We start from the raw sequence: 227,853 nt of genomic DNA, 5'->3' as shown, positions 1-227,853 counted from the left end.
CAGGGTCGTATCCGCGTACCCGGACCAGGCCGGCGCCGGTGTCCACGCTGTACATCAGCCGTCCGTCGGGCGACCAGGCCAGCCCGTTGGAGCAGGTCAGGTCGGTGTCGAGGACGGCGGGCCGCCCGTCGCCGGCGAGCCGGACCAGGACGTCCCGGCCGCGGCGGCCGTCGAGCGCGGTGCTGCCGACCAGGAACCGCCCCGCCGGGTCGCAGCCGCCGTCGTTCAGCCGCCCGGGCGTGCCGTGCGGCAGCACGCGGGCCCCGGCCCGGCGGGTCCCGTCCGGGCGGAGGACGGTCACGCCGTACCGGCCGGCGACGAGCAGGCCGCCGTCGGCGGCGCAGGCCACCGCGCCGGCCGGTCCCGGGAGGCGGTGCCGCCGGACGACCTCCACCCGGTCGGGCCGCAGCCGCCCCTCGTGGACCTGGCCGGCCTCGATGTCGACCCAGAGCAGCCGTTCGCGAGGGCCGTCCCAGACCGGGCCCTCGGCGAGCCGGAAGCCGCCGGTCAGCACCGGGTGGGCGTCGTACGTCAGCACCGCGTCACCGCACGGCCCCGACCGCGGACCTCACGGCGGCGCCGGCGGCCGGCGCGTTCCCGGCCGGCCGCGCGTGCTCACGCATCGGCGCACACCGAGCGGTGCCGGCCGAGGCCGTCGATCTCCATCTCCATCACGTCGCCCGCGGACAGGTACGGGAAGCGGCCGGAGAGCGCGACGCCCTCGGGCGTACCGGTGTTGAGCAGGTCGCCGGGCTCCAGGACGAGGTACTGGGACAGGTGGCGGATGATCTCCGCGACGCCGAAGATCATGTCGGCGGTCGAGGAGTCCTGCCGGGGCTCGCCGTTGACCCACGAACGCAGCCGCAGCGCCTGCGGGTCGGGCACCTCGTCGGCGGTCAGCAGCCACGGGCCGAGCGGGTTGAACGTCTCGCAGCTCTTGCCCTTGGACCACTGGCCGCCGGGGGTCTCCAGCTGGAAGGCCCGCTCGGAGACGTCGTTGCCGACCGCGTACCCGGCGACGTACGCCAGCGGGTCGTCGTCCTCGGCGAGGTAGCGGGCGCGGCGGCGGCCGATCACCACGGTCAGCTCCACCTCCCAGTCGGTCTTCTTCGAGCCGCGCGGGATCAGTACGGTGTCCTGCGGACCGACCACGGTGTTGGGGCTCTTGTGGAAGAGGATCGGCTCGGTGGGCGGTTCGGCCCCCGACTCGCGGGCGTGGGCGGCGTAGTTCTGGCCGATGCACAGCACCGCGCCGGGCCGGGCCACGGGGGCGCCGGTGCGCTGCCCGGCGACGTCGGCCGCGGACAGCTCGGGCAGCCGGCCGGCGGCCAGCTCCTCCCGGGCCCGCGCGACGCCGTCGGTCGCGAAGAAGGCGGGGTCGAGGTCGGCGGTGAGGCCGGACAGGTCGTACGTCCGGCCGTCGGCGGTGCCGAGGACGGGGCGCTCGCCACCGGGCGGCCCCAGGCGCATCAGGCGCATAGGTGTTCTCTCTCTTCGTGTGTACGGGTGCGGGTGCGGGAGTTCGGGGTTCCGGGTTCGGGTCGCGCGGGTGCGCCTGCGGGCCGCGAGGGCGCCGCGGCTCGTCAAGAGCAGGCGGGCCGTGCCGAGTTGACAACGACCCTCGCCCACGACGCTGACCGCGCGGCTACTCGACCCTCTCCAGGGCGTCGCGGCCCACCTGGTGCAGCAACTCCCGCCCTCCCAGGTGGCGTTCGATCTCCGCCACGGTGCTGTCGCCCAGCGCCTGGCGGCCCTCGACCGTGGCGGCGGCCTGATGAGGCGTCAGGAGCACGTTGGGCAGGGCGCGCAACGGGTGCTCGGCGGGCAGCGGTTCGGCGTCGTAGACGTCGAGCGCGGCGTCGATCCGGCCGGTGCGCAGCTCGGCCAGCAGCGCGGCCTCGTCGACCAGCCACGACCTGGCGGTGTTGACCAGTCCGGCGCCGTCCGGGAGCAGGGCCAGCTCCCTCGGGCCCAGCAGGTGCCGGGTCTCGGCGAGCGCGGGCGCGTGCACCGCGGTGATCCGGCTGGTGGCCAGCACCTCGTCGAGTCCGGCGACCCGGACGCCGAGCGCGTCGGCGTCCTCGGGGCCGAGGTAGGGGTCGGCCACGGTCACCTCGGCGCCCAGTGCCCGGACCAGGGCGATGTAGGCGCGTCCGGTGCGGGAGGCACCGATCACGCCGATCGGGCAGCCGAGGATCTGGTGGCGCTCGGGCGCCGCCTCGGCCCGCTCCCAGGGCACTCCGCCGCGCAGCGCGTGGTCGAAGCGGTGGATGCGGTGCAGCAGCGCGAGGGTGAAGGCGAGGGCCACCTCGGCGACCGGGCGGGCCATCGCGGCACCCGCCTGGGTGACGCGGACCCCCCGGTCGAAGACGGCCTGGGTCGCGTACGGGCTGACCGCGCCGCCGGTGTGCGCCAGGAGCGCCAACCGCGGTGCGCCGGAGAGGAGTTCGGCATCGAGTCGGGCGGTTCCCCAGCCGGTGACGAGGATGTCGGCGTCGGCCAGCGCGGCGGCCAGCGCGGTCCGGTCGGCGGGCCGGTCGAGCAGCACCGGGTCGGCCAGGCGGGTCAGCCGCTGCCAGGCGTCCGCGGTGAACAGCTGCTCGCGCAGCGCGGGCGGCATCGCCACCACGGCGACGGGACGCGGCCCGCTGTCAGCGGAGCCAGTCATCACGGTGCTCCGCCACGAACGCGTCGTCGGTCAGCCACGGATAGGCCGCCGCGACCCGGGCGATCTCCTCGGCCTGCCGGGGCGAGAGCCGCTCGGCGGGGTCGAGGCACCAGGTGCCGGCCAGCAGGCCCTGGCGGCGCAGCACTTCGTGCACGCCGGGGATGCAGCCGCGGAACGCGTTGCGCACGTCGAAGACCGCCGCGTTGGCCTCGCTCAACTGCGGTGCCCTGCGCAGCAGGTCGGTCATCAGCTGCTGGTCGCCCGCGCGTGCCGCGCGTACCTGCGCCAGCATCCCGACCGCGCTGGAGGTCCACACGGCCCACTGGCCGAGCAGCCCGCCGGCGAACCAGCGCAGGTCGCCGCCGGAGGTGCGGTAGGGGGTGAGCAGGTCGGTGAGGATCGCGTCGTCGTTTCCGGTGTAGAGGGCGACGTCGCCGGCGCGGTCGCTGGCGGCGACGGCGGCGATCACCTCGGCGGTCCGGTACCGGTCGAAGGGCGCGGCCTTGATCGCCACCACCGACGGGATGTCGGCGAACGCCCGCCAGAAGTCGGCGGACAGGTAGCGTCCCCCGACGGCCTCCTGGAGATAGAAGCCGACGACGGGCAGCACCTCGCCGACCGCGCGGGCCCGGTCCAGCAGCCCGGTCTCGTCGGCGCCGGGCACCGCGGGGCTCAACAGCACCGCGTCGTAACCGAGTTCGGCGGCGAGTTCGGCCTCGGCGACGGCCTGCGCGGTGTAGCCGCAGGCGCCGGCGACCTTCACCACGGGCCGGCCGGCCTCCTTGTCGGCGGTCTCGGCGGCGAGTTCGAGCACCGGGCGGAGCAGCCCGACGGCGGCGTCCCTGATCTCGAACTGCGTGGTGTGCACGCCGACCGCGATCCCGCCGGCGCCCGACGCCAGGTAGTAGCGGGTCAGCGCGCGCTGGCGCCGCTCGTCCAGCCGGCGCTCGGCGTCGAGGGCGAGCGGGTGGGCCGGTATGACGGTCCCGGCGGCGAGCAGGTCGAGCGGGCTCGCCGCTTCGCCCGGGGCGCCGTCTGGGGAGAGGCCCGCCGGAACGGTGGCGGTCTCGTGGTTGCGGGAGGACACGGTGGGTCAGAACCTTCCGTCGCGGACGTGGAACTTGGTGGGCCGGCCCGACAGCGGCAGCCCGCGCCGAATCCACTCGGCCTGCCAGCCGACCAGCGTGCGCAGCGGGACCGGCGGATAGCCGAACAGCGCGTGGCAGCGGCTCGCGTCGGACAGCAGTGCCGTGCCGGATTCCTGACCCGTCGTCAAGGATGCCTGTTCCAGGGACGGTTCGGCGGACGTGACCGAACCCGCGGTGGCGCCGGTCCGGCCGAACTCCTCGCCGAACAGCTGGGCGAGCCGCCGCACCGAGGCGGTCTCCGGCCCGGTGAGGTTGACGGTGAACGCCTCCGCGTCGGCGTGCAGCAGCGCGCGCAGGGCCACTTCGTTGGCGTACCCCTGCCAGACCACGTTGGCGTGGCCGGTGGTGACGTCCACCGGTTCGCCGGCGTGCACGGCCGAGGCGATGTCGGCGAGCACCCCGTAGCGCAGGTCGATCGCGTAGTTGAGCCGCAGGAGCGCGACGCGGGTGCCGTGTTCGGCCGCGTGGTAGCCGAAGACCCGTTCGCGGCCGAGGCAGGACATGGCGTACTCGCCGACCGGGCCGACCGGGTCCGTCTCGGTGGAGCCGGCCGAGGCAGTGTCGACCAGCGGGTAGACGTTGCCGGTGGAGAACGCGGAGATCCGCGCGTCGCGGTACCGGCGCGCGATCCGGTCCGGCAGCGCCGCGTTGACCGCCCAGGCGTGGGCGGGGTTGCCCGCGGAGCCGAACTTGGCGCCGACCATGAAGACCGCGTTGCCGGCGTCGGGCAGCCCGGCCGGGTCACCGTCGAGCAGGTCGAAGGCGACCGGGTGGACCCCCTCGGCGGCGAGCGCGTCGGCCGCCGCCCGGTCCGACCAGCGGGAGACGGCGTGCACGGCGACGTCGGTGCGGCCGGCCGCGTCCAGCGCCCGGCGGGCGAGCCGGCACAGGCTGGGGCCCATCTTGCCGCCCGCGCCGAGCACGACCAGGTCGCCGTCGAGACGGGCGACGTCGGCCACCAGGGCGGGCGAAGGGGTGGCGAGCAGGTCTTCGAGCTGCTGCTCGCCGGCGGGGAAGTCGGCCAGGCCGGGGCGTACGGACGCGAGCGCCGCGGGCGTGGGCGTGGACGGGGAGCTGTGGGGCATGAGCGTGGTCATCCTTTGACGGCCGAACCGGTGACGCCCTCGGTGAAGTACCGCTGGCCCGCCAGGTAGGCGGCGAAGATGGGGACGAAGGCGATCACCGAACCGGCGAGCACCTGGCTGAGCGGCACCTGCTGCTGTTGCAGCGACGCGATGCCGACGGTGAGGGTGCGCATGCCGCTGCTCTGGCCCATGATCAGCGGCCACAGGAAGTCGTTCCAGTGCCACAGGAAGACGAAGGTGCCGAGGGTGGCGAGGATCGGCTTGAGCAGCGGCAGCACGATGCTGACGAAGATCCGCAGTTCGCTGCAGCCGTCCAGCCGGGCCGCCTCGAACATCTCGTCCGGGAGGTCCTTGATGAACTGCCGCATCAGGAACACCGCCTGGGCGTTGGCGAGGGTCGGGATGATCAGGCCCCAGTAGGTGTCCACGCCGCCGAGCTTCGCCATCATGATGAAGGTCGGGATCATGGTGACGTGGTACGGGACCATGACCATGGACAGGAAGGACCAGAACATCGCCTCCCTGCCGCGGAACCGCTTCTTCGCGAAGGCGTAGCCGGCCAGCGCGGCCAGCACCAGCACGCCGACCACCGACACCAGCGAGTAGATCAGGGTGTTGAGCAGCCAGCGCGGCACGTCCTGGGCGTCGAGCACGGCGCTGTAGGAGGACCCGCTGAGGTGCCAGGGCAGGAGGCTGCCCGGGAGCGAGACCGCGGCGCCGGGCTTCAGCGACAGCACGAGCATCGCGTAGAAGGGGAAGACCGTCACCACGGCCGCCACCGCGAGCAGCACACCGCGGACGATCTGCCCGCCCGGGCTGGGCCGCAGCGCCCTGGGGATGGTGTCGCGCTCGCGGGGCTCGCGGGTGCGACCGGAGCGGCGCGTCCGACTGCCGCGCGCGGCACGGTCGTCGGCGGCGGCCGGGTCGAATACTCCGGGGCCCGGGTGGGAGCCCGCGCCCGCCTCGGCGGCCTGGGCGGTCGTGTTCGCCATGGTCACTTCTCCTTTCCGAGCACCAGTCGCTGCACGAGCGCCACGACCACGGTCATCACGAACAGCACGCAGCCGATCGCGCTGGCGTAGCCGAGGTCGCTGTATTTGAAGCCGGCGTCGTAGAGCTGGTACACGAGGCTGTAGCTGGCGTTGGCCGGGCCGCCGCCGGTCATCACGTAGATGGCGTCGAAGATCTGGAAGCTGTTGGTGGTCTCGATGACCGCCAGGAAGAAGAAGGCCGGCTTCAGCTGCGGGGCCACGATGTAGCGGAACCGCTGGAAGGGCCCCGCGCCGTCCATCAGCGCGGCCTCCTCCAACTCCCTTGGGACGTCCTGGAGTCGGGCGAGCAGGATGAGCATGCCGTAGCCGCAGCGCGACCAGATGCCGACCAGGGCGATCGCCGGCAGCACCAGGGCCGAGTCGGTGAGCCAGGACTGGTCCGGCAGGCCGAGCCAGCCCATGATGTCCGACCAGGGGCCCTTGGTGGAGAAGATCCAGATGAAGACGGTGGACGCCAGGATCAGGCTGGTGACCACCGGCAGGAAGAAGATCGACCGGAAGAGCCGGGAGCCGCGGAAGGCCCGCCGGGTGAGCAGCGCCAGCCCCAGCGAGGCGAGGATGGTGAACGGCACCGCCATCACGCTGTAGACGACGGTGACCCGCAGCGAGGACCAGAACAGCGGGTCGTGCATCATCCGCTGGAAGTTCTGCAGTCCGGTGAAGTGGGTGCTGTCGCCGATGGTGTAGTCGGTGAAGCCGAGCACCAGCCCGGCGATGCCCGGTCCGAACCGGAAGACCAGGAAGAGCAGGAAGCAGGGCAGCACGAACAGCAGCCCGATCCGGGCCTCCCGGCGCGCGTGTGGTCCGCGTCGGTTCTTCTGCGGGCGGGTGGTACGTTCCGCGACTGCGGCCACGGGACCTCCTTCGGGAGCGACGGGTGCTGCCGGACCTCGCCGGCTGGTGGGACGGTCGATCAGAACGTGCGGGCGGTCAGAACGTGCGGGCGATCGGCACATGCGGGCCGTCAGAACGTGCGGGCGGTCAGCGCCGACCGGCGACGACCGCCCACGCGCGGTCAGCGCTTGCGGGCGATCAGCTGGTCCGCGGCCTGGGCCGCGTCGTCGAGCGCCTTCTTCGGGCTGGTCTTGCCGAGCAGCGCGGCCTGGATCTGCGGGGCGAGCAGGCCCATCACGTCACGCGCGGACTTGTTGAGCGGGCCGACGTCGGTGCTGCTCAGCACCTTCTCGGTCGCCTCCTGCAGCTTGTCGCCGGGGTAGAGCGCGGTCGCGTCGGTGCGCGGCGAGAAGTACCCGCCCGGCTTCTGCAGGCCCGCGGTGTTCTTCGGCTGCGACACGTACGAGATCCACTTGCCGGAGAGCTTCTGGTTGGCGCCCTTGAAGACCGCGAGGGTGCCGACGGTGCCGTACGCCACCGACTTGGTGCTGCTCAGCGCCGGGCCGACCTCGATGTTCTCCTTGCCCCAGAACGGCTCGACCTCGGCCGCGGTGTTCTGCCAGGTGCAGGCGACCTTGTTCTTGGCGAGGTCGGTCTGCTCGATCTGCGGGGTGGTGGTGACCAGGTCCTTGGGCGTCCAGCCGTTGTCCACGAAGGTCTTCAGCCAGGTGAGCGCCTTGACGCCGGCCGGGCTGTTGAAGGTGGCCTTCTTGCCGTCGGCGGAGAAGACGTCGCCGCCGGCCTGCCACAGCAGCGGGTAGAAGGTCATGTTGAGGGTGGCGGTGGTGTCGCCGCTGTAGCTGGTCGCGTAGAAGCCCTTGGCCTTCAGCTTGGGCGCGAGCGCGGCGAGCTGGTCCCAGGTGGTCGGGTAGGAGGTCTCGCCGATCGCGTCGAAGACCTTCTTGTCGCACAGCAGCGGGTAGCTGGACATCAGCACGGGGGCGGCGAGCGGCTGGCCGTCCACGGTGACCGCCTTCAGCGCGGCCGGGCGGTAGGCCGCCTTGTCCGCGGCCGGCATCCACTTGTCGGCCGGGATCAGGTTGCGCTGGTACGCGGAGAGCTGGTCGGGGATCAGGTACGCCACGTCGGGGCCCTTGCCGGCCGCGAGAGCGGTGGCCAGCGCGGTGTCCCGGTTGGCCCACGGGTAGGTGGAGACCTTCACGGTCACCCCGGGGTTCTCCTTCTCGAACCCCTTGACCAGGCCGTCCCAGTAGGCGGAGTTGGCCTTCGGGTCGTTGATCACCGGGTACACCCAGGTGTTGATGGTCTTCTTCGAGCTGGACCCGGAACCGGTGCTGGAACCGCAGCCGGCCACGGCGGTGGCGGCAAGGGCGGCGGCGACGGCGAGGGCGGCGGTGTTACGGCGTCTCACGGTGGTTCTCGCTTTCCGGAGCGTGGTGCGTGGCGGTGGTCGGTGGTACGGGCGCGGGTGGGGCCGCGTTGCCGTGCGGGCGAAGCGTGCGGGTGGTGCGGGGTGCTGCTGGTGGTGCGGGGTGCTGCTGGTGGTGCGGGGTGCGGGTGCTGCTGGTGGCGCCGGGTGCGGGCACGGCCGGGGTGCGGCGTGCGGTCGGTCAGCGGGGCGGCACCGTCTCGACCGTGCCCTGGTGCCGGGACCGCTCGGCCGCGAAGGCCGCGAGGTGGCTGCCGAGGGACTCGACCGGGCCGGAGCGGATGTGGGAGCGGTCGCCGGTGGCGAGCGCGGTGACGAACGACTCGACCAGCACCGAGTCGCCGCCGCCGTGGCCGTCGGCGGCGTTGGAGCCGCTCGCGCCGACCTCGTGCACCTGGGTGGTGTCGTCGCGGAAGTCGTGCACGGTGACCCGCTCGCCGTCGCCGCGCAGCCAGCCGTGGCTGCCGAAGATCCGGGTCTGGCGGTGGGTCTGCTCGGTGAACGCGGTCATGGTGAAGACCGCGGTGGCGCCGCCGGACAGCTGCATGGCGACCACCTGGTTGTCGACCACGTCGTTGTCCGCGCGGTACACGCACCGTCCGTACGGGCCGGTGCGCAGCGCCTCGGTGAGGACCGCCTCGTCCTGCGGGCCGGTGGCGTGCGCGGTCACGTGGTCGATCGGCCAGGCGGCGCCGGTGGTGCGCAGCGCCGGGTAGTACAGCTTGGGCGCGGAGTACGGGCAGCTCGGCTCGACCGGGCAGTCCAGGCAGTTGGCGGCGGCGCCCGCCGGGGCGTTCTCCGGGCGGAAGTGGGCGAGCGAGCCGAAGCTCGCCACGGTCTCGATCCGGCGGCCGGTGACGTAGGCGATCCAGTCCAGGTCGTGGCTGGACTTGGCGAGGATCATCGGTGAGGAGTGGTCCTCGCGGCGCCACGGGCCGCGGACGTAGCTGTGCGCGTAGTGCCACCAGCCGACCGGTTCCAGGTGGTCGAGTCCGGTGACGGTGCCGAGGACGCCGCTGTCCACCACGCTCTTCACCAGGTCGGTGTAGGGGGTGTAGCGCATCACGTGGCAGACGGCGAAGGGCACGCCGGCCGCCTCGACGCCTTCCACGATGGTGCGGCACTCGGCCTCCGTGGGGGCGAGCGGCTTCTCGGTCATCACGCCGTACCCGGCCCGGGCCAGGGCGAGCACCGGTTCGGCGTGCTCGCGGTCCTGGGTGGCCACGATCACGCCGTCGGCCAGCGGTCCGCCGTTCGCCTCGGTGGCGGCGAGCAGTTCCCGCCAGTCGCCGTACCCGGTCGCCGTCGGCACCAGCGCGCGTGCCTCGGGCCGGGGGTCGGCGACGGCGACGATCCGGGCGCGCTCGGGGTGGTCGCGAATCCATGCGGCGTAGGTCAGCCCGCGGTTGCCGGCGCCCACGAGGGCGATCCGCACCGGGCGCCCCTCGATCGGGGTGCCGGCGGTGCTGGTCTGGTCGGTGGCCATGGTCTCTCTCTCACGGTGGGCGCGAAGGGTCGGCGGGACGGATCAGCGGGAAGGTTCGGCGGGACGGATCAGCGGGACGGATCGGCGGGACGGATCGGCGGCAAGGGGCCGCGGAACACAAGTGGCTTGCGCGGTACCGGTGTTGGTCAACGGCGTTGCCCGGATGCCGCGTTGGGCGGCGGTCGGGCCGGGGCCGGCCGGGCTCGTGACGGGCCCGGCCGGCGCTCTCAGATCAGCAGGTTCCCGGCGGTGTGCCGCACCCGGTCGCCCTCGGCGGGCATCTTGGTGCGGGTCACGCCGTCCTCGGTGCAGCCGGTGTGCAGCAGGTGGCTGTCCCCGGTGAAGGCGGCCGGGTCGAGTTCGATACGGCCGCCGGAGAAGGCCGAGCCGCCCGCGCGGTAGTGGTTGACGCCGTCGGTGATCAGCAGGTGCGCGGTCTTCTGGTCCGCGGCGCGGGAGTCGACGCCGTCGAGCTGCCAGCTGACGGTGCGGTCCGCGCCGCTGCGGGCGAGGAAGGCCGCCGAGCTGTTGCCGCCGCCGAAGCGGGCGCCGCCGTCGATCCACAGCCGCTGGTCCTTCGCGGACTTCAGCACCAGGCCGGTGTCGGTGAAGGTGCCGCCGTGCACCGCGGTGTCGGCGTGCGCGACGGTGCTGGGGCCGGCGTCCGCGCCGGTTCCGGTGAACGTGCAGTGGTCGAGGACGAGGTCGCCGGTGCCGTTGAACTGCGCGCCGTCCAGGTCCTTCAGGGTGACCCGCAGCAGGTGCACGTCGGAGCTGACGGTGGCCGCGGTGACCTCGGACGCCTTGCCTTGGGTGAAGGCCGAGTCGGCGATCACGGTGGGGCGCTTCGACTTGGCGGAGGACTGGGAGATCACCAGCGGGCCGGAGGCGACGCAGCCGCGCAGCTGGGTGCCGTCGGAGTTCACCCAGATCATCCCCGAGTTCGGCTGGGCGTTGCCGATGACCAGCATGTCCTCCAGCGTCAGGTCGGTGATGTTGGTCCTGGCCACGAACCACGAGCAGGCGTGCTTGCGGACGGTGATCCGCTTGGCCGCGCCGCCCCAGGCCGCACCGGAGTTGGCGAAGGTCATCAGCCCGGAGTTGCCGGTGTAGGTGAGGTCGTGCTCGAACTGGCCGTGGGTGACGAAGGGGCCCTGGTCGTCGCCGTCGCCGTGACAGTTGGTGACGTAGCCGTAGGCGGAGGCCGTCCAGTCGTTGAGGTGCCGGGCGTTGGCGACGTGGCAGTCCTCGACGTGGCCGTACAGGCAGTAGATCTGCTGGGTGAGGTAGCCGGCGCCGCCGTAGGTGACCGAGGCCGGGTTCTTCAACTGGCACTCGGAGGTGCGGAAGTACGTACACCAGCGGCGGATGATCACCGGCCAGAAGGTGCCGGTGGCGTCGATGCCGGAGACGTCGCAGGAGACGGCGTACTCGTAGGCGAGCGGGTGTGAGCCGGTCTCGGTGTCGTCGTCGGCGACGTCCGGCACGCCCTCGAAGACCATGTTGCGCACGTGGACGCGCTCGACCGGCTCGACCCGGGTCCAGGTGAAGGTGCGCCCGGCGGCCAGCTCCCAGCCGATCTTGTAGTTGACGCGGATGTGCGTGCCGTCCACGATCTCGGTGACCTGGACGAGCTTCTGCACCTCCTTCTCGTACAGCCCGGTGCCGGCGGCCGCGTCGATCTCCACGCTCCACCACTGGCCGACGGTGAAGGACTTGCTCGACGGCACCTCGAAGATGTCGGCGAGGTCGGGCATCGCGGCGGACAGCTGGGACTTGACGGTGGTGCTGGTCACCTTGCCGAGGAAGTACAGCACCGCGCCGAACGGGTTGTTGTACGCGTTCTTCTCGATCCCGGTGGTGGTGACCTTGTTGCCACCGAAGTCGAGTTCGAGCCGGGAGCGGGTGAAGGTGTGGCGCTTGGTGAAGTTGAGGTCGGTGTGCGCCTCGATCCGGTACACGGCCGGGTCGCCGACCATGGCGTCCAGCGCGGCGTCGGCCGGGGTGGAGGCGTCGAAGACGCCGAACTGGCGGAAGTCCAGCAGGCCGTCGTGGACCATGCGCCAGCGGCCCTTGCCGGTCTGGCCGGCCGGGCGCAGCACGGTGCCGCCGTTGGGCGCGGTGGTCGCGGTCGCGTCCCAGCGGGCGACCAGGCCGCCGCCGTCGCCGGGTGCGCGATAGCCGGAGACCAGCGCGACCGTGCCGTTCGCGAGCGACCTGGTGTCGAGCGCGAGCAGCCGGGCGACGGAGTCGGCGGTGAGCGGCGCGGCCGGGTGGCCGGCCGGCTTCGCGGCACCGGAGCCGGAACCGGCCGCGGACGCGGTGCCGGTGCCGGCGGCGACCGCCGTGGTGGTGGCCGCGAGCAGCAGCCCGCCGATACCGCCGGCCCGCAGCAGCCTGCGGCGGGAGGTGTCGGTACGGCTCTGCTCGGGGCTCGACTCGGGGCTCTGGTCGGTGGTGGAACCCGGCACGGGGCCAGGGGGAACGTTCACGATGTGCCTCAGCCTTCGATGGGCCTGGGGTGAGGACGAAACCGTGACGCTTGCCGGATGTGCGGATGGCGGTGCGGACCGGTGCGGGAAAAGCGCAGACCAGGGGCAGGGTGCTTGCGCGGCACCGTCCGACGGGGCGAGACGCTAGCCCGCCGCCGGTGAATCGGTCAAGACCCCGCGGTGGCCGTTGTGCGGCCGCCGGACGTCGCCGGGGTGTTGCCGTGCCCCAGGCTCTGACTGATCCGATCGGCGAAGTCCCTTACCTGGAGGCCGAGTTCGCGGAACCGCCAGCCGGGCAGATCGAGCTTGAGGCCGGTGATGCTGATCGCGCCGACGCACCGGTCCCGGTGGTCGCGGACCACGCTGCCGATGCAGAAGATCCCGTCGGCGTCCTCCTCGTCGTCCAGCGCGTAGCCGGTGGCGCGGACGTCGGACAGGTGGGCGAAGAGCGTCGCCTCGTCGGTGATGGTGCGCGAGGTGCGGCGGGGCAGCCCGGTGCGGGCGACGAGTTCCCTGGCCTCCTGCTCGGGCAGCGCGGCCAGCAGCGCCTTGCCGATCCCGGTGCAGTGCGGCAGTTCGCGGGCGCCCATCCGCAGGTCGAGCCGCAGGCCGCCGCCGGCGTCGACCTGGTCGACGATCACCGCCTGGCCCTCCTGCGGCACCGCGACCCGCGAGGCCATGCCGGTGGCGGCGGTCAGCTCGCGCAGCAGCGGGCGGGCCACGTCCCGCAGCGAGATCTGCGCCTGCGCCCGGTCGCCGAGCCGGGCCAGCGACATCCCCAGCCGGTAGCGGCGGTTCATCCCCTCGCCCTCGTCGGCCACCAGGCCGTAGTGCCGCAGGGTCTGCAGCAGGCCGAAGGCGGCGCTCTTCGAGACACCGCTGCGCTGGGCGACCTCGGTCACGCTGAGTCCCGCTCCGGGTCCTCCGGCGGCGAGTACCTCCAGCAGCTCCGCGGCCCTCGCCACGGTCTTCACCAGGTATTTCGGCTCGGCCCCCGCCGCGCGGCCCCGCTCGTCATCCGCGCCGCGCTCAACACTGTTCTGCATAGCAAAACAGGTTACCACCGGACCCCCCTTGACCGAGGGTTAAACCGGATCTAAGATCAGCCCACTGTTCGGATATTCAGAACAGTGTTCTTGAAAATCGTTCCTTCAGTGCAGCGAACGAATCCTGCGACGACTTGCCGGGCGGATGGCGTCCTGCGGTCCCGGCCGGGCAGGGCCGGGACCGTCACCCACAGCATCGACGCGAGGAGCACCACATGACGCTCGCCGAGCGGGCCCGCCGGGTGATACCGGGCGGTGTCAACAGCGGCCAGCGCAGCATTCCCGGCCTCACCGACCTGGTGATCGCCCGCACCGCGGGGTCCCGGTTCTGGGACAGCGACGGCAGGGAATTCACCGACTACCACGCCGCGTTCGGGCCGCCGCTGCTCGGCCACAACGACCCGGACGTGGCCGCCGCGGTCGCGGACGCGTCCGGCCGGCTCGGTCTCACCGGGGTGGCGGTCACCGAGGCCGAGGTGGTCCTCGCGGAGCAACTGGCCGAACTGATCCCGTCGATCGAGCAGGTGCTGCTCACCAGCACCGGCAGCGAGGCGACCTTCCACGCGCTGCGGGTGGCCCGCGCGGCCACCGGGCGCCGCCTGGTGGTGAAGTTCCAGGGCTGCTACCACGGTTGGCACGACGCGGTCAGCCTCAACGTCATCTCGGCCCCGGACCGGGTCGGCCGGCACGACCCGACCTCCACCGGCATCCTGCCCGAAGTCCTCGACGCCACCCTGGTGCTGCGCTTCAACGACGTCGCCGCCGTCCGCCAGGCGTTCGCCGAGCACGGCACCGACATCGCCGCGGTGATCGTGGAGCCCATCCCGCACAACGTGGGCGCGCTGCTGCCCACCGAGGAGTTCCTGCGCACGCTGCGCGAGGAGTGCACCGCGGCCGGCAGCGTGCTGGTCTTCGACGAGGTGATCACCGGCTTCCGGCACGCCCTCGGCGGCTACCAGGCGATCTCCGGCATCACCCCGGACCTGACCACCCTCGGCAAGGCCATCGCCAACGGCGCCCCGATCGGCGCGCTCGGCGGCCGCGCCGACCTGATGGAGCAGTTCAGCAGCCGTCCCGGCGGCCCGGTGTTCTTCGCCGGCACCTACAACGGCCACCCGCTGCCGGTCGCCGCCGCCCTGGCCACCATCGGCAAGCTGCGCGAACAGCCGGTGCACGAGCACGTCTTCCGGCTCGGCGATCGGGTGCGCACCGAACTCACCGCGCTCTACCAGCGGATCGGCGTGCCCGCCGTGGTGACCGGCTACGGCTCGGTCTTCGTCAGCTACTTCATGCCCGGCCCGGCGCCGCTCAGCTACGACGACCTGCTCGCCAACGACACCGCGCTCTTCGTCGGCTACCGCCGCCACCTCATCGAGCACGGCGTCTTCGAGCTGCCGCTGAACCTCAAGCGCAGCCACCTGTCCTACGCGCACACCGACGCCGACGTGGACCGCCTGCTGGAGGCGACCGAGGCGGCCGTCACCCGCACCCTGGCCGAGGGCGGCCCCAGCGACCTCGCGCACGTCTCCACCATGGGCGGCGCCGGCACCGCGACGGGGGCCCGCTGATGCTGACCGTGAACACCACCCGGCCGGCCGGCCCGGCGGGCCGGATCAGCAAGGTCGAGACGCTGCAACTCGGCACCGCCTGGCGCGACTTCGGCTACGTCCGGATTCACACCGACCAGGGCCTGACCGGCGTCGGCGAGATCACCCACCCCTACCGGGTGGACGAGACCTGCCGGCTCACCGAGGCGATGGGCCACCGGCACCTGCTGGGCGCCGACCCGTTCGACGTCGAAGAGCTCTGGCTGCGCATGTACCAGGGCGACTTCCTGCGCGGCGGCGACATCGGCGGCGTCGTCGTCTCCGGCGTGGACCAGGCGCTGTACGACCTGATGGGCAAGGCGCTGGGCGTGCCCGCCTACCGGCTCACCGGCGGCGCCACCCGCGACCGGGTCCGGGTCTACGCCAACGGCTGGTACACCGGCGAGCGCGAGCCGGCCGAGTTCGCCGCCAAGGCGAAGGAGACCGTCGCCAAGGGCTTCACCGCGCTGAAGTTCGACCCGTTCGGCGCGGGCCTGCACGAGCTGGAACGCAGCGAGCTGCGCCGCTCGCTGGCGCTGGTCGCCGCGGTGCGCGAGGCGGTCGGCCCCGAGGTGGACCTCTTCGTCGAGGGGCACGCCCGGTTCGCGATGGCCACCGCACGGCGGCTGGTGCACGAGCTGGCGCCGTACGACATCGGCTGGTTCGAGGAGCCGCTGCCGTGGACGCACATCGAGCGCTACGCCGAGTTGCGGCAGATCGCGGCCTTCCCGATCTCCGGCGGCGAGCACTTCCACAACCGCTACGAGTACAAGCAGCTCTTCGCGACCAACGCCGTGGACATCGTGCAGCCCGACCTGTCGATGGCCGGCGGCTTCACCGAACTGCGGAAGATCGCCGCGCAGGCCGACGCGCACGGCATGCTGGTCGCCCCGCACAACTCCAACTCGCCGCTGTGCACCACCGCTTCGGTGCACGCCACGCTCGGGATCAGCAACCTCAAGATCCTGGAGACCTTCGACGGGCTGCTCGAACCGTATGTCTTCGAGGCGGTCCGCGGCGCGCTCCCGATCACCGACGGCCACATCGAGCTGCCGACCGCACCCGGGCTCGGCATCGAGCTGGTCGACGAGGTCTTCGCGGAGCACCCGCCCACCCACCGCTTCTGGAACATGTTCGCGGACGGCTGGGAGAAGAGGAACCGCACATGATCGTCGACGTGCACTCCCATCTCTTCCGGCACAGCCACGACTTCGACGACGCCTTCCGCGCCGAGTCCGCCCGTGCGCACGCCGGCGAGGTGGACCTCACCGTCCGGTACGAGGACTACGCGGCGAGCGCGCCGGAGAACACCCGCACCGTGGTGGTCGGCGGCAAGGCCCGCCGCAGCGGGCTGTGGGTGGAGGACGCGGCCGTCGCCGCCTACGTCGCGCACCACCCCGACCGGCTGATCGGCTACCTCTCGCTCGACCCGACCCAGCCCGGCTGGCAGGACGAACTGCGCTACGGACATGAGGAGTTGGGGCTGCGCGGCATCAAACTGATGCCGATGTACGCCGGGTTCGACCCCGCCGACGAGGCGTACGAACCGCTCTACGCCTACGCCGAGCGGCACGGCCTGCCGCTGCTGGTGCACACCGGCACCACCTTCGTCTCCCAGGCGCCGCTGGAGTACGCCATGCCGCGGCACCTGGACTGGGTGGCCATGCGCCACCCGGAGCTGCGGATGGTGCTGGCCCACCTCAGCCACCCTTTCGAGGGCGAGTGCATCGCGGTGATCCGCAAGCACCGGCACGTCTACGCCGACATCAGCGCGCTGCACTACCGGCCGTTCCAGCTGTGGCACAGCCTGCGCCTGGTGCAGGACTACGGCGTGTGGGACAAGCTGCTGTTCGGCAGCGACTACCCCTTCACCACGGTGAACGACTCGGTGGAAGGGCTGCGCCGGATCGCCCGCATCCCCGGCATCCCGGGTCTGGACCCGCTGGACCAGGACGCCGTGGAGGCGCTGATCCACCGCCCGTCGCTGGACCTGCTCGGGCTGGGGCAGTCGTGACCTCCGCCGGCGGCCCCGCCGCGGCGCGCTTCGACCTGACCGGTCGCACCGCGCTGGTCACCGGGGCCGCCCGCGGCCTGGGCCGGGCCTTCGCGGTGGCGCTGGCCGAGGCCGGCGCCGACCTGGTCCTCACCGACCTGCCCGGCGCCGAAGGGCTGGCCGAGACCGCCGCGCTGGTCCGCGCGGCGGGGCGCGGCGCGCTCGTCGTCGAGCAGGACCTGTCCGACACCGCGGCGCTGCACGACTTCGCCGACCGGGTGCGCGCGCAGGCCGGACCGATCCGCATCCTGGTCAACAACGCCGGCACCGCGGCCCTGGAGCGGTTCAACGAGATCACCCCGGACAGCTGGTACCGCGTGATGCGGGTCAACCTCGACGCGGTGTTCTTCCTGACCCAGCGCGTCGCCGAGCACATGGTCGCCGACGGCCTGCCCGGCCGGATCGTCAACATCACCTCCAAGAACGCGCTGGTCGCCGAGGCCGGGCTGGCGCACTACAACGCCTCCAAGGCAGCGGTGGACCTGCTCACCCAGACCCTCGCGGTCGAGCTGGCCCCGCACGGCATCACCGTCAACAGCCTCGCCCCCGGCATGGTGGACACCCCGATCGACGGCGAATTCCCGTTCGACCGCGAGGCGTTCGAGGCGGCGTACCGTCAGCGCATCCCGCTGGGCCGCTACGCGCGGCCCGAGGAGTGCACCGGCGCGCTGCTGCTGCTCGCCGGCGACGACGGCGCCTACCTGACCGGCACCCGGATCGTGGTGGACGGCGGGGTCCTGGCCGACCAGATGCCGCGCACCGCGTTCATGCCCCCGTACCGCACGTCGCTCGGCCCCCAGCGGAAGGACGGCACCACTCCATGACCACCACCCGCAGACACCTGCTCCGTTCCGGCGGTATCGGTGCGGCCGCCGTCGCGGCCGGCGCGCTGACCACCGTTCCGGCGCAGGCGGCCGCACCCGCCGGCAGCGCCAAGGGCACCGGCGACGACGGGAAGAGCGGCGCCAAGGGCGGCGGCACGACGGGGCGGCCCGCCACCACCGCCGCCACCGTCGCCGACCTGCTCGCCACCCCGTCGAAGTCGCTGCGGGACGGGACGGTGACGGTGGTCGCCGGCTACCGCGCCCCCGGCGACGGCGGCGGCATGACCGTACGGTGGGACGCCGGCAGCACCCTCGCGCCCAACGGCGGCACCGTGCTGCGCCCGAACGACCGTCCCGCGCACGGCCGTTGGCGCCGACTGCACGACGGGGTGCTGGACTTCCGCGGCTTCGGCCTGTTCGACGCCTCCGCCCCGGCCGACGACGCGCTCGACGCCATGGTCGACGACCCGTCAGTGCACCGGGTGGAGGCCCACACCGACCTGCTCTTCCAGCGCCGCCACACCTACCACCGCTCCCGGCTCGCGCTGGACTTCGGCGGCCACACCGTCCACACCGGCGGCATCGAGCGCAACACCCACGACAACCCCTTCGGCGCCGTGCTGTTCTTCCAGGGCACCGTCACCGGCGACACCGTCAGCCACGCGCTGTCCGCCGAGGTCATCGAACTCACCGACGCCTTCCCGGTGCCGGACTCCGGCGCCTTCAAGGTCGGCCAGTGGTGGGCGGTGCAGAGCGACGAGGTGGCCGGCGGCGGCAGCGACGAGCGCGAGCTGCAGAAGATGGTCGAGGTCACCGAGATCATCGACGGCACCCACATCCGCGTCGACTACCTCAACGGCTGGCCGCTGGCGGCCGGCCGCAAGCTGACCTGGCGCCGGGTCGAACCGGTGGTCGGCGTCCGGGTGGACCACCTCGTCTTCCTCGGCGCCGGCCAGGACACCGGCGCGGTCGACGACGAGTACACCGGATCGCACCCGGTGGCGTACGAGTACGCGGTGGACTGCGACGTCTCCGGCATCCAGGCCACCGGCACGTTCTGGCCGGTCATCATGCGGCGCTGGTGCACCCGATACCGCACGATCCAGTGCGGGCTGAAGAACCCGCCCACCGTGATGTACGGCGGCGCCGGCTACCTCACCCAGCAGATCTACTGCCTGTACGGCCACGTCGCGGACTGCACCACCAGCAACGTCCGCCACCTCAACGACCTGACCGCGTCGGCCTACTGCCAGGTCGTCAACTGCCACGGCGACGGCGACGACGAGGGCGGCAACCCCTTCACCACCCACGGGCAGTACGAGCACGACCTGCTCTTCGACGGCAACTCCGGCCTGATGGACATCGCCAACTCCGGTGCCCAGTGGGGCGATTCCGCCAAGCGGATCACCGTGCGCAACCACGTCTGCTCCTGGTTCACCGCCAACACCAAGATCACCGACCTGACGCTGGAGAACGTCAAGGTCATCGCCCGGCCGACCTTCGACCCGGCCGGCACCCTGGTGATCAACGCCGACGGCGCCCAACTGCGCGGCTGCACCGCCTCCTTCTTCGCCGTCGCCCAGCAGTCGGCGCGCTCCACCCGGCCGACCACCGTCACCGACTGCACCTTCGACCTGCCGAAGGCGTCCGTACTCGTGCAGACCCCGGTCACCGCGCCGGTGCACTTCGTCCGCACCACGTTCACCGGGCTCGACGGCAACGTGCTGCGCGGCAGCGGCCCGGTCCACTTCACCGACTGCCGGCTGGTCGGCAGCCCCAAGGCGGCGCCGCTCGCGGTCGGGGCGTCCGAGGTCACCGTGGACGGCGGCAGCCTCACCGACACCGGCATCGCGCTGAGCGCCGTGCGCGACCAGCGGATCAGCGTCGGCGGCGGCACCGCCCTGTCCGGGACCAACACCGCCAAGGCGCTGCTCTCCCGCGACGCCGGAACGGGTGCCACCGTCACCTGGGACTTGGCCGACCTGCGCAGCAGCGCGGCCGACGCGGACACCGCGCATGTGCGCGTCGCGGACGGCCACAACCGCTACACGGCGGTCGGCGCCCGGCTCACCGGGGGCCAACTCGCGCTGGCGGCGGACGCGTTCGCCGACACGTCGTCGCTCCTGCACACCGCGTGCACCGAGGACGGTGTCGACCGGAAGGGGCTGCCCGCGGACGGGAAGAGGATCAGCGCGACAACCGGCAACCTCATCCTCTGAGTTCGCGGCGTGCTCGGCGGGTGCTGGGTGCGCGGCGTGCGCCGCGCGAACGAGGCGGTGTGCGCGGCCGGTTGGGCCTCGCTGAGCCGGTCGTGCGTCGTGCGCCCACCGCCACGCTTCACCGTAAGGACCGCGAGTCCGAGAGGAACCGCAAGACCGTAGGAGCCGCAGGGCCGCGGGGCCCTGCGACCGTGACCGTGACCGTAGGAGAGGGAAGGCCGTCGCCATGCGCTATCGCACCGCCGCGCCGGCGGACGAGCCGGCGCTGCACGCCCTGTGGGCGGCGGCCTTCCCCGACGCGGCGACGGTCGTCGCGCTGTGGGGCCGCGACCCGGGCCGCCACAGCCGCACGTTCGTCGCCGAGGACGACGGCGGGCGGCTGGTCTCGGTGCTCCACTACCTGCCGCGGCCGATCCGCTCGGCCACCGGCCGCCCGCAGCGCGTCGGCTGCCTCGGCAGCGTCGCCACCCACCCCGACGCGCGCGGCCAAGGCCACGTCCGGCACCTGCTCGCGGCGGCGGTGGCCGCCATGACGGCCGACGGGTGCGCCTGGTCGCTGCTGTTCACCGCCACCCCGCGGGTCTACGAGGGCGCGGGGTGGCGGTCCTTCGCCGCCCCCGGCTGGTCGGGCCCGGTCACCGACCGCGCGCCGCACCCCGGCGCCGCCGCCGTACGCCCCTCGACCCGCGCCGACCTGCCGGCCCTGCGAGCGCTGCGGGACGGCTTCGACGCGGTCCGCCCGCTGACCACGGTGCGCGGCGCGGACGACTGGGAGCACCGGGTGCCCGTCTGGTACGCGGCCCCGGCGCAGATCCTGGTCGCGGAGGACAGCGGACATGGGGGAAGCGGCAGGAACCCGGAGCCCGGGGCGCCCCTCTTCCCCGGTGGACCCGGTGGACCCGGTGGACCCGGCGAACCCGGCGAACCCGGCCGACTCGACCGGGCCGGCCAACTCGGCCGGGCCGGCCGACTCCCCTCCCTCGCCGCTCCCTTCGCGCCGTCCGGCCGCCCGCTCGGCTTCGCCGTGCTCCGCCGCCCCGCCCCCGATCAGGTCGAGCTCGCGGAGATCGCCCTCGCCCCCGGCCGGGAGGAGGACGCGGCCGGCGCCCTGCTGTCGGCCGCCGCGGTCCGGGCGCGCGCGGCGGGCGCGACGTCCGCGACCGTACGGCTGCCCGCCGAGCCCGCCGTCGTCGGCGCGCTCCCCCACCTCCTCGCCGAGTCCGTTCCCGAGGCCACCCACTACGGGATGGCCCGCCCGGTGCTCGCCCCCGCGGCCGAGGTCCTCGCGACCGTCACCGCGCCAGGCGCCTTCCACTGGTACGGCGACTCCTTCTAGTGCCGTGACCGGGGCGGGGTGCCCCGCGCGCTCTCCCGCTGCCTTCAACGGGTGGCGCGCCCGGCGCCTCGCGCTCTCCCGCCGGGACCGGCGAACCGCCGAGCCGCCCGCCGCCCCGCTCTTCGCCCCGGGCCGGCTCACCGCACACCCTGCTCGTGCTCCCGGCCCGCGGCCCCTCCCCCCGCCCGGGCCTGCGCCCGGGCCTGCGCCCGCCCGCCGACCGTGGACACCCGCGCACTGACCGCCTCGCCCGCCCCCTGCCGCCTGCAAGACTCAGGTGTTTGCCTAAAGGTCTTAGGTATGCGCATGATGGGTATCGGAAAACGGGAGGAAGCTTATGGTGCGCGCAGGGTTGACGGCTGAGCGGCTGACCCGGGCGGGTGCGGAGCTGGCCGACGAGGTCGGCTTCGACCAGGTGACCGTCTCGGCACTCGCCCGGCGGTTCGACGTCAAGGTCGCGAGCCTGTACTCGCACGTGAAGAGTTCGCAGGACCTCAAGACCAGGATCGCGCTGCTCGCTCTCGCGGAACTCGCGGACCGGGTCGCCGCCGCGCTGGCGGGCCGCGCGGGCAAGGACGCACTGGCCGCGTTCGCCGACGCGTACCGCGACTACGCCCGGGAACACCCGGGCCGGTACGACGCCGCCCGGCTCCGGCTCGACCCGCAGACCGCGGCCTCCAGCGCGGGCGTCCGGCACGCCCAGATGACGCGGGCGCTCCTGCGCGGGTACGACCTGACCGAGCCGGACCAGACCCACGCGGTCCGGATGCTGGGCAGCGTCTTCCACGGCTACATCAGCCTGGAGATGAGCGGGGGCTTCAGCCACACCGCCGTCGATCCCCGGGAATCCTGGGACTGGATGGTGGACTCCCTCGACGCCCTGCTGCGCAACCGGACCTTCCCCGCCCACCCGCGACCGTCGTCCCCGTGAGCGTCACCCCCGTGCGCACGACCGCCACCGGGACCGGGACCACGACCACGACCGCAACCGCCACCGGGACCGCCACCGGAACCGTGATCGACAGGCAAGGACCATGAACACCGAGCACGACTGGACCACCACCCCCCTCACCGCCGGCATGCTGCGCGGCGCCGTCGAGGTGGAGCGCACGCCGCACGGCCTGCTCCCGCACCGGCTGCCCGCCTCCGCGCGCCGCCAGTTCCCCGACGACCAACTGGCCATGGCCGAGGCGCAGCCGTCCGGGGTGCGGCTGGTCTTCCGCACCCGGGCGACCACCGTCGAACTGGACGCGCTGCCCACCAAGCGGGCGTACGTCGGCGCGCCGCTCCCCCCGGACGGCGTGTACGACCTGCTGGTCGACGGGGTCCTCGCCGGCCAGGCCACCGTGCCCGGCGGGCGGCTCCGCATGATCGACATGGCCACCCAGGCCGCCGAGGTGCGCGAAGGGCCCGCCGGCACCGCCCACTTCGCGGACCTGCCGCCGTACGACAAGGACGTCGAGATCTGGCTGCCGCACACCGAAGGCACCGAGCTGGTCGCGCTGCGCACCGACGCGCCGGTCGAACCGGCGCCGGAGAGCGGGCGCAAGGTGTGGCTGCACCACGGCAGTTCGATCAGCCACGGCTCGAACGCCGCCCATCCGACGGGGATCTGGCCGGCGCTGGCCGCGTCCCGGGGCGAAGTCGACCTGGTCAACCTCGGGTTCAGCGGCAGCGCGCTGCTCGACCCCTTCACCGCGCGCGCGATGCGGGACATCCCCGCGGACCTGATCAGCGTCAAGCTCGGCATCAACATCGTGAACGCCGACCTGATGCGGCTGCGCGCGTTCGGCCCCGCCGTGCACGGGTTCCTCGACACCATCCGCGAGGGGCACCCGGACACGCCGCTGCTGGTGGTGTCGTCCATCCTGTGCCCCGTGCAGGAGGACACCCCCGGTCCGCTCGCGCCCGACTTCGGCGACGGGGTCTTCCGGTTCAAGGCGACCGGCGACCCGGCCGAACGCGCCGCCGGGCGCCTCACGCTCAACGTCATCCGCGACGAACTCGCCCGGATCGTCGAGCAGCGCGCCGCCGACGACCCCCATCTGCACTACCTCGACGGTCGCGAGCTCTACGGAGCGGCGGACTACGCGGAGTTGCCGCTGCCCGACGAGGTGCATCCCTCCCCCGAGGCCCACCAGCGGATCGGCGACAACTTCGCCCGGCTGGTGTTCGGCCCGGGCGGAGCGTTCCACGCCGGACCCGCGTGAGCGGAGATCCGGTCCGGCGGGCCGGAACGCACCCGCACCACTCGTGCGGGCGGTGCTGTCAGCGGGGGCTCCTCAGCTGTGCGGCACGACATGGCCGCGGTGCGGTCAGGGCGTGAGCAGGCGGTCCTGCTCCGTCGGCGGCGTGCCCGCGTGCCAGTCCAGCGCCTTGCCGAAGCGGACCAGTTCGCCATAGAGGGCGGGGTCGACGCGGTCGGCGAGGATCAGGTCGAGCACTGCTTCGGCGGCCTGCGCGGGCGACTGGGCCTGGCTGAAGTCGCCGAACCACGGGCGCGAGGTGGGGGTGTCGACCATGCCGGGGCAGACGGCGGCGACCAGGGTGCCGTCGGCCAGGTCGCGGTCGCGGCGGTCGGCGGCGACCGCGCGCACGGCGGCGACCTGGGCCACCTTCGAGGGCACGTTCAGCCACAGCGGCCAGCCGTCCTCCGTGGCCGTCCTGTGGTGGACGGCGCTGCGCCAGGACTCGACGGCGTACTCGACCTGGTCCAGGGACGCGCCGTCGAAGAGGCGGTGCAGCCGCGGAGTGAGGTGGCCGAGGGTGCCCAGGCTGCTGGCCACGACGAGCAGCCGGCCGCCGGGGCGCAGGACGGGGCCGAAGGCGCGCAGGACCGCGTGGGTGGCGGAGTTGGACACGTCGATGAACTCGTCGGCCCGCTCAGCCTGCGACTCGCCGGGCAGCAGGCGGGCGACCGCGTTGGAGACGACGATGTCGACCCCGCCGTGGCGGGCCCGCAGGTCCTCGGCGAGGCGGGAGACGGCGGCGGCGTCCGTGACGTCCAGGACCTCGCCCTCGACGCGTGCCCGGGTCGAGGGCGCCTGCGCGACCTCCTGTGCCGCGTCCGTCACCCGCTGCCGGTTGCGGCCGGTGAGCAGGACCAGGTCGTCCTGGTCCATGCGGGCCGCGAGCCCCTCGACGAGGGCCCGGCCGAGCCCTTGGTTGGCGCCCGTGACGAGGGCGATGCGCGAAGTGTTCACGCCTCCACGCTAGGAACCCCGCATCCATGAGTCCAACGACAGTTCTGCACTGGTGGTATGCGTAGACGTCATGGACTTCACCGAAGTGTCGCTCACCGCGCTGCGGGTCTTCCGCGCGGTGGCCGAGCAGGGCACCTTCACCGCGGCCGCCGCGTCGCTCGGGTACACCCAGTCCGCGGTCTCCCGGCAGATCGCCGCGATCGAGCGGGCCGCGGGCGCGGAACTGCTGGAGCGGCGCCGCGACGGCGTCCGGCTCACCGACGCCGGGCGCATCGTCATGCGCCGCGCCACGACCGTACTCGACGAGATCGAGGCCACCGCGCGTGAGCTGTCCGGCCTGCCGGCGCAGGGCGGGACGGTACGCCTGGGATGGATGCCCAGCGCCGGCGCCGTGCTGGTTGCCCGCGCCCTGGCCGAGCTGCGCCGCACCGACCCCGACCTGAACGTCGTCGGGCGCGAGGGCAGCACCCCCGCACTGGCCCGGGCCCTGCGCGCCGGCAGCATCGACCTGGCCCTGCTCGCCTCCGGGCCGCCGTTTCGCGCACCGGACACCGAGTCGCCCCCGCTCGCCCTTCAGACCCTGACCGAACGCCCCCTGTACCTCGCGGTGCCGGCCGCCCACCCGCTGGCCCGCGGCGAGTACGTCGACGTCGCCGACCTGCGCGGACAGCGCTGGATCGCCAGTCCCTCCTCGGGGGAGGAACGGCTGATGGGCGTCTGGCCGGGCCTGGACGAGCGGCCCGAGATCGCCCTCACCGCCCGCGACTGGCTCGCCAAGCTCCACCTCGTCGCCGCCGGCTGCGGGCTGACCACGGTGCCGGCCACCCTCGCGCCCGTCGCGCCGCCCGGGGTGCGTGTCCTGCCCGTCCGCGGCGGCCCCCAGGAACAGCGCCGGCTGCTGCTGGCCCGCCTCCCCCTCCCGCCGGAGCAGTCCGTCATCCGCGTCGCCGCCGCGCTGCGCGCCGAGGCACTCGCCACCACCGCGGCCGCGCCGCTTTCCTGACGGAGGGTCAGGTCAGAGGGCCCGGCCCCGGCCCGGTCGGGTCGCGTCCCGTCGAGTCGCGTCGCGTCGCGTCGCGACGGGTCAGCGTCCGTGCGGCGGCAGGCACCGCTCTCGTGGGCCTACGGCGACGCGTGCGGGCCGTGGCCCTCTCTCCCCGGCGTGCGGGGGTGGCTCGCGCGCCGGGTGGGTGCCGCCGCGCGCCGGAGCGCGGGGTGCGCGGGCAGCACGCGCGCGAGCGCACTCCCACGCCCCGCCTCACCACGGAGGTTTACACCACCGGGGGCGCGAAGGCGCCCCCCGCGCGCTATACCGCGGCTCGGGCCGGGGCTGCTTGGCTGATCCCTGCGCGGAATTCACCCGCATTGCCCACAGCGCCCGCCAACGTCCGACAGACCGTCAGCGTCCGCCAACGCCCTTGTCCACCAGTCCCGTTCGCCCCTTCTCACCTCTCCTCACGCTGCTTGTCCAGCTCATCTTCCGGGAGAAAACGTGCCCGAATCGGTACGCACCACCGGCGCCACCACCGACGACCCCGCCGCCGAACCAGCGAGCGGCGCACAGCTCACCAGTCTCAGCACCCAGGCGGCGCGCCAACTCGCGACCACCACCAAGTCCGAACCGCAGATGCAGGGCATCAGCTCGCGCTGGCTGATCAGGATGCTGCCCTGGTTGGACATCAAGGGCGGCACCTACCGGGTCAACCGGCGCCGCCAACTCCGCGTCGGCCGAGGCCGGGTGGAGTTCGAGCAGAACGGCGCCGACGACGTCCGGGTCATCCCCGAGACCCTCACCGAGCTGCCCCCGCTGCACGGCTACACCGACACCGGCGGCGTGCTCGCGGAGCTCGCCGCCCGCTTCCAGGTCAAGGAAGTACGCCCCGGCGAGGTGCTGTTCGAGGCCGGGCAGCCGGTGACGGACACCTATCTGGTCGTCCACGGCCGGCTCACCCGCTACACCGCCGGCATGTACGGCGAGGAGGGGATCGTCGGGGTCGTCACCGACGGCGACCAGCTGGGCGACGAGGCCATCGGCCGGACCGACCCGCGGTGGACGACCTCGGTGCGCGCCGACACCGCGGGCGTGCTGCTGGTCCTGCCCTGGCAGACCGCGCGCGAGCTGATCGCCCGCGAGCCGTCGCTGGCCGCGCACCTGGCGGCGTACGCCGAGCAGCAGCGGCTGCCCACGAACCGCCGCGGCGAGGCCGACATCCCGCTGCAGGCCGGCCACTCCGGTGAGCCGTCCATCGCCGGCGGCTTCGTCGACTACGAACTCGCGCCGCGCGAATACGAGTTGTCGCTCACCCAGACCGTCCTGAAGGTGCACAGCCGGGTCGCCGACCTCTACAACGACCCGATGGACCAGACCCAGCAGCAACTCCGGCTCACCATCGAGGAGATCCGCGAGCGCCAGGAGTGGGAGCTGGTCAACAACCGCGAGTTCGGCCTGCTGCACAACGCCGACTACGGCCAGCGGATCAGCACCCACTCGGGCCCGCCGACCCCCGACGACCTCGACGACCTGCTCGCCATGCGCCGCAAGACCCGGCTGTTCATCGCCCACCCGAAGGCGATCGCCGCGTTCTTCCGGCAGTGCAACAAGCGCGGTCTGGTCCCCGGCACCGCCAATGTCGACGGCCACGAGGTCCCCGCCTGGCGCGGCGTCCCGATCTTCCCGTGCGGCAAGATCCCGATCAGCCCGCAGCACTCCAGCAGCATCATCGCGCTGCGCACCGGCGAGGCCGACCAGGGCGTCGTCGGCCTGCACGCGACCGGCATCCCCGAGGAGTACCAACCCGGCCTGAACGTCCGCTTCATGGGCGTCAACAACGCCGCGATCATCAGCTACCTCGTCACCGCCTACTACTCGATGGCGATCCTGGTGCCCGACGCGGTCGGCATCCTGGAGAACGTCCAGCTCGGCCGGGTCGAGTGACCGCGCCGAGCGACCGAGCGGAGTCCGCGATGGCCACTCCCCCCGACGCCGCCCCCGCGCGCCCGCTGCTGCCCGGGCCGCCGAGCTTCCCGCGTCCCGCGTCCGCCCGCCCCACCGGGGCGATCCCCGGCCTCAGGTACCAGCCGGCCACGCCCGCCGACCCGGAGAAGGTCAAGGAGGTCGACCGCCGTCTCGAGGCGTGGGCGCGCGAACTCGACCTGTTCCCCACCGCCTGGAGCGGCGACTTCGCCGGATTCCAGTTCGGCCGGGCCGTCGTACTCCAGCACCCCGGCGCGGCGGATCTGGACCGCCTGACCGTCGCGGGGCAACTCCTGCTCGCCGAGAACCTCGTGGACGACTGCTACTGCGAGGAAGAGGAGGACCGCGGCGGGTCGCACCGCGGACTCGGCGGCCCGCTGGTCATGGCCCAGTCGGCGATCGACCCCTTCCACGGCACGCCGGAGGCCGAGGCGGACTGGCGGCAGGGCATGCAGGCCGACGGGCCGCTGCGCTCGTACCACTGGGCGATGAAGGACTACGCCGGCTTCGCCACGCCCAGCCAGACCACCCGCTTCGTCCACGACATCGCCCGCCTGCACCTGGGCTACCTCGCCGAAGCCGCCTGGGCGGAGACCCGGTTCGTGCCCAAGGTGTGGGAGTACCTGGTGATGCGCCAGTTCAACAACTTCCGCCCCTGTCTGTCGATCGTGGACGCGGTCGACGGCTACGAACTGCCCGAACCGGTCTACTCCCGCCCGGAGATCCAGCGGATCACCGCGCTCGCCTGCAACGCGACGACCATCGTCAACGACCTCTACTCGTTCACCAAGGAGTTGGAGACCGATCCGCACCATCTCAACCTGCCGCAGGTCGTGGCCGCCAACGAGCGGTGCGGGCTGAAGGCCGCCTATCTGCGCAGCGTCGAGATCCACAACCAGATCATGGCGTCCTTCGAGGAGGAGGCCGCCGCACTGTCGGCGACCTCACCCGTCGTCGGCCGCTACGCCCGCGGGCTGTCGGACTGGGTGGCCGGCAACCACGAGTGGCACGCCACCAACACCCACCGTTACCACCTGCCGAACTACTGGTAGGCGCAGTTCGCTTCACCCGCACCACCAACAGCACCCTGTACCAAAGGAGTCAGCGTTGACCACGACCCACCGCGGCACCACCACAGCACCGGTGCCGGCCCAGTCCTCGTACCAGACCCGCGTCGCGGACTACTGGAACGCCGAGGAGAACCCGGTCAACCTCGAACTCGGAAAGATCGACAACCTCTACCACCACCACTACGGCGTCGGTGACGCCGACTGGTCGGTGCTCGACGAGACCGACCCCGGCGTGCGCCGGGAGCGGATCACCGCGGAACTGCACCGGCTGGAGCACGCCCAGGCCGAACTGCTCGCCACCCACCTCGGGCCGCTCTCCCCCACCGACCGGGTCTTCGACGCCGGTTGCGGGCGCGGTGGCGGCAGCGTCGTGGCGCACCTGCGCTACGGCTGCTCCGCCGACGGCGTGACGCTCTCCACCAAGCAGGCCGAGTTCGCCAACGCGCAGGCCCGCGCCCGGGGCATCGACGGCAAGGTCCGCTACCACCACCGCAACATGCTCGACACCGGTTTCCAGACCGGCGGCTACGCGGCCTCCTGGAACAACGAGTCCACGATGTACGTCGAGTTGGAACTGCTCTTCGCCGAGCACGCCCGGCTGCTGCGCCGCGGCGGACGCTACGTCACCATCACCGGCTGCTACAACGACACCTACGGGCAGGCGTCCCGCGAGGTGTCCCTCATCAACGCCCACTACATCTGCGACATCCACCCGCGCTCGGCGTACTTCCGGGCGATGGCGGCCAACCGGCTCGTCCCGGTCCACGTGGAGGACCTCACCGCGACGGCCATCCCGTACTGGGAGCTGCGCAAGGAGGCCGACCACCTGGTCACCGGCGTTGAAGAACCGTTTCTGACGGCCTACAAGAACGGCAGCTTCCAGTATCTGCTGATCGTGGCCGACCGGGTCTGAGCGACCCGTCAGGCCGGTCAGCCCGGTCAGGCCGGTTAGGCCGGTCAGGGCCCGCGCACACGTCGAGCGGCGCGTGCCGGCCACGGGAGGGTGCCCCGTGGTCGGCGCGCGCCGCCGTCGTCGTTCCGCGTCCGCCGCTCACCCGTAAGTGACGGTGCGTCAGATCGCGCTGAGCGTGGTCCACTTCTGCGCGCCGGTGCCGTTGCAGTCCCACAGTTGGAGCTGGGTGCCGTCGGCCGTGGAGGAGCTCGGGTCGTCCAGGCAGCGGCCCGACGCCGGGTTGCGGTAGCCGCCGTCGTACGGCTGCCAGACCTGGTTGGCGCCTCCGTTGCAGTCCCAGATCTGCACCTTCGTGCCGTCGGCGGTGCCGCCGGCGTCGGCGTCGAGGCACTTGCCCACCGCCCGCAGGCTGCCATCCGTCCGCAACTGCCACCATTGCGCGTCGCTGCCGTTGCACGACCACAGTTGCACGGCGGTGCCGTTCGTACCGCTGTCGCCGTTGTCGTCCAGGCACTTGCCCGCGATGCCGGACTGCACCGGGCCACCGGCCGGCACCGGGGGCGTGATCCAGCCGGCGGCGTCGGCGGCCTGGACTCCGGCGTGGAAGGCGTCGGCCATCTTCTGGTAGCCGCCGTCGTTGGGGTGGAGCTGGTCGGACAGGTCGGCGGCGGTCAGGGCGCTCATGTCGACGAACCCGACGTGCTTGCCCGCCGCCTGCTCGGCCTGCACGATGCCGGGCACGGCCGCGTTGAACGCCGGCCGGTTGGGCTCCTCCACCGGATTGGTGGACACGATCAGCGAGCCGACCAGCACCGTCGCGTACGGCGCGTCCGCGGTGATCTGGTCGATCAGCGCGTGCAACCGGTCGGTGGCGGTGGCCACTTCGTAGTTCTGGTTGAGGTCGTTGGTGCCGATCTCCAGGGTGATGACGTTGGGCCGGTAGCGGTCGAGCACGCTGTCCGCGAGCCCGGCGATCTGGTCGATCCGCCAGCCGGAGTGGCCTTCGTTGTCCGGGTCGGCCATCGTGCCGTTGCGGCCCGAGCCGACGAAGTCCAACGCGTGCCCGTCGGCGGACAGTTCGCCGCCCAGGTCGGCCCGGTAGCTGTCGCCGGTACTGCTGCCGACGCCCCAGGTGATCGAGTCACCCAGCGGCATCACCCGCAGGCTCGACGCGTCGGCGGCGGACGCGTGCGCGGCCGGTGCGGTCCGGTGCTGGCCGCCGACCGCGGCGGCCGGCAGCGCGGTGCCCGCGCCGATACCCAACGCGGCGGCGAGCGCCAGCGCGAACAGTAAGGGAGGTCGTCTCATCGTGGTGCCACGCTCCTTCACGAGAAGTGGGGGGAACAGGGCGTGCGAAGGTCGAACGGCCCGGTCAGCCGGCCGCGTTGAGCAGATCGAGCACGCTCTGCTGGCAGCCGTAGTCGCTGCTGCCGGCGCCACCGGCCCAGTGCGGGCCGTACTGGTCGAGGGAGTTGCGGTCGTTGGCGTACGCGGAGTTCGCCCACGCGGTGAGGTCCGCCGCGTAAGGGTGGTCGGACAGCTGGGTGTTCAGCTTGCCGAGCCCGCGCACGTACGCGCCCTTGAAGCTCGGGCCGTCGCCGGTGCAGCTGTCACCCTCGCCGGGCTCGCGCAGCACTCCGCCGGACTGGAGCTTGACGGTCGACGCGTCGGCGAGGGTGCGTGCGGTGTCCAGCAGCCCCGAGTCACCGGTCGCCTTGTACAGCTCGGTCAACCCGCCCAGCACCACGCCCTGGTTGTACGTCCAGGTGGTCTGGCCGTTGTTGACGCACGAGTCGTTCAGGCCGTCGTTGATCATGTGGTCGCCGTTGATCATGCCGCTGTTCTGGAACCACGACCACTCGGTGTTCGCCCGGCCGAGGTAGGTGGTGTCACCCGAAATCCGGTTGTGCAGCGCGGCGTTCAGATACAGGTACAGCTCGTTGGTGATCGCGTTCTTGTACTCGCCGTCCGTGTTCCAGCGCACCCCGCCGCCACACGTGTCGTTCCAGTTGTCGGACATGTGGTCCGCGTCGGCCCGCGCGGTGTTCAGGTAGCGGCTGTCACCGGTCGCGTCGTACGCGTCGACCCAGGCCAGGCCCCACCAACCGGTGTCGTCCAGATAGCTGTTGGTGAAGTTGCCGTCCTGCGCGTTGATGTTCGCGTCGTACGTCTCGCTGATCGCGTACTTGTAGCTCGGCATGCCGCTGATCCGGGCGTCGTCGATGATCGCGGTGAGCGCGTTGGCGCTGGTCCACCAGCCGTTGCCGCCGAACAGCTTGCTGCCGCGGTCGTACGACATCATCAGCGCGGTCGCCGCGGCGGTGCCCCGGGACCACGCGTTCCAGGTGGTGCGCGCCCACGAGGTGCACGCGATGCCACTCGAACCGGACGCCTGGCCGCAGGCCCGCACCGCGCCGACACCCTCGTTGTTCCAGTCGTCGACGTTGTACATCAGGGTGCGCCAGCCGCCCGACCCGGACGGCACCGAGGTGTCGCCGAGCTTGCTGCCGTCGCTCCAGGTCCGGCCGCCGTCCATCGAACGGTCCAGCCACACCTCGTCGCCCGCACCGCCGTTGTCGATCGACGCCCACGCCATCGCGTCCGTGTCGTCGAAGTGCAACACGATCGAACGCGAGTTGACCGACGTGCTCACCGGCTGCCGGTCCGTCGTGCTCAGCGCCGGGTCGCGGGCGTCGCAGTACGCGTTGCAGATCGTGCTGGCGGCGCTCACCGAGGGCGCCGATGACGCCGCCTCCGCAGGTGGCGCCGCGCCTTGCGCCACGACGGTTGACATCGTTGTCAGGGCGGCCGCGAGGGCGGCGATGCGCAGTGGTCTCATTGCACGCATGGGGGGCTCCTGAGCGTTTGGCCTGGCGCACGGGGCACGCCACTTGGGGGGCGCTGGGGGGAGAGCGCTCTCGTCGGAAGCTAGCCAGCGGGTGAGGGCGCGTCAATAACCTGCGCGGATGGTCGGATCACTCGGAGGTGGGGTGCCGTTCGGCCGGGGGTGGGGCGGGGGTGGGCGGGGGCGCCAAGGGGGGGGGCGCCGGCCGGCCGGGAGCCGCTGGAGGGGGCCCGGGTGGACGTGCGCGGGTCCACCCGGGTCCCTCCGGCCCCGTGCGACCTCCTTCGGCACATCTGTCTCATCGGGCGCACTTTTCCCAGGTCGGGGCCGACCGCACGGGGGGTGGGGCGACCGGGGGCGAGCCGGTGCCCTCTTTGCGTGGCAGGGGCTCGGCGGGCGGGCGGCGCGCGGGCGGGCGCGAACCGCCGGGTGCCGAACTCCCGTTGTCCGTCGCACCGCACCACGATCCACCACGACCGCACACATACGGACGGGCGTGGCTTGCTCCGCAGACGTCGGATGTCTCTTCGCGGCGCGAGGTACGCCCGGGGCGAGGTCGGGAGCCGACCCCGCTTCCGGTTCCGGCTTCCGGCTTCCGGCTTCCGGCTTCCAGCCTCCGGCTTCGGCTTCGGACTTGGGGCCCGTGGGCTTCGGAAAACGGGGCAGCGGGGCAGCGGGGCAGCGGGGAAACGGTTCGGCTATGCGGTGAGGCGCCGGAGCGAGGCGTGTCCGGGTGGGCCCCAGGTGGGCTTGCCGCCGGGGCGGCCGTGCACGCCGGCGTTGCCGATGGAGAGGCAGGCGAGGGCGCGGCCCACCGCCCAACCGCGGGCGCGTCGCAAGGTCGCGGCGTCCGGGGCCGGCCGGTAGGCGGCGTGGAAGCGGTCGGCGGCGCCGTCCGGCAGCAGAATCCACGCCGCTGCGAGGTCGACGGCCGGGTCGCCCGCGAAGAGGTCCCCGAAGTCGATCACGCCGGAGAAAGTGCCGTCCGTGGTAAGGATGTTGGCCGGATGCAGGTCGCCGTGGAGCCAGAGCGGCGGACCGTCCCACTCGGGCGCGGCGGCTGCGTCGTCCCAGACCGCGCGGACCTTGTCCGGGTCGGAGATCAGTCCCTCCTCGACGGCAGCGGCGAGCCCTCGCACGAAGCCCTCCGTGCTGTCGGCCAGCGCTCCCCCGCGGCCCCGTCCGCTGGGCGCGCCCTCGGGCGCCGGACGGTGCAGGGCCGTCAGGAAGGCGGCCAGAGCGTCGGCCGCCTCCTCCCCGCGCGTGGCGGGAGCGCGGTCGGCGGGCTCGCCCGGCACCCAAGTGGTGACGATCCAGGGCCGCGGAAACCGCGCGGAGGGCTCACCGAGGCGCTGCGGAACGGGCACCCGCAGCGGAAGGCCCTCGGCGAGCGAAGGCAGCCAGGTGTACTCCTTGCGCAGCAACTCGTCCGCCGAGTCCGTCGCCCACGGCAGCCGTACGGCGAGGTCGTCACCGAGCCGCCACAGCTGGTTGTCCCAACCGCGCGCGCCGAGCCGCACCGGGTGATGGGCCAAGTCGGGGTGCTGGTCGCGGAGCAGCTCCCGGACCAGCTCCGCGGTGATCTCCGTGTCGGCGTGGGTCATGCGGGCCAACGATAGCCGGGTCCCGGTCCGCGACCGCCGGGCGCCGGCCCGGCCGCCCGACCACCCTGGTGCGTACGAACCCCGGGGGTAGCGGCGTTGAGGGTAGCGGTGGCGCGGGTGGCTTATTGGATTGCCGTCGCCGGGCCCGGTCGGATAGGAAGCGTGCATGCTACGGGGCGAAAAAGTCGGGCTCAGAGCCCGGCACGACGACGACATCCCGATCCTGCGGGCTGAGCTCTACGACGACGTGGTCAACTCCTCGCGGGCGGAAAGCGGGCCGTGGCGGCCGATCACGCCCGGCTCGAAGGACCCGCGGCTCGTGGTGGACGACACGGACCAGGGAAGCGTCCCGTTCTCCGTCGTGGAGTTGGGCGGCGGCACCTTGGTCGGCGCCGCGGCGCTGTGGGGCATCGACACCCACCACCGCTCCGCGCACATCGGCGTCGGGCTGCTGCCGTCATCGCGCGGCAAGGGCTACGGCGTCGATGTGGTCGCGACGCTGTGCCACTACGGCTTCATCGTGCGTGGCCTGCACCGGCTACAGATCGAGACGCTGTCGGACAACACAGCGATGCTGCGCTCCGCCGAGCGCAACGGCTTCGTCCGCGAAGGAGTGCTGCGCGCCTCGGCCTGGGTGATGGGCGAGTTCCTGGACGAGGTGCTGCTCGGTCTTCTCGTCCAGGACTGGAAGCCGGACTCGCCGGGCCGTACAGCCAGGGCCTGACCGACGCACCGGTCAACCACGGCCGGCCGCGGACGGCCGTCCACCAGCGCCTGGACTCCCCGACACCTCTCCTCCGCACCGCACTTGCGGCACACCGCGCAGTACGTGACCGGCTCGAAAGCCCTCTGCTCTCCGTTCCCGCCCCCTCACCGGGGCGGGGCCAGCGGGCGAACAGCGATGCCACGCGGGGGCGTTCCGCCCCGGATTCCGCGCTCACTGCGCCGTGCCCGCCAACAGCCAGCGGTGGACGGGGACTTCGAGGAGGAGGCGGGTGCCGGCAGGGCGGGTGGGGGCGGCGACGTCCCAGGCGTACTTCTGCTGGAACGCGGCGACGATGCCGGGTGGGAACGGGGTGGAGATCAGCCGGGCGGTGCCCTCGGCGACGACCGGGACGCGGCCGTCCTCCAGGGCGAGGGAGACGCGCGGCTCGTGCCGGATGTTCCTGACCTTGACGGAGAAGCCGTCCGTGCCGATCCACCACCGTTCGGCCTCGTAGACGAACCAGACGGGCGTGACGTGCGAGGAGCCGTCCGGCCGTACGGTGCAGAGCCAGACGTTGCGTTCCTGGTCCAGGCGCTCGCGGACGGCCGGGCCGGGGTCGGTCGGTGGGTGAGCGTGCATCGGCCCATTGGACCAGCCGGCCGGGGGGACGGCATCGGGCGCGGGCTCGGACCAATGTCCTAGGCGGATGGGAGGATGTCACGCATGGTCTCGGTGGTGCAGAACGTGGCGATCGACTGTGCGGATGCGTACGAGCTGGCGCGGTTCTGGAGCAAGGTGACCGGGCGGCCGCTGAATCCGGAGGACCGGCCGGGCGACCCGGAGACCCAGGTGCTGCTGGCGGAGGGCCCGGTGCTGCACTTCAACCAGGTGCCGGAGCCGAAGGCGGTCAAGAACCGGCTCCATCTGTGTCTGCGCCCCGAGACCTCACGCGATCAGGAGGTGGAACGGTTGCTGGGCCTCGGTGCCACCTTTGTCGCCGACCACCGCAACCCCGACGGCTCGGGATGGGCCGTCCTCGCCGATCCCGATGGCAACGAGTTCTGCGTCCTGCGCAGCGAGTCCGACCGAGCCGCGACGGGTTCCTGACGCTGCCCCGCCGTCCCGCCCGCCGGTTGCGTACGGCGGCAGCCGGTCGTGGGCTCCTCGTTCGGGACGCTGCCGGCGAGTTCCGCGGAGGGCTCAGCCGAGCTCGGTACGGATTCCCCGCGCTGCTGCCCATCGCCCGGAACGGCATCCATCGGGGTGGACGAGCCATGCAATGGAATGGGCAACGGAGTCCGGGGATCAGGCGAGGGGGCCCCCCCCGGTCGGCTCGTCCCCGCCGCGAGGCTTGACGCGCTCCGCGGCTCAACCGCCCGGCTGATGCTCCGTCGCAGTACGCCCGTACCCCGACGCCCCGTTGCGCTTCACCGCCATCGACGGCAACCGGCTCCCCTGGTTCGCGCCCAAACACAGAGGTCGCCGGCTCGCCAACCTGCCCCCACCCACGAAGTTCCGCACCCCGCAAGCACGGAGCCACGTCAGCGGCCCGACGAGGGCTCATGAAGGATCGAGGCTAGGACAAACCTAGGACGAGTCCAGGACTCGTGAAGCTAGCTTCGCCTCACACCGGATCGACTCCGGTGATCCGCGGGGCGGGTCACCGTGAAGGGAGCGCGATGAACAGAAGGTCACAGGTGGCAGCCGCGGTGGGTGTCATCGCTCTCGTGGGGGTCGCCGTGGGGACGACGCCGGCCGGTGCCGCCGATCACGGTGCGGCAGCGTCACACGCCCCGCCCACCATTACCGTGTCTCCGGAGATGGTCGCCGCAGCAAAAGCCGCCGCTGCCGCCGGGACGAACTACATCGGCAACGACAGCCTCCTCGGCCTCGGTGTCATGCACATCCAGGACGGTGTCTACACCCAGGGCTCCTACGACGCCGTCCTGCCGGCGGATTCGTACACGAATGGTGTGTTCGGATGGGCCAACGCGGCCGGCTGGTACCTGGGCCCGGGCTACTGCTCCGCGCAGCTCCGGTCGGACGACGGCGGGGTCACCTGGCACCCGCAGAATCCCAACCTCGGCCCGGGGCAGCACTTCATCGGCTCCACCACGGACTACGTCGTCGCGATGTACCGCTGCTGAGCTGAGCCGTGTGCGCTGAAATCTCCGCGGACGCAGAGCCGTTGCGCTCGCGGGAGCGCCTCCTGGTCGTGCTTGTCGGCGTCCGGACGGCGTTTCGGTCGGGGGGCTTCCCTCGGCGCCGGTGCCCAGGTGCGGGCCCTGCGGGGCCGGCTCCTAACGGGGGGCACTTGTCGCCGCGCCGCCGGGGAGCAAGCCCCCGACCGAGCTCTCCTTGCTGGTGCCCCCGGAAAGGGAATGCCCGGCGCGCACGTGAACGGCAGACTGGCCCGATGACCGCGACGGATGCCAAACCCGAACTCCACCTCTACCTCCAGTCCGCCCGGGACGCCCTGTTGTGGAAGATCGAGGGCCTGTCCGAGTACGACGCCCGCCGCCCGTTGACGCCGACGGGCACCAATCTCCTGGGCCTGGTCAAACACGTGACCGCCGCGGAGTCGGGCTACCTCGGTGACACCTTCGGGCGGCCGTCCGGCACGCTCGCGCCCTGGATGGACGAGACCGCCGAGCCCACGGACGACATGTGGGCCACCGCCGAGGAGTCACGCGCGCTCATCGTGGACAACTACCGCCGGGCGTGGGCGCACGCCGACGCGACGATCGAGGCGCTGCCGCTGGACACGGTCGGCACGGTCCCGTGGTGGCCGGCGGGCCGTGGCGAGATCACGCTGCACCATGCCGTGGTCCGCGTGATCTCCGACACCCACCGGCACGCCGGCCACGCCGACATCCTCCGCGAACTCCTGGACGGCAGCGTGGGAATGGCCGCGAACAACCTCGACGTGCCCCAGAACGAGCCTGCTTGGTGGGAACGCCACCGAAACCGCCTGGAACAGGCCGCGGTCCAGGCCGCCGCCCAGGCCGAAGCCGCACAGGCCCCCTCCCCCACGTCCCCCACCGGCCCTGTGGCGTAAGGCCGTTGGGGATCGGGGGCCCCGACACGGGCCACCCGCGGCTCAGTCCGCGTCCCCGAGGTCCGTCCCGCAGAGCAGGAGCAGGTCCAGGAGGCGATCCAGGTCCCGCTCTCCGGGTTCGCCGCCGAGCACCGGGCCCAGCGCGACGAGGGCGCCGCGCAGCCGCTCCCGTACGAGCGCGACGTCCAACCGGTGCTTCGCGGCGAGCCGTTGCGTCACCTTCCGCGCCCGCGGCGAGCGCAGCAACCGGTCCGCGAACTCCGCCGGCACCGGCGCCCCCGCACCCCCGCCCCCGCCGACACGCGCACCCGCACCCGCACCGCCGCCCCCGCTCTCGTCGATCAGGGCCACCTCCAGCCGGGCGCCGAGCGCCTCCGCCCGGCCCGGCACCCCCGCCCGGCAAGCCACTACGGTGACGGCTGCGTCAGCATCCGCCAGCCCGGCGCGTACGTGCCGTGCAGCACCAGGGACGCCGCGCCCACCGCCCCCACCGCCTCGCCGATCACGCTGCGCTCGACGGCGACGCGGCGGATCGCCCGGGCCACCGAGGTCGTGTTGACGGCGGCTTCGACCTCCTCGCACATGATCGCCTCGATCCCGCGCAGCGCCTCCCCGCCCAGCACCACCCGGTCCACGTCGAGGAGGGCGACCGCGCCCCGGGCGGCCTGGCCGATACGGGCGGCGGCGATCCGGATGACGTCGCAGGCCGCGGGATCACCGCGGCGGGCGGCCCGGCACAGCAGCTTCCAGTCCGCGTGCACGGACGCGTCGGCGAGGGCGAGCCCGAGCCGCTCGGCGACCGAACGGCCGTGCCGCTCCCGCAGATCGGCCAGCACCGCGGACGGACTCACGTACGGGCCGAGGCAGTTGGTGCCGCCGCAGTGGCAGACCCGGTGGCCGGGTTCGACGGCCATGTGCCCGAACTCCCCCGCGTTGCTCGAATCCCCGTGCAGCACGGTGTTGTTGAGCACGATGCCGGCGCCGATGCCGGTGCCGAGGTAGACGAAGAGGAAGCTGCCGGCCCGGGCCCGGCCGCCGATCCAGCGTTCGCCTATGGCCGCGGCGGTCGCGTCGTTGTCCATCGCCACCGGCATCCCGGTGGCGGCGCCGAACATCTTCAGCAGCGGCACCCGGCCCCACCCGGGGAAGTTCGGCGGGAGCACCACGTCCCCGGCGGTGCCGTCGATCGGGCCGGGCGTGGCGATGCCGGTGCCCAGCAGCCGGGCCGGGTCCACCCGGGTCCTGGCGGTGAGCCGCTGCGCGGCGGCGGCCACCCGGGCCACCACGTCGGCCGGCTCGCCCGGGTGGACGAGCTTGACCCGGCGGGAGGCCAGCACCTCACCGGCCAGGTCGACCACGACGATCACCGCGGCGTCCGGATCGAGTTGCACCCCGACCGCGAACGCCCCGTCGGCGCGCGGCGAGAGCAGGGTACGGCGTTTGCCGCCGCTGGAAGGGGCGTGCCCGGACTCCGTGATCAGGCCGGCCGCCAGCAGCCGGCGCACCACGTTGGAGACGGTCTGGCTGGTCAGCCCGGTCAGCGGCGCCAGTTCGACCCGGCTGACCTGCCCCGCGGTCCTGATCGCGTCCAGGATCACGGCCTGGTTGTAGCCCCCCACCCGGGGCAGGTTGGTTCCACCCTGCGTCACCGTGTCACGTCCTCTCCTCGCCGCGTCACGCCTCCCGCCCCGTGCCCAAGCCCCGCCCCGCCCCGTGCCCAAGGCGCGCCCCGGGCCCAAGGCGCGCCCCGGGCCCAAGGCGCGCCTCGTGCCCAAGGCGCGCCCCGCGCCCAAGGCCCGCCCCGGACCCGGGCCCTCGCTCCGCCGACGGCGCCGCATCCCCATTCCGCTTCGCCCGCCGCACTCCCCCGTCCTGCCGCGCACACACCGCCCGCAAGCCCGCGAACACGCCCGTCGCCACGCCGTTCCGCGCGCCCCGCGTCCGCTTCCGCACCCCCCGACGGCGGGAAGTTTACATGTCAGAAGCGTTGACTTACTCCATCCATTGGATTTAGCTTCGCCGACAACCAGGGCGCCGTCCGCCCTGTCTGTCATGGGGTTTCTCATCCGGGGCGCTCCGTGTCACACCCGCGACCCGCACCCGTCCCGCGCCCGCCAACACCGGTCGCGGGCCCCGTTCGGGCACTCCTCCGGAGGTTGAGCGTGCGCACGAGACTCACCGTTGCCACCGGCATCGCCGTTGTCACCGCAGTGCTGGCCGCGACCGCGTCAGGCTGCGGTTCCGGTTCCGGCAGTTCGGGCAAAACGATCAAGGTCGTTTACCAGAAGCAGCTGAACAGCAGCAACACGGTGCAGCCGAACTTCCTGGCCGGGCAGGTCAAGGCGTTCGAGAAGGCGAACCCCGGCACCACGGTCAAACTCGTGCCCGTCACCGCGAGCGAGAACGACTACTACACCAAGATCCAGCTGATGATGCGCTCCCCCGTGACCGCGCCCGACCTGGTCTACGAGGACACCGCCACCATCAACTCCGATGTGGCCAGCGGCTATCTGAAGCCGCTGGACAGCTACCTGGCGACGTGGAAGGACTGGAGCCAGTACGCGGCGGCGTCCAAGGCCGCGATGAAGTACGCCAAGGACGGCAAGACCTACGGCGTCCCGGACAACACCGACACCCGCGGCATCTGGTACAACAAGACGCTCCTCAAGCAGGCCGGGATAGCGCTGCCGTGGCAGCCCAAGACGTGGGCCGACGTGCTCGCCGCGGCCCGCACCATCAAGGCCAAGGTGCCCGGCGTCACCCCGATGAACCTCTACACCGGCACCGCCGGCGGCGAGCAGTCCTCCATGCAGGGCTTCGAGATGCTGCTGTACGGCACGCCGGCCGGCGGCAACTCCCTCTACGACGCGGCGCAGCAGAAGTGGGTGGTGGGCAGCTCCGGCTTCAAGGACTCGCTGAACTTCCTGCACACCGTCTACAGCGAGAACCTCGGCCCGAAGGTGCAGACGGCGCTCGGCGTCAACATCGGCGCCCAGGTCGGCACCGAGATGATCCCGCAGGGCAAGCTCGCCATCGACATCGACGGCTCCTGGATGCCCAACAACTGGATTCGCACCGGCCCGAAGCCGTGGCCGCAGTGGGAGACCACGATGGCCGAGACCGCGATGCCCACCCAGAACGGGCAGGGCAAGGGCAAGGTCAGCATGTCCGGCGGCTGGGCCTGGTCGATCCCGGCCAAGGCGAAGAACACCGATCTCGCCTGGAAGTTCCTCCAGTCGCTGGAGACCGAGTCGGCCTCGGCGCAGTGGAACAACGTCAACGCCACCATCCCGGTCCGCCAGGACGTCGCCGCCGACCCGAAGTACCTCAAGGCGCTGCCCACCAACGAGTTCCTCAGCTCGCTGGTCGCCGACACCTACTACCGGCCCGGCGTGCCCGCGTACACGCAGGTCTCCAGCGCCATCCAGAAGGCGATGGAGTCGGTGACGACCGGTCAAGCGTCCGTCGACAAGGCCGCAAGTACGTTCGACAACGATGTCAAGTCCGCGGTCGGCGCGAGCAACACCGTCCAGGGCGCCCAGTGACCTCCTCCACCGCCCCCGCCGCCGGCCGCAGGGGAGCCGGCGGCGGCAAGGCCGACCGCACGCCCCTGCCCGCCCCGGTCGCCGGGCTGCTGCGCGGCCTGCCGGTACTGCCGTCCGTCGTGCTGCTGGCGGTGTTCCTCGCCGGACCGATCGGGTACTGCGTCTACTACGCCTTCACCGACATGCAGCTCACCGGCGCGTCGGGCACCCACTTCACCGGACTGCACAACTTCTCCCGCGCCTTCGGCGACCCCGACTTCACCAACGCGGTCGAGCTGACCCTGATCTTCGTGGTCGGCTCGGCGGTGATCGGGCAGAACACCCTGGGGCTGGCCCTGGCCGTGCTGATGGAGAAGGCGTCCAAGCCGGTGCGGTCCTTCACCAGCGCCGTGGTGATCTCCGCCTGGGTGCTGCCGGAGGTGGTGGCCGGCTACCTGATGTACGCGTTCTTCTTCCAGCAGGGCTCGCTCAACGCGATCCTGCACTTCCTGCACCTGCCGCAGCAGAACTGGCTCTACACGCTGCCGATCCTGGCGGTGTGCCTCGCCAACGTGTGGCGCGGCACCGCGTTCTCGATGCTGGTCTTCTCCGCGGCGCTCGGTGATGTGCCGCGCGAGCTGGTGGAGGCCGCGGAGGTGGACGGCGCGAACCCGTGGCAGCGGCTGTGGCGGGTGACGCTGCCCGTGATCCGGCGTTCGATCCTGACCAACCTGATGCTGATCACGCTTCAGACGCTGTCGGTCTTCGGCCTGATCTACACGATGACCCGCGGCGGTCCCGGCAACAAGACCGAGACGCTGCCGATCTTCATGTACCAGCAGGCGTTCCAGAACAGCCTGATCGGCTACGGCACCGCGATCGCGCTGGTGCTGCTGGTGGTGGGGGCGCTGTTCTCGGCGGTGTACATCCGGATGCTGAAAGTCGAGGAGGGGTGACGAGCGAGGCCCCGCAGTGGCCGGCCGACGAAGGAGGTCGTCCGCGAAGGGGACGAGGAGGAAGCCCGACCGATGAAAAAGGAGAACTGATGGCCGTCACCGACAGTCCGCCGATCGCGGCGGCGCCGGCCGCGGACCGTACGCGTCCCGGGCGCTCCCGGCGGAACCGGGCGCGGGCCAGCCGGGGCACGATCAACGTCGTCCTGCTGCTGTTCTCCGTGCTGTACCTGGTGCCGCTGCTGTGGATGGTGCTGGCGTCCTTCAACGCGCACGCGTCGTTCAAGCTGTCGGTGCCGTCGCCGACCACCGCCAACTTCCGCCATGTGCTCACCTACGACACGACGTTCCGCCCGATGCTCAACGGCCTGCTGCTGTGCGGCGGCGGCACCCTGGTCTGCGTGGTGTGCTCGATCCTGGCCGCCTACCCGCTGTCCAGGTTCCGCTCGCGGCTGCGCCGGCCGTTCCTCTACACCATCCTGTTCAGCACCGGGTTGCCGATCACCGCGGTGATGATCCCGGTCTACAGCATGTTCGTGCAGGTCAACCTGATCGACTCGATGCCGGCCACCACGCTCTTCCTGGCCGCGTCCGCGCTGCCGTTCGGGATCTGGCTGATGAAGAACTTCATGGACGGCGTGCCGGTGGTGCTGGAGGAGGCGGCCAGGATCGACGGCGCCAACTCCATGCAGGTGCTGTGGCGGATCGTGCTGCCGCTGATGTGGCCGGGCGTGATCGTGGTGACGATCTTCACCTTCATCAGCATGTGGGGGAACTTCTTCGTCCCCTTCATCCTGCTGCTGACACCGGAGAAGCTGCCCGCCTCGGTGAGCGTCTTCAACTTCCTCAGCGCCCACGACTACACGCAGTACGGGCAGTTGTCCGCGTTCTCGATCCTGTACTCGATTCCCGTCGTGATGCTCTACCTGGTGCTCGCCCGCCGGCTGGGCGGCGGCTTCGCGCTGGGCGGCGCGCTCAAGGGCTGACCCGCGCCCGATTCGACCCGCCCGGCCGACCCCGGGCACGCACCCACCGAGAGGGAGGGCCCCCTTCCATGCACAGCGACCCCGCCAGCACCGAGGAGCGGCTGCACCGCGTGCTGAACCAGCGCCTGCGCCCTGCCGTCCATGCCCGTACGGTGCCGCTCACCGTCGAGGTCTGGCACGTGCCGGGCGAACCGGTGCCGGTCAGCGCCGGGTTGGCCGCCGAGTACGCTCCGGCGCGGGTCGGCGACCGGTGGGGGCCGGCCTGGTCGACGAGCTGGTTCAAGCTCAGCGGCAGGGTGCCGGAGGGGTGGGCCGGGCTGCCGGTGGAAGCGGTCGTCGACCTGGGTTTCGGCACCACCGAGCCCGGCTTCTCCACCGAGGGCCTGGCCTACCGGCCGGACGGCACCGCGGTGAAGGCGCTCAACCCGCGCAACACCCATCTGCCGGTCGCGTCCCCGGCCCGCGGCGGCGAGGATGTGCTGTTCTACGTCGAGGCCGCCGCCAACCCGGTGGTGATGCACACCGGCCCGGACCAGCTCACCTTCGGCGTGACGTCCGCGGGCGACCGGGCCGGCTGGCTGGCGGACGGCGGCGACGACAGTGACGGCGGCGGGGGTACGGACCGCGGGGGGCGCCCGCCGGCCGGCGAACCGCTCTACCAGCTACGGCGGTCGGACCTCGCGGTCTTCGACGCGGGCGTCTTCGAGCTGGTCCAGGACCTGGACGTGCTCGGCGAGTTGATGCACGAGCTGCCCGAACAGTCCACCCGGCGCTGGCAGATCCTGCGGGCGGTCGAGGACGCGCTGGACCTGGTCGACCTTCAGGACATCGGCGGCAGCGCGGCCGCCGCGCGCAAGGCGCTCATCCCCGCGCTGGCCGCACCGGCCGGCACCGGTGCGCACCGGATCTCGGCGGTCGGCCACGCGCACATCGACTCGGCCTGGCTGTGGCCGCTGCGCGAGACCGTGCGCAAGGTGGCCCGGACGGTCTCCAACGTCACCGAACTCATGGACGAGCACCCGGAGTTCCGGTTCGTGATGAGCCAGGCGCAGCAGCTGGCGTGGCTGAAGGAACACCGGCCGGAGGTGTACGCGCGGGCTCAGGAGAAGGCGAAGACCGGGCAGTTCCTGCCGACCGGCAGCCTGTGGGTGGAGCCGGACACCAACATCACCGGCGGCGAGTCGCTGGTACGGCAGTTCGTGCACGGCAAGCGGTTCTACCTGGACGAGTTCGGCCTGGAGACCGAGGACATGTGGCTGCCGGACACCTTCGGCTACAACGCGGCGCTGCCGCAGCTGATGAAGCTGGCCGGGGTGCGCTGGTTCCTCACCCAGAAGATCTCCTGGAACACCACGAACGCCTTCCCGCACCACACCTTCTTCTGGGAGGGCATCGACGGCACCCGGATCTTCAGCCACTTCCCGCCGGTCGACTCCTACAACAGCGGTCTGACCGGGGCGGAGCTGGCGCACACCGAGCGCAACTTCCGGGACAAGGCGCACACCCACCGCTCGCTGGTGCCGTTCGGCTACGGGGACGGTGGCGGCGGGCCCACCCGGGAGATGCTGGCCCGGGCCTCCCGGCTGGCCAGCCTGGAGGGTTCGCCGCGGGTGAGCGTGGAGGGGCCGGCCGAGTTCTTCCCGAAGGCGTTCGCGGAGTACCCGCAAGCGCCGGTGTGGGTGGGCGAGTTGTACCTGGAGTTCCACCGCGGCACCCTGACCAGCCAGCTCGCCACGAAACAGGGCAACCGGCGCAGCGAACACCTGCTGCTGGAGGCCGAGTTGTGGTCGGCGACAGCCGCGCTGCGCACCGGCGCGCCGTATCCGTACGAGGCGCTGGACCGGTTGTGGAAGACGGTGCTGCTGCACCAGTTCCACGACATCCTGCCGGGCACGTCGATCGCGTGGGTGCACCGGGAGGCGGAGCAGACGTACGTCGAAGTGGGGCGTGAGCTGCGGGAGTTGGTGGACACCGCGCAGCGCGCGCTGGCCGCGGCCGACGACGGCGGCGAGGGCGGCGAGGTGGTGTTCAACGCGGCGCCGCACGCCCGGGACGGGGTGCCCGCGATGGGCGCCGCGCTCCGCGCCGCCGGCCCGGCCACGGTGCGCCCGGTGCCGTCGGGCGACGGCTTCGTCCTCGACAACGGCCTGGTGCGGATCACGATCGACGGCCGCGGCCTGATCACCTCGGCGTACGACATCCCGGCCGAGCGGGAGGCGCTGCCGCCGGGTGCGACCGCGAACCTGCTCCAGCTCCACCAGGACTTCCCCAACCGCTGGGACGCCTGGGACCTCGACGCCTTCTACCGCCACAGCGTGCGCGACCTGACCGACGCCGACTCGGTGGCCGCGTTCGAGGGCGGACCGGACGGCGCCGGCGGCGGGGTGCGGGTGGTCCGCGGCTTCGGCGACTCACGGGTCGAGCAGGTGCTGGCCCTGCGCGAGGGCAGCCGGCAGGTGGACATCGAGACCGTGGTCGACTGGCACGAGCGGGAGAAGCTGCTCAAGGCGGCCTTCCCGCTGGACGTGCGGGCCGCGCACTCCACCGCGGAGATCCCGTTCGGCCACGTGGAGCGGCCCACGCACGTCAACACCAGTTGGGACGCGGCCAAGTTCGAGGTGTGCGCGCACCGCTTCCTGCACGTCGGCGAGCCCGACTGGGGCGCCGCGCTGGTCAACGACTCCACCTACGGCCACGACATCACCCGCGATGTGCGGGAGGACGGCGGCACCACCACCACGGTGCGGCTGTCGCTGCTGCGCTCGGCCCGCTTCCCCGACCCGGAGCAGGACCAGGGCCGGCACCGGCTGCGGTACGCGTTCGTGATCGGCGCCCGGGTCCCGGACGCGATCCGCGAGGGCTACCGGCTCAACCTGCCGGAGCGTACGGTGCCGGGCGCGGCCGCGGTGGCGCCGCTGGTGGCCGTGGACCACGAGGGGGTCGTCATCACCTCGGTCAAGCTCGCCGACGACCGGTCGGGGGATGTGCTGGTGCGGCTGTACGAGGCACACGGCAAGCGGGCCCGGGCCACGCTGACGCCGTCGTTCGCCCTCGCGTCGGTGGCCGTCACCGACCTGCTGGAGCGGCCGGTCACGGACGACGGGAGCTGCGCGGCGGCGGGTCCCGAAGTGCGGTTGACGCTGCGGCCGTTCCAGATCCTGACGCTGCGGCTGACCCCTGGGCGGCCCTGACCGGTGCTGACCGGCCCATGTGCGGGGCGCCGGCCGGGGTCCTCCCCGGCTCCGGGCGGCGCCCGTCCCCGGGTCGCGGGAACGGTGCCGCGCGGGCGGCCGGCCTCGGCTCTTCCGGCCTCAGCGATTCAGCGTTTCCGCCGTGACGTTGCGGCGTGACGTTACTCCGTGACGTTTCGGCGTCACCGCTTGGACGCCATGCGGACCCGTTTCTCCCCCGACTCACGCACGATGAAGCGGGTGAGCAGCACCACCGAGCGCGGCGCGGAGTGGTCGCCGGCGATCCGGGAGAAGAGCACGTTGGCCGCGGTGCCGCCGAGCGCCACCGGGTCCTGGCTGACCACGGTCAGCGGCGGGTCGAGGCGCTCGGCGAGCGGCAGGTCGTCGAAGCCGACCAGGGCCAGCGGCGTGGTGTGGCCGGCGTCGAGCACCCCGAGGGTGATCAGGTCGTTGCTGGTGAACAGCGCGGTCGGCGGGTCGGGCAGGTCGCGCAGGGAGGCGACGGCGGCGCCGGCCGACTTCCTCGTGCGCAACCCGTGCCGTACCAGGGTCTCGTCGATCGGCAGCCCGTGGGCGGCGAGCGCGTCGCGGTAGCCGGCGAACCGCTCGGCCTGCGTCCATATGTCGTACCGGTCGCCGAGGTAGGCGATGCGGGTGTGGCCGTGGCCGAGCAGGTGGGTGACCGCGCGCTGCGCGCCGGCCTGGTTGTCGACGGTGACGGTGTCCACCTCCAGGCCGTCCGCCGGGCGGTCCACGCACACCACCTGGGTGCCGGCCGCCATCGGCTGCTTGAGGAAGCCGTGGCTGCCGATGGTGGGCACCAGTATCAGGCCGTCCACCTGCCGGGCGGTGAAGGCCGCTATCACCTCGCGCTCGCGATGCGGCTCGTCGTTGGTGCTGCCGACCAGCACCACGTAGCCGCGGCGGTGCGCCTCGTCCTCCACCGAGCGGGCCATCAGCGCGTAGAAGGGGTTGGCGAGGTCGTCGACGACCAGGCCGATGGTGGAGGTGCCGAGGTTCTTCTGGCGCAGGTGGCGGGCGTTGTCGTTGCGCTGGTAGCCGAGCTTGCGGACGGCGCGCTCGACCCGGGCCGCGGTGGAGGGCGACACCCCGGACTCGCCGGAGACGACACGGGAGACGGTCATCGGACTGACTCCGGCGGCGCGGGCCACGTCCTTCATCGTCGGGCGCTTCACGGCTCTCCTCATCGGGCGCTCCCGGGCCGCCGGCCCTGGCCCGGGGCCGCCGGTGGTGATGGCGCGGGCGGTGTTTCCCGCCCGGCCCGCCATCATGACAGGGCGCGCCGGCGGACCGTCGCCTGCCTCCCCCGCGGACGGCACCGGGTACGGAACGGGGTGCGGCAGTGGATAGGGCGCCGGATGCGGCGGCCCGCCCGGGTGCCCGCGGCGGGGCACCGGGCGGGCGGCCGCTCACGCGGGGGCCTCGCGGTCAGCAGCCCGCCTTGTAGAGGTACTTGCTCACCGACGGCGAGTTCAGGTTGGCCTTGGTGATGGCGACCATGTCGGTGCCGATGGAGGCGGTCACCTTCTTCTTGTCGATGGCCGCGAGCGCCTGGTCGACGCCCTCGGTGCCGATCTTCGCCGGGTCCTGGGCGACCAGGACGTCCAGCGTGCCGTTCTTCAGCGAGGTGACCTCGTCGGGTTCGGCGTCGAAGGCGGCGACCTGGACCTTGCCCTGCTTGCCCGCGGCCTGCAGCCCGGTGGAGATGCCCTGCGCGGTGTTGGTGTTGCCCGCGAAGACACCGCCGAGGTCGGGGTGCGCGGCCAGCGTGGACTGGATCTGCGAGGCCGCGGTGGCCGGCAGGTCGTTGTCGTAGAGCACTGGCAGCAGCTTGATGTTCGGGTGGTTCGCCTTCATCTCCTCGTCGAAGCCCTTGGTGCGCTCGTCGGTGGTGGACACCCCCGGCTTGACGCTGATCACGATCGCGGAGCCCTTGTCGCCCATCAGCTGCGCCAGCGCCTTGGCGGCGGCGCGACCGCCGGCCACGTTGTCCGAGGAGATCCGGGACACCCCGATCGAGGCGTCGCTGACCGTGGTGTCGACCAGCACGATCTTGGTGCCGCCGTTCTGCATCTGGGACAGCGACGGGGTCAGCGCGGCGGTGTCCACCGGTGCGATGAGCAGCCCGGCGGGGTGCTTGGCGGCGACCGAGTCGATGATCGGGCGCTGCACGGACACGTCCCACTGCGCGGAGCCGTTGACGGTCAGCTTCACGCCGCGCTTCTTCGCCTCCTGCTGGGCCGCGCAGGCCATGGTGATGTAGAACGGGTCGCTCTTCACCCCGGTGATCATCTCCAGCGACTTGCCGCCGGAACCGGAGGACCCGCCGCCGCAGGCCGCCGTGGTCGCGGCCACGAGCGCGAGGACCGCGCAGGCCCCCACGAGCGTCGTGGGTCTGCTGATGTGCCGCATGCTGGACCTCTTTCTGTGCGTGAGCCGGGCTTGCTGCGGATACGGGCCGCCGGAGAAGGGTCCGGCCGCGGATACGGACGCGGGTACGGCCTCCGGCGCGGTCGCGGTTACGGCGCAGGGTCGGCCGCGGGTACGGCTTCGGGTCGCTCGCGCGTTCAGGCGCGCTCGCGCCCGCGCCTGCGGAACTGGTCGAGATAGACCGCGGCGACCAGCACCACGCCGATCGCGACGTCCTGCCAGTACTGCTGGACGCCCATGATGATCAGCCCGGTGCTGAGCACCGCCGGGATGAAGACGCCGATCAGGGTGCCCAGTACGGTGCCGCGCCCGCCGAAGAGGCTGGCGCCGCCGAGCACGACCGCGGTGATCACCGTGAGGTTGTCGGTGGCGTGCCCGGCGATGGAGGTGGTGCCGAAGTAGGCCAGCCACATCACGCTGCCGAGCCCGGACAGCAGGCCGACCAGGGCGTAGACCTGCACCAGGTGCCGGTCGGCGTTGATGCCGACCCGGCGGGCGGCCTCGGGGTTGGAGCCGATGGCGTACGTGTAGCGGCCGAAGCGGGTGAAGGCCAGCACCAGCCCGAAGACCAGGGTGGTGGCGAAGGCGATCACGACCAGCCAGGGGATCTGGCCGAAGAGCTTGCCGAAGCCGACGGCGTGCTGGAGGTGGCCCGAGACGGCGCCGGTGGGGTCCTGGCCGCCGGTGATGATCTCGGCGATGCCCAGCGCGGCGCCGAACCCGCCCAGCGTGACGATCAGCGGCGGCACCTTCGCCTTGGCCACCAGCCAGCCCTGCATCCCGCCCCAGACCAGGCCGGTGGCGAGCGCGATCACCGTACTGACCGCGATGGTGCCCCAGCCGGCCTTCGCGCCGCCGTGGTGGATGGTGTACTCGGCCGACAGCACCGCCGACAGCACCAGCACCGACCCGACCGACAGGTCGATGCCGGCCACGATGATGACGTAGGTCATGCCGACCGCGAGCACCAGGTAGATGGCCGCGTTGGTGGCGATCTGCGTGACGTCGTAGCTGGTCAGGAAGGTGCTGGGGCGGGCCGCGGTGAAGAACACCACGAGCAGCAGCAGCACGCCGAAGGTCCACACCTCGTTGACGTCGGCGAGCCGGCGCAGCCAGGGCGGTACGCCGCGCCCGCGCGGCCGGTCGGTGGGAGCGGCCGTGCCGTCCTTGACGGGGGTTCCCGCGCTCATGCCGCGCCCTCCTTGCCGGCCGCGTCCAGCGCGCCGGTCATCGCCCCGACGAGTTCCTCCACGGTGGTGTCGGCGGCGGTGAACCGGGCCACCCGGCTGCCGAGCCGCAGCACCTCCACCCGGTCGGCCACGGAGAGCACTTCGGGCATGTTGTGGCTGATCAGCACCACGGCGATGCCGCGGTCGCGGACCCGTCTGACGGTGTCGAGCACCCGGCCGCGCTGGACGACGCCCAGCGCCGCGGTCGGCTCGTCCATGAAGATGATCCGGTTGGCGAAGGCGACCGCGCGGGCGACCGCCACGGACTGCTTCTGGCCGCCGGACAGCGCCGCCACCGGCACGCTCACGTCCCGCAGGTCCACGCCGAGTTCACGGAACGCGGCGACCGCCGAGCGGCGCATCGCGGCCCGGTCCAGCACGCCGAGCCGGCCGAGCAGGCCGCCGCGGTACAACTCCCGGCCCAGGTGCAGGTTGGCGGCCGCGTCCAGGTCCTGGGCGAGCGCGAGGTCCTGGTAGACGGTCTCGATGCCGTGGCCGCGGGCGTCCAGCGGGCTGGTGAGCTGGACCGGCACGCCGTCCACCAGCACCTCGCCCTCGTCCGGCCGGATGGTCCCGGAGAGCGTCTTGACCAGCGTGCTCTTGCCGGCGCCGTTGTCACCGATCAGCGCGACGACCTCGCCGGGGTACGCGGTGAAGTCCGCGCCCTGGAGCGCGTGGACGTGCCCGTAGCGCTTGGTCACCTTCCTCGCTTCGAGCAGGGGCTCTGTCATCGCGACCGCCTCCGGGTGCCCTTGGTAACGTTCCCAGTTTTCCGTGAGTGTGGGCGCGACCTGACGGCGTGTCAATATCCCTGGCAGTAAACGCGATCGGGCCCGAACTCCCTGGAATTCCGGGGAATCAGCCACTGCCCGCACGGGTCTTGACAGGTCGGCGGTGACGGCCGGACACTGCCCCGCCGGCTGGTAACGTTCACTTGCTCGGGGAACGGCCGCGGGGCCCGGGCGCGCGGACAAGACGCGCCCGGGCCCCACGGCCCGCCTGCTCACCGCCGGTCGGTCAGGACGGCAGCCGCCACTGCTGGTTGGAACCGCCGTTGCAGTCCCACAGTTCGAGCTGGTTGCCGTTGGTGGTGTCGCCCTTGGGGATGTCCAGGCACCTGCCGGACACCGGGTTGTAGAGGGTGCCGATCTGCGGGAGCCACTGCTGGTTGCCGCCGCCGTTGCAGTCCCACAGCTCCACGAGGGTGCCGTTGGCGGTGCCGTTGTCGGTGGCGTCCAGGCACTTGCCGTTGATCTGCACGGTGCCCGCGCCGGCGCCGCCGGGCGCGGGGACGGTCCAGTTCTGGGCACCGCTGGTGTTGCAGTCGTAGATCTGGACCGCGGTGCCGTTGTCGGACGAACCGGTGTTGTCGTCCAGGCACTTGTCGACCCCGGCGCCGGAGACGATGTGGCCGGTGACGGTGCCGGTGCTGCCGACCGGGGTGACGGTGAGGTTGTCGAACTGGTCGGTCTGGTAGCCGCTGGTGCCCAGGCCCACCATGCCGGTGGCGTACGAGGTGTCGCTGGCCGATCCGACGGTGTTCCCGTCGACGGCCGCGGTGAGCGTGCTGCCGTTGACGGTCAGCGCGAGGTGGTGCCAGGTGCCGGTGCCCAGCGCGGTGGTGGTGCCGGAGGCCAGGGTGGTCCTGCTGCCGCTGGAGCTGTTGCGGAGGATCGACCAGGCGCCGGTGTCGGAGACCTGGAGGTAGTAGGCGTCGATGTTCGCCGGGTTGAAGCCGGCCTGGTTGCCGACCCTGGCGAGGAGTTGCACCGCGCCCGGCTGCCGGATCAACGTGTCGGCGGCCACCGTGTAGTCGGCCCAGCCGGGTCCGCCGCCGAAGGTGTAGGGCGCCGAGTCGCCGTCCCACTCGATCGGCTTGGTCGCGGCCTGCTGGGTGACGCAGTTGCCGGAGCGGCCGCCGGCGCAGCCGGTGACCTCGAAGGCGCCCTGCTGCTGGGCGAGGTAGGCGGGCTGCTGGCCGGCCTGGTCGCCGTCGAAGTCGTCGGAGTACGGCAGCGGTTGGGGCTTGGCGGCCGGCCCCTGGGCGGTGCCCTTGCCCTGCCCGGTGGTGGTGGTCAGGGTGTAGACGTAGCCGGGCTGGACGGTGAGCGAGTAGGCGCCGCCGGACGGGGTGAGGGTGGACTGCTGGACGAGGTTGTCGCCGGAGGTGGCGCTGTTCACGTTCGTCGCCCACACGTGCACCGCTCCGGTGGAAAGGCCGCCGGAGACCCGCACGTTGACGGTCTGCGCCGCGGTGGCGGTGGTGGCCTCGATGACCGTGGAGTAGTCGCTGCCGCTCGCGGACTTCAAGGTGACGTAGCTGCCGTTGGACTCGTTGCCGCCGAGGTAGCCGGAGCCGGCGTCCACGAACTTCCAGCCGGGCGAGGTGAACTGGGTGATCTGGGCGGTGGCCCACAGGTTCTTGCCGACGCTGTAGGCGCCGGAGTAGGGCTGGTTGGCGAGCACCAGGCCGTCGGTGTCGTACGGCAGGTTCGGGTAGACGGCGGCGGCCACCGGCCAGTTGATGTAGGCGGTGAGCTTGCCGTCGATGTAGCCGCGGGTGAAGGAGCGGATCAGCGCGGGCGCGCCGGAGTCACGGTCCTGGGAGCCGTTCTCGCTGGCCCACAGCGGCTTGCCGGTGCCCACGGCGGTGCTGGTGCTGGGGCAGGTGTCGGCGCTGCCGCCGTCGCCTCCCGCGCACGGGTAGTGCGCGCCGATGACGGAGACGCTGGCGGCGAAGGCGGAGTCGGACGCGACGTCGTTCGCCACCGACCAGTCGCTGTCGGCCCCGACGATCCGGGTGCCGGAGTAGCCGTTGCTGTCGAGGGCCGCGCGCAACTGCTCGTACCAGGCGACGTTGTAGCCGCGTTCGTTCCAGCCGCCGAGGTAGTCGATGGTCAGGCCGTGGGACTTGGCACAACCGAGCCAGTCGACCAGGTAGTTGACGGTGTCGGTGGACCAGAAGTTGCCGCCGCCGAGGTAGCCGGGGGCGCCCCAGGCCAGACCGTAGAGCTTGATGGCGGGGTTGCGGGCCTTGGCCTGCTCCATCAGCCACCACTCGTAGCCGGTGGTGCAGTCGACGGCGCCGCTGGTGTGCTCGTGGCTGGACTCCGAGCCGTCGGTGGAGTTGGTGTCGCCGCCGATCTCGACCTTGAAGATCTGCAGGTCGGCGCCGTAGCCGGGCTTGAAGAGGTAGTCGAGGATCTGCTGTTGCTGGGCGGCCGGGTAGTCGGTCAGCAGCCGGCTGTTGCCGCCTCCGCCGCTGATCGCGCCGATGCCGTCGAAGGTGCGGCCGCCGCTGGTGCCGTCGACGGAGATGGTGGTGGCGGTCGCGGCACCGGCCGGCGCGGCGACCGGGCCGAGGCCGAGGGCGGCGAGCACCGCGAGGACGACGGCCGCGACCACCGTCCGGAGCGGGGAGCCGAACAGGGCGTATCTGCGCATGGGGGGTTCCTTTCGGATGGGGGCGAAAGGGTGCAGAGGTGAGCGTTTCGGCGGCCGCCGTGTGGGGAAACGTTCGGATAAGTGGGGAGAGTTGATCAGAAGTCAGCAGAACCAAGCGCGTGAACATGACACTGCCGTGCCCGGGTGAAGTCAAGGGATCGGACCGAAGTGCCCTCGCGTCCGGCCACCGCGCGGCGGCCACCGCGCATCGGCCGCCGCGCGTCGGCTCCCGCGCCCGCCACGGCGTCGGCAGGCCGTGGCGCCGGGCCACGGCCTGCCGGGTACCGCTGGGGTGCCGCTGGGGTACCGCCGGCGTTCCTACCTGGGCACGGTGGTCGTGGCGATCCGGCCGGCGTAGCGCTGCGTCCAGGCGGCGTCGGCGTCGGCGGTGACGACCACGTCGTAGTAGCCCTCCTGGGTCGGCCAGCTGACGACCTTCGTCTTCCCGCGGGCCACCGTGACCTGCTGGGTGCGGCCGAGGTAGTCGTGCGGGGTGAGCGTGTAACGCACCGGCTCGGTGCCGTCGTTGTGCAACGTGAGCCTCACCTGAGCCTCGCGCCGGGCCTCGCCCTTCACCAGGTCGACCACCACCCGCGGAAGGGCGGCGTGCCCCTTGCCGGCGGGCGCGACCCGGCCGGCGAAGGAGCGCACGAAGCCGTCGTTGGAGTAGATCGAGAACGCGTACTCTCCGCCGGTGGCGTTGGCGTCCCAGGTGTACTCGCGCGGCTTGTGCGCGGTGACGGTGAACGGCGTGCTGGTGAACGCCTGGTACCTGTCGGGGAAGACCTGGAAGCTCAGCGCCTTGTCCTTGGGGCCGCCGGTCAGGGTCATCGTGGCGGTGACCTTCCCCGTCGCCGGGTTCACCGAGACCGTGGCGTGCGGGTGGAAGCTCAGCGGGCGCGGCTTCATGTGGCCGGCGGCGACCGACACCGGCTGCTCGGCGAGCGGGTCCGGGAAGGTGGCGGGCCCCGGCTGCGGGTGGGCGAAGTCGAGCGCGCTGGTCAGGTCGCCCGCGATCGAGCGCCGCCAGTCGCTGATGTTGGGGCTGCGGAACGGCTTGCCCAGATGGGCCGCCCAGGTCTCCAGGAACGTGATCGTCGAGGTGTGGTCGAAGACCTCCGAGGCGACGTGCCCGCCGCGGGTCCACGGCGAGACCAGCAGCATCGGCACCCGCGCGCCGAAGCCGAGCGGGTAGTCGCCGACGTACTCGCGCGCCGTGCCCGCCTCGGGCCACGGCGGCAGCACGTGGTCGAACTTCCCGTCGTTCTCGTCGTAGTTGAGGATGAAGAGGGTGTGGTTCCAGATGTCGGGGTTGCTCTGCAGGCTGTCGAGCACCTTCTTGACGTAGCGCTCGCCGTGCTGGCTGTCCGCGCCCGGGTGCTCGGACCAGCCGTACGGCGCCACGATCCAGGAGACCGCCGGCAGCGGGTGCTCCGCGCCGGGCCGGCAGGAGTCGTGGAAGTTCTTCAGGACCGCGTCGAGGTTCTGGTCGGAGTCGTCGTCCGGCGCGGTATGACCGGCGTAGTACGTGGCGTTGCCGCGCCAGATCAGGCCGGTGCCGGGTCGCAGCTTCGGGTCGTCGGCGTTCAGCCCCTCCGGGTCGAACCCCTTGAAGTACTTCAGCTCGTTGTCGCCGTAGTCGCCGACCCAGGAGCTGATGTAGCCCTGCCGTCCGTCGCCGCTGTTGTCGGAGTACAGCCGCCAGTCGATGCCGGCCTGCTGGAGCTGCTCGGCCACCGTGATCCAGGGACGGGAGTAGTTCGACTCGTCGACGTTGCCCGTCTCGCTGTTGGCGGTGCCGCTCCACAGGTACTTCCGGTTGGGGTCGGTCGGCCCGAACTCGGAGCAGAAGTACTGGTCGGCGATGGTGTACTGGGCGGCGACCGAGTGGTAGAAGCCCATGTAGCCGTCGCTGTGGTAGTTCATGCAGCTGGCGCCGTTGTGCCGCACCCACTGGTCCCAGGTGCGGTGGGCGACGTCGCCCCAGGCGCCGTGGTCGTTGCCCCAGGCGCCGTCGTCGACCTGCGGGGTGACGAGGTTGCCGTTGCCGTCCTTCTGCTGGAAGACGGTGGTGCCGTCCTGGAAGCGCAGCGCCTGCTTGTCGTTGAAGCCGCGGACGCCGGGGAACGCGCCGAAGTAGTGGTCGAGCGACCGGTTCTCCTGCATCAGGATCACCACGTGCTTCAGGTCGGACATGTCGCCGCGGAAGCCGTGCGGCCTTCCGTGCGCCGGCTTCGCGGCGCCGTGGGCGCCCTCCGGCTTCGCGGCGGCCTGGGCGCTGCCCGCAGCGGCGGTCCCGCCGAGCACCAGCGTCCCCGCGGCGACGCCGGTGCCCTGGAGGAACCGGCGGCGGCTGGCGCCGGCCGTCGCGGATTCGCCGCCAGGCTCGGACTCGGGCCTCGGGGTGATCGGATCGCGGTCCATGAAGCTCCTTACACGGGTGTGAACACTCGGAGATCGGGACCGGAGGCAGCAGCCCCCAGCCCGCTCATCGAAGCGAGCGGACACCAACTCCGGGTGAACATCCGCCAAGTGACGACCAGCAGTTTGGCAAAGTTGGCTATACAACTTGCCTCGGCGACAGGAATGCCGGGCCCGACGGCACCACCCGGTGGCCGGATGGTGCGATCCGGCGCGCACCGAGGTCTTTACGGCGATGACATCGATGGACTACAACGGCAGTCATCCGATGTTCATGGGCACCGTCGCGAGGCGAGCGCGATGGCTCCCGTCAACTACGCCTAGGTGATGGCGTATTCATCGGAGCACTGCTGGAGCACCGAGGAACGAACCCAAGCCGGACGCTCACCAAGCGTCGTGCAGCCCTGGAGGGCAACGTGCAGGTCATCTCCCGTAGTCGAAGAGCTCCGTCCCGGCGGGGTCTCGCCCTCTGGTCGGCGCTGCTCGCCGCGCTGGCGAGCAGCGTGCTGGCCGGCGCGGCCGGCGCGCAGGCAGCCACGGCAGGCACCGGAAAGGGGACCGCGGCCGGCACCGCCTGGCGGCAGGGCGCGTTCCACCTCGACCCGACCGGCGTGGCGTCCCGCTCCGACATCGTGCTCGGCTCCCCCGACACCGACCCGACCGCGTCGATGCCGCTGGGCAACGGCTCGCTGGGCGTGGCGGCCTGGGCGGCCGACGGCTTCACCGCGCAGCTCAACCGGTCCGACACCATGCCGGACCGCAAGTCGCCCGGGCAGCTCACCATCCCCGGCCTGTCGGTGATCTCGCACGCCGCCGACTTCCACGGCCGGCTCGACGTCAGCGACGGCGTGTTGCGCGAGTCCGGCGGCGGCATGTCGCTGAAGGCATGGGTGGCCGCCGGCAAGGACGAACTGGTCGTCGACGTCTCCGGCGCCGACCCGTCGATCGCCCAGACCGCCTCGATCGACCTGTGGTCGCCCCGCAAGCCGGCCGCGGCCGTCACCGGCCGCACCGGCACCCTCGCCGAGACCTGGGTGGACGGCGGCTCGGGCGGCAGCGGCAAGACCTTCGGCACCCTCGCCGCGCTCACCGCCGGCGGCCGCCAGGTGAGCACCACCGTGGCGGGCCCGACCCGGATCAGCACGAGTTTCAAGCCGAACGCCGACGGCACCTTCCGCGTCGTGGTCGCCGCCCCCGGCTGGGCCGGCGGCACCGCCACCCGCACGCCCGCGACGACCGCCGCCGCGGTGATCGGCGGCGACGCGACCGCCCGCGAGACGTCCCTGCTCGCCGCCCAGGACCGCTGGTGGGACGGCTACTGGACGCACTCGGGCCTGGTCGAGATGGACTCCGCCGACGGCAGCGCCGCCTACATCGAGAACCTGCGCACGCTGTACCTCTACGAGGAGGCGGCGTCGATGAAGAAGGGCATCCTCCCGGGCAGCCAGGCCGGCGAGGCCGACATGTTCGCGTGGGACAAGGACAAGCAGACCTGGACCCCGTCCGCGTACTGGCTGTGGAACCTGCGCACCCAGATCTCGGCGAACATGTCATCGGGCAACTACGCCCTGAACACGCCGATCTTCGACATGTACGCCGACGACACCCCGCAGATCGAGGCGTGGACGAAGACCGCGATGGGCGGCCTGCCGGGCTCCTGCGTACCGGAGACGATGCGCTTCAACGGCAACGGCGGCGACCTGACGCCCGGCGCCAACGCGTCCTGCAGCGAGGCCAGTTCGCCGAACTGGAACGCGCTGGACATCTCCAGCGGCCCCGAGGTCGCGCTGTACATGTGGGAGCAGTACCAGGCCACCGGCGACAAGGCCGCGCTGAAGAAGTACTTCCCCTTCATGAAGTCCACGCTCGCCTTCCAACTGGCGTACCAGACCGTCGGCAAGGACGGCCTGCTGCACGCCGACGCCAACGCGCACGAGACGCAGTGGGCGGTGCAGGACCCGACCACCGACATCGCCGTCGACCGGACCCTGTTCCCGATCATCACGCAGGCGGCGCAGGCGCTCGGCACCGCGAAGACCACCGACGCGGCACTGCTCCAGCAGGTCGCCAAGGCCGAGACGCAGATCCCGCCGTACCCGCGCACCGACCAGGCCACCCGGACCCAACTGCTCAACCCGGACTACTCGCAGGCGCAGACGCAGGCCGCGGACGCCACCGGGACCGACATGATCGCGATCTCCTACGAGCCCGCCGCCCAGCGCCGCAACGGCGAGAACATCGAGCTTGAGCCGCTGTGGCCGTGGAACACGGTCAGCGACCAGGACACCGACCTCTTCGCGCTGGAGCAGCGTTCGTACGACCACCGGCCCAACAAGGGCGGCAACGACTGGTCGATGGACGCGATCGACGCGGCCCGGCTCCAGGACCCCGCCGAGGTGCGCGCCGACCTCGTCTCCATCACCGAGGGACACCAGGTCTACCCGAACGGCTTCGCCGACCTCGGCAACAGCGTCGGCTACCAGCCGTACATCGAGCAGGAGTCGGGCGTCGCGACCGCCGTCGACGAAGCGCTCGCGCAGGACTACGACGGCGTCGTCCGCTTCGCACCGGCCTGGCCGAGCGACTGGGACGGCAGCGGCAGCGTCTACCTCCAGCACCAGAACAAGGCCGACGTGCAGGTGCAGGACGGCAAGCTGGTCACCGCCGCGATCGAGGCGGGCAGCACCGGCACCCTGAAGGTGAAGAACCCCTGGCCCGGTCAGCGGGTCGAGGTCGTGGACGGCCGCACCGGCCGCACCGTGGTCAAGGCCGGCACCGCCGCTTTGCTCGACGTGCCGGTCCGCAAGGGCGGTTCGTACCTCGTCCAGCAGGTCGCCGCGCCCACCACGGCCCTGCCGTACCGTCCGGTCACCGGCAGCGCCCCGACCGCGGCACGCCACCTCGGCGGCGTGCAGATCGGCCTCGACCACGCCACCACCTCCGGCACGTCCACCGTCGGCACCGTGCTCGGCGACAGCAACGCCTCCTTCGGGCTGACCCAGCTCGACTACACCGGCTCGGCCGGCGCCACCACCACCGCCGGCACCGTCGCCGGCCTGACCGCGCGCACCACCGGCACCGGCACCAACTCCACCGGCAGCGACCTCTACTTCGGCATCTCCGACGACACCGCCGCCACCGCGACGTACGACGCGAAGGTGACGGTCTCCTACTACGACGCCGGCACCGGCACGCTCGCGCTCCAGTACGACGCCGGCCCCCGCCACCCCTACCAGCAGGCGGCCACCACCGTGGCGCTGCACGACACCAAGACCTGGAAGACGGCCGAATTCACGCTCTCCGGCGCCTACTTCGGCGGGCTGCAAAGCGCCGGCGCCGACCTGCGGCTGCACTCGGCCACCCCGATCACCGTGCACAGCGCGGCCGTTGCCGTCACCGGCGCGTGGGTGCCGGACCGGCGCGCCTTCCCGCCGGCGCCCGCGATCACCACCCCGCGCGACGGCGGCACCGTGAAGCTCGACGCCGCGCTCGCAGGCACGGCCGTCCCGAACGGCACCGTGACGGTGCACGAGGGCGACCGCACGCTGTGCACCGGCACCGCCGACGCGGGCGGCGCGTGGAGCTGCGCCCCCGACGGCGGGCTCACCGCCGGGCGGCAGACCGCCACCGCGACGGTCACCGACCCGACCGGGCTGACCGGCGACGCCTCGGCCGCGGTCGGCTTCGACGCCTCCGACCTGCCGCCCGGCACCGCCGTGGTCGGCGCGGTGGTCGGCGCCACCAACCACGCCTACGGGATGAGCGAGGACGAGACCCCCTCCGGCGGCTTCGACGGCCCGACCACCGCCGCGGTCGTCGACGGGCTGTCCGCCCGCACCAGCACCGACTCCAACATCTACTTCGACATCGACGACACCGTCGCCCACGCCGGCGTCTACACCGCCGAGTTCACCGTCTCCTACTACGACCAGGGCGCCGGCTCGTTCAACGTGCAGTACGACGACGGCACCGCCAACCCCTACAAGTCCGCGCCCGCCATCGCCCTCACCGGCAGCAACACCTGGAAGATCGCGACGGTGACCGTGGCGGACGCCTACTTCGGCGGGCAGCAGCACTCCGCCGCCGACTTCCGGCTGCGCAACGGCGGCGGGCAGGTCACCGTGCACAGCGTCGCGGTGAAGATCACCGGCGACGGGGTGCCCGACACCGCCGCCTTCGCCCCGCCGGTCACCCTCACCTCCCCCGCGCCGGGCGCGACCGTCAGCGCCACCCCGGCGCTGGCCGGCACCAGCGAGCCCGACGCCCAGGTCACCGTCACCGCCGAGGACTCCACGCCCGTCTGCGCCGCCACAGCGGCCGACGACGGCACCTGGACCTGCACCCCGTCCCAGGCCCAGGCCCTCACCGCCGGCCCGCACACCCTCACGGCGAGCGCCAAGGACCCGACGGGCACCTCCGCGAAGGACGCGGACGTGGCGGTCACCGTCCAGTAGGCAGCCGCCTCGCGCACACAGCTGCGGTGCCGGTCGAACCCGACCGGCACCGCTCGTGCGTTCCCGGGGCCGCTACCAGGCGGAGTGCTCCGTCGCCTGGTCGGCGATGCGCCAGGTCATGGTGGGCAGGCCGTCGCGGTCCCACTCGTAGTGTTCGAGGAGGGTGGTGCGCTCGTCGAAGACCCGGCTGACGGCGAGCACGCCGTTGGGGTGCCAGTCCTTGAACTCGCCGACCACCTGGCCCATCCGCAGCGAGCCCTTCGAGCGGAGGGTGCCGTCCGGGTACCACTCGACGGTCGGGCCGTCGGGCACCCCCTCGCGGTACGTGCTGAGCGCGACCCGGGCCTCGCCGGCGAACTCCTCCACCTCTCCGGTGTACAGCTCGTTCCGATACACGACGCGCAGATCCTCGTCCTTGCCGACGTCCGGATCGTCGAAGTTGATGCGCTGCACCGGCCTCACTCCTGTCCCAGTCCCCTTTTTCCGTTCCGCCCCGCGCCACCCGTGCGGCGGCGGTCCTCCACGCCGTCGCCGGGCGGAGAACCGTACCGGACCTGCCTGGCCCCCAGTATGGCGGCCCCGCGGGGCCCCCGACGCCGCGCGGGCGGCCGATTCGCCCGACAGGCGCAAAGCGCCCCGGAACGCGCGGTCACACGTCCTTGGCCGGGGCGGTTTTGGCGAGCCACTCGGCCGCTTCCGAGGCGGGAAGGGCGGCTTCGAGGACGAGGTCGCCCGGCATGTTGGAGAAGAGGCGGCCGGCCGGCCAGGCGCGTTCGTACGGCGGGGGGTCGAGGACGAGGAGGCGGACGCCGTCGACGACGGGGATGTCGGCGGGGATGCCCTCGTTCCAGATCCAGGTGCCGTCAGGGGCCACCAGGTTGAACGAGCCGGTGGTGTCGGTGTCGCCGGTCCCGGCGCGGCAGACGGCCACGGCCAGGTCGCTCGGCGCGGTGCCGGGGACGTGGCCGCCGCCGACGAGTTCGCCGGCCAGCAGCGTGTGCAGCTGGAAGTTGTCGCCGAGGCCGCTGATCCGGACCCGGTAGCCGGTGCCGCTCTCGCGGTGCAGCACCACCAGCGGTTCGTCGTCCAGGACGGCGAGCATGTACCGCAGGTACTTCAGGCCGCCGCCGGTGGCGTCGCCGACCCGCTCGGCGGCGTCGATCAGCGCGGCGCGGTCGGGCAGGGCGAGCCGGACCGGCTTGTGGTTGAGGACCGCGACCGCGGCCATCTCCCACTGCGGCAGCGTCCACCACGCCTCGGTGGCGGGCTGGCCGACCCGGTCGAAGACGGCGTCCTCGGGGTCGGAGTGCTCCGGGTCGGGCAGGTCGCCGCCGCCGGTGGCCGCCCACCGGGTGGTGAACTCCTCGGCGCCGGCGAGGGCTTCGCCGACCCCGGCCAGCACGGTCGGCGCGCAGGCGAGGGGGTCGGCGCCGCGCTCCACGGCCGCGCCGATCACGACCGCGACCACCGACCGCGGCCCCGGCGGCACTTCGGGCAGAAGCGTCGCCAACCGGGGTGCCACGGCGGCCAGTTCGGCGTCGTCGGCGTCGTGGAAGGTCTGCTGGAGCAGCCCGAACGCGTCTCCCGACGCCTGGGAGTCGCGGGCCCGCACGGCTGCCTCGAAGTCGGCGACCGCACTGCTGAAGGTGGCTTGTCCGGAGTTCACCCGCGCAGCCTATCGGCCGGGCCGGACACCACGGCCGCGATGCCCGATCCCCGGCAACTGCCCGTCCCGGTCAGGGCTTCGCGGCGGCGAAGCGGCCGAGGGCAGCCACGGTCAGCGCCTCGACGCCCGCGCCGAGGGTGGGGTCGATCAGAGGCGCGAAGCGCGGGGAGTGGTTGCCGGGCAACTGGTCGAAGGTGCCGTCGGCCAGCGCGTCCAGCACCCTCTGGGTCTCCAGGCCGCCCCAGAACCAGAAGACCGTCGGCACCTGCGCGGCCGTACCGAACCGGCCGACGTCCTCGCTCGCGGTGACCAGCGGCATCGGCAGCATCCGGTCGGCGCCGAAGTGCCCGGCGAGGTCGGCCACCACCGCGCGGGTCGCCTCCGGGTCGCTGACCAGCACCGGCGCCGGGGTGTCCCAGGTGATCTCGGGGTCCCGGGTGGCGCCGCCGGCCAGCGACTCCCCGCGCGCGACCCGCTCCACCGCCGTCCGCAGCAGCCGCCTGATCTCGTCGTTGTACGACCGCAGGCTGATGCCCAGTTCCGCGGTGTCGGGGATGACGTTCTCCTTGCTGCCCGCCTGGAGCCGGCCCACCGTGACCACCGCGGACTCCTGCGGCGGCACCTCGCGGGCGACGATCCCCTGCAGCCGCAGCACGGTCGCGGCGGCCATCACCACCGGGTCCACGGTGCTCTCGGGCCGGGCGCCGTGGCCGCCCCGGCCGAACAGCCGGATGACGGCGGTGTCGGCACCGGCCATCACCGTGCCCTCGCGGTAGCCGATCCACCCGGCCGGCAGCGGGCCGACGTGCTGGCCGAGCACGATGTCGGGGCGCGGGAACCGCTCGAACAGGCCGTCCTCGACCATCGCCTGCGCGCCGCGCATCCGCTCCTCGGCGGGCTGGAACACCACCAGCAGCGTGCCGGACCACTCCGCCCTCGCCCCGGCCAGCACCGTCGCCGCGCCCGCCAGGCACGCGGTGTGCATGTCGTGGCCGCACGCGTGCATCACCGGCACCTGCTCGCCGTCCTCGGCCCGCGCCCGTACCGTGCTCGCGTACGGCAGGCCGGTCTCTTCCCGCACCGGCAGCGCGTCCATGTCGGCGCGCAGCATCACCGTCGGCCCCGGGCCGTTGGCCAGCACCCCGACCACCCCGGTGCCCCCGACACCCGTCGTCACGTCGTACCCCGCGGCCGCGAGCAGCTCCGCCGCCTTGCCGCGGTCCGCCGCTCCTGGAAGGACAGTTCCGGGTGCGCGTGCAGGTCCTTGTACAGCTCGGTGAGGCGGGGCAGCAGCCCCTCCTCCCACCCGTCGGGCATGAGCGGCATGGGGCTCCTCCTCGGTCGACACGTCAACCTGTCGATGCGGAGCGTACCCGCCGGTACGGTGGGTGCCGTGGCGACGACTCGACCGGATGACGCCGAGGCTCTGGCGACCGGGGCGCTCGACTGGCTCCTGGGGTGCTCGCGAAGTACCGCGGACGGGGACCCGGGCGGAGGTCCGGGTACGGACCCGGGCGGAGGCACCGGCGGGGGTCTGGCCTGGACCACCAGGCCGAGTGACGACGAGCTCAACCCCACCCTGTACAGCGGCACTTCGGGCATCGTGCTGGCCCTCCTGGAGGCGCGCGGGCACTTTCTCGACGACCGTTACGGCGACGCCGCCGTGCGCGGTGCCCGCAGCATCGCCGCCGCGGTCGGGGAGTGGGAGCTCAGCTCGCTGTACTTCGGCCTGACCGGGATGGCCGTCGCGCTGCGCGCCGTCCACGACGTGCTGGGCGACGCGGCCGCGGGCGCCGCCGCCGACCGCGCCCTGGACCGGGTGCGCGCCCGGTTCGACGGGACGCGCTGGGGACCGCAGTTCGACCTGCTCGGCGGCAACGCCGGCATCGCCCTCGGCGCGCTGGCGACGGGCGACGTCGACCTGGCCGTGCTCGCGGTGACGCCCTACCTGCGCACGGCGGAACCGACCCCGGCCGGCGTCCACTGGGAGACGCGGGTCGGAAGGGCCGCCCGGCAGCACCACCTCTCGCACGGCACGCTGGGCGTCGTCCACGCCCTGGCCTCCGTCGGCCGGGCCGCGAGCCGCCCCGACCTGGTCGAACTCGCGGCAGCCGGCGCCTCGGACGTCGTGGCCCGAAACGAGGCCGGCCCGGAGGGCTTCCTGGTCCCGCACTCCGACCCGCAGGACCAGCCGGACCGTATCGAGCGGTACAGCTACGGCTGGTGCCAGGGCCCGGCCGGCGACGCGCAGGTCTTCCGCCTGCTGCGGGAGGTCCTCGGCGACCCGTCGTGGTCGGCGCTCGCCGACCGGTGCTGGTCCACCGTCACCCGCTCCGGCCTGCCCGAGCGGTCACGGCCCGGCTTCTGGGACAACAGCGGCCGCTGCTGCGGGACGGCGGGGGTGCTGGCGCTCGCCTGCGACCGGCACGTCGAGGAAGGCACGGGGCTCGCGTTCGCGGACGTGCTCGTCGCGGACCTGGTCTCCCGGGCGACCGTGGACGCGGGCGGCGCCCGCTGGTCGAACGTCGAGCACCGGGCCACTCCGAGCGCGCTCGAACCGCTGACCGGATGGGCGATGGGCAACGCGGGCATCGTCCGTGAACTGCTCCGCTGGGTCCGCGCCGGCACGGGCCGCGACCCGGCGTACGCGGTCACCTGGCCCGACCACCCGCCGGCCCGCAACTCCCTTGGCGGGAAAGGCTAGTTCGGGATCGGAGCGTGGGCAGCGAGGAAGGGCAGCAGGCGGGCGAGGGTCCGTCCGCTGCGGGTCCTCCAGCATCGGTGAGTGGCCGAGGCCGGGCGGCAGTTCGACCCGCGCGCCCGGAACCGCCGTGCAGTCGGCGGCGGAAGACGGCCGCCAGCGGTGGTCCTGCTCGCCGAAGAGCACCAGCAGCGGCTTCGCCAGGGCCGCCGGTCTCGCCGGGACCGCGCGCCGCCGCAGGAACTCCTCGGCGCCCCGCCCGGTCGCGACCGTCCCGTGCAGGGTCATGGCCCGCGCGTCGTCCACGATCTGCCGCGGGATCGCGTAGCCGGGGCGGCTGAAGCCCGTGCTCAGCGCGCGGCGGATCAGGCCGTCGGTGCGGGCCCGCCACAGGAGCGGCCCGAGGCCGCAGCGAGCACCAGCCGCCCCGCGAGCCCGTCCGGGATGAACGCGCCGAGCCGTGGCCCGGTGTCGATCAGCGCCAACGCGCCCACCAGGCCGGGCCGTTCGTCGGCGAGCGCGCTCACCACCAGGCCGCCGGTCGAGTGGCCGATCCCGAGGGCCCGCCGCCCGTCCCCGTCAGCCCTCCGGGGTGACGAACTCGGGCTGGTCGAGGATACGGAGCCAGCTGCCGTCGGGCTGGCGCCGGACCACCTGGGCGCGGGCGCCGGCCCCGTCCCGGGGAGCCGTGGAGGTGAGCGCGACATCCCCGTTGACGAGCGTCGGCAGCGGCTCCTCGGGCGCGAAGTGCGGCCGGTTCGCCAGCACCTTCGCCCAGAGCGCCCTGATCGCCTCGCGTCCGACGGTCTGCCCGCCGGGCGGATACGCCAGCACCGCGTCCTGCGCGTAGAGGGCGGCGACCCCGTCCGCGTCACCGGCGTTGGACCGTTCGATGAACAGGCGGGTGATGTCCTCGGGGCGCATGGCCTTGGCGTACTGGGGCATGGCGTTCTCCTCTCGTACGGCTGCTGCGTGGTGGTTCCGCTTCCGTGTCCACCTCCCAGCGTGGTCCGGTCACGGCCAGAAGTCCAACACATGGTGGTGATGCGAGCTAGAATCAGCAGTCATGGACCTGAGGCAGCTGGAGTACTTCGTCGCGGTCGCGGAGGAGCAGAGCTTCACGCGGGCCGCCGAGCGTGTCCACATCAGCCAGTCCGGGGTGAGCGCGCAGGTCCGCCGCCTGGAGCAGGAGTTGGGCGCGGAGCTGTTCGACCGTTCGGCGCGCGCCGTGACGCTCACGGTCGCGGGCAAGGCCGCGCTCGCACACGCGCGGGCCGCCCTCGCGGCCGTCGGCGCCGTGACGCAGGCCGTCGGCGAGGTCACGGAGGTGATCCGCGGGCGGCTCGCGGTGGGGATGGTCATCGGCTGCACCCTCACCCCGCTGTTCGACGCGCTCGCCGACTTCCATCGCGCGCACCCGGGGGTCGAGATCGCGCTGCTGGAGGAGAACTCCGAGCGGCTGGTCGAGCAGGTGCGGTCCGGCGCGCTCGACCTCGCGCTGGTGGGGACGGCGAGCGCCGCGCCCGACGGGTTGGAGGCGCTCACCCTCATCAGCGAGCGGCTGGTCGCCGCCGTACCGCCCGACCACCCGCTGGCCGGGCGGCGGCGGCTGGCGCTGCGCGACGTCACCGCGTACCCGATCATCTGCATGCCGCCCGGGACCGGGCTGCGGACCGTCTTCGACCGGGCGTGCGCGGCGGGCGGGCTGCACCCGGTGATCGCCTTCCAGGCGAGCGCGGCCGACGCGATCGCGGACCTCGCCGCGCGCGGGCTCGGGGTGGGGGTGCTCAGCGCGTCCATGGCCGAGCGCTACCGCGACCGGCTGGTCGCCCACCCCCTCGACGGCGCCGCCGCCCCCACCCATCTCTCCCTCGTCTGGCGCCCGGCCCCTCCCCCCGCCCTGTGTGCCCTTCTCCCGTACACCCGGCGGGCGTTCAGCTGACCCGCGAGCACCTGACGCGCGCCGAATGCCCGAACGCCCCGCGGTCCGGGGCTCCTCGCTACCGCTCAGGCGATGGTCGCCGGGGTGTCCCGCAGGGTGACGCTGGCGTGGCTCTCCTGGAAGCTCTGGTCGGAGACCAGGGTGAGCCGGGCCGTGGACTGGAACTCCGGCAGCGTGGCGGAGCCGCAGGAGACCATGGTCGTCTTGAGTTTGGCGATGGTCAGGGCGAGCCCTTCGTCGAGGTCGCCGGCGTAGGGGACGTAGCCGTCGACGCCTTCCTCGAAGATCAGCCCCTCGCCGCCCTGGCCGTAGCGCTGCCAGTTGCGGGCCCGGTTCGAGCCCTCGCCCCAGTACTCCTTCACGAAGCCGTCACGGGTGGGGAGTTTCGCGCCGGCGGCCTGGTCGAAGCGGGCGAAGTAGCGTCCCATCATGACGAAGTCCGCGCCCATCGCCAGCGCCAGCGCCACGTGGTAGTCGTGCACGAGTCCGCCGTCGGAGCAGATCGGCACGTACGCGCCGGTGCGGTCGCGGAAGGCGTCGCGGGCCGCGGCGACGTCCAGCACCGCGCTGGCCTGGCCGCGTCCGATGCCCTTCTGGTCGCGGGTGATGCAGATCGAGCCGCCGCCCACACCGACCTTGACGAAGTCCGCGCCGGCCTCGGCGAGGAAGGTGAAGGCTTCGCCGTCGACCACGTTGCCGCCGCCGGTCGGGATCTCCGGGTAGTGCTTCTTCACCCAGGTCAGGGCCTGCGCCTGCCAGTCGCTGAAGCCGTCGGAGGAGTCGAAGCACAGCGCGTCGGCGCCCGCTTCGAGCAGCGCGGGGACGCGCTCCTGGTAGTCGTGGGTGTTGATGCCCGCGCCCACCCGCAGCCGCTTGGCGGAGTCCACGGCCTGGTGCGGGAAGCGCTTGTTGTCGGCGTAGTCCGACCGGAACACCAGGTGTTGCAGCCGGCCCTCGTCGTCCAGCACCGGCAGGCAGTCCAGCCGCTGGTCCCACAGCCGGGCGTTGGCCTCGGAGAGCGTGATGTCGGCGGCGGCGTGCGGCAGTTCGGCGATGGCGGTCATCCGACCGCTCACCGGCCCGCCGAGGTCGTGCCGCTGCGGATGGAAGTCGCGGGAGGTCACCAGCCCGAGCAGCCGGCCGGTGGCGGTGCCGTCGTCGGTGACCGCGGCGGTGCTGTGCCCGGTGCGGTGCATGATGGCGACCAGGTGGCTCAGGCTGTCGTCCGGGCGGACGTTGGTGTCGCTGGTGACGAATCCGGCCTTGAAGTTCTTCACCTGACGGACCGCCGCGGCCTGGTCCTGGATCGACTGGTTGTGGTGCAGGAAGCTCAGCCCGCCGTTGCGGGCGAGCGCGATCGCGAGCTCGGGGGTGCTGACCGCCTGCATGATCGCGGACGTGAACGGGGACCCCAGTTCGATCGCCGAACGCTCCCCCACGCGATGCCGCACCAGCGGCGTGGACAGGTCGACCGTCGCGGGCGAGCAGTCGGTCCGGGTCCGGTTCGGCAGCAGCAGGAACTCGTTGAACGTCCTTGAGACCTCGGCGATGATCTGTGCCACGCGTTCCTCCTGACCCGTCGGCGCGGGCCCGGCTGCCCGGCCGTGACCTGGCACCTTATCGGCTGCCCCACCCCCGCACGAATCGCCTGCCCGGACCCGCCGTTGCGGCCTGGACCGGGGTCCGGGTCAGGCCGGGGCGGGGGCGGTGCGGAACGCGTCGGCGTGACGTGCGCACCAGTCGGCGAAGGTGCGGGGGCGGCGCCCGAGCAGTCGCTGGACGGTGTCCGTACGGAACCCGACGGTGTCGGCCCGCATGAGGGCGAGGCTCTCGGTGACGGCGTCGGCCAGCGCCGGGGGCGCCCCGTGCGGGAAGCGGGACCGTACGGCCTCGGCCGGGGTGGCGGCGGCGCGGACCTCGATGGCGCGGCCGACCGTACGGGAGATGACCTGGACCTGCTCGGCGACGGTGAAGGTCTCGTCGCCGGTGAGGGCGTACTCCCGGCCCTGGTGGCCGGCTTCGGTCAGGGCGAGGGCGGCGACCTCGGCGATGTCCGCGGGGTCGATCGGCGCGTGGCGGCCCGGGCCGATCGGGTCCAGGACGTAGTTGCCCGCACGGAGGGTGGGGAGCCAGTCGAGCGCGTTGGTCATGAAGCCGCCGGGGCGCAGGAAGGTGGCGGGGATGCCGCAGGCGCGGACGAGCAGCTCGCGCTCGTGGTGCCAGCGCCCCATCGCGGGCATCGGGTCGAAGCCGACGTGGAACGAGGACAGGTGCACGATGTGGCGCACCCCGGCGGCCTCAGCGGCGGCGAGGGCCGCGGCGGTGTAGTCGGTGCCGATGCCCTGGGTGAGCAGGAAGAGCCGGTCGACGCCGGCGAACACGGGGGCCAGCGTGGCGGGTTCGCCCAGGTCGCCGACCGCGCGCCCGGCCCGCTCGGGCAGTCCGGCGGCGCGCGCGGGGTCACGGACAAGGATGCGCAGCTCCGCTTCCCTCGCGTCGAGTTCACGGACGAGCGCCCGGCCGATGTTCCCGGTGGCACCGGTGACCAGTATCATCGTGGCTCCTCAAAGTCGTTTGCCGTCTAGCGAATTCAGAAAGACGTTAGCCGGTGAATGATTAGCCGTCAACTGATCTGTGTGCGGCGGGCGTTGGCTCCCGCACCTCACCGAAGGGCCGCGATGTCGGAGTTCCTGGACCTGCACGGCCGTACGTCGAAGGCGCTCCGGGCCCTGGCCGACGCGGCCATGCGGCGCCATGGGCTGCACGTCGGCCAGAACCACCTGCTCGCCGCGTTGTGGGAGCGGGACGGCCGTACGCCCGGCGAGGTCGCCGCCGCGCTCAACGTCACGACACCCACCGTCGTCAAGATGGCCGACCGGATGACCGCCGCCGGGCTGCTCACCCGTCGCCGTGACGACCGCGACAACCGCCTCGTCCGCCTCTGGCTCACCGACGCCGGGCGCGCGCTGCGTGAACCGGTGGAAGCGGAAAGGCGGTTGATCGAGGAGAAAGTCACCGCCGACCTCACCGGGGCCGAACGCGAAGCCCTCCTCAGCGGCCTGGCGAAGGTCCTCCGAGCGGCACGCGAGCTGTCGCGCGAGGCGGACGATCAGGACGGCGGACCGGGGGACGGCGCCTGAGCGGAGGAGCGCGGACCGAAGGACGACGGATCGAAGGGCCGCTGACCGAAGGGTGCCTGACCCTCACCAGTAGGTGAGGAGGAGATGGTTGAGCAGAAGGGCCAGGACGGCCTGGGCAGCGAGCCAGGCACGGCGGTCGGGGGCGGGGAGGAGCGCCGCGGTGGCGGGCAGCCAGAGGGTGAAGGGCAGCCAGATCCGCTCGGTCTCCGCCTTGCTCATGCCGGAGAGGTCGGCGGCGAGGAGCGCGAGCAGCATGGCGCAGGGCAGGAGGAGGACCGGGTCGAGCCGGGAGGGCCCGGAGAACCCGGAAGCCCGGGAGAAGCCGGTGAGCCGACCGAGCCCGGCGAGCCCAGAGGGCCGTGCGGGCTCGGAGGGGCGGCGCGGGGCGCGCAGCGCGCCGGGACCGGCGGCGAGCGCGCGGCGCAGGCCCGCGAAGGAGGCGAGGCCGGCGGCCGCGAGAACGGTGCCGAGGTCGCCGAAGAGCCAGTAGGAGTACGGCCGGTCACCGCCCGCCCCCTGGTAGTAGCGGATCTTGAGCAGGCGGTAGGCGTCCCACCAGTCGAAGCCGGCCAGGGTGAAGCAGACCGGCACGACGAGGGCGCCGAGCAGGAGCAGCGGGAGGGGCCGCAGGGTGCGGGTGGACCAGAGCAGGGCGACGACCGGCACGACCAGCAGGGTCAGCCCGTAGGAGAGGTAGAGCGCGAGCCCGAGCAGCAGCCCGCTGCCGAGCGCGGCGGCGGCCCGCCGGGACCGCGATCCGGCGGTGGCGGCGAGCGCCGACAGCGCCAGCGCCCAGGCGGCGACGGCGGCGAAGTAGCCGTCCGCGGAGGCGCCGACCCACACCGCCCCGGGGGTGAGGACGAGGAAGGGCGCGGCGGTCCGCGCGGCGCGCTCCGAGCCGAGCGCGCGCAGGGCGACCAGGACGGCGGCGGCCACCGACGCGCCCGTGGTGATGACGAACGCGCCCGCCCAGGCGCCGCCGCCCAGCCCGATCCGGTCAAGACCGACGAAGGTCATCACCGCGGCGGCCGGGTGCCCGGCGACGTGCGCGTTCCAGTTGCCGGGCGAGCCGATGAGGATGTGGTGGGTGAAGTCCCGCAGCGTGGCGCCCGCGTGGCGGAAGCGCGGCACCTCGACGAGGTACTCGTTGCGGGTGGTGAGCCGGTTCGCCACACCGCGCCGCCACCCGTCCACGAGCGCGAGCGACCACGTCCAGGCCATGGCGGCCGCCCACGCGGCCCACGGCAGCGCCCGCCACGGCAGCCGCTCGGCGAGCCGGGGCCCGTAGCCGACCGCGAGGACGGCGACCGCGACGGCGGCGGGGGTGCCGGGGCCGACGTGCGGGTCCCAGGTGGCGAGCAGCGGCGGCCAGGGCGCGTGCAGCTTGCCGGTACGGTGCTCGATCCGGGTGCCGACGACGGCGACGACCGCGAAGAGCACGAGTCCGGCGGCGGCGGCGGCGAGGTCCCGGCGGCGCCCGGCCGCGGGCGCCGCGACGGGTCCGGCAGGCACGGCGGGAACGGCAGGCACGGCGGGGTCGGCAGGCACGGCGGGAACAGCGGGTTCGCCGGGTTCGCGCGGCGGTTCGGCGCCGGGCTCGTGCAGGTTGGAGGGCGTGTCGGAGGGCGTGAGGGTCACCCGCCTCACCCTAGGCAGCGCGACCGGTCGCGCCCCGGCCCCGCACCAGGACGTCAGACTTTCGTCATACGTCGCAGCCCCGGTTCCGGCACCGCGCGGACCTACAGTCCGGGCCATGGAAGTCCCCTCCGACCCCACCCCGGACCGGCCCGAGCAGCCTCCGTCAGCGCAGCCGCCGCCCGGGCCCACCCCGCCCCGCGCCGCCGACGCACCCGCCTCCGGCCCCCGCCCCGCCGACGACGCGACGCCCACCCCCACCCCCACCTCGCCCCTCGCCCGCCTCAACTCCCTCCTCCCGCAGGGCCCTTGGCGCAGCCCCCTGCGCGGACCCTGGCTCACCTCCGTCTTCGGTGTGGTCCTGCTCGTCGGCATCCCCGTGCTGTTCGTCACCGGCCTGCTGTCGTACGCCGCGTACAACCCGAACCTGTCGCCGGTCAACGACAAGACCCCGGGCAAGGGCCTGTTGGGCTTCTACCTCTTCTCGTGGCCGACGCATCCGTACTGGCTGTACCGGGTCAACCAGGGCGTGCACGTCACGCTCGGGATCGTGCTGGTGCCGGTGCTGCTGGCGAAGCTGTGGTCGGTGGTGCCGAAGCTCTTCACGCTGCCGCCGGTCCGCTCGCCCGCGCACGCGCTGGACCGGCTGTCGCTGCTCCTGCTGGTGGGCGGCGGGATCTTCGAGTTCGTCACCGGCGTGCTGAACGTGCAGCTGGACTACCTCTTCCCCGGCTCGTTCTACCCGCTGCACTTCTACGGCGCCTGGGTCTTCTTCGGCGCGGTGGCCGCGCATGTGGCGCTGCGGCTGCCGAGGACCGTACGGGCCCTGCGCAGCCGGGACTTCAGGGCCGAGCTGCGCACACCGGCCTCCCGTACGGTGCCGGAGGCCGCCGACGACTCCGGCCTGGTCTCCACGCATCCGGCGGCGCCGACGATGTCGCGGCGCGGGGCGCTGGGCATGGTCGGACTCGGCTCGGTGGCGCTGTTCGTGGTCACCGCGGGCCAGAGCATCGGCGGGCCGCTGCGCGAGACCGCGCTGCTGGCGCCGCACGGCCGCGACCCGGGCACGGGCCCGAACGGCTTCCCGATCAACAAGACCGCGGCGCTGGCGCACATCCGCCCGCAGGACGTGGGCGAGGGCTGGCGGCTCGTGGTGCACGGCGCCGGCAACGGCCGGCGGGTCTCGCTGACCCTCGACGAGTTGCGGGCGATGGCCCGGCACGGCTCGGCGCTGCCGATCGCCTGCGTCGAGGGCTGGTCGACGTCGGACCAGCACTGGGAGGGGGTGCGGCTCGCCGACCTCGCGGCGCTGGTCGGCCACCCCACCGACCCGCCAGGGGTGTTCGTGGAGTCCGCGCAGCTGTCCGGGTCCTTCCGGGCGGTCGCGCTGCGCGCCAACCAGGTCCGCGACCCGCGCTCGCTGCTGGCGCTGCGGGTCAACGGCGCGGAGCTGTCCCACGACCACGGCTATCCGGCCCGGATCATCGTGCCGAACGCGCCCGGGGTGATGAACACCAAGTGGGTACGCCAACTCACCTTCGGCGCCACGACCTTCGGAGCCCGCGCATGAACGGCCGCATGCCGCACCGCCGTACGCCGACTCCCCTCCGTCGTGAGCCGGTTGCCCGCCGCCGTACGCCGGCCTCACCGCGCCGCGGTCCGATCGAGCGGTTCCGGGCGCTGTACGGCGCCTCCCCCGCACACCTGCTGATCCTCCTCGCCTCCTTCGCGGTCTGCGGGTACGCCGCTGAACGGCTGCTGGAGCGGGACTGGTTCGACGTGGCGAAGTGGTTGGTGGGCGCGGCGCTGCTGCACGACCTGGTGCTGCTGCCGGCGTACGCGGTCGCGGACTGGGCGCTGCACAAGGCGCTGGGCGCGCGGCGCTCCGGTCCGCGCAACGCCGTCGTCGACCACGTCCGGGTGCCCGCCTTCCTGTCCCTGCTGCTCCTGCTCGTGTACTGGCCGCTGATCAGCGGGGCCAGGACGCACTACGCGGCGGCGACCGCGCTGGACCCGGACGTCTTCCTCGGCCGCTGGGCGCTGATCACCGCCGCGCTCTTCGCGGCCTCCGGGGCGGCGTTCGCGCTGCGCCGGTGGCGGGCGGCGCGGCGGCCCGGGCGAGGACCGGCGCGCGCGGACCCGTCCGGATGAGGACGCGGAAGCGGAAGCGGGGTCCTTACGGACCTGTGACGCCCCCGCGCGCGGCCGCCGGCGAGCCGGGCACGGACCCTAGGGTCGGCGCCATGCGCGTACTCGTCACCGGCGGCGCGGGCTTCATCGGCTCCCACATCGTCGCCGCCCTCACCGCCCGCGGGCACGAACCGGTCGTCCTCGACGCCCTGCTGCCCTCCGCCCACCCGGTGCCTCCCGCGCTGCCGCCGTTGCCCGCCGCACGGTGGCTGCACGCCGACGTACGGGACGGCGCGGCGGTCGCGGGCGCGCTGCGAGGCGTGGACGCGGTGTGCCACCAGGCGGCGATGGTCGGCCTCGGCAAGGACTTCGCGGACGCGCCGGCGTACACCGACTGCAACGACGTCGGCACGGCGGTGCTGCTCGCCGCGATGGCCGCGGCCGGGGTGCGCGACCTGGTGCTCGCCGGTTCGATGGTCGTCTACGGCGAGGGCCGCTACGACTGCGCGCGGCACGGCCGGGTCGCGCCGGGCCCGCGCGCCGCCGGGGAGTTGGCGGCGGGCCGCTTCGAACCGCCGTGCCCGGTCTGCGGCGCGCCGCTGGCCCCCGGGCTGGTCGACGAGGACGCGCCGACCGACCCCCGCAACGTCTACGCGACGACCAAGCTCGCCCAGGAACACCTGGCCGCGTCCTGGGTGCGCGCCACCGACAGCCGTGCGGTCGCCCTGCGTTACCACAACGTCTACGGTCCCGGCATGCCGCGCGACACCCCGTACGCCGGGGTGGCGTCCTTCTTCCGCTCGTCCCTCGCGCGCGGCGAGGCGCCGCAGGTGTTCGAAGACGGCGGCCAGCGGCGCGACTTCGTGCACGTCCGCGATGTCGCGGCAGCCAACGTCCTTGCTCTGGAGGCGGTTTCGGGCCGCCCGCCGGGCACCTTCCGCGCCTACAACGCCGGCAGCGGCACCCCGCACACCGTCGGCGAGATGGCCCGCGCCCTGGCGGACGCGCACGGCGGCCCGGCCCCCGTGGTCACCGGCCGGTTCCGGCTCGGCGACGTCCGGCACATCACCGCGTCCTCGGCGCGGCTGCGCGACGAGATCGGCTGGCGCCCGCAGGTCGAATTCCTCGACGGAGTGCGGGAGTTCGCGCACGCCGGGCTGCGCGGTCAGGCCCCGGCGGCGGCTCGTCCGGCGGCGGAGCGGACCGGTGCGCGATGACGACCCTGCTGGTGATAGCCAAGGAGCCGGTGCCGGGCCGGGTCAAGACCCGCCTGACGCCTTATCACTCTCATGACGAGGCGGCCCTGCTGGCGCGGGCCGCGCTCACGGACACGCTGTCGGCGGTGCTGCGCACTCCCGCGACGCGCCGGGTGCTGGTGCTGGACGGTGCGCCCGGGCCGTGGCTGCCCCCGGGGTTCGAGGTGGTGCCGCAGGTGGCGGGCGGGCTGGACGAGCGGCTGGCGGCGGCGTTCGGGATGTGCCGGGGCCCGGCGGTGCTGGTGGGCATGGACACCCCTCAGCTCACCCCGGAGCTGCTGCGGCCCGCGGTGGAACCGTTCGCCTGGCGGGAGTGCTCGGCCTGGTTCGGGCCCGCGGCCGACGGCGGGTTCTGGGCGCTGGGCCTGGCCGACCCCGACCCGGCGCTGCTGCGCGGGGTGCCGATGTCGAAGCCGTGGACCGGGCGGGCCCAGCGTGACCGGCTGCTCGCGGCGGGGCTGGCCGTCCGCGATCTGCCGGTGCTGCGCGACGTGGACACCGCGGCGGACGCGAGGGAGGTGGCCGCGCTCGCACCCGGCACCCGCTTCGCGCGGACGCTGGCGGCGCTGGCCGCGACGAGGCGGACCGCGACGGGGCAGGCCAGGACGGGACGGGCCGCGACCGGTCTCTCCGGTGCGGAAGCCGCGGGCGCGGGCCCGGGAAGGGCTACGGCTCGAAGCGGTAGCCCATCCCCGGCTCGGTGATGAGGTGGCGCGGCCGGGCCGGATCGGGTTCGAGCTTGCGGCGCAACTGCGCGAGGTAGACCCGGAGGTAGTTGGTCTCCGAGCGGTAGGAGGGTCCCCACACCTCCTGGAGCAGCTGTGTCTGCGTGACCAGCCGCCCGGGGTTGCGGACCAGGACTTCGAGCAGGTGCCACTCGGTGGGGGTGAGCCGTACGTCGGCGCCGCCGCTGCCGTGCACCTTCTTCGCGGCCAGGTCCACCGTGAAGGCGTCGGTGACGACCACGGCCTGGTCGTCGGCGCCCGCGCCGGTGCCGGGTTCCGCGCGGCGGACCGCGGCACGCAGCCGGGCCAGCAACTCGTCCATCCCGAACGGCTTGGTGACGTAGTCGTCGGCGCCCGCGTCGAGCGCCTGGACCTTCTCCTTGGAGGCGTGCCGGGCCGACAGCACGATGATCGGCACCCGGGTCCAGCCGCGCAGCCCGCGGATCACCTGGGCGCCGTCCATGTCGGGCAGGCTCAGGTCGAGCAGCACCACGTCGGGGTTGTGGGCGGCCGCCAGCCGCAGCGCGCCCGCGCCGTCGGGCGCGGCGTCCACCTCGTAGTGGCGGGCCCGCAGGTTGATCACCAGCGCCCGCACCAGCTGGGGTTCGTCGTCCACTACCAGGACCCGGGTCATCGTTCGGGCACTGCCTCTCGCAGATCGGGGTCGGGGGTGGCGCCGGGCGCGGTGGGCAGCGTGAAGACCATGCTCAGGCCGCCCCCGGGGGTGTCCTCGGCGGTCAGGGTGCCGCCCATCGCCTCGGTGAAGCCGCGGGCCACCGCCAGGCCGAGGCCGACGCCCGTACCGGCCGGGGGCGCGTCGCCGTAGCGCTGGAACGGTTCGAACACCAGGTCCTTCGCCTCCTCCGGTACGCCCGGACCGCGGTCGATCACCCGCACCTCGACCCGGGTGCCGTCCGGCAGCGCCAGCGGGTCGGCCCTGATCACGACCGGGACGCCCGGCGGGCTGTACTTGACGGCGTTCTCCACCACGTTGGCGACGGCCCGCTCCAGCAGTCCGGTGTCGGCGCGCACCAGCGGCAGCGCCTCCGGCACCTCCAGCCGTACGGCGTCGGCCGGCACTTCGGCGAGCGCGGCCGGCACCACCTCCTCCAGGGCGACGTCGCGCAGCAGCGCGTTGACCGCGCCGGTGCGCAGCCGGCTCATGTCGAGCAGGTTGCCGATGAGGTGGTTGAGCCGGTCGGCGCCGGTCTCGATGCCGGCGAGCAACTCCGCCTCGTCCTCGGCACTCCAGTCCACCTCGTCGGAGCGCAGCGAGGTGACGGCCGCCTTGATGCCGGCGAGCGGGGTGCGCAGGTCGTGCGAGACCGCGGCGAGCAGCGCGGTGCGGATACGGTTCCCCTCGGCGAGCCGGCGCGCCCGGGCGGCCTGCTCGGCCAGCCGCCTGCGCTCCAGCAGCGCGGCGGTCTGCGCGGCGAACGCGACCAGCACCCGGCGGTCCTGGGCCGGCAGCACCCGCCCGTTCAGCGCCAGCACCAGCCGCTCGCCGGCCGGCACCTCCACGTCGGCCCCTTCGGGTTCCACCGCGGGATTCGGCCCGACCGAGGCCGCGGTACGCCATCCGCCCTGCCGCCCCGGCCATCCCGCGCCGCCCGCCCGGCCGGCCCCGCCGGGCGCCGGTGCGGCCTGTCCGCCCCCTCCCGCGCTGCCGGAGGGACCCGAGGCACCCGAGGCACCGATCCACCGGCCCGCGTCCGCCCGACCGCCCCGGCCCCCGCTGCCGGCCGCGGGCGCCGCACCCTCGTCGTCAGGGCCGCCGTCCGCGTCCGCCGCGGTGGCGCCCGCGAGTCCGTCAGGGGCGCCCCCGCCGGAGGCGTCCACCGGGCCGGAAGCGTCCGCGTCGTGGTACTCCAGCAGCGCCGCGGACTCCATCGCGAAGGTCTCGCGCACCCGGTCGAGCAGCGCGGTGATGCTGTCGGTGCCGTCCTCGCCGCGCAGGACGGCACCGGCGAGGTAGCCGAGGATCTCGGTCTCGGCGCGGCTGCGGGCGGCCTGTTGGGCGCGGCGGGCGGCGAGGTCCACCACGGAGGCGACCGCGATCCCGACGGCGACGAAGATCACCAGGGCGAGCAGGTTCTGCGGGTCGGAGATGGTGAAGGTGTGGGTGGGGGGCGCGAAGAAGTAGTTGAGCAGGAGCGAGCCGAGCAGGGCCGCCGCGATCGCCGGGAAGACCCCGCCGACCAGGGCGGCGGCGACCGTGAGCGTGAGGAAGAGCAGCAGCGGCGTGGTGAGCCCGGGCGAGCCGGAGCCGGCGCGCAGCGCGAGGGTGAGCAGCGGCGGCCCGCCGAGGCCGATCAGCCAGCCGCCGACCGCGCGGGCCCGGCCCAGGCCGATCGGCAGCCGCCCGGGCAGCCGGGGCCGGCCGCCGGCGACGTGCTCGTGGGTGACGATGTGCACGTCGATGTCGCCGGACTCGCGGGCCACGGTGGCGCCGACCCCGGGCCCGAGGACGTACTGCCAGGCTTTGCGGCGGCTGGAGCCGAGCACGATCTGGGTGGCGTCCACGCCGCGCGCGAAGTCGAGCATCGCGGCGGGGATGTCGCCGCCGACCACGGAGTGGTAGCTGCCGCCGAGGTCCTCGACCAGCCGGCGCTGCCCGCCGAGGTCGCCCGCGGACGCGCCGACCAGGCCGTCGGAGCGCACCACGTGCACCGCGAGCAGTTCGCTGCCGGACCCCTTCGCCGCGATCCGGGCGGCCCGCCGGATCAGGGTGGCGCCCTCGGGGCCGCCGGTGAGGCCCACCACGATGCGCTCGCGGGTCTGCCAGGTCTGGGCGATGCCGTGCTCGGCGCGGTAGCGCAGCAGGTACTCGTCGACCCGGTCCGCGGTCCACAGCAGCGCCAGTTCGCGCAGCGCGGTGAGGTTGCCGGGCCGGAAGTAGTGCGACAGGGCGGCGTCGACCCGGTCGGGGGCGTAGACGTTGCCGTGCGCGAGGCGGCGGCGCAGCGCGTCGGGGTCCATGTCGACCAGCTCGATCTGCGCGGCGCGCCGGACCACCTCGTCGGGCACGGTCTCCTGCTGCCGCACCCCGGTGATGCCCTCGACGACGTCGCCCAGGGACTCCAGGTGCTGGATGTTGACGGTGGAGACCACGTCGATGCCCGCCCGCAGCAGTTCCTCGACGTCCTGCCAGCGCTTGGCGTGGCGGCTGCCGGGCACGTTGGTGTGGGCCAGCTCGTCGACGAGCGCGACCTTGGGGCGGCGGGCCAGCACCGCGTCGAGGTCCATCTCGGTGAACTCCGCGCCGCGGTGCGCCACGCGGCGCCGGGGGACGGACTCCAGGCCGGCGAGGAGTTCGCGGGTGCGGGGGCGGCCGTGGTCCTCGACGTAGGCCGCGACCACGTCGGTGCCGCGGGCCAGCCGGCGGTGGGCCTCGCCGAGCATGGCGTAGGTCTTGCCCACGCCCGGGGCGGCGCCGAGGTAGATCCGCAGACTGCCGCCGTGCGACGTGGCCACCGGTACCTCTCCCTCTCGCTCTCGCGTATCCACCGCCTTCGCGCTCCGCGGGCACCTTGAGCATAGGGCGCCCGGCGCCCGCGCATCGCGCGCGACCAGCGGGAGTGCGGCGCCCTCGGCCGCGTCGCGCCCGGCCGGCCACGGCGCCCTCCGCGGCGGCCCGCCCGGCCGGCGGGGCACCAGACCGAAACGCGTTAAGGACGCGCTAAGATCCCCGGCCCGCACCCCCGAATGTCCGATTCGCCCCGACTCCGTGCAGTAGTGATAGGGAAGCCCGCCCACCCTTTCGAATTCCCGAACGGACTGCCCATGCTGTCGTCCACCACCCGGCCCGCGACCGCGGCGCTCCCCGAGAGCCACGGGTACCGGGTGAAGAAGCACCTGCTGGGCAAGCCGCTGGTCACCGAGCAGCTGAAGGGCGAGCGGCTGTCCAACCCGATCGCGCTGGGCGTGCTCGCCTCGGACTGCATCTCCTCGATGGCGTACGGCTCCGAGCAGATGCTGGTGGTGCTGATCCCGGCGATCGGCGTCGCGGCGTTCACCGCGCTCATACCCCTGACCGCGGCGATCCTGTGTGTCCTGCTGCTGCTGACGCTCTCCTACCGCGACGTGGTCATGGCCTACACCCGGGCCGGTGGCTCCTACGTGGTGGCCCGGGAGAACTTCGGACCGCGGATCGCCCAGGTCGCCGCGGTCGCGCTGCTGATCGACTACATCGTCACCGTCGCGGTCCAGGCGGCGGCCGGCACCGACGCGCTGGTGTCGCTGATCCACCTGCTGTGGGGCGACGCCCGCCTGACCGCCCTGGACGACAACAAGCTCTTCATCACCATCGGGGTGGTGCTCCTGTTGTGCTGGGGCAACCTGCGCGGCATCCGTGAGGCGGGCCGCTCCTTCGCCCTGCCCGCCTACCTGTTCATCAGCGCGATGGCGCTGCTGATCATCACCGGCTTCACCCGCTTCCTGCTCGGCGACCACTCCCGCATCGACGTGCACACCCCGGGCATGGTCGGCCTCGGCACCGACACCCACGGCTTCTTCTACGGCGCCTCGCTGCTGATCCTGCTGCGCGCGTTCGCCAACGGCGGCTCGTCGCTGACCGGCCTGGAGGCGATCTCCAACGGCGTCAGCGTCTTCCGCAGCCCGCAGGGCCCCAACGCCCGCCGCACCATGGTCGCGATGTCCTGCATCCTGGGCACCGGCGTCCTCGGGGTGTCCCTGCTCGCGCACATCACGCACGCCACGCCGTACGTCGCCCAGACCCCGACCGTCGTCTCGCAGGAGGCGAGTTGGGCCTTCGGCGGCAACTGGTACGGCACCGCGGGCCTGGTCTTCGTGCAGCTCGCGACCGCGCTGATCCTCTACATGGGGGCGAACACCTCCTTCAACGGCTTCCCGTTCCTGGCCAGTTTCGTGGCCGAGGACTCCTTCCTGCCCCGCCAGCTCACCCGGCGCGGCCACCGGCTGGCCTTCTCCAACGGCATCATCGTGCTGACCGTGGTGTCGCTGACGCTGCTGATCGCCACCAAGGGCAGCCTGAACGCGCTCGTCGGGCTCTACGCGATCGGGGTGTTCTCCGGCTTCACCATGGCCGGCGCCGGCCTGGTCCGGCACCACTGGAGGTCGCGCGACGGCAGGTGGCGGGCGAAGCTCGCGCTCAACGGCCTGGCCTGCGGGGTGTCGCTGCTGGTCGCCCTGATCTTCGCGGTGACCAAGTTCACCGAGGGCGCGTGGGTGGTGGTGCTGGTGTTCCCGATCGGCGTGTGGGCGCTGATCAAGGTGAACAAGCGCTACCGCGAGGAGGCCGCCGCGCTGGCTGCCGCGCCCGCCGACGCCACCCAGCCGCGCGCCGACAGCCAGGTGATGTACATCCTGGTGGACCGGGTCGACCTGGCCGTGCTCAAGGCGATCCGCTACGCCCGCGCGCTGCGGCCGACCGAGATCCGGGCGGTGCACGTCATGGTCGACGCCCAGGAGGCGAAGCGGCTGGCGGCGCAGTGGAACCGCACCGAGGTCGGCGACCTGCGGCTGGAGATGGTGGAGTGCCCGGACCGCCGGATCAGCCGCGCGGTGCTCGAACTGGTCGACCGCCGCATCCGCGAGCAGCGCGCCCAGGTCACCCTGCTGATCCCCGAGCGCAACTACTCCCCGATCCTCGGCCGTCTGCTGCACCGGCGCACCGCCGACCACATCGCCCGCGCGGTCGGCCGGCTGCCCGACGTCGTGGCCACCATCGTCCCGTTCGACGTCGCCGAGCCGCACGAGGAGCGCGCGCCCGACGGTTCGGCCGCCGCCCGCCGCCCGTGACCGGGGTTGCCCTCCTGGACATGGGCAGGGCGCCCGCGGGCGTACCGGCGGCGGAGCAGGCCCGCGCGGTGAAGGAGTCGACGCCCGGGCCGGCCGCGGGGCGCCCCGGGGGCGCGCCGCGGGCGTAGCGTGTCCGGATCGCGCACCGACCCGGAGGGAACAGCGTGATCGAGGAGTTGACGGCCTTCGTGCGCGCCCGCATGACGGAGGACCTGACGTACGCGTGGGGCGGCGCCGTCGCGGGCGGGCAGTGGACGGCCGACGGGCCGCGCCTGGTGGTGGACGGCGGCGCCGCGTTCGAGATGGCGGCGCCGCTCGCCGCGCACACCGCCCACCACGACCCGGCGCGGGTGGTCCGCGCGGTCGCCGCCAAGCAGGCGATCGTCGCCAGGTGCGAACGCCACCTGGCGCAGGGCGCGCCCGGGCTCGACGCCCGCGACAGCGAGCTGCTCGTCGCGCAGATCCTCGTCGCGCTGGCCGCGGAGTGGGTGTCCCACCCCGACTACCGCGCCGAGTGGAACGGCTCCCCCGCCGGCGGAACGTAGCCCCCTCCCCGGGCTGACGGCCGTACGCGCGGCCCGGCACACCCACCGATCCCCTGAGGCGATATGCCGCATATCAGGCGCTGTAGGAGTACCCGGCGCCGACATCAGCGCGCCGTAGGCAACCTGCCGTACGCCGCCTCGCACTTCGCACCCCTTTGGCCCGGGGGTGGCGCGGATACGGCAGTGGGCCGCTCCGGGTCGATCGGAGCGGCCCACCGCGACGCGCGGCCGTCGTATGCCGGACGGTCGGCCGCGCGCGTCTCACCACCGGTACCAGCGGCCCCTCCCGGAGCCGGACCCCGGCCGGATCAGGAATCCGAGCAGCCACAGCACCAGCACGACCACCGCGACCCACCAGAGGATCTGCACGGCGAATCCGAATCCGAACAGAAGCAGTGCCAGCAAGAGCACAACGAGCAACGGTCCCATGGTTACCAGCCTCCTGGACGACCGTGTGCCCCCGTTCCGCCTCCGCACTCCGCTCCACGGGCCCCGGGTCGGCGGTGGCCGTCATGCGCTATGTTCGATGACCATGTCGCCGAACAGCCAGCCCGCCCAGCGCCCCGCGGCCCCGCCCGCCGAGGCGCTGCGGGTGATCAACTTCGACCTGGCCCGCGGCCAGCGCTTCGGCGAGCACGAGCACACCACGCACCAGCTGGTGTGGTCCCCGGCGGGCGTGCTGACCGTGGACATCGCGGACCACTCGTGGGTGCTGCCGCCGACCCTGGCGCTGTGGATACCCGCCGGGGTCCCGCACACCACGGGCGCCACCCGCCCGGCGCGGATGCGCAGCGTCTACCTGCTGCCGGACCGCTGCCCGGTGCGCTGGACGCAGCCGACCGTGGTCGGGGTGCCGCCGCTGCTGCGGGAGTTGATCACCCACCTGGGCGCCCCCGACCTCGGCGCGGAGCCGCGGGCCCGGGCGGAGGCCGTGCTCTTCGACCTGGTGCGACCGGTCACGGTGACCACGATCGAGCTGCCGATGCCCAAGGACGGGCGGGCCCGCAAGGTCGCCGAGGCGCTGCTCGCCCGCCCGGCGGACCACCGCCCGCTGGAGGAGTGGGGCCGGGAGGTCGGTGCCAGCGCCCGCACCCTGGCCCGGCTGTTCAGCGCCGAGACCGGGATGTCCTTCGGCCGCTGGCGGACCCGGGCCCGGCTGCGGGCGGGGCTCGAACACATGGCGGCCGACCGCCCGTTGGCGGCGGTCGCCCACCACGTCGGCTACACCACGCCCAGTTCCTTCATCGCCGCCTTCCGCCAGGAGACCGGCCGCACCCCCGGCGCGTACTTCACCGCGCGCTGAGCCTCCGCGCCGAGCCTCCGCGCCGGGCGTCACAGCGAGCCGAGCGCCTTCTCGAAGTCGCCGAGGGCCGCGATCGCGTCCTCGTAGCCGCCGGGCAGGAAGTAGACGCTGCCGAAGAGGTGGCCGGCCTTGGTGGCGGCGAGTTGCCGGAACGACTTCTGGGCGAAGAGCTTGGGGCCGAGGTTGGCGGGCTTGCCGTCGTTGGTCGTGTAGTAGAAGATCGCGTCGGCGTCGGAGAGCTTGCCGGTCACCAGCTCGTAGGAGACGGACTGCTGCTCGGCGAGCCGGGTGCTGCCGGTGGCGAAGACGGCGCCCGCGTCCGCGAGGATGCCGCCGATCGGCGAACCGTGCCCGTACAGCCACCAGTTGCCCTCGTCGAAGCCGCCCTGGAGCAGGTCCCATCGGGTGCGGGCGAGCACGGCGGCGTGCGCCTTCTTGATGGCGGCGGCGCGCTCGGTGTAGCGCTGCTTGAGCTTGGTCAGGGCGTCGGGGACGCCGAGGACGGTCGCGGTCTGGTCGGACATGTCGCGCCAGGGCGCCTTGGACTTGCTGAACGGGAGCAGCACGGTGGGGGCGAGCGCGGTGAACTGGTCGTAGGGGAGGTTCGCCTGGGCATCGATGCCGATGATCAGATCGGGCTTGAGCGCGGCGACCTTCTCCACCTGGATGGCGCCGCCGACGCCGTCGGAGACCTTGGGTATCGCCTTCCACCGGGTGAGGTCGCGCGGCGGGACGTACTCCTCGCCCGCGTTGAAGACGCCCGCCGGGGTCAGCCCGAGGTCGAACATCGCGGCCATCGGGAAGTCGTTGATCGCCACCACGCGCTTGGGCGCGGCCGGCACCTTCACCGGCCCCTTGGCGGTGTCGACGGTACGGGTGCCCGAACTTCCCTTCGACGCCTTGCCGGAGCCGCCCTCCGAGCCCGAACCGCCGCCGTTGGAGCCGCAGGCGGCGAGCCCGAACAGCGCGGCGCCAGCGGCCCCCGCGGTCAGCAGCCCGCGCCGGGTCGGACGGCCGGCGAGGCGGCCGGTGGGCTCGCCGTCGGATGCGGCGGCCGGCTCGGCGAGCGGGCGGGGCGGCAGGGACATCGGGACCTCCGGTACGGCGACAGGCACGGCCGGCGAGCGGACCAAGCCAGAACTTAGGGTGACCTAACTTTGGCTACCCTAAGTGGAATCTCCGGCGGCGAGATCTCCACTCGGACGCCTGATAGCGCCAGCCCGACAGCGACGCGGCGGATCGGCGGGGCCGCGCAGCCGCCCCGCGAGCGGCCAACGCGCCGTCCGCACAAGCCCTTTCGGCCACCCGGCCCGGCCGGACGCACCCGGCGCCGGCGACCGCGAGGCGACGAGAACCCCGCGCGCGGTGTCCGTCCAGCGACACAGAACGACCGTCCGTCGCGGGATGGACGCCGCCTCATGGGGGCAGCACGCGGGGGCGGGTGCGGTCGGCCGTGAAGATTTAGGTTAGCCTCCCCTTACTTCCCGGGGAGGGAAGTCCGCCGAGGAGAGCCCCATGAACGTCTCGCGCGCCCGAGTCGGGCCCGCCCCGGCCGCCGGGTCCGGTGGGTCCGGTGGGTCCACCAGGCCCGCCGGAACCGTCCGGCGCGCCCCCGCCCCCGCCCCCGCCCCGGCCTCGGTCCCGGGGCGCCGGCGCGCCACCGCCCTGTCCGCGGGGCTGCTCGGCGCCGCGGCCGTGCTCACGCTCGCGGTCGTGGCCAGCCTCGCCATCGGCGCCAAGTCGGTGCCGCCGGGCACCGTCTGGGACACGGTGTTCCACCACGACCCGAACAACGCCGACCAGGTCATCGTCACCTCGCTGCGCCTGCCGCGCACCGTGATCGGGCTGCTCGCCGGGGCCGCGCTCGGCCTGTCCGGCACCCTCATGCAGGGCCTGACCCGCAACCCGCTCGCCGACCCCGGCCTGCTCGGCGTCAACTCCGGCGCCTCGCTCGCCGTCGTCACCGCGATCAGCGTCTTCGGGGTGACCTCCTTCACCGGCTACGTGTGGTTCGGCTTCGTGGGTGCCGCGGCCGCCGCGCTGCTCGTCTACGCCGTCGGGTCGCTCGGCCGCGAGGGCGCCACCCCGGTCAAGCTCGCGCTCGCCGGCGCCGCGGTCAGCGCGGGCCTGTCCTCGCTGACCACCGCCGTACTGCTCACCGACACCGCGACGTTCGACCAGTTCCGGTTCTGGGAGGTCGGCTCGCTGGCCGGACGCGGGCTGTCCACCGCGTACCAGGCCGGGCCGTTCGTCCTGGTGGGCGCGGTGTGCGCGCTCGGCTCCGGGCGCCTGCTCAACACCCTCGGCCTCGGCGACGACGCCGCGCGGGGCCTGGGCCAGAACGTGGCGGCCGCAAGGCTGTTCTGCGCGCTGTCGGTGGTCCTGCTCTGCGGCTCGGCCACCGCCCTGGCCGGGCCGATCGCCTTCGTGGGCCTCACCGTGCCGCACACCGTGCGCTTCTTCACCGGGCCCGACCACCGCTGGATACTGCCGTACTCGATGCTGATCGCCCCCGCCCTCCTGCTCGTCTCCGACGTGGTCGGCCGCGTCGCGGCCCGCCCGGGCGAGATCCAGGTCGGCATCGTCACGGCCGTGATCGGGGCGCCCGTCCTCGTCGTCCTGGTACGCCGCAGCCGATTGGCGGGACTGTAGATGGCAGCGAACGCCTCCGGCGGCAGCCGGACCGGCCTCCCCTCGCCGCGCCCGGCGGCAACGGGACCGGGAACGGGACCAGGAACGGCTACGGCTACGGCTACGGCCGCCATCGGAGCGGTCGGCGCGGGCTCGGCTCCCGGACGAGGCGTCTCCGCGGAGGCGCTGCGGGCCGTACGGGCCGCGCGCAGCCGGCCGCGGGTGCGGGCGAGCGCGGTCACGCTCGCCATGGCGGTGGTGGTCTTCGGGCTGTTCTGCGCGTCGCTGTCGGTGGGGAGTTTCCGTGTCCCGGTGCTGGACGTGCTGCGGACGCTGGGCGGCGGTGGCGACGCCGGGACCCGGTTCATCGTGGTGCAGGTGCGGATGCCGCGCGCGATGACGGGAGTCGCGGCGGGTGCGGCCTTCGGGCTGTCCGGGGCGGTCTTCCAGTCGCTGATCCGCAATCCGCTGGCGAGTCCCGACGTCATCGGGATCACCGCGGGCGCGAGTGCCGCGGCCGTGATCTCGATCGTGGTGTTCTCGCTGTCGGGCACGGCGGTGTCGCTGACCGCGGTGGCCGGGGCGCTGGTGACGGCGCTGCTGATCTACCTGCTCGCGTGGCGCCGGGGCGTGACCGGCTACCGGCTGGTGCTGGTCGGTATCGGGGTCGCGGCGGCGCTGTCCAGCGTGGTCTCCTTCCTGCTCACCCGCGCCGACGTCTACACCGCGCAGCAGGCGCTGCTGTGGCTGACCGGCAGCCTCGACGGCGCGGACTGGCCGCGGGCGCGCGGGGTGCTGTACCCGCTGGTGGTGCTGCTGCCGGCCGCGTTCGTCGCCGCCCGGACGCTGCCCGCGCTCGGCCTCGGCGACGACGCCGCGCGGGGGCTGGGCGTCCGGGTGGAGCGCGGCCGGCTGGGGCTGATCCTCGCCGGGGTCTGCCTGGCCGCCGTGGCCACGGCGGCCGCCGGGCCGGTCGCGTTCGTCGCGTTCCTGTCCGGGCCGGTCGCCCGCCGGCTGCTGCACGGCCGCGGTCCGGCGCTGGTGCTGTCCGCGCTGACCGGCGCCGCCCTCATGCTCGGCTGCGACTTCGCCGGGCAACACCTGCTGGGGCCGACCGAGTTCCCGGTCGGCGTGGTCACCGGGGTGCTGGGTGCGCCCGCCCTGCTGTGGCTGCTCGCCCGCGCCAACCGTGTCGGCCAGGGAGGCTGAACCCTTGAGCAACACCGATACCGACGCCGACACTGACGCCGCGGCCAGAGCGACGGCCGACAGCGCGGCCGGTGCCCCCGCCGGCACCACCGCCGGTGCCACGACCCGTGCCGCGACCGGCGACCGGGCCCGCGCCGACCGGGACGCGGCCGCACCGGACGCGACCGCACCGGACGCCGCCGCACCGGACGTCCCCGGCCGGGCCCTCGCGGACCCGCCGAGTTCGCTCGCCGCCAGCGAGGTGCACCTGGGGTACGAGCAGCGGACCGTGGTCCGCGGGGTGAGCGTCGAGATCCCCACCGGTCAGGTCACGATGATCGTCGGCCCGAACGCCTGCGGGAAGTCCACGCTGCTGCGGGGCCTGGCCCGGCTGCTCACACCGAGCGCGGGCGAGGTGCTGCTCGACGGCCGCAGCATCCACTCCCTGCCGACCAAGCAGGTGGCCGAGCGGCTCGGAATACTCCCGCAGACGCCGATCGCGCCGGACGGTATCCGGGTCGTGGACCTCGTGGGGCGCGGCCGCTACCCGCACCAGGGGTGGTTCCGGCGCTGGACCGCCGCCGACGACGAGGCGGTCACCGAGGCGCTGGCCGCGACCGACACGCTCGATCTCGCGGACCGCTCGGTGGACGAGCTCTCCGGGGGGCAGCGGCAACGGGTCTGGATCGCCGTCGCGCTGGCCCAGCGCACCGGCGTGCTCCTGCTCGACGAGCCCACCACGTATCTCGACCTGCCGCACCAGGTCGAGGTCCTGGACCTCGTCACCGACCTCAACCGCGAGCGCGGCGCCACGGTCGTCACCGTCCTGCACGACCTCAACCTCGCCTGCCGCTACGGCGACCACCTCATCGCCATGAAGGACGGCGAGATCTGCGCGGAGGGGGCGCCGCGCGAGGTCGTCACCGCGGAGACGGTCCGCGAGATCTTCGGCATCGACTGCAGGGTCGTCTCCGACGAGGTCTCGGGCACCCCCCTGGTCCTCCCCATCGGCCGCCACCACGTGCTCCGCTAGGCCCTGTCCGACCATGACGGTTCCGGTCCGCTCCCGGCCACCGGCGCGGGGCCGGGAGCGGACCGGAACCGTCGCGGCAGGGGGCTGCGGGGCGGGGCACCCCCCGAATGGGCGCGCCGTCGTCGGCTGCCCGCCCGTGAGCGGGTACTGCTGACGTACCCGAGCCGCAAAGGACCCCCATGCCCACCGGTCTGAACGACGAGGAACTGTCCGCGCTGGACGCCCACTGGCGTGCGGCGAACTATCTGGCCGTCGGCCAGATCTACCTGCTCGACGGCAACCCACTGCTCAAGGAGCCGCTGCGCCCGGAGCACGTGAAGCCGAGGCTGCTGGGCCACTGGGGCACCTCCCCCGGCCTGAACCTGGTGCACACCCACCTGAACCGGGTGGTGAAGGCCCGCGACCTGGACGCGATCTGCGTGTGGGGCCCTGGCCACGGCGGCCCCGCGGTGCTGGCGAACTCCTGGCTGGAGGGCAGCTACAGCCGCACCTACCCCGACATCACCCGGGACAGCGCCGGAATGGGCCGGCTGTTCCGCCAGTTCTCCTTCCCCGGCGGGGTGCCCAGCCACGTGGCACCGGAGACCCCGGGGTCGATCCACGAGGGCGGCGAGCTGGGCTACGCCCTGTCCCACGCCTACGGTGCCGCGTTCGACAACCCCGGTCTGCTGGTGACCTGCGTGATCGGCGACGGCGAGGCCGAGACGGGACCGCTGGCCACCTCCTGGCACGGCAACAAGTTCCTCGACCCCCGGCACGACGGCGCCGTGCTGCCGATCCTGCACCTGAACGGCTACAAGATCGCCAACCCCACCGTCCTGGCCCGGCTCCCCGAGGACGAACTCGACGCGCTGCTGCGCGGCTACGGCCACGACCCGATCCACGTCATCGGCGACGAACCCGCCGCGGTGCACCGTGCGATGGCCGCGGCGATGGACACCGCGCTGGACCGGATCACCGCGCTCCAGGAGGCGGCCCGTACGGGTGGGGACCCGGCGGCGGACGGCGTCGACCGGCCGCGCTGGCCGATGATCGTGCTGCGCACCCCGAAGGGCTGGACCGGCCCGGCGGTGGTCGATGGCCTGCCGGTCGAGGGCACCTGGCGCGCCCACCAGGTCCCGCTCTCCGAAGTCCGCACCAACCCCGAACACCTGCGGCAACTGGAGGAGTGGCTGCTGTCCTATCGCCCCACCGAGCTCTTCGACGACGCCGGCCGCCCCCGCGAGCAGGTGCTGGCCTGCGTGCCGTCCGGCGACCGGCGGCTGGGCGCGAACCCGCACACCAACGGCGGGCTGCTGCTGCGCGACCTGCCGGTCCCCGACCTGGACGAGTTCGCGGTCGCGGTCGAGCGGCCCGGCACCGACATGCACGAACCGACCCGCGTGCTGGGGCAGTTGCTGGAGCAGGTGATGGCCGACACCGCGCAGCGCCGCGACTTCCGGATCGTCGGTCCCGACGAGACCGCCTCCAACCGCCTCGACGCGGTCTACTCCGCCTCGGGCAAGTCCTGGCAGGAGCGGCTGGTGGACACCGACGAGCACCTCGACCGGCACGGCCGGGTGCTGGAGATCCTCTCCGAACACACCTGCCAGGGCTGGCTGGAGGGCTACCTGCTCACCGGCAGGCACGGCCTGTTCTCCTGCTACGAGGCGTTCGTCCACATCGTCGACTCCATGGTCAACCAGCACATCAAGTGGCTGCGCACCACCCGCAGGCTGCCGTGGCGGCGCCCGATCGCCTCCCTCAACTACCTGCTCACCTCGCACGTCTGGCGCCAGGACCACAACGGCTTCTCGCACCAGGACCCCGGCTTCATCGACCACGTCCTGAACAAGTCCCCCGAGGTGGTCCGCGTCTACCTCCCGCCGGACGCCAACACCCTCCTGTCGGTCGCCGAACACGCCCTCAAATCAAGGGACTACGTCAACGTCATCGTCGCCGGCAAGCAACCCTGCTTCGACTGGCTGACGATGGACGAGGCCCGCGCGCACTGTGCCCGCGGCGCGGGTATCTGGGAGTGGGCCGGCACCGAGGACGGCACCCGCGAACCGGATGTCGTGCTGGCCTGCGCCGGCGACGTGCCCACCCAAGAGGTGCTGGCCGCCGCCCAGTTGCTCCGCCACCACCTGCCGCAGCTCGCGGTGCGCGTCGTCAACGTCGTGGACCTCGCGCGTCTGCTGCCGGAGAAGGAGCACCCGCACGGCATGTCCGACCCGCAGTACGACGCGCTGTTCACCGCTGACCGGCCGGTGATCTTCGCGTACCACGGCTACCCGTGGCTGATCCACCGGCTCGCCTACCGCCGTACCGGCCACCGCGACCTTCATGTGCGCGGCTACAAGGAGATCGGCACCACCACCACGCCGTTCGACATGGTCGTCAGCAACGACCTCGACCGCTACCGCCTGGTCATGGACGTCATCGACCGCGTGCCGGGGCTTGCCGTACGGGCCGCACCCGTACGGCAGTTGATGGAGGACACCCGGCTGCGGCACCGGAGCTGGATTCGGGCTCACGGCACCGACCTGCCGGAGGTGGCCGACTGGCGGTGGGACGGCTGAGGGTACGCACCGCCGCGGGTGCGTTGCCGCTCGCCGTCAGGGGGTGGCGGGAGGCGGGGAACGGGTGGTGCGGGCGGGCTGGTTGGCGGGGGGTCGCTGGGGCTCCGGTGGCGGGGTTCGAGACTGCATATTTACGGCGCCTGCGGGTGATTCCGATCATTACTGTCTCTCCTCGCGCCACAAATATACGAACGTCTCGAACCCCGCCCCCTTCGCCCCCGCTCGCTCCCTCCAGGGCTCCAGAGGCCGAGGGCTCCACGGGCCGGGGCTCCACGGGCTGGGGCTCCCGGGCTGGGATTCGTGGTTCGGGGGTGGTGGGCTCCGCTGGCGGGGTGGGGTTCAGAGGGGGTGGGTGGTTCGGGGGGCGGTGGGAGCTGGCTCCGCGCTCGGCGAAGCTGACACGGTGGCGGGAGGCAAGAAGGGCAGGTGGCGGGGGGGTGGGACCCGGGTGCGGCGTGCCGGGGGGTGCGGGGCGGGGGCGCCCGCGGGCGTACTCCTGTGGGGGTAGTGGGGGGCGGGATACCCGCTCGGGAGGCGGGGGGAAGTCGGTCCTCGGCGGGACGATCGCGGCGGCGTGGCCGGAAACGATGGTCGGGTGTCCGGGCGCCGGGTGCCCGGGGTGACGACCGTTGAGAGGGGAACCCACCATGAGGGCCGCAGAGTTGGGGGCGGGCGCCGGGCCGGGGGCCGGTGGTCCGGGAGGGGGGCGCCGGGGGGTGCGGCGGCTGCCGTGGCTGGTGCTGGCGCTGTGGATCGGGGTGCTGGCCGTGGCGGTGCCGCTGGCCGGCCGGCTCGGGGACGTGCAGCGCGACAGCGTGGTGGACTATCTGCCGGCGAGTGCCGACTCCACCCAGGTCGCCAAGATCCAGCAGGAGTTGCCGGGTGGTGAGGCCACCGACCTGGTGATCGTCTACCACCGTGACGGCGGCCTCACCGCGGCGGACCGCGATACGGCCGGCCGGCAGACCGCCCGGCTGGCGCGTACCTACCGGCTCGGCGGTGACGCGGCGCCGACGGGTGTGCCGTCGAAGGACGGCAGCACGCTGATGTACCCGGTCTCCAGCACCCAGCCCGGCCAGGACTCCGATGCGAAGCGGAAGTTCGTCGACGGGGTGCGGGACATCACCACGGGCGGGCACGGGCTGACGGTGAAGGTCGGCGGACCGGGCGGGCTGGACGCCGACGCGGCGGAGGTCTACGGCTCGCTGGGCGGTCCTCTGCTCTACACCACCGTGCTGGTGGTGGCGGTGCTGCTGATCCTGATCTACCGCAGCCCGGCGCTGTGGCTGGTGCCGCTCTTCGCGGCCGGCGCCGCGGACGTGCTGTCGATGGCGGTGACGTACCTGCTCAACCGGGCGTTCGGGATCACCGTCAGCGGCCAGAGTTCGGGGGTGATGACGATCCTCGTCTTCGGTGTGGGCACGGACTACGCGCTGCTGCTGGTGGCCCGCTACCGCGAGGAACTGCGGCGCACCGCCCGGCCGTACGACGCGATGCGCACCGCGCTGCGCCGGTGCGCCCCGGCGGTCCTGGCGTCGGCCGGCACCGTGGCCGCGGGCATGCTGTGCCTGCTGGCGGCGGACCTCAACAGCAGCCGCGGCATGGGTCCGGCCGCCGCGGTGGGCGTGCTCAGCGCGCTGGCGGCGATGGTGACGCTGCTGCCCGCGCTGCTGGTGCTGCTGGGACGGCGGCTGTTCTGGCCGCTGGTGCCGGAGCCGGGCACCGAGCCGCAGCAGCGGCGCGGCGGCTTCACGGCGATCGGCGGGCTGGTCGGTCGCCGGCCGGTGGCGGTGCTGGTCTCCGGCGTGGTGCTGCTCGGCGCGCTGGCGTTGGGCGTGCTGCACCTGCCGGGCAGCGTGAAGCAGCAGGACAGCTTCGCCACCCGGCCGGACTCGATCGTGGCGGCGCAACTCCTCGCCAAGGCGTATCCGGACCAGGCGAGCCAGCCGATCACGGTGATCTCGCCGGCCGGTGCGGCGGCCGCGGCCGAGCGGACCGCCCGCGGCACCGGCGGCGTCGCGGAGGTCCGGCCTGGACGCACCGGCGGCGGCTGGAGCGAGTTCTTCGTCACCGCCGACAGCCCGCCGCAGTCCGCCGCCGAGACCGCGACCATCAGGCAGTTGCGGTCGGCGCTGCCCGGCTCCTACGTCGGCGGGCCCAGCGCGCAGCAGATCGATCTGCGGTCCACCAACAGCCGGGACCGCGCGATCGTGGTGCCGATCGTGCTGGCGGCGGTGGTGCTGATCCTGATCCTGCTGCTGCGCAGCCTGGTCGCGCCGCTGCTGCTGGCCGCCGCCGTGATCGCGGTGTGGGGTTCCGCGCTGGGCGTCGGCGGGCTCGTCTTCGGGCCGGTCTTCGGCTTCCACGGCACCGATCCGGGGCTGGCGCTGCTCAGCTTCGTGTTCCTGGTCGCCCTCGGCGTGGACTACGGCATCTTCCTGATGCACCGGATGCGGGAGGAGGCGCTGCACGGCGCGCCGCCGCGGCAGGCCACGCTCGGCGCGCTGCGGACCACCGGCGGGGTGATCACCTCGGCGGGGATCGTGCTGGCGGCGACGTTCTCGGTGCTGGTGAACATGCCGCTGGTGCAACTGGCCGAGTTGGGCTTCGTGATCGCGGTCGGGGTGCTGCTGGACACGTTCGTGGTGCGGACGTTCCTGGTGACGTCGGCGTCCCTGCTGCTGGGGCGGCGGCTGTGGGCGCCGGGCGCGCTCGGCCGGGCCCGCCCGCAGCACGGCGGACCCGGCGACGGACCGGGCGGCGGACCTGGCGGCGATGCGGGTGACGGCAACCACGGCATTGACGGTGCCGGCGGCCACGGCATTGACGGCGCCGGCGGCGATGCGGGTGACGGCGGCAACGACTCTGCCCGCGGCGGCCGTTCGCAGGCGACCGGGGGCGCGGACGGCGAGGGGGCGGCCGGCACCGAGCAGCCCGCACCGGCCGCCGGCTGACGCGATACGGCCGGCATGTCGATCGTCGTACGCCACAGGGCGGGCGCCCCCCTGGTGAGGGAGCGCCCGCCGTACGGCCGGTCGTCAGCGCGGCGAAGGAACGGCTCCTCCGGTCGGCGCTTCGGCCCCGGTCACCGTGATGCCCGCGCCTGTGCGCGCAGGGCGTCCGCGACCGCCCGGAGGAAGGTGGCGTACGCGCCCGGGGCGGGCGGGAGTTCGGGGTTCCAGGGCAGCACCTGGGCGGTGAGGGAGAGCCGTTGCCAGGCGGGGACGTCGGCGAGCGCGGACAGCGGCGCGGCGTTGGCGCGGGTGTCGGCGAGGACGACGCCCGCGCCGCCGACCGCCGCCAGGGCCTGATCCCAGTCCACAGTGCGCCAGTTGACGCCGGGACCGCGGCCGGGGTCGGCCATCCGCACCCCGAGGTCCGCGAGGTGCCGTAGCTCCGGCCAGGTGTCCGGCCGGGCCAGGTGCACCTGTTCGGGGCCGCCCGGCGACAACGCGACCACCCGGGCGGTCCCCTCGCCGACCGCCAGGGCCCGTAACTCCTCCTCGGCGAGGGCCAGTTCGCCGCCGGCGGCACCCGCTTCCGCGCCGAAGGCCGTCGCCAGGTCGGCGAAGTGGCCGAGTATCGTCCGCAGCGACGCGTCGCCGCCGACGCCGAGCGCGACCACCGGTACGCCCGCCGCCTCGGCCACGGACTCCGCGAGGGCGTACGGCGCCTTCCCGTCGTAGGTCACGTCCACCACCACGTCCGGGCGCAGTTCGCGCAGGGCGTCCGGCGCGACGTCCGCTCCCCCGCCCAGGTAGGCGACTTGGCGCGGGTCGAGCCCGCCGAGCTTCGCCGGGTCGGCGTCCGCGCCGCTGTCGTGGCCGGACCCGTAGACCGCCACCGGCCGCACGCCGTACTCCCACAGCGCCGCCCCGGCTCGTACGTACGCCACCACCCGCGGCGGCGCACCCGGCCCGGACGAGGTGCTGCCCCGGTCGTCGGTGAACTCCCAACCCGCCTGCCGCGCACTGCCGTTCGTCATACGGTGCCCCCTTCGCGATCCGCGCGGAGCTTCGCGGGCCCCGCCGCGTGCTCTCCACCCTGCGCTCCGACCGGCCGCGCCACAAGGGTGCCTGCAGCGGGTGGTGCGGGGGGCGGCCAACAGGGTTACGGCGAAAGGGAGTTCGGCGGGCAGGGGGCCGCGGTCAGGCGGCGGACGGCGTGAAGTAGTCGCCGTGCTCCAGGTCTTCCAGCAGCGTCGGGTGAGTCGGCGTCCAGCCGAGCAGTTGCCGGGTGCCGTCGCTGGAGACGGGCGCGTCGATGCCGAACACCCGGGCCATGAAGGGGTTCCCGAAGTGCTCGGCCGCCTCCTCGGGTGCCAGGGAGGCGGTGGGCAGGCCGAGCATCCGTCCGATCGTCTCGGCGATGCTCCTGAAGGCGACGCCGCCTTCTGCCGCGCCGTGCAGCACGCTGCCCGCGGGAGCGGACTCCAGCGCCAGCCTGAACAGGCGGGCGGCGTCGGCCCGGTGGACGGCGGGCCAGCGGTTGGCGCCGGTGCCGATGTAGGCCGAGGTGCCGGTCTTGCGCGCGGCGGCGACCAGCATCGGGACGAACCCGTAGTCGCCGGGACCGTGCACGGTGGGCGCCAGCCGGACCAGGCTCGCGCGCACTCCCCGCGCGGCGGAGTCCAGGCACGCCTGCTCGCCCGGGATGCGGAAGGCCGCGATCGAGGCGGGGTCGGGCGCGTCCTGCTCGCCGCTCACCCGGCCGACGGGCATCACCAGCGTGCCGGAGGTGCTGACGAACGGTTTGCCCGAACCCGTCAGCGCGCCGCCGAGCGCCTCGATCGCGGTGCGGTCGCGCCTGATGAGGTCCTCCGGGTCGGCGAAGTCGCCGCCGAAGGCCATGTGCAGGACGCCGTCCGCCGCCTCCGCTCCTGCCCGCAGGCTGTCGAGGTCCTCCAGCGAGCCGCGGTGCGCGGTCGCGCCGAGCCCCTCCAGGCGCGCGGCCGAGGCGTCGGAACGCGCCAGGCCGGTGACCTTGTGCCCGGCCGCGACCAGTTCGGCGACGACGGTCGGTCCGGTCAGCCCGGAACCTCCGGTGACGAAGACATGCACGATGAACTCCCTTGAGCCGTTCGGCACTGCTCCACGTAGTGACAGGGACTGTCGCTACGGCCTTCAACGTAGCACGTAACGTCAGAGACTGTCGCTACGCCGTGGATGCCGATCCGCCGATCCGCCGCCCGCCACCGCCCCGTCGACCCGGCGATCCGGCGCCCCGCCGATCCGCCGGCGCCCCGCCGCGACGAGGGGGCCCGACCGCCTTGACGTCGGCTTCTGCCGGTATTGGCCTATGCTGCTGGGATGCCACGGGATGGACGGCCGGCGCGCCTACGACTCCAGCAGGCCGCTCTCGACCTGTACACGGAGCGCGGCTTCGACCAGGTCACCACCGCCGAAATCGCGGCGCGCGCGGGTGTCACCGAGCGGACCTTCTACCGGCACTTCGCCGACAAGCGCGAAGTGCTCTTCGGCCAGGAGGACTTCCTGCGTGACGCGCTGGAGCGCGCCGTCGCGGAGGCGCCCGGCACCCTCGGTCCGCTCGCGACGGTGCTGTGGGCGTTCCGCCGGATCACCCCGCTGCTGGAGGACAACCGGCCGCTCTCCGAGCCGCTGCACCAGCTCACCACCGCGACCCCGGCGCTGCGCGAACGCGAACTCGCCAAGACCGCGTCCCTGGCCTGCACCATGACCGCGGCGCTGGGCCGGCGCGGCGTCGACGACCGGTGCGCGTCGCTCGCCGCCCAGACCGCACTGGCCGTCGCCGGGCAGGCGACCCACCTGTGGATCGAGCAGACCGCCCGCCCTCTCGACCACTTCCTCGCCCAGGCGATCGACGACCTGAACTCGCTCTGCGAGACGGACGACCTCCCGAAGGACACGCACGCCAGCGCCTGAACCCGCCTTGACGCAGTGCTTCGCGCGCACCCCGCCGCACCCCGCCGCGCGCCTCGGCGGGCTGCGGTCCGCGGCGGTCAGCCCGCGCCGAGCACCCGCCCCCGGCGCCGAACGACTCCCCCGTAGCCCTGTACGGATGGTTCCACCGGGTCCTCGGACCGGCGCCCGAGGAGCCCGCGCGCTGGCTGCGCTTCCTGGCACGCGTCCCGTGATCGAGGTCCCCTCCCCTGCCGAGGTGGACCGCCTGGAGAGCCTGTGTGGGGGCAACTCCTGGCCCACCACAGTCGCGAGGCGGCACACCTGGCGGCTCTCGGCGCGGTGCGCCCGCCCGAGGAGTCCTGGCACCTGCGGCGGGGACAGTACCTCGATTGGCTACGGGAACCGCTCGCCGCGGTCCTGGTCGCCCGCCACGGGGACCGCCTGCTGGGCTACGCGTGCGTGCGGGTGGTCGACGCTCCGGGGTCCTGGCAGTGGGGGGACCGGGTCGGCGTGCTGGAAACGCTCGTGGTCGACGACGAGGCGCGCGGCGCGGGGATCGGGCAGGCTCTCGTCGGGGCCGCGCGTACGCGTCTCGCCGGGTCGGGCGTCCAGGTCATGAAGATCTCCGTCATCGCGGGCAACGCCGGCGCCCTGCGCTTCTACCAGCGGGAAGGCGCCGTCGACTTCGCGCAGACGCTGGTCATGCCCGTCTCGGGGTGACGGCGCGGACCGGGCCGCCGCCGCGATACCGGGCCGGCTCCGGCGCCCTCATGACGGAGGGCGCCGTCGCCACGGTCGCCGGGCGGCGAGCGGGCCGGGCGCGGTCCGGGGTGCGGGCCCGACCGCCGTCGGGGCGGACGGGCGGCGGGAGGGGGCGAAGATCCGTGGGCGGGCGGCCGGTTCGGCGGGGCCGCTCGCGTACGGTTCGGGCGCGGCTGGTGGCGTGACGGCCGGGCGCGGGCGGCGGGTGGGGGCCGCGCCCGGGCGGCCGAGGAGGACACCGGCCAGGACGAGTGGCAGGCCGGCGAGTTGGCGTGCGGTGAGCGGCTCGTGGGCAACCGCGGTGCCGAGCAGCACGCCGGTCACCGGGTTGAGCAGCCCGACCAGGCCGACGGTGGCGGCGGGCAGGTGCCGCAGCGCCGCGAACCAGGCCGTGAAGGCGACGGCGGTGGCGATCACGGCGACGTACCCGAAGCCGAGCAGCGCCCGGGCGCCGAGGGCGGGCGGCGCGCCCTCGAAGACCGCGGCGAAGGGCAGCAGAAGCAGGCCGCCGGCGAGCAACTGCCAGCAGGTGGAGGCCAGTACGTCGACTCCGGCGCCCCAGCGCTTGGCGAGCACGTAGCCGAGCGAGGACAGCAGCATCGCGCCCACGGAGGCCGCCACGCCCAGCGGGTCGGCGCCGTCCGAGCCGCCCCACAGCATCAGGCAGACCCCGCCGATACCGACGGCGGCGCCCAAGAGGTGTGCGGCGCGCGGGCGTTCGGCGATCAGCGGCCAGGCGATCAGTGCCATCACCAGGGGCGAGGCCGCCATGACGGTCGCGGCGGTGCTCGTCGGCAGGCGCTGCGCGGCGAGGTAGACCAGGGCGAAGAAGCCGCCGGCGTTGAGCACTCCGAGCAGGGCCGACCGCCACCACCACGCGCCGCGCGGGAGCTTGCGGCGCAACGCGAAGAGCAGCAGCCCGGCTGGCACCGCCCTGATCGCTCCGCCGTACAGCGGATCGCCCGGGGGCAGCGCCGCCTTGGTGACGTAGTAGTTCGCACCCCAGGCCACCGGGGCGACCGCCGCGAGCAGCACCCATCGCATATTGGCTTCCATGGAAGATACTATGCCTTCCACGGAAGCTATAGTGAAGTCATGCCCGCGCACCCCGCAGAACCGGCCGGCCCAGGCGGCCCGGCCGACCCCGGTGACCTCGGTGACCCCGGTGACCCCGGCACCCGCCGGCCCCTGGACCACATCGGCCGTATCCAGGCCGCATGGGCCCGCGAGCGGCCCGAGATCGACGTCTCGCCGCAGGGCGTCATCGGGCGGCTGCACCGCGTCGCCGGGCTGCTCACCGAGCAGTTGTGCGTCGTCTACCGCCGATTCGGCCTGAGCGAGGGCGAGTTCGACGTGCTCGCCGCCCTGCGCCGGGCCGGCCCGCCGTACGAACGCGCACCCGGCGAACTGGCCGCGCACACCATGGTCACGACCGGCGCGATGACGAAGCGGATCGACCGGCTGGAGCGCGGCGGCCTCGTCACCCGGCGCCGCGCCTCCGACGACGGGCGCGGCCGCGTGGTCGGACTCACCCCGGCCGGGCGCGAGTTGATCGACCAGGCGTTCGCCGAGCACATGCGGAACGAACGGCGCCTCCTGGACGCGCTCCCGCCCGGCGACGCCGCCCACCTGGAGGCCCTCCTGACCTCCTGGCTCGCCGAGATCGAGCCCCCGCGCGACGCGTAGGGCGGCAGCGGCAGGCACGGAAGGCCGGCGTCCGCGATCACGCGCGCCGGTGGCATCCTTGGGCGGTGTTCTCCTCCGACCGCGTGGGCGCCGTGTTCTTCGATGTCGACGGCACTCTCGTCCCCGGTACGAGTTCGTCGGTCTTCCTGGCCGGATTCCTCGGCCACCGCGACGAGTTGGCCGAGGCCGAGGCCGCATACGCCTGCGGCGCCCTGGACAACCGGCAGGTCTCCGAGCTGGATGCCGCGGGCTGGGCGGGCACACCGGAGGAACGGGTCTCCGGCTGGCTCGACGGGCTGCCCCTGGTCACGGGCATCGCGGAGACCGTGGCCTGGTGCCGGCGGAACGAGCTGCTGCCCGTGCTGGCGACCCTCGCCTGGTCGCCGGTCGGCGGCCACCTGGCCGAGCGATTCGGCTTCCACGCGTTCTGCGGGCCACGGCTGGAGACCGCGGACGGCCGGTTCACGGGCCGGGTCGCCCGTCACTTCGACGAGCACGACAAGCGGGACTTCGCCCGCGCGCAGGCACGAGAGTCGGGGCTGTCCCTCCGTTCCTGCGCAGCCGTCGGGGACAGCCGCTCCGACCTGCCGCTGTTCGCATCCGTCGGGTTGAGCGTGGCGTTCAACGGCTCGGCTGGCGCGCGGGCGGCGGCCACCGCCACCGTGGACGACGGCGACCTGCGCAGCGTGCTTCCCGTCCTGGGCCGCCTGGTCACGGCCGCTCGCCGCTGACCGTCGATGACCGTCGATGGCCGCCGACGGCCGCTGCGAGGGCGGGCACCGGGTGGCGGTGCGCGGCGAAACGCGAGCAGGTCGCGTCACGCGGCGGCCGTGCGGCGCGTCGCCGAACGGGGGCCGGGCTGAGCCAGGCTGAGCCAGGCCGACCCGCAGCCCGTACCCCGCACCCCGCACCCCGCACCCCGGGGTGGATCGATTCGGAAACGTGATCGGTCCCGATCAGGAATCATCGTTGGACGCGGGCCGTATCCGTCCTGCATGCTTCCTGGCATGACGACGCACATGCTCGCGGAGAGGCCCGGCCGGCACGGCCCGGCCCTCGGTGTCGCGTTCGTCGAGGTGCCCGTGCCGGCCGGTTCCCCGCTGCTCACCCAGCGCAGGGTCATCGACTTCGGCACCGGCACCTCCGCCGGCTGTCGCCGCGGCTAGCCGAGCCCTTCCACGGCAGCGGGCCGACCGCCAGGCCCGGCACGCGGGTGACCGAACCCGCGTCCGTGGTGCGGCCGTTCCCGCGCCTCCCGCCACCGCAGCGGTACGCGTCACCGCAGAGCCGTACGCGTATCCATCCCGCCCCGTTCCCCGGCACCCCTGCCCCGTCGCGTTGCCGCGTGCCCCGAGCGCCGCGCGGTCCGCGCGCCCCTGCCCCAAGGACACCGCCATGAGCTCCGTGAGCACCGTTCCCGACCCCACGTCGTGGGAGATCCCGCCGTCGCTGAACCCGCGCGGCACCGTGCTGCTGCTGCCGGGCCGCGGCGAGGACCCGCGGCTGTACGAGCGGCTCGGCGCGCGGATCGCCGCGGACGCCTACCGGGTGCGGGCGGTGGCCGACCCCAGCAGGTGGCCACGGGAGGCGGCGCGTCAGGTGAAGGAGGCGCTGGCGGACGGGGAGCCGGCGAAGCCGCTGGTACTGGCGGGGTCGGACGCGGGCGCGCTGTTCGCGGTGGGCCTGGTGGCGGCCGGCGAGGTGGAGGTCGACGCGCTGGTGCTGGCCGGGCTGCCGACGAAGGACGTGGCGGCGTCCCAACCCGCCGACTGGTCGGAGGAGTTGGGCTCGCGGACGGCGTGCCCCACCCACCAGGGCCGGCTGGCCGAGCCGGGGCGGCTGGAGCGCGGCGCGCTGTACGCGCCGCTGCCGCGGGAGTGGTACGACCGCGCCGACCTGTCGAAGGTCTCCGTGCCGGTGCTCGGTCTGCACGGCGCGGCCGACCCGGTCAGCCCGCCGGCCGCCGCGCGCACGGCGTACGCGGCAGCGCCCCGCGCGGAGTTGGTGACCCTCGCCGACGGACGGCACGACGCGTTCAACGACCTCTCGCACCGCACCGCCGCCGCGACCGTGGTGCTGTTCCTGGAACGGCTGCGGCTGGGCGCGGACTTGGCGCCCATCGCGATCTCCGAAGAGCTGCCCCGATGAGCGGCGGCGCGGCCGGACCGGCTGCGGCTCCCGTACGCTACGTGGTCATCGGCGCGGGCGCGGTGGGCGTCACGCTCGCCGCCGGGCTGCACCGCACGGGCGCCGACGTGCTGCTGGTGGCCCGCGGCCGGCAACTCGCCGCGCTGCGCTCGGGCCGTCTGCGGCTGGTGCGGCCGGACGGCGAGCACACGGTCGACGTGCCGTACGCGGCGGGGCCGCGGGAGGTCGCGCTGACCGGCACCGACGTGCTGGTGCTCGCGGTGAAGGCGCAGGACGCCGAGCAGACCGTGGCGGAGTGGGCGTGGCGCCCGGTCGCGGTCCGCGACGGCGGTACGGAGCCGGCCGCGCGGGTGCTGCCGCTGGTCACCGTGCAGAACGGGCTGGACGGCGAGCGGGTGGCGCTGCGGCGCTTCGCGCACGTGCTGGGGGCGAGCGTGTGGGTGCCGGCGGTGTACGTCGAGGACGGCGTCGTGGTCTCGCCCGCCGCGCCGACCGAGGCGGCGCTGTGGCTGGGCCGCTACCCGAGCGGGACCGACCACCCGGCGCTGGAGCGGCTGGCGGCGGACCTGCGGGCCGCGTCGTTCGCGACGCAGGTCGTACCGGACATCGCCGGGTGGAAGGCGGCGAAGCTGGTCGGGAGCGTGCAGAACGTGCTCGACGCGCTCTACCGGCCGAGCGAACTGCGCGACCGGGTGGCGGAGTTGCTGGCCGATGAGGCCCGTACCGCGCTGGTGGCGGCCGGGCTGCCGCCGGTCGACCGCGAGGCGCGCAGCACGCTGGACCTGTCCGGCTTCACCCTTCACGACATCCCCGGCCACCCGCGCGGCGGAAGCTCGACCTGGCAGAGCCTGGCCCGGTCCGGTTCGCTCGAAGTGGACTTCCTCAACGGCGAGGTGGTGCTCCTGGCGCGGCTGGCCGGTGCGTCGGTGCCGGCGACGGCGTACCCGGCGACGGCGTCGGTGCCGGCGGGGGCGACGGCGTACCCGGCAGCGAACGCGGCGCTGCTCGCGCGTGCCCGGCAGGCCGAGGCCGACGGCACCCCCGCCGGTTCGCTCGGCGACGCGGACCTCGCCGCGACCGTGCCGGGGCTGCACCCGCCGGTCCTGGTCGGCGCGAAGGAACTGGCCGACGAACTCGCCTCCGAGCAGCCGCCGTTGCTGCTGGACGTGCGCTGGGCGCTGGGCGACCCGGACGGCCGCGCGCACTACCAGGAGGCCCACATCCCCGGTGCCCGCTACGTGGACCTCGACACCGAACTCGCCGCGCCCGCAGAGCCGTTGAAGGGCCGCCATCCGCTGCCGGACCTCGCCGACCTGCAACGCGCCGCCCGGGGATGGGGGTTGCGCGCCGGGCGGCCGGTGGTGGTGTACGACGACGCGGGCGGCCTGGCCGCGGCGCGTGCCTGGTGGCTGCTGCGGTGGGCGGGCGTGTCCGACGTCCGCGTGCTCGACGGCGCGCTCGGCGCGTGGCGGGCGAGCGGGGAACCGCTCGCCGGGGGTGACGAACCGCCCGCCGAACCCGGCGACGTGGTGCTGCGCGCCGGCCGGCTGCCGGTGATCAGCGCCGAGGAGGCCGCGGAACTGGCCGAGGACGGCGTGTTGCTGGACGCCCGCGCGGGCGAGCGCTACCGCGGTGAGACCGAGCCGGTGGACGCGCGGGCCGGGCACATCCCCGGCGCGGTCAGCGCGCCGACCGCCGAGAACCTCGACGGCGAGGGGCTGTTCACCGATCCGGCCGCGACCCGGCGGCGCTTCGCCGCACTGGGCGTCGGAGCGGGCACGACGGTGGGCGTGTACTGCGGCTCCGGAGTGACGGCCGCGCACCAGATCGCCGCGCTCGCGTCCGCCGGCATCGACGCGGCGCTCTACCCCGGTTCGTGGTCGGCCTGGTCCGCGGACCCTGACCGGCCGGTGGCGACCGGACCGCGGCCGGACGGCGCCGCGGCCGATGCGTCGTCCCATGCCGATGCCGATGCCGAGCCCGAGCCCGTTGCCGTTGCCGTTGCCGAGTCCGAGTCCGATGCCGACGTCGCACCCGAACGCGTCGGCCCCGAAGGGGGATTGCGATGAGCACGAGTGAGATGTCCCGGCCGCCGAACGCCGCGACGGCCGGCACCGGCACCGGCACCGGCACCGGGTATCCCGCCACGCCAGACGCCGGCGCGCGCCCGTCGAAGGAGCCGCCGGAGGACACCGGCCCCGTCGCACCGCCCGCGAACGACGGCGGCCGGAGCGCCGACAGCAGCGGAGACGTGGAGACGATCCGGCCGGCCCACGAGCGACGCCGCCGCCAGGTGCCGCGGCCCCTGCGCCGGGCCTCGGGCCCGGTCGGCGCGCTGCTGCTGTGGTGGCTGCTCAGCGCGACCGGGGTGCTCTCGCCCGACACCCTCGCCTCCCCCGTGCGGGTCTTCCACAAGGGCTGGGACCTGGCCGCCGACGGCCAACTCGGCTCCGCGATACGGGTGTCCACCCAGCGCGTGATCGAGGGCTTCCTGATCGGCGCGGTCGCGGGCACCGCGCTGGCCCTGCTCGCCGGGCTGTTCCGGCTCGGCGAGGACCTGATCGACTCCACCGTCGGCATGCTGCGCGCGCTGCCCTGGGTCGGCCTGATCCCGCTGTTCATCGTCTGGTTCGGCATCGACGAGAAGCCCAAGATCGCGCTCGTGGTGATCGCGGTGACCTTCCCGCTGTACTTCAACATCTACGCCGGAATCCGCGGCGTGGACCCCCAACTGGTCGAGGCGGGAACGGTGTTGGGCCTCAACCGCTGGGGCCAGATCCGGCACATCGTGCTGCCGGGCGCGCTGCCCGGCGCCCTGGTCGGCCTGCGCTACGCCCTCGGCAGCGCCTGGCTCGCCCTGGTCTTCGCCGAGCAGATCAACGCGAGCAACGGCATCGGCTACCTCATGAACAACGCCGAGCAGTTCTTCCAGACCGACGTGATCGTGGTCTGCCTGGTGGTCTACGCGGTGCTCGGCCTGGTCAGCGACCTGATCGTGCGGCTCTGCACCAAGTACCTGCTGTCCTGGCGCGCATCCTTCGACGGAGCATGACGATGACGACTCCCACCACACAGACTCCCCCGACCACGGACACATCAAAGGCCCGCACCGTGAACGGGACCGGCACCGGTTCCCGCCCCGACACCTCCGTACGCGTCCGGGGCCTGGTCCGCGCCTTCGACCGGCGCCGGGTCGTCGACGGGCTCGACCTCGACATCCGGCCGGGCGAGTTCGTCGCCCTGCTCGGGCACAGCGGGTGCGGCAAGAGCACCCTGCTGCGGGTGCTGGCCGGCCTCGACCGCGACATCGAGGGCACCGTCACGGTGCCGCGGCGCCGCGCGGTGGCCTTCCAGGCGCCCCGGCTGCTGCCGTGGAAACGGGTGTGGCGCAACGTCGTACTGGGTCTGCCCGGCCGTGCCGACCGCGCGCTCGCCGAGCGCTACCTCGCCGAGGTCGGCCTGACCGAGCGTGCCGCCGTGTGGCCGAAGACGCTCTCCGGCGGAGAGGCGCAGCGCGTGTCGCTGGCCCGCGCGCTGGTACGGCAACCCGACCTGCTGCTGCTCGACGAGCCGTTCGGCGCGCTCGACGCGCTGACCAGGACCAACGCCCAAAGGTTGGTGGGCGAGTTGTGGACCCGGCACAACTGCGGGGTCCTGCTGGTCACCCACGACGTGGAGGAGGCCGTACTGCTCGCCGACCGGGTGCTGGTGATGCGGGACGGCCGGATCGCCCACGAGGCGGTGGTCGACCTGCCCCGGCCGCGCGACATCGGCGCACCCGAGTTCGTCGCGTTGCGTACGTCGCTGCTCGCCCGCCTCGGCGTCGGCCCGCACGACCCGAACGACCCGACAGACCCCGCAGGCCCGGCAGGCCCGGCAGGCCCGGCCGACCTCGCGGACCCGGCCGACGCGTAGCCCCCGTTCCCGCCCCCACCGCCCCCCTTGGACCCCACAGCGGCTCCACGCGCCAACTCCCGTACTCCGCACCGGCGTACGCCGAGCCGTCCTGCCCGCTCCCGCTCGACACCCGAACCCGGCACCCGAACCCGCGGCACCCCGTACCCGTATCCCGCGCTCCACGAACCCCGAGGACAGCCATGCCCCGCCCCCTTCCGCGGCTCCTCGCCGCGGCCGCAGCCGTCACGCTCAGCCTCACGCTCCTCGCGGCCTGCGGCGACGCGAAGAAGACGGACACCGACGTCAAGGCCGCGTCCGGCGGCACCGACCTGTCCGGCGTGACCTTGACGCTCGGCGACCAGGCCAACGGACTCCAGACCCTGCTCAACGCGGCCGGCACCCTCAAGAACACTCCGTACAAGGTGAAGTGGGCCGAGTTCCAGGGCGCGGCGCCGCTGTTCCAGGCGATGCAGAGCGGCCAGGTCGACACCGGCAGCGCCGCGGACCTGCCCACGCTCCAGGCGGTCAGCGGCGGCCTGAAGATCAAGCTGGTGGCCGCCTCGTCGGCGGACGGCTCCGGCACCGCGATCCTCACCCAGCCCGGTTCCGCGGTGCGGACGGTCCAGGACCTCAAGGGCAAGGACGTCGTGATCTCCTCGGCCAAGGGCAGCATCGCCGAGTACCTGCTGGCGAAGACCCTCACCGACGCGGGCCTGAAGTACTCCGACGTCCACGTGCAGTACCTGCTGCCGACCGCCGCGCAGGCCGCGTTCAACGCCAGGAAGATCGGCAACTGGGCGACGTTCGGCATCTACCAGGACATCGCGGTGCAGAAGGGCGCGAAGATCGTGGTGGACGGGCGGGACGGCCGGACCAGCGGGATCGGCTTCATCTCGGCCGCGCAGTCGTCGCTGACCGATCCGGCCCGCAAGGCGGCCATCGCCGACTTCCTCGGCCGGCTCGCCGAGGCGTACGCGTGGGCGGCCGCCCACCGCGACCAGTACGCCCAGGTCTTCGCGCAGAAGAACGGCGTGCCCCTGGACGTGGCGAAGACCGTGGTGGGGCAGGGCGCCGACTCCCTGGTGCCGGTCTCCCCCACCGTCACCGCCAAGGTGCAGGCCGTCTCGGACCTGATGCACACCATCGGCTCGCTCCCCACCGACGTGAAGGTGGCGGGCACCGTCGACACCTCCGCGTTCCCGCACGCCCTCGCGCCCACGACTGCCACGACCGCCACGACCGCCACGACGCCCACCGCGACCACTTCCGCGAACCCGAACCCGAACGCGAACGCGAACCCGTCCGCGACCTCGTCCGCCGCCGCGACCCCCGCCAACTGATCGGAGCCCAGGCCATGCCCGTCGAGTTCATCAGCGCCACGCACACCACCAACACCACCGAGGCCACCGCCGGCGGCCGGCACGCCGGCTTCGACGTCGACTACACCCGCCGCTTCGTACGGGCCCTGGACGACGGCGGTTTCGACTGGACGCTGGTCGCCTACAGCTCCGCCGGCGTCGACGCCGAGCAGATCGCCCAGTTCGTCGTGAACAACTCCGAGCGGGTCAAACCGATGCTCGCGCACCGGCCCGGCTTCGTCTTCCCCACCCGGGTCGCCAAGGCGCTCGCCACCATCGACCGGATCGGCAAGGGACGGCTCGGCCTGCACATCATCTCCGGCGGCAACGACACGGAGCAGGCCCGCGAGGGCGACTACCTCACCAAGGTCCAGCGGTACGCCCGCTCCGAGGAGTTCATCCAGGTGCTGCGCCAGGTGTGGGCGGCGACCGGGCCGATCAGCCACGCGGGCGAGTACTACAGGTTCGAGGGGTTCGCCACGGACATCAAGCCGTACCAGGACGCCATCCCCATCTCGGTCGGCGGCTCCTCACGGGAGGCGTACGAGGTCGGCGGGCGGCAGGGCGACATCTTCGGGCTGTGGGGCGAGCCGCTCAAGGAGACCGCCGAGCAGATCGCCGCCGTCAACGCCGTGGCCGACGCGGCGGGCCGCCCGCACCCGCGGATCTGGGTCTCGTTCCGCCCGATCGTGGCCGCCACCGACGAACTCGCCTGGGAGAAGGCGCACCGCATCCTCGGGCAGGTCAAGGAGACGGTGGCGGCGACCCCGAAGGGCGCGCGCTACCCCGCCCCCGGGGACGGCCGCCCCGCGAACGTCGGCTCGCAGCGGCTGCTCGACGTCGCCGCGCGCGGCGAGCTGCACGACCGCGCGCTGTGGACGCCGCTGGTCACCGCGACCAACGCGGCGGGCAGTTCCACGGCACTGGTCGGCAGCTACGAGACGGTGGCCAAGGCGCTGCTGGACTACGTCGACATCGGGTGCGAGCTGCTGTCGATCCGCGGGTACGACCCGCTCAACGACGCGATCGACTACGCGCGGTACGTCCTGCCCCTGGTCCGCCAGGAACTCGCGCACCGGGGTACGCCCGTCGCCGCGTGACGGGGTGCCCGGGAGGAACCGCGCGGCGAGGCAGCCCCGATCGGACGAAGGAGTGACCATGGACAGCCCCGACGGCGGCCGGTCAGACGCGGTGGGCCAGCAGGTCGCGGACCGCGCCGGCGGTGGTCCCGGCCAGCCACGGCGGGGCGTCGGCCCGGGTGCGCAGGTGCAGCAGTTCCGGCGGCACCGGCGGCAGGTCGTCACGCCGCTGGAGCCCTTCCGGGGGCGGGCCGACGTCGGCGAGCAGACCGACGCCGAGGCCGCCGCGGATCGCGTTCATCACGCCCGCGAGGTAGGCCGCCTCCACGACGACCGCCGACGACAGGTCGTGCTCGGCGAGGGTGTCCAGCGCGCGGCGGCGGATCGTACAGGGGTGGTCGATGACGACCACCGGGATGGGCGTGCCGGCCGCCGGCATCCGCCAGTTCGGGGCGGAGAACCACGACAGCGGAAGCGCGCCGGCCGGGACGCTGTCGCTGCCGCGGGCATCGCCGATGAAGACGGCCACGTCGATGCCGCCGCGGTCCAGGCCGTCGTTGAGCTGGGCGCTGCGGTCCAGCCGGAACCGTACGCCGCGGCTGGGGTAGTGCTCCTTGAGCACGCCGGTGATCGCGGGCAGGATGCGGTCGGCGGCGTGCTCGGTGGAGCCGACCACGAGGGTGCCGGCGCCGTTGCCGCCGCGGCCGAGCCTGACCAGCGCCTCGTCGTGGGCGGCGAGGATCTTCCGCGCCTCGGCGAGCAGGGTCTCACCGGACGGGGTGAACCGCGTGACGCGCCCGGCGCGTTCGACCAGCGGCCGCCCCACCGCCTTCTCCAGCCGCCGCACGTGCTGGCTCACCGCGGACTGGGACATCCCGATCGCCGCGGCCGCGCGGTGGAAGCCGCCGCAGTCGGCTATGGAGGTGAAGGTGCGCAGAGCGGCGATGTCCAGTACGTCGGCCATCTCGCGAGCGTATCAACCTGCGGTTTCAGCAACCTTGCAGCGATATGTCCGCGCTCCGAACGGCGACCGGACGACCCGGCCCGGCCCGACCGACCCGTCCGACCTGACCCGGCCCGACCTGACCCGGCGACCCGACCGGCCCGAATTCCGAGCAACCCGTGACCCTGGGAGAAGCATGACCGCCGAGACCGTTGCCGGCACCGCCTCTGGAACCGCCTCCGACACCGCCCCGGGCACCGCTGACGTGCCCTCGATACCCGAGCAGTTCAGGACCGCCTTCCGTGGCCATCCGGCCGGGGTGGTGGTGGTCACCGTGCCCGGAGCCGGCCGGCCCGCGGGCTTCACCGCGACCTCGGTGGCCTCCCTCTCCCTCGACCCCGCGCTGCTCTCCTTCGGCATCTCGGGCACCGCGTCGAGCTGGCCGCACCTGCGGGACAGCGCGACCGCCGTGGTGCACTTCCTGGCCGCCGAACACGAGCACCTGGCCCGGCGGTTCGCGACCAGCGGCATCGACCGGTTCGCCGCGCCGACCCGGTTCAGCACGCTGCCGGGCGGCGAACCCGTGCTCGACGACGTGTCCAACTGGCTGCTGGTCGACATCGAGGCGCGGGTCCCGGCGGGCGACCACCGGCTGGTGATCGGCCGGGTGACCCGCGCCCATGTCGGCGTCCAGCAGCGCCCGCTGCTCTATCACGACGGCCGGTACCACACGCTGTGAGCGGGCGGGCCGAGAAGTTCGGGTGCGCCCGGCTCACTCCGACGGCGTCGCCGGGGGCGTCGGGTGCGCCGGGGGCGTCGGCCAAGCGCCGCCGATGGAGAGGTTGCTGACGTCCCGGGCCTGGATGACCGGACTGTTGTACGCCGTGCCGCTGAACGTGTTGTGCACCACGCTGATCGAACCGCTCCCGGTCGGCGATCCGAACTCGTCCAGCAGCGCGCGCAGTTCGGCCGCCGCGGCGGGGTCGGCACGCAGGACCCGCCGCAGCCGGGCGCGCCACTCGTCGGCCACGTCCGCCGCCGTGTCGGCGTCCCCGGCCTGCTGAGCGGCCACCAACTCCGCCCGTGAGGAATCCAGTTGGCCGCCGACCGTACCGCCGTCGCCGCCCCGGGCGAAGAAGGCGGCGAGCCGCCCGCGGACCTGCCCCCACGCGTCGGAGACCATCAGCCCCACCAGCGAGGTCGCCCCCGAAGCCGCGAGAGCGGTGAGTTCCGCTTCCACCCGTTCCACCCCGTCCCGTCCGGTCCGCCGCCGTGCCGCCCTTCCACGGTAGGACAACGCCGCCCGGGCCGCCGGGGTTCGCCGGGAGTGCCGCGGGCCCGCCGCCGCGCCGGGTTCGCGATACTGCTCCGACAGGCAGGTACGGCGAGGCTGCGGGCGAAGGGCACGGGATCGATGGCGCGGGACACGGAACCCGAGGAGGCGGGCGGCGCGGGCGGCGAAGGCGGCGCCGGCGGGCTGGCGCGGGTGGCTGCCGAGGCGGGCGTGTCCGTGTCCACGGTCTCGAAGGTGCTGCACGGGCGCTCGGATGTCGCCTCGCGCACCCGGGCGCGGGTGCAGCGGCTGCTGGAGCAGCACGGGTACGGGACCGCGCCGCGCGGGCGGGCCGTACCGACCGCGCTGGCGGCCGGCGGGCTGATCGACTTCGTGATCGGGGAACTGGACGGTCCCTGGGCGGTCCAGCTGGTGCGCGGAGCCGAGGAGGCGCTGCACGCGGTCGGCATGGGCCTGGTGGTGTCGGCGGCGCACGAGAGCGAGAGTGGGCAGGCCCGGAACTGGCTGGAGGCACTGGCCAACCGGCCGACCCGCGGCGCGATCCTCGTCGTGCCCGGGCTGACGGACGCGCAGCGGGTCGAACTGGGGCGGCTGGGGCTGCCGTTCGCGCTGATCGCGCCCGCGGAGGAGCCGCCGCCCGGCGTGCCCTGGGTGGGGGCGACCAACTGGCCCGGCGGGCTCGCGGCCACCCGGCACCTGGTCCGGCTGGGGCACCGCAGGATCGCGGTGATCGGCGGGCCCCCGGACCGGCTCGCCTCGCGCGCCCGCGTCGACGGGTACCGCTCCGCGCTCGACGAGGGCGGGCTGCCCTTCGACCCCGAACTGGTCCGCTACGGCGACTTCTCGCACGGGCCCGCGTACGAGCACGCGCTCGACCTGCTGCGCCTTCCGGACCGCCCCACCGCGATCTTCGCCGGCAGCGACCAGCAGGCGCTCAGCACCTACCGCGCCGCCGACCGCCTCGGGCTGCGCGTGCCGGCCGACCTGAGCGTGGTCGGCTTCGACGACCTCGACTTCGCGGACTGGGTCACCCCGCGGCTCACCACCGTGCGCACCCCGCTGCCGGAGATGGCCGCGGTCGCCACCCGCATGGTCCTCCAACTCCTCGCGGGCCAGGTCCCCGAGACCACCCGCGTCGAAGTGGCCAGCGAACTCGTCCTCCGCGACAGCACCGCTCCCCCCAGGGTCCCCTGACCCCGCGGGCCGCCCAGCCCCGCCGCTCACGGGACCGCCTGCCGCTGGGGTGGCCGCACGCACCGTTTCCCGCGGCCCGGGGGGACGGCGCACCATCACGCGCGTTGCCGGGCGCACCGTGTGCGGAACCGCCTCAGGCAAGCGTTGCCGGTGGTCGATGTGCGTGTGTGCGTGTGTGCGTGTGTGCGTGTGTGCGTGTGTGCGGGGAGAGTCGGCTCACCGATCTCGCGCCGGCGGATCTGACGGGCTCGCCTCGGACCTCAGGCGGCCGGCGCGGCGTCCCGACCGTGAGGTGCGGCCCGCGCTGGTGGCGGCGCGGGCCGACTGGCTCGCCCGTGCGGCTCCCCGGCCCCGGGCCCTTGCGGCGGCGCGCGGTACGCGTTGATCGCGCGGCCCTCCCCCGGAGCTTCGCCGGGGGCGCCGGGGGTCAGGGGTGGGGAGGGAGGACGCGGGTGCGGACTTCGGCGAGGGCGAGGCGGGTGCCGGCCGGGCCGGGGGCGGTCGCGGAGAGGACGACCTCGTCGCCGTCGTGGAGGAAGGACCGCTGGGAGCCGTCGGGGAGGCGCAGCGGCTCCTCCCCGTTCCAGGTGAGCTCGATGAGCGCGCCGCGGGTGTCGCGCTCGGGTCCGCTGACGGTGCCCGACCCGAAGAGGTCCCCGGTCCGCAGGCTCGCCCCGTTCACCGTGAGGTGCGCCACCATCTGCGGGTAGGTCCAGTACATCGTGGCGAACGGCGGCCGCGCGACGAGATGCCCGTTCAGCCGTACCTCGATCGCGATGTCGAGGGCCGACGGCCGCGCGGCGCCGTCGTCGAGGTAGGCCGGCGGACGGGGATCGCGCGGCGGCGGGGAGGTGCGGGCGTGCCGCAGCGCGTCGAGCGGCGTCACCCACGCGGAGACGGACGTGGCGAAGGACTTCCCGAGCATGGGGCCGAGCGGGACGTACTCCCACGCCTGGATGTCCCGCGCCGACCAGTCGTTGAGCAGGCACAGCCCGAAGACGTGGTCGTCGGCGTCGGCGAGCGCGACCCGCTCGCCCTGCGCGGAGGGCGCGCCGACCACGAAGCCCACCTCGGCCTCGATGTCCAGCCGCAGCGAGGGCCCGTAGGAGGGCACCTGCTCGCCGGGCTCGCGGCGCTGCCCGCAGGGCCGTACGACGTCGGTGCCGGAGACCACCACGGTGCCCGCCCGGCCGTGGTAGCCGATCGGCATGTACTTCCAGTTCGGCGGCAGCGCGTCGGCGCCCGGGCGGAAGATCCGGCCGACGTTGGAGGCGTGGTGCTCCGAGGCGTAGAAGTCGGCGTAGTCCGCGACCTCGAACGGCAGGTACGGGACCGTGTCCGGGAGCGGGACCAGGCAGGGCGCCACGGCGGCGCGGTGCCGCTGCTCGGTCAGCCACGCGGTGACCTCGGCCCGTACCCGCGTCCAGGCCGGCCGGCCCGCGGCCAGCAGCGGGTTCAGCGACGGCGCGGCCAGCAGCTCGGCGAGGTCGGCGGGCGCACCGGTGGCGCGGGCGGCCGCACCCGCGTCGAGTACGTGCTCCCCGTAGCGGACCCCGAGCCGCCGCCGGGGGTCGCCGGCGGTGCTGAAGACGCCGTACGGCAGGTTGTGCACCCCGAACAGCGCGTCGTGCGGGAGGTCGAACGGGTCGGCGGGGCTCAACGGACCTCCACGGGCGGCCGGCGGTGATCACACGGCGCGCTCGCGCGACGTGATCATGCAAACGCCCCGAGGATACCGCCGGGCCTCGGGCCTCGGGCCTCGGGCTCCGGGCGGGCCCGGCCCGGCTCCGGTGCCGTAGGCGGGCACGGCTCGGCGCCCGCGCGGTGCGTGCGCCGAGAACGGGTTTGGAGCTGCCCGCACCGCAAACGTAAAGTTCGCCCCAATGACCGGGCGGGGAACGCGGGGCCCGGCACCCACGGGGATCACACGGAGAGCAGCGGTTTCATGACGGCGACCACACAGGACCTGGACCAGACCCCGGACCCGGACCGGTTCCGGGCCCCGGAGCAGTTCCCGGCCCAGGGCGCGGCCCCGGGTACGGCCCCGGGCACCGACCCCCACGCCGCCGAGCCCCCGCAGGCCCCCGGTATCGACCCGGCCCGCCTCGCCCAGTGCCTCGCCGTGCTCGCCGAGCTGGACGACCTCCCCGTCGACCACCCCGACGCCGTCGCCGTACGCCGGGCCACCGCCGGGATCTACCGCACGGTGAAGCAGCGCCGCCGCCAGGAGCGCCGGGCCGCCAAGACCGCCAACGACAAGGCCGTCACCGAGGCCACCGCCACCGGCGCCGCCGACCGGATCGACGACGAGACGCTCGGCATCCAGCTCAGCACCTCCGTGACCACCGAGATCGCCGGCATCCTGGAGCGGCCCCGCTCCTGCTACGTCTGCAAGACCCGCTACGTCGAGGTTGACGCGTTCTACCACCAGCTGTGCCCGCCGTGCGCGGCCGAGAACCGGGCCCGTCGCGACGCCCGCACCGACCTGACCGGGCGGCGCGCCCTGCTCACCGGCGGCCGCGCCAAGATCGGCATGTACATCGCGCTGCGGCTGCTGCGCGACGGCGCCCACACCACCATCACCACCCGCTTCCCGAACGACGCGATCCGCCGCTTCAAGGCGATGCCGGACAGCGCCGACTGGCTGCACCGGCTCAAGGTCGTCGGCATCGACCTGCGCGACCCCGCCCAGGTGGTCGCGCTCGCCGACTCGGTGGCCGCCGCGGGCCCGCTGGACATCCTCATCAACAACGCGGCCCAGACCGTACGCCGCTCCCCGCGTGCCTACAGCGAGCTGGTCGCCGCGGAGTCCGCGCCGCTGCCCGCGGGCGAGCTGCCCGCCGCCGAGGTGTTCGGCGAGTTCGGCTCGGGTGCGCGGACCGCGGCCGCGCTGCCCTCGCCGCGCGGCGAACTGCTCACCCCCGACGAGGTCACCGGCCTCGCCCTGGTCAGCGGGTCCGCCTCGCTCGCCCGGATCGAGGCGGGCACCGCGATCGACGCCGGCGGCCTCGTGCCCGACCTCGACCCCACCAACACCTGGGTGCAGACCGTCGGCGAGGTCGACCCGATCGAGCTGCTCGAAGTCCAACTGTGCAACGTCACCGCGCCGTTCGTGCTGATCAGCCGGCTGCGCCCGGCGATGGCGGCGGCCACCGCCCGGCGCAAGTACGTGGTCAACGTCTCCGCCATGGAAGGGCAGTTCAGCCGCGGCTACAAGGGCCCCGGCCACCCGCACACCAACATGGCCAAGGCCGCGCTCAACATGCTCACCCGCACCAGCGCGCAGGAGATGCTGGACACCGACGGCATCCTCATGACCGCCGTGGACACCGGGTGGATCACCGACGAGCGGCCGCACCCCGACAAGGTCCGGCTCGCCGCCGAGGGCTTCCACGCCCCGCTCGACCTGGTCGACGGCGCCGCCCGCGTCTACGACCCGGTGGTGCGCGGCGAGCAGGGCGAGGACCTGTACGGCTGCTTCCTGAAGGACTACCGCCCGTCGGCGTGGTGAGCCCGCGCCGCGGATGAGGGCGCGGCCTACGCTGGCCGGGTGGCCCTCTTCGTCATCGAGCGCACCAGCGCCCTGCCGCCGGCCGAGGCGTGGCGGCGGCTCACCACGTGGGAACGGCACTCCGCCACGGTGCCGCTGACCCGTATCGAGGTGCTGACCCCGCCGCCGTCGGGGGTCGGCACCGCGTTCGTGGCGCGCACCGCGGTCGGCCGGGCCGGTTTCGCCGACCCGATGCGGGTCGAGGTGTGGCAGCCGCCGGGGGGCGACGGGCACGGGCGGTGCCGGCTGGTGAAGACCGGGCGGGTGGTCGTCGGCTGGGCCGAGATCGAGGTGGGGCCGGCGGCCGGCGCCACCCGCACCGGCTCCCGCGTGTGCTGGCGCGAGGACCTGCGCGTACGCGGGCTGCCGGGCGCCCTCTTCGACCCGGTGACGTCCCTCGCCGGGCGGTTGGTCTTCGGCCGGGTCCTGGACACGCTGCTCGCGGGGCGCCCCTGAGCTTCCGGGGCGGCGGCGCCGACTTCCCGGGACGGCGGCGCGGAGGGCCTTCCGGAGAGCCTTCGCCGGTCGCGTCGATGAGTTCCGCCGACCGGAGCGGTCTACCCCGGTGTACGGCACCCGGCCGCACGCGCACACCCGCGCCGCACCCTGGAAGCAGGCCCCATGTCCACCAAGATCTTCGTCAACCTCCCGGTCAAGGACCTCTCCCGGTCGATGGGCTTCTTCACCGGCCTCGGCTTCACCTTCAACCCGGACTTCACCGACGACAAGGCCGCGTGCATGGTCATCAGCGACGACATCTACGCGATGCTGCTGACCGAGCCCTACTTCCGGAAGTTCACCGGCAAGGCCGTCACCGACACCGCGACCTCCAGCGAGGCGATCGTCGCGCTCCTCCTCGACACCCGGCAGGACGTCGACCGGATCGCCGAGGCGGCCCTCGCGGGCGGCGGCCGGACCGCCGAGCAGACCAACGAGAACAGCCCGATGTACACCCGGTCCTTCTTCGATCTCGACGGCCACCACTGGGAGTTCTTCCACGCCGCCGGCGCGTAGACCGAAGGGAGCGGAAGCAGCGCCGCCGCCCGCCGGCAGGTGGTCCCGCGACCGGCGGAACGCGGCTGCCCGGGAGGGGCGGGCGCGGCGCGCTCGCGCAATACGCTTGTGCCGCGCAGGAACGTTCCGCGCGGGGGTGTCCACACACGAGGGGGGATCGGGCCGTGCCCGTTGCAAGAGGAGTGAAGATAGGCATCATCGGCGCCGTCTGCGCCGGGATGTTCGGCGTGGCCGGCTACGGCGCCTACAACATGTACACGGCGCTGGACGGCTCGGGGGGTGGCGGGGGCACGCACACCGTGGCGAACACGGACCCGACGTCGGCCCCGAAGCCGCCGACGGCCCAGCAGGTCGCCGACACGGCCCACACGTTCCTGACCGCGTGGGCCGCCGGCCAGACCGCGAAGGCGGCGGCCGCCACGGACGCGGCGGACGCCGCGATGACCGACCTCACCGACTTCCAGCAGCAGGGCCACGTCACGTCGGTGGCGATCAGCGGCATCGCCCCGACCACCGGTGCGTCCGGGGGAGCGTCGTTCACGGTCACCGCGCGCCTGTCGTACGACGGCATCACGTCCACCTGGACGTACGCCTCGGCGCTCACCGTGGACCGCGACTCCACCGGCGACGTGGCCGTCACGTGGAAGCCCTCCGTGCTCAACCCGGCGCTGGCGGACGGTGACTCGGTGGTCACCGGGACCGCGAAGTCGCCCGGGGTCGATGTCACCGACCGGCACGGCAAGGTGCTCACCGGCAAGAGCTACCCGTCGCTGGCCCGGATCATCGAGGACCTCAAGTCCCGCCACGGCGACCAGGTCAAGGGCGGCACCGCGGGCATCGAGACCTACGTGCAGCACAGCGACGGGTCTGCCGGGAAGGTGCTGAAGGTGCTGCGCAAGGGCAAGAGCAAGAAGCTCCCGACGACGCTGGACGCGGGCGTGCAGGCCGCCGCGGAGAAGGCGGTGAAGGGCAAGAACGGCGCCGGGGTCACCGCGCTCGACATCTACGACGGCACCATCCTGGCGGTCGCCAACAGCGACCCGGGCGGCACCGACATCGCGCTCCAGGGCGCGGACGCCCCCGGCTCCACGATGAAGATCGTCACGTCCGCCGCGCTGCTCGAACGCGGCATGGGGCCCGACTCGCCCGCCCGGTGCAAGAGCACGGACAACGTGGCCAACGGCCGTATGTACAAGAACGACTCGCCGAGCCTGCAGAACGCGAACGCCGATCTGCGCTGGGACTTCGCGAACTCCTGCAACACCGGCTTCATCACGCAGGCGCCCAAGCTCGGCGCCACCGGACTGCGGGACACCGCCGCCCAGTTCGGGCTCACCCAGCCGTGGAACATCGGCACCGCCACTCCGAACGACCAGCCGAGCTTCCCCGACGGCAGCGGGCCCGACGAGCTGACCTCCGAGATGATCGGGCAGGGCAAGGTGGTGGCGAACCCGATGATCATGGCGTCGGTCGCCGCCACGGCGGCCACCGGCAGCTTCCACGAGCCGCGGATCGTGGCCGCGAGCATGATCGACGGCCGGATCTCCGCGGCCGGCGTCGGTTCCCGGGTGTCGGGCGATCTGCGGCAGCTGATGCGCGCCGCCATCACGAACGGCACCGCCACCGGCGTCATGAGCGGCTTCGGCTCCGACTCGGGCGCGAAGACCGGCTCGGCCGAGGTCGACGGCCAGGCCGCCACCAACGGCTGGTTCACCGCGTACGCGGGCGGCGTGGCGGTGGCCGCGGTCGTCCATGACGCCGGGTTCGGCAACACCTCCGCGGGGCCGATCGTGGCGCAGGTGCTGCGGGCGTCCTGACCGGCGAGGCCGTACGGGCGGCGCGACCGGCCCGCGCCGCCCGTACGGTCAGGCCAGCGCGTCGCCGTGCAGGAGGAGCAGCGTGACGGCGGTGACCGCCATCGCCAAGGTGGTGAGGAACGGCAGCCGGCTGTGCGGGCCCGCGCCCGCGGTGCGGACCGTGGCGACCGCCAGCACGCCGGTCACGGCGAGCGCCGCCCACCCGGCGCGACCGGCCGGCCCCGGCGGGCCGAAGACGAGGACCGCGGCCGCGGCCAGCAGCGGCACCGGGGCGAGCAGGCGGCCGCGGCGCCGCCCGATCCGCTGCGGCAGGCCGCGCACGCCCGCGGCCAGGTCCGCGTCGATGTCCGGCAGCACGTTCGTGACGTGGGCGCCGACGCCGAGCAGCGCGCCCGCCGCGACCGCCCAGCCCGGCGGACCCGGGTGCCCGGGCAGGCCCAGCGTCACGAACGCGGGCAGCAGCCCGAACCCGACGGCGTACGGCAGCCACGACAGCGCGGTGCGCTTCACGCCGAGGTTGTACGCCCATGCCGCCGCGACCCCGGTCAGGTGCGCGGCGCCGGCCGCCAACCCGCAGGCCAGCGAGGCCACGACGCACACGGCGAGCGCCCCGGCGGCCGCGGCCGCCGCCATGCCGCGTGTCGGAGCCCCCGCCGCCAGCGGCTTGTCCGTGCGGCCCGCCGCCCGGTCCCGTTCGACGTCCACGACGTCGTTGCACCAGCCCACCGACGCCTGACCGCTCAGCACCGCCGCCGCGACCAGCCCGCAGCCGCCCGCACCCCGCCCCGACGCCCCGGCGAGCGCCGTCACCAGCACCGTCACCGCCACGGTCGGCTCCGGATGGGACGCCTTCACCAGCCCCCACGCCACCCCGCCCGTACCCGCACCCGCGTCGACCGCCACCCCACCACGCTAGGCGGCGGGGCTCCCGCACGCCGTGACGGCTCGCCGTCACCACGGCTCACGCCCTCCGTGGGAGTACCGCGCCCCCGGCCCCCGCACCGGCCGCCAGGTTCCGGAACGGCGGAACGGGGCAGCCCGGCGGGTTGATACGGCCACGTTTGGACGGATTTGCCGCCGTCCTTCCTATGCTGAGGCAATGAGCCGAATCGTGGGCGTCCACGCGGTGCTGCCGCCGTACCGGTACCCGCAGCACGAAATCAGGGATGCCCTCGTGGAGATGGGAGCGGTGGGCCCGGAGGGCCGGGGCGTGCTGGACCGTATCCACGCGGCGTCCACGGTGAAGTACAGGTACCTGGCGATGCCGTTGGAGCGGTACCGCACGTTGGGCGGGTTCGGCGAGGCGAACGCCGCTTACGTCAGCGCGGCGACGGAGTTGGCGCAGGAGGCCGTCAGGGGCGCCCTGCACCGCGCGGACATCGCCGCCGCCGACGTGGAGTTGGTGGTGTCGACGTCGGTGACGGGCCTTGCGGTGCCGTCGATCGAGGCGCGGCTGGCCGCCCGGTGGGGGCTGCCCGCGCACGTCAAGCGCGTCCCGATCTTCGGGTTGGGCTGCGTCGCGGGAGCCGCGGGACTCGCCCGGGTGCACGACTACCTCGAAGGGCACCCGCACGGCGTGGCGGTGCTGCTCTGCGTGGAGTTGTGCTCGCTGACGGTGCAACGCGGCGACCCGTCCGCCGCGAACGTGGTGGCGAGTTCCCTCTTCGGCGACGGCGCCGCCGCGCTGGTGGCGGTCGGCCGGGAGCACCCGGCGGCGCGGGCACGGGGCCCCGAGCAGGGCCCGGAAACGGTGGCGACCCGCAGCCACCTCTACCCGGACACCGAACGCCTGCTCGGCTGGGACATCGCCGACAGCGGCTTCCGGATCGTCCTGGGCAGCGACCTGCCGGACACGGTGCTGCGCCATCTCGGCCCGGAGGTCAGGGAGTTCCTCACCGACCACGACCTGAAACCGGCGGACGTCACGGGCTGGATCTGCCACCCGGGCGGCCCGAAGGTGCTGGAGGCGGTCCGGGAGACCCTCGATCTGCCCGCGCGCGCCCTGGAGTTGACGTGGCGCTCGCTCGCGGAGGTCGGCAACCTCTCCTCCGCGTCCGTGCTGCACATCCTGCGCGACACCCTGGACCGGCGCCCGCCGCTGCCCGGCACCCCCGGCCTGATGCTCTCGATGGGCCCGGGCTTCAGCTCCGAACTCGTCCTTCTCCGTTGGTAGGCCGCCGATGACCTCGTTCGCCCCGTCCACCGCGTACACCGTGCTGGTGCTGCTGGTCGCCGCCGAGCGGCTGGCCGAACTGGCCACCGCGCGGCGCAACGCGGCGTGGAGCCATGCCCGCGGCGGCGTCGAGCACGGCCGCGGCCACTACCCGGTGATGGTGCTGCTGCACACCGGTCTGCTGGCCGGGTGCCTGGTGGAGACCGGGTGGGGCGGGCGGCCGTTCGTGCCCGCGCTCGGCTGGCCGATGCTCGTACTCGCGCTGGCCGCGCAGGCGTTGCGCTGGTGGTGCATCCGCACGCTCGGGCCGCGCTGGAACACCCGGGTGATCGTGGTGCCGGGGCTGCCGCTGGTGGACGGCGGACCGTACCGGTGGATGAGCCACCCCAACTACCTCGCGGTCGTCGTCGAGGGCGCGGCGCTGCCGCTGGTGCACGGCGCCTGGATCACCGCGATCTGCTTCACGCTGCTCGACGCGCCACTGCTCGCGGTCCGGCTGCGCTGCGAGAACGCGGCGCTGGCGCTCGCCCCCGACGCGGCGCCGGCCGTCGCGGTGGCCGCGCCGTGATCGACCTGCTGGTCGCCGGGGGCGGGCCGGCCGGGCTGGCCACCGCGATCCACGCGGCGCGCGCGGGGCTCGACGTGGTGGTGGCCGAGCCCCGGCCAGGTCCGGTGGACAAGGCGTGCGGCGAGGGGCTGATGCCCGCGGCCGTACACGCGCTGGCCGACCTCGGGGTGGCCGTCGGCGGGCGCCCGCTGCGCGGCATCCGCTACGTCGACGCCCGGTACGAGGCCGAGGCGCACTTCCGGGCCGGGCCCGGGCGGGGGGTGCGGCGCACCGAGCTGCACGCCGCGCTCGCCCACCGGGTCGCCCAACTCGGCGTGCCCGTGCTGCCGTTGCGGATCGACGCGGTACGGCAGGGCCCGGACGGGGTGACCGCGGCCGGACTCGCCGCGCGCTACCTCGCCGCCGCGGACGGGCTGCACTCCCCCATCCGGCGCGCCCTGGGCCTGTCCGGACCGCCCGATCCCGCGCCTGCCCGCTACGGCCTGCGCCGGCACTTCGCGGTGCCGCCGTGGACCGACTGCGTCGAGGTGCACTGGTCCGCCCGCGCGGAGGCGTACGTCACGCCCGTCGGGCCCGACCTGGTCGGCGTCGCCCTCCTCACCTGCGACCGCGCGCCCTTCGACCACCACCTCGCCGCCTTCCCCGCGCTCGCGGCCCGCCTGCCGCCCACCGCGGCGACCCCGGTGCGCGGCGCCGGGCCCCTGCGGCAGCCGGTCCGGGCCCGCGCCGCCGGCCGGGTCCTGCTCGTCGGCGACGCCGCCGGCTACGTCGACGCCCTCACCGGCGAGGGCGTCTCCCTCGCGGTGCGCGGCGCCGCGGAACTCGTCCGCTGCGTGCGGTCCGACCGGCCGGAGGCGTACGAACGCGCGTGGCGCGCGATGTCGCGGCGGCACCGCGCCCTCACCACCCTGCTGCTGCGGGCCCGCGGCAACCCGGGGACGGCCCGGCGCATCGTGCCCGCCGCGGCGCGCTTCCCGGCGCTGTTCGCGGCCGTGGTGAACCGGCTCGCGTGAGGCGCCCGGTGCTGCGCCGCCCGCCGACGGCGCGCCCGGGCGGACCGGTCCGGCTCGGTTCGAACCGCTTCAGCCCACGCCGTAGCTCGACGAGGAGAAGCCGGGGACCGAGTAGCCGTTGAGCACCCACAAGGGCGCGGTGTACCACAGGAGCGCGACCCCGACGAGCAGCAGGGAGCCCATGACCGGGAGCAGGAACCCGGGCAGCCGCCTGCTGCGGACCACGATCACCTTCGCCACGAACGCCCCGTAGAAGGCGCACCCCGTGAACGAGTGGATCGCCACGCGCGGGGAGCTGGTCTCGATGCCGTAGGTGACGAGGCAGTGGAACGCGATCGGCAGGGAGAACAGGAAGAGGAAGTAGCCGAGCACGCGGTGTCCGGTGCGCACCGGATGCGGCGCGGCCCGCACCCCGGGGATGCGGCCGAACATCCACAGCGCGAGCCCGTACTGGATGAGGACGAGGCAGAGCAGCGCGCTGCCGAGCCGGGCCTTGAGGTCGACCGCGTCGGTGCCGTGCTGCCCGTAGATCCCGCTGTTGTAGTCGGGGGTGTGCTCCTTGCCGAACGCGTAGATCCCGAAGCCGACCGCGATGGGGACCAGGACACCGAGAGCCAGGAGTGCGGCGCGGGCGCCGGGCCCGCGCCGCTCCTCGTGGGGCTCGCCCGCCATCCGGCTCAGCTCGTGACCTGCTTGCCCTTGGCGTTCACGACGTACCACAGGGCGCCGAACTGGTTGAGGCCCTGCCCGTTGGTCTGGCCGGCCTTGGTGTCGCCGACGTAGTAGTACAGCGGGTGGCCGTTGTAGCTGACCTGCGTGGCGCCGCCGGAGCGCTTGGCCGTGCCGAGCAGCGACTTGTCCGCGCCCTTGCCGGGTTTGGCGGCGCCCTTGGTGGTGAGCAGGGGCGGCCAGGCCGCGGCGCAGGCACCGGTGCAGGTGGAGACGTTCTTCTGCTTGTCGGCGTCGAACAGGTAGAGCGTGCGGCCCTTGGCGTCGACCAGGATGGCACCGAGCTTGCCCTCGGTCTTGGTGGCGACGGTGGCCTGCCCCTTCGCGATCGCCGCGCTGGCCGTGGCGGAGGCGCTGGCCGCCTTGGAGGACACCTTGGCGGACGCGCTGGCCGCCTTGGACGACGCGCTGCCCCCGGAGGAACCGCCGCTGGACGCCGAACCGGCGGCTGAGGTGGCACTGCTGCCGGACGAGCAGCCGGTCAGCACGGCGGCAAACAGGGCTGCGGCGGCACAGGTGGCCGCCCTGGCGGTGCGCTTCATCAGGGGCTCCGAGAGGTGAGCTGGGCGATTTGCTCACAGCGTCGCGCCCGGCCGCCGCGCGCCCTGCTCCCGGCGCACGCACGCGCCGCCGAGACCACCCTTCCGGCGGATTCCCGCAGCCGGCGTGCCCTGGATGGAATCGCGCCGGCCCGGCAAGCGTTGACGTCGGTGGACAGTTGTGATGACCACGAGTGGGAGGACCGAGATGGCCGCGCAGACGCAGAGGGCCGTACTGGCCGGCGGGTGCTTCTGGGGGATGCAGGACCTGATCCGCCGGCAGCCGGGCGTGACCGCGACCCGGGTCGGCTACACCGGTGGCGACGTGCCGAACGCCACCTACCGCAACCACGGCACGCACGCGGAGGCGATCGAGGTCCTCTTCGACCCCGAGCGGACCGACTACCGCGCGCTGCTGGAGTTCTTCTTCCAGGTCCACGACCCCAGCACGAAGAACCGCCAGGGCAACGACATCGGCCTCAGCTACCGCTCGGCGATCTACTACGTGGACGACGAGCAGAAGCGGATCGCCGAGGACACCATCGCGGACGTGGACGCCTCCGGTCTGTGGCCGGGCAAGGTGGTCACGGAGGTCGAGCCGGCCGGCCCGTTCTGGGAGGCCGAGCCCGAGCACCAGGACTACCTGGAGCGGTACCCCGACGGGTACACCTGCCACTTCCCGCGGCCGAACTGGAAGCTGCCGGCCCGGGCCAGGGGCTGACCGCGGACACCGCGAGAGGGCGGGGCCGCCAGGCCCCGCCCTCTCCCCGGCGTGCGTGCTCAGGACGCGTACGCCTCCAGTTCCACGATCCGTGAGTACGTCACGCCCTCGTTGCTGGCCAGGGTCACGATGCGCAGGGCGGTCGCGGTCTGCGCGGCGAAGGTCGAGCTGACCTCGCCCGCGGTGTTGCCGCGTACCTGGGCGGCGGTCTGCCAGGCGCCGTCGACCTGGAGTTCCACGTCCCAGGCGGACAGTCCGTAGCCCGCGGCGGGGTACTTCACCGAGTCCAGGGTGTACAGGTCCACCCGGCCGACGGAGACGGGCGCGTCGAAGGTGACCTGGAGCCAGTCGGGGAAGCTGCCCTTGGTGGAGTCGTTCCACCCGGTGGTGGTGCCCCAGTCGGCGGAGTCGCGGTCGCCGTCCACCGCGCCGCAGGCCGGGTAGTGCGGCAGGTTCTCCGAGGACGCGGAGACCGGCATGTAGCGCACCAGGTTGCCGGTGTCGTTCACCGGCGCGGGCTCGACCTGGACCGGCAGCGACAGCTGCTGGTCGCCGGCGTGCACGGTGATCGTGTACGCGCCCGGCGGGGTCGTCCGCGGCGCGCTGACGTCGATCTCGACCTTCAGGGTGTAGCCGGACGGCAGGTAGCTGGAGACCAGCGACCGGGAGACCGTCAGCGGCGCGGGCGCGTCGATGAACGCGTCGGCGTACACCGCGGAGCTGCCCGCGTTGCCGAACCGGAGCTGGAAGCCCTGGACCGCGCAGGGCACCGGGTCGACCAGCACGTGGTCGACGTCGGAGCCGAGGGTGAGCTGCTGGGCGGCCCCAGCCTTGGCGGGCGCGGCGGCCAGCGCGGGCGCCACCGCACCGAGCGTCACGAGCATGACAACAGCGGCGACGACGGCGAGCGCGCGGCGGCGCGCCGACCCGAGGAACGTCTTCGGCATGGTCTCCCCCTACGCCGGGTTCAGGCCGGGGTGCCCGGCCTCGACGGTGAACTTCCTGATGGTGCTGATCGGCGCGCCGACCCGGTCGATGTACGGCACCGCCCGGTAGGACGCGTGCAGTTCGTGCGGGGTCAGCTCGACCACGATGTAGCCGCGCCGCTCGTTGACGAGCTTCAGGTGCGGGTTGTGGTCGAGGAAGTTCTGGCCGTTGGCGGAGACGTCCACGCCGTTGCCGCCGCTGCTGATGGAGGTGCCGACGAGTTCCACGCCGATGGTGGGCGAGTCGGGGTCGTCGAAGTCCCGCTTCATGTCCATGGCGTAGGCGGCGTGCACGTCGCCGGTGACCACCACGGGGTTGCGGGCGCGCAGCCCGGCCAGGCCGTCGAGGATGCGGGTCTGCTCGGCGGTGTAGCCGTCCCACGCGTCCATGTTGAAGGTGGGGGTACCGGCGGCGTCCAGGTCCATCCGGCTCATCACGACCTGGTTGGCGAGCAGGTTCCAGGTGGCGCGCGAGGCGCGCATCCCGTCGAGCAGCCAGCGCTGCTGCTGGGCGCCGGCGAAGGTGCGGGCGGGGTCGTCACGGCCCGGGTTGTCCGGCTTCCACAGGTCGCCGTCGGCCTGGTCGGAGCGGTACTGCCGGGTGTCGAGCACGTTGATCTCGGCGAGCCGGCCGAAGGTGAAGCGGCGGTAGAGCAGGTAGTCCGGGCCCTGCGGCGCGGGGGTGCGCAGCGGCATGTGCTCCCAGTAGGCGCGGTAGGCGCTGGCCCGGCGGACGGTGAAGTCGTCGATCGGGTCGAGGCTCTTGGAGTACAGGCCCGCGTAGTTGTCCTGCACCTCGTGGTCGTCCCAGGTGCCGATCCACGGCGTGTTCTGGTGGGCGGCCCGCAGTTCGGGGTCGGACTTGTAGAGCGCGTACTGGAGCCGGTAGCGGTCGAGGGTGTCGGCCTCGGTGCGGAACTGGTCGGGCACCGGGTCGGTGGTGTTGCGCAGACCGCCGGCGGCGGAGATGCCGTACTCGTAGATGTAGTCGCCGACGAAGAGCACCGCGTCGACGTCCTCGGCGGCGAGGTGGGCGTGCGCGGTGTAGTAGCCGTCCGGCCAGGACTGGCAGGAGGCGACGGCGAATCTGAGTCGGCCGGGGTGGTCCCAGGGCGCGGGGGCGGTTCTGGTCCGGCCGACCGGGCTGAGGTGGCCGTCGACCTTGAACCGGTACCAGTAGTGCCGGCCGGGCTGGAGCCCTCGCACGTCCACGTGCACGCTGTAGCTGTACTCCGGCTGCGCGGTCGCGGTGCCGGAGCGCAGCACGTGCCGGAACCGCTCGTCGGCGGCGAGCTGCCACTGCACGTCGACCGCGTGGTACGGCATGCCGCCCAGCGGTTCGTACGGCTGCGGGGCGAGCCGGGTCCAGATCACCACCGCGTCCGGCAGCGGGTCGCCGGAGGCGACGCCGAGGGTGAACGGGTCGCCGGGCAGCGGGGTGGCGGCGCTCGCCGCTTCCGCGTGCGCGACGTTGACCCCGAAGGCGAGTGCAGTGGCCGCACCCGTCACGGTGAGGAACCGCCGCCGGGTCTGCCGTGCCGCCTGCCGTGGGAATTCGTCGGATGTCACGTGTCGGGCTCCTTCCAACGTCCGGCGGCCGGCCGGAATTCCGGCGGCCGCCTGTTCATTAGCAAGGTGCCATATGGACGCCGAACGACCTCTCATCGAGCGGAAGATGACCGGAAACCGTCCGAACGCCCTTCCGCGGCGCATTGTTTACGCGTCCTCACATGCGGAATTCATTCGGCCGTTTCGCGGAACGAAGGGTGCCGCCGGGTGCGGATCGCACCCGGCGGCACCGGGGAAGGCGGATCAGGGCGCCAACGCCCCGGGTTCCCGGCTCAGGACGGGAAGACCGGGGCCGGCCAGCCGCCGCAGTACGGGGTGGCGTCGATCCCGGAGTTGCCGCCGCCGTCGGTGACCGCGAAGTTGTTCCCCTCGCAGTTGTAGACCGGCGAGGAGGCGCCGATCCCGGTCGCGGTGACACCGGTGAACGTCGCGGCGCCGCCGGTCTGCTCCTGGAGCGCGAACGTCCCGGCCCCGCTGATCGTCACGTTGTTCAGGCTGACCCCGCTGATGGTGCCCTCGACCCACTGCACGGCCTCGTACGGGCTCTGCTCGATCAGCAGGTCGGAGACGTTGATCGGCCCGGTGATGGCGCCCTGGCTGCCGTCGAACCACAGCGCGCCCACGCCGAACTGCCAGTTCGGGTCGAGGCTGCCGTCCCGCACCAGCGTGTTGTCGCTGATCGTGGTGGTGCCGACCGGCGTGGAGGTGAAGCGCTGCCCGACGTGGATGCCGCCGCCCTGCGTCAGCCCGGTGTCCTGCACCAGGTTGCCGCTGACGGTGTTGTCGTGGCCGCCGTAGATCGCGATGCCGTTGGCGAGCATCTGCAACTGGACGGTGTTGTCGGAGATGGTGTCGTTGGCGTCGGCGCCGAGCGAGGAGTCCGCCCAGGTGGCGATGCCGTCGTCACCGGTGTTGCGGATGTCGCTGTTGGTGACCGTCGAATTGGTCACCCCGCCGTGGAAGTTGATGCCGTCGGCGGTGGTGTCGCGGATGCGCATCCCGCTGAAGCTCAACTTGTCCATCGGGCCGTCCATCCAGGCCCCGACCTTCATGTGGTCGATCCACACGTCCGACACCGACGAGTCGCTCATCGCGCCGCCGATCCCGTTCACCTGCGCGTTGTCGTCGCGCTCCTGGACGTCGCCGAAGATCGCGAAGTCCTTGAGGTGCACGTTGCTGCTGGGCGACGGCGCGGAGTTGCCGTAGAAGCCGGGAGCCGCGCCGGTGACGGTGGAGTACCACATGCCGGCGCCCGCGACGGTGACGTTGTTGACGCTGATGTGGCCCGGGACCTTGAAGGTGCCCGGCGGAATCCACACGGTGCCGCCCGACCCGGCCGCGCTGACGGCGGCGTTGAACGCGTCCGTGGAGTCGGCCGCGCCGGTCGGGTCGGCGCCCTTGTCGACCACCGACACAGACCCCGAGGGCTGGGACTGTGCCGCGGCGACCTGTTCGAAGTCGGCGAGGTCGAGGGTGTAGGAGGACGCGCTGTCGCCCGCGTCGACCTGGAACTTGAAGGTGGTGCCGGCCGGATACGTCGTGTCGAAGAGCCGGTGCGCCTCGTCGTAGAAGTGATGCGGGTTGCTGCCCGGCGAGTTGGTGAACGGGTAGCTGCCGTAGTACCAGGAGTACGCGTTCGTCAGCATGAAGTCCGGCTGCTTGGTGCCGTCGACGTACAGCGACAGCGGCGCCGTGTACACCGAACCGCCCGCGGAGTCCGGGATGCTGTACCGGAAGTCGATCGAGTTCGTGGCGACCGGCGTGGTGAACGTGACGTACTTGCCCGAGCCCTGCAGCGTCACCGCCTTGCGGTTCGACGCCTCGTCGGCCAGCTGGCCCTGGGCGTAACTCGGGCCGATCACCGAGCCGTTGGTGGCGGAGTCCTCCGCCTGCACCTCGCTGTAGGGAAGGCTCGCGCCGCTGCCGCCGGTCGCGGCGGCGAACGCCGGAGGGGCGCTCAGCGCGAGCGCGCCCGCCGAGGCGAGCAGCGCGGCGCAGCCGCCGAGGGCGGCCGCCCGCCGGAGACTTCGAAGGGGTTGGGACATGTCTTGCTCCTTTCCGCACACCGCCCCGTCGGCTCCACCGGCGGCACCGCGCCCGCCTCACGACGGCGGACAGGATGGGACTCAAGGAGCCAGAGGGAGTCGAGGGAGCAGAGTGGCGTGGGTCACGACGCAGAGGACCGTAACCCCTGGGATACAGAGCCGCAATATCCGAATCCATTTTCGTTGATTCCTTGCAGTGGCTTGCAAGAGTGCGCGCACGACGTCGGGGTGAGGGTGTGGTGAGGCCCGCGTGCGGGTCCGTGAGGGGAGTGTGCGGGGTTTGCGCGCGAGCCCGGGCGGGGATGCGGTGGCGGGGTTCCGGCGCGGCGCGAACCGGCAGGTCGGACGGCCGCTCGGGTGGAATCGGGCGACCCGGGCGCGGGCCGGCCGCCACGGGGACGGCGAAGTGCGCGACCGCGGTGTTACGTTGCCGCGCATGGTCGAAAGCATCACAGCGAGGCAGTTCCACGAGGCGGCCGGCGTCGATGACTGGCGGGTGCTCTTCGCGGGGGCGAGCGCGCACTTCCGCACCGGGTCGTTCGCGACCGGGGTCAAGCTGGTGGACGCGATCGGCGCCCTGGCCGACGCGGCCAACCACCATCCCGACGTGGATCTGCGCTACCCGGGGGTGACGGTGCGTCTGACGACGCACGAGGTCGACGGGTTGAGCGAGCGCGACGTCGAACTGGCCCGGCAGATCTCGGCGGCCGCGCGGGAACTGGACGTGCCGGCCGACCCGACCGCGCTGAAGTCCGTCCAGGTCGGGATCGACGCCCTCGTCGGCTCCCGGGTGATGCCCTTCTGGCGCGCCCTGCTCGGCTACCGGACGGCGAGCGAGGTGGACCTGGTGGACCCGGGCGGCAGCGAACCGCCGTTCTGGTTCCAGACGATGGACGCGCCGCGCACGGAGCGCAACCGCCTGCACATCGACGTCTCTGTCCCCCACGACCAGGCCGAGGAGCGGATCGCGGCGGCGATCACCGCCGGCGGCCGGCTGATCTCCGACGCGCACGCGCCCGCCTGGTGGACGCTGGCCGACCCGGAGGGCAACGAGGCGGACGTCGCGACCTGGATGGGCCGCGACTGAATCCTGCCGTCAACTCTGCCCCGGGGCCCTGCCGTCCGGCACGCGCCCGGCACCTGCGGGACACCTGCCGGGAGAAGGGTCCGGCCGACACGTTCGGCCGGACCCTCGTCAGGTCCGTCAAGTCCGGCCGCCGGGCGGGTCGCACGTCAGGTCCGGCGGGGCCGCCGTCGCAGGACGTCGGCGAGCACCGTGGTCACCAGCTTGTCGACGGCGGCCGTGGTCGGCGGGTCGGGGTCGGCGTCGGGCTCGCGGTCGGAGCCAGGGCCGGAGCCGGAGTTACGGTCGAGGTCGAGGTCGCGGTCGGAATCGCGCTCGCGGTCGCGGTCCGCGAACAGGAGATGCCCGCCTCCGACCAGGGAGAGGGTGAGCGAGTCGATGTCGGCGTCGGTCGCGATGCGGCCCAGGGCGCGCTCGTCGGCCAGGTAGGCGGAGACCGCGGTCGCGACCTGGGCGAGGATCGCGATGCCGCCGCCGGGCCTGGCCTGCCGCAGCCGCGCGCGCAGCTCGTCCCGGAAGGTGATGAGCGGGATGATCGCCACCGGAACCGGCCCGAACAGGGCGGTCAGCGCGCCGGTGAGGTTGCCGGCCACGGTGCCGGTGCCGACGGCCTCGCGCAGCGCACGCGCCTGCGTGTCGAGCTGTGCGGCCCGGTCGAGCACCAGCTCGGTGAGGAAAGCGTCGAAGTCGGCGAAGTGCCGGTGCAGGACGCCCTTGGCGCAGGCCGCCTCGTCGGTGACGGCCCGGCTGGTCAGCCCGTTCGGGCCGTCCCGCAGCAGCACGCGTTCCGCGGCGTCGAACAACTGCTGCCGCGCGTCGCGCAGGTGTACCCCGGTCGGCACGTACCGATCCTCTCGTCCGCCGGTCACCCGGCATCCGTTGGCAGATGGGCGCTTGCCCACTAAAGTGAACGCATGCCCACTCTACCGCGAGAGCAACCGGAACCGGCGCCGCTGTACCAGGCTCGGCAGATGGCCGAGTCCTTCGGCACGGACCCGCGACGGTACGACCAGGCCCGGCCGCCCTACCCCGACGACCTGGTGGCGCGGATCGCCGCCGGGAGCCCGGGGCCCGACGTGCTCGACATCGGCTGCGGCACGGGCATCGCGGCCCGCCAGTTCCAGGCGGCCGGCTGCACCGTGCTCGGGGTCGAGCCGGACGCGCGGATGGCCGGCTTCGCCCGGACCCGCGGCCTGCCGGTCGAGGTGGCGGCCTTCGAAGCCTGGGAGCCGGCCGGCCGGGCGTTCGACGCGTTGATCGCCGCCCAGTCGTGGCACTGGGTGGACCCGGCCGCCGGCGCCGCGAAGGCGGCCCAAGTCCTGCGTCCGCAAGGGCTCCTGGCGATCTTCGGGCACGTCTTCGAGCCGCCCGCCGAGGTGGCCGAGCCGTTCGCCGCCGCCTACCGACGGGTGGCGCCGGACTCCCCGTTCAGCACCCAACCGGCGCGACGCCCGCTGGAGATGTACCAGGCGGGGTACGCCAAGATCGCCGACACCATCCGCGGGACCGGGCGGTTCGACGACCCGGAACACTGGCGGTTCGACTGGGAGCGGCCCTACACGCGCGACCAGTGGCTGGACCTGCTCCCCACCACCGGCGGCCTCACCCGGCTCCGCCCCGACCAACTGGCGGAGATCCTGGGCGCGGTCGGCCACGCCATCGACGCCCTGGGTGGCGGTTTCACGATGCGCTACACCACTCTGGCGACCACGGCCGTCCGCGCCGGCACCCCGTGACCCGCCGCTGAACGACGGATGCCCGCGACGCGGACCCCGCCTACCGCAGGCCGTCGAGGAACTCGATGACACGCTGGGTGAGCGACTCGGCCGCGGCCTGGTCGTAGGACGGCAGCGAGGAGTCCGCGAACAGGTGCTGCTTGCCGGGGTAGAGGAACAGCTCGGCACGCTCGGTGGCGGCGGTCAGTTCCTTGGCGGCGTCGAGGTCGCCCTCGTCGGCGAAGAACGGGTCACCGTCCATCCCGTGCACCTGGACCGGGACGTCGGCCGGCCATGCCTCGCCGAACTCGGACACCGGGAGGCAAGCACTGATCAGCAGAGCGCCCTTCGCCCCGGCGCGGGTCTGGGCCAGGCGCTGGGCCGGCATGACGCCGAGGGAGAAGCCCGCGTAGACCACCTCGCCGCCGAGCGGCGCGGCAGCGGCGACGCCGCGTTCCAAGACGGTGCCGAACCCCGTCCGGCTCGCGTAACCGACGCCCTGTTCCAGGGTGTCGAAGGTATGCCCCTCGTAGAGGTCCGGCACGTGGACGGTGTGGCCTGCCCGGCGGAGTTCGGCCGCGAACGCCTCGACTCCGGGCGTCAGCCCCTGGGCGTGGTGGAACAGCACGACCTCGGCCATGGCTTGCCTGCTTTCGACTGGTGAACGATCCAAATTTCTCGAACGATCGGCGATGCTAGTCTCATCGGACCATGGCGAGCAACACTCCCGACTACGACCTCGACGAGACGATCGAGCTCACCACCGCCGCGCAGGTGCGGGCCATCAGCGACCCCCTGCGCACCACCATCCTCGGCCTGCTGCACGAGCGCGCCGCGACCGTCACCGAGCTCGCCGCCGCGGTCAAGCGACCGAAGAGCACCGTCGCGCATCACGTCGGGGTCCTGGCCAAAGCCGGTCTGCTGCGCGTGGTACGGACCCGCCGGGTCCGGGCGATCGACGAGCGCTACTACGGCCGCACCGCCCGGATGTTCTTCGTCGGCGTCGGCCGGCAGACGGCCGACGGCCCGCTGCCGCCCGACTTCAACGATTTCGAGGTGGCGGCAAAGGAATCGGCCGCGGCCTACGAGCTCGGGCAGTTGCGCGGGTTCATCCGGCGGGCCCGGATCTCGGAGGAGCGGGCGGCCGAGTTCTGGGAGCGCGTCGAGCAGGTGATCCACGAGTTCGACACGCTGCCGCGTTCCGGGGAGACGGTCCACGGGTTCGCCGTCGGCCTGTATCCGATCCCCGACCACCCGACGCTGCCACCGCCTCCGGGCACGGGCGAACAGGGCTGACGAGTCGGTCCTGTTCTCCGGCCACCCCGGTCCGCGCGCCCTTCCCCTCGGGTCACCGCGAGCCGCCGGCCACGTCGCCGTGGCCGTACGAGCGCGGGGGCGGCTCAAGAGGACTCACCAGACGTCGCACCTTGCGGAAGAGCGGCCACGACGCTTTGCAAAGCGTGCTACTTTGCAAAGCGTTCGGTCGGGCGGGACGTGAAGGGCGTTGGCGGCCATGGCAGTTGGGCTCGGGGGCGGCGCATCCGCGCGGGAGCAGGCGCGGGAGCAGGCGCGGGCACGCGTACGGGTCCAGGGCCGGCCGGTCGCCTCGTATCCGCGTGTCGCTCCCGAGGTCGAGCGCGGCACGGTGCGTCGTATCACCGTCGTCGGCGAGGAGGTGCTGGCGCGGCCCTGCCGCGAGGTCGTGGAATTCGGCGGCGCGGACCTGGCCCGGCTGGTCGACGACATGTTCGCCACCAACCACGTCGCCGGCGGCGCGGCCATCGCGGCCAACCAAGTCGGCGTGGACCTGCGGCTGTTCGTCTGGGACATCACCGACGAGTGGGGAGTGCGGCACGTCGGGCACATCCTCAACCCGGTGCTGGACGAGGTGCCGGCCGCGCGCCGCCGGCTCGTGGAGGAGCCGGAGGGCTGCCTGTCGGTACCGGGGCCGTATGTGCCGCTCGCCCGGCCGGACCGCGCGGTGGTGCGCGGGCGCGACAAGGACGGCGCCCCTCTCACGGTCGAGGGGCGCGGCTACTTCGCCCGCTGCCTCCAGCACGAGACCGACCATCTGCACGGCCACCTCTACCTCGACCGGCTCGCCGCGCGCGAACGCAGGTCCGCGCTACGGGAGATGGCCGCGGGCAAGGACGCCGTGCTCGCCCGCCGCGTCGCCAACGCCGCGCGCCTGGGCAAGGAATATCCGCGGGAGCCGCCGGCGCAGGGGCGTTGACGCGGAGGCCGGCGGGAGGTCGGCGAGCAGCGCTCGGTGGGACGGTCGGCGAGCAGCGCGCGGCAGGAGCGGCGCAGAGCAGGAGCGGTACCAGGTGTCAGTGCGCGGCGCGCGGCAGCGCCCCGTCGAGGATGGCCGCGCCGAGCGGCGTGACCGCGTGGATGACGTTGCCGCCCTCGCGGCGGCTGACGACGAGCCCGGCCTCGCGCAGCGCCTTCGCGTGCTTGCTGGCGGAGGCCGCGGAGGTCTCCAGGCGACAGGCGAGTTCGCCGTTGGTCGCGGGGGCCAGCAGCGCGCCGAGGGCCCGGGCGCGGGTGACGCCGAGCAGGCGGGCCAGCGCGTCGGCGTGGTGCGCGCGGCCCACGCCGGGACCGGCGCGCAGGGTGTGCTCGACCGGGTGGACCAGCACCGGCGGCAGGTCGGCGTCGGCCATCGCCACCGGGGTGCGCCAGCAGAACCACGACGGGATCAGGTACAGACCCCGGCCGTGTAAGTGCAGGTCGCGGTCCTCCGGGTAGGTCAGGTGCAGCACGGGCGGCTCCCACCGCCCGACCGGTTTCAGCGCGCGCAGCAACTCGTGCGCCCCGCCGTCGAACACGGCCCGGGCGCGGCCGGCGCGGTCCGCCGCGACGCCCTCCGCCACACCGGTCCAGTCGGGTGCGATCACCGCGTCGTGGACGCCGCGGAAGGCGTCCGCGATCTCGTCCAGCCGGTCCTGCTCCCCCAGGGCCAGCCCGCGCAGCCACCCGGCCGCCGCGGCCGGCGGCGGGCAGGTCCGCGCGAGCGCGGCGGTCTCGGCGCGCAGCCGGCCGCGTGGGGTACGGCGCAGCGCGTCGATGCCCTCGGCGAGCCCGTCGGCCGCCTCGACGGGGTTGAGGAAGTCCGGGAAGTAGGGTGCGCCGGGCGGGGCCAGCATCGCCAGCAGCCGGGCCGTCGGCGCGAGCCCGCGCCGGGTGATCTCCGTGCGCGCCCGGGCCCGCCACCGCGCGTAGACCAGAGGAGTGCGGTCCCGCCCGATCAACTGGTGGAGGCCGAGCAGGGTCTCCCACAGCGGGTCGGGGGTCCTGGCCACCCGTAACCGGGCAAGATCGGCAGGACTGAAGTGAATTCGCAACATTGCTCCCCCAAGCAACAGCAAACATATGTGGTTGCGACATTCAATTACCCCAGGGGACGACAGCATACGCACCGGCGGTTCCCGGGAGATTCCCGGGCGATTCCCCGCGCCGTCACCTACGCACCGCCACCCGCGCATCGCCACCTACGCAGCCGCGGGCAGGCACCTCGGCGCACTTCCACGCGTACACCGCCACCCGTACACCGCCACCCGCGCACCGTCACATGGCGAGTTCGCCGCGCCGGTACACCGCGTCGAACGCGAATCCCGCGTCCGCCACGTTCCGCGCGCCGCCCTGCTCGCGGTCGAGCACGGCGAGCACGCCGACCACCGTGGCACCGCACTCCGCGACCGTGCGGGCGGAACGGATCGACTCCGCGCCCGTGCTCACCACGTCCTCGACGATCAGCACCCGGTCCGCCGGCGCCAGCCTGCCCTCGATGAGGCGCCCGGTGCCGTAGCCCTTCGAGCGCTTGCGCACGATCACGAACGGCAGCCCGGTGCGCAGCGACAGCGCCGTGGCGAGGGCGACGCCGCCGAGTTCGGGCCCCGCGAGCACATCGACGCCCTCCGGTACCCGCTCGGCCAGGAAGTCGGCGACGCGGCTGAGGAGTTCGGGCCGGGTCTCGAAAAGGTACTTGTCGAAGTAGAAGCCGCTCTTCTCTCCCGAGCTGAGCACGAACTCGCCGCGCAGGAGCGCGACATCGACGATCCGCCGCCCCAACTCCGCTTTCGCCGCTTCGCCCACGTCGTTCGCGGAGTCTCCAGCAGGCCGCACGATTCGTCCACCTCATCCGTCCGGCGAAAAAATTCCCCGCACCCTACTGAGGTTGAACTCGTGGAGTCGTGGGGGCTGACGGCCGGTGCCTGGCTGCGGTATCCCGGGAGGATGCGGTATCCACAAGGTGGCGGCCTGACCGCCGAACGGCAGGACCGACGCGAGGAGTTACGGCTCCAGGCGGCTGAGCGGTTCGCTCGAGGTGAGGGCAGTACATCGATCGCCAGGGATCTACGGGTCAGTGTCCGCTCGGTGCAGCGATGGCGTCACGCGTGGGCCAAGGGCGGTCCGCGGTCCTTGCGGTCGCAGGGCCCGGCATCGCTGCCGAGGCTGAGCGAGAAGCAGTTCGCCCAGTTGGAGGTGGAGCTGGCGAAGGGGCCGGCTGCGCACGGCTGGGAGGACCAGCGCTGGACTTTGGGCCGGATCAAGACCGTGATCGGCCGACGTTTCCACCTGACCTACACGATCCAGGGGGTGCGCAAGCTGCTGGTCCGTAACGGGTGGTCCTGCCAGGTCCCGGCCCGACGTGCCATGGAACGCGACGACGATGCGGTGGCGGGGTGGGTCAAGGAGGTCTGGCCCCGCGCGGAAGGCTAGCGGCGGGCCGTGGGGCCTGGCTGGTCTTCGAGGACGAAGCCGGCTTCTCCATGACACCGCCGCACGCCAGAACATGGTCACCACGGGGCTGCACCCCGGTAGTGCGCGTCCGCGGCCGTTCCCGCAGACGCGTCTCGATCGCCGCGCTGACCTGCTACAGACCGGGCCACCGCTCCCGGTTGATCTACCGCCCCCGCAAGGACGACGGCCACCGTGACGGACGCAAGAGCTTCTCCTGGCGCGACTACCGGGACCTGCTGACGGTCGCCCACCAGCAGCTCGGCGGCCCGATCGTCCTCATCTGGGACAACCTCAACGTCCACAAGGCCGCCGGCCTGCGCGAGTTCGCCGACTCACGCGACTGGCTGACCATCTACTACCTGCCGCCCTACGCACCCGACCTCAACCCCGTCGAAGGGATCTGGTCGCTCCTGCGACGCGGCTGGCTGTCCAACGTCGCATTCACCACCCCCGAACACCTCATCCGCACCATCCGCCGTGGGCTCCGCAGCATCCAGTACCGCAGCAACCTGATCGACGGCTGTCTCACCGAAACCGGCCTGACCATCCGACCCGCATAGCGACATCACGAGTTCAACCTCAGTAACACGGCTCCGCCACGCCCGAATTGGCCCGCGCGCGTCCTCGACCGCGCCCAACCGCCTTTGGCCGGCGGTCATTTCAGGGCGGTGCGGATGGTCTCGCGCAGCCAGCGCTGGGCCGGGTCGGAGTCGAGGCGGGCGTGCCAGAGGAGCCGTACGTCGAGTTCGGGCAGGTCCGCGGGGAGCGGGAACCAGCGGATGCCGAGGGCCCGGCCGTACTGCTCGGCGAGGCGTTGCGGGACGAGTCCGACGTAGCCGCTCGACGAGACGAGCAGCGAGGCGACCGCGAAGGTGGGCACGACGGCGGCCACGTGCCGGCGCAGTCCTGCGGCGTCGAGCGCGTCGTCGAGCGGCCCGCGGGTGCGCCCCCGGCGGGACGCCGAGACGTGGGGATGCCGGCACAACTGCGCCAGCGTAGGACGCCGGTTGCGGCCCAGCGGGCTGTCGGCGCGGACGATGCCGACCAGCCGTTCGCGGTAGAGCACGGCCGCGCGGATGTCGGGGGCCGCCACGTCGCCGACGCCGATGTCCAGGTCGACCGAGCCGTCACGCAGGGCCTCGACGCTCTCGCTGCCCTCGCCGACGAAGCGCAGGATCACGCCCGGGGCGACCGCGGACGTGGCGTCGACCACCGCGGCCGCGAGGGTCGCGGCCACGCCGTCGTTGATCCGGATCGTGAAGGTGCGTTCGAGTTCGGCGATCGGGACCTCGCGGTCGCCGCTGATCAGCGCCGACGCCTCGTCGAGCAGCGACCGCACCCGCGGCGCGGTACGCAGCGCGAAGGGGGTCGGCGCCATCCCCCGGCCGGCCCGCACCAGGATCGGGTCGTCCATCGCCCGCCGCAGCCGGCCCAGCGCCCGGCTGGTCGCCGGGATGGACAGGTGCAGGCGTTCGGAGGCCGCGGTGACGCTGCCCTCCTGGAGCAGCGCGTCGAACACGCGCAGCAGGTTCAGATCGAGCCGCTCGGACATGGTTTGCAGTCTACGCAACATTCTCTTGTGAAAGTTGCGTGGCACGGAGGGCCGCGGCTTCCGTAGCGTCGCCGCCATGCCCAGCAACGAAACGATTCGCCGGCACGCGCCGGCCTCCGGCGACCGGTCGTCCGGTCCCGCCGCGCGGCGCGGCCTGACAGCGGTCATGTGTGCCTGCGTCGTCCTCGTCGTCGGCATGGTCGCCGCGATCAACCTCGCCGTCCCGCCGCTGGCCGCGAGCGGGTTGCACCCGTCCGCGTCGGCGCTGATCTGGATCGTCGACACCTACGTGGTCGTCTTCGCCTGCCTGGTGATCCCCGGTGGGGCCGCGGGCGACCGCTTCGGGCGCAAGGGCGTCCTGCTCGCGGGGCTGGCGCTGTTCGCGGCGGGCGCGCTGGTCTCGGCGGTGGCGCCGGACGTGCCCCTGCTGCTCGCGGGCCGGGCGGTGACGGGGGTCGGCGCCGCCGCCGTGCTGCCCAACACGCTCGCCGTCCTGCTGCACGCGGTGCCCGCCGAGCGCAAGGGGGCGACCATCGCCACCTGGGCGTCGATGACCGGGATCGGCGGGGTCGTCGGCAACGTCGGCGGCGGCGCCGTCCTGTCGGGTGGGTCGTGGCGCTGGCTGTTCGCCGCGGCCGTCCCGATCGCGCTGCTGCTCGCCGCGCTCGCGGCCCGCGCCGCGCCCGTCTCGCCGCGCCACGACCGCCGGCTCGACCCGCTCGGCGCGGCCCTGCTCGTCGCCGCGTCGGTCGCCCTGCTGCTCGGCATCGTGCAGGGGCCGGAGGAGGGCTGGGGCAGCCCGCTCGTCGTCGCCGGATTCGCCTGCTCCGCCGGGCTGTTCACGGTGTGGACGCTCGTCGGGCTGAGGGCCGAGCACCCGCTGCTCGACCCGCGGCTGCTGCGCGTCCCGGCCCTGCGCAGCGCCTGCCTGGGCATGGTGGCCGTGTTCTTCGGCATGTTCGCGCTGTTCTACGTCAACGCGTCGTTCCTCCAGTACGGCAAGGGGTTCGGCGTGCTGCGGACCGGCCTGGGCATCATCCCGCTGACCGTCCCGATGGTCCTCGCCGCACGGCGGGTCGGCCACCTGGCGCGGCGGATCGGCCTCGACGCCACCCTCGCGCTCGCCTTCGCGTGCGTCGGCGGCGGGTTGCTCGGGCTGTCCACGAGCGATGCGCGCACGCCGTACGCCGCCTATGCCGGCTGGCTCCTGGTGACCGGGGTCGGGGTGACGCTGGCGCTGCCGACGCTCTCCGGCGCGATCGCCGGTGCGCTGCCGCCGGCACAGGCCGGGGTGGGCGCCGGACTGCAGGCCACCACCCGCGAGTTCGGCAGCGCGCTCGGGGTCGCCGTGATCGGCACGGTGCTCACCGCGCGGTTCAGCGCCGCGCTCCCCGCGGACATCCGCGCCGGCGGGCATCCGCACACCGTGGCGCAGGCGCTCGCCACCGCACCGCCCGACCGCGCCCACGACGTCGTCACGGCCTTCGTCTCGGGCGCGGACGCGGGGCTGCGGGTGATCGGCGTGAGCGTGCTCGTCCTCGGCGGGCTCGTCGTCCTGCAGTCGCTGCTGTCCGGCCGCGGTGACCGCCGCACGGGCCGCCCGGCGGTGCGGCGCTGAGCCGGGGCCATGCCCAACCCGCCCCGACCGCCGCCGCGTTCGCCCACTCCCCCGTTCCTGCGTCCCCACGTTTCCACGGCGCGTGCCCTGCACGGGCCGCCCGCAGCACCGACCCGCGGCAGCACACCGCGGACCTACCCGAAGGAAGAACGACATGCGCGTATTCGTCACCGGAGCGACCGGATGGATCGGCACGGCCGTCGTCGGCGAACTGCTCGACGCCGGACACGAGATCACCGGCCTCGCCCGCTCGGACGCCTCCGCCGCCACGCTCGACGCCAGGGGCGTCCGGGTGGTCCGGGGCGACCTCGACGACCTGGACGGCATCCGCGCCGCGGCCACCGCGGCCGAGGCCGTCGTCCACCTCGCCAACAAGCACGACTTCGCTGACCAGGCGGGCACCAACAAGACCGAGCGCGGCACCGTACAGGCCGTGGCCGACGCCCTCGCCGGCACCGGCCGGCCCTTCGTCCTCGCCTCGGGCCTGGCCTTCCTCACCCCGGGCCGGGTCGCGACCGAGCAGGACGGATCGCCGTTCCACGGCGTCGACTCCCTGCGCGGCGGCAGCGAGAACCTCGCGCTGGAGTACGCGGACGGCGGGGTCGGCACGGTCGTCGCCCGGTTCGCCCCCACCGTGCACGGCGCCGGCGACCCCGGCTTCCTGGCCGCGCTCGTGGCCACCGCGCGGGCCAAGGGCGTCTCTGCCTACATCGGCGACGGCACCCACCGCTGGGCGGCGGTCCACCGCGGCGACGCGGCCCGCGTCGTACGGCTCGCCCTCGACCGGCAGGTGCCGGCCGGCACCACCCTGCACGCCGCCGCCGAGACCGGCATCCCGACCCGGCGGATCGCCGAAGCCGTCGGACGGGGCCTGGGCCTGCCCGTCGTCTCCGTCCCGGCCGGCGAAGCAGCCGAGCACTTCGGCTGGCTCACCAAGTTCTACGGAACGGACATGGCCGCGGGCAGCGACGCCACCCGGACGCTGCTCGGCTGGACGCCCGACGGCCCCACCCTGATCGAGGACCTCGACAGCGGCTGCTACTACCGCTGACCGGCCGTCACATCCGTGCCCCCCACCCGCCCGCGGCCTCCTGGCCGCGGGCGGCCGGCGTCCGCCCCCGGGCCGTTCCGGGCCCGAACTCCCGCTGGGGCCAAGCGGTTTCACCGCCGAGGTCTGTCACCACTCGGAGTGTTGTCATGTTCACGCCATTGCGCCATCCGGTAACAGCCGGGGCCTTCCACGCCACCCGCCCCCGGCGCCAGCATCACTACACCGGCCTGGTCGGCCAGCCTCCCCCACAACCAGACGGGCCACGGACGGCAGGCCGACTCCCCCCACCACCCTCGCAACTCCCACACCTTTGGAGTTCACCGGATGCACAAGTTCCGCACCGCAGCCCCCACCAGGGCCGCCGCCGCCGCGCTGCTCGCCCTGTCCTGCGCCTCCCTCGCCGGACCCGCCAGCGCCGCCGCCCCCAGCGTCGAGTTCGGCGCCCACCACTTCGCCCAGCCGCTGCACGGCTTCTCCGGCGACAGCAACTGGGGCGGCTACATCGCCCAGGGCTCGTTCAGCAGCATCTCCGGCTCGTGGACGATGCCCCAGGTCACCTGCAACTCCTCGAACGACCTGTACGCGCCGTGGATAGGCATCGACGGCTACGGCTCGCAGACCGTCGAGCAGACCGGCGTCCAGGTGGACTGCTCCAGCGGCGGCCCCGAGTACTCGGGCTGGTACGAGATGTACCCGGCCTCGCCGGTGTACTACAACGAACCGGTGGACGCCGGCGACGTGTTCACCGCCAGCGTGGTCGACAACGGCGGCGGCTCCTACAGCCTGAAACTGGCCGACACCACCAAGGGCTGGTCGAAGACCACGCAGTCCTCGCTCAACGCGTCCGACGCGAGCGCCGAGGCCGTGATCGAGTCGCCCACCGGCAGCTACCCGTCCTTCAACGAGCAGGACTTCAGCGGCATCACGGTCGACGGCCAGTCGTTCGACGCCTACAACCCGCAGGCGATCGACAGTGGCCCGTACACCGAGACCGCCCTCAACGGCGGATCGTTCTCGATCATCCCGGGCTGACGTCCCGTCAGTTCCCTTCTGGGCCGGACGCGTTCACTCGCGTCCGGCCCCGACGCGTCTGCGCCGGGCGGGATGAGCGCGGGGCGACGTCCAGCGGGGTGTGCACCGCGTCCGTGTACGGCTCCGTGTACGCGTCCGTGTACGCGTCCGGCGCGGACAGGGCCCGGACGTTCGGCAGGGCGCCGGCGATTGTCGACCAGGGTGTCGCGGCGGCCGAAGGTCATGGCGGGGTGGTGGGCCGCTTGTCGCCGTACCGGCAGGGGGCGAACAGGTCCGGGCCCTGGGCCGGGCCGGCGTGTCCGTCCCTCCGTGGCTCGGCCGCGGGCCGTTGCGCCGCGTCGCGGCCGCGGGCGGTGCGTACGACGGGGTGGCTCTGGGCGGCGAGCGCGCGGGCGACGGCGAAGCCGGGTCCCGCCGGACGGCCGGTTTCCGGTGCGGGCGCCGGGCCTCGGCGCGTCGAGGCCACCGCCGGGCCGATGCCCGACCGCCCGTCCCGCTGACCTGGGACCCTCCGGCTGGTCGGGCGGGTTGTCGCGTTTGGTAGCGTGCGCTTGCCGTGGTGCACGGGAAACCGGTGGAGAAGCCGGTGCGGCCCTCGCCACTGTAGCCGCGGAGTTGCGCGGCCCTCGCCGACCGTGCAGACGGTCGGGGCCACTGGGCGGGACCGAGACGGGTCGCCTGGGAAGGTCGGCCGCGGAGCGTTGACGCGGAAGCCAGGAGACCGGCCACGGCGCGACATCTTCCACGAGGGTTTGGAGAACACGTGCCGACCAGCGCGCTGCACCCGTTCCACCGCATCGATCAGCTCATACGCCGGCGGGCGCGCCCGAGACCCGACCGCGCCCCGCGCCCGCGCCGGGCCCGCGCCGCCCGGCTCGCCGCCTCCGCCACGGCCCTGCTCGCCCTCGGCACCCTGGGCGCCTGCACGGGAGCACCCGCCGCGAAGGGCCCCGCCACCGCCACCGGGTCCGGCCACCCCGCCGCGGTGACCGTGCGCAGTTGCGGCGCCGCCACGGCCGTGTCCACACCCCCGAAGCGCCTGGTCACCCTCAACGAGGGCGCCACCGAGGTCGCGCTGGCCCTGGGCCTCCAGACGCGGATGGCGGGCACCGCCTACCTCGACGACACGATCCCGGCCCGGTGGAAAGCTGCCTACGACTCCGTGCCGGTGCTGAGCAAGGAGTACCCGACCAAGGAGAAGCTGCTCGCGGCGCACCCCGACTTCCTCTACGCCTCCTACGCCAGCGCCTTCACCGGCAAGGTCGCCGGCACCCGGGCCGAACTGGATGCCGAGCACATCCCCTCCTACCTGTCGCCGTTCGGCTGCGCCGACAGCAAGCAGGTGCCGGCCGCGTCCTTCGCGGCGGTCTGGGGCGAGCTCACGGACGTCGCCAAGGTCTTCGGGGTGACGGCGCGGGCCACCGCCATCGAGCAGCAGCAGAAGAAGACGCTGGCCGGCCTGGCCGCCCAGGGCGCGGGCAGGGGCCTGAACGTGCTCTGGTACGACTCCGACACCAAGACCCCCTTCGTCGGCGCCGGCCACGGCGGACCGCAGCTCATCCTCGACGCCGTCGGCGCGCACAACGTCTTCGGCTCGCTGCCGGGCGGCTGGCAGAGCGTCAGCTGGGAGAAGGTGGCCGCCGCGAACCCGGACGCGATCGTCCTCGCGGACGCCGGTTGGGACACCGCGAAGTCGAAGATCGCCTACCTGGAGCACGACCCCGTGCTGAGCCGGCTGACGGCCGTCCGCAAGCGGGCGTTCGTCGTCGTACCGTTCTCGGAGTCGACGCCGGGCGTGCTCCTGGCCGACGGCGCCGCCCAGGTCTCGGCGGGACTGGCCAAGCTGCACCCCGCGTCGTGACGGCGGCCGACCCGCCCACCGACCGCCCGGCCGACCCGCCGGCCGAACGCCCGGCCGACCAGCCGACCGAACCGCTCACCGAGCGCTCGGCGGGACCGGGGCGCGCGGCGGGACCGGGGCGCGCGGCGGTGGCCCTCGCCGTTGCCGCCGCCGCGCTGCTGGCGATGTGCCTGCTCGGCCTCGCCGTCGGCTCGGTGCACGAACCGCCGCGGGTGGTGGCCGACGTCGTGCTGCGCCGGCTGGGCATGGGCGACCACCACGTCACGCTGCTGGACGACCAGATCGTCTGGCAGTTGCGGCTGCCGCGCGTGGTCGGCGCCGCCGCCACCGGCGCCGGGCTCGCGGTCTGCGGCGCCGTCCTCCAGACGCTGACCGGCAACGACCTCGCCGACCCGTACCTGCTCGGCATCTCCGACGGTGCCGCGGTCGGCGCGGTCACCGTGCTGGTGCTGGGCGTCGGCGCCTCCGGCGCGGCTGCGGTCCTCGCGCTGCCGGCGGCCGCCTTCGCCGGCGCGCTGCTCGCCGCCGCCGTGGTCATGGCCCTGGCCGGCGCGGGTTCGTGGGCGCTGCCGGGCAGCAGGACCGTGCTGGCCGGCATCGCGGTGGGGCAGATGTGCGCCGCCTACACCTCGTTCGTGGTGCTGATGCTCGGGGACCGGGACGCCGCCCGGGGCGTCATGGAGTGGACGCTGGGCTCGGTGGCCGGGGTGCGCTGGCACACCGCGCTGTTCCTGGCCGCGGTCGCCGTCGCCGGCACGGCGTTGATGATCGCGGCGGCCCGGGACCTGGACGCGTTCGCCTTCGGGGAGACTGCGGCCCGCTCCTTCGGGGTCCCGGTGGAACGCGTCCGCTGGCTGCTGGTGGGCACCGCCGCGCTGATGACCGCGTGCCTGGTGGCCGAGACCGGGGTCATCGGGTTCGTCGGCCTGGTCGTGCCGCACGTCGTCCGCCTGCTGTGCGGGCCGCGGCACACCGTCCTGGTGCCGGTGTCCGCGCTGCTGGGCGCCGCGCTGCTGGTCGGCAGCGACGTCGTGGCGCGGTCGGTGCTCCCCGACCGGGAGATCCCGGTCGGCGTGGTCACCGCCGGGCTCGGCGCGCCGTTCTTCGGGTGGCTGCTGTGGCGGCAGGGGCGCGGCGCCGCGGCGGGAGGACGGGCGTGACCGCGGGGCAGCCGGTCGCGCTGCGCTGCGAGGGAATCGCGGTACGGGCCGGCGCCGCCACCCTGCTGTCGGACGTGGGCCTCGGCTTCTCCCCCGGCCGGCTGACCGGGCTGCTCGGACCCAACGGCGCCGGCAAGACCACGCTGCTGCGGGCCCTGGCGGGCCTGCGCCGGCCCGACGAGGGCCGCGTCCTGCTGGACGGCGGGGACCTGTACGCGCTGCCGGCCCGCCACAGGGCGCGGCGGCTGGCGTTCATGGAGCAGCAGGCCGACACCGGGCTGCCACTGACGGCCCGTCAGGTGATCGAGCTGGGCCGGACCCCGCACCGCGGCCGGTGGCCGGTGCCGCCGGGCTCGGCGGCGGCCCGCGAGCGCGGCGCGGTGGCCGCCGCCGCGACCGCGGCGGCCGTCGGCGGCCTGCTCGACCGGAGCTGGTCGTCCCTGTCCGGCGGCGAGCGCCAGCGGGTCCAGCTCGCGCGGGCCCTGGCGCAGCAGCCCGAGGTGCTGCTCCTGGACGAGCCCACCAACCACCTTGACCTGCGGCACCAGTTGGGCTTCCTCCAGACGGTGCGCGGGCTGGGTGTCACCACGGTCGCGGCACTGCACGACCTCGAACTCGCCGCCGCCTACTGCGACGAGGTCGCCGTCCTGCTCGACGGCCGGCTGGTCGCCCACGGACCGGTGGCCGAGGTGCTGACCGCGGAGCTGATCGGCCGCGTCTACGGGGTGGACGCGACGGTGGAACGGCACCCCCGCCACGACCGGCCGCACGTCCGGTGGAACGGCGTGCTGCGTGAGGAGTCCACGTCGTGAACGGTGACGGCAGCGCCCTGGTCCTGGTCGGCATGTCCGTGCTGGAGGCCGGCCGCCGGGCCGAACTGCTGGACCGGGCCCGCCGGTCCGGGGCGACGATCGCGTTCCTCCAGCAGGGCGAGCCGTCCTTGTCGGCCGAACTGGCCCGGCTGGCCGACGCGGGGGCCGAAACGGTCGTGCTGGTCGGTGTCCGGTGCGGCGACACCGGCCCCGGCCCGTCCTGGCTGCGCCGGGTCGCCGCCCACTGGTGGCGCGAGCACGGCGGGCGCCGCCCGGACGTCCTGGTCGCCACCCGGCTCGCGGAGGGGCTGGACGCCGTGGACGCCGTCGCGTCCTCGGTCCGGCCGATCACCGGCGAGGAGCCCGGCCTGACCTCCACGGCGTGGGAGGAGGTGACCGGCCACCGGCACCAGGTCCTGGTGTGCCGCGGGCCGCGCTGCACAGCGAAGGGCGCGGACGCGACGCTGCGTGCCCTGGTGGGCGGGCTGGGCGAGCACGGCCTCGGCGACGACGACGTCCTCGTGGTGCAGACCGGCTGCCAGTTCCCGTGCAACCAGGCCCCCGTGCTCAGCGTGCAGCCGGACGACGTCTGGTACGGGCACGTGGACCCGGCCGCGGCCGGGACGATCGTGACCGAGCACCTCCTGGCCGGCCGGCCGGCCGCGGCGCACCGCCTCCCCCGGCGCCGGAGGACTTGACGGACCCGGGTGACTGACGAACGGGGACCACGGCGACCTGCGGCCGCGGCACCCGCGTCCGGGACCGGCCCGAACACGGCGCCGCCGCAGGTCAGTTCGCCCCGGCCACGCCGGCGTCGCCCGCGGCGAGCGCACGGAAGGTGTCGAGGAAGGCGCGCGCGATCACCGCGTGGCCGGGCAGTGCCGGGTGGACGCGGTCGCGGGCCCAGTCGGCGGGCACGGTGTGCGCGAGCACGCGGTCGAAGGCCGCCTGGACGTCGACCAGCGGCAGCCCCCGCTCGCGCGCCACCTCGCCGGTGGCGGCCACGTAACGGTCGGACTCGATCCGCCACGGGTCGGACCTGTCGCCCTCGATGAGGTAGGGGGTGGCGAGCACGACGCGGCAGCCGGTGGCCGCAACAGCCCGGTCCAGCAGCGCGGCGAGCGTCTCCTGGAACTCGCCGACGGGCACGGCCTCTTCGGTCTTGCCCTCCACGCCCCGCCAGCAGTCGTTGATGCCGATCTTCACGCAGAGCCAGTCCGGCCGCTCGTCCAGGACGTCGGCCTGCCAGCGCCCCGCGAGGTCGCGGACCGTGTTGCCGGAGATCCCGCGGTTGCTCCAGCGCAGCCCCAGTTCGGGTGCCTCGGCGGTCACCAGGGCCTGGATCAGGCTCACATAGCCGCCGCCGTACGGCGGCTTGTCCGTCAGGCGGCCGGCATCCGTGATGCTGTCGCCTATGAACAGCACGTGGCTGCCCTTCTCGAAGGGAAGCGTGATGTCAGCGGACATAGTGCTCGGCTCCTGTCAGTGCGCTCGGTTGGTGGTGCTGCCACGCGGTGCGGGGCCGTGCGGAATCCGGCAGCCGCCGGTGTACGCACGGCTCCCGGTCACGTCCACGTCGCGCGGCATCATCGCCGCAACCAGACCGTAGCGTGCGAACGTCCCGTCGTGGCAGGCGCACCAGGACGATACGAGGAGGTCACCGCCCTCGTGCCGCGCCCGTCGCACCGCGAGTGAGCGCGCCGTCGCCGGCCGTGAGGACACCGCGGCGCGATTGCCGGGCGGTACGGGCGGGCGCATGCTGGAGGCATGGCGTTCGAGGCCGCCCGCACGGGGGACCTGAGCGGTTGGGCGGTGAGCGAACCGGGCCCGATCGCTTCGGGGCCGCTGCGCCCGGTACGACGGGAAGTCCCGTCGCCCGGGCCCGGCGAGGTGCAGGTGCGGATCGAGGCATGCGGGGTGTGCCGTACGGACCTCCACCTGGCGGAGGGCGACCTGCGGCCGCACCGGCCACTGACCGTCCCCGGCCACGAGATCGTCGGCCGGGTGAGCGCGACGGGTGACGGGGCGAGCCGGTTCTCCGTCGGGGACCGGGTGGGCGGTGCGTGGCTGCGCGGCACCTGCGGGGTCTGCCGCTACTGCCGGGCCGGGCACGAGAACCTCTGCCCGTCCTCCGTCTACACCGGCTGGGACGCCGACGGCGGCTTCGCCGAGATGACGGTGCTGCCCGAGGCGTTCGCCTACCCGCTCCCCGGCGACGCCGACCCCGCGCAACTGGCGCCGCTGCTGTGCGCGGGCATCATCGGCTTCCGCGCGCTGCGGCGCAGCGCGCTCCCGCCCGGCGGTCGGCTGGGCCTGTACGGCTTCGGGGCCTCCGCGCACCTCGCCGCGCAGGTCGCCCTCGCCGACGGTGCGACCGTACACGTGCTGACCCGCTCCGCCGCGGCCCGCGAACTCGCCCTGGAACTCGGCGCGTCGTCCGCCCGCGACGCCTACGACGCACCACCCGAGCCGCTGGACTCGGCGATCCTCTTCGCCCCGGTCGGCGACCTGGTGCCGGTCGGACTCGCCGCCCTCGACCGCGGCGGCACCCTCGCCATCGCCGGCATCCACCTCTCCGACATCCCCGTGCTCACCTACGAGCAACACCTGTTCCAGGAGCGCGACCTGCGCAGCGTCACCTCCAACACCCGTGAGGACGGCCGGGACTTCCTCGCCACCGCCCAACGCGTCGGCATCCACGCCACCGTCACCCGCTACCCCCTCGACCACGCCGACCAGGCCCTCGCCGACCTCGCCGCGGACCGCGTCAACGGCGCCGCCGTCCTCATCCCACCCACCCCCACCTGAGCCGCGCGCCGGTCCGCGTGAAGTGCGGTTCGGCGCGCGGGGGTGCTACGCGAAGTCGTACGTGGTGAAGTCGGCGAGGGGGCGGAAGCCGATGCGGCGGTAGAGGCGGTTGCTGGTGGGGTTGGCCGCGTCCGCGAACAGGACGACGTCGGTCGCGCCCGCGGACAGTGCGGCGCGGCTGACCGCGACCGTCACGGCGGCCGCGTAGCCGTGGCCGCGCAGGCGGAGGGGGGTGTAGACGGGGTCCACGCGGATCTGGCCGGCGACCAGGGGCGTCCGGCCGGCCATGGCGACGGGGGCACCGTCCGGGGTCTCCCAGAAGGTGTACCGCTTGCCGGCGAAACGTGTGGCGGCCCAACCGGCGGCGTCCACGGTGGTCGCCTCACCGACGGCGTCGACGAACTCGCCGCACCAGCGCACGATGTGCTCGTGGTCCTGGTCACCCGCCTCTCGGGCCCGGCCCGCGGGGAGCGGGTGCGGCGGGGTGAGCGAGGCGAGGCGGTACAGGTGGAGCCGGCTGAGGGGTGTCGGTGTCGCACCGGTGTGCCGCCGCCAGGCTTCGGTGAAGGCGGTGGCGGTGTCGTGGTCCGCGCTGACGCCGGTGAGGACCCGGCCGGTTCCGGCCAGGTGGGCGGCGAGGGCGTCGGCTTGCTCGGGGGTGAGCGGGGTGAGGTTCAGCCGGCGGAGGAGGTGGAAGACCGCACGGCCCTCGCCCGCGCGCTCCAGCCACCCGAAGGCGGGTGCCTCGCCACCGAAGGCGGCCGCTCCGCGGGTTCGCAGCGTCTCCATGACGGTCAGCGGAATCGTGTGCAGGGCGGGGCGCGAGCGCAGGAAGTCCCCTGCGTGGCGGAGGAGTTCGTCGATGTCGTCGGTGAGGTGCCACTCGTCCGGACCCATGGTCCAGGGTCCCCCGTGGACGGTTTCGCGTGCAAGGTCCCGCCTGCACGGCCCCCGATGCACGGCCGCGCGTTCGGGGGTGGGCGCCCGCGCTGGGGCGGGCGCCCGGGGGAGGGGGTCAGGCGGGCGGGGTGGACGCGCGGCCGAGGTGGCGCACGAAGAAGCGGACCGCGCTGTCGGCCTCGAACCGCGGCAGCTCCTTGTGCCTGCCGGAGTTGACGTGCAGCGTCTTGTGCTGCGAGCCGAAGGCGTCGAACAACGCGAGGGCGGACGCGCGCGGGATGTGCTCGTCGTCCCACTGCATCGCGAACTCGATCGGTACGGTGATCCGCCGCGCCGGGTCGGCCAGGGCGTCGGGCCAGTGCAGCCCGAAGACCGCGGCGGTGATCCTGGGGTCGGTGGCCGTGAGGGGGACGCCGATCGCGGTGCCCATGTTCAGGCCGAAGTAGCCGACCGGCCCTGCCTCCCCGATCTCGGGAAGCGTCTGGAGCGCGTCCAGGGTCGCCCGCCATTCGGGCACGGCGCGTTCGGCCAGGTGGGCGTTGTAGCGGACGACGATCGGGCCCTCGGGCTCACCGGCCGCCCTCGCCCGGTACAGCTCGGCGATCTCCCGCTCGTCGTGCGCCGTACGCGGCCGGTCGCCGTGACCGGGCGCGTCGATGACGGCGACGTGGAAGCCGCCCTCCGCCACGAGGCGCAGCGCACGCCCCGACATCGCCGGTGACTTCTTGTGGTTGCCGCCTCCGTGCCCCATCAGGACCAGCGGCGCGCGTCCGGCGCCGGATGGCGGCGACCAGAGCACGCCGGGCACCCCGCCCACGGCGAAGTCCCGCTCCACCATGCCGTTCGACGACGACTGGGCGGTGAACTGCATTGCATACATAGGGTGTTGCCCTTCGAGAGTGCCTTGGGTTCGAGGCGCTCCCGGCGACACCTACGTCAATCGCCCGACCGTGACGAGCGGAGGGAGCACCCACGCGGATACAGCGTTCACGGGTCTCACCTCCTCGGCCGATGTCACGGTGCCCGGACGCTAACAGCCCTCGCGCGGCCTCGGCCACTCCGTTTCCGGGCCCGCGGAGCCGGGCGTCACCACAAGGTGGGGTCCTGTCGCGGGCCGGGGCCGCCGGGGAGGACGGGGGGCACCGCGACGGCGACCAGGGCGGGCCAGGTCGGGTAGTGCCCGGCGAGCGCGAGGAGCAACCGGGCGGCCGCGTAGGCGTCGTAGGTCGCGCGGTGGCGCTGCGCGGGGGCGGCCGTAAGGTCGAGGTGGAGATGGTCGATCAGGTGGTCGAGGGTGTACGACGGCAGGCCGGGCAGGGTGGTCCGGGCCAGCCGCAGCGTGTCGATGACGCCGTCGGGCGTCCAGCCGGGCAGGTGCGCGGACAGGGCGCGGTGGTCGACGTGGGCGTTGTGCGCGGCGATCCAGGCCGTGCCGAGCCGGCCCCGTACCTCTTCGGCGGCCCGGTCCCAGGCGGGGTGGCCGGCGAGGACGTCGTCGGTCAGGCCGTGCACCCGGGCGGCGCGCGGGGTCACGGGCCGGGGCGGGCGGATCAGCCACGCGCCGGCCGTGGCCGGGTCCGGCCGGCCGTCGCGGATCGGGAGGGCGGCGACCTCGACGAGGTCCGGCGGGGTGCGGCCGTTGCTCTCGACATCGACGACGAGCAGCGGGGGCCAGGCGGTGAAGTCCATGCCGTGATCGTTCCACTACGGCGGGTCGCCGTCGGCCGGAGCCGCGCGCGTCACCGGAAGGGGGTGGGGCCAACGGGCCAGCCGAGGTCAACCGGTCAACGGGGTCAACCGGTCAACGGGGTCAACCGGGTTCCCCGCAGCGGTCGTTGCTTCAACGGCTCCACCGGACTCCGCCGGGCTCCCGCGCCTCGGCCTCCAGCGGCCTCGCCGAACCCACCTCACAAGTCGAGCAGTTCCTCGTAGAACCCCCCGAACCCGCGCTCGCGGTCGACGAGATGGATCTCCAGAATCCAGTGCAGCAGCCGGCCCGCGTCGTCCGTGCGGCGCAGCGGCTTGCCGTTGGCGGGCACGATGTGGGAGTCGACGTCCGCGAAGTCGTCGTGTTCGGGCGGGAACGCTCCGACCAGGTGGCCGACGTGCCAGCCGCCGAGCTGCCACCCCGCGTCGGCCGCCAGCCGTTCGACCTCGGCGTAGAGCTGCCTGCCGGTGATCTCGGGGTCCGCCTCGAAGGCGTGCCGGCCCGCGGCGAACACCAGCGGCAGGTCGTCGCGCAGGCGGCGCTTGACGGGGTCGTCGCCGAGGACGTAGGTCCGCCCGAAGTCGGCCTCGAACTCCTCGAAGATCGGCCCGAAGTCGGCGAACGCGATGTCGTCCGCTCCGATGATCCGGTCCGGCGGGTTCTCGCGGTACGGCAGGAGGGTGTTGGGCCCGGACCGTACGATCCGCTTGTGCCAGTAGTGCGTGGTGCCGAACATCTCGTTCGCCAGGTCGCGCACCCGGTCGCTGACCTCGCGTTCGCCCAGGCCGGGGGCGACCAGGTTGCGGGTCTCGATCTCGGCGAACAGCAGTGCCGCCTTGGCCTGCGCGTCCAACAGCCGCGCCGCGCGCGTGGATTCGACCGTCACGCCGCCCACCGTAGGAGCGCCGCCGGCGCCCCGGCAACCGGATTGGCCCGCGCAGGTGGTCCAGCCGTCGTGCGTCCTGCCTCGGTGCCGGGTCGATCCCGAGCATGGAAGCGGATCAGGCCGTCGTCCACTCGATCGTCAGGCCACGCCCCTGGGTGCGGCCCGCCGCCGCTGCCGGCCCGCGCGTGGACGGGTCCAGCGGGTTCTCGCCGATCGCCGCGTGCGACGCCTCGTCCGGCTCGACGACCGCGACCTCGGCGCCGCCCGCGCGCAACTCGTCGACGGCCTGCGCCAGCGGCTTCTCGCTCGGCAGCAACTGGACGCTGCCCAGCGGGGAGAGCACCAGCACGCGGGTGGCGCCGGCGGCGTAGTCGGCGTTGTCGTTGGAGCGGACCCCGCCGTCGACGTACCCGCGCCCGACGATCGTCACCGGCGGCCACACGCCGGGCACGGCGCAGCTCGCCGCGACAGCGTCGACGAGGTCCACGCCCGACGTCCTGTCGAACACCCGCGGCTCCCCGCTCTCCGCGTCCACCGCGACGATCTTCATCGCGCGGGCGGGCCAGTCGTACGACGGCAGGCGGGACTCGATCACCGCGCGCCGCTCCGCCTCCGGCACGGTGGTGGCGCCCCGGGCGAACGCGCCCACCGCGCGCCGGATCTGCTGCGCGGTCGTGGCTTCCCGCAGCACGGCCTCGATCTGCGCACCGAAGCCCGCCAGGTCCACCTCGACCATGATCTCGGCGGCCTGCAACCGCGGCTCGACCTGCCGGGCGTACAGCTCCGCCAGGCTCAGGCCGCTCCCGAGCTGCGCCGCGACGGTCGAGCCCGCGGAGGTCCCCACGATCAGGTCGGCCGCCGTGGCGTCCTGACCTGCCTCGGCCAGCCCCGCCAGCAAACCGGTCATCCACGCCACCCCGGCGACGCCTCCGCCGCCCAGCACCAACGCCTCAGCCACAGCCATCCCCAGCCATCCCCTCGTCGGTCCGATCGCTCCCCCGCACCCTAAGGCGCCGCGGTGACCTCTCCGTTCCCGGCCTCTCCGTTACCGGCCTCTCCGTTGCCCGCGCGTTCGCGGCCGGCGCGTTCCTGACCGGCGCACGCGCCCGCGGTGTGTGGGGGCCGGGCCGCCACGGTCGGGTGATGTTTCGGCGCGGCGGTCCGGACACGGAGTGTTACCACTTAACTGCGCGTGGCGATCGCTACGTTGGGTGCATCGGGTCCTCCGGCCGCCTCCCTGACAGGTGCGGCCGGAGGGGCCGGCCTGGTGCGCGACCGGTCGTCCGCCGGCTCGACGAAGCACCGTTCCGCCATGGCGCGACGTCGCCGACACGGCCGGCAGGTGCGCCGGCCCTCGCAGCTAAGGAGAAAACCGTGATCTCGAAAGTCAAGAAGGTGGCGCGGTCCCTGGCTCTCGCGCTCGCCGCGGCCGCCACGCTCACCCTGGGCGTGCCCAGCGGCAACGCCTTCGCCATCAACCATGTCGAGTGCGTCGGCGGGGAGAACTTCCTGAAGATCTACTCGCACCTCAACGGGCAGCAGAGCGTGGACTGCTACGCGAACGCCGGGCGGACCAACTTCGGCGGGTGGTGGGTCGACCGGATCGTCACGGGCAACAACGACCTGATCTACTACGACGCCAACGGCGACTCGGTGAGGATCGATCGCTGGCACGACATCACGTTCCCGAACAACCCCCCGAAGGTCGCCTCCATCCAGATCCTCTGACGCGATCCTCCGACGCGACGATCTCCCCCGCGGTCCGACACGTCGGCGTCGGACCGCGGAACTCCCGTCCACACGGGCACCTCTGATTCGCGGTCCGATCCCCGCTAGGGTTCCCGGCTCGGCTTCCCGGATCAGTTTCCCGACTCGGGTCCCAACTCGGGTCCCGACTCGGGTCCCCCGGTCGATTTCCGGCCAGGTTGATGACGTCTTTACCCAGTGATGACCATTCACATCACTTCCCACTAGGGTCACTTCAGTTCCACAGCCCGGTGCCGCACGGTCGTCGTGCGGCGCTTCATCGACCTGTCGATTGGACTGGTGTGAAGTGACCCTCAAGTATCGCCATCTGCTCGGCCGTTCCCTGGCGACGGCACTCCGGAGCCGGCTCGCCGCCGCGGTGGGGGTGGTCGCGCTGCTGGCGGCCGTCCTCACCGGCACCGCCGCCGGCACGGCCAGTGCGGCGCCCCGGACGCCCCAGGCGGCACCGGTCGCCGCCTCCGCCCCCTCCGCCTCGACCCCCGAAGCCGCCACTCCGACGGACGTCACTCCGGCGGACGCCGGATGGGTCTGCCCCGGCACGCCCATACCGGATGGCTACGTGATCACCAGCCGCGCGGCCAACGGGTGCAACGGCGCCGGCGCCTGGTACATCCAGCCGGTGCAGAACGGCATCTGGATCTGCGCCACGTCACCGATCCCCACCGGCTACGTCCTGACCATGCACACCGCCAACGGCTGCAACGCCAACATCGACACCTGGTTCCTGGAACTGGCCCGCGACGGCCAGTACGTCTGCGCGGGCTCGCCGATCCCGACCGGCTACGTGCTCACCGGCCACATCAGCACCGGCTGCGGCAACATCGGCATCTGGTACCAGCAACTCGCCCGCGTCGGCGAGTACATCTGCCCCGGCGTACCCGTACCGCCCGGCTTCCGCACCGACGTCTTCAACGCGAGCATGTGCAGCGGCCTCGGGGGCTGGCTCCTCCTGAGCGCCTGACCCACCGAGCCCCACCGGAAGGCACCGCGCGCCCCCCGCGGTGCCTTCCTGCGTACGTACCCCGGGATTCGCCCCGCCTTCCCGGTGAACGCCCCCGCACGGGCCGGCGCGGACGTCAGCCGAGCCAGGCGTCGACGCCCTCGGTGGCCGCCGCGATCAACTCGGGCGGCGCGTCGCTGGTTTCGAGCGAGGCGCGGGCGATCGCGGCGAGCTGGTGGTCCGTGAGCCCGAGTGCCGTGCGGGCGGTCCGGTACTCGTCGGTGAGCGACGCCCCGAACATCAACGGGTCGTCCGTCCCCAGCGAGCACCGGACACCCGCTGCCAGCAGCCGGGGCAGCGGGTGCCGGGCCAGGTCGGGGACCAGACCCAGCACCCGGTTGGAGGTCAGGCAGACGTCCAGCGAGACGCCCCGCGCGGCCAGGAGTTCCAGCAGGGCGGGGTCCTCCACGGCGCGGATGCCGTGCGCGACGCGGGTCGCGCCGAGGCGGTCGACCGCCGCGCGGACGCTGTCGGGTCCGCGGAGTTCCCCGGCATGCGGTGCCGACGTCAGTCCTGCGGTACGGGCGATGGCGAACGCCTCCGCGAACTCCCCTGTGCCGCGGGCCCCTTCGTGACCGGTCAGCCCCAACGCGTGGACGCCGCGCCCCGCGTACCGCGCGGCGAAGCGCGCAAGCCGCACGGCGGCCGCGGGGGTCGCGTGGCGGGACACCGCCAGGGTCAGCCCGAACCCGACGCCGCAGCGCGCGCCCGCCTGCCGGCCCGCGTCGAGGACCAGGTCCAGGACGTCCTCCGGCGCTCCGAAGTGCGCGTAGGAGCGCGGGTCGAAGTGCGGCTGGACCCAGACGCCGCCGTCGGCCGCGGTGTCCTCCACCAGTTCGGTCACCACCCGCCGCAGGTTGGCGGGGCGGTCCGACGTCGCGTCGAAGGCCGCCGCGTAGACCTGCTGGAACCCCTCGAAGTCGGCGAACCCCCGCGGGTCGGGGGCCGCACGTCCGGCATCCGACGCGAGCTCCGCCAGCGTGGCCGGGCGCATGGCCGCCAGCAGGTGAAGGTGCAGTTCCGCCTTGGGCAGCGCCCTCGGGTCACGCCCCGACGCGAGCACCCCGGCCCCGGTTCGGGTCCACGTCCCAGCGCCGGGCTGCTCGTTCACCACGGCGCGACGCCGCCTGTCCTGATGCATCGGCCATCCCCTCCTGACGGGAGGACAGTAGGGCCGTCGGGGCTCGTCAGGCCAGGTCACCGCCATGGTCGGGATCGCCTGGGAGCGTTCCTGCGCCGCTCGGAGCGGAGCCGGCATCGGTCCCCACCGGCCGCACCGCGAACCGTTGCCCACACCCGCTCCACCGGCTGCCAAGGGCCCTTCCCGGCCGGCGCCCGGCCACCTTTGAGATCCGCGCGCCGCGAGAGCGTGCGATCGCCCGCGGCGGACGCCGGTGGACGCCGGTGGACGTCAGCCCAGTACGCCGGCGAGGGTGCGGGCGAGGACGGTGTCGAAGCGGTCGCGGGGTTTGCCGTGGGGCGGGGAAGCCGCGAGCAGCGCGGTGATGCGGGGGTGGTCGCCCGCGGCGGCGACGTGGTGGAGGTAGGCGGCCTGGCGTGCGGCGCCGGTGTCCGCGGCAGCCATCTCGTTCTGTACGAACAACGCGGTCAGACCGCTGAGCAGGGCGAACGCCTCGAACTTGCGCGCGGGGCCGGCCGGGTGGTCGGCGAGCACGTCGAGCACGTGCTCCAGGAGGTCGATCCCGTGGGGGCCGAGCGTGGGACGGCTCATGACCATGGCGGGCAGCCACGGGTGGCGGCGCATGATCTGCCGGGCCTGGTGGCCGATGGCGAGCAGATCGGCCTTCCAGTCGCCGCTGGCCGCGGGCAGGTCGTACTCGCTCGCGGTGCTGTCGGTCATCAGGTCGAGCAGGTCGTCGCGGGTGGCCACGTAGCGGTAGAGCGAGGCGGCGCCGGTGCCCAGAACCGACGCGACGCGGCGCATGGAGACGGCGTCCAGGCCCTCGCGGTCGGCCAGTTCCACCGCGGCGGCGGTGATCTCGGCGCGGCTGCGCTCGGCCGGGCGTCCGACCGCCGCCTGCTCCGGCCGCATCCAGATCACCGGCTCGTTCCGCCCTGCCACCGCCATCGCCACCTCCCGCGTTGCCGCCAGCCTATCTATCGCATACGCTGTTCGCGAACGACGTTTGCGAATGGGAGGGACGCGATGACGCGCTATGCGCACAACGGCGAGATCCGGATCGCCTTCGAGGACCTGGGCGGTGCGGGCGGCGACCCGCTCCTGCTGGTCATGGGGCTGGGGACCTCACGGTTCTGGTGGCCGGACGGCCTGGTGGACGAACTGCTCGGCCGCGGCTTCCACGTCGTGGCCTACGACCAGCGCGACGCGGGCGAGTCCACCCACCTGCCGGACCGGCGCGCCGGCTCGCCGTTCAAGGCCCTGCTGCGCCGCGACGCCCCCGCCTACGGCGCCGAGGACCTCGCCGACGACGCGGCCGCCGTCCTCGACGCCCTCGGCTGGCAGAGCGCCCACCTCTTCGGCCACTCGATGGGCGGACTCGTGGCGCAGCGCACCGCGATCCGCCACCCGAAGCGCGTGCTGAGCCTGATCACGTCCTCGGCCGTCCCCAGCGACGCGAAGGGCCTGAACGTCCTGCGCTACGTGCGCCTGTCGCTCCTGCCCCGGTTCTCCCGGCTCCACCACCCCGACACCCCTCAGGGCAACCAGGACCTGGCCGTCGCCGTCGCCCGCCTGCTCGCCGCGCCCGACCGGCACATCGACGAGCACGACGTGCGCGAGTTCGTGGACAAGGAGGCGGCGCACCAGGTCACCAGCTTCCGCGACGCGAAGGCGCAGAGCCGCCAGATCGGCGCGAAGTGGCACGGCGGACCGCTGGCCGGGATCACCGCGCCGACGCTCGTGCTGCACGGCGAACGCGACCCGCTGCTGCGTACGTCGGCCGCGCGCGCCATCGCCGCCGCGGTCCCCACCGCCCGCCTGCGCGTCGTACCCGGCGTCGGCCACTTCCTCTTCCGCGCCGACTGGAGCACCTACGCCGACGAGCTGCGCACGCACGCCGACCTGGCCCCCGCGCAACCGCAGTTCACCGGCCCGGTGGAACCCTGACACCGCGGCCGGACATCCCTCAGCTACTGCTTCCGGGCCCCGGACGATCCCCCGCCGCGACCGGTTCCGGCACGACCTTGATGCCGGGGACGGGCGACGGCAGCAGCAACAAGCTGCCCGCCGCGCCGCAGACACCCGCGATCAGCAGCGTCGGCCGCATGCCGATCCCCGTGGCCAGCCAGCCGCCGACCAGCGCGCCGAGCGGCCGGGAGCCGTAGTTGATCGAGCTGTAGGCGCCGGCGATCCGGCTGCGCAGATGGTCGGGGGTCACGGCGGCCCTGAGCGAGTTGTTGCCGATGTCGAAGAACATCACGCCCAGTCCCGACAGGAACTCCGTCGCGCCGAGCAGCAGGAAGCTCTTCCCGTGCGGGCCGCCCGCCAGGACGAGCAGCACCAGCGGGCTCGGGTACAGCGCGGCTCCCAGCATGATCGTCCGGCCGAGGCCGAGGACCCCGATGGCCCTGCGCGCCAGGACCGCGCCGGCCAGGCCGCCGACCGCGCCCGCCCCGAGGGCGAGTCCGATCATGCCCGCCGGCAGGCCCAGCACGCGGTTGGCGAACAGGATGACGATCGCCTGCGCGGCGTACATGAAGAAGTTCATCGTGGTCGAGCAGGCGAGGCTGGCGCGCAGCACCGGGTGCCGGAAGATGAACCGGGCGCCGGCGGCCATCCGCGTGCGCAACGGCAGGTGGGAGTCCGAGGCGGGCGGCAGCCCCTTCGTCCTGATCCGGCCGATCATGGTCGCGGAGAACAGGAAGGAGACCGCGTCCACGGCCGCCGCGACGGGCGCGGTGATCGCCTGGACGAGCGCGCCGCCCACCGCGGGCCCGACCACGTACGACAGCGAACGGCTCATGTTCAGCCTGCTGTTGGCCGCCACGTAGCCGGTCCGCGGTATCAGCGTCACGAAGAACGCCGGGTACGCGACGTCGAACACCGTCTGCCCCACCCCGGTCACCGCGCCGACGACATACAGCTGCCCGAGCCCGAGCGCGTGCGCCCCATAGGCGACCGGCAGGCTCAACAGGGCGGCGGCGCGCGTCACATCGGCCGCGATCATCATCAGCCGCTTGTGGGGGCGCGAGTCGATCCAGGCGCCGACGACCGGCGCGACGGTGTTCGGCAGCCAGATCAGCGCCGTCAGCAGCGCGGCCTGCCGGGCGTTCGCGTGCAGCAGTGCCACCGCGATGAGCGGCAGCGCCAGCTCGCTGATCCGGTCGCCGAACTGCGAAACGGTCTGGCCCGACCAGAAGATGGCGAACCGGCGGTCGGTCCGCGCGCCCGCCCCGGCGGTGCCCGGTGCCGCCGGCGCTACCTGATGCACGGGGACCGCCCCGGATCGGCAGCCGCGCGGGCCGCCAACTGCCGTACGAGCGGCGGCCGGTGGTCCTTCATCGCTCCTCCGCGGGGCTGGGCGGCGAGACCGTGACGATCCGGGTGAACTGCACGTGCCGGCTGCCGGGCGGGCGGGTCGACTTGTCGTCGATGGGACGCTCGTCGACGTACCGCTGGAGCAGGTCCGCCATCTGCCCGGCCACGTCGGCGAGTTCGTCGGCGGTGAGGTAGACCCCGGTGTGGTCGATGCCGGTGTGCTCCCGCCAGTTCGGCTCCTCCGCGGGCCGCTGCCGCTGCCACGTGGCGAGCTGGTCGAGGGCGCGTTCGGCGAGGAGTTGTTCGAGGACGCTCACCGCGGCATCGCCCTCCGGCGTGAGTTCGGCACCGCGCCACGACTGCGAGGTCGACACCAGCCGCCACGGCCGCTCGCGGTTGTCCTTGCTCGGCGCGGGCTCCACGAAGTCGTACTTGGCCAGTTGACGGAGGTGGTGCGAGGTCAGGGCCTGGCTGATCCCGAGCCGACGCGCGGCCTCGGCCGCGGTCATCGGTCCCTCCCTGCCGAGCAGGGCCCGCAGTTCCAGCCGGACGGGGTGCGCCATCGCGCGGATCGCCAGCGGGTCGTCCAGGAACCGTGCGCGCCGCGGATCTCTCTCCAAGGACATGCTTGGAATATGGGCCGCGCCACCGGCAATGTCAAGCATGTGCTTGGAATGTGCTCGGCCCCACTCCCCCGAGCGGCAACGCCGATGTCCGCACGCCGAGCCCCGCGAGGGCCGGCGGCAGCCGCCGCGCACCGCTCAGAACGTCGTGAACGCGACCTTTCGCCCCGAGGCGTCCAGGGGCTGGGGGTCCACCGACCTGGCACCCTTTCCGGGCCACGACGCCGGCTGGTACACGACCCAGTACCGGCCGTCCGGCAGGCCGTGCCCCTTCGGGAGCGGGTGGGTGGGGACGACCTCTTCGGTGGACACCCGCACTCCTACGGCCGCGTCGGGAACGGGTCCGTAGGAAGCGAAGGCGTTGCGCCCCGGCGCCTGGCCGCCGCCGTAGTACCCGCCGGAGTCCGAACCGTCGAAGCCGCACGCACCGTTCGCCCACGGCAACGTCGCGGAGTGGTCCGGCCCCCGGGAATCGTCAAGGCTCATACAGAAGCTGCCGTCCTGATCGGCGTCGATGTAGGCGTCCAGCTGCCAGTGCACACCGCCGGTGACGTACCTCTGCAGCACCGTGTAGTGATCGCCCACGCGATACGGCGAGTTCGGGTCGTGCCGCTGCCCGTCGCAGGCAGTGGCCATGACCATCGCCATGACGGCCACCGCCACCGTTGTTCGCGCCGAACGAGCCGACATGCGCAAGCCCCCCCAGGGCGTCGAGAAACCCCCGCGATCTTCACAGCTCTCTCACAGGGGCTACAAGGCGGCGCCGGTAAAGGTTGGGAAAACCCCGCCGGGCGGCGTCACCCCTGCGGGATCGGCTGGGTGAGGTTCACCGGGTTGCCGTCGGGGTCCCGGATGTGGGCGACGCGCTGTCCCCACGGCATGTCGTTGGGGCCGCCGCTGACCGAGCCGCCCAGCGCCACCACCCGGCCGAGCGTCTCGTCGACGTCGTCGACAGCGATGCTGAGCAGAATCCGCGGCGCCGCCCCGGTCTCCGCGTCGTCCTTGGCCACCAGCCCGAGGTCGGTGTCGCCGATGCGCAGGCCGAGGTAGAAGGCGGGGCCTTCCGCCGGCACCCGGAAGACCTCCTCGGCGCCGAACAACCGCGTGTAGAAGCCGAGCAGAACGTCCTGGGCGGCGGTCAGGATCACCGGCTGGATGGTGGACATGGCACTCCTGTCGAGAACGGTCGAGTCGTTGGGTGGACCGTCCGAGGACGGCGAACTCATCGGCAGGACCGGACCGCCGCCCGGCTGCTTCACGAAGGCGCGGCTCCACCCGCGACAGCGTCGTACGGCCCGGCGCTCAACTGAGCATCGCCCCGGGCGCGGACCGCCTGACCAGGAGGTCGGTGACCAGGGCGAGGGCGGGCCAGTCCAGGCGGCCGTGGCGCGCGACGGCGTACGCGCGCAGTTCGACGTCGGGAGCGGCGAGCGGGACGAGCCGCACCGCGGGGAGCGTGACCGTCCCGACGGGGAGCAGGCCCACACCGAGCCCGGCGGTGATCATGGCGCGCACGAGGTCGAGGCTGTCGGCCTGGTGGGTGATGCGCGGGGTGAAGCCCGCCATGGAGGCGAGGGTGCGGATGACGGTCTCGTCCGCGGTGTCGCGCGAGTTGACGATCCAGTCCTGCCCGGCGAACCGGGCGAAGACCTCCGCGGCCGTCCCTTCTCGGATGTCGGCGTGCGCGGGGACGCCCAGACCCCAGCGCGCGGTCCACAGGGCGGTGGCGCGCAGCACGGGGTCCTCGGCCGCGGGCGCCAGGGTGTAGTCGTAGGTCAGGGCCAGATCCGTCGCGTCCTCGGCCAGGAGCCGCAGCGCCTCGGCGGGTTCGTGTTCGCGGACCAGGACACGGAGGCGGGGATGGCTCGTGGCCAGGGCCGTGACGATGGGCAGCAGGTGGGCGCGGATGGCGGTGGCGAAACCCGCGACGCGCAGGGTACCGGTGGGCTCCGCTCCCGGCGCGAGGTCGTGGTGCGCCGCCTCGACGGCGGAGAGGATCGTCACCGCGTGCTCGGCCAGCCGGCGTCCCGCGGGCGTCAACCGGACCAGGCGCCCGTGCGGTTCGGTCAGCGCGGTGCCCATGTCGTCGGCGAGGGCGGCGATCTGCTGCGAGACGGTCGAGGTGGTCGTGCCCAGGACGTCGGCCACCGCGCGCATGGACCCCAGCCGGGACAGCTCCACCAGCATCCGCAGTCGTCGTGTCTCCATCCCTGGATTGTCGCGGATCGGCGAACGGTTCATTCACGATCGGCACGTGGACACGAACGGTCCGGCCATCATGTACTCGGGTGCATGAGCCTGCCGAACCACCGCGCCACCGGTCCGCGCCTGTCCGCGTCCGCGACCGGAGCCCTGATGGCCGTGACCTCCATGTCCGCCGTCCAGCTCGGGCTCGCGCTGTCGGTTCCGCTGGTCGACCGGCTCGGCGCCCTGGGCACGACAGGGCTGCGTATGGCGTGGGCCGGTGTGCTCCTTCTGGTGCTGGTGCGGCCCCGCCCGCGCGACTTCACCGGCCGCGACCTGCGGGCGTGCACCGCGCTGGGTGCGGTCAGCGCGGGCATGATGATCTGCTTCATGCTCGCCGTGGCGCGGCTGCCGCTCGGCACGGCCAGCGCACTGGAGTTCCTCGGCCCGCTGGCCGTGTCCCTCCACGGCTCCCCCCAGGGTCCGAGCCGTGGCCGTATCCGCTGGGCGGCCATGGCGGCCCTCGGTGTCGTCGCGCTGACCGAACCCTGGCACGGGGGGATCGACGCGGCCGGCGCGGGTTTCGCCGTGGCCGCCGCGTCCTGCTGGGCGGCCTACATCCTGCTGACCCAGCGGGTGGGCGACTCCGTGACCGGCCTCGGCGGACTGGCCGTCTCCATGCCCGTCGCCGGCCTCGTCGGCCTCCTCGCCGCGGCGCCCTCCGACCTGGCGCACGTCACGTGGAGGCTACTCGCCGCGATGCTGGGGCTGGCCGCCCTGAGCGCCGCGTTGCCCTTCGCCCTCGAGTTCCTCGCCCTGCGCCGCCTCACTACCTCCGCCTTCGGCACCCTGATGAGCCTGGAGCCGGCCGTCGCGCTCCTCGCCGGCCTGCTGGTGCTCGGCCAGATCCCCGCGCTCGCCTCCGCGGCGGGCGTCGCCCTCGTCGTGACCGCCGGCATCGGCGCCACCCGCACCGGCGTCCGCCCCTCCCCCGCGCCCCCCGAACCGCACCACGCCCTGACGCCCACCACGGCCAGCTCGCCCTCGGGCTGAACCCCACCCCGTCGGCGCGGGGCGGTCAGCCCCCCGCGGTGACGGACAGGTCGTCGCAACTGGACCGGCCGGCCGAGGGCAGGTAGCAGAAGACGGTGGCGCTCGTGTCCCCCGCTCCCGTGGTGAACGGCGCGGACAGCCGGGTCCACCCGGTCGCGGTGGTGGAAGCCGACACCTGGGCGCCGCCGTGGTTCTTGACGCCCAGCCAGGTGGGTGCGCCTGTGGTGCGTACCCAGCCGGTGTACCGGTAGGCGGTGTTCGGCTGGAGGCCGGTGACGGTGTACTCGGCGGTCGCCGCGCCGCCGGAGGGGGCGTTCAGGGACAGGTCGTAGGCGCCGCTGTGCGCCGCCGGGTCCTGCGCGGCGGTGGCGCCGCGGGTGCTCCAGCCGTTGAGGTTGCCGGCTTCGAGGCCGCCGTCGGGCAGCAGGTTCGGAGCGCCGGCCGAGGGAGCCGCGGCGGAGGCGCCGATGTTGGGGGCGGCGGTGGGCGACACCGCGACCCCGAAGTAGTCCCGGCCGCCGTTGCCGCGGACGGCCGCGCCGATGCCGGCCACCGGGGAGCCGGCGCACAGCCGGTAGCCGGTGGCGCCGCGGATGCCGCCGGCGTCGCCGGGGTCGCAGAAGGCCGGATCGGCGGTGGTTCCGCCCGGGTCGGACGGGAGGCCGCCCAGGTTCACGAAGTCGTTGTGGTGGAAGGTGTAGCCGCCGGACCGCAGGTTGAACGAGGCGCTTCCGCTGCCTGACTTGACCACGATGTTGTTGCTGAAGGAGACCTCGCGCGGGGTGGTGTTGTTCTCGTTGACCACGGTCTGGGTGACTCCGGGGCCGATGTAGAGGGTGTTGTTGTACACCCGCATGCCGGACACCGCGCCCGAGCAGTTCTCGAAGCCGCGGTAGGAGTCGTCCTGGCTGATGTTGTAGCGGACGACGGCGTCGGACGTGCTTCCGTCGGCGTTGCAGAACAGCATGAAGCCGCCGTCGTTGTCGTGGCTGTAGTTGTACTGGTAGACCGTTCCCGCCGTCCCCTGGTCGACGTCGAAGGCCATGCCGTCGTTGGTGCCGGCCCCGCCGGAGACGTCGTTGTACTGGAAGACGGTGCCGTCGGCGTCCCACGGCCAGATCCCGGCGTCGTATCCGGTGGGCTCCAGGTGAAAGCCGGCCAGGGTGTTGTACTGCACCAGGGAGTTGTCGGCGTCGATGACCACGATGCCGTCCCCGCCGATCCGGTGCAGGGTGTTGCCCTGGATCACCAGGCCCCTGGTCGGGTGGCGCGGCTCGGGCATGTCGGTCGGGTCGTTGACCGCGGCGTCGTTGCCCCAGGTGGACCATTCGGTGATGCCGCTGCGGTCGACGTCGTCGACGGTGTCGTCCTGGATCACCACGCCGTCGAACCAGGTGGGCGTGGTGGTGCCGTGCACCTCGAAGTCGATGCCGGCCGAACCGTCGCTGCCCTTGGTGGTGTCACCGCGTATGTCGTGGACGTACAGGTGGGACAGCAGGTAGTTCCGGGCCGCGCCGATGTCCTGGGCCACCACCTCGACGCCGCGCCGGTTGGTGCCCGGGGCGGCCTGGTCGGTGATCTCCAGGTTGGTGAGCTGGATGAACTGCTCGTTGTACAGGTAGACCGCGTTGGGGGCGCCGTCACCGTCGACGACGGCCCGCGCGGAGGACGTTCCGTAGTCGGAGATGGTGAACGGAGCCGCGGCGCTGCCGGAGCCCTTCGGGGAGAGGGTCCCGGTGCAGGTGGTGCCGCGCATGAGCCGCAGCGCCTCGCCGGCGTGGTAGGTGTGCGCGTTGGCATCAATGAGCGAGTTCCACGGTCTGCTCAACGTGCCGTTCCCGTCCGTGGTCGCCGCGCAGTCGACGTAGTACGACCTACGGGTCGGGGCGATCACCGGGCGCAGTGCGGCGCCCGCGTGGGAGGAGCCGACCGGCAGCGCGGCCGCGGGAGGGTGAGGCGTGGTCGGCACGGTGGCGGCCGACGCTTGTGATGCCAGGACGAGTGGGGTCGCCAGGGCGACGGTCAGGGCGCCGAGAATCGCCGCTGCTGCGCGTGCGGACATGCGCGTTCCTCCGATGGGGGGAGAACTCCCCCGGCGCTGGTGCGCCGGGGGCCTTGCCGGTTGAGAGGCCCTGCCGAGCGCCTGCTCCTCCCGCGGATCTACTCGATGGTCCACTGCTGCAACGCCGAACCCGTGTCGGGTTGTTGGGTCACCGGCGCACCGTTCGCGGTCGAGGCGGTGGTCAGCAGCAGGCCGCTGTTGACGCTGGTGAGGGTGTAGGCGCCGGAGAGGAGTTCGGTCACCCGCCAGTCCAGGTTGACGCTGCTGGGGCAGGGCCACTGGATCACGGTGGTGCCCGGCGTGGTGAAGCCCCCGTTGTCCGCGGCGCATTGGCCCGAGGAGCCGTTGGTGAGGGTGTACGAGCCGTCGGGCAGCCGGGTGAAGGTCCAGCTCTGGTTCTGCCCTCCGGTCAGCGCCGAGGTGTCCAGCTGCGTCCCTTCGGCCTGCGAGGAGTCCGGGTCCTCCAGCGCCTGGCCGGACAGGCTGACGGTGTGGGTTCCGCTCAGGTCCGCGGCCTGCGGGTTGACGGTCCAGGCGAACCTGGTCGAGCCGCCGGCCCGGCCGGAGGAGGCGGTCACCGTGGCGGTGTAGGTGCCGGCGGTGGTCGGCGTGCCGGTGATCAGCCCGGCGGAGCTGATCGTCAGTCCGGCCGGCAGGCCGGACGCCGCGTAGCTGAGCTTCCGGCCCGCCGAGTCGGTCGCTGCGACCTGCACCGAGGTGGCGGTGCCGACCGTGGCGGTCTGCGCGCCGGGGGTGTAGACGCTGACCTGCTCCGGACCCGGAACCGGCCCGGCCCCGGTCAGCGACAGGGTCTGCTCGGCGGCGGACCGGCTGCCGCCGACAGCGTCACCGGTGCGGTCGGTCCAACTGCGGGTCGGGGTGGTCTCGGCGAGCCGGCCGGGCTGCGCGGACATGCCCAGCACCAGCTCGCTGTACCGGTTGACCAGCCGGTAGGTCCCGGTGGGCTTGCCGGTGCGGGGGTCAGTGCCGGCCACGACGAACCACTCCTGGCCGACGGTGGGACCGCTCCTGCCGACCGTGGTGACGGTGGGCCCGGTGCCCCAGGCCCGGCTCGCGGTCGAGCGGGAGTCGACGCCCAGCGCCTGGCGGGTGGCGGCGTTCACGATCTGGTACGAGCCGTCGCCGTTGCTGACGAAGGACCAGTCCGCCCGCTCGGAACGGCGTCCCGCGGTCAGCGAGGTGGTGGCCGAACCGCCGGAGACCTGCGCGAGCACCCGGCCGGTGCCGCTGCTGATGCGGTAGCTCTCGGCCGGGTCGACCGGAGGGGCGGCGGGAGCGCTGGAGTCGATCGTCTCGTTGGCGTACTCACCGTCGGAGTGGGAGCAGGCGATGGCGCAGTACGACCGGAAGGACTTGCCGACGATGGTGGAACTGGTGTTGTTGGCGCTGTCGAGGAACCAGCGGTACCAGGAGCCGGACGTGTAACCGCCGGAGTCGCCGATCAGGTGCCACTTCTGCGTGGCCAGGTTATCGGTCGCGTAGTACTTCTGCGGCTGGGTCGTTCCGGCGGCCACCGCGGGCTCGCCGACGTACAGGCCGAGGTAGGCGTCGTAGGTGATGTTCATGATGAACAGCGGTGACTGGTCGGGAAGTTCGCCGGCCGCTATCTGCTGGTCCACGGTCCCGGTGTTCTTCGGGTCGTAGTCGTCCGCCACCGGGGTGTAGCCGGTCGGGTCGGCCGCGGTGACCGGCTCCAGGTTGCTCTCCCTGCCCCCGACGCCGGGCTGCGACCAGGAGCCGTCGAACCACTTCTCCCAGCTGCCGGTCGCCATCTTGCCGGAGATGGGTGCGCGCGCGACGTTCTCCAGGCCGCCCATGCCCCCGCCGACGCCGCCCTTGGGCACGATGCGCGAGCCGTAGTAGACGTAGAAGTAGCCCGACGCGGTGTCCACGTAGAACCGCTGGTCGCCGTCGCCGTAGTCGTAGGTCTGCTGGGGGAACGTGGCGGTGTCACCGCGGGTGGTGCGGTAAGGGGACGTGATGGCGTGGCCCTTGATGCTCCACACCTTCCCCTGGTCGGTGGAGACGGCGTAGTCGATGGAGTCGTAGTGCAGTCCGTCGCCGAAGGGCTGCGGGGTGAACTCGTTGTGCACCAGGCCATACCAGTCGCCGGTGTCCGGGTCGACCCAGACCCCGAGCAGGTCGCAGTAGTTGGCCTGGGAGTAGCCGGAGCCGGTGGGAGCCGGCGTCGCCTCCCGGCCGGTGGGGCTGTTGTTGCAGCGCCAGGTCGTGTCGTTATTGGCGTCCTTGGCGTCGGCCGGGTTCACCGCGGTGTCGAGCGTGGTGTCCGGGGTCGCGCTGTCGAAGTCGGTCCCGGTGTAGAAGCCCCATTCACGGGGGTCGGTCGCGCCGTACAGCGAGTGGGACGACTGGAAGTAGAACGTGCCGTTCTTGTCGATGTAGCCACTGGCAGGCGTGTCGTCCGCGTAGGCGTACGGCTTGGTCGAGCCGATGCTGACGGTGTACGAGGCGGCGGCCGGCGCCGGTGACGCCACGGCCGGCAGCACGGTGCCGACGGTGAGGAGCGAGGTGGTCGCGGCGACGGCCGCGAGCGCCCTTCGGAGGCGTGGCAAGGGTGGTCCCTTCTCTGGGGCCCCGCCCCGGCACCGGCAGGTGACCAAGCGGGCAGCCAGGGCGGGCAGGTTCGCTGCGTGCGGTACATGGGCAACCGGACACCGCGGCAGGAACGCTGCGAGCAGAGCCCTGGATGATCGGAACTGCTTGGACAATGGCAGTTCCGCGCAGGGCCGCTCACGCAGGGACAGCTTGGAGTCGGGTGCGGCGCCTGTCAAGACAGCCGTCAGGAGCGCACCGGCCCCACGCGCGGCCAGGGCCAGGTGCGCGCCGGTCCCGGCCGTCCGCTCAACAGCGCCGCTGCTGCCTGCGGAAGACCGACGGCGCGACTCCCACCTGCCGGGTGAACACCCGGGTGAAGTAGGCGGGATCGGGATACCCGACCTCACGGGCGATGCGGGAGACCGGACTGTCGGTATCGGCCAGCAGCGCCTTCGCCCGGTCGATCCGACGCCGCATCAGGTAGACCGTCGGGGTGGAGCCGGTGGCCTCGCGGACCGCCACCGCGAGGCTGTCCCGGGAGACCGCCAGCTCCCTGGCGATCGAGCCGATCCGCACCGGCCCCTCGGCGTTGTCCAGCAGGCGCAGGGCGCGCAGGCCGAGGTCGCGCCGGAAGCGGCCCGGCTCGGCGGACTTCCGCCGGCCGGTGCCCACGGCGTTGATCAGCGCATGGAGCGAACTCGTGGCGGCCACATGGCCGCTGAGGGACTCCGGCCGGGCGAGCAGGTCCAGCAGCCGGACGCACTGGGCGAAGGTCTCCGCGGCGTCCGCCGGTTCGACGACCGGGCAGGCCGCGCCGAGATATCCCAGCTCGGCGTAGCTCCTGGCCGCCGGCCCCTCGAACAGAATCCAGTACTCGTTCCAGCCGCTCGCCGACGGGCCGTAGCGGTGGCGCACGCCGGCGGGCAGCCAGAGGAACGATCCGGGCCGCACCCGGTAGCGCCCGGGGTGGCCGTGCAGTTCGAGGGAGCCCGACCCCTGGTACACCAGGACCCCGGCGTGGCAGTTCAGGGCGCGTTCGACCCGGGAAGGGGGGTGGTCCAGAATCCGGCCGGCGCCGGTCACGGCGATTCCCAGCGCCCGCACCTCCTCCGGCGGCGTGCGGTAGTGCGCGACGGAATCCACCCGACCACTCCTGTCGACAATCGTCCAAGTCCTTGCCGCATCCGTGCATTCCCGCGAGGCAGGGTGCGCGTGGAGCATGTCGGCATGAGCACCGGACGCCTCGACAGGGTCCGTTCGACCGCCCCACCTCCCACGGTCACCGTCCGGACAGCGGAGACCGTGGGCCCGGCCGGCCGGCACCCGCCCCTTCAAACCGACCGCGCCGCCCGTCCAGCCGGGGGTTCCCACAGGACAGCCGAGAATTCCCACGGGCGGAATCCGACCCGCGAGCGAACAACACCTCCTCCACATCCGGCCGGTGAGCTGCGGCTCCCTCCGAGCCGCCCTTGACAACTTAGCAGCCAAGCAACACGATCCCTGGGCAAGACCGGCTCGGCCGAGCCGGTGGTGACAGGACCGCGGCGTGGCCTCCCGCCCGGTTGCGGAGTGGAGGTGAGCCGCATGGGGACGCGGTACGTCCTGCGGGTCCAGGCGGACCCGGCCGACGAGCCAGCGGCGGTCGCCGCGCGGATGGTCGCGCTGGCCGAGCGGACCGGCGCCGACGAGCTCTGCGTCTTCCTGTTCGGCATGGAGTTCAACGACGGCAACGAGCCGCTCGACCGGATCGGCCACTGGCTCGACCGCACCCGGCCGTGGCGCGAGTCCCTGCGATCCGCCGGCATCGCGGTGAGCCTGAACCCCGGCCATACCCTCGGGCACTGCGACTGGGGGCGCCCGCGCCGCGACGACTGGCAGCCCATGGTCGACCAGCGCGGGACCGCCGCCGACGTGGTGGTCTGCCCGCTGGACCCGGGGTGGCGCGCCTACTTCGCCGAGACCCTGCGCCGCTACGTCGCCGAGGACCTCGACGCGGTCTGGATCGAGGACGACATCCGGCTGCACAACCACGAACCGCTGGACTGGGGCGGCTGCTTCTGCCCGCTGCACCTGGCCGAGTTCGCCCGGTCCTGCGGCACGCGGGCGACCCGCGACGAGGTGGTCGCGGCATGCACCGCACCCGGGCCGCCCCACCCGTGGCGCGAGCTGTGGCTGGACATGTGGGAACGCACCCAGCTCGAACTGGTCGGCACCTGGCGGAAGATCGCCGCCGATCACGGGGTCCGCCTCGGACTGATGTCCTCCACCCCCGAGGCGCACGCGGCCGAGGGACGGCGCCGGCCGGACTGGCTGCCCGGATTCGACCTGCACCGGCCGCACTTCTGGGGCTACTCCGACGCCGGCGCCGAGGCGCTGCCCACGTACGCGGCGCTGCTGGACGCCCAGCGCGCACAGCAACCGCCCGGCCTGGTCAGCTATCCGGAGATCGAGTGCTGGCCGTACGGGCAGTGGAACAAGTCCTACCGGCAGACCTTCGCCCAGATGGCGACCGCGCACATCCTCGGCTGCGACGGGCTGGCGATCAGCCTCTACGACTTCCTGACCAACCACCCCGACGACGACCCCGGGCGCGCCGCCTTCCTCGCCGAGGTCCGCCCGGCACTGGACTGGCTGGCCGACACCTTCGACACGTCGCTGCGCACCGTCGGGATCGGTGTGCCCTGGTCACAGGAGACCGGCCGGGCCGCGCGAACCGGCGACGGTACGAAGGGCGACTGGCGCGCGCTGGCCGTACCGCACCGCGAATGGGCCGGCTGGCTCGGCGCGATCGGCCACGCCGTCACCCTGAGGGGCGACGCGCCGGTCAACGCGGTCGCGGGCGAGTCCGCGTGGGCGTACGACGACGCCACCGTGCGGGGCTGGCTCGCCGGCGGTCTGCTGCTCGACGGCACCGCGGCGCGCGTCCTCGCCGAACGCGGCTACGGGGAGCTGATCGGGCTGAACGGCGTGCGCCGGCTGGGCCCGACGGACCCGCTGCCGGTGCGCGAGGTGTGCGAGGACCCCGACTTCTCGCTGCGGGTGGGCGCGATGATCTCGGTCGACCCGCACATCAACGGCCACCCGCCGGTCGTGACCGGTGAACCCGTGCCCGGCGCCCGGGTCGCGAGCCGGATCGTGGACGGCGCGGGCCGCCCGGTCGGCCCCGGTCTGGTGCTGCACCGCAACACGCTGGGCGGACGGGTCGCGGTCTGCCCCTGGCCTGCCACCACCGCGGTGCGGATGACCCCGCAGCGCGCCGCGCAACTGTCCGCCGCCGTCGACTGGCTCGGCGCGGGAACCCACGCCCGGGTGTCCGGCGGTCCCTGGCTCACGCCGCAGGTCCTCACCGACGGCACGCGCTGGCGGCTGGTGGTGTGGAACTCCGGGCCCGACGAGGTCGACGCCGTCACCGTACGGCTGCCGGCCGGCATGCCCGCACCGGCCGGCGGCGTACAGATCGACGCTCACGGCCGGCGCCGTCCGATCGGGTACGCCGCCGGCGCCCTCGACCTGCGCCGTCCGCTGGGCCAGTGGGAGTTCGCGGTCCTCACCGCGGAACGCCCCTGATCCGCGCCCCTGCCAGAACGCGCCGCACAGATCGTCCACGGTGGCAGCGGCGCGGCCGCTACGGCTACGGCTACGGCTACGGCTACGGGCTACGGGCTACGGGCTACGGGCTACGGCACGATCAATTCGCGGTGGGCCCGGCCCACGGTCCCATGTCCCGGAAATACGCGGATTCACCGGTGAACTTCGAAGAATCCCTGCACCACCCCGTCTACGCGCATATCTTGGGGCTTGGGCGCCCACGTACCCGCCCCCCCGGGCCGGACGCGCCGTCATGTCCCTTGCAGGTGAAGGAGAACCACGGTGTCGCGCCCTTCGGAGGCCACGCAGCCTCACTCCATACGTACGCGTGCCGACGTCACGGCGGCGAAATCCCGGCTCCGGCTACGCAGGAGCGTCGTGCCGATCGGAGTGGCCGGCGCCGTCGTGCTGGCCGGTATCGCGGTGCACTCGGCGTCCGCCACGCCGTCCTCCGACGCCGTGATCGCCGAAGTGTACGGAGGCGGCGGCAACTCCGGCGCCACGTACACCAACGACTTCATCGAACTGGCCAACGCCGGTGCGTCGACGCTGGATCTGAGTGGCTACAGCGTGCAGTACCTGCGCGGAACGCCGGCCGCGACCTCCACGTGGCGCGCCACACCGCTGACCGGCACGCTCGTCGGGGGCGCCCGGTACCTGGTGCAGGAGTGGGCCAACACCGGCGGCTCCCTTCCGCTCCCGACCCCCGACGCCACCGGCACCATCAACCTGTCCGCCACGGACGGGACCGTCGCGCTGGTCTCGGGCACCTCTCCGCTCACCTGCCTGACGGCCGCCGCCTGTGCCGCCGACCCGCGGGTCAAGGACCTGGTGGGCTACGGCAACGCTGTCGTGCACGAGGGCAGCGGCCCGGCCGTCGGGGCGAGCGCCACCACATCCGTGGCCCGCGGCGTCCTGCTCGGCGACACCGATGACAACGCGGCCGACTTCACCCCCGTCCTCCCCACTCCCGAGAGCTCCACGGGCAACGGTGGCGGCACCGACGGTGGAACCGGTGGCGGCGACGACGGCGGGACCGTGGGCGTCACCGGCGGCGCCGACGACGGCGGCACGGTGGGCGTCACCAGCGGCGGCAACGACGGCGGCGGCAACACAGGCGTGACCGTCGGCGTGGACGAGGGCGCGATCAACGGCGCCACCTCCGGAGACGACGGCGGCACGGGCGGCATCACCAGCGGCGGCAACGACGGCGGAACCGTGGGCGTCACCGGCGGCGCCGACGACGGCGGCACGGTAGGCGGCAACGACGGCGGCGGCAACGCAGGCGTGACCGTCGGCGTGGACGAGGGCGCGATCAACGGCGCCACCTCCGGAGACAACGGCGGCACGGGCGGCATCACCAGCGGCAGCGACGACGGCGGAACCGTGGGCGTCATCGGCGGCGCGGACGGCGGCGGCACCGGGGGCGCAACCGGCTGACGGGGCCGTACGCCCGTCGCTCTCCGCCCGCTGTCGCCCGGCTCGGCGCATGCTCCGCGACCATCGACAGGGTGCGCCGCGCCATGGGACGGCTGGTCACACGCCGTCTTCGACGCACTCCCCGGCGGGAGCGTCACCGGACGGACCCGGAGGTCGCCCTCTCCCGCCGGGGCGACCTCAAGGGTTGTCCGCCCGGTTCCAGGGCCGCCCCCGTGCCTGGGCCGCCGGTCTTCCGGCGGCGGTAACGGGCGACCCTTCGTACCCTCGACAAAGGCCCGCAGATCCTCGGTATGTACGTACGTACATACGGAATGCGGATTCCCCTTTGGAGGGGTGATGGCGGTTCGGCGCCGACTCATCGAGCGGTCCCCGCGGCAGGTGTGGGCCCCGAGACTCCGGTCAGGGGCCCTTGCCTCGCCTCGTCGACCGCCCACCCGGGCGACGGGGTCCACGGCGCCACTCCCGGTGCCAACGCCTCCCGCGCCGCTCCGCGGGCCCCACCACCCGAATCACGAGCGGCGCCGCCCCACGCGTACTGCGACCGGCCCGCTCCTCCCCGCAATGAACCAGGGCCGGCCCGCCGGCTCAGCACTCGCGCCGGGCAGGCCGGCGCCGCCTTCGTCGTAGCCTGGTCAGGAACGGCGCTGTCCTAGCCTCCCGCGAAGGGGGAAACCGTGGACACGGACCGAGAAGCCGGTGGGCGGGCCATGCTCGCCGACCTGCTGGACGCCAGCCACCTCATGCCGCTCGACGCGGTCGCGGACAAGGCGAGCGAGTTCGCCCGGGCCGCCGGCTTCACCGACGTGCTCATCTACGTGGCTGACGTCACCCGATATCAGCTGCACCTGCTGGCCGGAAAGGACGGTGCCCCGCCGGGGAGCGACACGGACATCCGGATCGAGGGCACCGCTGCCGGCCGGGCGTACCAGTACGGGCGCTCGATGTCCGCCGTGCCGCACGAAGCGGAACAGACGGAATGGTGGCTCCCACTGGTCGACGGCACCGAACGCCTGGGGGCGCTGCGCGTGCGTTCCGCATACGACGACGACCGGGCCCGTGAGGACGCCGACCGCCTCGCGGCACTGCTCGCCCTGCTGATCGTCGCCAAGCGCACCTCCAGCGACACCCTGGCCCGGCTGACCCGGACGGAGCCGATGACCATCGCGGCGGAGATGGCGTGGAACCTGATGCCGCCGAGCACGTACGCCGACGGACGCGTCGTGATCTCCGCGGCGCTGGAGCCGGCCTACCGGATCAGCGGAGACGTGTACGAGTACGCGCTCGACGGTCCCCTGGTGCATCTGACCCTCTTCGACGCGATGGGGCACGACACGGCCGCGGGGCTGTGCGGGGCGCTGGCGCTGGGCGCCTGCCGCAACTCCCGCCGCCAGGGGGCCGGGCTCGTCGCCAAGGGCGAGGCGGTGGAAGCCGCGCTCGTCGATCAGTACGAGCACCGTCGGTACGTGACCGGAATCCTCGCCACCCTCGACACCCGGACCGGTGTGCTGAGCTGGATCAACCGCGGCCACCATCCGCCGATCCTCATCCGGGGCAGCCGCTGGAGCAGCCATCTGCAGTGTCCCCCCGGGCATCCCATGGGCACCGAGCTGGGACTGCCCACCACCGTCTGCCGCGAGCAACTGCAGGCGGGCGACCGGATCGTGCTCTACACCGACGGCATCACCGACGCCCACCGCCCCGGGGAGAGCGAGTTCGGCGTCGAACGCTTCACCGACTTCCTCATCCGCCGGCACGCCGACCAACTGCCGGTCCCGGAAACCCTGCGCCGCCTCATCCAGGCCGTCATGGACTACCACGACGGAGACCTCCAGGACGACGCCACCGTGTTCATGTGCGAGTGGCTCGGCCCCAGCGTGGACGACACCGCACCGGCGGCAGCCCTGACCGGCCTGTCGCTCACCGAGCAGCCGCCGGCCCGCCCGCCTGACGGGCGCGGCCGATCCGAGGTCTGAGAGCGTACAGCGCCGAGCGGCCGTAGGGGCGCTTGCCGGTTCGCCACGGCTCGCCGAGCGGCATGAGGACATCCGCGCCGACGATGCCCATGTAGCGCTCAAGGTCTCGCAGCACGACCTTCTCGAAGGCCAGGCACTCGCGCTCCAGTCACCGCTACCCGCGGTCGGTAAACTCGACGACCACTGGGCTGCCGTTCTCGTCCAGCCCCAGGGTGTCAATCCGGCCCCGGTGCCATGGCCCCGTCGGATACTCCGACGCCAGGAAGCGGATACCGAGCATCGCCTCCATGGCCGCCTCGATCCGCCGCTGCAACTCCACCTCCAGAGCCACCGTCGACCCGGGCAACTCGACATCCCGCCCGTCTGCGTTTCGCCCGGACTGGCACACCGGTGACCGCTTCGGCGAGGTCCACGGCTACGACGGAGACCGCCTGCTCTCCCCGGACCTCCCGCCAACTCCCCTGAAGGCGCGTGGGCGTGAGCGCTGACCTGTTGTTTCCGTGACGCTCCCGACCCGCCCGGCGCCTCCCTGTCGAGCGGGTCGGGGGTCGGCTCGCGTCCGCCGACGGGCTTGGGCTCGCCAACTTCCACCTGCACCAGTCGTCCTTGGGCGTGAACGGGGAACTCGGCAAGAAGCTCGACCCCTCACGGCTGCCCACGCGCGCGGACCGGCACCGCGCGTTCCTGGGGCACGTGAAGAACTCCCTGCCCACCAACCCGCTCGCGCCGACGCGGGTGCGCCGTCGGCACCCGAAGATGCTCCCCGACGGGGCGCGGGACAAGCTCCTGGCGGTGGTGAACGCCGCCCGCGACCGGCTGGTGGTGACCTGGCCGGCCGACGGCGGCCTGCGGATCGGCGAGCTCTGCGGGCTGCACCTGGTGGACCTGCACCTACGGGAGAACACAGCCTGCGGAGAGTGCCGCGCCCCGCACGTCCACCTCTGCCACCGCCCCGGCAACCCGAACCGCGCCGAGACAAAGACCAAGCTCCCCTGGCGCATCGACGGCGGCACGGTGACCGGCGGACTGATCAAGCAAGTCAGCCCGGCGGTGGTGCACACCTATTTCGATTACCTCACCTGCGGCGAGTATCCGCGCGAAACCGCCGGGCACGGCATGCTCCTGGTCCAGCTCCACGGCAAGAACTCAGGGCAGTCATGGGCACCGGTCGGGACCCGACGGATGCTCGGCCGCGCCGGGAAGCCCGCCGGGCTCGGCATCGTGAAACCCCATGCCTTCCGGCGTAACTTCACCTCCGCGGTACCGACCTCACCGGCTGGGAAGATGCCGACGGCTCTGCAGAAGTCCCCGAAGACGTTTTCGAGCGGATCTGGGCCGCCGCTCGACTTCGACTCGCCTCAACCGGATCATCGACGAAGCACGAGGAGACACCGTGATCTCGGACCACCAGCAGCAGCTTCGCGAACGGTTCCTCGCAGCCCCGGTGATCGCACTGCCAGCTCCCTGGCGCCCGGTCCTGGACCGGCGCACCCCGGTCGGCGGCCTGCCCGGAATTGGCTTCGCGCTGGCACCCGACACCGGGCATGACCTGGTCATGGTGGTCTCCTTCGACGGACACGGACTCTTCGACGCCACCACGGGCGAGAAGATCGCCCGAGACCGCGATCCCGACCCCGACCCCGACCCCGACACGAGTACCCCGGACGCGGTTCCTGACCTCTCCTGCCCAGGGCTGAGGCCGATCGCCGGAACCCGAGTGCCCATCGCCGGGCTCCTCGGGGGCGGGTTGCACAGCACAACTGCTGACGGCTGGACGCTGGAACTGATCAGCCCGGAGTGGCCCAACGACCGCGTCCTGCTCTCCGCAGACGGCGGCATGCCTCACAACGGACCACACGCAGAGAAGTGGTGGCACATTTTCCACTCCGACTACTCGACGCTCCGAGCCGCAGGCTTCTCTCCCTCCGGACGAACCCTCGCAGTCGCCACTAGCAGTGACCCCACACTCTGGACCCGACCGGGAACCGAGACGAAACCCCACGACGGGAAACACACATGACCCGCGATGAACTGATCGTGATGCTCAGCGGCGACACGACAGTCCATGCCATGGCCCGAGCCGCCCTGGCAGAGGGCGACTTCATCATCTGGGACGGCCTGGTCCCCGCGGCCGAGCTTGCCGGCATCTACAAGGCGCGACTTCACCGCACCCTCAGGCGCGGCCAGAAGACGCTCGCCCTCAGCGAAGCAGTCGACACCCTGAAAGGCGCTCAAGACGCCCTCATCCGGATCGGCCGCATCGACACAACCGACCAGACCTGGGCCTTCATGCTGTTCCTCGACGCTACGGCGACCACCCTGCTGGCATGCACAGGTGTCCTCCGCACCGCACCCGAAAAGCCTGACATCTCCGCTCGTTGACGGCGTCGGCGAGTGCGCTTGCCGAAAAAGCCGCCTTCTCCATGCTGACTACGTTGCGATGTCACACCGCGACTCCACCGCCGCCGGGCTGTACCGCGACACCACTCAGACGAGCTACAAAGAAGTGCATCCGTCACCATGACGGACATGTAGTCCATGGATCATCGCAGTTCAGAGCCGGTATTCGAGCTCCTGCGGTCGGTAAAATCGACTACAAGAAGGGCGCCGACAGCGGGGTTCTCTCGCAGGCGTCCTCGTACCTGTCGTGGCTGTGTTCCGCCCGTCACGAGTTCGAGGCGCTGATGCGGAAGCGACTGGGTTCCGCGGCGGTCGAGGAGATCGACTGGCGGAACGCGCGGGCGGTCTGCATCGCCGGCGACTTCTCCCGGCATGACCGGGTCGCGGTCTACGACAACCGAAGACGGGTGGACCTGGTGCGCTACCGGGTCTTCGACGGCGGGCTGCTGAGCCTCCACCTGATCGAGTCCTCACCCGCGGCTGCCGGCCCGGGACGGCAGCGTAGCCGGGAGAAGCAAACAACGGTCGGTGCCGGAGACCGGCTCCAGAGGGTCGGAGACGGCGTACCGGCCGGGCTGCGGGATCTCTACGGCGAACTGGACGAGACGTTGACCGCGTGGGGCGAAGTGGAGGTGACCCAGCTTCGCCACTACATCGCGTACCGGCGGATGGTGAACCGTGTCTCGGTCCTCTTCCGCCCCTAGTACGGGGTGATCCTGATCTATCTCACCCTCGACCCGGACACGGTCAGGCTGGAGGAGGGCTTCACGCGCGACATGCGCCGGCATCGGGCACCTGGGGACAGGTGACCTGGAGGCGCGGATCGCGTCAGCGGCCGACCTGGAGAAGGCGAGGCCACTGATCCGCCGGGCGTTCGAAACGGCCTGACGGCAGACAGCACCACTCCCCGCGGAAACCCCGACCCCGTCTCCCCCGCGACCACCAACGCAAGGGGATCGCCGAGTTCCGCAGCACCTGTCGTAACAGCGTGCGCTCATCAAGAAACGATGAGTCCGCGCGCAATCTCGGACACCGCCGATCGTCGGAAGGTTGCGCCGCCTGCAAGAGCGCCGAGTTCGGCCGACGTACTGCTGCTCGGCCGACAGCCTCTCGTAAGGACGATGAGTTCCGTACTACCTCGTCGGCGACCGGCATCAGATAAGCGCGTTGCGACCCCTCGCAGGGGCGATGAGGTTCGCGGGCCAACGCCCGCCGGTCGCTGTCCCTGGTCTAGGGTCTGTTGCGAAAGTGGATCTTGATTCCCACCCGTGATTGTCAGAGGCAAGGTCTACCGTCGGGCCGTGACGTTTACTCTGCCTGACGGTTTGCCTCCCGGGCGCTCAGAGCCTGCTGGTTCGGCGGGAATATGGGTCTCGAACGAGCTGCCCGAGGACATCGAACGATTGTGGGGCCTCCTGCTGGAGAAGCAGGAGGCCACCGGGCTGTTCCCGCTGCTGTGCTGGCCTGGTTCGCCTGCTCGGTCACATCTGGCCGAGGCGGATGCGATTCGCCTGGAGTGCGTACTGGACGCCGGCTTCGTCGCATACCGTCGGCGGAGGCTGCCGTTCTGGTCGAACCCCACGCCCGAGGAGGTTCCCGAGGGAGTCGAGCCTTGGCCGCACGACCCGGGGCCGCCGTTTGAGAGCTGGCCCGGACTGGCGCCGCCGGTGGCAGTGGAGGCAGACAGCCCTTCCCCAGCACAGGCCGCCGGGTGCACGGTCGCCCACCTCCTTGACACGGGATGGCATGAGTTCAAAGACTGCCGTCTTGCCCTCGTCCCTGCCCGGCGCAGCGCCGATCTCCCGGCGCTCCTGGAGTGGTCGTCGGAAGCCCCGGTGCCTCTGGTGTCTGCCTTGTTGCGCAGCTGGGAGGACCGGTTTGGTGCGCAGGTGGTGTCGGCCTGCCGGAACTCACTACGTGTCTCGGTTGCCCGACCACCCCAGAATCTGCAGGACGCGGAAGTCCTGGCGTGCGAGCACCTGTTGTCCACCGCACAGAGCATCGTAGATGACCCGGCGACGACGTTTCCCGACTACGCGGCCAGTCTGGTGGGGCGATCCGACTGGTGGTTCTGGTGGGATTAGGGCGTATCACGAAGGCTGGAGTCACAGCCACTCGTTGATGGCTGCGACCAGCACAGTCACCTCGTATCGGACTGCGAGCTTGTCGTACGTAGTGGCCACCGCGCGGTGCCGTTTCAGCGAGGAACCCGCTGATCTCGATCGTCCGCGCCGTGGGGAGCGGCGTCTCGTCCAGCTCGTCATCGCTGACGGGCACCAGTCGGCCGTCCGGGGCTTCCCCTGCCCTGCAGATCTCGCCCTGATCGAGCACAGCCCCGTCGGCCCTCGCAGGTTTTGCGGTAGCGGACGCGTCCCATGTCCTCGGTGTGGACCTGCCGGAACGCGATCTTGTGGCTGCGGGTCGCACTGACCATCTGCACCGGAAGGCTACGGCGGGTCACCGCGGAGCGCAGCTCGAATCCCGCCCGACGATCGCCGACTCGCCCCAGGCGGCACCGACCGCCGGCGCTCGTCGAGCCGCTCGTCAGGACGCGGGGGCGGACGCTGTCGCGGGGGTGCTGGGGATGGGGGTGATGGGGGACGGCGGCGGGGTCGGCAGCCGGTCGGCCTGGACATCGACGGCGTCGTGCTCGGGGTTGGGCATGCGCCAGATCTTGAGGACTTTGACGCGGATGCCGTATTCGGTGATGACGTCCCCGGCTTTGACCAGGTGCCAGTCGGCGTGGGTGTCGTCCGGTTCCAGGGCCAGTTCGGCCTCGTGCGGTCCGGGCACGGGGTTGATGAGGTCGTTGGTGACCACGCTGAACGTAACGCTGCGGCCGCCGGGGAGCTGGATTCCGCCGGTGGGGCTGGCCGGGAAGCCGTCTGCCACGACCGCGATCCGCTGCACATCGGACTGGTGCGGGCCAAGCGGGGGCGGCTGTGCGTCCTTCGGGTTGTGGTCGTGTGCCTGGTGCACCAGTACGGCGGTCAGGACGCCGAGGGCGGCAAGCGCCACGGCGCTGGTCACGGTCCATCGTGTGCGGCGCGTCATCACGGCCTGGTCTGCGTGTAGGAGGCGCTGCGGAAGTACTGCTGGTACTGGCTCTCGGTCACCGTGACCGTGGCCGGCACCGGCGGGTCCACCTTCTCCGAGTTGCGTCCCCAGGGGTTGAACAGAGTGACCGTCGGCGGGTGCGTCTTGGCATCGACGCTCTGCACGGAGTACTCGTGGGTGCCGACCAGCCGCCGGTCGACGGCGTTGAGGTGCGGCACGCTGCCCACCGTGACCGCCTGTCCCTCCTTGATCTTCTGGTCCATGTCGGCAAGCGACATGGACCCCGGGGTGGTCCGAGTGGTGGGCACGCCGGTGATCTCGTGCATGCCCCGGTCGCCGAGGCCGCCGTCGATCTTGCTGTATCCGCCGCTGTACTGCGCGTACGCCTTCTCGTAGATCGCCACCCACATCACGTTGTCCATGACGGGTGCGTAGGCTGCCTTGCCCGAGATGACCGGGAGCTTGTTGTCGACGGTCACCTCGACGGGCTGGCCGGGGACGCCGTCGACGTCGGGCAACGGCGCGCGGTAGAAGGTGACCGTGTAGGTGCCGTTGGGGTTGACCTTGATGTGGTCGCGCACGAAGTCGGGGTCGCGGGCGGATATCGCCGCGAGCGACGCGAGGAACCAGCAGTCCCCGTCGCCGCCCTGGCTCATGTCACGCGGTACGTCGACGTTGCCGCTCGGGCCGTACAACGACCCGTCGAACTCCTTGAACTGCGGGTCCTTGAGGTTCTCGGCGCTGGCGTCCAGCTGCCACGGCAGATGGGTGAGGGTGGTCTCCATCCGGGCCAGGGTGTCGGGGCCGAGTTCGGACATCAGCATGTTGACCCACTGCGTCTTGACCGCACCGTCGGAACTGCCGGCGCCCCAGAAGGTGCTGCCCTCGCCGACCTGGCTGTTGAGCTTCTTCAGCTGCTCGACGCTCATCCGTCCCATGACCGCGTCGAGTTCGGTCGGGGTGAGGCAGCACCGAACTGATCGCCGCGCGTCGCACGGCCGTCGTGAGCTGACACGGCCGCTGTGCCGGGTCGGGAGCCTGGGCACAGACTCCCGAGCCGCGTTTCGGTGCGTGTACGGAGGGTATCCCGAGCGCACGAACCCCACCGAGCCCCCGGGCGGCCCGCAGCCCACGGCACGCGCCTTGACAATCTCCCGACCGAGGGAATCCACACCACCGGCCATCTCCCCAGTGGGGTCCAGGACGACCCCAGTCGCTCCGGCATCAGCCTTGACAGCCAGCAAAGATGACTTCCCGTCAGTAAAGTCAGCATTGGGTCAGCATCGGTCCTGGCGCACCCTGTCACACTCGTACGCACATACGAATCCCGCGAAGCGACGCGCGGGCATTCCGATCCTGGCGAGCCCAAGCCCGTCGGCGGACGCGAGCCGACCCCCGACCCGCTCGACAGGGAGGCGCCGGGCGGGTCGGGAGCGTCACGGAGACAACAGGTCAGCGCTCACGCCCGCGCGCCTTCAGGGGAGTTGGCGGGAGGTCCGGGGAGAGCAGGCGGTCCCCGTCGTAGCCGTGGACCTCGCCGAAGCGGTCGCCGGTGTGCCAGTCCTCGCGGGCCTGCGCGATATCCTCGGTGGTGCGCCCGACGAAGTTCCAGAACATGACGATCTTCTCGGCGAAGGGCTCGCCGCCCAGGAGCATGAGGGACGCGGAGGTGTCGGCGAGGAGGGGGAGGTCCCGGCGGCCGGCGCCCAGGTAGAGGAGCGACCCGGGGGTGAGGCGGACCCCGTCGACGTCGGGCTGGCCGGACATCGCGAGGGCGGCGTACTCGAAGTCGGGCTGGAGCGGCAGGCGCGCGGCGGTGCCCTCGGCGAGGGTGAGGTCAGCGCCGACCAGCGGGCTGTGGATGGTGCCGGGCGAGGCCGCGCCGTCGAGTTCGCCGAGGATGACGGTGGCGTGCAGGCCGTGCGCGGTGACCTCGGGGAGTTCGGTGTGGTGCTCGAAGGCGGGCGCGATGTGCCGGCGGGAGTCGGGGAGCGCGACCCACAGTTGGGCGCCGTGCAGGTAGCGGGCGTGGTCGCGGGGGGATTCCTCGGAGTGCGAGATGCCCCGCCCCGAGGTCATCAGACCCAACTCCCTGGGCCGTACGGTCTGCTTGCTGCCGAGGCTGTCGCGGTGCAGCACCTCCCCGTCGTGCAGCCAGCTCACGGTCTGGAGCCCCATGTGCGGGTGCGGCGGCACTTGCATTCCCGGTTCACGGGCGATGTCGTCGGGACCGTAGTGGTCGACGAAGCACCAGGCGCCGATCATCCGGCGGCCGAGGTTGGGCAGCAACCGGCGTACCTGCGTGCTCTCGCCGAGCGGCACGGTGCGGCCGGTGAGCAGTTCGTGGACCGGAGCGGCGGAGACGTCCTCACGGCCGCCGCAGACGCTGGCGGACGGTTTCACATCGAGATTGCTCATGGCCCGATCATGCCCCCGGACGTGCCCGCGGCGGCCGAGGCGGCTCCACCAGCCGCTCCGGTATGTCCGCCAAGCGGCCGCGCAGCCGCTCGCCGAGCGCCTTCGCCTGGGGGTCGGCGCGGGTGGACGCCGCCACGCCGTCGCCGAGCAGGTCGTGCACGACGAAGTTCAGGGCCCGCAGGTGGGGCAGTTCGTAGCGGCTGACCGGCAGCCGGGCGGCCTCGGGCAGCAGCGCGCGCAGCCGGGGCACGTCGAGGTACGCGCGCAGCCAGGCGTACGCGTCGTCGTCGCGGGCCCACAGTCCGACGTTGGCGTCCCCGCCCTTGTCCCCCGACCGCGCCCCGATGAGCGTGCCGAGCGGCAGCCGTACGGTCCTGCCGTGCGCCGCGCCGGGCCGTCCGCCGTACGGCTCCGCGCGCTCGGGCCGCTGCGGGCCCGCGACCGGCGACGGCGGCGGGGGGACGGCGTCGGGGCGCAGACCGGGCGAGACGCGGCCCGCGGAGACCCCGCCGGGCGTACCCGGCGTGCCCTCATCCGTACGGCCCCCGGACGGGTCCCCGCGCAGCGGAGCCGCCGGCACGGGCAGCCGGGTGCCGTCGGCGAGCACCGTGACCGCCCGCACCTCCCGCGCCGGGATCAGCGCGGGCCAGTACACGCCGTACTCGGTGGGCCGGGCGGTGGCGTGCTCCAGGTACAGGCCGGGGTAGCCGGCCAGCGCGGTGCCGGCCACAGCCGAGAAGAAGCCGCGGCCGACCTTGCCGGGGTCGGGGTCCTTGACCGTGAGGGTGAGCCGGTCGACCTCGTGGCCGTGCTCGCGTCGCAGGTCGTACCCGGCGAACGCGGCCGGGCCACCGGTGGCGTCGCGCAGCGCGGCCTCGGCGAAGTCGGCCTTGGCGTCGAGGTCGAGGCCGGTGAGCACGAAGACCGCGGAGTTGCGGTGGCCGCCGACGTGGTTGACGCAGACCTTGAGGGTGTCGGGCGCGGGCTCCCCGGTCACCGGGCCGACCGCGACCCGGTCGGTGCCCTGCTGGGTGAGCCGTACGGTGTCGAAGCGGGCCACCACGTCGGCGTTGAGGTAGGCGGGATGGCCTGTCTCGTACAGGAGTTGGGCGGTGACGGTGCCCACGGTGACGGCGCCGCCGGTGCCGGGGTGCTTGGTGATGACGCTGGAGCCGTCCGGGTGGACCTCGGCGATCGGGAAGCCGGGGTGGACCGGGTCGGGGATCTCGGTGAAGAAGGAGTAGTTGCCGCCGGTGGCCTGGGTGCCGCACTCGATGATGTGGCCCGCGGTGACCGCGCCGGCCAGCGCGTCCCAGTCGTCGGCGGCCCAGTCGAACGCCCACGCGGCGGGCCCGACCACGAGGGAGGCGTCGGTGACGCGGCCGCAGACCACCACGTCGGCGCCGGAGCGCAGCGCCTGGGTGATGCCCCAGCCGCCGAGGTAGGCGTTGGCGGTGACCGGCTCGACACCGGCGGAGGCCAGCGGGCGGCCGGTGGCGAGGTGGGCGAACTCGTGGCCGCGGGACTGGAGTTCGGGCAGCCGGCCGAGCAGGTCGTCGCCCTCGACATGGGCGACGGCGGGCCGCAGCCCCGCGGCCGCGGCCAGTTCGCGGAGTTTGGCGGCGAGCCCGGCGGGGTTGAGGCCGCCGGCGTTGACCACGACCTTGATGCCGCGCTCCAGGCAGGTGCCCAGCACGTCGCGCATCTGGGCGAGGAAGGAGACCGCGTAGCCGCCGTCGGGGTCGCGCTGCCGGGCCTTCCACAGCAGCAGCATGGTGAGTTCGGCGAGGTAGTCGCCGGTCAGTACGTCGATCGGTCCGCCTTCGACCATCTCGCGGGCGGCGGCGAGCCGATCGCCGTAGTAGCCGGAGCAGTTGGCGATCCGCAGCGGCGCGGTCCGGCCGCGGCCGCCCGTCGACCCCTCACCCGGAGCGGTCGTGCCCACCGGACCGTTCGCCGCACTGGTCACCGTACTCTCCCGTCACTTCGCTTCCGGGTCACCGACCTGGACGATCATCTTGCCGGTGTTGGCGCCGCGCAAGACCCCGATGAAGGCGTCCACGGTGCCGCGGACGCCCTCGACGACGGTGTCGTCCGGCACGACGGCGCCCGAACGCAGGTGCGGCACCAGGAATTCCTCCAACTCGCCCTGGAGCGAGCGGTGGTGCCGGACGAGGAACCCTTCGAGCCGGACCGCCTTGTGCACGAGGTCGTACAGGTTGCGGGGAGCGGCGGGCGGGCTGTCGGGGTGGTTGTACTGGGCGATGCTGCCGCACCACGCGATCCGGCCGTGCTCGCGCATGTTGGCGATGAGCCCCTCCAACTGGGAGCCGCCGACGTTCTCGAAGCCGACGTCGATTCCCTCGGGCGCGATCCGCGCCAACTGCTCGGCGAACGGGCCGTCGTGGTAGTCGAAGGCACCGTCGAAGCCCAGGTTCCGGACCAGGTGCTCGACCTTCGCGGCGGAGCCGGCGCTGCCGTAGACGGCCGAGGCGCCCATCAACCGGGCGAACCGGCCGACCGCGGTGCCCACTCCCCCGGCCGCGGCCGACACGAACACCCGCTCCCCGGGCTGGAGTCGGGCAGCACGGGTCAGGCCGGTGTACGCGGTCAGGCCGGTTCCGCCGAGCACGCTCAGCCAGGCACGCGGCGGCACCCCGTCGACCCGCGGCAGCACCCGCACCTCGTCGGCGGTGAGCACGGCGTGGGTCCGCCAGCCGGCCCGGTGGAAGACGAGATCGCCCGGGGCGAGGCCGGGCGTGCGGGAGTGCAGCACCCGGCCGACGGAGCGGCCTTCGAGCGGCGCCCCGAGCTGCCATCCGCCCTCCTCCATCGACTCGCGCATGTACGGGTCGACGGACAGGAGGATGTTCTCGACCAGTGCGGTGCCGGGCTCGGCGGTCGGCACGGGGTGCTCGACGTACGCGAAGTCGGCGGGCGTCGGCATCCCGGTGGGGCGGGCGACCTGGTGGACGGTGATGGCGAGGCGGGCGGAGGAGGCGGGGGCCGGGGCGGAGGAGGCGGGGGCCGGGGCGGAGGAGGCGGGGGCCGGGGCGGCGGGGGCCGTGGTCGTACGGCTGGGGCCGGTCTGCGGTGCGGTCATGCGGGTGACGCTAGGCGGGCGCGGCAGGCACCGGCAGACGGCGCCGTCGATGGATGGCGGGCTTCCATGAGCGGTGTTCATGGAAGGCGGGTGCCCGACGTACGCTGCCGGGTGTGACCGTGTCCGCCGTATCCGCCGCGTCCCCCTCGCCCGACCCGCGCCTGCTCGCCGTCCCCGAACTGCGCGTCCTGGTGGCGGTGGCGCGCGACGGCAGCTTCACCGCCGCCGCCCGCCACCTGGACATGACCCAGTCGGCGGTGTCGCACGCCGTCCGGTCGTGCGAGCGGAAGACCGGCGTGGTGCTCTTCGACCGCGGCCGGCACGGCGCCCGTCCGACCGCGGCGGGCGAGGCGGCCGCGGCGCAGGCCCGCCGTATCCTGCGGCTGCTGGAGTCGCTGGGCGACGAGGCGCGGGGCGCGGAAACGGGTGAGGTGACCGGCCCGTTGCGGATCGCCGCGTTCCGCAGCGCCGCCGTACAGGTGCTGCCCGCGGCGCTGGCGCGGCTCACGGCCCGCCATCCCGGCCTCGTCCCCAAGGTGCGGATCGTGCCGGATCTCGGCCGCGGCACCGTGGGAGAGGTCGCCGACGGGCGGGCCGACCTCGCCATCGCGACGCTGGACGCGGCCGCCACCGACACCACCGGGCTGGTCGCGGCCGCGCTGTTCGACGAGCCGTACGCGCTGGTGCACCCGGTGGGCGCCGCGGACCCGCGCGGGCTGCCGCTGATCGACTGGGCGGAGAACTGCTCCTCCTACACCCGCCGTTGGTGGTCGGAGCAGGACTGGATACCGCGGGCGACGGTGGACGCGGGCGACGACAGCGTGGTGCTCTCGATGGTGGCCCGCGGCCTGGGCATGGCGGTCATGCCCGCGCTGGCCCTGGTCGGCGCGCCGGACACCGTGGCGGTCACCGACCTCGGACCGCGCCGCCCGACCCGCCAGGTCGGCTACGCCACCACCCCGGAGCTGGCCCGCACCCTCCCGGTACGCGCCCTGATCCGCGAACTGCGCTCCGCGGCGCCCGCGGTGCCGACCGGAGCGGCCCGGCCGGCCGGTGGTTCAATCACGGCATGAGCCAACCGCCCGCGAACCCCGCCCCCGGCAGCCCCTCCGGTCCCGACGACGACGGCGGCCTGCTGTCGGTGCACGAGGTCATCGACATCGTCGACGAGGACGACAACGTCGTCGGCACCTCCCCGCGCGGCGAGGCGTACGCCCGCGGGCTGCGGCACCGCTGCGCGTTCATCCTGGCCCGCGACCCGCGGGGCCGGATCTTCGTGCACCGCCGCACCGCCCGCAAGCTCGTCTTCCCGTCCCTGTACGACATGTTCGTCGGCGGCGTGGTCGGCGCGGGCGAGTCCTACGACGCGACGGCGCTGCGCGAGGCCGAGGAGGAACTGGGCGTGTCCGGGCTGCCGCAGCCCACCCGCCTCTTCAAGTTCCTCTACACGCGGGACTCCGGCCGCGGCAGCTGGTGGTCCACGGTCTACGAGGTACAGGTCGACGGCCCGGTGCGCCCGCAGCCCGAAGAGGTCGCCTGGCACGACTTCATTCCCGAGGAGGAGCTCCAACGGCGGCTCGCCGAATGGGAGTTCGTCCCCGACGGCCTGGAGGCGTACCGGCGGCTGCTGCGCCGGCGCACCTGAGGACGGCGCCCCGCGGGACGGGCGGCTCGCCGCGTGCTCGCGCCGGAGCCACGCCCCCAAGGCGCCCCGGAGGGTCCGCTCAGCCGACCGCCGCCGCCAGAAGGGACTCCGCCACCGCCGTCCGCATGTACAGCACCGACCGCCCCGAGCGGTGCGCCGAGACGATGCCCGCGTCCCGCAGCGCCGTCAGGTGCTGGTTGACCCCGCCCGCGGACAGCCCGGTCCGCCCGGCGAGGTCGCTGGTCGACGCGGGCACCGCGAGTTCCGCGAGCAGCAGCGCCCGGGTCCGGCCGAGCACCGCCGCGACCGCCTCGGGCACCGCGGGCCGCTCCGCCGACCAGACCGAGCCCCACCCGCGGCTGGGGTAGAAGAGCTGCTTGGCGGCCGGTGACCCGGCCGACGTGGTGACCCCCGACCGGGTGAACACCGACGGCACCAGCACCAGGCCCTGCCCCTCCAGGTCCAGACCCGCGCCACAGGCCATCTCGGAGATGGTCAGGGTGCCCGCGGACCACCGCACGTGCGGGTGCAGGTCGCCGAGCACGGCCCCGGCCCCGTCCGCGGCCAGCCTGCGCGCCTGGTGGAAGACGTCGGCCTCCAGCACCGCCCGCACCTGCGGCCAGCACGGCGCGAGCGCCGCCGTCCAGTACGCGTCGAGCTCCGCGACGAGCCGGGCGATCCCGGCGGCCGGGTCGGCGTACATCGCCTCGATCCGCTCGGTCCGCAGCCCGAACGCCCGCAGCTCGCGGTGGATCTCGGCGACCGGCGTGGCCGCGACCATCCGCAGTTCGGCGGCGAGGTCGGCGCCGGCGGCGGGCGGTGGCGGGGTGATGAAGTCGGGGGTGTAGCCGGTGGCCGGCACCAGGTCGAAGAGCAGCCCGCGGTCCAGCCCGGCCGCCGCGACCTTCGGCACCGCGGCCTCCAGCCAGCGCCGGTGCACCGATCGGCGGCCCGCCACGCTGCCGACGGCCGACCGGCCGCCCGCCAGTTGGTAGGTGCGCACGCTCGCCACGACCTCCCACAGCGGGGACAGCGCGAACCGGGTCCGCGCGACATCGCTCGCGGAGAAGGCGAACCGGACCGCTCCCGCCATGACTTTCCCCCTTGCGGCGGTGCCCCACCGCTCGCCTCGCGCGCCCGCCGCCGGCGCGCTCCGCCGGCCCGGATTCAGCCCTGCCTGAATCAATGCCGTCAACCCGCCCGGCCACCGCACCATTCCCGCATGACCGCTCCGCCACGGCAAGCCCCCCCCGGGGTGTTCGGCGTCGCGAGGGCCGTCGGCACTCTGGCGCTACGGCCGGGACCGTCCCGGGCCGAGCAGCTCAACACAGCTTCCGCGTAAGGCCGTTGGCGACGCGGGAAGGGAACGGGGCAGCCGGCACGGCGCCTCGACCGGCGGTCCGGCGCACACGGGGGTGCCGGACCGCCGCACCACACGCCCCGCCGCCGCCCGTTCGCACCTCAACTGGCCGCACCGGCAGGCCCGTTCACGCCGGCTCCGCCCGTTCCCGCTCGTTCACGTCAGGAGCAGCATCCCCGCGATCACCGACGCCGCGTTCGCCGCGACCGACGCCGCGTACGGCACCGGTCCGCGCAGCCGCAGCCACCACGCCGCCAACGCGCCCTCGACCAGGCACACCACGCCCTCCGCGACGGTGAACGCCGGCCAGTAGCCGCCCGCCGGCACCCGGGACAGGAACCACCACAGCACCGGGTGCGTCACAAGGTTGACCATGACGGCGACGGCCGCCGTACGGCCGTACCGCGCGGGGGACGCCGTGGTGATCGCGGCCACGTACACCGGCACCTCGACCGCCATGGTCAGCGCGAGAGCCGACGGGTAGGACACGACCGGATCGTGTCACGGGGAGGGGACCGATGGCGAGCGGATCGGTGGCGGGCGCCGGCGCCGCGACGGGTACGGGGATCGGGCTCGGCGCGGGCGGCCTGAGCGGCGGCACCGGCGCCGGCGCCGGCGTTCTCCGTGGCGGCGGGCTGCCCGTCGTCGGGTTCGGCGGACACCTCGGCCAGGCCGGCCGGTTGCGGCCGATCGCCGGCTTCGCGGTACTGATCTGCGTGACGCTCGCCCTGGCACTGCGGCTGCCGGCCGGCACCGCCGTGGTGGGGCTCGCGGCCTTCGGCATCCTGCACAACGTCCTCGAACTCCGTTACATGGCAGGCCGGTTCGACGGTCTGCTGCGCGGGCCGTTCCTGCGGTTGCTCGGCGCGCTGATCACCGGCATCGTGCTGGTCCGGCTGCTGCCGCCGTCCACTGCGAGCCGGGCCGCGGAGATCCTGCTCGCCTACGTGCTGCTCGCCGTGGCCTGCTGGTACGCGCTGCGCTCGCGGCCCCTGCGGCTGGCCGCCGCCCTGCCGGTGATCGCGGGCGCCGCCGCGACCTCGCTCGCCTTCCCCGCCTACCACTTCGTGGTGCTGACCCACCTGCACAACGTGGTGCCGCTGGTCTTCCTGTGGGAGTGGTCGCGCGACATGCCGCGCGGCCGGACGCTGTTCCGCGCGGTGCAGTGCGGCTGGATCGTGGTGATCCCCGCGCTGGTGCTGTCAGGCGCCTTCGACGGCCTGATGGACGCGGGTTCGGGGTGGACCGCGCGGCTGTCGTCGTCGTACACCCCGCCGGCCTGGCAGCACACCGAGGCCGGACAGCGGTTCGTGACGGTCTTCGCGTTCATGGCGCTGATGCACTACCTGGTGTGGGTGTGGTTCATGCCCCGCTACGCCCCCGACGCGACCGCCGCCTTCGAGCGGCGGGTCCCGGTGGTCACCGGGCGCTGGGCCTGGGCGCTGGGCATCGGCGGCACCGCCGCGCTCGCCGTCCTCTTCGTCAGCGACTACGACCAGGGCACCTCGCTCTACTCCGCGATCGCCAGTTACCACGCGTATCTGGAGTTCCCGGTGCTGCTCATGCTCATCCTGGGGCTCGCGCCCCGGAACCCGGAGGGGGAGAAGTGATCTCGATCAACCTGGCCGACGTGGCGCCGCGGGAGAGCGGGGGCGGGGGCGGCGGGCACGTGGTGGTGCTCGTCGTGGTGGCCGTGATCCTGGTGGTCGCGATCACGGCGCTGATCTTCGCGGCCCGCCGCCGCAAGTAGGTCTCCACCGCGGGCAGCCCGCCCACCGACCGCGCGCGCACGCCCGCCTGCACGCCCGCACGCCGATATGACGACGATCTCACCGGTGCCGGCCACCCCGCACTTGAATACGCACCCCGCATACGTGTTCAGTGGGGCCCATGACAGCCCGACCTGCCGCAACGCTCCCGCTCATCGTGGTCATGGGGGTGTCCGGGTCGGGCAAGACGACGATCGGCGGGATGCTGGCCGCACGCCTGGGCGTGCCGTACGCCGAGGCGGACGACTTCCACCCGGCGGCGAACATCGCGAAGATGGCGGCGGGCCGGCCCCTGGACGACGCCGACCGCGCGCCCTGGCTGGACACGATCGCGCGGTGGCTCGCCGACCGCGGGCCGCGCGGCGGCGTGGTGAGCTGTTCCGCGCTGCGGCGGCGCTACCGGGACCGGCTGCGGGCGGCGGCGCCCGGGCTGCTCTTCGCGCACCTGGACGGGGCGCCGGAACTCGTCGCGGCCCGACTGGGCGCCCGCACCGGCCACTTCATGCCGGCCGGGCTGCTGGAGTCCCAGTTCGAGGCGCTGGAGCCGCTGGAGCCCGGCGAGGCGGGCGCGGTCGTATCGATCGACGGGGACGCGGAGTCGACGGTGCGCCAGATCCTGGAGTCGCTCGCCCGCTGAGCGGGTCCGGCCGGAGCGGTCCGATCAGGCGGCGCGGTCAGGCGGTCCGGTCAGGCGGCGCGGTAAGGCGGCCCGGTCAGGCGGCGCGATCCCGTGCGGCGCGCCACCGTATCGCGGGCTGCCGCGCGGCGCGTTGCCGTACCGCCGGCTGCCGTACCGCCGATTGCCGTACCGCTGACTACCAGCGCGGCACCGACGGCGTGCGCCACTCCGGGTCTGCCTTGCGCATCGCGGCGGCGTCGTCCCGGTCGCGCATCGTGCCGTCGTCGTCCAGCCAGCGCTGGTGCAGCGCCGCGAGTGCGGCGCGGTCGAGTTCGACGCCCAGCCCCGGGCGGTCGCAGACCGTGAGCCGGCCGCCGGTGAAGACGTGCCGCTCGGTGATGACGTCCTCGACCTGCCACGGGTAGTGCGAGTCGCAGGCGTAGTCGAGGTTGGGCACGGTCGCGGCCACGTGGGTCATCGCGGCGAGGCTGATGCCCAGGTGGGTGTTGGAGTGCATGGACAGGCCCACCCCGAAGGCGCGGCAGATCGCCGCCAGGTGCTGGGTGTTGCGCAGCCCGCCCCAGTAGTGGTGGTCGGAGAGCACGACCTGGACGGCGCCGCGGGTGAACGCCTCCTGGATCTCCGGGAAGGTCGTGACGCACATGTTGGTCGCCAGCGGTACGGACGTGCCCGCGGCGACCCGCGCCATCCCGTCGGTGCCGCTCGCCGGGTCCTCCAGGTACTCCAGCACGTCGCCGAGTTCGCGGGCGACCTCCAGCGAGGTCTCCACCGACCAGGCGCCGTTGGGGTCGAGCCGCAGCGGCTTGCCGGGGAACGCCTCGGCGAGCGCGCGGACGGCGGCGATCTCCTGCTCGGGCGGGAAGACGCCGCCCTTGAGCTTGAAGGAGCCGAAGCCGTAGGTGTCGGCGAAGCGACGGGCCTGGGCGACCACGCCGGCCGGGTCGAGGGCGGCGCCCCAGTCGTCGGGCTCGCCGGCGCCCTGCGGGTGCTCGGCGAGCCGGTAGAAGAGGTAGGCACTGTAGTCGACGGTGTCGCGGACCTTGCCGCCGAGCAGCGCGTGCACCGGCAGGCCGAGGGACTTGCCGAGCGCGTCCAGGCAGGCCACCTCGAAGCCGGAGATCACCGACAGCCGGAGCTTGTCCGCGGTCTGCACCCCGCGCAGCCCGCCGCTGCTGACGGAGTCGGAGACCTGCTCGGGGTCGCCGCACACCCGCTCGGCGAGCGTGAACAGCCCGTTCAGGTCGCTGAGCCGGTGGCCGGGCAGCGCCTTGGCCAGCGGCGCGGCCAGGTCCAGGTAGCGGGTGTCGCCGTACGTCTCGCCGACGCCGGTGGTGCCGTCGGCGGTGACCACCTCGATGACGAGACGCGGGGTGTAGGGCTGGTGGACGCCCTGGGTGTTGAGCAGCGGCGGATCGGCGATCAGGATGGGAGTCAGCCGCACTTCGGCGATGGTCGCCGAGTGGGCCGTGGCTGCCGCGTCCACCGAACCGGCCGTCTGCATATATGAATCGCGTTCACCCATGGAACCGAGAGTAGGCGGGCGGACCGGAGACCGTCAATGCGGCCGGGCGACCGGCAGGGCGGACCGCGGTGACCGTCGAAGAACTGGACTACATACCGACCAGTCGGTACGATCTCGGCATGAGTGCATCCGCCAACCCCCCGGGCCTGGACCTCGACCGCCTGCGCCGCCACCTGGACCGGGAGCACCCGGGCCTGGCCCGGGGCGAGCTGCGGGCCGAGCTGCTGGAGGGCGGCCGCTCCAACCTCACCTACCGCGTCACCGACGGCACCGGCACCTGGGTGGTGCGCAGGCCGCCGCTGGGCCATGTGCTGGCCACCGCGCACGACATGGGCCGCGAGCACCGCGTGATCAGCGCGCTCGCCGACACCCCGGTGCCGGTGCCGCGCACCCTGCTGCGGTGCGACGACCCGGAGGTCATCGGCGCGCCCTTCTACCTGATGGAGTTCGTGCCCGGCACCCCGTACCGCAGCGAGGAGCAGTTGCGGGAGATCGGTCCCGAGCGCACCCGGGCGGCCGTGCACACCCTGGTCGACACCCTGGTGGACCTGCACGCGGTGGACCCGGCGGCGGTCGGCCTGGCCGACTTCGGCCGGCCCGAGGGCTTCCTCGACCGGCAGTTGCGCCGCTGGGGCAAGCAGCTCGACGCCTCCCGCAGCCGCGAACTGGCGGGCGTGGACGAGCTGCACGCCGCGCTCGGCCGGGCGATGCCCGACTCCCCCGCGCCCGCGATCGTGCACGGCGACTACCGCCTGGACAACGTGCTGATCGACACCGACGGCCGGCTCACCGCCGTACTGGACTGGGAGATGTCCACCCTCGGCGACCCGCTCACCGACCTCGGGCTGCTGGTGATGTACACCGAGCAGCGCAGCAGCGACCTGCTCTCCGCGCCCACCACCGGCGGCGCCCCCGGCCACCCCGACTCCCGCGAGATCGTGGCGCGCTACGCCGAGCGGTCCGGCCGCGACGTGACGGCGGTCGACTGGTACACCGCCTTCGCCTTCTTCAAGCTCGCCGTGATCCTGGAGGGCATCCACTACCGCTGGACCCTCGGCCAGACCGTCGGCGCCGGGTTCGACCGGATCGGCGGCGTCGTCCCGGTCTTCATCGACCGCGGCCTGAGCACCCTGCGCCGGTCCACCACCGTGCGGCACCCCACCACCCGAGACGAGGACTGAGCGCCCATGGACTTCGGCTACGACACCAGGACCGAGGAGCTGCGCACCCGGCTCTCGGCGTTCCTCGACGCGCACGTCTACCCGGCCGAGCCGGTCTTCGCCGAGCAGCGCGAGCAGGCCGTCGGCGACGACCGCTGGACCGCGCCCCCGATCGTGGAGCGGCTCAAGGCCGAGGCCAGGTCGCAGGGCCTGTGGAACCTCTTCCTGCCCGGCGAGCACGGCGCCGGACTGACCAACCTCCAGTACGCGCCGCTGGCCGAACTCACCGGCCGCAGCCCGCACCTGGCCCCGCCCGCGCTCAACTGCGCGGCGCCCGACACCGGGAACATGGAGGTGCTCGCCGAGTTCGGCACCCCGGCGCAGCGCAAGGAGTGGCTGGAGCCGCTGCTGGCCGGCGAGATCCGCTCGGCGTTCGCGATGACCGAGCCCGACGTCGCGTCCTCCGACGCCACCAACATCGAGACCCGGATCGAGCGCGACGGGGACTCGTACGTCATCAACGGCCGCAAGTGGTACATCTCCGGGGCGATGAACCCCAAGTGCGCCGTCCTCATCGTGATGGGCAAGACCGACCCGGCCGCAGACCGGCACCGCCAGCAGAGCCAGGTGCTCGTCCCCCGCGACACCCCGGGCGTCGAAGTCCGGCGCGGCATGCGGGTGTTCGGGTACGACGACGGCGACCACGGCGGGCACGCCGAGATCGTCTTCCACGACGTGCGGGTGCCGGTCGGCAACCTCATCGGCGAGGAGGGCGGCGGATTCGCCATCGCCCAGGCCCGGTTGGGACCGGGCCGGATTCACCACTGCATGCGGCTGATCGGCATGGCCGAGCGCGCACTGGAGTTGATGTGCCGGCGCGCCAACACCCGTACCGCCTTCGGGAAGCCGCTCGCCGCGCAGGGCGTGGTCCAGGAGTGGATCGCCGAAGCCCGGGTGGAGATCGAGCAGTTGCGGTTGCTCGTGCTCAAGACGGCCTGGCTGATGGACACCGTCGGCAACCAGGGCGCCCACACCGAGATCCAGGCGATCAAGATCGCCACGCCGGCGGCGGTGCAGCGGATCGTGGACCGCGCGATCCAACTGCACGGCGCGGGCGGGGTCTCCCAGGACTTCCCGCTGGCGGAGCTGTGGGCCGCGACCAGGACGCTGCGGTTGGCCGACGGCCCGGACGAGGTGCACAAGCGGTCGCTCGCCCGGCGCGAGCTTCGGCGGTACGCCTGACCCTCCGGGGTGGTGCGTTCTGCCGGTTCAGGGACCACCTGCCGCTGGATGGCTGGTCGCGCGGTTCCTCCCCCGGAGCTTCGCCTGGGAGGTACCCCCAGCGCCCCTGGGTAGGTGACGCTCATTCCGCGGAGAAAGCCGCACCTACCAAGGGGAACTGCGCGTCCGGCCACAAGGGACCGCAAGGTCCGGCAACCCACAGGACGGGGCAGCCGGGACGGCACCTTACGGAATGACGACGACCCGGCCCACCGTCGTGCCGTCGCTGACCCTCTGGACCGCGTCAGCGGCAGCGGCGAGCGGAAGGCGTTCACTGACGAGGGGCTTGACAGCACCCGCGGCGGCGAGGTCGGTGAGGTCGTCGTGGGCACGGCGGACGGCCGCCGGGTCGTGGGTGTTGTAGAGCCCCCAGTGCAACCCCAGAATCGTGTAGTTCTTCACGAGCGCGTGGTTGAGCCCGGGCGCGGGAACCGTCCCGCTGGTGAAGCCGACCACCACGATCCGCCCCTCGAAGGCGATGCACTTGGTGGACCGGGTGTAGGCGTCCCCACCGACCGGGTCGTAGACGACGTCGGCGCCGCGCCCGCCGGTGGCCTCCTTGACGACGGCCACGAAGTCCTCGGCGCGCCGGTCCACGACCACGTCGGCGCCCAACTCCCGTGCGGTCTCGGCCTTCTCCGGCCCGCCGACCACGCCGATCACGGTGGCGCCCGCGGCCTTGCCGAGTTGTACGGCCGCGCTGCCGACCCCGCCGGCCGCCGCGTGCACCAGCAGCGTCTCGCCGGGGCGCAGCGCGGCCCGGCGGTGCAGGCCGAACCAGCCGGTCTGGTAGCCGATGTGGAGGGCGGCGGCCTCGGCGTCGTCCAGCGCCTCGGGCGCGGGCAGCACCCCGGCCGCGGGCACCACCGCGTACTCGGCGAACGCCCCGGCGGGCAGCGCGGCCGGGGTGATGACGCGGTCGCCGGGGGCGAGCCCGGTCACGCCCTCCCCGGTCTCCGCGACCTCGCCGCACATCTCGACGCCGGGGGTGAAGGGCAGCGGCGGCCGGATCTGGTACTGGCCGCGGCACAGCAGCGCGTCGGGGAAGTTCACGTTGGCGGCGCGCACCCGCAGCAGCACCTCGCCCGGGCCGGGCCGCGGGGTGGGGACGTCGTCGAGGCGCATCGCCTCGCGCGGTTCGCCGGTCTCGTGGACGCGCCATGCCTTCACAGGGGGTCTCCCAGGGGTCAGGGCCGCCGCACCGAGTGCAGCAGCAGGTCGGAGAACTCCGCGGCGACCTGCTCCGCGGTGAGCGGGCCGTCCGCGTGGTACCAGGTGCCGAGATGGTGCACGGAGCCGAAGAAGTAGTCCACCACCAGGTCGGGCCGCAGCTCGGGCCGGAAGTGGCCGTCGCGCTGCCCCTCCTCGATCAGCGAGCGGAACGTCTCGTGGTAGCGGCGGCGCTCGGCGCGTACCGCCTTCTGCTTCTCCGGGCTGAGCTGGTGCATCGAGCGGAAGAAGATCTTGGTGTCGTCGAGGTTCTGGATGCTGGTGACGACGACGTCGGCGGCGGCCTCGGCGATCCGCTCGGCGACGGGGGTCGGCCGGGCCGCGATCGCGTCGAGCCGCTCGGTCTGCAACCGCAGCACCCGGCCGTAGATCTCGTGCAGCAGGTCGTCCTTGGAGCCGAAGTAGTGGTAGAGGGCGCCCTTGGTGACGCCGGCGGCCTCCACGATCTCCTGGACGGAGGTGCGGTCGTAGCCGCGTTCGGCGAACAGCCGGGTGGCCTCGGCGAGCAGCCGCTCGGGCACGGCGCCCGTGGGTCCCGCACCCGTCGTGGCACCCGGTCCCGTACCGCCGTCGCCGGCGCTGCCGCCGCTCGTCGCCCTGCGTGCCATGGCTGCTGCCCTCTCCTCGTGCCCTGTGGTCGGCCGGCCGGCATTCCGACCGGTATGGACCCTATCCGGCCGCCGTTTTCAGTTCCCGGCGCAGGATCTTCCCGGTGGCGGTCTTGGGCAGTTCGGCGAGCACCTCGACCTGCCGCGGGTACTTGAACGCCGCCAGCCGCTCCTTGCAGTACGCGACCAGTTCGGCCGGGTCGGCGGCGGCGCCGGGCCGCAGGCTGACGTACGCCTTGACGCTCTCGCCGCGGTAGGCGTCGGGCACCCCGACGACCGCGGCCTCGCGCACGGCAGGGTGGGTGTAGAGCACGTCCTCGACCTCGCGCGGCCAGACCTTGAAGCCGGACGCGCTGATCATGTCCTTCTTGCGGTCGACGACGTAGAGCCAGCCGTCCTCGTCCATGAACCCGATGTCGCCGGTGAGCAACTCACCGCCGGGCAGGGCCGCCGCGGACTCCTCGGGCTTGTTCCAGTACCCCGGTACGACCATCGGCCCGGTGACCGCGATCTCGCCGGACTGGCCGATCGGCACCTCGGCGCCGGCGTCGTCGAGGATGCGGACCACGGTGCCGGGGCCGGGCACGCCGACCGCGAGGGTGCCGGACTCCGGGTCGACGGGGGCCTCCAGGCCCGGCGGGACGCTCGCGCACGGCGCGGTGCACTCCGTCAGGCCGTAGCCGTTGGCGAGGTAGCGGCCGCCGGAGCGGGCCCGGAAGGACTCCACGACGGCGGGCGGCAGCGGGGCGCCGCCGGAGGAGATCAGCTGGAAGGAGGCGAAGTCGTCGGGCACGGCGTCGGGCCGGGCCAGCAGCGCCATGAACGCGGTCGACGGGCCGACGGTGTAGGCCGGGCGGTACTCGCGGAACGCGTCGAGCACCACGCCGGGCTCGAAGCGGTAGGTGAGCGCCACGGTGTGCCCGCCGGCCAGGGCCGCGGCGAGCTGGCAGACCATGCCGGTGATGTGGAACAGCGGCGCCAGCGCGAACACCACGGCGCCGTCGGGGAGTTGCTGGATACGGACCTGGCGGTGGGCGTTGAAGGAGATGTTGCCGTGGGTGTTGAGGGCGCCCTTGGGGCGGCCGCTGGTGCCGGAGGTGTAGCTGACCAGCGCGATGTCGCCGGCGGCGGGCAGGTCGGCGAGGGGCAGGTCCGTGGCGGGCAGGTCCGTGGCGGGGGGCAGGTCCGTCGCGGATCGTACGGGACCGGCCCCGGCCCCGGCGCGGGCGACGGCCAGGACGTCCCGCGCGGGGTCGTCGGGCCGGGCGCCGTCGGCGGCGGGCACGGGCGGCCGCCGTTCACCGAGCACCCGGGCGTCGTCCCGGCTCTGGAAGTCGTGCTCGTCGGCGGTCAGCGCGATCCGGACCGGCGAGTCGGCGGCGGTGTCCCGGACGTACGCCTCCCAGGCGGTGTTCGCGCACAGGATCGCCGCGGCGTCCGCGTCGCGGAGGATGTGGGCCAACTCCTGCCGCTTGTACATCGGGTTGACCGGGATCACCGCGCCACCGGCCTTCCACGCGGCGAGCAGGCCGATCACGAACTGCGGCACGTTCTGGAGCATGATCGCGAGCCGGTCGCCGGGGGCGAAGCCGTGCGCGGTCAGGTGGCGGGCGAGGCCGTCGGAGAGGGTGTCGAGTTCGCCGTAGGACAGCGTGCCGTCGAAGTAGCGCAGCGCGGGGTGGCCGGGCGCGCGCTCGGCGGACGCGAGGAAGGTGTGCAGCACGGACGGCGGGTGCTCGGTCCCGGAGCGCTGCTCCTCGGTGAAGTGCTTCAGCCAGGGCTGGTCGGCGTAGGTCGTCATGCCCGCTCGCCTCCCTCGGCGGCGGCGAGTTGCCCCTCGTACTGCCGCTGGAGCTTGTTCATGCCGCCGAGCCAGCGTTCGGGTTCCTCGGCCCGGGTCGCGTAGTACCCGGCGACCTCGGGGTGCGGGAGGATCAGGAAGCGGTCGGCCGCGATGCCGTCGAGCACCGCGTCGGCGACGTCCTCGGGCTCGATCGCGGTCGGCGCGAGCACCAGGTCCCCGGCGGGGCCGGTGGAGGCGAGCATCGCGGTGCGCACCCCCTGCGGGCAGACCGCGTGCACACGGATGCCGCGGTGCCGGTAGGTGAGCGACATCCACTCGGCGAACGCGAGCGCGCCGTGCTTGGTCACGGAGTACGGCGCCGCGCCGATCATCGTCAGCAGCCCGGCGGCGGACACGGTGGACACGAAGCGGCCCGACCCGCGCTCCAGCCAGCCGGGGAGCAGCGCGCGGGCGGCGCGGACATGGCTCATCACGTTGACGTCCCAGGCCAGTTCCCAGGCGGCGTCGTCCGCTTCGGGGCCGCCGCCGGTGCCGACTCCGGCGTTGGCGCAGAACACGTCGATGGTGCCGCCCAGCGCGGTCCGGGCGGCGGGCACCACGTCGGAGGCGTCGCCGGGCACGACCGCGGCGCCGATCTCGGCGGCGGTCTCGCGGGCGGCTTCGGCGTCGAGGTCGTTGACGGCCACCCGGGCGCCCTCGGCCGCGAATCGGCGGGCAAGCGCGGCGCCGATGCCGCCTCCGGCCCCGGTGACGACCACCCGGGCGTCGCGCAGCGCTTCCACGACCACGACGTGTCTCCTTCGACTCGAGGTTTCGACCCTTCGCCTGCCCTTCGCATACTAAGCGGTCGGTCACCGCTGCGGAAGGGGCGTACGGAAGGGCCGGGTGAGGCGTGCGGAAGGGCCGGGCCCCTGCTCGGGACCCGGCCCTTCCTGCCGTACGGCTCCGCGCCGCCTGACGATTCCGGCAGCCCGGGCGGTGCCGGTGTGGCTCCGGAGTGGCTCCTGCGTGCTCAGCGGAGCCGATCTGGTGTGCTCAGCGGTGCGAGGGGAACTCCACCACCTGCTGGTAGGTCGGCCGGTTCTGCCAGCTGATCCGGTCGTCCGTGATGCCGCCGAGCGGCCGCTGCACGATCGAGTCGGCGCACCACTGGTCGCCGGCCGAGCAGCCGCCGTCGTCGCCCGGGTAGACGGTGGTCGCCGGGGTGGCGGCCGCCTGCTTCAGGGTGGACAGCAGCATGTCCCGGCAGGCCGCGAGCTGGCCGCCGCCGCAGTACGTGTGCGCCAGCGGGCCCTGCACGCTCTGGCCGAGCACCTTGCGCAGGTCCTTGTCGGCGTACGACCACCAGCCGTACTGGAACGAGCTGCCCGCGTGCGAGCCGGTCGGACCGTGCCCGGCCGAGGGCGACTCGTCGATGGTCAGGTTCGTCGCCAGCGCGTTGTACAGGTCGGTGCCGAGCCCGGGCTCGAACTCGCCCTGGATCAGCAGCGGCCACCATGCGTCCATGATCCGCACCGCGTCCGCGTTGGCGTACGTGTGCGAACCGGCCGAGGTCTCCGTGCGCTTGGTGCCCGCCGCACCCCACGCGGTCAACTGCTGTACGGCGGTGGCCTCCTGGCTGTCGGTCACCGGCGAGCTGTTGATCACCTGGAGCAGGTCGGGCAGCACGTCCTCACCGCGCAGGTCGGTCAGCGACGCGTCCGACATCGCCTTGACGAGCGAGGCCCTGGTCACGCCGCCGGCCTGCACCAGCGCCTTGACCCGGTCGTTGAGCAGGTCGGCCCGGTGCACCGAGCCGTTGCCGAAGGTCGCCGAGGTGTAGCCGGGGGCCTGCTTGTTGTTCCAACTGACGTAGTAGTCCTGGTCGATGGACTGCGGATGCTGCGAAGGCGGCGTGTAGTCCGCGGTGTTGTGGGTCGGGTCCCAGCCCTGCCAGTCGTACGGGCCGGTCCCCCACACCGGGAACGACGCGTCCACGCCGGCCGCCCGCACCGGGTTGGTGCCGCTGTTGTAGTACGCGGTCTGCCGGGAGTCCGCGTAGAACCAGTTGAAGGTGTAGTTGATGTCCTGCGCCGCCTTCTGGAACGACGCCGCGTCATGCACGAACCCTGGATCGTTCAGCTCCTGGAACCCGATGATCGAGTCGGCCTCGTGCATGTACGAACTGCGCAACTGCGTGTACGCGACGGGTTTCCCGTCGATCGTGGCCCGGTAGATCACCGGCCCGTACGCCGTTCGCCACACCTGCATCCGGTAGGAACCGGCGGGCGTGGAGTCCGCCAGCGTGGGCGTCCAGGAGTTGGTGCGCTCCAGCTTCTCCATGGCCACGCAACTCCCGTGCAGGATGTAGTGCGTGTCGTCCTGGCACAGCTGCACCGCGTAGGTGTCGGTCACGTCCTGCGACGCGGAGGTGGCGCTCCACGCGTAGTCCTGGCCGCGGCCCAGCTCCACGTACATGCCGAGCCCCGCGAACGACGCGCCGCGCGCGCTGATCCCCGGCCCCTGGAGTTCCTGGAGCATCAGCAGCTGCGGCGCGAAGTAGCCGGTCTGCGGACCGAACACGGCCACCGGATGGCCGCTCGCGGTGTGCGCGCCGCTCACCACCAGCGCGTTGGACATGCCCTTGCGCGGGTCCGAGAAGAGGTTCGAGGGCAGCACCCCCGGGCTCTTGGTGGTGGTCTGGGTCGCCCCGCCGGTCGCGTCGTAGACCAGGGGCTCCGGCTTCACGGAACCCGGGTCGGGCAGCGCCTCGCCCTGCGGATTGGCCGGCTTGCCCGCGTACGGGAACGACGTGCCGTCGTGCACGGTCGAGGTCGCCTCGGGGTCGTCCCGTTCGCGGAACGACTCCCACACGTTCGTGCCGTCCTGCACGCCGTACTTCTGCTGCGCGGCCATCAGCGACAGCGCCGACTGCACCTCTCCGCCGCCGCCGGTACCGAACAGCGCGCCCACCACGGAGGCGAGCGCGATCAGGTCGGTCAGCTTGAACGGCTCGATGTCACCCTCGTTCGTGATCGCGTTGACGTGCCCGGTCAGGTCGTACTCGCCGGGGAAGTACCGTCCGTTCTTCGACGCGGTGATGTAGGAGTTGATGCCGTCGATGTAGTCCTGCGCGTCGGCCAGCGCCTGCTTCCCGCGCGCCCCGCTGTTGTTGCTCAGCCAGTCGACCTGCGCCTGCAGGTCGTCCTCGGTGTACGGGGCCTGCTGCCAGAACTCCTGCTCCAGGCCGCGGTTGGCCGCCGCGCCGCCCGCGAACGACGACAACTCCCCCCGCCCGACGTGCCGGAACAGGTCCATCAGCCACAACCGGTCCTGCGCGGCGGCGTATCCCGCGCCGAACTCGGTGCCGTCCCTCGTGGTGCCCTTGATGTGCGGCACCCCGGTCGCCTTGTCCCGGGTGATCGTGACGTCGGAGCGCGGGCTGATCACCGAGGCCACCTGGTCCGAAGGCACCCCGAAGGAGGAGGAGTTGAAGAAGTTGCTCAACGTCGCGTCCGTCAGGCCCTGGTACCCGGTCGCGAGCGAGGAGTACGGCCCGAGCTGGTCCATCGTGTGCGCGGGGCGCGTGCCCAGCGCCTTGTTGGCGAGGATGTCGGCGAGCGTGGCGTTGCCGTTCTCGCCGGGCGGCAGGATGTCCGAGCACTGGCCTCCGCAGTAGTCGGTGGTGGGGTCCGCGGCGTGCGCTGCCATGGCGCCGGGCGCCATCAGTGTGGCGCCGAGGGCCAGCAGCGCGGCGGCGGCCGCCGTTCTCAAGGTGCCGACCCGCCTGCCGATGCGCGTGCCGATCCGTCGTGGGGTCCGTAGCGGCATATCTTCTCCTTCCGGGTACCGGTGCGCGGAGGTTACCGCCGGTACGCAGCTCCCCGGAAGATGAACATACGTCAGCTTTTCATTTTCTCCGGCGCCCCACATGCCGCGAACGTGACGATAGCCCCGCACATCACCCGCGCCCCGCCGCTCACTTCCCCGGCGCCGCCGCCCTGTCCCGGCTCGCGCCGCCCGCCGACCTCCTCTCCCCGCTCACTTCCCCGGCGCCGCCTCCCGCAGCACGAACACGCCCCACCCCAGATACCGGCGCTGGTACTCCAGATGCGTACGGCGGCCGTGCGCCAGGAACTCCCGCATGTCCGCCGCGTCCTGATGGTCCGCCGGCACCGCCCGCAGCCAGTCCGAGATCGCGAACCACTGCTCCGCGACATAGCGGTCCCAGCTGTCCCCGTCCGCCAGCACCATCTCCACCAGTTCCATGCCGGCCGCCTCGAACCGGTCCAGCGTGCCGACCAGCGAGGTGAACTCCTCCGGGTCGAACCCCATCGCCTCGAAGGCCTCCTCGGGCGCGGGCTCGGTCAGATACGGCTCCCCGATCAGCATCAACCCGCCCGGGCGCAGCGCCCGCCGCAGCAACTCGATGGTCCCGCCGACCCCGTCGCCGATCCAGGTCGCCCCGATGCACGACACGACGTCGAACGCCCCCGGCTCGGCCTGGTACGCCCCCGCGTCCCCGCGCTCGAAACCGACCCGCTCGGCCACCCCCAGCTCCGCCGCCCGCAGCCGGGCCGCCGTCAGGAACACCTCGCTCAGGTCGACCCCGACGCCCCCGACGCCGTACCGCTCGGCCCACCGGGTGAGCATCTCCCCCTTCCCGCAGGCCAGATCGAGCAGCCGCTGCCCCTCCTCCAGCCGGCAGACCTCACCCAGGAGCATCAGCTTCTCCTCGGTGATCGGGTTCAGGATGCGGTGCCCGGACTCGGCGATCTCGTGATGGCGCAGGCTCATGCGACTCCTCGGCCGTACAGGCCCCCGACGGGGGCGGAACCCGCGCATCGTGCCTGATCCGGGGCCTGGGTGCCACCCAATATCCCCTGGACCGTCCTCTGGGCGCCGCGCCCTGTCACCCCGGGTCCCCCAGCGGCCGCACCTACTTCCGGCCGCACCTACTCCCGGCCGAGCCGCAGCAGGCTCTCCGCCGTCGCCAGCACCGCCTCCTCGTTCGACCTGGGCGACCAGCCGAGCAGCCGAGCAGCCGGCGGGCCTTCGCGCTGCTCGTGCGCCGGATCGTGCCGAGGTGCGGGACCGTGCCCGAGGCGGCCGAGCTGACCCGGCCCGCCGCCCGCACCGACCAGTCGGGCAGTTCCCTCGTCGGCACCCGCGCCGCGTCCGCGCCCAGCCGCTCCTTCAGCAGCACCGCGATCTCGCGCATGGACGTCACATCGCCGGCCGCCGCCACGAACCGCTCCCCCGCCGCGGCCGGGCTGGTCATGGCCAGCAGGTGCAGGTCGGCGACGTCGCGCACGTCCACCACCGCGAAGTACATCCGCGGCACTCCCGGCATCCCCCCGTCGAGCAGGCGCCGGACGAGCGCGATCGAGGCGGAGTAGTCGGGCCCGAGCACGGGACCGAAGACGCCGACCGGGTTGACCACGACCAGTTCCGTGCCGCGGCCCTCCCGCGCGGCGAACTCCCAGGCGGCGCGCTCCGCGAGGGTCTTGGACTTCACGTACGCGCTGACCCCGGGACCCTCGACGTCGGTCCAGGTCTCCTCGGTGAAGGGCTCGTCGGTCTGCGGGTGGCCGTAGCCGACCGCGCCGAAGGAGGAGGTGAGCACCACGCGCTCGACTCCCGCGTCGCGGGCGGCGCGCAGGACGCGCAGCGCGCCGTCGCGGGCCGGCACGATCAGGTCGTCCTCGTGCTCGGGCTCGCCGGGCGGGAAGGGCGAGGCGACATGCAGGACGTACGCGCACCCGGCGACGGCCTCCGCCCAGCCGTCGTCCGCGCCCAGGTCGGCGACGGCGAAGTCCAGCGCGTCACCGCCGTCCGCTGTGCCCGCGCCGGGGTCTGCCGTGCCCGCGCCACCATCCGCTGTGCCCGCGCCACCGTCCGCCGTGCCCGCGCCGCGCGCCGCCTGTGCCCGGCCCGCGCTCACCATGGCGCGCACGTCCTTCTCGCGCGCCAGAGAACGGACCGTGGTCCGTACCCGGTATCCCTCGTCCAGCAGGCGCACGATGCAGTGCGCCCCGATGAAGCCCGAGCCACCCGTGACCAGTACTCGCTCGCCGCTCATGTCCTTCGCTCCTGTCCTCGGCCCGGCCGGCCCGACTGCCGACGGGTGCGGGATGCGTCGACATCCGCCGACGCTGTCGAGCATGCGGCCGACCGTCACGGACAGTAAGACCCTGCTGACACTGGTAGCCGCAGGGACAGGCTGAGCCGCGCACACCCCCGTACGCCCGCCGTACGCTGGGACGCATGGCTACGGTGAGTGAGCTGGGCGACTACCTCCGGGTGCGCCGCGAGCGGCTGCGGCCCGAGGACGTGGGGCTGCCCGCGGGAACCAGGCGCCGGGTGCCCGGGCTGCGGCGCGAGGAGGTCGCGCTGCTGGCGGGGATCAGCGTGGAGTACTACCTGCGGCTGGAGCAGGGCCGCGACCAGCACCCTTCCGACCAGGTGCTCGACTCCCTCGCCCGCGCGCTGCACCTGGACGCCGACGCCGAGACGTATCTGCGTACGCTCGCCCGGCCGCGGCGCCCGGCGGCCCGGCGCAGGCCCGTACGGCCGGAGCGGGTCAGCCCGGGCGTGCAGTCGCTGATCGACAACTGGACCACCACTCCCGCGATGGTGGCCGGCCGCTATCTGACGACGCTGGCCGCGAACCCGCTCGCCGTCGCGCTCAACCCGTGTTTCGCCCCGGGGGTCAGCACGCTGCGTGCCGCGTTCCTCGACCCGGAGATGCGCGAGTTCTACCGCGACTGGGACGCGATGACCGCGAAGACCGTCGCCTACCTGAGATCCATGGTCGCGGGGGTGGACGACCCCCGACTGATGGAGCTGATCGGCGAGTTGAGCGTGCGCAGTGAGCGGTTCCGCACCCTGTGGGCCCGGCAGGACGTACGGCTCAAGACCAGCGGCGTCACGCTGCTCCGGCACCCGCAGGTCGGCGATCTCGACCTGCACTACGAGAAGTTGGCGCTGCCGGGGGCGCCCGGGCAGATGCTGATCACGTACCACGCGCAACCGGGGACGGCCTCGTACGAACGGCTCCAGCTCCTGGCGCATCTCGCGGAGCGCCCGGAGCCGGCGGAAGCTGCCGGCTCCGCCGAGGCTGTGGAACCCGGGGAACCCGTGGAGTCCGGGGAGCCCGCCGAACTCGCCGAGCCGGTGGAGCCGGTGGAGCCGGTGGAGCCGGTGGAGCCGGTGGAGCCGGTGGAGCCGGTGGAGCCGGTGGAGCCGGTGGAGCCGGTGGAGCCCGCACCGCGGACTAGCGCACCGGTGCGGCCCGCGCCGCCCCTTCGGTGAGCGCCTGGGCGGTGGCCCGGTCGGCGGGCAGGAACGCCTCCAGCTTCAGCTCCGCGATCGTCACGTCCGCGGCCGTCGCGAAGACCGCGACCGTGGTCATCAGGCGCAGCAGGCCGCGGCTCGCCGTCTCCAGCTCCATCGGCACCGCGAAGCCCAGCAGTTGGGTGTCCCCGGGCGCGGACTCCGCGACGTAGGGCGCCAGTTCGGCGTGGAGCGCGGCCAGGCGGGCGTCGGGGTTGCGGCGCTGCTCGTCCCGGAGTGCCTCGATGACGTGCCGGGCCCACTGCGGGAAGTTGCGGATGCGCGGGGCGAGTCCGCCCGGATGCAGGGCGAGCCGCAGGATGTTGGCGCGCGGGCCGAGCAGCGCCGGGTCGACGCCCTCCGTCATCACGTCGAACGCGCTGTTCGCGCGGACCAGCGTGCCGTGCCGGTCCACGACGATCGCCGGGTAGGGCAGGTGCCCGTCGAGCACGTGGTCGAGCGCTTCGAGCGCGGGGGCGAGCGCCGGGTCGTCGAGGTCGTGTTCGGGGTGGACGGGTGCGTAACCGGCGGCGAGCAGCAGCCCGTTGCGCTCGCGCAGCGGGAGCGCGAGGGAGTCGGCGAGCCGTGCCACCAGGGCCCGGCCGGGCGCCGAGCGGCCGTTCTCGATGAAACTGATGTGGCGCTGGGTGGTGCCCGCGCGGGAGGCGAGTTCGAGCTGGCTGAGGTGGCGCCGGTTGCGGCTGGCGCGCAGCGCCTCGGGGAAGTCCACGCCCCCGTTGTAACGGGTGCGGCCGCCCATCTGCCATTCCCTGCCGGGAATTGAGGGCATGCCCTCGATCGCGGACGCTCGGCCGTATGACGAACACGTTCACTTCTCCGGCCGACGGTTCCCCGACCGACGGTTCCCCGGCCGGCTCCCCGACCGGCTCTGAGACCGGGCCGGGCTCCGGTTCGAGCTCGGGCTCCCGCTCAGGCTCCGGCTCCCGTCCCGTGGATCACGACGCGCTGCGGCTCGGCGTCTTCGTGCCCACCACCCTGGCGCAGTGGGCGCCGCACGACGGCCCGCGGGACGTGCTGCGCTTCGGGGTCCACGCCGAACGCGCCGGCTTCGACTCCCTGTGGGTCACCGACTCGCTGCTGACGCCGAGGATCGAGGCGCTGACGGCGCTGACCGCCCTCGCGTCGGCCACCGAACGAGTGACCCTGGGCACCGGCACCCTGCTGCCGGCCCTGCGCCCACCGGTCACCGCCGCCCAGACCATCGCCTCGGTGGACCAGCTGTCCGGCGGCCGCCTGGTCCTCGCGGTCGGCGCGGGCTTCCCCGGCCGCTTCGGCGCACCCGTCTACGCGATGGCCGGCACCCCCTGGCCGAAGCGCTTCGCCCGCCTGGACGAGACCGTCGCCCTGTGGCGCCGGCTGTGGACCGGAGAGGGGCCGATCTCCTTCCACGGCGAGGTGCTGCACTTCGACGACCTCGCGCCCGGCACGCCCACCTTCCGCCCGCAGGGCCCGCCGATCTGGCTCGGCGGCGCCACCCCTGCCGCCCAGGCCCGCGCCGGCCGCCACTACGACGGCTGGTTCCCCTACCCGCCCGACCCGGCCGACTACGGTACGGGGCTGGCCGCGATCCGCGCCTCGGCCGCCGCCTCGGGACGTTCCGACGCCGCGTTCAGCCCCGCCCTGTTCGTGAACGTCCTGCTCACGGGCGCGGCGGACGGCGGCCGTGCCGCACTCGACGCGTACGCCCGGGCCACCTACGGGCGCCCGGTCGAGGAGATGGAGCAGATCCAGGCGAACGCCGCGGGGACACCCGACGCGGTCGTCGACAAACTCGGCCGGTACGTGGCCGCGGGCGCCCGGCACCTGGTGTTCCGGATCGCCGCGCTGGACATCGCGGGGCAGGCGGCGCAGCTCGACGGGTTGGCGGAGCTGCGGGGGCGGCTCGACGCGCTGGTGGGGGCGGCAGTGTGACCGGTCGGCCTGGACGGGCGGGGCGACCGCGACGAGGTGGACGACCGCGACGGGTGGGGGCCGCGGCACGTTGACACGCCCGGGTGGGCCGAACCATGCTGAGCAAGCGCTTGGAAACCAGCTACCCAGGAGGCCACCGCCATGCCGCAGCCCCGCGTCTTCGCGTCGCTCGACGAACTCCGTGCCGCCGTCGGCGAGCAGCTCGGCTGGACCGACTGGGTGGAGATCGAGCAGAAGCGGATCGACCAGTTCGCCGAGGCGACCGGTGACCACCAGTGGATTCACGTCGACCCCGAGCGGGCGGCGCAGGGCCCGTTCGGCACCACCATCGCGCACGGTTTCCTGACGCTCTCCCTGATCCCGTCGCTGACCCCGCGGCTGTTCAGCGTCGAAGGCGTCCGGATGGGCGTCAACTACGGCGTCAACAAGGTCCGTTTCCCCGCCCCCGTGCCGGTCGGCTCACGGCTGCGGGCCACCGCGAAGATCGTCGAGGTGTCGGAGGCGGGCGGCGTCCAGCTCGTCACCCAGGTCACGATCGAGCGTGAGGGCGGCGAGAAGCCGGTGTGCGTCGCGGAGACGGTGGCGCGGTTCTACCTCTGAACGGGCCTCGGCTCTACGAGGCGTTCATCGGCAGGACCGCCGGGGGCCGGGGGCCGGACCCGGGAGCCGGGGGCCGGGGGCCGGGGGCCGGGCCGATCATCGGATCAGCCGATCCGGCGGACCATCCTCAGCACGAGGTCGGCGTAGAGCGCGCCGACCTCGTCGGGCGTACGGCTGCCGCCCGGACTGAACCAGCGGGCCACGTCGATGCACAACGACAGCACCGCGAGCGTGGTCCCGGAGACATCGGGCACGTCGAACTCGCCGGTCGCCACACCGTCCTTGATGACCGTCCGGATCGCGTCCTCGCTCCGCCGGCGCAGCACGACGATCTCGCGGTAGTGCTCGGGGGCGAGCGCGCCGAGTTCGTACTGCACGATGCGGCCGGTGGTGTGGTGCTCGGCGTGCCAGCGGACGAAGACGCGGACCGCCGCCGCGAGGCGTTCCGCCGGAGTGCCGTCGGCGTCGCGGGCCTCTTCCAGCATGGCCAGTGACCGGTGGTGGCCGACCTTGCTGATCTGGTAGAGCAGTTCTTCCTTGGTCTTGTAGTGGATGTAGAGCGCGGCGGGGCTCATCCCGGCCCGGCCGGCGATGTCCCGGGTGGTGGTGGCGTGGTAGCCGCGCTCCGCGAACGCCTCGACCGCGGCGATCACCAGCCGCCTCGCGGCGTCGGGGGTGATGTCACCCCACGCCTCGCCGGTTGCCGCCTCCGCAGTCATCGCACGCTCCTCACGCCTGTCACACCCACTTGGTCGACAGGGCCACACCCTACCGCCATGGGTGAGCAAGCGCTTAGGCCGTGTTTTGGAAGTCCCGCCTGGCCCGTGGCGCCTGGCACGCACGCTCGCTTCGTTGTCGGGCTTGTCCGAGTAGGCCCACTACGAGGACAACCCTCCGCCTTGCGATCGCACGCACCAGACGCCACGGGCCCCGCCCTTTGGGCGGACGGCGCTACTTCCAAAACACGGCCTAGGCGAAGGAGCCGGCGACCGCACCGAGGCGAAGGCATGCCAGGCGGGCCGGCCAGGGCAGCCGGAGCCAGACCCAGAGCCGATACGACCCACGCCGATCCCGCCGGAACCGCCGCGGCGCTAGAACGCGGAGATGCCGGTCAGCGCCCGCCCGATCAGCAGCTTCTGTATCTGGCTAGTGCCTTCGTACAACGTCATCACCCGGGCGTCGCGCAGCAGCTTGCCCGCCGGGAATTCGTCGATATAGCCATACCCGCCGAAGACCTGGAGCGCGTTGTTGGCGCAGCGCACCGCGGCCTCGCTGGCGTAGAGCTTGGCGACCGACGACTCGGTGGCGAAGGGCTGCCCGCGGTCGATGAGGTCGGCGACCCGCCAGGTGAGCAGCCGCGCGGCGTCCACGTCGACGGCGATGTCGGCGAGCATCTCCTGGACGAGCTGATGCCGGGCGATCGGCACCCCGAACTGCTCGCGCTGACCGGCGTACCCGGTGGCCGCCTCCAGGCACGCCTGCGCGATGCCGACACAGCCCGCGGCGACCGACATCCGGCCCTTGGCGAGCGCGGACATGGCAACGGAGAAGCCCTTCCCCTCGGGCCCGAGCATCGCGTCCGCCGGAACCCGTACCGCGTCCAGCACCAACTCGGCTGTCGCCTGGCCGCGCAGGCCCAGCTTGCCGTGCACCTCGCGGCGGGTCAGCCCGGGGGCGTCGGCCGGCACCAGGAAGGCGCTCACGCCCCGGTGGCCTTCGCCGCCGGTGCGCGCGAAGAGCAGCACGACATCGGCCCAGGTGCCGTTGGTGATGAACATCTTGCTGCCGCTGATCTCGTACGCGTCACCGTCCCGCACCGCGCGGGTGGTGAGGTTGGCGGCATCCGATCCGGTCCCGGGTTCGGTGAGGCCGAAGCAGCCGATCGCGTCGCCGGCCGTCAACCGCGGCAGCCACGCGCGCTTCTGGGCGTCGCTGCCCCAGTGCGCTATCGACTTGGCGACAAGGCCGAGCGAGACCGACACGATGCCGCGCACCGCGGAGTCACCGCGCCCCAACTCCTCGGTGACCAGGCAGTACGCGAGATGGTCGCCGCCCGAGCCGCCGTACTCCTCGCCGATGGTCAGGCCGAGGAAGCCCAGCGCGCCCAGCTTCTTCACGATGCCGCGATCCACGCTCTCCGCCCGGTCCCACTCGACGGCGTGCGGAGCGATCTCCCGGTCGGCGAACTCCCTGGCCAGCGCCTTGACGGCGGCCTGCTCCTCGGACAGCTCAAGGTCCACTGCGGTCACCCGGCCCTTCTGGACTTCCCTAAACTACCGTCGCTAGTTTTCCGGCGGCAGCCTCTACTATGTGCCGCATGGCCCGCCCCCGCAAGCCCCTCCTCAGCCGCGACCGCATCGTGACGGCGGCGCTCGCCCTCATCGACGAGGAGGGGCTGAACGCGCTGTCCACCCGCCGCCTCGCCGCCAAGCTCGGGGTCAGCGGGCCGTCCCTCTACAACCACTTCGCCACCAAGGAGGCCATCCTCGACGCCGCCGCCGACACGGTCATCGCCCAGGTCGACCTGTCGATGTTCGCGCCCGCGCCGGACGGCCGGCCCGACTGGCGCGCCGCCCTCCTCGCCTGGGGCCGCTCCTACCGCGCCGCCCTCACCGAACACCCCCACATCGTGCCCTTCCTCGCCACCGGCCCCGGACTGCGGCCCGCCGGGCTGCGGATGGCCGACGCCGTCTTCGGCGCCATGGTCGAGGCGGGATGGCCCGCCGCGCAGGCGACCCGGATCGGCGCACTGATGCGCTACTTCGTCACCGGCTCGGCGCTCGGCTCCTTCGCGGGCGGCTTCGTCGGCGACCCCCAGGCGTACGACCCGGCCGACTACCCCCACCTCGGCCAGGCCCACCTGCTGGCCGGCCATCGCGAGCAGGTCGACGAGGGGGCGTTCGAAACCGGCCTGCGTGCCCTCATCGACGGGCTGGCCCTCCAGTTCCGCTGAGTCCGCCGCGCCTGCGGTGACAGGATGACGCGCATGCCCGCTTTCGACGACATCCCCGCCGACGCCCACGTCCAGGTCAACTACACCAAGTACGACGGCTCCCTGCACTGGAACCTTCGGATGCGCAGGCTCGGTGAGGACGCACACGGAACCTGGCTCGGCCTCCCCGCAGGCAGCACCATACGCAAGGGTCACAGCCGGACCCTGGACCTGCCCGAAGCCCACGTCATCCTCTTCCCGCGCGACGCCTGGTGGACCGCCACCTTCAACGCGGCCCCGCGCAAGACCGCGATCTACTGCGACATCACCACCCCACCGCAGTGGCCCTCCGCAGCCGAGGTCACCATGGTCGACCTCGACCTCGACGTCCTGCGCCACCGCGACGCCCCGCTCCCGGTCCTCGTCGACGAGGACGAGTTCGCCGAGCACCAGGTGCACTATGGCTACCCCACCGACGTCATCCGCGCCGCCACCCAGGCCGCGTCCTGGCTGACGCACGCGATCACCGAGCACTCGGGCCCCTTCGACGGCGCGCACGAACCGTGGCTGGCGCAGGTCGCCTAGCTCCGCGACCGGCCATGGGGTCCGTCCGGCGACCCCGGCCCGCGGCGGCCGGTCAGAACACCACCAGGGCCCGGCCGCCGCGCCCGGCGGTCATCGCCTCGAAGGCATCCGGTATGCCGTCGAGGCCTATGCGGTCGGTGACCAGGGCGGAGAGGTCCAGCCGCCCTTCGCGTGCGTGCCCGGCGAGGACGGGGAGATCCTTCGCCGGGTCGCAGTTGCCGTACACGCAACCGGACAACGTACGGCCGAAGTAGAAGAGTTCCAGCGCCGTGAAAGCAACCTGCTGGTCCTGTCCGCCGATACCGACGACCACGGTCCGCCCGCCGCGCCGGGTGGACGACCACGCGGTACGGATCGTGTCGGCGCGGCCCACGCACTCGACGGCCGCGTCGGCACCGTAGCCGCCCGTGAGTTTGCGGACCCGCTTGGCGGTGTCCTCACCCGCCACCACGAAGTCCGTGGCACCCGCCGCCCTGGCCAACTCCTCCTTGCCCGGCGCCACATCGACCGCGATGATCCGGTCCGCCCCGGCGATCCTGGCCGACTGCAGAACGGCCAGGCCCACCCCGCCGACTCCGTACACGGCGACCGACTCCCCCGGCCGCACCCCCGCCACATGGTGCACCGCGCCGTAACCGGTCAGCACCGCGCAACCGAGCAGCGCCGCATCGCCCAGCGGCACCCCCTCCGGCAGCGGCAGCACCGCGTTCGCCGCCACCACCGTCTCCTCCGCGAACACCGCGGTACCCAGACCCGGGTACAGCTCGCTCCCGTCGACGGCCAGCGTCGCGTACGGTGCTGCCGCCGCCGCGCCCGCGTTCGCGCACAGCCACGGCTCGGCCAGCCCGCAGAAGTGGCAGGACCCGCAGGCCGGCGCCCAGTTGAGCACCACCCGGTCGCCGACCGCCACGTGCACGACGCCCTCCCCCACCTCCACGACCGTGCCCGCCCCTTCGTGACCCAGCACCGCGGGCACGGGCTGCCGCAGGGTGCCGTTGGACAGCGACAGATCCGAGTGGCACACCCCTGCCGCCGCCAGCTTCACCCGCACCTGGCCGGGCCCGGGCTGCGGCAACTCGATGTCGGTGACCACCAGCGGGGCGTTCACTTCGGGCAGTACGGCGGCGCGGACCACGGTGTCTCCTGGGCTGCTTGCGAAGGTTGTCGAGTTGTCGGCTTTCCCGGGCGCCAGGACCGGGGGGACCCGGGTCGGCGGGACCCCGGGGCGGAACCTGGCTGGCGGGAGCCAGGGGCGGGACCCGGCCGGCGGCAGCCGGGGAGGGCGGCACCCCAGGGCGCGGAACCCGGAGGATCAGAACTGCAGCGACTTGGTCTGGAGGTACTCGGACAGCCCGTGCGGGCCCAACTCCCGCCCGACGCCCGACTGCTTGTAGCCCCCGAAGGGCGCCGCCGGATTGAACCGCCCGCCGTTGATGTCGACCTGCCCGGTCTCCATCCGCCGGGCGAACGCGACCGCCTCCGCCTCGTCCGCGCCCCACACCGCCCCGGCCAGTCCGTACACCGTGCCGTTGGCGATCCGCAGCGCGTCCTCCTCGTCCTCGTACCGTATGAGCGCCACCACCGGGCCGAAGATCTCCTCCTGGGCGATCGTCATATCGGGGGCGACGTCCGCGAAGACGGTGGGGCGCACGTAGTACCCGGTGGTCAGGTCGTCGGGGGCGTCGCTGCCGCCGGCCGCTATCCTGGCGCCTTCCTGGACGCCCTTCGTTATGTAGCCGCGGACCCGGTCGCGCTGCTTCGCGTTGACCACCGGGCCGAGCCGCTCGCCGGGCACGTATTTCGCGGCGGCCTTCGTGGCCAGTTCGACCGCCTCGTCGTAGCGGGCCGCGTCCACCAGCATCCGGGTCCAGGCGCTGCACGTCTGCCCGGAGTTGGCGAAGACGTTCGCCACACCGACATTGACCGCGCGGGCCAGGTCCGCGCCCGGCAGGATCACGTTCGCCGACTTGCCGCCGAGTTCGAGCGCGACCCGCTTGACCGCGCCGCCGGCCGCCGCACCTATCCGCCTGCCCACCGCGGTGGACCCGGTGAACGACACGAGATCGACGTCCGGGTGCTCCGCGAGCGCCTGGCCCGCGACCGGGCCGAGGCCGGTGACCAGGTTGAACGCCCCGGCGGGCAGGCCCGCCGCGTCCAGTATCTCCGCCACCAGTTGGGCCACGAGCGGAGTGTCCTCAGCGGGTTTGAGAACCACGGTGCACCCCGCGGCGAGCGCGGGCGCCACCTTGGCCACGACCTGGTGCAGCGGGTAGTTCCACGGCGTGATGGCCCCGACCACACCCACGGGTTCGTGCAGCACCCGGGAGTTGCCGATGCGTTCCTCGAAGGAGTGCTCGGCGGCAAGTTTGGCGAACAGCCCCATCACCGCGGTCGGCATGTCCGTGTGCACCGCGGTCGCGAACGCGGGCGGCGCGCCCAGTTCGGCGGCGATCGTCGCGGCGATCTCGTCGCGGCGCTCGGCCATCAGCTCCGCCGCTGCGGCCAGCACCGCCGCACGTTCCCCGGGTGCGGTCGCCGCCCATCCGGGCAGCGCCTGCCGAGCCGCCCGCACCGCCGCGTCCACGTCCCGGGCGTCGCCGGCCGGCACCTGGGCGATGACCTGCTCGGTCACCGGGTTGACGACGTCGATCCGCCCGTCGGCGGCCGCCGGCCGCCAGCGCCCGTCGATATAGAGCTCGTCGCGCCCCTGGTGGACCTGCTCGCCACCGCCTGCCGTATCCGTCCTGCCGTCCACGCTGCCCTCCGAGATCGCTGCTCTGCGCCCAGTGCCCAAACTAGCGCCGATAGTTTTTAATGACCAGTGCTTGCCCGGCAGCCCCGGGTTCGCGTAGGTGATGGATGGCCACGTGCGCCCTTCGCCGGCCCTCGTCGATCACGCCCGACGGGTGCCGAGTGGCTCCGACAACGACCTACCCGGCGGTAAGCACCGCCACCCGTCGAAAATTGGTTCGTTATTCGAGCACGGTACCGAGATAGGCCCTGACCAGCACTTTCGCCTCGGCGATCACCCGCAAATCACCTGTTTGGGTGGTCCGGAACGCGAGTTGCATCGCGGCGTCGGCGGCCTCGACGGCAACGGTGAGCGCCAGTCGCAAGCGCGGGTCGGCCGGGTCGACGGTGAGCCGGTCGGCGAGCAGCGCTGGCAGCCGATCGGCGAGGTCCTGGTTGGTCTCGCCCGGCACGCCGAAGTCCACCAGCGCGAATCCGGGCGCGGTCCGCTTCATCGCGGTGTACTCCTCGACCAGCACGTCGACGGCGGCACGCCAGTCCGTCCCGGCGTCCGGCTCGGCCAGCCGCGCCGCCGTGCGGTCGAGGAACTCGTCGAGATTGCGATGGGCCAACGCGTCGGTCATGGCCCGCTTGTCGGAGAAGAAGCGGTAGACGGAGCCGATGGGCACTCCCGCACGCGCGGCCACCGCGCGCGTGCTGAGCCGTTCGTAGCCGCCTTCGTCGAGTTCTCGGGCGCACGCGTCGAGGATGCGGGCGAGGCGTTCGGTGCTGCGGCGCTGGACGGGAGCGCGGCGCAGTGCGCCGCGGGCGTTTTCCGGCCCGGGCACGGCGGGTTCAGCCCCTTGCTATGGCGTCGAAGAGCCTGCGCAGGCCGTCCAGCGTCTCCGCGAGCGCGACCTGCGGGTCGTCGGCGCGGGCGACCGCCATCGCGCTCTCGCTGAGACCGCCGTAGAGCATCGAGGTGAGGGGGTCGGCCGGGCGGTCCGGGATCGCCCCTTTCCTGATCGCCCGAGCCACCCCCCGCAGGGTCAACTCGCGGCAGTCGACGCCGAGTGTGCGCATCGTCTCCCAGCCGAGCGCACCGGGCGCGTCGAAGAGCGTGATGCGCTGGACTTCGGGATCGAGCGAGGCTTCGAGATAGGCGCGGCTGCCGGCGAAGACCGCTTCCCACGGGTCGTCGGCGACCTTGAGGTACGCGGCGGAGATGGCGGCCGCGAGTCCTTCCTGTTCGCGCGCGTAGACGGCGCCGAACAACTCTCGCTTGCCGGCGAAGTGGTGGTAGAGCGCGCCTTTGGTGACACCGGCCCGCTCGCAGACGGCGTCAAGCGAGGTCGCCCCGTACCCGTCGGCGGCGAACAGGGTTCGGGCCGCGGTCACCAGGTCGTCGACGGTGGCGTCGGAGCGCTCGCGCTGGCGCTGGCGCGGTGCCGTCGAGACGGTGTCGCCGTCGACGCCGCGCGCCTGCCCGGTGGCGCGCCGCGCGCTTCCGCCTGCGTTGGGTCCCGCCACGGCCTGCCTCCCACTCTTGCCCGCCGATCGAACCGGCTACCTTGCCCGCTTCCACCCTAGCCAAGGGCATCGCTTGACACATACATACCTTCGGTATGTATGTTCCGTACCAACAGTATGTATCCGCCCTGCAAGGCTAAGGACGGCCATGTCCTCACCCGCCTCGTCCACCCCGTCTGCTTCACCCGTCTCTCCCCAGCCCCCTCCCCGCCCCGACACGCCGGCCGACCCGCCGCACGGCGCACCGGCCGGCGGCTTCCGGCCCGGGCTCGTCCTGCTGTTGAGCGCGGGCGCCACCTTCATCGCGTTCCTTGACACCACTGTGGTCAACGTCGCCTTCCCGGACCTGGCCACCTCGTTTCCGTCCGAGCGGATCTCCGACCTGTCCTGGGTGGTGAGCAGTTACGCGGTGCTCTTCGCCGCCCTGCTCACCCCGATGGGCCGGATCGCCGATGTCCTGGGCCGCAAGAGGGTGTTCCTGCTCTCGCTGACCGCGTTCACCGTCGCGTCCGCGCTGTGCGCGGCCGCGCCCGACCTGCCGTTCCTGATCGCCGCCCGCGCCCTGCAGGGAGCAGCCGCGGCGGGCATGATCCCGGCGGCGTTGGGGCTGCTGCTGGCCACCACCCCGCCTGCCGGCCTCGCCGCGGCGATCGGCGCCTGGGGCGCGGCGGGGTCGATGGCCTCCGCGGCCGGACCGGCCCTGGGCGGTGTCCTGGTCGACGTCTTCGGATGGCGCTCCGTCTTCTTCATCAACATCCCCGTCGGCATCGCGCTCGTGGCGGCCGGCATACGCGGCCTGCCGGAACGCGCCGACGCAGGGCAGAAGCCGCCCGACCAGCTCGGCACCGCCGCCTTCACCGCCGGCATCGCCCTGCTCGTCCTGGGACTCACCAAGGGCAGCGACTGGGGTTGGGGTTCTGCTGCGACCATCGGCACCACGACCGGCGGAGCCGTCCTGGGCGCGCTCGCGCTGGGGCGTTCCGCGCACCACCCCGCCCCGGCGGTGGAGACCGGCCTCTTCGGCAACCGCACGTTCGCGGTGGCGTCGGCGGCGTCCGCGTTCACCGGCGCGGCGCTCTTCGCCTGGCTGCTGAGCGGTCCGCTCTTCCTCACCACCGTCTGGCACTACTCGGTGCTCAGGGCCGGCTTCGCGGTGACGCCCGGCGCGCTGACCTCCGCGCTGGCAGCCGTCGTCGTCGGCAAGCGGGCGAAGCCGCATCAGCTTCCGTTCGTCATCGGCGCGGCGATGGCCGCGTTCGCGGCGGTGAGCGTGTGGACCTGGCAGCAACTCGGTTCGGACCCAAGCTTCCTGACCCTCTGGCTGCCGATGGGGCTGATCGGCGGTGCGGCGTTCGGCGCGACGCTGACCGCCCTGTCCACCGCGGCCGCCACCTCCGTACCGCCGTCACGGTTCGCCTCAGGCATCGGAATGAGCACCACGGCACGCCAGTTGGGCGGCGCGCTCGGCGCCGCTGCCACCGGCGCGATCATCGCGGCCCACCGGCTCGGCGGCCCGCAGGCGTTCCGCGACGTCTACCTGGCCTGCGTGCTGCTGGCCGGCGCCTCCGCCGTGGTCGGCCTTGCCATGTCCCGCACCATGTCCACCCGCAAGGAGTCCTGACATGACTTCCGCACCGCTCCCGCCCTTCGACACCGCACCTCCCGTGGACGGCGCCCAGGACTTCGAGCGCGAAGCCACCGACCCGCACTGCATGAGCGACACCGAGAGCGACGCCGTCCTGCACGGCGCGCCCTGGAGGCGCCTGGCGGTCGTCGGGGACAGCCTCGCGGAGGGCCTGGGCGATCCGGTACCCGGCTACCGCACCGCGTGCTGGGCCGATCGACTCGCCCGAGCGCTGCGCCGGTCCGTACCCGACCTGGCCTACCTCAACCTGGGCAGGCGCGGGCTCACCGCCGCGCAGGTCCGCGCCGAACAGGCCGAACCCGCGGCCGCCTTCACCCCCGACCTGCTGGGCGTCGTCTGCGGCGGCAACGACCTGCTGCTGCCCGGCTTCGACCCGCGCGCCCTGGCGTCGGAACTCGACCGGCTCTTCGACACGCTGGGCGCGCCCGGCACCACACTCTTCGTCTACGCCCTCGCCAACGTCGTCGACGCCATACCCGAACTGCGCGGCGGACCGCTGGAGAAGGGCGTGGAGGTGCTCAACGAGGTGACCCGCGAGGTCGCCGACCGGCACGGAGCCCTGGTCGTGCAGATGCACGGGCACCCGGCGTCCGCCGACCGCGACCTGTTCAGCGCCGACCGGGTGCACGCCTCCGCGCGCGGCCACGCCGTGATCGCCGCGACGACGATACGCGCACTGGCCTCGCGCATCCCTGCCGCGGAGTTTTCCACAGGCGAGCGGTGAGGCTTGCCGTCGTGATTCCTATGGTTCAGCATAGGAATCACGACGGCAAAGCGGGGAGTGGAGCATGGAGCTGCAAGGCACCAGGCACAGCGACGACGACAAGGACCTCGACTACCAGCCGGGGTTCGGCAACGAACACAGCACGGAGGCGGTGCCGGGTGCCCTCCCCGTGGGGCGCAACGCCCCGCAGCGGGCCCCTTTGGGGTTGTACGCCGAGCAGCTCAGCGGCACCGCCTTCACCGAGCCCCGGTCGCACAACCACCGCAGCTGGCTCTACCGCATCCGCCCGTCCGCCGCCCACCCCCCGTTCCGCCGCGTGCCGAACGGGGCGCTGCGCAGCGCCCCGTTCCACGACGTGGAGCCCGACCCCAACCGGCTGCGCTGGGGCCCGCTCCCGCTCCCCGGCGAACCCACGGACTTCGTCCAGGGCCTGGTCACCGTGGGGGGCAACGGCGACGTGCTGCGCCGCGAGGGCATCGGCATCCACTGGTACGCGGCGAACACCTCGATGGACCGCCGCGTCTTCTCCTCGGCCGACGGCGAGTTCCTGATCGTCCCCCAGGAAGGCGCCCTGCGCTTGGGTACGGAACTCGGCGTGCTGCGGGCCGAACCCGGTCACGTCGCGCTCATCCCGCGCGGCGTCCGCTTCCGGGTGGAACTCCTCGATCCGACCGCCCGCGGCTACGTGTGCGAGAACTACGGCCGCCCCTTCCAGCTCCCCGACCTCGGCCCTATCGGTGCCAACGGCCTAGCGAACGCCCGGGACTTCCTCGCCCCGGTCGCGGCCTACGAGGACCGCGAGGAGGACACCGAGGTGGTCAACAAGTTCGGCGGCAACCTGTGGGCGGCCGTCTACGACCACTCTCCGCTCGACGTGGTCGCCTGGCACGGCAACCACGTGCCCTACCTCTACGACCTGCACCGCTTCAACGTCCTGGGATCGATCAGCTACGACCACCCCGACCCGTCCATCTTCACCGTCCTCACCTCCCCGTCGGACACCCCGGGGCTCGCGGGCGCCGACTTCGTGGTGTTCGCACCTCGATGGCTGGTCGGCGAGGACACCTTCCGCCCTCCGTACTTCCACCGGAACGTGATGTCGGAGTTCATGGGCCTGGTCGAGGGGGCGTACGACGCGAAGGCCGAGGGCTTCGTCCCCGGCGGCGCCTCGCTGCACAACATGATGTCCGCGCACGGCCCGGACCGCACGACGTTCGACCGGGCGAGCACCGCGGAACTGCGCCCGCAGAAGATCGACGACGGACTGGCCTTCATGTTCGAGACGCGCTGGCCGGTGGTGCCGACCGAGTTCGCCCTGGGCGCGGGGCACCGGCAGGAGGGATACGACGCGGTCTGGGAGGGCCTTGAGAGAAACTTCCGACCGTGAACGCCTTCGCCCCCGACTCGCTGGTCCTCAACCGCAGACTGCCGCTGTGGTACCAGGTCTCGCAGTCCCTGCGCGCCTCGATTCTGGGCCGACGGCAGGACGCCCCGCTGCGCCTTCCCACCGAGGAGGACCTCGCCGAGCACTACGGAGTGAGCGTGCTCACCATGCGCCAGGCACTGAAGGAACTGGAGACCGAGGGCCTGATATCCCGGCACCGCAGGCGCGGCACCTTCATCGAACCGGCGGCGCTGCGTGGAGCGCCGGTGAAACTGCTCGGCTCGGTGGACGCCATCGTCGCCCAGCAGTCCGGGGAGCGCACCACGATCCTGGCGCACGGCCCCGCCGCCCTGCCTCCGGAAGCGGCCGAGCACTTCCCCGACCTCACCGAGGCGGTCTTCTTCCGGCGGCTGCGCCATGACGAGTCCGGCGAACCCACCAACTGGGCCGAGAACCACGTCCGTCCCGAACTCGCCGCCCGTATCGACCTCGCCGACCTGGAGCGCTGGCCGATGACGAAGGTCCTGCGCGACGTGCTGGGAGTGCGGATCAGCCGGATCACCGACACCGTCGAGGCCAGGCTGGCCGCCCCGGACACCGCCCGCCTGCTGCAAGTGCCGCTGCTCAGCCCGATACTGCACTACACCGGTGTGACCTACGACGAGACCGGCCGCGCCGTCGACGTGGTGCGCATTCACTACCGCGGCGACCGGTTCTCCTTCACCGTGACGATGGAGGCACCCTGAGGGCCGTCAGTAGCATGCATGCGGTGAGCGATGACGCGCCTTTGCTGCACGACCTGATGCCATGGTCGGTACGCCCGCTGCGCATCGGCCGCGGCTGGCCGATGGCACCCGAGCCCGCCTGCCTGCGAGCACGCTGGACACTCCTCACCACCGCGCCGGACGACACCACCAGAACCGCCCTGCTGCACCCGACCCGTGCCCGCGGCCCGCACACCCCGGTCGCCCAACTCCCCGGCCACCACACTCCCACCACCGCGATCGCCCGCGAGGACGGCCGCTGCCCGGAGCCGGTACGCATCCAGCACGGGCCCTTCGACCAGCAGTGGCTGATACCCGACCACCGGTTGATCGACGTCGCCCGGCCCGAACTGTGGCGGATCGCCGACGACCGGCAGGTCTTCGCAATCGAGCAGAGCCCCCTGCCGGACACCGAGGAAGCCGCGGTGACCTTCTGCGCCCTGCTGCCCGACGGACGCTCACCGGCCGGCAAGCCCGCCCTGATCCGGCCGTTGTACCGGCGTCCCGGCGGCCGCGACCCGAACCTCGCACCGGGCCTGACCCCTTGGCTCGCCTCCCGTCTGGGCACCGATCTCACCGCCGAGGACATGCTCGCCTGGATCGCCGCCGTGGCCCGCCCCGGCCACCGCGGCTGCGCCGTACCGCTCCCCCGCACTCCGGAGCAGTGGCACGAAGGAACTGCGTTGGGCCGCAAGTCCCTGTGGCTGCACACCCGAGGCACCCGCTACGCCGATCCCGCGCAGGGCCGCGATACCGGCCTGCTGCGACCGCCCGGCGGCAGCCGGCCCTACGTCAGGGCGCCGCTGCCCGCTCGGCCGCAGCCGGACGATCTGAGGTACGACCCCCAGGAGCGCGCCTTGTGGATCGGCACCGGCCAGGTGGCTCCTGTGGCGCCCGAAGCCTGGGAGGCCACCGCAGGCGGAGTACGGGTGCTGGAGGCGTGGTACGGGCGGCGGGTCGCTCCCGGGGAGCCAGGGTCGCTGGAGGCCCTGCGCCCGGCCGCCTGGACCCGGGCCACGACCTCGGAACTGCTGGAGCTGATCAGCGTGCTGACACTACTGGCCCAGCTTCGCGAAGAGCTGCGGGACTTCGCCGCGCGGTTGGCGGCTGCGGGCGTCGACAGGACGGGGACAGCGGGTGCGGTGACGCTGCGGTCGGCCGGAATCCTTCCGGTGCCTGCAGCCAGGCGGAGGCCGGCCTCGGTACTGGAACACCACGAAGAAGGCCCGGACGGGCAGTTCGCCCTGCTGTGACTGCGAGTGCAGTAGGTCTGCTGCGGCCGCTGGGGAGGACGGCCGCATGCACCCCACCATAAGGACAGCAGGACGGACGCGAACTGCTCGTGATTCACCGACGGTTGCCGAAGAGCGACCTCCGCAGTCGGCGCAACGGCGCGAAGAGGGACACCCGGGCACCCCTGTTGGTCTTGGTGTGCACGGTGTCGCGCGAGGTCAACTCCCGCAACAGCACGGTGGCTTCCTCGGTCTCGCGCTGTGGCACGGCAGGGCCGGCCAGTATCGAGAGATGCCGGTCCAGGCGCGCACTGGACGCCGTAGTACCGCAGTTGATGGCAGGCACTCTGGGCCTGCCGTGCATCGCTATCTGTTCCATGACTCTCCCCACCCTGTCGAGGGTACCCAGCACGGGCAGGCTAACCCTATCGCCCCGTCACGTCACGTGCGCATCCCCCGCCCACCTCCGTCGCCCGATTCACCTTCCGTTCAAGGGCGTTGGCACGGGAACGGGCGTGCGGGGGACAGCGCCGCAACGTGCCCGTGCACGGAAATCCCGCAGATAACCGTCCGACCGCCCGCCGCGGCCGGGTGGCAGGTCACACCTGTCGGAAGCGCCACGCTCTTCGGCCAGGGCGACACCGGAGACACGGTTCGTGACCGGCGAAGGCGCTCTGCACGTCGGCGAACGTGGAGCCGCTGCCCGACCTCCTGTCGACCTCACTGGATTCATCCCCGGACAGTTGTGCGGCAAATCAACCCTTTCGAGGGGTTTGGACATCTGTACGGAAGTCCGACTCGGACCGAAAAGCGCTGGGCGATTGCCCCGCCGTGCCGGATCATGGGCCGCATGTCCGCCACATCCCGCCCACCGAGGAGGCACGTGCCGCCCACCTCCCCCGCCACGGACGGGAAGGCCGCCGCGACGGCCGATCCGTTCCAGTCCCTGCCCGTCCATCTGCGGCTGGACGACAGCGACTCGCCGTCCGACGTCGTCGACGCCTTGTTCCTGGGGCGTTTCACCTCCGGGCAGCAGCCGTTCGCCCGCAGCAGCTCGCTGGAGAGCGTCAAGCCGGGGCTCACCCTGCTGCCGCCGGACGCGTCCGTGCTGCGGCAGGCTCGCGACAAGGACCGCAGCGCCCTCCTGGCCGAGGGAGACGGCTGGACGGTCCTGGTCTCACGCTGGAACCGGGGCGCAGACGTCACGGTGACGGCGATCTCCGACGAACTCGCCGAGCGAGTGCTGAAGTCGGCGGTCGACGACGCGGAGGACGAACCGGAGCCGCAGTCGAACAACATCACCATGGGCTTCTGGTACGTCTCCCCCCGGCGGGGCCCGCACCGCACCACCCGGAACATCTCCGCCGGCACCTGGGACGAGCTGCGCGGCAACTACTCGGCGCCGGTCGCCGACGCCATGGACGGCCTCATGAAGATGACCGCCGACGACGTCACCGGGCGGCTGCTCCTGCTCCACGGGCCGCCCGGCACCGGCAAGACGTCCGCCCTGCGCACCCTGGCACGCTCATGGCGCGACTGGTGCCAGGTGGACTGCGTCCTGGACCCCGAGCGGCTCTTCACCGACGTGGGCTACCTGATGGACATCGCCATCGGCGAGGACGACAGCGAGGGCGGCCGCTGGCGACTGCTCCTGCTGGAGGACTGCGACGAGTTGATCCGCGGCCAGGCCAAGCACGAGACCGGCCAGGCACTGTCGCGACTGCTCAATCTCACTGACGGGCTGCTCGGCCAGGGCCGCAACGTCCTGGTCGGCATCACCACCAACGAGGACCTGGAGCGCCTGCACCCGGCGGTCGTGCGGCCCGGCCGCTGCCTTGCCCGCATCGAGGTCGGCCCGCTGAACCGGGACGAGGCGGTGCGGTGGCTCGGCACCAGCGAGGGCATCGGCCGCGAGGGGGCCAGCCTCGCCGAGTTGTACGCCCTGCGCCGCGGCGCCTCGCCGACCCTCACCGTGCCACCCCAGGTGGAAGGCGGCCTCTACCTCTGACGACGGCCCTACTCGCCGTACTCCGCGCGCAGCGCCTCCTCCATCGCAGCGCGGGCGGCGTCGCGGTCCAGGCCGAGGCGGCGGACCCGTTGCGCGTAAGCGGTCGCGGCGTCCGCCACCTCGCGGGTCCTGGCGTCGCCCGCCGCGATGTACGTGCCGTGGCGGCCCCGGGTCTCGATCACCCCGTCCGCTTCCAGCGCGCGGTACGCCTTCGCGACGGTGTTCGCCGCAAGCCCCAACTGCTCGGCCAGCCCCCGCACGGTGGGCAGCTTGTAGTTGACCGGGAGGACCCCCGCACGGGCCTCCTCGGCGATCTGACCGCGCACCTGCTCGTACGGGGCGGTGGTCGCGTCCGGATCGATCGTGATCTTCAGGCTCATACGCCGGATACTGGCACAGCGGCGGTTGGCAGCGGCACCGCCCGGGCCGGGCCGTCGGGGGCGTAGGCGATGGTGTCCCCGCTCTCGTGCAGGTGGAGCAGGAAGCGGTGTCCGGCTCGATAACCGTCGATCGCCGCGCGGCAGTAGGCGACCATGTCGTCGGGCAGCGCGTCCAGCGGATACCAGCCGAGCTCCGAGCACTTGTCCGGTTCGCGGTTGACCGGCTCGGGGTCGCCGGTCGTGTGGTGCGCGACGAAGAACCAGCCGATCCTGGCCCGTCCGTCAGGCGCCCGGTGCTGCATCACCATCGCGACGTCCAGTTCGCCGGCGGCCAACTCGAGCCCGATCTCCTCGCGGGCCTCACGGATCATCCCGGCCCTGACGTCCTCGCCGTCCTCGAGGTGCCCGGACGGCGCGTGCAGCAGGCCGTCCGCGTAGCCGGTGCCGTCCCGGCGGGCGAGCAGCACGTCCTCGCCGCGCAGCAGGAGCAGATGGACGTCGACGACCTCGGTGTGCCGGCGGGAGGCTCGGGGCGCGGGCCGGACCACCGCCACGTACCGCTCGTCGCAGACCTCCTGCCCCCACAGCGCCGTGTCGTGTCCGAGCTGCTCGACCTGGGTCGATCCGCCGAGCGGCGCGGCGAGTTCGGCGAGGATGCCGGCGGAGATACCGGCCGGGGGTGTCCCCCACCGGCCCTCGACGAGGACCAGCCGCCCGCCGGGTCGCAGCAGGTCGGCCCACCGCCGCAGGACGGCGCCCGGGTCCGGCAGGGCCCACAGCACATGGCGGACGAGGACGACGTCGAAGTCACCGCCCCCTACCGGCGGGTGGCTCGCGTCACCGACGACCACCCGCGCGTCCGTGCCGGAGAGTTTCGCGCGGGCGAGCGCGACCATCCGCTCCGACCGGTCCACCGCGGTGACCCGGTGCCCGTCGGCGGCCGCGAGTCGCGCGAGGCTTCCGGTGCCGCAGCCGAGGTCGAGCACGTCGGACGGCGTCGCGGGGAGCCAGGACCGCAGCCGCGTCGCCCATGCCGAGCGGACATCCGGGTCGCGCAGGCCGTGATCGGGCTCGTCGTCGAAGTGGTCGGCGGCGGCGTCCCAGTACTGTCGCGCGTCTGCATCGATGCTCATGGGAGGAGCCTCCCACCCACCACCGACATCTCCGGCGGCTGCGCCGAACGGGCATCACCACGTGGGGCGGATCGGTCCGGTGGGCGCGAGGCGTACCAGTTCGTCCCGCAGTGTGAGCAGCCGGCGTTCGCCGAGGAGCTCTTCCCAGGGCAACACGGCTTCGGCGGCGGCCGCTTCGGCGGCCTCGGTGCAGCGCCGGCCGCGGGCGGTGAGCAGGACGAGCCGGGCACGGGCGTCGTCCGGGTGCGGACGCCGTTCCACGTACCCCTTCTGCTCCAGCTCGTCCACGATCTGACTGGCGGCCTGACGGGTGAACCCGAGGTGCTCGGCGACCTCGGTGACCGTCGCACCGGCCGGGGCGAGTCGAGCGAAGACGAAGCCGTGGGTCGGGCGCAGGTCGGTGAAACCTCTCGCCACCACGCCGTTGTGCATGTCCTGGACGAGCGACCCCGCGGCGACGAGCAGCGCGGCGGTCAGGCTCATTGCATCGGAGTCCTTCACGAAATCACCTTGACACAGAACGCAAGCTCCTTGAGCATATAGGCAAGGAAGTTGCGCAAGCTCCTTGCTCATCCAGCGACGCCGGGCCTGCGCCCGGAGGAGGTTCGTCATGTCTTTCATCCCTGCCGCAGACGCCGCGGTCCACGAGTTGCACGGTGCCCGCTTCGTCTCGTACGCGTCGCCCGCCCGCGGCAGCGAGGAGTTGTGCGCTTGGCGCTGCGAACTGCCGGCCGCTTCCTCCGCACCGGCGCACCGGATCTCACGCGAGGAGGTCTTCCTCGTCCTGTCCGGTTCTCTGCAACTGACCATCGACGGGGAGACCCGGACCCTCACGGCCGGCGACGCCGCCGTCGCCCCGCCCGGCTCCTCGTTGGGGATCGCCAATCCCGCGGAGGAGCCGGCCGCTCTCTGGGTGACCACGAGCATCGGATTGCAGGCTTCACTGGCCGACGGCTCGCGGATATCCCCACCCTGGGCTAACTGAACGCCGACAGGCAGGTCGTCGGGGTCGCGTGCGCGGGATCGAGCGCGTTCGCCGCCTCGTGGAACGCGATGCGGTCGGTCAGACCGATGGCGACATGCTCGGAGACGTCGACCGGACAGAGGTTCTGAAGCACCACGTTGCGGACGTTCGGACCGGACAGCGCCTGCGTCGTGTACGGCGTGACGACCTCGTCGTAGATGGTGGAGATCACGGTGTAGTGCACGCCGGGCACGGTGTCGCCGCCGGCGTTCAGCGTGCGCTGGAAGTCCGATCCGGCCACCTGGTCGGCGAGACCAGGGAGATCGGCCTGGAGAAAGTCAGCCGCACCGGGGAAGTACGGAAGCAGCGCGGTCAGCCCGTCAAGCGTGGTCCCGTGGTTGTCGGGAGCGAGGGCGACCAGGGCGTTCACCTTGGCCGCGCCGCCGAGGAACTTCAGGTAGTAGCGCGGCATCATGCCGCCCTGCGAGTGGCCGACGATGTCGACCTTGGCGGCGTGGGTGGCCGACAGCACCCGATCGGTGAAGTCGGAGAGCTGCTGCGCCGAGTCGGCGATCGGACCCAGCCCGCCGATCAGGTTCTCACCGGGGAGCATGCCGTAGTCGAAGGAGAAGACGCAGTAGCCGCGCGCCACCAGATAGGGGGCGAAGACCAGCCAGTTGTCCGTGCCGTTGGCAAAGGTGCCGTGCACCAGGACGACGGGGCGGGGATGCTGGGCGGAAGGTCGGCAGGAGTAGTTGTTCCAACCGCTGGTCGGCGCGGAGCCGGCGGACGCGGAGGCGACAGCGGTGGGCGCGACCGCCATCACGGTCGTCAGCGCGAACACGGCCAGAAGCCGTCTCCAGGGCAGCCTCATGTGATCTCCTCACAGGTCAGGGAAGGTGGGCACGACAACGACACCCAACAGCGTGTGATCCGGATCACTTTGCTGGACTCGTGACAAGTTACGCATGAGTAGAAAGCCGCTGACTAGCTACGCGTGAGTAAAAAATGCCGCGCCGATCAGACTCGGCCGCCACCCAGCAAGCACCCATGGCGACGAGGGAGTTGAGAAGGTCCTGACCATAGGGCCGCGCGAATCGTCTGTGCGTTCGGTTCTCAGGGGAATGCCGACCCTCTCCGTAGGCGGCGTACCGGCGAGCCCGGCCGGCAGACGGCCCCTGCCCGTACCACCCGCACTTCGCCCCTTGCTGCTCACGACGTCCTACGGGCGGCTCCTCGGCGACGGTGGAGGACGGGACCTGCCGCTACCGCTCGCGCTGGGAGGCGGAGCGACTCACCGCGGAATCCGGACTGCCCTGGGACTGGCGCAACTCGGCGGACGGACCGCCTCGGACGCAAGGGCGGCGGCCCACGGACTGCTGGAGGGCCGCCGGTTGCCCGTGGCGGCAGGGGCGGGGCGTCACGGGGACCGGGCGGGCGGCACTCTGGCCACCGGGCCGGGGCAGTGAGGCACAGGCGAGCAAGGAGCCGGCGAGCGTCGACGGAAGGCGGCGGGGCAAAGGCATACCGATGCCGCCCGAGCGCATCACACGTTCAGGACCGCCGGGCGGCCAGACGTCCGGCCATGGCGGCGAGATGGTCGCGGTGGGGGCCCGGCGGCAGGTCCTCCAGCGCGGCCAGCGCGGCCGCGAGGTGGTCGGCCGCGGTGGCCCGGGCGGCCCGCAGCGCACCGCCCGCTTCCAGGAGTTCAGCCAGGGCGTCCTGGGCGTCTTCCGCGGGCCGCCGCCACAAGTCCAGCAGCAACAGACGCTGCTGGGGAGCCGCATTGCCGAAGGCGATCAGCACCGGCAGGGTCGGACGCCGGTTGCGCAGGTCGCTGAGCGCGGGCTTGCCCGCCGCCCGGACGTCGTCGGCATACGGCAGCAGGTCGTCCTGCATCTGGAACGCGACCCCGAGATGGTCGGCGAACCGGGCCAGCGCGCGGGCATGCGGACCCTTCGCACCGGTGAGTACGGCGGCGGCACGGGTCGCGGCGTCGAGCAGGGCGCCGGTCTTGAGCCTGACCATCCGGAGGTACTGCGCCATGGCGCAGTCCATGCGCCCGGCCAGATCGGCTTCCATCATCTGGCCCCGGCTGACCTCGACAGCGGCCGTGCTGATCACATCCAGCACCCGGAGGGCCTGCTCCGAGCTGTAACCGCTGGAGTTGAGCGCCCGGACCTGCCCGAGCGCGGCGCACATCATGGCGTCCCCGCCCACCAGAGCGTCCGCCTGGCCGAACCGCTCGGCCACGCTGGGGCGGCCACGCCGCAACGCGTCCTGGTCGATGATGTCGTCGTGCACGAGCGTGGCGGCGTGCAGCATCTCCAGGGCCGCGGCAGCCGGCAGCGCCGCGCCCGGATCGCCGCCCAGCGCCGCGACGGTCTCCAGCAGGAGCAGCGGGCGCAGCAGTTTCCCCCCGGGCAGCAGGGCATGGCGCATCAGCACGCCCAACCGGTCGTCCGAGGCGCACACGGACTCCAGGTACCCGAGCAGGGGCGCGGTCAGTTCCGCGGCGCAGCCGTCCGCGAAGGTCTCAGCGGGCGGGGAGAGCACCGTCAGGGACTCGGGGCCGAGTTCGACGCCACCGCGCACACTCCACCAGCTCTCAGCCAGGACAGACGACAGGACCAGCTCGCCCGTTCCCTCGGCGCGACGAACCGGGCGGAGGCCATGAGCGGCAGATACCCACACAATATGCCGAGCCGGTCGAGCGGCTTTCAGCGCCCCATAGGTGACGAGGGGCGCGAAGGTGTCGACGGGCGACGTTCCGGGGCGGAGACGGGGAAGGAGCCCGATCCGGCCTCCGTCGAAGGCGCCGCGGTTCGGCT

Annotated in this window: 198 protein-coding genes, 4 pseudogenes and 1 riboswitch (1 of these 203 cut by a window edge); of the genes and pseudogenes, 102 read left to right on the top strand and 100 right to left on the bottom strand. The window is 73.1% G+C overall.

The genetic code is table 11. The features are described from left to right. The 11 genes from OG896_RS32795 to OG896_RS32745 form a co-directional block, all read right to left on the bottom strand. Window positions 1–538, bottom strand: the 5' portion of a protein-coding gene (locus OG896_RS32795) for an SMP-30/gluconolactonase/LRE family protein (protein ID WP_329371163.1). Its footprint begins 314 nt before the window's first position; only the first 538 of its 852 coding nucleotides appear in the window; it begins with the start codon at window positions 536–538; the stop codon falls past the left edge of the window. A gap of 77 nt (window positions 539–615) precedes the next feature. Next, window positions 616–1,479, bottom strand: coding sequence for a fumarylacetoacetate hydrolase family protein (locus tag OG896_RS32790; RefSeq protein ID WP_329371161.1), 864 nt, complete (start codon window positions 1,477–1,479; stop codon window positions 616–618). A gap of 166 nt (window positions 1,480–1,645) precedes the next feature. Continuing rightward, window positions 1,646–2,668, bottom strand: a complete 1,023-nt coding sequence (locus OG896_RS32785; protein ID WP_329371159.1) for a hydroxyacid dehydrogenase — start codon at window positions 2,666–2,668, stop codon at window positions 1,646–1,648. After that, complete coding sequence (locus tag OG896_RS32780) at window positions 2,652–3,668, bottom strand: dihydrodipicolinate synthase family protein (protein WP_329374413.1); 1,017 nt, start codon at window positions 3,666–3,668, stop codon at window positions 2,652–2,654. The genes OG896_RS32785 and OG896_RS32780 overlap by 17 nt, the downstream gene beginning before the upstream one ends. Window positions 3,669–3,761: 93 nt before the next feature. Then, window positions 3,762–4,901, bottom strand: a complete 1,140-nt coding sequence (locus OG896_RS32775) for an NAD-dependent epimerase/dehydratase family protein (protein WP_329371158.1) — start codon at window positions 4,899–4,901, stop codon at window positions 3,762–3,764. Between the two features lie 8 nt (window positions 4,902–4,909). Continuing rightward, the gene (locus tag OG896_RS32770; RefSeq protein WP_329371156.1) at window positions 4,910–5,893 is read right to left on the bottom strand and encodes a carbohydrate ABC transporter permease; all 984 of its coding nucleotides are present in this window, start codon (window positions 5,891–5,893) and stop codon (window positions 4,910–4,912) included. 2 nt (window positions 5,894–5,895) lie between these two features. Further along, window positions 5,896–6,807 (bottom strand): carbohydrate ABC transporter permease, encoded by a 912-nt coding sequence (locus OG896_RS32765; protein WP_328462061.1) that lies wholly within the window; start codon window positions 6,805–6,807, stop codon window positions 5,896–5,898. Window positions 6,808–6,968: 161 nt separating this feature from the next. Further along, window positions 6,969–8,219: an extracellular solute-binding protein gene (locus tag OG896_RS32760; protein ID WP_329371152.1), complete on the bottom strand. Its 1,251-nt coding sequence runs from the start codon at window positions 8,217–8,219 to the stop codon at window positions 6,969–6,971. 199 nt (window positions 8,220–8,418) lie between these two features. Next, a complete protein-coding gene (locus tag OG896_RS32755) occupies window positions 8,419–9,723 on the bottom strand; it encodes a Gfo/Idh/MocA family protein (protein ID WP_329371150.1) in 1,305 nt (434 codons plus the stop codon). Window positions 9,724–9,950: 227 nt separating this feature from the next. Continuing rightward, on the bottom strand, window positions 9,951–11,783 hold the full coding sequence (locus OG896_RS32750; protein WP_329374411.1) for a peptidase C14: 1,833 nt from the start codon (window positions 11,781–11,783) through the stop codon (window positions 9,951–9,953). A gap of 599 nt (window positions 11,784–12,382) precedes the next feature. Continuing rightward, window positions 12,383–13,261, bottom strand: a complete 879-nt coding sequence (locus tag OG896_RS32745) for an IclR family transcriptional regulator (protein ID WP_329371148.1) — start codon at window positions 13,259–13,261, stop codon at window positions 12,383–12,385. A gap of 215 nt (window positions 13,262–13,476) precedes the next feature. Between OG896_RS32745 and OG896_RS32740 the strand changes: the two genes are divergently transcribed. The 8 genes from OG896_RS32740 to OG896_RS32705 all read left to right on the top strand — a co-directional run bounded on the left by OG896_RS32740 (window position 13,477) and on the right by OG896_RS32705 (window position 23,489). After that, window positions 13,477–14,829 carry an aspartate aminotransferase family protein gene (locus OG896_RS32740; protein WP_329371146.1) on the top strand — a complete coding sequence of 451 codons (1,353 nt, stop codon included), beginning with the start codon at window positions 13,477–13,479 and terminating at the stop codon, window positions 14,827–14,829. After that, window positions 14,829–16,016 carry a mandelate racemase/muconate lactonizing enzyme family protein gene (locus tag OG896_RS32735; protein WP_329371144.1) on the top strand — a complete coding sequence of 396 codons (1,188 nt, stop codon included), beginning with the start codon at window positions 14,829–14,831 and terminating at the stop codon, window positions 16,014–16,016. Before OG896_RS32740 ends, OG896_RS32735 begins: the two co-directional genes overlap by 1 nt. Next, on the top strand, window positions 16,013–16,861 hold the full coding sequence (locus OG896_RS32730; protein WP_329371143.1) for an amidohydrolase family protein: 849 nt from the start codon (window positions 16,013–16,015) through the stop codon (window positions 16,859–16,861). Before OG896_RS32735 ends, OG896_RS32730 begins: the two co-directional genes overlap by 4 nt. Next, the gene (locus tag OG896_RS32725; protein ID WP_329371141.1) at window positions 16,858–17,724 is read left to right on the top strand and encodes an SDR family NAD(P)-dependent oxidoreductase; all 867 of its coding nucleotides are present in this window, start codon (window positions 16,858–16,860) and stop codon (window positions 17,722–17,724) included. Before OG896_RS32730 ends, OG896_RS32725 begins: the two co-directional genes overlap by 4 nt. Further along, a complete protein-coding gene (locus tag OG896_RS32720) occupies window positions 17,721–19,943 on the top strand; it encodes a peptidase C14 (RefSeq protein ID WP_329371138.1) in 2,223 nt (740 codons plus the stop codon). The genes OG896_RS32725 and OG896_RS32720 overlap by 4 nt, the downstream gene beginning before the upstream one ends. Before the next feature lie 226 nt (window positions 19,944–20,169). Then, on the top strand, window positions 20,170–21,279 hold the full coding sequence (locus OG896_RS32715) for a GNAT family N-acetyltransferase (RefSeq protein WP_329371136.1): 1,110 nt from the start codon (window positions 20,170–20,172) through the stop codon (window positions 21,277–21,279). Window positions 21,280–21,616: 337 nt separating this feature from the next. Further along, complete coding sequence (locus OG896_RS32710) at window positions 21,617–22,210, top strand: TetR/AcrR family transcriptional regulator (protein WP_329371134.1); 594 nt, start codon at window positions 21,617–21,619, stop codon at window positions 22,208–22,210. Window positions 22,211–22,313: 103 nt separating this feature from the next. Then, a complete protein-coding gene (locus OG896_RS32705) occupies window positions 22,314–23,489 on the top strand; it encodes a GDSL-type esterase/lipase family protein (RefSeq protein WP_329371132.1) in 1,176 nt (391 codons plus the stop codon). 105 nt (window positions 23,490–23,594) lie between these two features. On the opposite strand, the gene OG896_RS32700 is transcribed toward OG896_RS32705, so the two are convergent. Further along, the gene (locus OG896_RS32700; protein ID WP_329371130.1) at window positions 23,595–24,482 is read right to left on the bottom strand and encodes an SDR family NAD(P)-dependent oxidoreductase; all 888 of its coding nucleotides are present in this window, start codon (window positions 24,480–24,482) and stop codon (window positions 23,595–23,597) included. Window positions 24,483–24,552: 70 nt separating this feature from the next. On the opposite strand from OG896_RS32700, the gene OG896_RS32695 reads away from it, so the two are divergent. From OG896_RS32695 to OG896_RS32680, 4 genes are all read left to right on the top strand, one after another. Further along, window positions 24,553–25,485, top strand: coding sequence for a LysR family transcriptional regulator (locus OG896_RS32695; RefSeq protein ID WP_329371128.1), 933 nt, complete (start codon window positions 24,553–24,555; stop codon window positions 25,483–25,485). A gap of 489 nt (window positions 25,486–25,974) precedes the next feature. Continuing rightward, window positions 25,975–27,417 (top strand): family 2B encapsulin nanocompartment shell protein, encoded by a 1,443-nt coding sequence (locus tag OG896_RS32690; RefSeq protein ID WP_329371126.1) that lies wholly within the window; start codon window positions 25,975–25,977, stop codon window positions 27,415–27,417. A 29-nt stretch (window positions 27,418–27,446) separates the two neighbouring features. Next, the gene (locus OG896_RS32685; RefSeq protein WP_329371124.1) at window positions 27,447–28,508 is read left to right on the top strand and encodes a family 2 encapsulin nanocompartment cargo protein terpene cyclase; all 1,062 of its coding nucleotides are present in this window, start codon (window positions 27,447–27,449) and stop codon (window positions 28,506–28,508) included. Between the two features lie 55 nt (window positions 28,509–28,563). After that, window positions 28,564–29,439, top strand: coding sequence for a geranyl diphosphate 2-C-methyltransferase (locus OG896_RS32680; RefSeq protein ID WP_329371122.1), 876 nt, complete (start codon window positions 28,564–28,566; stop codon window positions 29,437–29,439). Window positions 29,440–29,598: 159 nt separating this feature from the next. Here OG896_RS32680 and OG896_RS32675 read toward each other — a convergent pair whose 3' ends face one another. The 3 genes from OG896_RS32675 to OG896_RS32665 form a co-directional block, all read right to left on the bottom strand. After that, window positions 29,599–30,747 carry a ricin-type beta-trefoil lectin domain protein gene (locus tag OG896_RS32675; protein ID WP_329371120.1) on the bottom strand — a complete coding sequence of 383 codons (1,149 nt, stop codon included), beginning with the start codon at window positions 30,745–30,747 and terminating at the stop codon, window positions 29,599–29,601. Window positions 30,748–30,811: 64 nt separating this feature from the next. After that, window positions 30,812–32,287: a glycoside hydrolase family 76 protein gene (locus OG896_RS32670; protein ID WP_329371119.1), complete on the bottom strand. Its 1,476-nt coding sequence runs from the start codon at window positions 32,285–32,287 to the stop codon at window positions 30,812–30,814. Window positions 32,288–32,982: 695 nt separating this feature from the next. Next, a complete protein-coding gene (locus OG896_RS32665) occupies window positions 32,983–33,888 on the bottom strand; it encodes an aminoglycoside phosphotransferase family protein (protein ID WP_329371118.1) in 906 nt (301 codons plus the stop codon). A gap of 166 nt (window positions 33,889–34,054) precedes the next feature. Here OG896_RS32665 and OG896_RS32660 point away from each other — a divergent pair, with 166 nt between their 5' ends. After that, complete coding sequence (locus tag OG896_RS32660) at window positions 34,055–34,612, top strand: GNAT family N-acetyltransferase (RefSeq protein WP_329371116.1); 558 nt, start codon at window positions 34,055–34,057, stop codon at window positions 34,610–34,612. A 213-nt stretch (window positions 34,613–34,825) separates the two neighbouring features. Here OG896_RS32660 and OG896_RS32655 read toward each other — a convergent pair whose 3' ends face one another. After that, window positions 34,826–35,233, bottom strand: a complete 408-nt coding sequence (locus OG896_RS32655; RefSeq protein ID WP_329371114.1) for a pyridoxamine 5'-phosphate oxidase family protein — start codon at window positions 35,231–35,233, stop codon at window positions 34,826–34,828. A gap of 84 nt (window positions 35,234–35,317) precedes the next feature. Here OG896_RS32655 and OG896_RS32650 point away from each other — a divergent pair, with 84 nt between their 5' ends. The 3 genes from OG896_RS32650 (at window position 35,318) to OG896_RS32640 (ending at window position 37,652) form a co-directional block, all read left to right on the top strand. Beyond that, window positions 35,318–35,701, top strand: a complete 384-nt coding sequence (locus tag OG896_RS32650) for a VOC family protein (protein ID WP_329374410.1) — start codon at window positions 35,318–35,320, stop codon at window positions 35,699–35,701. A gap of 713 nt (window positions 35,702–36,414) precedes the next feature. After that, on the top strand, window positions 36,415–36,741 hold the full coding sequence (locus OG896_RS32645) for a hypothetical protein (RefSeq protein ID WP_329371112.1): 327 nt from the start codon (window positions 36,415–36,417) through the stop codon (window positions 36,739–36,741). Window positions 36,742–37,010: 269 nt separating this feature from the next. Next, window positions 37,011–37,652, top strand: a complete 642-nt coding sequence (locus OG896_RS32640) for a DinB family protein (RefSeq protein WP_329371110.1) — start codon at window positions 37,011–37,013, stop codon at window positions 37,650–37,652. Window positions 37,653–37,694: 42 nt separating this feature from the next. Here the strand turns inward: OG896_RS32640 and OG896_RS32635 are convergent, their stop codons facing one another. Further along, window positions 37,695–38,060 carry a hypothetical protein gene (locus OG896_RS32635; protein ID WP_329371109.1) on the bottom strand — a complete coding sequence of 122 codons (366 nt, stop codon included), beginning with the start codon at window positions 38,058–38,060 and terminating at the stop codon, window positions 37,695–37,697. Continuing rightward, a complete protein-coding gene (locus tag OG896_RS32630; RefSeq protein ID WP_329371107.1) occupies window positions 38,060–39,301 on the bottom strand; it encodes an ROK family transcriptional regulator in 1,242 nt (413 codons plus the stop codon). Before OG896_RS32630 ends, OG896_RS32635 begins: the two co-directional genes overlap by 1 nt. A gap of 513 nt (window positions 39,302–39,814) precedes the next feature. Between OG896_RS32630 and OG896_RS32625 the strand changes: the two genes are divergently transcribed. The 4 genes from OG896_RS32625 to OG896_RS32610 all read left to right on the top strand — a co-directional run bounded on the left by OG896_RS32625 (window position 39,815) and on the right by OG896_RS32610 (window position 46,306). Next, complete coding sequence (locus tag OG896_RS32625) at window positions 39,815–41,197, top strand: extracellular solute-binding protein (RefSeq protein ID WP_329371105.1); 1,383 nt, start codon at window positions 39,815–39,817, stop codon at window positions 41,195–41,197. Then, the gene (locus tag OG896_RS32620) at window positions 41,194–42,132 is read left to right on the top strand and encodes a carbohydrate ABC transporter permease (protein WP_402451786.1); all 939 of its coding nucleotides are present in this window, start codon (window positions 41,194–41,196) and stop codon (window positions 42,130–42,132) included. The genes OG896_RS32625 and OG896_RS32620 overlap by 4 nt, the downstream gene beginning before the upstream one ends. 89 nt (window positions 42,133–42,221) lie before the next feature. After that, a complete protein-coding gene (locus tag OG896_RS32615) occupies window positions 42,222–43,115 on the top strand; it encodes a carbohydrate ABC transporter permease (protein WP_328462139.1) in 894 nt (297 codons plus the stop codon). 68 nt (window positions 43,116–43,183) lie between these two features. Continuing rightward, window positions 43,184–46,306 carry an alpha-mannosidase gene (locus OG896_RS32610; RefSeq protein ID WP_329371102.1) on the top strand — a complete coding sequence of 1,041 codons (3,123 nt, stop codon included), beginning with the start codon at window positions 43,184–43,186 and terminating at the stop codon, window positions 46,304–46,306. A 182-nt stretch (window positions 46,307–46,488) separates the two neighbouring features. Here the strand turns inward: OG896_RS32610 and OG896_RS32605 are convergent, their stop codons facing one another. The 6 genes from OG896_RS32605 to OG896_RS32580 form a co-directional block, all read right to left on the bottom strand. Continuing rightward, window positions 46,489–47,502, bottom strand: a complete 1,014-nt coding sequence (locus OG896_RS32605; RefSeq protein WP_329371100.1) for a LacI family DNA-binding transcriptional regulator — start codon at window positions 47,500–47,502, stop codon at window positions 46,489–46,491. A 253-nt stretch (window positions 47,503–47,755) separates the two neighbouring features. Further along, the gene (locus OG896_RS32600; protein ID WP_329371098.1) at window positions 47,756–48,739 is read right to left on the bottom strand and encodes an ABC transporter substrate-binding protein; all 984 of its coding nucleotides are present in this window, start codon (window positions 48,737–48,739) and stop codon (window positions 47,756–47,758) included. Between the two features lie 155 nt (window positions 48,740–48,894). After that, window positions 48,895–49,947, bottom strand: coding sequence for an ABC transporter permease (locus tag OG896_RS32595; RefSeq protein WP_329371096.1), 1,053 nt, complete (start codon window positions 49,945–49,947; stop codon window positions 48,895–48,897). Continuing rightward, complete coding sequence (locus OG896_RS32590; RefSeq protein ID WP_329371094.1) at window positions 49,944–50,717, bottom strand: ATP-binding cassette domain-containing protein; 774 nt, start codon at window positions 50,715–50,717, stop codon at window positions 49,944–49,946. The genes OG896_RS32595 and OG896_RS32590 overlap by 4 nt, the downstream gene beginning before the upstream one ends. A gap of 286 nt (window positions 50,718–51,003) precedes the next feature. Next, complete coding sequence (locus OG896_RS32585) at window positions 51,004–53,430, bottom strand: ricin-type beta-trefoil lectin domain protein (protein WP_329371093.1); 2,427 nt, start codon at window positions 53,428–53,430, stop codon at window positions 51,004–51,006. A gap of 318 nt (window positions 53,431–53,748) precedes the next feature. Continuing rightward, a complete protein-coding gene (locus OG896_RS32580) occupies window positions 53,749–55,854 on the bottom strand; it encodes an alkaline phosphatase family protein (protein ID WP_329371092.1) in 2,106 nt (701 codons plus the stop codon). 413 nt (window positions 55,855–56,267) lie between these two features. On the opposite strand from OG896_RS32580, the gene OG896_RS32575 reads away from it, so the two are divergent. Continuing rightward, window positions 56,268–60,305, top strand: a complete 4,038-nt coding sequence (locus tag OG896_RS32575) for an Ig-like domain-containing protein (protein WP_329371090.1) — start codon at window positions 56,268–56,270, stop codon at window positions 60,303–60,305. Window positions 60,306–60,377: 72 nt separating this feature from the next. On the opposite strand, the gene OG896_RS32570 is transcribed toward OG896_RS32575, so the two are convergent. The 4 genes from OG896_RS32570 to OG896_RS32555 all read right to left on the bottom strand — a co-directional run bounded on the left by OG896_RS32570 (window position 60,378) and on the right by OG896_RS32555 (window position 63,297). Further along, window positions 60,378–60,758, bottom strand: a complete 381-nt coding sequence (locus tag OG896_RS32570) for a toxin-antitoxin system YwqK family antitoxin (protein WP_328462155.1) — start codon at window positions 60,756–60,758, stop codon at window positions 60,378–60,380. 196 nt (window positions 60,759–60,954) lie between these two features. Further along, window positions 60,955–61,971, bottom strand: a complete 1,017-nt coding sequence (locus tag OG896_RS32565) for a hypothetical protein (RefSeq protein ID WP_329371088.1) — start codon at window positions 61,969–61,971, stop codon at window positions 60,955–60,957. Window positions 61,972–62,041: 70 nt separating this feature from the next. Beyond that, entirely contained in the window at window positions 62,042–63,148 is a 1,107-nt protein-coding gene (locus OG896_RS32560; protein ID WP_329371086.1) for an amidohydrolase, read from the bottom strand. After that, the gene (locus OG896_RS32555; protein WP_329371084.1) at window positions 63,145–63,297 is read right to left on the bottom strand and encodes a hypothetical protein; all 153 of its coding nucleotides are present in this window, start codon (window positions 63,295–63,297) and stop codon (window positions 63,145–63,147) included. Before OG896_RS32555 ends, OG896_RS32560 begins: the two co-directional genes overlap by 4 nt. 67 nt (window positions 63,298–63,364) lie before the next feature. Here OG896_RS32555 and OG896_RS32550 point away from each other — a divergent pair, with 67 nt between their 5' ends. Beyond that, window positions 63,365–64,675 (top strand): lanthionine synthetase LanC family protein, encoded by a 1,311-nt coding sequence (locus OG896_RS32550; RefSeq protein ID WP_329371082.1) that lies wholly within the window; start codon window positions 63,365–63,367, stop codon window positions 64,673–64,675. 362 nt (window positions 64,676–65,037) lie between these two features. Here the strand turns inward: OG896_RS32550 and OG896_RS32545 are convergent, their stop codons facing one another. Continuing rightward, a complete protein-coding gene (locus OG896_RS32545; RefSeq protein ID WP_329371080.1) occupies window positions 65,038–65,202 on the bottom strand; it encodes a hypothetical protein in 165 nt (54 codons plus the stop codon). Window positions 65,203–65,251: 49 nt separating this feature from the next. After that, window positions 65,252–65,617 carry a YybH family protein gene (locus OG896_RS32540; RefSeq protein WP_329371078.1) on the bottom strand — a complete coding sequence of 122 codons (366 nt, stop codon included), beginning with the start codon at window positions 65,615–65,617 and terminating at the stop codon, window positions 65,252–65,254. Between the two features lie 121 nt (window positions 65,618–65,738). On the opposite strand from OG896_RS32540, the gene OG896_RS32535 reads away from it, so the two are divergent. Further along, window positions 65,739–66,614, top strand: coding sequence for a LysR family transcriptional regulator (locus OG896_RS32535; RefSeq protein ID WP_329371076.1), 876 nt, complete (start codon window positions 65,739–65,741; stop codon window positions 66,612–66,614). Between the two features lie 65 nt (window positions 66,615–66,679). Here the strand turns inward: OG896_RS32535 and OG896_RS32530 are convergent, their stop codons facing one another. After that, window positions 66,680–68,176: an IMP dehydrogenase gene (locus OG896_RS32530; RefSeq protein WP_329371074.1), complete on the bottom strand. Its 1,497-nt coding sequence runs from the start codon at window positions 68,174–68,176 to the stop codon at window positions 66,680–66,682. Between the two features lie 126 nt (window positions 68,177–68,302). Beyond that, complete coding sequence (locus tag OG896_RS32525) at window positions 68,303–69,169, bottom strand: NAD(P)H-binding protein (RefSeq protein WP_329371072.1); 867 nt, start codon at window positions 69,167–69,169, stop codon at window positions 68,303–68,305. Window positions 69,170–69,292: 123 nt separating this feature from the next. On the opposite strand from OG896_RS32525, the gene OG896_RS32520 reads away from it, so the two are divergent. Then, entirely contained in the window at window positions 69,293–69,754 is a 462-nt protein-coding gene (locus OG896_RS32520) for a MarR family winged helix-turn-helix transcriptional regulator (protein WP_329371070.1), read from the top strand. A gap of 63 nt (window positions 69,755–69,817) precedes the next feature. Here the strand turns inward: OG896_RS32520 and OG896_RS32515 are convergent, their stop codons facing one another. Beyond that, window positions 69,818–71,284, bottom strand: coding sequence for a hypothetical protein (locus tag OG896_RS32515; RefSeq protein WP_329374408.1), 1,467 nt, complete (start codon window positions 71,282–71,284; stop codon window positions 69,818–69,820). 223 nt (window positions 71,285–71,507) lie between these two features. On the opposite strand from OG896_RS32515, the gene OG896_RS32510 reads away from it, so the two are divergent. The 4 genes from OG896_RS32510 (at window position 71,508) to OG896_RS32495 (ending at window position 75,479) form a co-directional block, all read left to right on the top strand. Next, the gene (locus tag OG896_RS32510) at window positions 71,508–72,959 is read left to right on the top strand and encodes a molybdopterin-dependent oxidoreductase (protein ID WP_329371068.1); all 1,452 of its coding nucleotides are present in this window, start codon (window positions 71,508–71,510) and stop codon (window positions 72,957–72,959) included. Beyond that, window positions 72,956–73,540 (top strand): hypothetical protein, encoded by a 585-nt coding sequence (locus OG896_RS32505; RefSeq protein ID WP_329371065.1) that lies wholly within the window; start codon window positions 72,956–72,958, stop codon window positions 73,538–73,540. The genes OG896_RS32510 and OG896_RS32505 overlap by 4 nt, the downstream gene beginning before the upstream one ends. A gap of 92 nt (window positions 73,541–73,632) precedes the next feature. Further along, a complete protein-coding gene (locus OG896_RS32500; protein ID WP_329371063.1) occupies window positions 73,633–74,736 on the top strand; it encodes an NAD-dependent epimerase/dehydratase family protein in 1,104 nt (367 codons plus the stop codon). After that, complete coding sequence (locus OG896_RS32495) at window positions 74,733–75,479, top strand: TIGR04282 family arsenosugar biosynthesis glycosyltransferase (RefSeq protein ID WP_329371061.1); 747 nt, start codon at window positions 74,733–74,735, stop codon at window positions 75,477–75,479. Before OG896_RS32500 ends, OG896_RS32495 begins: the two co-directional genes overlap by 4 nt. On the opposite strand, the gene OG896_RS32490 is transcribed toward OG896_RS32495, so the two are convergent. Further along, entirely contained in the window at window positions 75,442–76,134 is a 693-nt protein-coding gene (locus OG896_RS32490) for a response regulator (RefSeq protein ID WP_329371059.1), read from the bottom strand. The genes OG896_RS32495 and OG896_RS32490 overlap by 38 nt on opposite strands. Next, the gene (locus OG896_RS32485) at window positions 76,131–78,974 is read right to left on the bottom strand and encodes a DUF4118 domain-containing protein (protein WP_329371057.1); all 2,844 of its coding nucleotides are present in this window, start codon (window positions 78,972–78,974) and stop codon (window positions 76,131–76,133) included. Before OG896_RS32485 ends, OG896_RS32490 begins: the two co-directional genes overlap by 4 nt. 309 nt (window positions 78,975–79,283) lie before the next feature. On the opposite strand from OG896_RS32485, the gene OG896_RS32480 reads away from it, so the two are divergent. Together OG896_RS32480 and OG896_RS32475 are read left to right on the top strand one after the other, a co-directional pair. Further along, window positions 79,284–81,281 carry an APC family permease gene (locus OG896_RS32480; protein ID WP_328462181.1) on the top strand — a complete coding sequence of 666 codons (1,998 nt, stop codon included), beginning with the start codon at window positions 79,284–79,286 and terminating at the stop codon, window positions 81,279–81,281. 164 nt (window positions 81,282–81,445) lie between these two features. Then, on the top strand, window positions 81,446–81,826 hold the full coding sequence (locus tag OG896_RS32475; protein ID WP_329371055.1) for a DUF6221 family protein: 381 nt from the start codon (window positions 81,446–81,448) through the stop codon (window positions 81,824–81,826). A 261-nt stretch (window positions 81,827–82,087) separates the two neighbouring features. On the opposite strand, the gene OG896_RS32470 is transcribed toward OG896_RS32475, so the two are convergent. After that, the gene (locus OG896_RS32470; RefSeq protein ID WP_328462185.1) at window positions 82,088–82,255 is read right to left on the bottom strand and encodes a hydrophobic protein; all 168 of its coding nucleotides are present in this window, start codon (window positions 82,253–82,255) and stop codon (window positions 82,088–82,090) included. A gap of 97 nt (window positions 82,256–82,352) precedes the next feature. Here OG896_RS32470 and OG896_RS32465 point away from each other — a divergent pair, with 97 nt between their 5' ends. After that, window positions 82,353–83,129 (top strand): AraC family transcriptional regulator, encoded by a 777-nt coding sequence (locus OG896_RS32465; protein ID WP_329371052.1) that lies wholly within the window; start codon window positions 82,353–82,355, stop codon window positions 83,127–83,129. Between the two features lie 29 nt (window positions 83,130–83,158). Here the strand turns inward: OG896_RS32465 and OG896_RS32460 are convergent, their stop codons facing one another. Next, window positions 83,159–84,217 carry an ABC transporter substrate-binding protein gene (locus OG896_RS32460; protein WP_329371050.1) on the bottom strand — a complete coding sequence of 353 codons (1,059 nt, stop codon included), beginning with the start codon at window positions 84,215–84,217 and terminating at the stop codon, window positions 83,159–83,161. A 427-nt stretch (window positions 84,218–84,644) separates the two neighbouring features. On the opposite strand from OG896_RS32460, the gene OG896_RS32455 reads away from it, so the two are divergent. From OG896_RS32455 to OG896_RS32435, 5 genes are all read left to right on the top strand, one after another. Further along, entirely contained in the window at window positions 84,645–85,781 is a 1,137-nt protein-coding gene (locus OG896_RS32455) for a FecCD family ABC transporter permease (RefSeq protein ID WP_329371048.1), read from the top strand. Continuing rightward, window positions 85,782–86,969, top strand: a complete 1,188-nt coding sequence (locus OG896_RS32450; RefSeq protein WP_329371046.1) for a FecCD family ABC transporter permease — start codon at window positions 85,782–85,784, stop codon at window positions 86,967–86,969. Between the two features lie 241 nt (window positions 86,970–87,210). Beyond that, window positions 87,211–87,981 carry an ABC transporter ATP-binding protein gene (locus OG896_RS32445; protein ID WP_329374406.1) on the top strand — a complete coding sequence of 257 codons (771 nt, stop codon included), beginning with the start codon at window positions 87,211–87,213 and terminating at the stop codon, window positions 87,979–87,981. Between the two features lie 179 nt (window positions 87,982–88,160). Further along, window positions 88,161–90,542, top strand: a complete 2,382-nt coding sequence (locus OG896_RS32440) for a phosphoketolase family protein (RefSeq protein ID WP_329371044.1) — start codon at window positions 88,161–88,163, stop codon at window positions 90,540–90,542. A 647-nt stretch (window positions 90,543–91,189) separates the two neighbouring features. Continuing rightward, complete coding sequence (locus tag OG896_RS32435) at window positions 91,190–93,496, top strand: MMPL family transporter (RefSeq protein ID WP_443057190.1); 2,307 nt, start codon at window positions 91,190–91,192, stop codon at window positions 93,494–93,496. Window positions 93,497–93,627: 131 nt separating this feature from the next. Here the strand turns inward: OG896_RS32435 and OG896_RS32430 are convergent, their stop codons facing one another. Next, window positions 93,628–94,527, bottom strand: a complete 900-nt coding sequence (locus tag OG896_RS32430) for an ABC transporter substrate-binding protein (RefSeq protein ID WP_329371042.1) — start codon at window positions 94,525–94,527, stop codon at window positions 93,628–93,630. A gap of 163 nt (window positions 94,528–94,690) precedes the next feature. Then, window positions 94,691–95,602 carry an SDR family oxidoreductase gene (locus OG896_RS32425; protein WP_329371040.1) on the bottom strand — a complete coding sequence of 304 codons (912 nt, stop codon included), beginning with the start codon at window positions 95,600–95,602 and terminating at the stop codon, window positions 94,691–94,693. 249 nt (window positions 95,603–95,851) lie between these two features. Here OG896_RS32425 and OG896_RS32420 point away from each other — a divergent pair, with 249 nt between their 5' ends. Together OG896_RS32420 and OG896_RS32415 are read left to right on the top strand one after the other, a co-directional pair. Beyond that, complete coding sequence (locus OG896_RS32420) at window positions 95,852–96,445, top strand: TetR family transcriptional regulator (protein WP_329371038.1); 594 nt, start codon at window positions 95,852–95,854, stop codon at window positions 96,443–96,445. Between the two features lie 255 nt (window positions 96,446–96,700). Further along, complete coding sequence (locus tag OG896_RS32415) at window positions 96,701–97,144, top strand: GNAT family N-acetyltransferase (protein ID WP_329371036.1); 444 nt, start codon at window positions 96,701–96,703, stop codon at window positions 97,142–97,144. Window positions 97,145–97,192: 48 nt separating this feature from the next. Here the strand turns inward: OG896_RS32415 and OG896_RS32410 are convergent, their stop codons facing one another. Beyond that, complete coding sequence (locus OG896_RS32410) at window positions 97,193–98,242, bottom strand: DMT family transporter (RefSeq protein ID WP_329371034.1); 1,050 nt, start codon at window positions 98,240–98,242, stop codon at window positions 97,193–97,195. 39 nt (window positions 98,243–98,281) lie between these two features. Between OG896_RS32410 and OG896_RS32405 the strand changes: the two genes are divergently transcribed. From OG896_RS32405 to OG896_RS32360, 9 genes are all read left to right on the top strand, one after another. Continuing rightward, window positions 98,282–98,872 carry a MarR family winged helix-turn-helix transcriptional regulator gene (locus tag OG896_RS32405; protein WP_329371032.1) on the top strand — a complete coding sequence of 197 codons (591 nt, stop codon included), beginning with the start codon at window positions 98,282–98,284 and terminating at the stop codon, window positions 98,870–98,872. Between the two features lie 65 nt (window positions 98,873–98,937). Continuing rightward, entirely contained in the window at window positions 98,938–99,603 is a 666-nt protein-coding gene (locus tag OG896_RS32400; RefSeq protein WP_329371030.1) for an HAD family hydrolase, read from the top strand. Window positions 99,604–99,879: 276 nt separating this feature from the next. Continuing rightward, window positions 99,880–100,038, top strand: a complete 159-nt coding sequence (locus tag OG896_RS32395; protein WP_329371028.1) for a hypothetical protein — start codon at window positions 99,880–99,882, stop codon at window positions 100,036–100,038. Between the two features lie 229 nt (window positions 100,039–100,267). Further along, window positions 100,268–101,020 carry an alpha/beta hydrolase gene (locus OG896_RS32390; protein ID WP_329371026.1) on the top strand — a complete coding sequence of 251 codons (753 nt, stop codon included), beginning with the start codon at window positions 100,268–100,270 and terminating at the stop codon, window positions 101,018–101,020. Next, window positions 101,017–103,089: a rhodanese-like domain-containing protein gene (locus tag OG896_RS40515; protein ID WP_443057189.1), complete on the top strand. Its 2,073-nt coding sequence runs from the start codon at window positions 101,017–101,019 to the stop codon at window positions 103,087–103,089. The genes OG896_RS32390 and OG896_RS40515 overlap by 4 nt, the downstream gene beginning before the upstream one ends. Then, window positions 103,086–104,072 (top strand): ABC transporter permease, encoded by a 987-nt coding sequence (locus tag OG896_RS32375; RefSeq protein ID WP_329371024.1) that lies wholly within the window; start codon window positions 103,086–103,088, stop codon window positions 104,070–104,072. Before OG896_RS40515 ends, OG896_RS32375 begins: the two co-directional genes overlap by 4 nt. Beyond that, complete coding sequence (locus tag OG896_RS32370; RefSeq protein ID WP_443057188.1) at window positions 104,069–104,935, top strand: ABC transporter ATP-binding protein; 867 nt, start codon at window positions 104,069–104,071, stop codon at window positions 104,933–104,935. The genes OG896_RS32375 and OG896_RS32370 overlap by 4 nt, the downstream gene beginning before the upstream one ends. 182 nt (window positions 104,936–105,117) lie before the next feature. Then, on the top strand, window positions 105,118–106,257 hold the full coding sequence (locus OG896_RS32365) for an ABC transporter substrate-binding protein (RefSeq protein ID WP_329371022.1): 1,140 nt from the start codon (window positions 105,118–105,120) through the stop codon (window positions 106,255–106,257). Window positions 106,258–106,271: 14 nt separating this feature from the next. Beyond that, window positions 106,272–107,375: an LLM class flavin-dependent oxidoreductase gene (locus OG896_RS32360; protein WP_329371020.1), complete on the top strand. Its 1,104-nt coding sequence runs from the start codon at window positions 106,272–106,274 to the stop codon at window positions 107,373–107,375. Window positions 107,376–107,457: 82 nt separating this feature from the next. On the opposite strand, the gene OG896_RS32355 is transcribed toward OG896_RS32360, so the two are convergent. After that, window positions 107,458–108,318 (bottom strand): LysR family transcriptional regulator, encoded by an 861-nt coding sequence (locus OG896_RS32355; protein WP_329371018.1) that lies wholly within the window; start codon window positions 108,316–108,318, stop codon window positions 107,458–107,460. Between the two features lie 175 nt (window positions 108,319–108,493). On the opposite strand from OG896_RS32355, the gene OG896_RS32350 reads away from it, so the two are divergent. Continuing rightward, window positions 108,494–109,036, top strand: coding sequence for a flavin reductase family protein (locus OG896_RS32350; RefSeq protein ID WP_329371016.1), 543 nt, complete (start codon window positions 108,494–108,496; stop codon window positions 109,034–109,036). 33 nt (window positions 109,037–109,069) lie between these two features. Here OG896_RS32350 and OG896_RS32345 read toward each other — a convergent pair whose 3' ends face one another. Continuing rightward, window positions 109,070–109,537 (bottom strand): hypothetical protein, encoded by a 468-nt coding sequence (locus tag OG896_RS32345; protein ID WP_329371014.1) that lies wholly within the window; start codon window positions 109,535–109,537, stop codon window positions 109,070–109,072. Window positions 109,538–109,711: 174 nt separating this feature from the next. Between OG896_RS32345 and OG896_RS32340 the strand changes: the two genes are divergently transcribed. Beyond that, window positions 109,712–110,785 (top strand): LacI family DNA-binding transcriptional regulator, encoded by a 1,074-nt coding sequence (locus OG896_RS32340; RefSeq protein ID WP_329371012.1) that lies wholly within the window; start codon window positions 109,712–109,714, stop codon window positions 110,783–110,785. Between the two features lie 427 nt (window positions 110,786–111,212). Here OG896_RS32340 and fahA read toward each other — a convergent pair whose 3' ends face one another. Further along, window positions 111,213–112,445 (bottom strand): fumarylacetoacetase, encoded by a 1,233-nt coding sequence (fahA, locus tag OG896_RS32335; RefSeq protein WP_329371009.1) that lies wholly within the window; start codon window positions 112,443–112,445, stop codon window positions 111,213–111,215. 285 nt (window positions 112,446–112,730) lie between these two features. On the opposite strand from fahA, the gene OG896_RS32330 reads away from it, so the two are divergent. The 4 genes from OG896_RS32330 to OG896_RS32315 all read left to right on the top strand — a co-directional run bounded on the left by OG896_RS32330 (window position 112,731) and on the right by OG896_RS32315 (window position 117,166). Beyond that, window positions 112,731–114,296, top strand: coding sequence for an SDR family NAD(P)-dependent oxidoreductase (locus tag OG896_RS32330; RefSeq protein WP_329371007.1), 1,566 nt, complete (start codon window positions 112,731–112,733; stop codon window positions 114,294–114,296). Between the two features lie 39 nt (window positions 114,297–114,335). Further along, window positions 114,336–114,791, top strand: coding sequence for an SRPBCC family protein (locus OG896_RS32325; protein WP_329371005.1), 456 nt, complete (start codon window positions 114,336–114,338; stop codon window positions 114,789–114,791). Between the two features lie 165 nt (window positions 114,792–114,956). Then, window positions 114,957–115,349: a VOC family protein gene (locus tag OG896_RS32320; RefSeq protein ID WP_329371003.1), complete on the top strand. Its 393-nt coding sequence runs from the start codon at window positions 114,957–114,959 to the stop codon at window positions 115,347–115,349. Window positions 115,350–115,531: 182 nt separating this feature from the next. Then, window positions 115,532–117,166 (top strand): penicillin-binding transpeptidase domain-containing protein, encoded by a 1,635-nt coding sequence (locus OG896_RS32315; RefSeq protein ID WP_329371001.1) that lies wholly within the window; start codon window positions 115,532–115,534, stop codon window positions 117,164–117,166. Window positions 117,167–117,214: 48 nt separating this feature from the next. Here the strand turns inward: OG896_RS32315 and OG896_RS32310 are convergent, their stop codons facing one another. Beyond that, window positions 117,215–118,069 (bottom strand): UbiA family prenyltransferase, encoded by an 855-nt coding sequence (locus OG896_RS32310; RefSeq protein WP_329370999.1) that lies wholly within the window; start codon window positions 118,067–118,069, stop codon window positions 117,215–117,217. 196 nt (window positions 118,070–118,265) lie between these two features. Between OG896_RS32310 and OG896_RS32305 the strand changes: the two genes are divergently transcribed. From OG896_RS32305 to OG896_RS32295, 3 genes are read left to right on the top strand one after another with little or no spacing between them, the layout of a single operon-like run. Then, on the top strand, window positions 118,266–119,339 hold the full coding sequence (locus tag OG896_RS32305; RefSeq protein ID WP_329370997.1) for a type III polyketide synthase: 1,074 nt from the start codon (window positions 118,266–118,268) through the stop codon (window positions 119,337–119,339). Window positions 119,340–119,346: 7 nt separating this feature from the next. Beyond that, the gene (locus OG896_RS32300; RefSeq protein WP_329370994.1) at window positions 119,347–119,907 is read left to right on the top strand and encodes an isoprenylcysteine carboxyl methyltransferase family protein; all 561 of its coding nucleotides are present in this window, start codon (window positions 119,347–119,349) and stop codon (window positions 119,905–119,907) included. Further along, complete coding sequence (locus OG896_RS32295) at window positions 119,904–120,920, top strand: NAD(P)/FAD-dependent oxidoreductase (RefSeq protein WP_329370992.1); 1,017 nt, start codon at window positions 119,904–119,906, stop codon at window positions 120,918–120,920. Before OG896_RS32300 ends, OG896_RS32295 begins: the two co-directional genes overlap by 4 nt. Before the next feature lie 69 nt (window positions 120,921–120,989). Here the strand turns inward: OG896_RS32295 and OG896_RS32290 are convergent, their stop codons facing one another. Further along, the gene (locus OG896_RS32290) at window positions 120,990–121,592 is read right to left on the bottom strand and encodes a DUF6529 family protein (protein WP_329370991.1); all 603 of its coding nucleotides are present in this window, start codon (window positions 121,590–121,592) and stop codon (window positions 120,990–120,992) included. 5 nt (window positions 121,593–121,597) lie between these two features. Beyond that, window positions 121,598–122,191, bottom strand: a complete 594-nt coding sequence (locus OG896_RS32285; RefSeq protein WP_329370989.1) for a COG4315 family predicted lipoprotein — start codon at window positions 122,189–122,191, stop codon at window positions 121,598–121,600. Between the two features lie 205 nt (window positions 122,192–122,396). Between OG896_RS32285 and msrA the strand changes: the two genes are divergently transcribed. Then, a complete protein-coding gene (gene msrA, locus OG896_RS32280) occupies window positions 122,397–122,909 on the top strand; it encodes a peptide-methionine (S)-S-oxide reductase MsrA (RefSeq protein WP_329370987.1) in 513 nt (170 codons plus the stop codon). 59 nt (window positions 122,910–122,968) lie between these two features. Here the strand turns inward: msrA and OG896_RS32275 are convergent, their stop codons facing one another. From OG896_RS32275 to OG896_RS32265, 3 genes are all read right to left on the bottom strand, one after another. Further along, window positions 122,969–123,856 (bottom strand): discoidin domain-containing protein, encoded by an 888-nt coding sequence (locus OG896_RS32275; RefSeq protein WP_329370985.1) that lies wholly within the window; start codon window positions 123,854–123,856, stop codon window positions 122,969–122,971. 9 nt (window positions 123,857–123,865) lie between these two features. Beyond that, complete coding sequence (locus OG896_RS32270; RefSeq protein ID WP_329370984.1) at window positions 123,866–125,464, bottom strand: alkaline phosphatase D family protein; 1,599 nt, start codon at window positions 125,462–125,464, stop codon at window positions 123,866–123,868. A gap of 272 nt (window positions 125,465–125,736) precedes the next feature. Then, window positions 125,737–127,509 (bottom strand): glycosyl hydrolase family 28-related protein, encoded by a 1,773-nt coding sequence (locus OG896_RS32265; protein ID WP_329370982.1) that lies wholly within the window; start codon window positions 127,507–127,509, stop codon window positions 125,737–125,739. Window positions 127,510–127,945: 436 nt separating this feature from the next. On the opposite strand from OG896_RS32265, the gene OG896_RS32260 reads away from it, so the two are divergent. Beyond that, the gene (locus OG896_RS32260; RefSeq protein ID WP_329370980.1) at window positions 127,946–128,596 is read left to right on the top strand and encodes a VOC family protein; all 651 of its coding nucleotides are present in this window, start codon (window positions 127,946–127,948) and stop codon (window positions 128,594–128,596) included. Window positions 128,597–128,742: 146 nt separating this feature from the next. Here the strand turns inward: OG896_RS32260 and OG896_RS32255 are convergent, their stop codons facing one another. Beyond that, window positions 128,743–129,435 carry a TetR/AcrR family transcriptional regulator gene (locus OG896_RS32255; RefSeq protein WP_329370978.1) on the bottom strand — a complete coding sequence of 231 codons (693 nt, stop codon included), beginning with the start codon at window positions 129,433–129,435 and terminating at the stop codon, window positions 128,743–128,745. 72 nt (window positions 129,436–129,507) lie between these two features. Between OG896_RS32255 and OG896_RS32250 the strand changes: the two genes are divergently transcribed. After that, complete coding sequence (locus OG896_RS32250) at window positions 129,508–130,329, top strand: class I SAM-dependent methyltransferase (protein WP_329370976.1); 822 nt, start codon at window positions 129,508–129,510, stop codon at window positions 130,327–130,329. Between the two features lie 40 nt (window positions 130,330–130,369). Here the strand turns inward: OG896_RS32250 and OG896_RS32245 are convergent, their stop codons facing one another. After that, window positions 130,370–130,948, bottom strand: coding sequence for a dienelactone hydrolase family protein (locus tag OG896_RS32245; protein ID WP_329370974.1), 579 nt, complete (start codon window positions 130,946–130,948; stop codon window positions 130,370–130,372). A 71-nt stretch (window positions 130,949–131,019) separates the two neighbouring features. Here OG896_RS32245 and OG896_RS32240 point away from each other — a divergent pair, with 71 nt between their 5' ends. Beyond that, window positions 131,020–131,604 (top strand): ArsR/SmtB family transcription factor, encoded by a 585-nt coding sequence (locus OG896_RS32240; protein WP_329370972.1) that lies wholly within the window; start codon window positions 131,020–131,022, stop codon window positions 131,602–131,604. A gap of 217 nt (window positions 131,605–131,821) precedes the next feature. Further along, a complete protein-coding gene (locus OG896_RS32235; RefSeq protein WP_329370970.1) occupies window positions 131,822–132,541 on the top strand; it encodes a peptide deformylase in 720 nt (239 codons plus the stop codon). Window positions 132,542–132,638: 97 nt separating this feature from the next. Here OG896_RS32235 and OG896_RS32230 read toward each other — a convergent pair whose 3' ends face one another. Further along, complete coding sequence (locus tag OG896_RS32230) at window positions 132,639–133,658, bottom strand: transcriptional regulator (protein WP_329370968.1); 1,020 nt, start codon at window positions 133,656–133,658, stop codon at window positions 132,639–132,641. 220 nt (window positions 133,659–133,878) lie between these two features. Continuing rightward, window positions 133,879–134,436: an orotate phosphoribosyltransferase gene (pyrE, locus tag OG896_RS32225; protein ID WP_329370966.1), complete on the bottom strand. Its 558-nt coding sequence runs from the start codon at window positions 134,434–134,436 to the stop codon at window positions 133,879–133,881. 111 nt (window positions 134,437–134,547) lie between these two features. Between pyrE and OG896_RS40510 the strand changes: the two genes are divergently transcribed. Then, window positions 134,548–135,614, top strand: a protein-coding gene (locus OG896_RS40510; RefSeq protein ID WP_443057187.1) for an IS630 family transposase whose coding sequence is annotated in 2 segments (ribosomal slippage) — window positions 134,548–134,994 and window positions 134,997–135,614 — 1,065 coding nt in all. Because the reading frame shifts where the segments join, the coding sequence is not laid out codon by codon here. 95 nt (window positions 135,615–135,709) lie between these two features. Here OG896_RS40510 and OG896_RS32210 read toward each other — a convergent pair. Next, window positions 135,710–136,606, bottom strand: a complete 897-nt coding sequence (locus OG896_RS32210) for a LysR family transcriptional regulator (RefSeq protein WP_329370960.1) — start codon at window positions 136,604–136,606, stop codon at window positions 135,710–135,712. 76 nt (window positions 136,607–136,682) lie between these two features. Between OG896_RS32210 and OG896_RS32205 the strand changes: the two genes are divergently transcribed. The 7 genes from OG896_RS32205 (at window position 136,683) to OG896_RS32175 (ending at window position 144,838) form a co-directional block, all read left to right on the top strand. Beyond that, window positions 136,683–138,224: an MFS transporter gene (locus tag OG896_RS32205; RefSeq protein ID WP_329370958.1), complete on the top strand. Its 1,542-nt coding sequence runs from the start codon at window positions 136,683–136,685 to the stop codon at window positions 138,222–138,224. A 154-nt stretch (window positions 138,225–138,378) separates the two neighbouring features. Further along, on the top strand, window positions 138,379–139,275 hold the full coding sequence (locus OG896_RS32200; protein WP_329370956.1) for an SDR family oxidoreductase: 897 nt from the start codon (window positions 138,379–138,381) through the stop codon (window positions 139,273–139,275). Between the two features lie 324 nt (window positions 139,276–139,599). Beyond that, window positions 139,600–140,307 carry a G1 family glutamic endopeptidase gene (locus tag OG896_RS32195; protein WP_329370954.1) on the top strand — a complete coding sequence of 236 codons (708 nt, stop codon included), beginning with the start codon at window positions 139,600–139,602 and terminating at the stop codon, window positions 140,305–140,307. A 540-nt stretch (window positions 140,308–140,847) separates the two neighbouring features. Then, a riboswitch (cobalamin riboswitch) is annotated at window positions 140,848–141,051 on the top strand. Window positions 141,052–141,070: 19 nt separating this feature from the next. Continuing rightward, the gene (locus OG896_RS32190; RefSeq protein ID WP_329370953.1) at window positions 141,071–142,168 is read left to right on the top strand and encodes an ABC transporter substrate-binding protein; all 1,098 of its coding nucleotides are present in this window, start codon (window positions 141,071–141,073) and stop codon (window positions 142,166–142,168) included. Beyond that, window positions 142,165–143,328 (top strand): FecCD family ABC transporter permease, encoded by a 1,164-nt coding sequence (locus OG896_RS32185; RefSeq protein ID WP_329370951.1) that lies wholly within the window; start codon window positions 142,165–142,167, stop codon window positions 143,326–143,328. The genes OG896_RS32190 and OG896_RS32185 overlap by 4 nt, the downstream gene beginning before the upstream one ends. Next, window positions 143,325–144,140, top strand: coding sequence for an ABC transporter ATP-binding protein (locus OG896_RS32180; RefSeq protein ID WP_329370949.1), 816 nt, complete (start codon window positions 143,325–143,327; stop codon window positions 144,138–144,140). The genes OG896_RS32185 and OG896_RS32180 overlap by 4 nt, the downstream gene beginning before the upstream one ends. Then, the gene (locus tag OG896_RS32175; protein ID WP_329370947.1) at window positions 144,137–144,838 is read left to right on the top strand and encodes a (2Fe-2S) ferredoxin domain-containing protein; all 702 of its coding nucleotides are present in this window, start codon (window positions 144,137–144,139) and stop codon (window positions 144,836–144,838) included. The genes OG896_RS32180 and OG896_RS32175 overlap by 4 nt, the downstream gene beginning before the upstream one ends. A gap of 91 nt (window positions 144,839–144,929) precedes the next feature. Here OG896_RS32175 and OG896_RS32170 read toward each other — a convergent pair whose 3' ends face one another. Further along, on the bottom strand, window positions 144,930–145,607 hold the full coding sequence (locus tag OG896_RS32170; RefSeq protein WP_329370945.1) for an SGNH/GDSL hydrolase family protein: 678 nt from the start codon (window positions 145,605–145,607) through the stop codon (window positions 144,930–144,932). A 300-nt stretch (window positions 145,608–145,907) separates the two neighbouring features. Between OG896_RS32170 and OG896_RS32165 the strand changes: the two genes are divergently transcribed. Next, window positions 145,908–146,948, top strand: a complete 1,041-nt coding sequence (locus tag OG896_RS32165) for a zinc-binding alcohol dehydrogenase family protein (protein ID WP_329370943.1) — start codon at window positions 145,908–145,910, stop codon at window positions 146,946–146,948. Window positions 146,949–146,993: 45 nt separating this feature from the next. On the opposite strand, the gene OG896_RS32160 is transcribed toward OG896_RS32165, so the two are convergent. The 5 genes from OG896_RS32160 to OG896_RS32140 form a co-directional block, all read right to left on the bottom strand. After that, window positions 146,994–147,845 carry a GNAT family N-acetyltransferase gene (locus OG896_RS32160; protein ID WP_329370941.1) on the bottom strand — a complete coding sequence of 284 codons (852 nt, stop codon included), beginning with the start codon at window positions 147,843–147,845 and terminating at the stop codon, window positions 146,994–146,996. A 118-nt stretch (window positions 147,846–147,963) separates the two neighbouring features. After that, window positions 147,964–148,728 carry an alpha/beta hydrolase gene (locus OG896_RS32155; RefSeq protein WP_329370939.1) on the bottom strand — a complete coding sequence of 255 codons (765 nt, stop codon included), beginning with the start codon at window positions 148,726–148,728 and terminating at the stop codon, window positions 147,964–147,966. 206 nt (window positions 148,729–148,934) lie between these two features. Then, the gene (locus tag OG896_RS32150; RefSeq protein ID WP_329370937.1) at window positions 148,935–149,537 is read right to left on the bottom strand and encodes a 3'-5' exonuclease; all 603 of its coding nucleotides are present in this window, start codon (window positions 149,535–149,537) and stop codon (window positions 148,935–148,937) included. Window positions 149,538–149,755: 218 nt separating this feature from the next. Continuing rightward, window positions 149,756–150,442 carry a M24 family metallopeptidase gene (locus OG896_RS32145; RefSeq protein ID WP_329370936.1) on the bottom strand — a complete coding sequence of 229 codons (687 nt, stop codon included), beginning with the start codon at window positions 150,440–150,442 and terminating at the stop codon, window positions 149,756–149,758. A gap of 115 nt (window positions 150,443–150,557) precedes the next feature. After that, entirely contained in the window at window positions 150,558–151,406 is an 849-nt protein-coding gene (locus tag OG896_RS32140) for a patatin-like phospholipase family protein (protein ID WP_329370934.1), read from the bottom strand. Between the two features lie 410 nt (window positions 151,407–151,816). On the opposite strand from OG896_RS32140, the gene OG896_RS32135 reads away from it, so the two are divergent. Next, on the top strand, window positions 151,817–152,170 hold the full coding sequence (locus OG896_RS32135) for a beta/gamma crystallin domain-containing protein (RefSeq protein WP_329370932.1): 354 nt from the start codon (window positions 151,817–151,819) through the stop codon (window positions 152,168–152,170). A gap of 325 nt (window positions 152,171–152,495) precedes the next feature. Further along, on the top strand, window positions 152,496–153,170 hold the full coding sequence (locus OG896_RS32130; protein ID WP_329370930.1) for a hypothetical protein: 675 nt from the start codon (window positions 152,496–152,498) through the stop codon (window positions 153,168–153,170). 115 nt (window positions 153,171–153,285) lie between these two features. On the opposite strand, the gene add is transcribed toward OG896_RS32130, so the two are convergent. Beyond that, window positions 153,286–154,350, bottom strand: coding sequence for an adenosine deaminase (gene add / locus OG896_RS32125; RefSeq protein ID WP_329370928.1), 1,065 nt, complete (start codon window positions 154,348–154,350; stop codon window positions 153,286–153,288). Between the two features lie 270 nt (window positions 154,351–154,620). Next, on the bottom strand, window positions 154,621–155,298 hold the full coding sequence (locus OG896_RS32120; protein ID WP_329370926.1) for a TetR/AcrR family transcriptional regulator: 678 nt from the start codon (window positions 155,296–155,298) through the stop codon (window positions 154,621–154,623). A 78-nt stretch (window positions 155,299–155,376) separates the two neighbouring features. Here OG896_RS32120 and OG896_RS32115 point away from each other — a divergent pair, with 78 nt between their 5' ends. Beyond that, window positions 155,377–156,297: an alpha/beta fold hydrolase gene (locus tag OG896_RS32115; protein ID WP_329370924.1), complete on the top strand. Its 921-nt coding sequence runs from the start codon at window positions 155,377–155,379 to the stop codon at window positions 156,295–156,297. A gap of 19 nt (window positions 156,298–156,316) precedes the next feature. Here the strand turns inward: OG896_RS32115 and OG896_RS32110 are convergent, their stop codons facing one another. The 5 genes from OG896_RS32110 to OG896_RS32090 form a co-directional block, all read right to left on the bottom strand. Further along, the gene (locus tag OG896_RS32110) at window positions 156,317–157,621 is read right to left on the bottom strand and encodes an MFS transporter (protein WP_329370922.1); all 1,305 of its coding nucleotides are present in this window, start codon (window positions 157,619–157,621) and stop codon (window positions 156,317–156,319) included. A gap of 67 nt (window positions 157,622–157,688) precedes the next feature. Next, complete coding sequence (locus OG896_RS32105; RefSeq protein ID WP_329370920.1) at window positions 157,689–158,294, bottom strand: ArsR/SmtB family transcription factor; 606 nt, start codon at window positions 158,292–158,294, stop codon at window positions 157,689–157,691. A 135-nt stretch (window positions 158,295–158,429) separates the two neighbouring features. After that, window positions 158,430–158,981, bottom strand: a complete 552-nt coding sequence (locus OG896_RS32100) for a hypothetical protein (protein WP_329370919.1) — start codon at window positions 158,979–158,981, stop codon at window positions 158,430–158,432. A 107-nt stretch (window positions 158,982–159,088) separates the two neighbouring features. Further along, a complete protein-coding gene (locus OG896_RS32095) occupies window positions 159,089–159,457 on the bottom strand; it encodes a VOC family protein (RefSeq protein ID WP_329370916.1) in 369 nt (122 codons plus the stop codon). Window positions 159,458–159,593: 136 nt separating this feature from the next. Next, window positions 159,594–160,499 (bottom strand): LysR family transcriptional regulator, encoded by a 906-nt coding sequence (locus OG896_RS32090; RefSeq protein ID WP_329370914.1) that lies wholly within the window; start codon window positions 160,497–160,499, stop codon window positions 159,594–159,596. A gap of 84 nt (window positions 160,500–160,583) precedes the next feature. On the opposite strand from OG896_RS32090, the gene OG896_RS32085 reads away from it, so the two are divergent. Next, window positions 160,584–161,528 (top strand): EamA family transporter, encoded by a 945-nt coding sequence (locus tag OG896_RS32085; protein WP_329370912.1) that lies wholly within the window; start codon window positions 160,584–160,586, stop codon window positions 161,526–161,528. Window positions 161,529–161,553: 25 nt separating this feature from the next. Here the strand turns inward: OG896_RS32085 and OG896_RS32080 are convergent, their stop codons facing one another. The 3 genes from OG896_RS32080 to OG896_RS32070 form a co-directional block, all read right to left on the bottom strand. Next, window positions 161,554–163,590 (bottom strand): carbohydrate binding domain-containing protein, encoded by a 2,037-nt coding sequence (locus OG896_RS32080; RefSeq protein ID WP_329370910.1) that lies wholly within the window; start codon window positions 163,588–163,590, stop codon window positions 161,554–161,556. Window positions 163,591–163,688: 98 nt separating this feature from the next. Next, entirely contained in the window at window positions 163,689–166,184 is a 2,496-nt protein-coding gene (locus OG896_RS32075; protein ID WP_329370908.1) for an RICIN domain-containing protein, read from the bottom strand. A gap of 289 nt (window positions 166,185–166,473) precedes the next feature. Next, a complete protein-coding gene (locus OG896_RS32070; protein WP_329370906.1) occupies window positions 166,474–167,310 on the bottom strand; it encodes a helix-turn-helix transcriptional regulator in 837 nt (278 codons plus the stop codon). A 441-nt stretch (window positions 167,311–167,751) separates the two neighbouring features. Here OG896_RS32070 and OG896_RS32065 point away from each other — a divergent pair, with 441 nt between their 5' ends. The 3 genes from OG896_RS32065 to OG896_RS32055 all read left to right on the top strand — a co-directional run bounded on the left by OG896_RS32065 (window position 167,752) and on the right by OG896_RS32055 (window position 173,168). After that, window positions 167,752–169,734, top strand: coding sequence for a hypothetical protein (locus tag OG896_RS32065; protein WP_329370904.1), 1,983 nt, complete (start codon window positions 167,752–167,754; stop codon window positions 169,732–169,734). A 399-nt stretch (window positions 169,735–170,133) separates the two neighbouring features. Next, window positions 170,134–171,195 carry a lamin tail domain-containing protein gene (locus OG896_RS32060; protein ID WP_329370903.1) on the top strand — a complete coding sequence of 354 codons (1,062 nt, stop codon included), beginning with the start codon at window positions 170,134–170,136 and terminating at the stop codon, window positions 171,193–171,195. A 707-nt stretch (window positions 171,196–171,902) separates the two neighbouring features. After that, window positions 171,903–173,168 carry a PP2C family protein-serine/threonine phosphatase gene (locus OG896_RS32055; RefSeq protein ID WP_443057276.1) on the top strand — a complete coding sequence of 422 codons (1,266 nt, stop codon included), beginning with the start codon at window positions 171,903–171,905 and terminating at the stop codon, window positions 173,166–173,168. A 169-nt stretch (window positions 173,169–173,337) separates the two neighbouring features. Here OG896_RS32055 and OG896_RS32050 read toward each other — a convergent pair. Beyond that, window positions 173,338–173,556, bottom strand: a pseudogene (locus tag OG896_RS32050) (DUF5655 domain-containing protein); the annotation flags it as partial. Here OG896_RS32050 and OG896_RS32045 point away from each other — a divergent pair. From OG896_RS32045 to OG896_RS32020, 6 genes and pseudogenes are all read left to right on the top strand, one after another. Beyond that, window positions 173,540–173,656: pseudogene (locus tag OG896_RS32045) on the top strand (pirin family protein); the annotation flags it as partial. The pseudogenes OG896_RS32050 and OG896_RS32045 overlap by 17 nt on opposite strands. A gap of 124 nt (window positions 173,657–173,780) precedes the next feature. Further along, window positions 173,781–174,716, top strand: a complete 936-nt coding sequence (locus tag OG896_RS32040) for a hypothetical protein (RefSeq protein ID WP_329374605.1) — start codon at window positions 173,781–173,783, stop codon at window positions 174,714–174,716. Beyond that, a complete protein-coding gene (locus OG896_RS32035; RefSeq protein ID WP_329374403.1) occupies window positions 174,613–175,188 on the top strand; it encodes a hypothetical protein in 576 nt (191 codons plus the stop codon). Before OG896_RS32040 ends, OG896_RS32035 begins: the two co-directional genes overlap by 104 nt. After that, window positions 175,185–175,550 (top strand): hypothetical protein, encoded by a 366-nt coding sequence (locus OG896_RS32030; protein ID WP_329370899.1) that lies wholly within the window; start codon window positions 175,185–175,187, stop codon window positions 175,548–175,550. The genes OG896_RS32035 and OG896_RS32030 overlap by 4 nt, the downstream gene beginning before the upstream one ends. Window positions 175,551–175,756: 206 nt before the next feature. After that, a pseudogene (locus tag OG896_RS40505) lies at window positions 175,757–176,456 on the top strand (DUF5655 domain-containing protein); the annotation flags it as partial. A 413-nt stretch (window positions 176,457–176,869) separates the two neighbouring features. Beyond that, window positions 176,870–177,652 (top strand): DUF4253 domain-containing protein, encoded by a 783-nt coding sequence (locus OG896_RS32020; protein ID WP_329370896.1) that lies wholly within the window; start codon window positions 176,870–176,872, stop codon window positions 177,650–177,652. 21 nt (window positions 177,653–177,673) lie between these two features. Here the strand turns inward: OG896_RS32020 and OG896_RS40500 are convergent. The 6 genes and pseudogenes from OG896_RS40500 to OG896_RS31995 all read right to left on the bottom strand — a co-directional run. Then, window positions 177,674–177,769, bottom strand: a pseudogene (locus OG896_RS40500) (IS5 family transposase); the annotation flags it as partial. A 343-nt stretch (window positions 177,770–178,112) separates the two neighbouring features. Next, a complete protein-coding gene (locus OG896_RS32015) occupies window positions 178,113–178,598 on the bottom strand; it encodes a hypothetical protein (protein WP_329370895.1) in 486 nt (161 codons plus the stop codon). Between the two features lie 23 nt (window positions 178,599–178,621). Beyond that, a complete protein-coding gene (locus OG896_RS32010; RefSeq protein WP_329370893.1) occupies window positions 178,622–179,554 on the bottom strand; it encodes a C2 family cysteine protease in 933 nt (310 codons plus the stop codon). A gap of 523 nt (window positions 179,555–180,077) precedes the next feature. Beyond that, window positions 180,078–181,043, bottom strand: a complete 966-nt coding sequence (locus OG896_RS32005; protein ID WP_329370891.1) for a pirin family protein — start codon at window positions 181,041–181,043, stop codon at window positions 180,078–180,080. A gap of 7 nt (window positions 181,044–181,050) precedes the next feature. Continuing rightward, window positions 181,051–182,988, bottom strand: a complete 1,938-nt coding sequence (locus OG896_RS32000; protein WP_329374402.1) for an acyclic terpene utilization AtuA family protein — start codon at window positions 182,986–182,988, stop codon at window positions 181,051–181,053. A gap of 36 nt (window positions 182,989–183,024) precedes the next feature. Beyond that, on the bottom strand, window positions 183,025–184,146 hold the full coding sequence (locus OG896_RS31995; RefSeq protein WP_329370890.1) for an NADP-dependent oxidoreductase: 1,122 nt from the start codon (window positions 184,144–184,146) through the stop codon (window positions 183,025–183,027). 113 nt (window positions 184,147–184,259) lie between these two features. Here OG896_RS31995 and OG896_RS31990 point away from each other — a divergent pair, with 113 nt between their 5' ends. Continuing rightward, window positions 184,260–185,219, top strand: a complete 960-nt coding sequence (locus OG896_RS31990) for a LysR family transcriptional regulator (RefSeq protein ID WP_443057186.1) — start codon at window positions 184,260–184,262, stop codon at window positions 185,217–185,219. Beyond that, window positions 185,216–185,791 (top strand): NUDIX hydrolase, encoded by a 576-nt coding sequence (locus OG896_RS31985; protein ID WP_329370889.1) that lies wholly within the window; start codon window positions 185,216–185,218, stop codon window positions 185,789–185,791. Before OG896_RS31990 ends, OG896_RS31985 begins: the two co-directional genes overlap by 4 nt. 79 nt (window positions 185,792–185,870) lie before the next feature. Here the strand turns inward: OG896_RS31985 and OG896_RS31980 are convergent, their stop codons facing one another. After that, window positions 185,871–186,884: an ArsR/SmtB family transcription factor gene (locus tag OG896_RS31980; protein WP_329370888.1), complete on the bottom strand. Its 1,014-nt coding sequence runs from the start codon at window positions 186,882–186,884 to the stop codon at window positions 185,871–185,873. Between the two features lie 423 nt (window positions 186,885–187,307). Further along, entirely contained in the window at window positions 187,308–187,640 is a 333-nt protein-coding gene (locus OG896_RS31975; protein WP_328462388.1) for a hypothetical protein, read from the bottom strand. Window positions 187,641–187,669: 29 nt separating this feature from the next. Here OG896_RS31975 and OG896_RS31970 point away from each other — a divergent pair, with 29 nt between their 5' ends. The 3 genes from OG896_RS31970 to OG896_RS31960 all read left to right on the top strand — a co-directional run bounded on the left by OG896_RS31970 (window position 187,670) and on the right by OG896_RS31960 (window position 189,557). After that, on the top strand, window positions 187,670–188,761 hold the full coding sequence (locus OG896_RS31970) for a hypothetical protein (RefSeq protein WP_329370886.1): 1,092 nt from the start codon (window positions 187,670–187,672) through the stop codon (window positions 188,759–188,761). Continuing rightward, complete coding sequence (locus OG896_RS31965; RefSeq protein WP_329370884.1) at window positions 188,758–188,901, top strand: hypothetical protein; 144 nt, start codon at window positions 188,758–188,760, stop codon at window positions 188,899–188,901. The genes OG896_RS31970 and OG896_RS31965 overlap by 4 nt, the downstream gene beginning before the upstream one ends. 140 nt (window positions 188,902–189,041) lie before the next feature. Further along, window positions 189,042–189,557, top strand: a complete 516-nt coding sequence (locus OG896_RS31960; protein ID WP_329370883.1) for a gluconokinase — start codon at window positions 189,042–189,044, stop codon at window positions 189,555–189,557. 178 nt (window positions 189,558–189,735) lie between these two features. On the opposite strand, the gene OG896_RS31955 is transcribed toward OG896_RS31960, so the two are convergent. Beyond that, complete coding sequence (locus tag OG896_RS31955) at window positions 189,736–191,061, bottom strand: glucarate dehydratase family protein (RefSeq protein ID WP_329374400.1); 1,326 nt, start codon at window positions 191,059–191,061, stop codon at window positions 189,736–189,738. A gap of 140 nt (window positions 191,062–191,201) precedes the next feature. On the opposite strand from OG896_RS31955, the gene OG896_RS31950 reads away from it, so the two are divergent. Both OG896_RS31950 and OG896_RS31945 read left to right on the top strand, forming a co-directional pair. After that, window positions 191,202–192,263, top strand: coding sequence for a phosphotransferase family protein (locus OG896_RS31950; protein ID WP_329370882.1), 1,062 nt, complete (start codon window positions 191,202–191,204; stop codon window positions 192,261–192,263). Window positions 192,264–192,269: 6 nt separating this feature from the next. Continuing rightward, a complete protein-coding gene (locus OG896_RS31945; RefSeq protein ID WP_329370881.1) occupies window positions 192,270–193,484 on the top strand; it encodes an acyl-CoA dehydrogenase family protein in 1,215 nt (404 codons plus the stop codon). Between the two features lie 225 nt (window positions 193,485–193,709). On the opposite strand, the gene OG896_RS31940 is transcribed toward OG896_RS31945, so the two are convergent. The 7 genes from OG896_RS31940 to OG896_RS31910 all read right to left on the bottom strand — a co-directional run bounded on the left by OG896_RS31940 (window position 193,710) and on the right by OG896_RS31910 (window position 203,226). Further along, a complete protein-coding gene (locus OG896_RS31940; protein WP_329370879.1) occupies window positions 193,710–194,693 on the bottom strand; it encodes an NADPH:quinone oxidoreductase family protein in 984 nt (327 codons plus the stop codon). A gap of 17 nt (window positions 194,694–194,710) precedes the next feature. Beyond that, window positions 194,711–195,361: a TetR/AcrR family transcriptional regulator gene (locus tag OG896_RS31935; RefSeq protein WP_328462402.1), complete on the bottom strand. Its 651-nt coding sequence runs from the start codon at window positions 195,359–195,361 to the stop codon at window positions 194,711–194,713. 61 nt (window positions 195,362–195,422) lie between these two features. Continuing rightward, on the bottom strand, window positions 195,423–197,162 hold the full coding sequence (locus OG896_RS31930) for an AMP-binding protein (RefSeq protein ID WP_329370876.1): 1,740 nt from the start codon (window positions 197,160–197,162) through the stop codon (window positions 195,423–195,425). After that, window positions 197,159–197,947 carry an SDR family oxidoreductase gene (locus tag OG896_RS31925; RefSeq protein WP_329374399.1) on the bottom strand — a complete coding sequence of 263 codons (789 nt, stop codon included), beginning with the start codon at window positions 197,945–197,947 and terminating at the stop codon, window positions 197,159–197,161. Before OG896_RS31925 ends, OG896_RS31930 begins: the two co-directional genes overlap by 4 nt. A 253-nt stretch (window positions 197,948–198,200) precedes the next feature. Beyond that, a complete protein-coding gene (locus OG896_RS31920; protein ID WP_329370874.1) occupies window positions 198,201–200,975 on the bottom strand; it encodes a penicillin acylase family protein in 2,775 nt (924 codons plus the stop codon). Window positions 200,976–201,185: 210 nt separating this feature from the next. Beyond that, entirely contained in the window at window positions 201,186–201,941 is a 756-nt protein-coding gene (locus OG896_RS31915) for an SAM-dependent methyltransferase (protein WP_329370873.1), read from the bottom strand. Window positions 201,942–202,083: 142 nt separating this feature from the next. Next, window positions 202,084–203,226 carry an SDR family oxidoreductase gene (locus OG896_RS31910; protein ID WP_329370871.1) on the bottom strand — a complete coding sequence of 381 codons (1,143 nt, stop codon included), beginning with the start codon at window positions 203,224–203,226 and terminating at the stop codon, window positions 202,084–202,086. Between the two features lie 185 nt (window positions 203,227–203,411). Between OG896_RS31910 and OG896_RS31905 the strand changes: the two genes are divergently transcribed. Then, the gene (locus OG896_RS31905) at window positions 203,412–204,458 is read left to right on the top strand and encodes a helix-turn-helix transcriptional regulator (protein WP_329370870.1); all 1,047 of its coding nucleotides are present in this window, start codon (window positions 203,412–203,414) and stop codon (window positions 204,456–204,458) included. Here the strand turns inward: OG896_RS31905 and OG896_RS31900 are convergent. After that, window positions 204,421–205,209, bottom strand: coding sequence for a helix-turn-helix transcriptional regulator (locus OG896_RS31900; RefSeq protein ID WP_329374398.1), 789 nt, complete (start codon window positions 205,207–205,209; stop codon window positions 204,421–204,423). The two genes, OG896_RS31905 and OG896_RS31900, sit on opposite strands and share 38 nt — an antisense overlap. 86 nt (window positions 205,210–205,295) lie before the next feature. On the opposite strand from OG896_RS31900, the gene OG896_RS31895 reads away from it, so the two are divergent. After that, the gene (locus OG896_RS31895) at window positions 205,296–206,411 is read left to right on the top strand and encodes an LLM class flavin-dependent oxidoreductase (RefSeq protein WP_329370869.1); all 1,116 of its coding nucleotides are present in this window, start codon (window positions 205,296–205,298) and stop codon (window positions 206,409–206,411) included. Window positions 206,412–206,552: 141 nt separating this feature from the next. Continuing rightward, the gene (locus OG896_RS31890) at window positions 206,553–207,011 is read left to right on the top strand and encodes a MaoC family dehydratase (RefSeq protein WP_329370867.1); all 459 of its coding nucleotides are present in this window, start codon (window positions 206,553–206,555) and stop codon (window positions 207,009–207,011) included. A gap of 104 nt (window positions 207,012–207,115) precedes the next feature. Here the strand turns inward: OG896_RS31890 and OG896_RS31885 are convergent, their stop codons facing one another. Together OG896_RS31885 and OG896_RS31880 are read right to left on the bottom strand one after the other, a co-directional pair. Continuing rightward, window positions 207,116–207,730: a TetR/AcrR family transcriptional regulator gene (locus OG896_RS31885; RefSeq protein WP_328462418.1), complete on the bottom strand. Its 615-nt coding sequence runs from the start codon at window positions 207,728–207,730 to the stop codon at window positions 207,116–207,118. Between the two features lie 372 nt (window positions 207,731–208,102). Continuing rightward, entirely contained in the window at window positions 208,103–209,251 is a 1,149-nt protein-coding gene (locus OG896_RS31880; RefSeq protein ID WP_329374397.1) for an acyl-CoA dehydrogenase family protein, read from the bottom strand. Window positions 209,252–209,328: 77 nt separating this feature from the next. Here OG896_RS31880 and OG896_RS31875 point away from each other — a divergent pair, with 77 nt between their 5' ends. Then, on the top strand, window positions 209,329–209,964 hold the full coding sequence (locus OG896_RS31875; RefSeq protein ID WP_328462420.1) for a TetR/AcrR family transcriptional regulator: 636 nt from the start codon (window positions 209,329–209,331) through the stop codon (window positions 209,962–209,964). A gap of 33 nt (window positions 209,965–209,997) precedes the next feature. Next, window positions 209,998–210,528 (top strand): DUF402 domain-containing protein, encoded by a 531-nt coding sequence (locus OG896_RS31870; protein WP_329370864.1) that lies wholly within the window; start codon window positions 209,998–210,000, stop codon window positions 210,526–210,528. Between the two features lie 52 nt (window positions 210,529–210,580). Here the strand turns inward: OG896_RS31870 and OG896_RS31865 are convergent, their stop codons facing one another. From OG896_RS31865 to OG896_RS31850, 4 genes are all read right to left on the bottom strand, one after another. Then, a complete protein-coding gene (locus OG896_RS31865; RefSeq protein WP_329370862.1) occupies window positions 210,581–211,663 on the bottom strand; it encodes a zinc-binding dehydrogenase in 1,083 nt (360 codons plus the stop codon). Window positions 211,664–211,840: 177 nt separating this feature from the next. Next, window positions 211,841–213,283: an aldehyde dehydrogenase family protein gene (locus tag OG896_RS31860; protein WP_329370860.1), complete on the bottom strand. Its 1,443-nt coding sequence runs from the start codon at window positions 213,281–213,283 to the stop codon at window positions 211,841–211,843. 217 nt (window positions 213,284–213,500) lie between these two features. Continuing rightward, the gene (locus OG896_RS31855; RefSeq protein WP_329370858.1) at window positions 213,501–214,106 is read right to left on the bottom strand and encodes a TetR/AcrR family transcriptional regulator; all 606 of its coding nucleotides are present in this window, start codon (window positions 214,104–214,106) and stop codon (window positions 213,501–213,503) included. Window positions 214,107–214,113: 7 nt separating this feature from the next. Next, complete coding sequence (locus OG896_RS31850; protein WP_329370856.1) at window positions 214,114–214,788, bottom strand: TetR/AcrR family transcriptional regulator; 675 nt, start codon at window positions 214,786–214,788, stop codon at window positions 214,114–214,116. A gap of 148 nt (window positions 214,789–214,936) precedes the next feature. On the opposite strand from OG896_RS31850, the gene OG896_RS31845 reads away from it, so the two are divergent. The 5 genes from OG896_RS31845 (at window position 214,937) to OG896_RS31825 (ending at window position 220,558) form a co-directional block, all read left to right on the top strand. Then, window positions 214,937–216,409 (top strand): MFS transporter, encoded by a 1,473-nt coding sequence (locus OG896_RS31845; protein ID WP_329370854.1) that lies wholly within the window; start codon window positions 214,937–214,939, stop codon window positions 216,407–216,409. 1 nt (window position 216,410) lies between these two features. Further along, a complete protein-coding gene (locus OG896_RS31840; RefSeq protein WP_329370853.1) occupies window positions 216,411–217,157 on the top strand; it encodes an SGNH/GDSL hydrolase family protein in 747 nt (248 codons plus the stop codon). Window positions 217,158–217,221: 64 nt separating this feature from the next. Beyond that, complete coding sequence (gene hmgA, locus OG896_RS31835; RefSeq protein ID WP_329370851.1) at window positions 217,222–218,544, top strand: homogentisate 1,2-dioxygenase; 1,323 nt, start codon at window positions 217,222–217,224, stop codon at window positions 218,542–218,544. Continuing rightward, the gene (locus tag OG896_RS31830) at window positions 218,541–219,287 is read left to right on the top strand and encodes a GntR family transcriptional regulator (protein ID WP_329370849.1); all 747 of its coding nucleotides are present in this window, start codon (window positions 218,541–218,543) and stop codon (window positions 219,285–219,287) included. Before hmgA ends, OG896_RS31830 begins: the two co-directional genes overlap by 4 nt. A 14-nt stretch (window positions 219,288–219,301) precedes the next feature. Further along, entirely contained in the window at window positions 219,302–220,558 is a 1,257-nt protein-coding gene (locus OG896_RS31825; protein ID WP_329370847.1) for a type ISP restriction/modification enzyme, read from the top strand. 94 nt (window positions 220,559–220,652) lie between these two features. On the opposite strand, the gene OG896_RS31820 is transcribed toward OG896_RS31825, so the two are convergent. Further along, window positions 220,653–220,916: a hypothetical protein gene (locus OG896_RS31820; protein WP_328462442.1), complete on the bottom strand. Its 264-nt coding sequence runs from the start codon at window positions 220,914–220,916 to the stop codon at window positions 220,653–220,655. A gap of 462 nt (window positions 220,917–221,378) precedes the next feature. Here OG896_RS31820 and OG896_RS31815 point away from each other — a divergent pair, with 462 nt between their 5' ends. Next, the gene (locus tag OG896_RS31815; RefSeq protein ID WP_443057185.1) at window positions 221,379–222,545 is read left to right on the top strand and encodes a DUF5925 domain-containing protein; all 1,167 of its coding nucleotides are present in this window, start codon (window positions 221,379–221,381) and stop codon (window positions 222,543–222,545) included. A gap of 8 nt (window positions 222,546–222,553) precedes the next feature. On the opposite strand, the gene OG896_RS31810 is transcribed toward OG896_RS31815, so the two are convergent. From OG896_RS31810 to OG896_RS31800, 3 genes are read right to left on the bottom strand one after another with little or no spacing between them, the layout of a single operon-like run. Next, window positions 222,554–222,925, bottom strand: coding sequence for a GntR family transcriptional regulator (locus tag OG896_RS31810; protein WP_328462445.1), 372 nt, complete (start codon window positions 222,923–222,925; stop codon window positions 222,554–222,556). Next, window positions 222,922–224,058 (bottom strand): methyltransferase domain-containing protein, encoded by a 1,137-nt coding sequence (locus OG896_RS31805; RefSeq protein WP_329370845.1) that lies wholly within the window; start codon window positions 224,056–224,058, stop codon window positions 222,922–222,924. The genes OG896_RS31810 and OG896_RS31805 overlap by 4 nt, the downstream gene beginning before the upstream one ends. Before the next feature lie 54 nt (window positions 224,059–224,112). Beyond that, window positions 224,113–224,559: a MarR family winged helix-turn-helix transcriptional regulator gene (locus tag OG896_RS31800; protein ID WP_329370843.1), complete on the bottom strand. Its 447-nt coding sequence runs from the start codon at window positions 224,557–224,559 to the stop codon at window positions 224,113–224,115. Between the two features lie 109 nt (window positions 224,560–224,668). On the opposite strand from OG896_RS31800, the gene OG896_RS31795 reads away from it, so the two are divergent. Continuing rightward, complete coding sequence (locus OG896_RS31795) at window positions 224,669–225,043, top strand: cupin domain-containing protein (protein WP_328462449.1); 375 nt, start codon at window positions 224,669–224,671, stop codon at window positions 225,041–225,043. On the opposite strand, the gene OG896_RS31790 is transcribed toward OG896_RS31795, so the two are convergent. Both OG896_RS31790 and OG896_RS31785 read right to left on the bottom strand, forming a co-directional pair. Continuing rightward, complete coding sequence (locus OG896_RS31790) at window positions 225,036–225,896, bottom strand: esterase/lipase family protein (RefSeq protein WP_443057184.1); 861 nt, start codon at window positions 225,894–225,896, stop codon at window positions 225,036–225,038. The two genes, OG896_RS31795 and OG896_RS31790, sit on opposite strands and share 8 nt — an antisense overlap. A gap of 680 nt (window positions 225,897–226,576) precedes the next feature. Next, window positions 226,577–227,617: a polyprenyl synthetase family protein gene (locus tag OG896_RS31785; protein ID WP_329370840.1), complete on the bottom strand. Its 1,041-nt coding sequence runs from the start codon at window positions 227,615–227,617 to the stop codon at window positions 226,577–226,579. Between the last annotated feature and the right edge of the window lie 236 nt (window positions 227,618–227,853).

Source organism: Streptomyces sp. NBC_00669 (genome assembly GCF_036226785.1).
GTDB lineage: Bacteria > Actinomycetota > Actinomycetes > Streptomycetales > Streptomycetaceae > Actinacidiphila.
The sequence above is the reverse complement of the archived record's forward strand: the minus strand, read 5'-3'. Positions and strand labels throughout refer to the sequence as shown.

What these genes read in the sequence shown, in the direction of transcription:
- OG896_RS32790 (WP_329371161.1), bottom strand. Translation starts at nt 1,479, where the DNA reads ATGCGCCTGATGCGCCTGGGGCCGCCCGGTGGCGAGCGCCCCGTCCTC.
- OG896_RS32785 (WP_329371159.1), bottom strand. Translation starts at nt 2,668, where the DNA reads ATGACTGGCTCCGCTGACAGCGGGCCGCGTCCCGTCGCCGTGGTGGCG.
- OG896_RS32775 (WP_329371158.1), bottom strand. Translation starts at nt 4,901, where the DNA reads ATGCCCCACAGCTCCCCGTCCACGCCCACGCCCGCGGCGCTCGCGTCC.
- OG896_RS32770 (WP_329371156.1), bottom strand. Translation starts at nt 5,893, where the DNA reads ATGGCGAACACGACCGCCCAGGCCGCCGAGGCGGGCGCGGGCTCCCAC.
- OG896_RS32755 (WP_329371150.1), bottom strand. Translation starts at nt 9,723, where the DNA reads ATGGCCACCGACCAGACCAGCACCGCCGGCACCCCGATCGAGGGGCGC.
- OG896_RS32750 (WP_329374411.1), bottom strand. Translation starts at nt 11,783, where the DNA reads ATGGTCCACGACGGCCTGCTGGACTTCCGCCAGTTCGGCGTCTTCGAC.
- OG896_RS32745 (WP_329371148.1), bottom strand. Translation starts at nt 13,261, where the DNA reads ATGCAGAACAGTGTTGAGCGCGGCGCGGATGACGAGCGGGGCCGCGCG.
- OG896_RS32740 (WP_329371146.1), top strand. Translation starts at nt 13,477, where the DNA reads ATGACGCTCGCCGAGCGGGCCCGCCGGGTGATACCGGGCGGTGTCAAC.
- OG896_RS32735 (WP_329371144.1), top strand. Translation starts at nt 14,829, where the DNA reads ATGCTGACCGTGAACACCACCCGGCCGGCCGGCCCGGCGGGCCGGATC.
- OG896_RS32730 (WP_329371143.1), top strand. Translation starts at nt 16,013, where the DNA reads ATGATCGTCGACGTGCACTCCCATCTCTTCCGGCACAGCCACGACTTC.
- OG896_RS32720 (WP_329371138.1), top strand. Translation starts at nt 17,721, where the DNA reads ATGACCACCACCCGCAGACACCTGCTCCGTTCCGGCGGTATCGGTGCG.
- OG896_RS32715 (WP_329371136.1), top strand. Translation starts at nt 20,170, where the DNA reads ATGCGCTATCGCACCGCCGCGCCGGCGGACGAGCCGGCGCTGCACGCC.
- OG896_RS32710 (WP_329371134.1), top strand. Translation starts at nt 21,617, where the DNA reads ATGGTGCGCGCAGGGTTGACGGCTGAGCGGCTGACCCGGGCGGGTGCG.
- OG896_RS32705 (WP_329371132.1), top strand. Translation starts at nt 22,314, where the DNA reads ATGAACACCGAGCACGACTGGACCACCACCCCCCTCACCGCCGGCATG.
- OG896_RS32695 (WP_329371128.1), top strand. Translation starts at nt 24,553, where the DNA reads ATGGACTTCACCGAAGTGTCGCTCACCGCGCTGCGGGTCTTCCGCGCG.
- OG896_RS32685 (WP_329371124.1), top strand. Translation starts at nt 27,447, where the DNA reads ATGGCCACTCCCCCCGACGCCGCCCCCGCGCGCCCGCTGCTGCCCGGG.
- OG896_RS32675 (WP_329371120.1), bottom strand. Translation starts at nt 30,747, where the DNA reads ATGAGACGACCTCCCTTACTGTTCGCGCTGGCGCTCGCCGCCGCGTTG.
- OG896_RS32670 (WP_329371119.1), bottom strand. Translation starts at nt 32,287, where the DNA reads ATGCGTGCAATGAGACCACTGCGCATCGCCGCCCTCGCGGCCGCCCTG.
- OG896_RS32665 (WP_329371118.1), bottom strand. Translation starts at nt 33,888, where the DNA reads ATGACCCACGCCGACACGGAGATCACCGCGGAGCTGGTCCGGGAGCTG.
- OG896_RS32660 (WP_329371116.1), top strand. Translation starts at nt 34,055, where the DNA reads ATGCTACGGGGCGAAAAAGTCGGGCTCAGAGCCCGGCACGACGACGAC.
- OG896_RS32655 (WP_329371114.1), bottom strand. Translation starts at nt 35,233, where the DNA reads ATGCACGCTCACCCACCGACCGACCCCGGCCCGGCCGTCCGCGAGCGC.
- OG896_RS32650 (WP_329374410.1), top strand. Translation starts at nt 35,318, where the DNA reads ATGGTCTCGGTGGTGCAGAACGTGGCGATCGACTGTGCGGATGCGTAC.
- OG896_RS32645 (WP_329371112.1), top strand. Translation starts at nt 36,415, where the DNA reads ATGGTCGCCGCAGCAAAAGCCGCCGCTGCCGCCGGGACGAACTACATC.
- OG896_RS32640 (WP_329371110.1), top strand. Translation starts at nt 37,011, where the DNA reads ATGACCGCGACGGATGCCAAACCCGAACTCCACCTCTACCTCCAGTCC.
- OG896_RS32615 (WP_328462139.1), top strand. Translation starts at nt 42,222, where the DNA reads ATGGCCGTCACCGACAGTCCGCCGATCGCGGCGGCGCCGGCCGCGGAC.
- OG896_RS32610 (WP_329371102.1), top strand. Translation starts at nt 43,184, where the DNA reads ATGCACAGCGACCCCGCCAGCACCGAGGAGCGGCTGCACCGCGTGCTG.
- OG896_RS32600 (WP_329371098.1), bottom strand. Translation starts at nt 48,739, where the DNA reads ATGCGGCACATCAGCAGACCCACGACGCTCGTGGGGGCCTGCGCGGTC.
- OG896_RS32595 (WP_329371096.1), bottom strand. Translation starts at nt 49,947, where the DNA reads ATGAGCGCGGGAACCCCCGTCAAGGACGGCACGGCCGCTCCCACCGAC.
- OG896_RS32590 (WP_329371094.1), bottom strand. Translation starts at nt 50,717, where the DNA reads ATGACAGAGCCCCTGCTCGAAGCGAGGAAGGTGACCAAGCGCTACGGG.
- OG896_RS32585 (WP_329371093.1), bottom strand. Translation starts at nt 53,430, where the DNA reads ATGCGCAGATACGCCCTGTTCGGCTCCCCGCTCCGGACGGTGGTCGCG.
- OG896_RS32580 (WP_329371092.1), bottom strand. Translation starts at nt 55,854, where the DNA reads ATGGACCGCGATCCGATCACCCCGAGGCCCGAGTCCGAGCCTGGCGGC.
- OG896_RS32555 (WP_329371084.1), bottom strand. Translation starts at nt 63,297, where the DNA reads ATGCCGCTCATGCCCGACGGGTGGGAGGAGGGGCTGCTGCCCCGCCTC.
- OG896_RS32540 (WP_329371078.1), bottom strand. Translation starts at nt 65,617, where the DNA reads ATGCCCCAGTACGCCAAGGCCATGCGCCCCGAGGACATCACCCGCCTG.
- OG896_RS32535 (WP_329371076.1), top strand. Translation starts at nt 65,739, where the DNA reads ATGGACCTGAGGCAGCTGGAGTACTTCGTCGCGGTCGCGGAGGAGCAG.
- OG896_RS32525 (WP_329371072.1), bottom strand. Translation starts at nt 69,169, where the DNA reads ATGATACTGGTCACCGGTGCCACCGGGAACATCGGCCGGGCGCTCGTC.
- OG896_RS32520 (WP_329371070.1), top strand. Translation starts at nt 69,293, where the DNA reads ATGTCGGAGTTCCTGGACCTGCACGGCCGTACGTCGAAGGCGCTCCGG.
- OG896_RS32510 (WP_329371068.1), top strand. Translation starts at nt 71,508, where the DNA reads ATGGAAGTCCCCTCCGACCCCACCCCGGACCGGCCCGAGCAGCCTCCG.
- OG896_RS32505 (WP_329371065.1), top strand. Translation starts at nt 72,956, where the DNA reads ATGAACGGCCGCATGCCGCACCGCCGTACGCCGACTCCCCTCCGTCGT.
- OG896_RS32500 (WP_329371063.1), top strand. Translation starts at nt 73,633, where the DNA reads ATGCGCGTACTCGTCACCGGCGGCGCGGGCTTCATCGGCTCCCACATC.
- OG896_RS32495 (WP_329371061.1), top strand. Translation starts at nt 74,733, where the DNA reads ATGACGACCCTGCTGGTGATAGCCAAGGAGCCGGTGCCGGGCCGGGTC.
- OG896_RS32490 (WP_329371059.1), bottom strand. Translation starts at nt 76,134, where the DNA reads ATGACCCGGGTCCTGGTAGTGGACGACGAACCCCAGCTGGTGCGGGCG.
- OG896_RS32480 (WP_328462181.1), top strand. Translation starts at nt 79,284, where the DNA reads ATGCTGTCGTCCACCACCCGGCCCGCGACCGCGGCGCTCCCCGAGAGC.
- OG896_RS32470 (WP_328462185.1), bottom strand. Translation starts at nt 82,255, where the DNA reads ATGGGACCGTTGCTCGTTGTGCTCTTGCTGGCACTGCTTCTGTTCGGA.
- OG896_RS32465 (WP_329371052.1), top strand. Translation starts at nt 82,353, where the DNA reads ATGACCATGTCGCCGAACAGCCAGCCCGCCCAGCGCCCCGCGGCCCCG.
- OG896_RS32460 (WP_329371050.1), bottom strand. Translation starts at nt 84,217, where the DNA reads ATGTCCCTGCCGCCCCGCCCGCTCGCCGAGCCGGCCGCCGCATCCGAC.
- OG896_RS32455 (WP_329371048.1), top strand. Translation starts at nt 84,645, where the DNA reads ATGAACGTCTCGCGCGCCCGAGTCGGGCCCGCCCCGGCCGCCGGGTCC.
- OG896_RS32450 (WP_329371046.1), top strand. Translation starts at nt 85,782, where the DNA reads ATGGCAGCGAACGCCTCCGGCGGCAGCCGGACCGGCCTCCCCTCGCCG.
- OG896_RS32440 (WP_329371044.1), top strand. Translation starts at nt 88,161, where the DNA reads ATGCCCACCGGTCTGAACGACGAGGAACTGTCCGCGCTGGACGCCCAC.
- OG896_RS32435 (WP_443057190.1), top strand. Translation starts at nt 91,190, where the DNA reads ATGAGGGCCGCAGAGTTGGGGGCGGGCGCCGGGCCGGGGGCCGGTGGT.
- OG896_RS32430 (WP_329371042.1), bottom strand. Translation starts at nt 94,527, where the DNA reads ATGACGAACGGCAGTGCGCGGCAGGCGGGTTGGGAGTTCACCGACGAC.
- OG896_RS32420 (WP_329371038.1), top strand. Translation starts at nt 95,852, where the DNA reads ATGCCACGGGATGGACGGCCGGCGCGCCTACGACTCCAGCAGGCCGCT.
- OG896_RS32410 (WP_329371034.1), bottom strand. Translation starts at nt 98,242, where the DNA reads ATGGAAGCCAATATGCGATGGGTGCTGCTCGCGGCGGTCGCCCCGGTG.
- OG896_RS32405 (WP_329371032.1), top strand. Translation starts at nt 98,282, where the DNA reads ATGCCCGCGCACCCCGCAGAACCGGCCGGCCCAGGCGGCCCGGCCGAC.
- OG896_RS32395 (WP_329371028.1), top strand. Translation starts at nt 99,880, where the DNA reads ATGACGACGCACATGCTCGCGGAGAGGCCCGGCCGGCACGGCCCGGCC.
- OG896_RS32390 (WP_329371026.1), top strand. Translation starts at nt 100,268, where the DNA reads ATGAGCTCCGTGAGCACCGTTCCCGACCCCACGTCGTGGGAGATCCCG.
- OG896_RS40515 (WP_443057189.1), top strand. Translation starts at nt 101,017, where the DNA reads ATGAGCGGCGGCGCGGCCGGACCGGCTGCGGCTCCCGTACGCTACGTG.
- OG896_RS32375 (WP_329371024.1), top strand. Translation starts at nt 103,086, where the DNA reads ATGAGCACGAGTGAGATGTCCCGGCCGCCGAACGCCGCGACGGCCGGC.
- OG896_RS32370 (WP_443057188.1), top strand. Translation starts at nt 104,069, where the DNA reads ATGACGATGACGACTCCCACCACACAGACTCCCCCGACCACGGACACA.
- OG896_RS32365 (WP_329371022.1), top strand. Translation starts at nt 105,118, where the DNA reads ATGCCCCGCCCCCTTCCGCGGCTCCTCGCCGCGGCCGCAGCCGTCACG.
- OG896_RS32360 (WP_329371020.1), top strand. Translation starts at nt 106,272, where the DNA reads ATGCCCGTCGAGTTCATCAGCGCCACGCACACCACCAACACCACCGAG.
- OG896_RS32355 (WP_329371018.1), bottom strand. Translation starts at nt 108,318, where the DNA reads ATGGCCGACGTACTGGACATCGCCGCTCTGCGCACCTTCACCTCCATA.
- OG896_RS32350 (WP_329371016.1), top strand. Translation starts at nt 108,494, where the DNA reads ATGACCGCCGAGACCGTTGCCGGCACCGCCTCTGGAACCGCCTCCGAC.
- OG896_RS32340 (WP_329371012.1), top strand. Translation starts at nt 109,712, where the DNA reads ATGGCGCGGGACACGGAACCCGAGGAGGCGGGCGGCGCGGGCGGCGAA.
- OG896_RS32330 (WP_329371007.1), top strand. Translation starts at nt 112,731, where the DNA reads ATGACGGCGACCACACAGGACCTGGACCAGACCCCGGACCCGGACCGG.
- OG896_RS32320 (WP_329371003.1), top strand. Translation starts at nt 114,957, where the DNA reads ATGTCCACCAAGATCTTCGTCAACCTCCCGGTCAAGGACCTCTCCCGG.
- OG896_RS32305 (WP_329370997.1), top strand. Translation starts at nt 118,266, where the DNA reads ATGAGCCGAATCGTGGGCGTCCACGCGGTGCTGCCGCCGTACCGGTAC.
- OG896_RS32300 (WP_329370994.1), top strand. Translation starts at nt 119,347, where the DNA reads ATGACCTCGTTCGCCCCGTCCACCGCGTACACCGTGCTGGTGCTGCTG.
- OG896_RS32290 (WP_329370991.1), bottom strand. Translation starts at nt 121,592, where the DNA reads ATGGCGGGCGAGCCCCACGAGGAGCGGCGCGGGCCCGGCGCCCGCGCC.
- OG896_RS32285 (WP_329370989.1), bottom strand. Translation starts at nt 122,191, where the DNA reads ATGAAGCGCACCGCCAGGGCGGCCACCTGTGCCGCCGCAGCCCTGTTT.
- msrA (WP_329370987.1), top strand. Translation starts at nt 122,397, where the DNA reads ATGGCCGCGCAGACGCAGAGGGCCGTACTGGCCGGCGGGTGCTTCTGG.
- OG896_RS32275 (WP_329370985.1), bottom strand. Translation starts at nt 123,856, where the DNA reads ATGCCGAAGACGTTCCTCGGGTCGGCGCGCCGCCGCGCGCTCGCCGTC.
- OG896_RS32265 (WP_329370982.1), bottom strand. Translation starts at nt 127,509, where the DNA reads ATGTCCCAACCCCTTCGAAGTCTCCGGCGGGCGGCCGCCCTCGGCGGC.
- OG896_RS32260 (WP_329370980.1), top strand. Translation starts at nt 127,946, where the DNA reads ATGGTCGAAAGCATCACAGCGAGGCAGTTCCACGAGGCGGCCGGCGTC.
- OG896_RS32250 (WP_329370976.1), top strand. Translation starts at nt 129,508, where the DNA reads ATGCCCACTCTACCGCGAGAGCAACCGGAACCGGCGCCGCTGTACCAG.
- OG896_RS32245 (WP_329370974.1), bottom strand. Translation starts at nt 130,948, where the DNA reads ATGGCCGAGGTCGTGCTGTTCCACCACGCCCAGGGGCTGACGCCCGGA.
- OG896_RS32240 (WP_329370972.1), top strand. Translation starts at nt 131,020, where the DNA reads ATGGCGAGCAACACTCCCGACTACGACCTCGACGAGACGATCGAGCTC.
- OG896_RS32235 (WP_329370970.1), top strand. Translation starts at nt 131,822, where the DNA reads ATGGCAGTTGGGCTCGGGGGCGGCGCATCCGCGCGGGAGCAGGCGCGG.
- OG896_RS32230 (WP_329370968.1), bottom strand. Translation starts at nt 133,658, where the DNA reads ATGTTGCGAATTCACTTCAGTCCTGCCGATCTTGCCCGGTTACGGGTG.
- OG896_RS32210 (WP_329370960.1), bottom strand. Translation starts at nt 136,606, where the DNA reads ATGTCCGAGCGGCTCGATCTGAACCTGCTGCGCGTGTTCGACGCGCTG.
- OG896_RS32205 (WP_329370958.1), top strand. Translation starts at nt 136,683, where the DNA reads ATGCCCAGCAACGAAACGATTCGCCGGCACGCGCCGGCCTCCGGCGAC.
- OG896_RS32200 (WP_329370956.1), top strand. Translation starts at nt 138,379, where the DNA reads ATGCGCGTATTCGTCACCGGAGCGACCGGATGGATCGGCACGGCCGTC.
- OG896_RS32195 (WP_329370954.1), top strand. Translation starts at nt 139,600, where the DNA reads ATGCACAAGTTCCGCACCGCAGCCCCCACCAGGGCCGCCGCCGCCGCG.
- OG896_RS32170 (WP_329370945.1), bottom strand. Translation starts at nt 145,607, where the DNA reads ATGTCCGCTGACATCACGCTTCCCTTCGAGAAGGGCAGCCACGTGCTG.
- OG896_RS32165 (WP_329370943.1), top strand. Translation starts at nt 145,908, where the DNA reads ATGGCGTTCGAGGCCGCCCGCACGGGGGACCTGAGCGGTTGGGCGGTG.
- OG896_RS32160 (WP_329370941.1), bottom strand. Translation starts at nt 147,845, where the DNA reads ATGGGTCCGGACGAGTGGCACCTCACCGACGACATCGACGAACTCCTC.
- OG896_RS32155 (WP_329370939.1), bottom strand. Translation starts at nt 148,728, where the DNA reads ATGTATGCAATGCAGTTCACCGCCCAGTCGTCGTCGAACGGCATGGTG.
- OG896_RS32150 (WP_329370937.1), bottom strand. Translation starts at nt 149,537, where the DNA reads ATGGACTTCACCGCCTGGCCCCCGCTGCTCGTCGTCGATGTCGAGAGC.
- OG896_RS32140 (WP_329370934.1), bottom strand. Translation starts at nt 151,406, where the DNA reads ATGGCTGTGGCTGAGGCGTTGGTGCTGGGCGGCGGAGGCGTCGCCGGG.
- add (WP_329370928.1), bottom strand. Translation starts at nt 154,350, where the DNA reads ATGCATCAGGACAGGCGGCGTCGCGCCGTGGTGAACGAGCAGCCCGGC.
- OG896_RS32120 (WP_329370926.1), bottom strand. Translation starts at nt 155,298, where the DNA reads ATGGCGGTGGCAGGGCGGAACGAGCCGGTGATCTGGATGCGGCCGGAG.
- OG896_RS32115 (WP_329370924.1), top strand. Translation starts at nt 155,377, where the DNA reads ATGACGCGCTATGCGCACAACGGCGAGATCCGGATCGCCTTCGAGGAC.
- OG896_RS32105 (WP_329370920.1), bottom strand. Translation starts at nt 158,294, where the DNA reads ATGTCCTTGGAGAGAGATCCGCGGCGCGCACGGTTCCTGGACGACCCG.
- OG896_RS32100 (WP_329370919.1), bottom strand. Translation starts at nt 158,981, where the DNA reads ATGTCGGCTCGTTCGGCGCGAACAACGGTGGCGGTGGCCGTCATGGCG.
- OG896_RS32095 (WP_329370916.1), bottom strand. Translation starts at nt 159,457, where the DNA reads ATGTCCACCATCCAGCCGGTGATCCTGACCGCCGCCCAGGACGTTCTG.
- OG896_RS32090 (WP_329370914.1), bottom strand. Translation starts at nt 160,499, where the DNA reads ATGGAGACACGACGACTGCGGATGCTGGTGGAGCTGTCCCGGCTGGGG.
- OG896_RS32085 (WP_329370912.1), top strand. Translation starts at nt 160,584, where the DNA reads ATGAGCCTGCCGAACCACCGCGCCACCGGTCCGCGCCTGTCCGCGTCC.
- OG896_RS32080 (WP_329370910.1), bottom strand. Translation starts at nt 163,590, where the DNA reads ATGTCCGCACGCGCAGCAGCGGCGATTCTCGGCGCCCTGACCGTCGCC.
- OG896_RS32065 (WP_329370904.1), top strand. Translation starts at nt 167,752, where the DNA reads ATGGGGACGCGGTACGTCCTGCGGGTCCAGGCGGACCCGGCCGACGAG.
- OG896_RS32055 (WP_443057276.1), top strand. Translation starts at nt 171,903, where the DNA reads ATGCTCGCCGACCTGCTGGACGCCAGCCACCTCATGCCGCTCGACGCG.
- OG896_RS32030 (WP_329370899.1), top strand. Translation starts at nt 175,185, where the DNA reads ATGACCCGCGATGAACTGATCGTGATGCTCAGCGGCGACACGACAGTC.
- OG896_RS32010 (WP_329370893.1), bottom strand. Translation starts at nt 179,554, where the DNA reads ATGAGCGTCGAGCAGCTGAAGAAGCTCAACAGCCAGGTCGGCGAGGGC.
- OG896_RS32005 (WP_329370891.1), bottom strand. Translation starts at nt 181,043, where the DNA reads ATGAGCAATCTCGATGTGAAACCGTCCGCCAGCGTCTGCGGCGGCCGT.
- OG896_RS31995 (WP_329370890.1), bottom strand. Translation starts at nt 184,146, where the DNA reads ATGACCGCACCGCAGACCGGCCCCAGCCGTACGACCACGGCCCCCGCC.
- OG896_RS31985 (WP_329370889.1), top strand. Translation starts at nt 185,216, where the DNA reads ATGAGCCAACCGCCCGCGAACCCCGCCCCCGGCAGCCCCTCCGGTCCC.
- OG896_RS31980 (WP_329370888.1), bottom strand. Translation starts at nt 186,884, where the DNA reads ATGGCGGGAGCGGTCCGGTTCGCCTTCTCCGCGAGCGATGTCGCGCGG.
- OG896_RS31970 (WP_329370886.1), top strand. Translation starts at nt 187,670, where the DNA reads ATGGCGAGCGGATCGGTGGCGGGCGCCGGCGCCGCGACGGGTACGGGG.
- OG896_RS31960 (WP_329370883.1), top strand. Translation starts at nt 189,042, where the DNA reads ATGACAGCCCGACCTGCCGCAACGCTCCCGCTCATCGTGGTCATGGGG.
- OG896_RS31955 (WP_329374400.1), bottom strand. Translation starts at nt 191,061, where the DNA reads ATGCAGACGGCCGGTTCGGTGGACGCGGCAGCCACGGCCCACTCGGCG.
- OG896_RS31950 (WP_329370882.1), top strand. Translation starts at nt 191,202, where the DNA reads ATGAGTGCATCCGCCAACCCCCCGGGCCTGGACCTCGACCGCCTGCGC.
- OG896_RS31945 (WP_329370881.1), top strand. Translation starts at nt 192,270, where the DNA reads ATGGACTTCGGCTACGACACCAGGACCGAGGAGCTGCGCACCCGGCTC.
- OG896_RS31935 (WP_328462402.1), bottom strand. Translation starts at nt 195,361, where the DNA reads ATGGCACGCAGGGCGACGAGCGGCGGCAGCGCCGGCGACGGCGGTACG.
- OG896_RS31930 (WP_329370876.1), bottom strand. Translation starts at nt 197,162, where the DNA reads ATGACGACCTACGCCGACCAGCCCTGGCTGAAGCACTTCACCGAGGAG.
- OG896_RS31920 (WP_329370874.1), bottom strand. Translation starts at nt 200,975, where the DNA reads ATGCCGCTACGGACCCCACGACGGATCGGCACGCGCATCGGCAGGCGG.
- OG896_RS31915 (WP_329370873.1), bottom strand. Translation starts at nt 201,941, where the DNA reads ATGAGCCTGCGCCATCACGAGATCGCCGAGTCCGGGCACCGCATCCTG.
- OG896_RS31910 (WP_329370871.1), bottom strand. Translation starts at nt 203,226, where the DNA reads ATGAGCGGCGAGCGAGTACTGGTCACGGGTGGCTCGGGCTTCATCGGG.
- OG896_RS31905 (WP_329370870.1), top strand. Translation starts at nt 203,412, where the DNA reads ATGGCTACGGTGAGTGAGCTGGGCGACTACCTCCGGGTGCGCCGCGAG.
- OG896_RS31895 (WP_329370869.1), top strand. Translation starts at nt 205,296, where the DNA reads ATGACGAACACGTTCACTTCTCCGGCCGACGGTTCCCCGACCGACGGT.
- OG896_RS31890 (WP_329370867.1), top strand. Translation starts at nt 206,553, where the DNA reads ATGCCGCAGCCCCGCGTCTTCGCGTCGCTCGACGAACTCCGTGCCGCC.
- OG896_RS31885 (WP_328462418.1), bottom strand. Translation starts at nt 207,730, where the DNA reads ATGACTGCGGAGGCGGCAACCGGCGAGGCGTGGGGTGACATCACCCCC.
- OG896_RS31875 (WP_328462420.1), top strand. Translation starts at nt 209,329, where the DNA reads ATGGCCCGCCCCCGCAAGCCCCTCCTCAGCCGCGACCGCATCGTGACG.
- OG896_RS31870 (WP_329370864.1), top strand. Translation starts at nt 209,998, where the DNA reads ATGCCCGCTTTCGACGACATCCCCGCCGACGCCCACGTCCAGGTCAAC.
- OG896_RS31845 (WP_329370854.1), top strand. Translation starts at nt 214,937, where the DNA reads ATGTCCTCACCCGCCTCGTCCACCCCGTCTGCTTCACCCGTCTCTCCC.
- OG896_RS31840 (WP_329370853.1), top strand. Translation starts at nt 216,411, where the DNA reads ATGACTTCCGCACCGCTCCCGCCCTTCGACACCGCACCTCCCGTGGAC.
- hmgA (WP_329370851.1), top strand. Translation starts at nt 217,222, where the DNA reads ATGGAGCTGCAAGGCACCAGGCACAGCGACGACGACAAGGACCTCGAC.
- OG896_RS31825 (WP_329370847.1), top strand. Translation starts at nt 219,302, where the DNA reads ATGCATGCGGTGAGCGATGACGCGCCTTTGCTGCACGACCTGATGCCA.
- OG896_RS31820 (WP_328462442.1), bottom strand. Translation starts at nt 220,916, where the DNA reads ATGGAACAGATAGCGATGCACGGCAGGCCCAGAGTGCCTGCCATCAAC.
- OG896_RS31815 (WP_443057185.1), top strand. Translation starts at nt 221,379, where the DNA reads ATGGGCCGCATGTCCGCCACATCCCGCCCACCGAGGAGGCACGTGCCG.
- OG896_RS31810 (WP_328462445.1), bottom strand. Translation starts at nt 222,925, where the DNA reads ATGAGCCTGAAGATCACGATCGATCCGGACGCGACCACCGCCCCGTAC.
- OG896_RS31805 (WP_329370845.1), bottom strand. Translation starts at nt 224,058, where the DNA reads ATGAGCATCGATGCAGACGCGCGACAGTACTGGGACGCCGCCGCCGAC.
- OG896_RS31795 (WP_328462449.1), top strand. Translation starts at nt 224,669, where the DNA reads ATGTCTTTCATCCCTGCCGCAGACGCCGCGGTCCACGAGTTGCACGGT.
- OG896_RS31790 (WP_443057184.1), bottom strand. Translation starts at nt 225,896, where the DNA reads ATGAGGCTGCCCTGGAGACGGCTTCTGGCCGTGTTCGCGCTGACGACC.